Source organism: Microbacterium sp. SGAir0570 (assembly GCF_005491085.2).
Classification (GTDB): domain Bacteria; phylum Actinomycetota; class Actinomycetes; order Actinomycetales; family Microbacteriaceae; genus Microbacterium; species Microbacterium arborescens.
In genome coordinates, this window is sequence record NZ_CP027929.1 from 1,697,692 (window position 1) to 1,927,162 (window position 229,471).

At 70.0% G+C, this 229,471-nt stretch carries 211 protein-coding genes, 3 tRNA genes and 1 riboswitch (2 of these 215 running past the window's edge); of the genes, 107 read left to right on the forward strand and 107 right to left on the reverse strand.

The genetic code is table 11. The features are described from left to right. The 4 genes in view from ileS to ndk are tightly spaced (at most 1 nt apart) and all read left to right on the forward strand, a layout consistent with a single transcriptional unit that may run on beyond the window. Positions 1 to 1,572, forward strand: partial view of an isoleucine--tRNA ligase gene (ileS, locus tag C1N74_RS08125; protein ID WP_137750335.1) — the 3' portion only. The gene continues 1,806 nt to the left of window position 1, outside the view; the window shows 1,572 of its 3,378 coding nt (coding positions 1,807-3,378); its start codon lies off the left edge, out of view; its stop codon occupies positions 1,570 to 1,572. After that, positions 1,569 to 2,921, forward strand: a complete 1,353-nt coding sequence (locus C1N74_RS08130) for a folylpolyglutamate synthase/dihydrofolate synthase family protein (RefSeq protein ID WP_064956592.1) — start codon at positions 1,569 to 1,571, stop codon at positions 2,919 to 2,921. Before ileS ends, C1N74_RS08130 begins: the two co-directional genes overlap by 4 nt. Beyond that, the gene (locus C1N74_RS08135) at positions 2,909 to 3,310 is read left to right on the forward strand and encodes a DUF4233 domain-containing protein (RefSeq protein ID WP_023950797.1); all 402 of its coding nucleotides are present in this window, start codon (positions 2,909 to 2,911) and stop codon (positions 3,308 to 3,310) included. The genes C1N74_RS08130 and C1N74_RS08135 overlap by 13 nt, the downstream gene beginning before the upstream one ends. Before the next feature lies 1 nt (position 3,311). After that, positions 3,312 to 3,728, forward strand: a complete 417-nt coding sequence (gene ndk, locus C1N74_RS08140; protein ID WP_023950795.1) for a nucleoside-diphosphate kinase — start codon at positions 3,312 to 3,314, stop codon at positions 3,726 to 3,728. A 63-nt stretch (positions 3,729 to 3,791) separates the two neighbouring features. On the opposite strand, the gene C1N74_RS08145 is transcribed toward ndk, so the two are convergent. Further along, on the reverse strand, positions 3,792 to 4,391 hold the full coding sequence (locus C1N74_RS08145) for a vitamin K epoxide reductase family protein (protein ID WP_137750336.1): 600 nt from the start codon (positions 4,389 to 4,391) through the stop codon (positions 3,792 to 3,794). A gap of 278 nt (positions 4,392 to 4,669) precedes the next feature. Between C1N74_RS08145 and C1N74_RS08150 the strand changes: the two genes are divergently transcribed. After that, complete coding sequence (locus C1N74_RS08150; protein ID WP_023950792.1) at positions 4,670 to 7,084, forward strand: Rne/Rng family ribonuclease; 2,415 nt, start codon at positions 4,670 to 4,672, stop codon at positions 7,082 to 7,084. 34 nt (positions 7,085 to 7,118) lie between these two features. On the opposite strand, the gene C1N74_RS08155 is transcribed toward C1N74_RS08150, so the two are convergent. After that, positions 7,119 to 7,391: a DUF4031 domain-containing protein gene (locus C1N74_RS08155; RefSeq protein ID WP_064956589.1), complete on the reverse strand. Its 273-nt coding sequence runs from the start codon at positions 7,389 to 7,391 to the stop codon at positions 7,119 to 7,121. Positions 7,392 to 7,623: 232 nt separating this feature from the next. On the opposite strand from C1N74_RS08155, the gene rplU reads away from it, so the two are divergent. The 10 genes from rplU (at position 7,624) to C1N74_RS08205 (ending at position 14,463) form a co-directional block, all read left to right on the forward strand. Further along, complete coding sequence (gene rplU / locus C1N74_RS08160) at positions 7,624 to 7,932, forward strand: 50S ribosomal protein L21 (protein ID WP_023950787.1); 309 nt, start codon at positions 7,624 to 7,626, stop codon at positions 7,930 to 7,932. Between the two features lie 17 nt (positions 7,933 to 7,949). Next, the gene (gene rpmA / locus C1N74_RS08165) at positions 7,950 to 8,207 is read left to right on the forward strand and encodes a 50S ribosomal protein L27 (RefSeq protein WP_023950785.1); all 258 of its coding nucleotides are present in this window, start codon (positions 7,950 to 7,952) and stop codon (positions 8,205 to 8,207) included. A 73-nt stretch (positions 8,208 to 8,280) separates the two neighbouring features. Beyond that, positions 8,281 to 9,792: a GTPase ObgE gene (gene obgE, locus C1N74_RS08170; RefSeq protein ID WP_064956588.1), complete on the forward strand. Its 1,512-nt coding sequence runs from the start codon at positions 8,281 to 8,283 to the stop codon at positions 9,790 to 9,792. Further along, the gene (gene proB / locus C1N74_RS08175; protein ID WP_088379946.1) at positions 9,789 to 10,613 is read left to right on the forward strand and encodes a glutamate 5-kinase; all 825 of its coding nucleotides are present in this window, start codon (positions 9,789 to 9,791) and stop codon (positions 10,611 to 10,613) included. Before obgE ends, proB begins: the two co-directional genes overlap by 4 nt. Positions 10,614 to 10,651: 38 nt before the next feature. Next, entirely contained in the window at positions 10,652 to 11,914 is a 1,263-nt protein-coding gene (locus C1N74_RS08180) for a glutamate-5-semialdehyde dehydrogenase (RefSeq protein ID WP_088379947.1), read from the forward strand. Positions 11,915 to 11,961: 47 nt separating this feature from the next. Beyond that, complete coding sequence (locus C1N74_RS08185) at positions 11,962 to 12,189, forward strand: hypothetical protein (protein ID WP_023950781.1); 228 nt, start codon at positions 11,962 to 11,964, stop codon at positions 12,187 to 12,189. Positions 12,190 to 12,199: 10 nt separating this feature from the next. After that, complete coding sequence (nadD, locus tag C1N74_RS08190) at positions 12,200 to 12,796, forward strand: nicotinate-nucleotide adenylyltransferase (RefSeq protein WP_137750337.1); 597 nt, start codon at positions 12,200 to 12,202, stop codon at positions 12,794 to 12,796. Then, positions 12,793 to 13,977 (forward strand): hypothetical protein, encoded by a 1,185-nt coding sequence (locus C1N74_RS08195; protein WP_137750338.1) that lies wholly within the window; start codon positions 12,793 to 12,795, stop codon positions 13,975 to 13,977. The genes nadD and C1N74_RS08195 overlap by 4 nt, the downstream gene beginning before the upstream one ends. Next, positions 13,974 to 14,363, forward strand: a complete 390-nt coding sequence (gene rsfS, locus C1N74_RS08200) for a ribosome silencing factor (RefSeq protein ID WP_023950777.1) — start codon at positions 13,974 to 13,976, stop codon at positions 14,361 to 14,363. The genes C1N74_RS08195 and rsfS overlap by 4 nt, the downstream gene beginning before the upstream one ends. A gap of 27 nt (positions 14,364 to 14,390) precedes the next feature. Further along, positions 14,391 to 14,463 (forward strand) — tRNA-Ala (locus C1N74_RS08205). Between the two features lie 354 nt (positions 14,464 to 14,817). Here the strand turns inward: C1N74_RS08205 and C1N74_RS08210 are convergent. Genes C1N74_RS08210 through C1N74_RS08225 form a run of 4 tightly spaced genes read right to left on the reverse strand, consistent with a single transcriptional unit; the run spans position 14,818 to position 18,250 of the window. Beyond that, the gene (locus C1N74_RS08210; protein ID WP_023950776.1) at positions 14,818 to 15,741 is read right to left on the reverse strand and encodes a hypothetical protein; all 924 of its coding nucleotides are present in this window, start codon (positions 15,739 to 15,741) and stop codon (positions 14,818 to 14,820) included. Positions 15,742 to 15,778: 37 nt separating this feature from the next. Further along, positions 15,779 to 16,486, reverse strand: a complete 708-nt coding sequence (locus C1N74_RS08215) for an SOS response-associated peptidase (protein WP_088379949.1) — start codon at positions 16,484 to 16,486, stop codon at positions 15,779 to 15,781. A gap of 44 nt (positions 16,487 to 16,530) precedes the next feature. After that, positions 16,531 to 17,565 carry an App1 family protein gene (locus tag C1N74_RS08220; protein ID WP_071918110.1) on the reverse strand — a complete coding sequence of 345 codons (1,035 nt, stop codon included), beginning with the start codon at positions 17,563 to 17,565 and terminating at the stop codon, positions 16,531 to 16,533. Between the two features lie 4 nt (positions 17,566 to 17,569). Then, positions 17,570 to 18,250, reverse strand: coding sequence for a DedA family protein (locus C1N74_RS08225; protein WP_036304580.1), 681 nt, complete (start codon positions 18,248 to 18,250; stop codon positions 17,570 to 17,572). 42 nt (positions 18,251 to 18,292) lie between these two features. Between C1N74_RS08225 and C1N74_RS08230 the strand changes: the two genes are divergently transcribed. The 8 genes from C1N74_RS08230 to C1N74_RS08265 all read left to right on the forward strand — a co-directional run bounded on the left by C1N74_RS08230 (position 18,293) and on the right by C1N74_RS08265 (position 29,442). Beyond that, positions 18,293 to 19,633 carry an anthranilate synthase component I family protein gene (locus tag C1N74_RS08230; RefSeq protein WP_137750339.1) on the forward strand — a complete coding sequence of 447 codons (1,341 nt, stop codon included), beginning with the start codon at positions 18,293 to 18,295 and terminating at the stop codon, positions 19,631 to 19,633. A 51-nt stretch (positions 19,634 to 19,684) separates the two neighbouring features. Continuing rightward, complete coding sequence (leuS, locus tag C1N74_RS08235) at positions 19,685 to 22,267, forward strand: leucine--tRNA ligase (protein WP_114598801.1); 2,583 nt, start codon at positions 19,685 to 19,687, stop codon at positions 22,265 to 22,267. A gap of 73 nt (positions 22,268 to 22,340) precedes the next feature. After that, entirely contained in the window at positions 22,341 to 22,769 is a 429-nt protein-coding gene (locus C1N74_RS08240) for a thioredoxin family protein (protein WP_258317893.1), read from the forward strand. 1 nt (position 22,770) lies between these two features. Continuing rightward, positions 22,771 to 23,286 carry a DUF4395 domain-containing protein gene (locus C1N74_RS08245; protein WP_023950764.1) on the forward strand — a complete coding sequence of 172 codons (516 nt, stop codon included), beginning with the start codon at positions 22,771 to 22,773 and terminating at the stop codon, positions 23,284 to 23,286. Positions 23,287 to 23,490: 204 nt separating this feature from the next. After that, a complete protein-coding gene (locus C1N74_RS08250; RefSeq protein ID WP_023950763.1) occupies positions 23,491 to 24,864 on the forward strand; it encodes a glutamate decarboxylase in 1,374 nt (457 codons plus the stop codon). 11 nt (positions 24,865 to 24,875) lie between these two features. Further along, complete coding sequence (locus C1N74_RS08255) at positions 24,876 to 26,435, forward strand: amino acid permease (protein ID WP_137750340.1); 1,560 nt, start codon at positions 24,876 to 24,878, stop codon at positions 26,433 to 26,435. Between the two features lie 68 nt (positions 26,436 to 26,503). Next, positions 26,504 to 27,118 (forward strand): ComEA family DNA-binding protein, encoded by a 615-nt coding sequence (locus C1N74_RS08260; RefSeq protein ID WP_023950759.1) that lies wholly within the window; start codon positions 26,504 to 26,506, stop codon positions 27,116 to 27,118. After that, the gene (locus C1N74_RS08265) at positions 27,115 to 29,442 is read left to right on the forward strand and encodes a ComEC/Rec2 family competence protein (protein WP_258317894.1); all 2,328 of its coding nucleotides are present in this window, start codon (positions 27,115 to 27,117) and stop codon (positions 29,440 to 29,442) included. The genes C1N74_RS08260 and C1N74_RS08265 overlap by 4 nt, the downstream gene beginning before the upstream one ends. A 35-nt stretch (positions 29,443 to 29,477) precedes the next feature. Here C1N74_RS08265 and C1N74_RS08270 read toward each other — a convergent pair whose 3' ends face one another. Beyond that, complete coding sequence (locus C1N74_RS08270) at positions 29,478 to 30,047, reverse strand: TetR/AcrR family transcriptional regulator (RefSeq protein WP_137750341.1); 570 nt, start codon at positions 30,045 to 30,047, stop codon at positions 29,478 to 29,480. 92 nt (positions 30,048 to 30,139) lie between these two features. Here C1N74_RS08270 and C1N74_RS08275 point away from each other — a divergent pair, with 92 nt between their 5' ends. Beyond that, positions 30,140 to 31,255 carry a zinc-binding alcohol dehydrogenase family protein gene (locus C1N74_RS08275; RefSeq protein ID WP_137750342.1) on the forward strand — a complete coding sequence of 372 codons (1,116 nt, stop codon included), beginning with the start codon at positions 30,140 to 30,142 and terminating at the stop codon, positions 31,253 to 31,255. A 42-nt stretch (positions 31,256 to 31,297) separates the two neighbouring features. Then, complete coding sequence (gene holA / locus C1N74_RS08280; protein WP_071918103.1) at positions 31,298 to 32,338, forward strand: DNA polymerase III subunit delta; 1,041 nt, start codon at positions 31,298 to 31,300, stop codon at positions 32,336 to 32,338. 61 nt (positions 32,339 to 32,399) lie between these two features. Here holA and rpsT read toward each other — a convergent pair whose 3' ends face one another. The 3 genes from rpsT to C1N74_RS08295 form a co-directional block, all read right to left on the reverse strand. After that, on the reverse strand, positions 32,400 to 32,660 hold the full coding sequence (rpsT, locus tag C1N74_RS08285; RefSeq protein ID WP_023950754.1) for a 30S ribosomal protein S20: 261 nt from the start codon (positions 32,658 to 32,660) through the stop codon (positions 32,400 to 32,402). Between the two features lie 116 nt (positions 32,661 to 32,776). Beyond that, a complete protein-coding gene (locus C1N74_RS08290) occupies positions 32,777 to 33,514 on the reverse strand; it encodes an alpha/beta fold hydrolase (RefSeq protein WP_023950752.1) in 738 nt (245 codons plus the stop codon). 117 nt (positions 33,515 to 33,631) lie between these two features. Beyond that, positions 33,632 to 38,506, reverse strand: coding sequence for an ExeM/NucH family extracellular endonuclease (locus C1N74_RS08295; RefSeq protein ID WP_258317895.1), 4,875 nt, complete (start codon positions 38,504 to 38,506; stop codon positions 33,632 to 33,634). Positions 38,507 to 38,776: 270 nt separating this feature from the next. Between C1N74_RS08295 and lepA the strand changes: the two genes are divergently transcribed. The 11 genes from lepA (at position 38,777) to era (ending at position 49,705) form a co-directional block, all read left to right on the forward strand. Next, entirely contained in the window at positions 38,777 to 40,627 is a 1,851-nt protein-coding gene (lepA, locus tag C1N74_RS08300) for a translation elongation factor 4 (RefSeq protein ID WP_023950748.1), read from the forward strand. A gap of 26 nt (positions 40,628 to 40,653) precedes the next feature. Continuing rightward, entirely contained in the window at positions 40,654 to 41,313 is a 660-nt protein-coding gene (locus C1N74_RS08305) for a DUF1990 family protein (RefSeq protein WP_137750343.1), read from the forward strand. Continuing rightward, a complete protein-coding gene (gene hemW, locus C1N74_RS08310) occupies positions 41,313 to 42,530 on the forward strand; it encodes a radical SAM family heme chaperone HemW (RefSeq protein WP_137750344.1) in 1,218 nt (405 codons plus the stop codon). Before C1N74_RS08305 ends, hemW begins: the two co-directional genes overlap by 1 nt. 80 nt (positions 42,531 to 42,610) lie before the next feature. Further along, positions 42,611 to 43,648, forward strand: a complete 1,038-nt coding sequence (gene hrcA, locus C1N74_RS08315; protein WP_023950742.1) for a heat-inducible transcriptional repressor HrcA — start codon at positions 42,611 to 42,613, stop codon at positions 43,646 to 43,648. A gap of 40 nt (positions 43,649 to 43,688) precedes the next feature. After that, positions 43,689 to 44,810, forward strand: a complete 1,122-nt coding sequence (dnaJ, locus tag C1N74_RS08320; protein WP_064956572.1) for a molecular chaperone DnaJ — start codon at positions 43,689 to 43,691, stop codon at positions 44,808 to 44,810. A gap of 4 nt (positions 44,811 to 44,814) precedes the next feature. Then, on the forward strand, positions 44,815 to 45,543 hold the full coding sequence (locus C1N74_RS08325; protein ID WP_137750345.1) for a 16S rRNA (uracil(1498)-N(3))-methyltransferase: 729 nt from the start codon (positions 44,815 to 44,817) through the stop codon (positions 45,541 to 45,543). Positions 45,544 to 45,591: 48 nt separating this feature from the next. Further along, positions 45,592 to 45,939, forward strand: a complete 348-nt coding sequence (locus C1N74_RS08330) for an HIT domain-containing protein (RefSeq protein WP_137750346.1) — start codon at positions 45,592 to 45,594, stop codon at positions 45,937 to 45,939. A 46-nt stretch (positions 45,940 to 45,985) separates the two neighbouring features. Then, positions 45,986 to 47,023: a PhoH family protein gene (locus C1N74_RS08335; RefSeq protein ID WP_233494928.1), complete on the forward strand. Its 1,038-nt coding sequence runs from the start codon at positions 45,986 to 45,988 to the stop codon at positions 47,021 to 47,023. Continuing rightward, positions 47,020 to 47,484, forward strand: coding sequence for an rRNA maturation RNase YbeY (gene ybeY, locus C1N74_RS08340; protein WP_023950734.1), 465 nt, complete (start codon positions 47,020 to 47,022; stop codon positions 47,482 to 47,484). The genes C1N74_RS08335 and ybeY overlap by 4 nt, the downstream gene beginning before the upstream one ends. Further along, positions 47,481 to 48,809 carry a hemolysin family protein gene (locus tag C1N74_RS08345; RefSeq protein WP_023950733.1) on the forward strand — a complete coding sequence of 443 codons (1,329 nt, stop codon included), beginning with the start codon at positions 47,481 to 47,483 and terminating at the stop codon, positions 48,807 to 48,809. Before ybeY ends, C1N74_RS08345 begins: the two co-directional genes overlap by 4 nt. Further along, on the forward strand, positions 48,806 to 49,705 hold the full coding sequence (era, locus tag C1N74_RS08350; RefSeq protein WP_023950732.1) for a GTPase Era: 900 nt from the start codon (positions 48,806 to 48,808) through the stop codon (positions 49,703 to 49,705). Before C1N74_RS08345 ends, era begins: the two co-directional genes overlap by 4 nt. Here the strand turns inward: era and C1N74_RS08355 are convergent. Beyond that, entirely contained in the window at positions 49,702 to 50,304 is a 603-nt protein-coding gene (locus C1N74_RS08355; RefSeq protein ID WP_071918097.1) for a hypothetical protein, read from the reverse strand. The genes era and C1N74_RS08355 overlap by 4 nt on opposite strands. A gap of 205 nt (positions 50,305 to 50,509) precedes the next feature. Between C1N74_RS08355 and leuA the strand changes: the two genes are divergently transcribed. After that, the gene (gene leuA, locus C1N74_RS08360; protein ID WP_064956567.1) at positions 50,510 to 52,270 is read left to right on the forward strand and encodes a 2-isopropylmalate synthase; all 1,761 of its coding nucleotides are present in this window, start codon (positions 50,510 to 50,512) and stop codon (positions 52,268 to 52,270) included. A gap of 95 nt (positions 52,271 to 52,365) precedes the next feature. Here leuA and C1N74_RS08365 read toward each other — a convergent pair whose 3' ends face one another. Next, the gene (locus C1N74_RS08365) at positions 52,366 to 53,067 is read right to left on the reverse strand and encodes a 3'-5' exonuclease (protein ID WP_036304865.1); all 702 of its coding nucleotides are present in this window, start codon (positions 53,065 to 53,067) and stop codon (positions 52,366 to 52,368) included. A 111-nt stretch (positions 53,068 to 53,178) separates the two neighbouring features. Here C1N74_RS08365 and C1N74_RS08370 point away from each other — a divergent pair, with 111 nt between their 5' ends. Continuing rightward, entirely contained in the window at positions 53,179 to 54,078 is a 900-nt protein-coding gene (locus C1N74_RS08370; protein WP_137750347.1) for an alpha/beta fold hydrolase, read from the forward strand. Here the strand turns inward: C1N74_RS08370 and C1N74_RS08375 are convergent. Beyond that, the gene (locus C1N74_RS08375) at positions 54,038 to 54,598 is read right to left on the reverse strand and encodes a CGNR zinc finger domain-containing protein (protein WP_023950723.1); all 561 of its coding nucleotides are present in this window, start codon (positions 54,596 to 54,598) and stop codon (positions 54,038 to 54,040) included. The two genes, C1N74_RS08370 and C1N74_RS08375, sit on opposite strands and share 41 nt — an antisense overlap. Before the next feature lie 74 nt (positions 54,599 to 54,672). On the opposite strand from C1N74_RS08375, the gene C1N74_RS08380 reads away from it, so the two are divergent. After that, the gene (locus C1N74_RS08380) at positions 54,673 to 55,680 is read left to right on the forward strand and encodes a DMT family transporter (protein ID WP_088379960.1); all 1,008 of its coding nucleotides are present in this window, start codon (positions 54,673 to 54,675) and stop codon (positions 55,678 to 55,680) included. Here the strand turns inward: C1N74_RS08380 and C1N74_RS08385 are convergent. The 3 genes from C1N74_RS08385 to C1N74_RS08395 all read right to left on the reverse strand — a co-directional run bounded on the left by C1N74_RS08385 (position 55,646) and on the right by C1N74_RS08395 (position 57,672). Further along, the gene (locus C1N74_RS08385) at positions 55,646 to 56,116 is read right to left on the reverse strand and encodes an Lrp/AsnC family transcriptional regulator (protein ID WP_036304578.1); all 471 of its coding nucleotides are present in this window, start codon (positions 56,114 to 56,116) and stop codon (positions 55,646 to 55,648) included. The genes C1N74_RS08380 and C1N74_RS08385 overlap by 35 nt on opposite strands. Positions 56,117 to 56,183: 67 nt before the next feature. Then, a complete protein-coding gene (locus C1N74_RS08390) occupies positions 56,184 to 56,786 on the reverse strand; it encodes a histidine phosphatase family protein (RefSeq protein WP_137750348.1) in 603 nt (200 codons plus the stop codon). A gap of 37 nt (positions 56,787 to 56,823) precedes the next feature. Beyond that, positions 56,824 to 57,672, reverse strand: a complete 849-nt coding sequence (locus C1N74_RS08395; RefSeq protein WP_023950715.1) for a Sir2 family NAD-dependent protein deacetylase — start codon at positions 57,670 to 57,672, stop codon at positions 56,824 to 56,826. Between the two features lie 55 nt (positions 57,673 to 57,727). Here C1N74_RS08395 and C1N74_RS08400 point away from each other — a divergent pair, with 55 nt between their 5' ends. Then, on the forward strand, positions 57,728 to 58,519 hold the full coding sequence (locus C1N74_RS08400) for an RNA methyltransferase (RefSeq protein WP_036304577.1): 792 nt from the start codon (positions 57,728 to 57,730) through the stop codon (positions 58,517 to 58,519). Here the strand turns inward: C1N74_RS08400 and C1N74_RS08405 are convergent, their stop codons facing one another. Continuing rightward, complete coding sequence (locus C1N74_RS08405; RefSeq protein WP_023950711.1) at positions 58,520 to 59,365, reverse strand: SGNH/GDSL hydrolase family protein; 846 nt, start codon at positions 59,363 to 59,365, stop codon at positions 58,520 to 58,522. A 77-nt stretch (positions 59,366 to 59,442) separates the two neighbouring features. Here C1N74_RS08405 and C1N74_RS08410 point away from each other — a divergent pair, with 77 nt between their 5' ends. The 4 genes from C1N74_RS08410 (at position 59,443) to C1N74_RS08425 (ending at position 63,683) form a co-directional block, all read left to right on the forward strand. Then, entirely contained in the window at positions 59,443 to 61,287 is a 1,845-nt protein-coding gene (locus C1N74_RS08410; protein ID WP_071919366.1) for a DEAD/DEAH box helicase, read from the forward strand. 96 nt (positions 61,288 to 61,383) lie between these two features. Next, a tRNA-Leu gene (locus C1N74_RS08415) sits at positions 61,384 to 61,468 on the forward strand. A gap of 72 nt (positions 61,469 to 61,540) precedes the next feature. Next, the gene (locus tag C1N74_RS08420) at positions 61,541 to 62,839 is read left to right on the forward strand and encodes a M20/M25/M40 family metallo-hydrolase (protein ID WP_023950707.1); all 1,299 of its coding nucleotides are present in this window, start codon (positions 61,541 to 61,543) and stop codon (positions 62,837 to 62,839) included. A gap of 10 nt (positions 62,840 to 62,849) precedes the next feature. Next, complete coding sequence (locus C1N74_RS08425; protein WP_023950705.1) at positions 62,850 to 63,683, forward strand: undecaprenyl-diphosphate phosphatase; 834 nt, start codon at positions 62,850 to 62,852, stop codon at positions 63,681 to 63,683. 27 nt (positions 63,684 to 63,710) lie between these two features. Here the strand turns inward: C1N74_RS08425 and C1N74_RS08430 are convergent, their stop codons facing one another. Further along, positions 63,711 to 64,577, reverse strand: coding sequence for a PAC2 family protein (locus C1N74_RS08430; protein ID WP_137750350.1), 867 nt, complete (start codon positions 64,575 to 64,577; stop codon positions 63,711 to 63,713). 122 nt (positions 64,578 to 64,699) lie between these two features. On the opposite strand from C1N74_RS08430, the gene C1N74_RS08435 reads away from it, so the two are divergent. The 9 genes from C1N74_RS08435 (at position 64,700) to lnt (ending at position 74,549) form a co-directional block, all read left to right on the forward strand. Continuing rightward, entirely contained in the window at positions 64,700 to 65,380 is a 681-nt protein-coding gene (locus C1N74_RS08435; RefSeq protein WP_137750351.1) for an HAD family phosphatase, read from the forward strand. Beyond that, the gene (locus C1N74_RS08440) at positions 65,377 to 66,387 is read left to right on the forward strand and encodes a tRNA (adenine-N1)-methyltransferase (protein WP_137750352.1); all 1,011 of its coding nucleotides are present in this window, start codon (positions 65,377 to 65,379) and stop codon (positions 66,385 to 66,387) included. Before C1N74_RS08435 ends, C1N74_RS08440 begins: the two co-directional genes overlap by 4 nt. 9 nt (positions 66,388 to 66,396) lie before the next feature. Continuing rightward, positions 66,397 to 67,359 carry an FKBP-type peptidyl-prolyl cis-trans isomerase gene (locus C1N74_RS08445; protein WP_137750353.1) on the forward strand — a complete coding sequence of 321 codons (963 nt, stop codon included), beginning with the start codon at positions 66,397 to 66,399 and terminating at the stop codon, positions 67,357 to 67,359. A gap of 35 nt (positions 67,360 to 67,394) precedes the next feature. After that, complete coding sequence (locus tag C1N74_RS08450) at positions 67,395 to 68,396, forward strand: YafY family protein (protein WP_103840501.1); 1,002 nt, start codon at positions 67,395 to 67,397, stop codon at positions 68,394 to 68,396. Beyond that, a complete protein-coding gene (locus C1N74_RS08455; RefSeq protein WP_064956560.1) occupies positions 68,393 to 69,352 on the forward strand; it encodes a YafY family protein in 960 nt (319 codons plus the stop codon). The genes C1N74_RS08450 and C1N74_RS08455 overlap by 4 nt, the downstream gene beginning before the upstream one ends. A gap of 61 nt (positions 69,353 to 69,413) precedes the next feature. Further along, positions 69,414 to 69,662 (forward strand): twin-arginine translocase TatA/TatE family subunit, encoded by a 249-nt coding sequence (locus tag C1N74_RS08460; protein WP_023950691.1) that lies wholly within the window; start codon positions 69,414 to 69,416, stop codon positions 69,660 to 69,662. A 66-nt stretch (positions 69,663 to 69,728) separates the two neighbouring features. Continuing rightward, on the forward strand, positions 69,729 to 70,508 hold the full coding sequence (gene tatC / locus C1N74_RS08465) for a twin-arginine translocase subunit TatC (protein ID WP_052007547.1): 780 nt from the start codon (positions 69,729 to 69,731) through the stop codon (positions 70,506 to 70,508). Further along, positions 70,505 to 72,979 carry an RNA helicase gene (locus C1N74_RS08470; protein ID WP_023950687.1) on the forward strand — a complete coding sequence of 825 codons (2,475 nt, stop codon included), beginning with the start codon at positions 70,505 to 70,507 and terminating at the stop codon, positions 72,977 to 72,979. The genes tatC and C1N74_RS08470 overlap by 4 nt, the downstream gene beginning before the upstream one ends. Positions 72,980 to 72,989: 10 nt before the next feature. Beyond that, complete coding sequence (lnt, locus tag C1N74_RS08475) at positions 72,990 to 74,549, forward strand: apolipoprotein N-acyltransferase (protein WP_258317896.1); 1,560 nt, start codon at positions 72,990 to 72,992, stop codon at positions 74,547 to 74,549. A 50-nt stretch (positions 74,550 to 74,599) separates the two neighbouring features. On the opposite strand, the gene C1N74_RS08480 is transcribed toward lnt, so the two are convergent. The 4 genes from C1N74_RS08480 to C1N74_RS08495 all read right to left on the reverse strand — a co-directional run bounded on the left by C1N74_RS08480 (position 74,600) and on the right by C1N74_RS08495 (position 77,265). Continuing rightward, the gene (locus C1N74_RS08480; RefSeq protein WP_023950683.1) at positions 74,600 to 74,962 is read right to left on the reverse strand and encodes an RNA polymerase-binding protein RbpA; all 363 of its coding nucleotides are present in this window, start codon (positions 74,960 to 74,962) and stop codon (positions 74,600 to 74,602) included. Positions 74,963 to 75,072: 110 nt separating this feature from the next. Continuing rightward, positions 75,073 to 75,843 carry a glycerophosphodiester phosphodiesterase family protein gene (locus C1N74_RS08485; RefSeq protein WP_023950681.1) on the reverse strand — a complete coding sequence of 257 codons (771 nt, stop codon included), beginning with the start codon at positions 75,841 to 75,843 and terminating at the stop codon, positions 75,073 to 75,075. After that, entirely contained in the window at positions 75,840 to 76,787 is a 948-nt protein-coding gene (locus C1N74_RS08490) for an SPFH domain-containing protein (protein WP_023950679.1), read from the reverse strand. The genes C1N74_RS08485 and C1N74_RS08490 overlap by 4 nt, the downstream gene beginning before the upstream one ends. Next, positions 76,780 to 77,265, reverse strand: coding sequence for an NfeD family protein (locus C1N74_RS08495; protein WP_023950676.1), 486 nt, complete (start codon positions 77,263 to 77,265; stop codon positions 76,780 to 76,782). Before C1N74_RS08495 ends, C1N74_RS08490 begins: the two co-directional genes overlap by 8 nt. Positions 77,266 to 77,389: 124 nt before the next feature. Here C1N74_RS08495 and C1N74_RS08500 point away from each other — a divergent pair, with 124 nt between their 5' ends. Then, the gene (locus C1N74_RS08500) at positions 77,390 to 78,154 is read left to right on the forward strand and encodes an SDR family oxidoreductase (RefSeq protein ID WP_071918086.1); all 765 of its coding nucleotides are present in this window, start codon (positions 77,390 to 77,392) and stop codon (positions 78,152 to 78,154) included. Between the two features lie 2 nt (positions 78,155 to 78,156). Next, positions 78,157 to 80,139: a S9 family peptidase gene (locus tag C1N74_RS08505; RefSeq protein ID WP_137750994.1), complete on the forward strand. Its 1,983-nt coding sequence runs from the start codon at positions 78,157 to 78,159 to the stop codon at positions 80,137 to 80,139. Positions 80,140 to 80,151: 12 nt separating this feature from the next. Here C1N74_RS08505 and C1N74_RS08510 read toward each other — a convergent pair whose 3' ends face one another. Further along, complete coding sequence (locus tag C1N74_RS08510) at positions 80,152 to 80,703, reverse strand: HdeD family acid-resistance protein (protein ID WP_137750355.1); 552 nt, start codon at positions 80,701 to 80,703, stop codon at positions 80,152 to 80,154. Positions 80,704 to 80,822: 119 nt separating this feature from the next. Beyond that, positions 80,823 to 81,740: an AEC family transporter gene (locus tag C1N74_RS08515; RefSeq protein WP_023950668.1), complete on the reverse strand. Its 918-nt coding sequence runs from the start codon at positions 81,738 to 81,740 to the stop codon at positions 80,823 to 80,825. Between the two features lie 89 nt (positions 81,741 to 81,829). Between C1N74_RS08515 and C1N74_RS08520 the strand changes: the two genes are divergently transcribed. Continuing rightward, on the forward strand, positions 81,830 to 82,681 hold the full coding sequence (locus C1N74_RS08520) for a phosphatase PAP2 family protein (RefSeq protein ID WP_084670279.1): 852 nt from the start codon (positions 81,830 to 81,832) through the stop codon (positions 82,679 to 82,681). A 36-nt stretch (positions 82,682 to 82,717) separates the two neighbouring features. Here C1N74_RS08520 and C1N74_RS08525 read toward each other — a convergent pair whose 3' ends face one another. After that, positions 82,718 to 83,755 carry a S66 peptidase family protein gene (locus C1N74_RS08525; protein ID WP_137750356.1) on the reverse strand — a complete coding sequence of 346 codons (1,038 nt, stop codon included), beginning with the start codon at positions 83,753 to 83,755 and terminating at the stop codon, positions 82,718 to 82,720. A gap of 281 nt (positions 83,756 to 84,036) precedes the next feature. Between C1N74_RS08525 and C1N74_RS08530 the strand changes: the two genes are divergently transcribed. Beyond that, positions 84,037 to 84,342: a hypothetical protein gene (locus C1N74_RS08530; RefSeq protein ID WP_023950657.1), complete on the forward strand. Its 306-nt coding sequence runs from the start codon at positions 84,037 to 84,039 to the stop codon at positions 84,340 to 84,342. 91 nt (positions 84,343 to 84,433) lie between these two features. Beyond that, entirely contained in the window at positions 84,434 to 84,898 is a 465-nt protein-coding gene (locus C1N74_RS08535; protein ID WP_023950656.1) for a hypothetical protein, read from the forward strand. Between the two features lie 14 nt (positions 84,899 to 84,912). On the opposite strand, the gene C1N74_RS08540 is transcribed toward C1N74_RS08535, so the two are convergent. Beyond that, positions 84,913 to 86,814, reverse strand: a complete 1,902-nt coding sequence (locus C1N74_RS08540; RefSeq protein ID WP_137750357.1) for an alpha-amylase family protein — start codon at positions 86,812 to 86,814, stop codon at positions 84,913 to 84,915. Between the two features lie 147 nt (positions 86,815 to 86,961). Here C1N74_RS08540 and C1N74_RS08545 point away from each other — a divergent pair, with 147 nt between their 5' ends. Continuing rightward, on the forward strand, positions 86,962 to 88,290 hold the full coding sequence (locus C1N74_RS08545; RefSeq protein WP_023950654.1) for a nitrate/nitrite transporter: 1,329 nt from the start codon (positions 86,962 to 86,964) through the stop codon (positions 88,288 to 88,290). Between the two features lie 30 nt (positions 88,291 to 88,320). On the opposite strand, the gene C1N74_RS08550 is transcribed toward C1N74_RS08545, so the two are convergent. From C1N74_RS08550 to polA, 6 genes are all read right to left on the reverse strand, one after another. Further along, entirely contained in the window at positions 88,321 to 88,581 is a 261-nt protein-coding gene (locus tag C1N74_RS08550; RefSeq protein ID WP_137750358.1) for a DUF6458 family protein, read from the reverse strand. 88 nt (positions 88,582 to 88,669) lie between these two features. Further along, complete coding sequence (locus tag C1N74_RS08555) at positions 88,670 to 89,440, reverse strand: SGNH/GDSL hydrolase family protein (protein ID WP_181405507.1); 771 nt, start codon at positions 89,438 to 89,440, stop codon at positions 88,670 to 88,672. Continuing rightward, complete coding sequence (locus C1N74_RS08560; RefSeq protein ID WP_064956552.1) at positions 89,430 to 90,782, reverse strand: MFS transporter; 1,353 nt, start codon at positions 90,780 to 90,782, stop codon at positions 89,430 to 89,432. Before C1N74_RS08560 ends, C1N74_RS08555 begins: the two co-directional genes overlap by 11 nt. A 43-nt stretch (positions 90,783 to 90,825) precedes the next feature. Further along, entirely contained in the window at positions 90,826 to 91,866 is a 1,041-nt protein-coding gene (locus C1N74_RS08565; RefSeq protein ID WP_137750359.1) for an LLM class flavin-dependent oxidoreductase, read from the reverse strand. Between the two features lie 73 nt (positions 91,867 to 91,939). Next, entirely contained in the window at positions 91,940 to 93,616 is a 1,677-nt protein-coding gene (locus tag C1N74_RS08570) for a DUF885 domain-containing protein (RefSeq protein ID WP_137750360.1), read from the reverse strand. A 36-nt stretch (positions 93,617 to 93,652) separates the two neighbouring features. Next, entirely contained in the window at positions 93,653 to 96,292 is a 2,640-nt protein-coding gene (gene polA / locus C1N74_RS08575) for a DNA polymerase I (protein WP_137750361.1), read from the reverse strand. 57 nt (positions 96,293 to 96,349) lie between these two features. On the opposite strand from polA, the gene C1N74_RS08580 reads away from it, so the two are divergent. Next, positions 96,350 to 96,781, forward strand: a complete 432-nt coding sequence (locus C1N74_RS08580) for a hotdog fold thioesterase (protein ID WP_023950640.1) — start codon at positions 96,350 to 96,352, stop codon at positions 96,779 to 96,781. A gap of 63 nt (positions 96,782 to 96,844) precedes the next feature. Here the strand turns inward: C1N74_RS08580 and C1N74_RS08585 are convergent, their stop codons facing one another. Then, positions 96,845 to 97,462: an ANTAR domain-containing response regulator gene (locus C1N74_RS08585; RefSeq protein ID WP_023950638.1), complete on the reverse strand. Its 618-nt coding sequence runs from the start codon at positions 97,460 to 97,462 to the stop codon at positions 96,845 to 96,847. An 80-nt stretch (positions 97,463 to 97,542) separates the two neighbouring features. Between C1N74_RS08585 and C1N74_RS08590 the strand changes: the two genes are divergently transcribed. Then, positions 97,543 to 97,623, forward strand: a tRNA-Leu gene (locus C1N74_RS08590). A gap of 58 nt (positions 97,624 to 97,681) precedes the next feature. Here the strand turns inward: C1N74_RS08590 and pyk are convergent. The 27 genes from pyk to pyrR form a co-directional block, all read right to left on the reverse strand. Then, a complete protein-coding gene (pyk, locus tag C1N74_RS08595) occupies positions 97,682 to 99,130 on the reverse strand; it encodes a pyruvate kinase (RefSeq protein WP_023950636.1) in 1,449 nt (482 codons plus the stop codon). 44 nt (positions 99,131 to 99,174) lie between these two features. Then, a complete protein-coding gene (locus C1N74_RS08600; RefSeq protein ID WP_023950634.1) occupies positions 99,175 to 100,641 on the reverse strand; it encodes a glutamate synthase subunit beta in 1,467 nt (488 codons plus the stop codon). Then, a complete protein-coding gene (gltB, locus tag C1N74_RS08605) occupies positions 100,634 to 105,214 on the reverse strand; it encodes a glutamate synthase large subunit (protein ID WP_036304573.1) in 4,581 nt (1,526 codons plus the stop codon). The genes C1N74_RS08600 and gltB overlap by 8 nt, the downstream gene beginning before the upstream one ends. 52 nt (positions 105,215 to 105,266) lie before the next feature. Further along, complete coding sequence (gene lgt, locus C1N74_RS08610) at positions 105,267 to 106,241, reverse strand: prolipoprotein diacylglyceryl transferase (RefSeq protein WP_137750362.1); 975 nt, start codon at positions 106,239 to 106,241, stop codon at positions 105,267 to 105,269. A 43-nt stretch (positions 106,242 to 106,284) separates the two neighbouring features. Next, positions 106,285 to 107,079, reverse strand: coding sequence for a tryptophan synthase subunit alpha (gene trpA / locus C1N74_RS08615; RefSeq protein WP_071918073.1), 795 nt, complete (start codon positions 107,077 to 107,079; stop codon positions 106,285 to 106,287). Then, on the reverse strand, positions 107,076 to 108,335 hold the full coding sequence (trpB, locus tag C1N74_RS08620) for a tryptophan synthase subunit beta (protein ID WP_137750363.1): 1,260 nt from the start codon (positions 108,333 to 108,335) through the stop codon (positions 107,076 to 107,078). Before trpB ends, trpA begins: the two co-directional genes overlap by 4 nt. Next, positions 108,332 to 109,108 carry an indole-3-glycerol phosphate synthase TrpC gene (gene trpC, locus C1N74_RS08625; RefSeq protein WP_137750364.1) on the reverse strand — a complete coding sequence of 259 codons (777 nt, stop codon included), beginning with the start codon at positions 109,106 to 109,108 and terminating at the stop codon, positions 108,332 to 108,334. Before trpC ends, trpB begins: the two co-directional genes overlap by 4 nt. Before the next feature lies 1 nt (position 109,109). After that, positions 109,110 to 109,337 carry a DUF6704 family protein gene (locus C1N74_RS08630; protein ID WP_023950623.1) on the reverse strand — a complete coding sequence of 76 codons (228 nt, stop codon included), beginning with the start codon at positions 109,335 to 109,337 and terminating at the stop codon, positions 109,110 to 109,112. A gap of 47 nt (positions 109,338 to 109,384) precedes the next feature. After that, positions 109,385 to 109,990 (reverse strand): Trp biosynthesis-associated membrane protein, encoded by a 606-nt coding sequence (locus tag C1N74_RS08635; protein WP_036304572.1) that lies wholly within the window; start codon positions 109,988 to 109,990, stop codon positions 109,385 to 109,387. Next, on the reverse strand, positions 109,987 to 110,343 hold the full coding sequence (gene hisI, locus C1N74_RS08640; protein ID WP_023950621.1) for a phosphoribosyl-AMP cyclohydrolase: 357 nt from the start codon (positions 110,341 to 110,343) through the stop codon (positions 109,987 to 109,989). The genes C1N74_RS08635 and hisI overlap by 4 nt, the downstream gene beginning before the upstream one ends. Further along, on the reverse strand, positions 110,340 to 111,104 hold the full coding sequence (gene hisF, locus C1N74_RS08645; RefSeq protein WP_023950620.1) for an imidazole glycerol phosphate synthase subunit HisF: 765 nt from the start codon (positions 111,102 to 111,104) through the stop codon (positions 110,340 to 110,342). Before hisF ends, hisI begins: the two co-directional genes overlap by 4 nt. Before the next feature lies 1 nt (position 111,105). Then, the gene (gene hisG, locus C1N74_RS08650) at positions 111,106 to 111,948 is read right to left on the reverse strand and encodes an ATP phosphoribosyltransferase (protein WP_023950619.1); all 843 of its coding nucleotides are present in this window, start codon (positions 111,946 to 111,948) and stop codon (positions 111,106 to 111,108) included. Between the two features lie 40 nt (positions 111,949 to 111,988). Next, positions 111,989 to 112,252, reverse strand: a complete 264-nt coding sequence (locus C1N74_RS08655) for a phosphoribosyl-ATP diphosphatase (RefSeq protein ID WP_023950618.1) — start codon at positions 112,250 to 112,252, stop codon at positions 111,989 to 111,991. 52 nt (positions 112,253 to 112,304) lie between these two features. Continuing rightward, positions 112,305 to 112,982, reverse strand: coding sequence for a ribulose-phosphate 3-epimerase (gene rpe / locus C1N74_RS08660; RefSeq protein WP_023950617.1), 678 nt, complete (start codon positions 112,980 to 112,982; stop codon positions 112,305 to 112,307). Positions 112,983 to 112,999: 17 nt separating this feature from the next. Further along, a complete protein-coding gene (locus C1N74_RS08665; RefSeq protein ID WP_071918069.1) occupies positions 113,000 to 114,352 on the reverse strand; it encodes a transcription antitermination factor NusB in 1,353 nt (450 codons plus the stop codon). Next, positions 114,349 to 115,266 (reverse strand): methionyl-tRNA formyltransferase, encoded by a 918-nt coding sequence (gene fmt / locus C1N74_RS08670; protein ID WP_064956544.1) that lies wholly within the window; start codon positions 115,264 to 115,266, stop codon positions 114,349 to 114,351. The genes C1N74_RS08665 and fmt overlap by 4 nt, the downstream gene beginning before the upstream one ends. Before the next feature lie 8 nt (positions 115,267 to 115,274). Then, the gene (locus C1N74_RS08675) at positions 115,275 to 117,239 is read right to left on the reverse strand and encodes a primosomal protein N' (protein WP_137750365.1); all 1,965 of its coding nucleotides are present in this window, start codon (positions 117,237 to 117,239) and stop codon (positions 115,275 to 115,277) included. After that, complete coding sequence (gene metK / locus C1N74_RS08680; protein ID WP_023950610.1) at positions 117,236 to 118,429, reverse strand: methionine adenosyltransferase; 1,194 nt, start codon at positions 118,427 to 118,429, stop codon at positions 117,236 to 117,238. Before metK ends, C1N74_RS08675 begins: the two co-directional genes overlap by 4 nt. Positions 118,430 to 118,539: 110 nt before the next feature. Continuing rightward, on the reverse strand, positions 118,540 to 118,794 hold the full coding sequence (gene rpoZ, locus C1N74_RS08685; RefSeq protein WP_023950606.1) for a DNA-directed RNA polymerase subunit omega: 255 nt from the start codon (positions 118,792 to 118,794) through the stop codon (positions 118,540 to 118,542). Between the two features lie 79 nt (positions 118,795 to 118,873). Beyond that, a complete protein-coding gene (gmk, locus tag C1N74_RS08690) occupies positions 118,874 to 119,770 on the reverse strand; it encodes a guanylate kinase (protein WP_137750366.1) in 897 nt (298 codons plus the stop codon). Continuing rightward, the gene (gene pyrF / locus C1N74_RS08695; protein WP_071918066.1) at positions 119,763 to 120,632 is read right to left on the reverse strand and encodes an orotidine-5'-phosphate decarboxylase; all 870 of its coding nucleotides are present in this window, start codon (positions 120,630 to 120,632) and stop codon (positions 119,763 to 119,765) included. The genes gmk and pyrF overlap by 8 nt, the downstream gene beginning before the upstream one ends. Further along, positions 120,629 to 123,916, reverse strand: coding sequence for a carbamoyl-phosphate synthase large subunit (gene carB, locus C1N74_RS08700; protein ID WP_064956540.1), 3,288 nt, complete (start codon positions 123,914 to 123,916; stop codon positions 120,629 to 120,631). The genes pyrF and carB overlap by 4 nt, the downstream gene beginning before the upstream one ends. Further along, positions 123,916 to 125,064: a glutamine-hydrolyzing carbamoyl-phosphate synthase small subunit gene (gene carA / locus C1N74_RS08705; protein ID WP_375538041.1), complete on the reverse strand. Its 1,149-nt coding sequence runs from the start codon at positions 125,062 to 125,064 to the stop codon at positions 123,916 to 123,918. Before carA ends, carB begins: the two co-directional genes overlap by 1 nt. Next, a complete protein-coding gene (locus C1N74_RS08710) occupies positions 125,061 to 125,585 on the reverse strand; it encodes a hypothetical protein (protein WP_036304570.1) in 525 nt (174 codons plus the stop codon). The genes carA and C1N74_RS08710 overlap by 4 nt, the downstream gene beginning before the upstream one ends. Further along, a complete protein-coding gene (locus C1N74_RS08715; RefSeq protein WP_023950594.1) occupies positions 125,582 to 126,892 on the reverse strand; it encodes a dihydroorotase in 1,311 nt (436 codons plus the stop codon). Before C1N74_RS08715 ends, C1N74_RS08710 begins: the two co-directional genes overlap by 4 nt. Then, positions 126,889 to 127,854 carry an aspartate carbamoyltransferase catalytic subunit gene (locus C1N74_RS08720; RefSeq protein WP_023950592.1) on the reverse strand — a complete coding sequence of 322 codons (966 nt, stop codon included), beginning with the start codon at positions 127,852 to 127,854 and terminating at the stop codon, positions 126,889 to 126,891. Before C1N74_RS08720 ends, C1N74_RS08715 begins: the two co-directional genes overlap by 4 nt. Next, positions 127,851 to 128,381, reverse strand: a complete 531-nt coding sequence (gene pyrR, locus C1N74_RS08725) for a bifunctional pyr operon transcriptional regulator/uracil phosphoribosyltransferase PyrR (protein WP_023950589.1) — start codon at positions 128,379 to 128,381, stop codon at positions 127,851 to 127,853. Before pyrR ends, C1N74_RS08720 begins: the two co-directional genes overlap by 4 nt. A 144-nt stretch (positions 128,382 to 128,525) precedes the next feature. Between pyrR and mvk the strand changes: the two genes are divergently transcribed. Genes mvk through C1N74_RS08755 form a run of 6 tightly spaced genes read left to right on the forward strand, consistent with a single transcriptional unit; the run spans position 128,526 to position 134,900 of the window. Continuing rightward, positions 128,526 to 129,530 carry a mevalonate kinase gene (gene mvk / locus C1N74_RS08730; protein ID WP_181405508.1) on the forward strand — a complete coding sequence of 335 codons (1,005 nt, stop codon included), beginning with the start codon at positions 128,526 to 128,528 and terminating at the stop codon, positions 129,528 to 129,530. Next, the gene (gene mvaD, locus C1N74_RS08735) at positions 129,527 to 130,495 is read left to right on the forward strand and encodes a diphosphomevalonate decarboxylase (protein WP_064956538.1); all 969 of its coding nucleotides are present in this window, start codon (positions 129,527 to 129,529) and stop codon (positions 130,493 to 130,495) included. The genes mvk and mvaD overlap by 4 nt, the downstream gene beginning before the upstream one ends. Beyond that, positions 130,492 to 131,637, forward strand: coding sequence for a phosphomevalonate kinase (locus tag C1N74_RS08740; protein WP_064956537.1), 1,146 nt, complete (start codon positions 130,492 to 130,494; stop codon positions 131,635 to 131,637). The genes mvaD and C1N74_RS08740 overlap by 4 nt, the downstream gene beginning before the upstream one ends. Continuing rightward, complete coding sequence (gene fni / locus C1N74_RS08745; protein WP_064956536.1) at positions 131,627 to 132,706, forward strand: type 2 isopentenyl-diphosphate Delta-isomerase; 1,080 nt, start codon at positions 131,627 to 131,629, stop codon at positions 132,704 to 132,706. The genes C1N74_RS08740 and fni overlap by 11 nt, the downstream gene beginning before the upstream one ends. Next, entirely contained in the window at positions 132,703 to 133,749 is a 1,047-nt protein-coding gene (locus tag C1N74_RS08750) for a hydroxymethylglutaryl-CoA reductase (protein ID WP_064956535.1), read from the forward strand. The genes fni and C1N74_RS08750 overlap by 4 nt, the downstream gene beginning before the upstream one ends. Next, positions 133,746 to 134,900: a hydroxymethylglutaryl-CoA synthase gene (locus tag C1N74_RS08755; protein WP_137750368.1), complete on the forward strand. Its 1,155-nt coding sequence runs from the start codon at positions 133,746 to 133,748 to the stop codon at positions 134,898 to 134,900. The genes C1N74_RS08750 and C1N74_RS08755 overlap by 4 nt, the downstream gene beginning before the upstream one ends. Positions 134,901 to 135,052: 152 nt before the next feature. Here the strand turns inward: C1N74_RS08755 and C1N74_RS08760 are convergent, their stop codons facing one another. Together C1N74_RS08760 and C1N74_RS08765 are read right to left on the reverse strand one after the other, a co-directional pair. Further along, positions 135,053 to 137,959 (reverse strand): UPF0182 family protein, encoded by a 2,907-nt coding sequence (locus tag C1N74_RS08760; RefSeq protein ID WP_023950572.1) that lies wholly within the window; start codon positions 137,957 to 137,959, stop codon positions 135,053 to 135,055. Between the two features lie 41 nt (positions 137,960 to 138,000). Then, complete coding sequence (locus C1N74_RS08765; RefSeq protein WP_137750369.1) at positions 138,001 to 139,122, reverse strand: PDZ domain-containing protein; 1,122 nt, start codon at positions 139,120 to 139,122, stop codon at positions 138,001 to 138,003. 125 nt (positions 139,123 to 139,247) lie between these two features. Between C1N74_RS08765 and C1N74_RS08770 the strand changes: the two genes are divergently transcribed. Then, positions 139,248 to 140,669, forward strand: a complete 1,422-nt coding sequence (locus tag C1N74_RS08770; RefSeq protein ID WP_137750370.1) for a zinc-dependent metalloprotease — start codon at positions 139,248 to 139,250, stop codon at positions 140,667 to 140,669. Between the two features lie 113 nt (positions 140,670 to 140,782). Here C1N74_RS08770 and C1N74_RS08775 read toward each other — a convergent pair whose 3' ends face one another. The 3 genes from C1N74_RS08775 to nudC form a co-directional block, all read right to left on the reverse strand. Beyond that, entirely contained in the window at positions 140,783 to 141,337 is a 555-nt protein-coding gene (locus tag C1N74_RS08775; RefSeq protein WP_137750371.1) for a hypothetical protein, read from the reverse strand. A 121-nt stretch (positions 141,338 to 141,458) separates the two neighbouring features. Further along, complete coding sequence (locus C1N74_RS08780; RefSeq protein WP_137750372.1) at positions 141,459 to 143,213, reverse strand: ATP-dependent helicase; 1,755 nt, start codon at positions 143,211 to 143,213, stop codon at positions 141,459 to 141,461. Next, complete coding sequence (nudC, locus tag C1N74_RS08785; RefSeq protein WP_137750373.1) at positions 143,210 to 144,109, reverse strand: NAD(+) diphosphatase; 900 nt, start codon at positions 144,107 to 144,109, stop codon at positions 143,210 to 143,212. The genes C1N74_RS08780 and nudC overlap by 4 nt, the downstream gene beginning before the upstream one ends. Positions 144,110 to 144,252: 143 nt before the next feature. Between nudC and C1N74_RS08790 the strand changes: the two genes are divergently transcribed. Continuing rightward, a complete protein-coding gene (locus tag C1N74_RS08790) occupies positions 144,253 to 145,449 on the forward strand; it encodes an aminoglycoside phosphotransferase (protein ID WP_258317897.1) in 1,197 nt (398 codons plus the stop codon). A gap of 25 nt (positions 145,450 to 145,474) precedes the next feature. Here the strand turns inward: C1N74_RS08790 and C1N74_RS08795 are convergent, their stop codons facing one another. Further along, positions 145,475 to 148,753, reverse strand: a complete 3,279-nt coding sequence (locus C1N74_RS08795) for an ATP-dependent DNA helicase (RefSeq protein WP_071918057.1) — start codon at positions 148,751 to 148,753, stop codon at positions 145,475 to 145,477. Continuing rightward, positions 148,750 to 151,821, reverse strand: coding sequence for an ATP-dependent DNA helicase (locus C1N74_RS08800; protein ID WP_258317898.1), 3,072 nt, complete (start codon positions 151,819 to 151,821; stop codon positions 148,750 to 148,752). Before C1N74_RS08800 ends, C1N74_RS08795 begins: the two co-directional genes overlap by 4 nt. A gap of 140 nt (positions 151,822 to 151,961) precedes the next feature. Between C1N74_RS08800 and C1N74_RS08805 the strand changes: the two genes are divergently transcribed. Both C1N74_RS08805 and C1N74_RS08810 read left to right on the forward strand, forming a co-directional pair. Continuing rightward, complete coding sequence (locus C1N74_RS08805; RefSeq protein WP_064956528.1) at positions 151,962 to 152,186, forward strand: DUF3107 domain-containing protein; 225 nt, start codon at positions 151,962 to 151,964, stop codon at positions 152,184 to 152,186. Positions 152,187 to 152,188: 2 nt separating this feature from the next. Continuing rightward, positions 152,189 to 152,479, forward strand: a complete 291-nt coding sequence (locus tag C1N74_RS08810) for a hypothetical protein (protein WP_088379988.1) — start codon at positions 152,189 to 152,191, stop codon at positions 152,477 to 152,479. Between the two features lie 31 nt (positions 152,480 to 152,510). Here C1N74_RS08810 and C1N74_RS08815 read toward each other — a convergent pair whose 3' ends face one another. Beyond that, on the reverse strand, positions 152,511 to 153,227 hold the full coding sequence (locus C1N74_RS08815; protein WP_023950553.1) for a ferritin-like fold-containing protein: 717 nt from the start codon (positions 153,225 to 153,227) through the stop codon (positions 152,511 to 152,513). A 130-nt stretch (positions 153,228 to 153,357) separates the two neighbouring features. On the opposite strand from C1N74_RS08815, the gene C1N74_RS08820 reads away from it, so the two are divergent. After that, positions 153,358 to 154,806 (forward strand): DEAD/DEAH box helicase, encoded by a 1,449-nt coding sequence (locus tag C1N74_RS08820; protein ID WP_071918055.1) that lies wholly within the window; start codon positions 153,358 to 153,360, stop codon positions 154,804 to 154,806. Positions 154,807 to 154,840: 34 nt separating this feature from the next. Here C1N74_RS08820 and C1N74_RS08825 read toward each other — a convergent pair whose 3' ends face one another. Beyond that, positions 154,841 to 155,719 (reverse strand): PHP domain-containing protein, encoded by an 879-nt coding sequence (locus C1N74_RS08825; protein ID WP_137750376.1) that lies wholly within the window; start codon positions 155,717 to 155,719, stop codon positions 154,841 to 154,843. 58 nt (positions 155,720 to 155,777) lie between these two features. Between C1N74_RS08825 and C1N74_RS08830 the strand changes: the two genes are divergently transcribed. The 3 genes from C1N74_RS08830 to C1N74_RS08840 all read left to right on the forward strand — a co-directional run bounded on the left by C1N74_RS08830 (position 155,778) and on the right by C1N74_RS08840 (position 160,051). Continuing rightward, positions 155,778 to 156,797, forward strand: coding sequence for an endonuclease/exonuclease/phosphatase family protein (locus tag C1N74_RS08830; protein WP_088379990.1), 1,020 nt, complete (start codon positions 155,778 to 155,780; stop codon positions 156,795 to 156,797). A 39-nt stretch (positions 156,798 to 156,836) separates the two neighbouring features. After that, positions 156,837 to 158,267, forward strand: coding sequence for an aminopeptidase P family protein (locus C1N74_RS08835; RefSeq protein ID WP_023950547.1), 1,431 nt, complete (start codon positions 156,837 to 156,839; stop codon positions 158,265 to 158,267). A gap of 62 nt (positions 158,268 to 158,329) precedes the next feature. Beyond that, entirely contained in the window at positions 158,330 to 160,051 is a 1,722-nt protein-coding gene (locus C1N74_RS08840; protein ID WP_137750997.1) for a gamma-glutamyltransferase family protein, read from the forward strand. Positions 160,052 to 160,066: 15 nt separating this feature from the next. Here C1N74_RS08840 and C1N74_RS08845 read toward each other — a convergent pair whose 3' ends face one another. Both C1N74_RS08845 and C1N74_RS08850 read right to left on the reverse strand, forming a co-directional pair. After that, a complete protein-coding gene (locus C1N74_RS08845) occupies positions 160,067 to 160,738 on the reverse strand; it encodes an alpha/beta family hydrolase (protein WP_137750377.1) in 672 nt (223 codons plus the stop codon). Beyond that, a complete protein-coding gene (locus C1N74_RS08850) occupies positions 160,738 to 161,466 on the reverse strand; it encodes a general stress protein (RefSeq protein WP_064956521.1) in 729 nt (242 codons plus the stop codon). The genes C1N74_RS08845 and C1N74_RS08850 overlap by 1 nt, the downstream gene beginning before the upstream one ends. 51 nt (positions 161,467 to 161,517) lie before the next feature. Here C1N74_RS08850 and C1N74_RS08855 point away from each other — a divergent pair, with 51 nt between their 5' ends. Genes C1N74_RS08855 through C1N74_RS08865 form a run of 3 tightly spaced genes read left to right on the forward strand, consistent with a single transcriptional unit; the run spans position 161,518 to position 164,455 of the window. Continuing rightward, positions 161,518 to 162,789: a magnesium transporter MgtE N-terminal domain-containing protein gene (locus C1N74_RS08855; RefSeq protein ID WP_064956763.1), complete on the forward strand. Its 1,272-nt coding sequence runs from the start codon at positions 161,518 to 161,520 to the stop codon at positions 162,787 to 162,789. Next, on the forward strand, positions 162,789 to 163,322 hold the full coding sequence (locus C1N74_RS08860) for a DUF1003 domain-containing protein (RefSeq protein ID WP_137750378.1): 534 nt from the start codon (positions 162,789 to 162,791) through the stop codon (positions 163,320 to 163,322). Before C1N74_RS08855 ends, C1N74_RS08860 begins: the two co-directional genes overlap by 1 nt. Beyond that, positions 163,319 to 164,455 carry an Mrp/NBP35 family ATP-binding protein gene (locus C1N74_RS08865; protein ID WP_064956519.1) on the forward strand — a complete coding sequence of 379 codons (1,137 nt, stop codon included), beginning with the start codon at positions 163,319 to 163,321 and terminating at the stop codon, positions 164,453 to 164,455. The genes C1N74_RS08860 and C1N74_RS08865 overlap by 4 nt, the downstream gene beginning before the upstream one ends. A 9-nt stretch (positions 164,456 to 164,464) precedes the next feature. Here the strand turns inward: C1N74_RS08865 and C1N74_RS08870 are convergent, their stop codons facing one another. Further along, positions 164,465 to 164,860 carry a Sec-independent protein secretion pathway component gene (locus tag C1N74_RS08870; RefSeq protein WP_023950532.1) on the reverse strand — a complete coding sequence of 132 codons (396 nt, stop codon included), beginning with the start codon at positions 164,858 to 164,860 and terminating at the stop codon, positions 164,465 to 164,467. Between the two features lie 71 nt (positions 164,861 to 164,931). Here C1N74_RS08870 and C1N74_RS08875 point away from each other — a divergent pair, with 71 nt between their 5' ends. Beyond that, on the forward strand, positions 164,932 to 165,567 hold the full coding sequence (locus tag C1N74_RS08875) for an O-methyltransferase (RefSeq protein WP_023950530.1): 636 nt from the start codon (positions 164,932 to 164,934) through the stop codon (positions 165,565 to 165,567). 71 nt (positions 165,568 to 165,638) lie between these two features. Here the strand turns inward: C1N74_RS08875 and C1N74_RS08880 are convergent, their stop codons facing one another. From C1N74_RS08880 to dapE, 3 genes are all read right to left on the reverse strand, one after another. After that, positions 165,639 to 165,812, reverse strand: a complete 174-nt coding sequence (locus C1N74_RS08880) for a DUF3117 domain-containing protein (RefSeq protein WP_023950528.1) — start codon at positions 165,810 to 165,812, stop codon at positions 165,639 to 165,641. A 72-nt stretch (positions 165,813 to 165,884) separates the two neighbouring features. Beyond that, complete coding sequence (locus C1N74_RS08885) at positions 165,885 to 167,090, reverse strand: hypothetical protein (protein WP_103840446.1); 1,206 nt, start codon at positions 167,088 to 167,090, stop codon at positions 165,885 to 165,887. Between the two features lie 10 nt (positions 167,091 to 167,100). Continuing rightward, complete coding sequence (gene dapE, locus C1N74_RS08890) at positions 167,101 to 168,177, reverse strand: succinyl-diaminopimelate desuccinylase (RefSeq protein WP_023950524.1); 1,077 nt, start codon at positions 168,175 to 168,177, stop codon at positions 167,101 to 167,103. Positions 168,178 to 168,221: 44 nt separating this feature from the next. On the opposite strand from dapE, the gene dapD reads away from it, so the two are divergent. Beyond that, positions 168,222 to 169,172 (forward strand): 2,3,4,5-tetrahydropyridine-2,6-dicarboxylate N-succinyltransferase, encoded by a 951-nt coding sequence (gene dapD, locus C1N74_RS08895; protein ID WP_137750379.1) that lies wholly within the window; start codon positions 168,222 to 168,224, stop codon positions 169,170 to 169,172. A 26-nt stretch (positions 169,173 to 169,198) separates the two neighbouring features. Here the strand turns inward: dapD and C1N74_RS08900 are convergent, their stop codons facing one another. Further along, a complete protein-coding gene (locus C1N74_RS08900; protein WP_023950520.1) occupies positions 169,199 to 170,806 on the reverse strand; it encodes an L-lactate permease in 1,608 nt (535 codons plus the stop codon). A 93-nt stretch (positions 170,807 to 170,899) separates the two neighbouring features. On the opposite strand from C1N74_RS08900, the gene ppk2 reads away from it, so the two are divergent. Then, a complete protein-coding gene (gene ppk2 / locus C1N74_RS08905; RefSeq protein WP_023950518.1) occupies positions 170,900 to 171,703 on the forward strand; it encodes a polyphosphate kinase 2 in 804 nt (267 codons plus the stop codon). 117 nt (positions 171,704 to 171,820) lie between these two features. Here the strand turns inward: ppk2 and C1N74_RS08910 are convergent, their stop codons facing one another. From C1N74_RS08910 to C1N74_RS08985, 16 genes are all read right to left on the reverse strand, one after another. Continuing rightward, entirely contained in the window at positions 171,821 to 173,113 is a 1,293-nt protein-coding gene (locus tag C1N74_RS08910; protein ID WP_023950516.1) for a citrate synthase, read from the reverse strand. A 101-nt stretch (positions 173,114 to 173,214) separates the two neighbouring features. Further along, positions 173,215 to 174,321 (reverse strand): succinyldiaminopimelate transaminase, encoded by a 1,107-nt coding sequence (dapC, locus tag C1N74_RS08915; protein WP_137750380.1) that lies wholly within the window; start codon positions 174,319 to 174,321, stop codon positions 173,215 to 173,217. Further along, positions 174,318 to 174,644, reverse strand: coding sequence for a ferredoxin (fdxA, locus tag C1N74_RS08920; RefSeq protein WP_023950512.1), 327 nt, complete (start codon positions 174,642 to 174,644; stop codon positions 174,318 to 174,320). Before fdxA ends, dapC begins: the two co-directional genes overlap by 4 nt. Positions 174,645 to 174,653: 9 nt before the next feature. After that, positions 174,654 to 175,055: a hypothetical protein gene (locus C1N74_RS08925; RefSeq protein WP_023950510.1), complete on the reverse strand. Its 402-nt coding sequence runs from the start codon at positions 175,053 to 175,055 to the stop codon at positions 174,654 to 174,656. A 9-nt stretch (positions 175,056 to 175,064) separates the two neighbouring features. After that, positions 175,065 to 175,379, reverse strand: a complete 315-nt coding sequence (locus C1N74_RS08930) for an AzlD domain-containing protein (RefSeq protein ID WP_023950508.1) — start codon at positions 175,377 to 175,379, stop codon at positions 175,065 to 175,067. Continuing rightward, a complete protein-coding gene (locus tag C1N74_RS08935; RefSeq protein ID WP_137750381.1) occupies positions 175,376 to 176,101 on the reverse strand; it encodes an AzlC family ABC transporter permease in 726 nt (241 codons plus the stop codon). Before C1N74_RS08935 ends, C1N74_RS08930 begins: the two co-directional genes overlap by 4 nt. Positions 176,102 to 176,207: 106 nt before the next feature. Further along, entirely contained in the window at positions 176,208 to 178,121 is a 1,914-nt protein-coding gene (typA, locus tag C1N74_RS08940; protein WP_023950506.1) for a translational GTPase TypA, read from the reverse strand. A gap of 109 nt (positions 178,122 to 178,230) precedes the next feature. Beyond that, positions 178,231 to 179,886 (reverse strand): ABC transporter ATP-binding protein, encoded by a 1,656-nt coding sequence (locus tag C1N74_RS08945; RefSeq protein ID WP_023950505.1) that lies wholly within the window; start codon positions 179,884 to 179,886, stop codon positions 178,231 to 178,233. Then, positions 179,883 to 180,926 (reverse strand): ABC transporter permease, encoded by a 1,044-nt coding sequence (locus C1N74_RS08950; RefSeq protein WP_064956512.1) that lies wholly within the window; start codon positions 180,924 to 180,926, stop codon positions 179,883 to 179,885. Before C1N74_RS08950 ends, C1N74_RS08945 begins: the two co-directional genes overlap by 4 nt. Beyond that, positions 180,923 to 182,443, reverse strand: coding sequence for an ABC transporter permease (locus C1N74_RS08955; protein ID WP_023950503.1), 1,521 nt, complete (start codon positions 182,441 to 182,443; stop codon positions 180,923 to 180,925). Before C1N74_RS08955 ends, C1N74_RS08950 begins: the two co-directional genes overlap by 4 nt. 112 nt (positions 182,444 to 182,555) lie before the next feature. After that, entirely contained in the window at positions 182,556 to 184,280 is a 1,725-nt protein-coding gene (locus tag C1N74_RS08960; RefSeq protein WP_023950501.1) for an ABC transporter substrate-binding protein, read from the reverse strand. Positions 184,281 to 184,540: 260 nt separating this feature from the next. Next, the gene (locus C1N74_RS08965; RefSeq protein ID WP_137750382.1) at positions 184,541 to 185,095 is read right to left on the reverse strand and encodes a PH domain-containing protein; all 555 of its coding nucleotides are present in this window, start codon (positions 185,093 to 185,095) and stop codon (positions 184,541 to 184,543) included. A gap of 11 nt (positions 185,096 to 185,106) precedes the next feature. Then, positions 185,107 to 186,831 (reverse strand): ABC transporter ATP-binding protein, encoded by a 1,725-nt coding sequence (locus tag C1N74_RS08970; RefSeq protein WP_071918046.1) that lies wholly within the window; start codon positions 186,829 to 186,831, stop codon positions 185,107 to 185,109. After that, entirely contained in the window at positions 186,828 to 187,778 is a 951-nt protein-coding gene (locus C1N74_RS08975; RefSeq protein ID WP_023950496.1) for an ABC transporter permease, read from the reverse strand. Before C1N74_RS08975 ends, C1N74_RS08970 begins: the two co-directional genes overlap by 4 nt. Next, complete coding sequence (locus tag C1N74_RS08980; protein WP_023950495.1) at positions 187,768 to 188,697, reverse strand: ABC transporter permease; 930 nt, start codon at positions 188,695 to 188,697, stop codon at positions 187,768 to 187,770. Before C1N74_RS08980 ends, C1N74_RS08975 begins: the two co-directional genes overlap by 11 nt. Positions 188,698 to 188,813: 116 nt before the next feature. Continuing rightward, positions 188,814 to 190,424 (reverse strand): ABC transporter substrate-binding protein, encoded by a 1,611-nt coding sequence (locus C1N74_RS08985; RefSeq protein WP_023950494.1) that lies wholly within the window; start codon positions 190,422 to 190,424, stop codon positions 188,814 to 188,816. A gap of 373 nt (positions 190,425 to 190,797) precedes the next feature. Between C1N74_RS08985 and C1N74_RS08990 the strand changes: the two genes are divergently transcribed. From C1N74_RS08990 to C1N74_RS09005, 4 genes are read left to right on the forward strand one after another with little or no spacing between them, the layout of a single operon-like run. After that, positions 190,798 to 191,958 carry a Xaa-Pro peptidase family protein gene (locus C1N74_RS08990; protein ID WP_023950492.1) on the forward strand — a complete coding sequence of 387 codons (1,161 nt, stop codon included), beginning with the start codon at positions 190,798 to 190,800 and terminating at the stop codon, positions 191,956 to 191,958. Between the two features lie 2 nt (positions 191,959 to 191,960). After that, a complete protein-coding gene (locus C1N74_RS08995; RefSeq protein WP_071918044.1) occupies positions 191,961 to 193,325 on the forward strand; it encodes a M20/M25/M40 family metallo-hydrolase in 1,365 nt (454 codons plus the stop codon). Next, a complete protein-coding gene (locus C1N74_RS09000; protein ID WP_023950488.1) occupies positions 193,322 to 193,870 on the forward strand; it encodes an Lrp/AsnC family transcriptional regulator in 549 nt (182 codons plus the stop codon). The genes C1N74_RS08995 and C1N74_RS09000 overlap by 4 nt, the downstream gene beginning before the upstream one ends. A gap of 39 nt (positions 193,871 to 193,909) precedes the next feature. Further along, positions 193,910 to 194,665 carry a CPBP family intramembrane glutamic endopeptidase gene (locus tag C1N74_RS09005; RefSeq protein ID WP_071918043.1) on the forward strand — a complete coding sequence of 252 codons (756 nt, stop codon included), beginning with the start codon at positions 193,910 to 193,912 and terminating at the stop codon, positions 194,663 to 194,665. A gap of 98 nt (positions 194,666 to 194,763) precedes the next feature. Here the strand turns inward: C1N74_RS09005 and gcvP are convergent, their stop codons facing one another. The 4 genes from gcvP to C1N74_RS09025 all read right to left on the reverse strand — a co-directional run bounded on the left by gcvP (position 194,764) and on the right by C1N74_RS09025 (position 200,612). Next, the gene (gene gcvP, locus C1N74_RS09010) at positions 194,764 to 197,640 is read right to left on the reverse strand and encodes an aminomethyl-transferring glycine dehydrogenase (RefSeq protein WP_137750383.1); all 2,877 of its coding nucleotides are present in this window, start codon (positions 197,638 to 197,640) and stop codon (positions 194,764 to 194,766) included. After that, positions 197,637 to 198,020 (reverse strand): glycine cleavage system protein GcvH, encoded by a 384-nt coding sequence (gene gcvH / locus C1N74_RS09015; protein ID WP_064956506.1) that lies wholly within the window; start codon positions 198,018 to 198,020, stop codon positions 197,637 to 197,639. Before gcvH ends, gcvP begins: the two co-directional genes overlap by 4 nt. Further along, a complete protein-coding gene (gene gcvT / locus C1N74_RS09020) occupies positions 198,017 to 199,129 on the reverse strand; it encodes a glycine cleavage system aminomethyltransferase GcvT (RefSeq protein ID WP_088379999.1) in 1,113 nt (370 codons plus the stop codon). The genes gcvH and gcvT overlap by 4 nt, the downstream gene beginning before the upstream one ends. 140 nt (positions 199,130 to 199,269) lie before the next feature. After that, a riboswitch (glycine riboswitch) is annotated at positions 199,270 to 199,361 on the reverse strand. Positions 199,362 to 199,439: 78 nt separating this feature from the next. Beyond that, the gene (locus C1N74_RS09025; RefSeq protein WP_023950478.1) at positions 199,440 to 200,612 is read right to left on the reverse strand and encodes a MarP family serine protease; all 1,173 of its coding nucleotides are present in this window, start codon (positions 200,610 to 200,612) and stop codon (positions 199,440 to 199,442) included. A gap of 109 nt (positions 200,613 to 200,721) precedes the next feature. Here C1N74_RS09025 and C1N74_RS09030 point away from each other — a divergent pair, with 109 nt between their 5' ends. From C1N74_RS09030 to C1N74_RS09060, 7 genes are all read left to right on the forward strand, one after another. Next, on the forward strand, positions 200,722 to 201,417 hold the full coding sequence (locus C1N74_RS09030; protein WP_071918040.1) for an NUDIX domain-containing protein: 696 nt from the start codon (positions 200,722 to 200,724) through the stop codon (positions 201,415 to 201,417). A gap of 10 nt (positions 201,418 to 201,427) precedes the next feature. Beyond that, positions 201,428 to 202,741: a quinolinate synthase NadA gene (gene nadA / locus C1N74_RS09035; protein WP_064956504.1), complete on the forward strand. Its 1,314-nt coding sequence runs from the start codon at positions 201,428 to 201,430 to the stop codon at positions 202,739 to 202,741. After that, complete coding sequence (nadB, locus tag C1N74_RS09040; RefSeq protein ID WP_258317900.1) at positions 202,738 to 204,312, forward strand: L-aspartate oxidase; 1,575 nt, start codon at positions 202,738 to 202,740, stop codon at positions 204,310 to 204,312. The genes nadA and nadB overlap by 4 nt, the downstream gene beginning before the upstream one ends. Then, a complete protein-coding gene (nadC, locus tag C1N74_RS09045; RefSeq protein ID WP_064956761.1) occupies positions 204,312 to 205,169 on the forward strand; it encodes a carboxylating nicotinate-nucleotide diphosphorylase in 858 nt (285 codons plus the stop codon). The genes nadB and nadC overlap by 1 nt, the downstream gene beginning before the upstream one ends. Beyond that, entirely contained in the window at positions 205,169 to 206,299 is a 1,131-nt protein-coding gene (locus C1N74_RS09050; protein ID WP_137750384.1) for a cysteine desulfurase family protein, read from the forward strand. Before nadC ends, C1N74_RS09050 begins: the two co-directional genes overlap by 1 nt. Continuing rightward, complete coding sequence (locus C1N74_RS09055) at positions 206,296 to 207,252, forward strand: glycosyltransferase family 2 protein (RefSeq protein WP_023950466.1); 957 nt, start codon at positions 206,296 to 206,298, stop codon at positions 207,250 to 207,252. The genes C1N74_RS09050 and C1N74_RS09055 overlap by 4 nt, the downstream gene beginning before the upstream one ends. 144 nt (positions 207,253 to 207,396) lie before the next feature. Continuing rightward, entirely contained in the window at positions 207,397 to 208,905 is a 1,509-nt protein-coding gene (locus C1N74_RS09060) for a DHA2 family efflux MFS transporter permease subunit (RefSeq protein WP_137750385.1), read from the forward strand. A gap of 87 nt (positions 208,906 to 208,992) precedes the next feature. On the opposite strand, the gene C1N74_RS16645 is transcribed toward C1N74_RS09060, so the two are convergent. After that, complete coding sequence (locus C1N74_RS16645) at positions 208,993 to 209,118, reverse strand: hypothetical protein (RefSeq protein ID WP_256977771.1); 126 nt, start codon at positions 209,116 to 209,118, stop codon at positions 208,993 to 208,995. 89 nt (positions 209,119 to 209,207) lie between these two features. Here C1N74_RS16645 and C1N74_RS09065 point away from each other — a divergent pair, with 89 nt between their 5' ends. Further along, positions 209,208 to 209,756 carry a type 1 glutamine amidotransferase domain-containing protein gene (locus C1N74_RS09065; RefSeq protein ID WP_023950462.1) on the forward strand — a complete coding sequence of 183 codons (549 nt, stop codon included), beginning with the start codon at positions 209,208 to 209,210 and terminating at the stop codon, positions 209,754 to 209,756. Between the two features lie 47 nt (positions 209,757 to 209,803). On the opposite strand, the gene C1N74_RS09070 is transcribed toward C1N74_RS09065, so the two are convergent. Continuing rightward, positions 209,804 to 210,718, reverse strand: a complete 915-nt coding sequence (locus C1N74_RS09070) for an alcohol dehydrogenase catalytic domain-containing protein (RefSeq protein ID WP_137750386.1) — start codon at positions 210,716 to 210,718, stop codon at positions 209,804 to 209,806. A 167-nt stretch (positions 210,719 to 210,885) separates the two neighbouring features. Between C1N74_RS09070 and C1N74_RS09075 the strand changes: the two genes are divergently transcribed. Next, complete coding sequence (locus tag C1N74_RS09075) at positions 210,886 to 211,284, forward strand: glucose-6-phosphate dehydrogenase (protein WP_137750387.1); 399 nt, start codon at positions 210,886 to 210,888, stop codon at positions 211,282 to 211,284. A 4-nt stretch (positions 211,285 to 211,288) separates the two neighbouring features. Then, a complete protein-coding gene (locus C1N74_RS09080) occupies positions 211,289 to 211,648 on the forward strand; it encodes a hypothetical protein (RefSeq protein ID WP_258317901.1) in 360 nt (119 codons plus the stop codon). Positions 211,649 to 211,675: 27 nt separating this feature from the next. On the opposite strand, the gene C1N74_RS09085 is transcribed toward C1N74_RS09080, so the two are convergent. After that, entirely contained in the window at positions 211,676 to 211,936 is a 261-nt protein-coding gene (locus tag C1N74_RS09085; RefSeq protein ID WP_064956499.1) for a hypothetical protein, read from the reverse strand. Positions 211,937 to 212,126: 190 nt separating this feature from the next. On the opposite strand from C1N74_RS09085, the gene C1N74_RS09090 reads away from it, so the two are divergent. Continuing rightward, a complete protein-coding gene (locus C1N74_RS09090; RefSeq protein ID WP_036304564.1) occupies positions 212,127 to 212,486 on the forward strand; it encodes a hypothetical protein in 360 nt (119 codons plus the stop codon). Positions 212,487 to 212,552: 66 nt separating this feature from the next. Beyond that, the gene (locus C1N74_RS09095; protein WP_137750388.1) at positions 212,553 to 213,593 is read left to right on the forward strand and encodes a zinc-dependent alcohol dehydrogenase family protein; all 1,041 of its coding nucleotides are present in this window, start codon (positions 212,553 to 212,555) and stop codon (positions 213,591 to 213,593) included. Between the two features lie 108 nt (positions 213,594 to 213,701). On the opposite strand, the gene C1N74_RS09100 is transcribed toward C1N74_RS09095, so the two are convergent. The 3 genes from C1N74_RS09100 to ychF form a co-directional block, all read right to left on the reverse strand. Further along, entirely contained in the window at positions 213,702 to 214,241 is a 540-nt protein-coding gene (locus C1N74_RS09100) for a Dps family protein (protein WP_023950448.1), read from the reverse strand. 126 nt (positions 214,242 to 214,367) lie between these two features. Then, the gene (locus C1N74_RS09105; RefSeq protein WP_137750389.1) at positions 214,368 to 214,568 is read right to left on the reverse strand and encodes a hypothetical protein; all 201 of its coding nucleotides are present in this window, start codon (positions 214,566 to 214,568) and stop codon (positions 214,368 to 214,370) included. A gap of 63 nt (positions 214,569 to 214,631) precedes the next feature. Continuing rightward, entirely contained in the window at positions 214,632 to 215,705 is a 1,074-nt protein-coding gene (gene ychF / locus C1N74_RS09110) for a redox-regulated ATPase YchF (protein WP_094261420.1), read from the reverse strand. Between the two features lie 109 nt (positions 215,706 to 215,814). Between ychF and C1N74_RS09115 the strand changes: the two genes are divergently transcribed. Together C1N74_RS09115 and C1N74_RS09120 are read left to right on the forward strand one after the other, a co-directional pair. Continuing rightward, positions 215,815 to 216,411 carry an exonuclease domain-containing protein gene (locus C1N74_RS09115; RefSeq protein WP_137750390.1) on the forward strand — a complete coding sequence of 199 codons (597 nt, stop codon included), beginning with the start codon at positions 215,815 to 215,817 and terminating at the stop codon, positions 216,409 to 216,411. Positions 216,412 to 216,484: 73 nt separating this feature from the next. Next, positions 216,485 to 217,924 (forward strand): HNH endonuclease signature motif containing protein, encoded by a 1,440-nt coding sequence (locus tag C1N74_RS09120; RefSeq protein ID WP_137750391.1) that lies wholly within the window; start codon positions 216,485 to 216,487, stop codon positions 217,922 to 217,924. A gap of 254 nt (positions 217,925 to 218,178) precedes the next feature. On the opposite strand, the gene C1N74_RS09125 is transcribed toward C1N74_RS09120, so the two are convergent. Next, entirely contained in the window at positions 218,179 to 218,841 is a 663-nt protein-coding gene (locus C1N74_RS09125) for a DUF6226 family protein (RefSeq protein WP_137750392.1), read from the reverse strand. A gap of 98 nt (positions 218,842 to 218,939) precedes the next feature. Here C1N74_RS09125 and rmuC point away from each other — a divergent pair, with 98 nt between their 5' ends. Next, on the forward strand, positions 218,940 to 220,187 hold the full coding sequence (gene rmuC / locus C1N74_RS09130; RefSeq protein WP_064956494.1) for a DNA recombination protein RmuC: 1,248 nt from the start codon (positions 218,940 to 218,942) through the stop codon (positions 220,185 to 220,187). A gap of 38 nt (positions 220,188 to 220,225) precedes the next feature. On the opposite strand, the gene C1N74_RS09135 is transcribed toward rmuC, so the two are convergent. After that, complete coding sequence (locus tag C1N74_RS09135) at positions 220,226 to 220,408, reverse strand: hypothetical protein (RefSeq protein ID WP_023950432.1); 183 nt, start codon at positions 220,406 to 220,408, stop codon at positions 220,226 to 220,228. 131 nt (positions 220,409 to 220,539) lie between these two features. Continuing rightward, complete coding sequence (glpX, locus tag C1N74_RS09140) at positions 220,540 to 221,529, reverse strand: class II fructose-bisphosphatase (protein ID WP_114598848.1); 990 nt, start codon at positions 221,527 to 221,529, stop codon at positions 220,540 to 220,542. 211 nt (positions 221,530 to 221,740) lie between these two features. Between glpX and fbaA the strand changes: the two genes are divergently transcribed. After that, entirely contained in the window at positions 221,741 to 222,769 is a 1,029-nt protein-coding gene (gene fbaA / locus C1N74_RS09145) for a class II fructose-bisphosphate aldolase (RefSeq protein ID WP_064956492.1), read from the forward strand. A gap of 72 nt (positions 222,770 to 222,841) precedes the next feature. Here the strand turns inward: fbaA and C1N74_RS09150 are convergent, their stop codons facing one another. Continuing rightward, positions 222,842 to 223,423 carry a DUF6264 family protein gene (locus tag C1N74_RS09150; RefSeq protein WP_064956491.1) on the reverse strand — a complete coding sequence of 194 codons (582 nt, stop codon included), beginning with the start codon at positions 223,421 to 223,423 and terminating at the stop codon, positions 222,842 to 222,844. Further along, positions 223,420 to 224,481 carry a 4-hydroxy-3-methylbut-2-enyl diphosphate reductase gene (locus C1N74_RS09155; RefSeq protein WP_084670274.1) on the reverse strand — a complete coding sequence of 354 codons (1,062 nt, stop codon included), beginning with the start codon at positions 224,479 to 224,481 and terminating at the stop codon, positions 223,420 to 223,422. Before C1N74_RS09155 ends, C1N74_RS09150 begins: the two co-directional genes overlap by 4 nt. A 58-nt stretch (positions 224,482 to 224,539) precedes the next feature. Between C1N74_RS09155 and xseA the strand changes: the two genes are divergently transcribed. The 6 genes in view from xseA to C1N74_RS09185 are tightly spaced (at most 29 nt apart) and all read left to right on the forward strand, a layout consistent with a single transcriptional unit that may run on beyond the window. Further along, a complete protein-coding gene (gene xseA / locus C1N74_RS09160) occupies positions 224,540 to 225,850 on the forward strand; it encodes an exodeoxyribonuclease VII large subunit (RefSeq protein ID WP_137750393.1) in 1,311 nt (436 codons plus the stop codon). A 10-nt stretch (positions 225,851 to 225,860) separates the two neighbouring features. Then, positions 225,861 to 226,094, forward strand: coding sequence for an exodeoxyribonuclease VII small subunit (locus C1N74_RS09165; protein WP_023950420.1), 234 nt, complete (start codon positions 225,861 to 225,863; stop codon positions 226,092 to 226,094). Further along, positions 226,094 to 226,735: a DUF4245 family protein gene (locus tag C1N74_RS09170; protein WP_023950418.1), complete on the forward strand. Its 642-nt coding sequence runs from the start codon at positions 226,094 to 226,096 to the stop codon at positions 226,733 to 226,735. The genes C1N74_RS09165 and C1N74_RS09170 overlap by 1 nt, the downstream gene beginning before the upstream one ends. After that, entirely contained in the window at positions 226,732 to 227,409 is a 678-nt protein-coding gene (locus C1N74_RS09175; protein WP_036304560.1) for a carbonic anhydrase, read from the forward strand. Before C1N74_RS09170 ends, C1N74_RS09175 begins: the two co-directional genes overlap by 4 nt. 29 nt (positions 227,410 to 227,438) lie before the next feature. Next, a complete protein-coding gene (locus tag C1N74_RS09180) occupies positions 227,439 to 228,833 on the forward strand; it encodes an aspartate ammonia-lyase (RefSeq protein WP_023950414.1) in 1,395 nt (464 codons plus the stop codon). Positions 228,834 to 228,843: 10 nt separating this feature from the next. Beyond that, on the forward strand, positions 228,844 to 229,471 hold the 5' portion of the coding sequence (locus C1N74_RS09185; RefSeq protein WP_258317902.1) for a cell wall metabolism sensor histidine kinase WalK. It continues 347 nt past the right edge of the window; 628 of the gene's 975 nt are visible here — the first part of the coding sequence; its start codon is at positions 228,844 to 228,846; the stop codon falls past the right edge of the window.

A 229,471-nucleotide genomic window follows, 5' to 3' on the forward strand; every position in this document is an offset into this window, starting at 1 on the left:
CCGGCCGACTTCATCGTGGAGTACATCGGGCAGACGCGCGGCTGGTTCTACGTCATGCACGTGCTCTCGGGCGCCCTGTTCGACCGGCCCGCGTTCTCGGGCGTCGCCTGCCACGGCATCGTGCTCGGCAGCGACGGTCAGAAGATGTCGAAGTCGCTGCGCAACTACCCGGACGTGTCCGAGGTCTTCGACCGCGATGGTTCCGACGCGATGCGCTGGTTCCTCATGGGGTCGTCGGTGCTGCGCGGCGGCAACCTCGTGGTGACCGAGGAGGGCATCCGCGCCGGCGTGCGCGAGTTCCTGCTCCCGCTGTGGAACACCTGGTACTTCTTCGCCACCTACGCCAACGCCGCCGGCGGCGAGGGCGGGACGGGCTACCAGGCGCGACGTCGCACCGACTCCACCAACGTGCTCGACCGCTACATCCTGGCGCTGACCGGCGACCTCGTGCGCGATGTCGCCGCCGACCTCGAGGCTCTCGACTCCACGATGGCCGCCGCCAAGCTCCGCGACTTCGCCGAGGCGCTCACGAACTGGTACATCCGCCGCTCGCGCGATCGCTTCTGGGTGGGCGTCGTTCCCGGCGACGATTCGTCGACGGAAGCCTTCGACACCCTGTACACGGTGCTCGAGACGCTGACCCGTGTGGCCGCACCGCTCCTCCCGCTCGTGAGCGAGCGGGTCTGGCAGGGCCTGACCGGAGGACGCAGCGTCCACCTGGAGGACTGGCCCGACGCCGCCGATTTCGCTCCGGCCGCCGACATCCGCTCGGCGATGGATGCCGTCCGCGAGGTGTCGTCGGTGGCCAACGCGCTGCGGAAGAAGGAAGGCAAGCGCGTCCGGCTGCCCTTGCCGCAGCTCACCGTCGCGATCACCGATGCGGCGGCTCTGGAGCAGTTCGCCGACATCCTCCGCGACGAGCTCAACGTGAAGGATGTCGCCGTCGCCGAGCTCTCCGACAACCTCGCGGCCTCGTACGGCATCAGCCAGCGCCTCTCCGTCAATGCGCGCGCGGCCGGTCCGCGACTGGGCAAGCAGGTGCAGCATGTCATCGCGGGTGCCCGGGCGGGCCTGTGGAGCGAGCAGGACGGCGTCGTGACCGTCGACGGCGTCGCCCTCGAGCCCGGCGAATACGACCTGACCCTCGAGGCGGGCGGCGTCGCGGAGGGCACCGCCATCGCTCTCCTGTCCGGGGGCGGATTCGTGCTGCTCGACACGACGACCACTGCGCAGCTCGAGGCCGAAGGCCTCGCACGCGACGTCATCCGGGCCGTGCAGGACACGCGCAAGGCCGCCGGTTTCGAGGTCAGCGACCGCATCCGTCTCGCGCTCGCATTCGATGCCGACGAGGACGCCGCCGCTGTCGCATCGGCGTTCGACGCGGCCGACGTCGCGGGAGAGACCCTGGCTCGCGAATGGATCGTGCGGACATCCGCGCAGACGCTTGCCGCGTCCGCGGAGTTCGACGCCGCGGACGAGCCCGACTTCGCGGCGGTCGTCGCCGCGAAGACCTACGCGAACCGCGGCGACCTCACCGTGAGCGTCACCCGTCTGACAGGAGAGAGCGCATGACCGATCAGGCCCGTGCGGATGCCGTCTACACAGCGCTGCTGCAGCGTCAGGGGGAGCAATGGGTGCAGCCGCGCGTCGAGCGCACCCGGCGCGTCCTCGAGCTGCTGGACGACCCGCAGCGCACCTATCGCGTCGTGCACGTAACGGGAACCAACGGGAAGACCTCGACGAGCCGCATGATCGAGAGCCTCGTGCGGGCGCATGGACTGCGCACCGGGCTGTTCACGAGCCCCCACCTCGAGCGGTTCACCGAGCGGATTCTCATCGACGGCGAGCCGATCGCGGATGCCGCGGTCGCCGACGCCTGGGAGGAGATCGCGCCCTTCGTCGACCTCGTCGACGCCGAGCTGGCCGCTGCGGACGACGCCCCCCTGACGTTCTTCGAACTGCTGACGGTGCTCGCCTTCGTGGCCTTCTCCGACGCTCCGGTGGACGTCGCCGTCGTCGAGGTGGGCATGGGCGGGTCGTGGGACTCGACCAACACCGCCGACGGCGACGTCGCGGTCATCGGCCCCGTGGCGCTGGACCACGCCGACCGCCTCGGCGAGACGATCGGCGAGATCGCCGCGGTCAAGGCGGGCATCATCAAGCCGGGCGCGGCGGTCGTCTCGGCCGTGCAGACCCCCGAGGCGGCCGCGCAGATCCGGGCGCGCGCTGCGGAGGTCGCTGCCACCGTCGGCTTCGCCGGCGATGAGTTCGGCCTGTCCGGTCACAGCCTCGCCGTGGGTGGTCAGCAGATCAGCGTGCGCGGTCGGGCGGGGGAGTACCCCGAGCTCTACCTGCCTCTCTACGGATCCCATCAGGCGGAGAACGCCGCACTGGCGGTCGCCGCCGTCGAGGCTCTCATCGGGGCCGAGGACCAGGCCCTTCACCCGGAGGTCGTCGCGGACGGTCTCGGCGCGGTCACCTCTCCCGGCCGGCTGCAGCTGCTCGGGATCAGTCCGACGGTGCTCGTCGACAGCGCCCACAACCCCCACGGCGCCGCCGCCCTCGCCGCGGCGCTGCGCGAATCGTTCGACTTCGACGAGTGGGGTGTCGTGCTGGGTGTCCTCGGCGACAAGGACGCCGCCGGAATCGTCGACGCGCTGGCGCCGGTCGCCGCTCACGTCTTCGCGACCGCGCCCGACTCGGAGCGCGCCTCGGATCCGACCCTCGTGGCCGACCTCGCGGAGGAACACGGGCTCGGCGTCACCGAGCACCGCGATCTCGTCGAGGCGGCCGAGGCAGCGCGCGAGTGGGCAGCGGACGGGGAGCGGCGAGCGGTTGTCATCGCCGGCTCGGTCGTGCTCGCCGGTGAGGCGATCGCCCTCGCCGCCGCGGAGGACTGGAAGTCGGGATGGCAGGCGTGAGTCGGCCCCGGGAACGCCGGCGCCGTGGTGCCGCCGAGTCCCTCGGCTCGGTCGTCCTCGGGTTCGAGTCGATCGTCGTCTTCCTCGGAGGCCTCACGGTGTACGGACTCGGCGTCCTGCCCGACGGCGTGCCGGACTGGTGGGGCGTCGTCGCGGGCGCGGTGCTCGCCGTCGCGATGATCGTCACCTCCGGCGTCCTGCGCCACCGGTGGGGGATCGTGCTGGGCTGGGCCCTCCAGGTCATCCTGGCTCTCGGCGTGTTCCTCGTACCTGCGCTCGGAATCGTCGCACTGGTTTTCGGCGGCATGTACGCGTATGCGACCATCAAGGGGGCTGCTCTCGACCGGCGCAACGCCGCCCTCGCAGCCGACGAATCGAACGGAGACTGACATGCCCACCGAAGAGACCCTCGTTCTCGTCAAGCCCGACGGCGTGGCTCGCGGCCTCACCGGCGCGATCCTGGCTCGTATCGAAGCCAAGGGATACGCGCTCGTCGACATCCGTCTGGTCGAGGCCGACCGTGAGCTGCTCGAGCAGCACTACGCCGAGCACGCGGGCAAGCCGTTCTACGAGCCGCTGCTCGAGTTCATGCAGAGCGGACCGTCGGTGGCCATCCGCCTCGCCGGCAATCGTGTCATCGAGGGCTTCCGGTCCCTCGCCGGGACCACCGATCCGACGACGGCGGCCCCCGGAACGATCCGCGGCGACTTCGGTCGCGACTGGGGCCTGGCTGTTCAGCAGAACCTCGTCCACGGTTCCGACAGCCCCGAGTCCGCAGCCCGCGAGCTGCAGATCTGGTTCGGCTGAGCGGCACAGCGGCATCCCGCCCGCGACTCGATGTCACGACGTCGGCTCGCGGGCGTCGTCGTTTCAGAGGAAGCCGATCCAGTCCAGCCGGAGCTGCGCGACGACGGCGATCGCGACGTAGCTCAGGACGGCCAGGAGCGGGACCCAGCCCGACAGCGTGCCCGCGACCGCGCGGCCTCGACGCGGGAGCGGAACGGTGCCCGAGCGCAGGACGTGGAGAGTCACGGCGTAGAAGCTCGGGATCGTCACGAACCAGGTGACCATGCACCACGGGCAGAGGGTGCCGAGCACGAAGATGCTCTGCGAGATGAGCCAGATCACGAACCCGAACGCGAACGCCATGCCCGCCCAGAACAACAGCCAGAACCACCGCGCGAAGCGTGCGCCGGCGAGGATCGCCGCGCCCACCACGATCGGCGCGACCCAGCTGGTGAGCCCGAGCAGCGGGTTGGGGAAGCCGAAGACCGACCCCTGCGGCGATGTCAGGTTGGCACCGCACTGCACGACGAGGTTGAAGTCGCAGGATGCCGTCGCTGTCGCGTCCTCGAGAAGGTGCAGTCGCTCGGTCGTCAGAGCGAAGGCGGCGATCCATCCGATCACGCCCGCGATCATCAGCCAGACGGCGAGTGCGACGGGGCGGGCATGGCTTCGGGAAGCGGGCATGATCGCGATTATCGCATCGCTGCCGATGGCCCGGCCGTGAGCGTCGGGGCCCGCGTCCCACGAAGGGACGCGCGTAGTGCGATAATGGATGTCGATGCACGCACGCAGCCGCGCTGCGACAGTGCGTCACGAGAGACTTCGGGCAATGGCTGCCCACGCAGGCCGCGCCGAGAGCCGGCTGCACACCGAGTGAGTTCGCGGCTCGTCCTTCCGGGAGCGACGCCGCCAGAGATGTGCCGGGTGGCGCGCGGTGCCGCCCGAAGAGGAGTACGCCAGTGATGGCCGACGATCGCAATGACAACCCGACCCCCGATGAGTCCGAGAACGCGGTAGACCCCGCCGCGGCCGAACTGGCCGATGCCGTGACGTCGATCGACGCCACCGAGGAGCACATCGACAGCGGACGGGCAGCCGAGGACGATGCCCCGGAGCCCGCTGCCGGCGCCGATGAGTCGGCCGCCGCTCCCGACGAGCCCGTGCCTGCTGAGGAGTCCTCCCCGGCGCAGGAGGAGGTCCGTGGGGAAGAGCAGGCTCCCGCTCCGCAGCCCGAGCCCGCGGAGGAACCCGCCCCCGCAGAAGAGCCTGCCCCCGCCGAGGAACCCGCCCCCGCAGAGGAACCCGCCCCCGCCGAAGAGGCGGCGGACGCCGGCCCTCCGACCGCGGTCTCGCTCGGTCTCCTGCCCGCCGAGTTCGTCTCCGCGGTATCCACCGCGCTGCATTTCTACGCTCCCGAGATCCCGCCGCTTCCGGCGCTGCCGGACGACGTCGAGGACGACGACTCCGCGTCCTCATCGGGCTCGAGCAGCTCGCGCCGTCGCGGCCGCCGCCGCGGCGGGTCGAACGGCGATGAGGGCAATGAGCCTGCTCCGCGCCAGCGCGCGGTGGAGCTCATCACCGAACCGCAGCGCATCAAGGGCTCCACCCGGCTCGAGGCGAAGAAGCAGCGCCGCCGCGACGGCCGCGAAGCGGGTCGTCGGCGCACCGTCGTGACCGAAGCCGAGTTCCTCGCCCGCCGCGAGGCGGTCGACCGGGTCATGATCGTTCGATCCAAGAACGGTCGCATCCAGATCGCCGTCCTCGAGGACAACGTGCTCGTCGAGCACTACGTCGCGCGCAACCAGGATGCCTCGCTGATCGGCAACGTGTACCTCGGGCGCGTGCAGAACGTGCTCCCGAGCATGGAGGCCGCCTTCGTCGACATCGGCCGTGGTCGCAACGCCGTGCTCTACTCCGGCGAGGTCGACTGGGATGCCGTCGAGACGGGCAACCAGCCGCGCCGCATCGAGCTCGCACTCAAATCCGGCGACCGCGTCCTCGTCCAGGTCACGAAGGATCCGGTCGGGCACAAGGGTGCGCGCCTGACGAGCCAGATCTCGCTCCCCGGCCGCTACCTCGTGTACGTCCCGGGCGGCGCGATGAACGGTATCTCGCGCAAGCTTCCCGACACCGAACGGGCGCGTCTCAAGCGCATCCTCAAGGAGGTCCTCCCCGAGTCGTCGGGCGTCATCGTGCGCACCGCCGCGGAGGGCGCGACGGAAGACCAGCTCACGCGAGACGTGCAGCGGCTCACCTCGCAGTGGGAGCACATCAGCTCGCAGCTCGAGAAGATCCAGGCTCCCGCGCTCCTGCACTCCGAGCCCGACCTTCTCGTGAAGATCGTCCGCGACGTCTTCAACGAGGACTTCTCGCGCATGCTGATCCAGGGCGACGAGGCCTACTCGACGATCACGTCGTACCTCACGGGAGTCGCGCCCGATCTCCTCGAGCGCGTCGAGAAGTACGAGGACGAGCAGGACCCCTTCGACGCGTTCCGGGTCACGGAGCAGATCGAGAAGGCGCTGGATCGCAAGGTGTGGCTGCCCTCGGGCGGTTCGCTCGTGATCGACCGCACCGAGGCGATGACCGTGGTGGATGTGAACACGGGGAAGTTCGTCGGATCGGGCGGCAATCTCGAGGAGACCGTCACCAAGAACAACCTCGAGGCCGCCGAGGAGATCGTCCGGCAGCTGCGCCTGCGGGACATCGGCGGCATCATCGTCGTCGACTTCATCGACATGGTGCTCGAGTCCAACCGCGATCTCGTGCTGCGGCGTCTGATCGAATGCCTGAGCCGTGACCGCACGAAGCACCAGGTCGCCGAGGTCACCTCGCTGGGTCTGGTCCAGATGACGCGCAAGAAGCTGGGCCTCGGGCTCCTGGAGACCTTCAGCGAGGCGTGCGAGGTGTGCGCCGGCCGCGGCGTCATCGTCCACCACGATCCGGTGGTCAAGCACCGCGGCGCCGGCTCGCAGAACGGCAACGGCAACGGTTCGGCGCGCCGCAACGGCCGTGGCGGCGGTAACGCGGCTCCCGCGCCCGCGAACGGCGGCACCCACGTCATCACCGAGGGCGCGAAGTCGGCACTCGCCCAGATCGCCGCGTCGACGATCCAGGCGACTGCTGCGGAGGAGGACGCCGAGATCATCACCGTCCCGGTGGAGGCGGAGTCCGCACCCGTCGAGCGCCCGAAGAAGCCACGGCGCAAGAAGGCCGAGCCCAAGGCGCCGCGAACCGAGAAGGACCTGCTCCTCGACTCGGTGCTCAACGCGCTCCCCGAACCCAAGGCTCCCGGTCAGGGCCGCGGACGTCGCCGCGTGACGACCGCCGCCCTCAGCGGCACCCCGGTATCGGCGGCGCCGGCCTCGGACGACTGAGGTCGATCGTCACGACGAACGCCGCGGGATCGCTTCAGATCCCGCGGCGTTCGCGCGCGGTGACACGCAGCCCGGAGGCGATGAGGCGACGCACCAGTTCGTGGCCGGACACGTGCTGTGCGCCGCCGGCGACCAGGCGGTCGAACGCCGAGTCGGGGACGTCGTAGTGATCGAGGTCGAAGGCGCGGGCGGGCACCTCATGACGACGGGCGAACGCGTGCAGTTCATCGAGATCCGAGTCGCTGACGAGGTGCGACCAGAGCCTGCCGTGCGCCGGCCAGCGCGGATCGTCGATCAGTATCGCCATCCTCCGATCCTACGAAGCGGATGCCGCGGGGGCGCCGGCCGCGACACACCCGGCCGTCCTTTTGCCGGATCTCCCGGCATCCGGTAAAGTGGACCCTTGGTGCAGCGAGTCCGTCGACGTCCCGTCGTTATCGCGGCTCAGCCACAGGATCATCTGGGGCACGCGCACCAAGACTTTCCAGTCTCGCAAAGACAATCGGAGCCGTGCGCTCCACAGAAGAAACAGGTGTGAAGTGGTTTACGCAGTTGTGCGCGCCGGCGGCCGTCAGGAGAAGGTCGAGGTCGGCACGATCGTCGTCCTCGATCGTCAGGCGGCTCAGATCGGCGACAAGCTCGAGCTTCCCGCCGTTCTCCTCGTCGACGGCGACGCCGTGACCACCGACGCTGACAAGCTCGCGAAGGTCACGGTCACCGCCGAGGTTCTCGGTGAGGAGCGCGGCCCGAAGATCGTGATCCAGAAGTTCAAGAACAAGACCGGCTACAAGAAGCGCCAGGGCCACCGTCAGGACCTCACGCGCGTCAAGATCACCGGCATCAAGTAAGCCAGGGAGACGCAGAGATGGCACACAAAAAGGGCGCAAGCTCCACCCGTAACGGTCGTGACTCCAACGCACAGCGCCTCGGCGTGAAGCGCTTCGGCGGCCAGGCCGTCAACGCCGGCGAGATCCTCGTCCGCCAGCGCGGCACGCACTTCCACCCCGGCGCCAACGTCGGCCGTGGCGGCGACGACACCCTGTTCGCACTTGCGGCCGGTGCCGTCGAGTTCGGCACGAAGGGTGGCCGCAAGGTCGTCAACATCGTGGCGGCAGCCGAGTAATTCGGACCAGACCACTTCGCGGCGAGGGGCGGGCTTCGGCTCGCCCCTCGCCCTGTTTTCCAGGAGGCACCGCATGGTGACGTTCGTCGACCGGGTCACGCTGCATCTGCGTGCCGGCAAGGGCGGCAACGGCTGCGTGTCGGTGCGCCGTGAGAAGTTCAAGCCGCTCGCCGGCCCCGACGGGGGAAATGGCGGTGACGGCGGAGACGTCGTCCTCGTCGCCGACCCCCAGGTGACGACCCTGCTGTCGTATCACCACTCGCCGCACCGCTCGGGTGGCAACGGCGGATTCGGCATGGGCGACAACCGTTCGGGCGCGGCGGGGGAGCACCTCGAGCTCCCGGTGCCGGTCGGCACGGTCGTGAAGACGCCCGAGGGCGAGACGCTCGTCGACATGGTCACCCCGGGGATGCGGTTCGTCGTGGCTCCCGGCGGCCAGGGCGGACTCGGCAACGCGGCGCTGGCCTCTCCGAAGCGCAAGGCTCCCGGTTTCGCGCTCCTGGGCACCCCCGGCTGGGAGGGCGACGTTCAGCTCGAGCTAAAGACCGTCGCCGACATCGCGCTCGTCGGATTCCCGTCGGCGGGCAAGTCGAGCCTCATCGCCGCGATGTCCGCCGCGCGCCCCAAGATCGCCGACTACCCGTTCACGACGCTGCACCCGAACCTCGGCGTCGTGCAGGCCGGCGACATCCGCTACACGATCGCGGACGTGCCCGGCCTCATCGAGGGTGCGAGCGAAGGCCGAGGGCTCGGGCTCGAGTTCCTCCGTCACGTCGAGCGCTGCTCGGCCCTCGTCCACGTGCTCGACTGCGCCACGCTGGAGCCCGGACGCGACCCGATCACCGATCTCGACGTGATCCTCGCCGAGCTCGGCGCCTACCCGGTGCCCGAGGGGCAGATTCCGCTGCTCCAGCGCCCGCAGCTGATCGCGCTGAACAAGACCGACGTCCCCGAGGCACGCGACCTGGCGGACCTCGTCCGTCCGGATCTCGAAGCGCGCGGCTACCGCGTGTTCGAGATCTCCACCGTGAGCCGGCAGGGCCTGCGCGAGCTCTCGTTCGCCATGGCGGAGCTCGTCGCCGAGCACCGCGTTTCGGCAGCGGCCGAGGTGCCCGCCGAGCGGATCGTCATCCGCCCCAAGGGCGCCGAGCGCGACTTCACCGTCCGCGTCGAAGGCGGGACGTACGGCAACGTCTACCGCATCCTGGGTGCGAAGCCGGTTCGGTGGGTCCAGCAGACCGACTTCCAGAACGAGGAGGCCGTGGGCTTCCTCGCGGATCGTCTCGACAAGCTCGGTATCGAGGACGAACTGTTCCGCCTCGGTGCGACCCCGGGGTCGACGGTGGTCATCGGCGAGGGCGACGGGATCGTCTTCGACTGGCACCCGTCACTCTCGTCTGCCGCCGAACTGATGTCCGCTCCGCGCGGTACCGACCCGCGCCTCGATCTGAACCCGCGCCGGACCTCCAATCAGCGCCGCGAGCGCTATCACGAGCGTATGGATGCGAAGGCGGAGGCCCGTGCCGAGCTCGAGGCGGAGCGCCGCGCGGAGAAGTCGCGAGGTGCCGACGAGGACGACGCATGAGCCTGATCTCGCGCGCCGAGCTCAACGGTGCCCGACGTGTGGTCGTGAAAGTGGGCTCGTCGTCCATCAGCGGTGAGAACGCGGGCAAGATCGACTCGCTCGTGGACGCCCTCGCGCAGGCGCACGCTCGGGGCACCGAAGTGGTGCTCGTGTCGTCGGGAGCGATCGCGACCGGTATGCCGTATCTGCGTCTCGACGAGCGACCGACCGACCTGGCGACCCAGCAGGCCGCCGCCGCGGTCGGCCAGAACGTCCTCGTCTACCGCTATCAGGACGCGCTGCGGCAGTACGGCATCGTCGCCGGTCAGGTTCTGCTGACAGCCGGCGACTTCGACGATCCGACGCACCGCTCGAATGCACGGCGCGCGATGGAGCGGCTGCTCGGTCTGCGGATCCTGCCGATCGTGAACGAGAACGACACCGTAGCCACGCACGAGATCCGCTTCGGCGACAACGATCGGCTCGCCGCGCTCGTGTCGCGCCTCATCGGTGCCGATGCCCTCGTGCTCCTGAGCGACATCGCGTGCCTCTACACCCGGCCCCCGAGCGAACCGGGCGCACGCCCCATCGAGAAGGTCGCGTTCGACGACGACCTGAGCGCATACGAGTTCGGGGCGACGGTCGTCAACAGCGTCGGCACCGGCGGCGCGGCCACGAAGGCCTCGGCGGCGCGGTTGGCTGCCGAAGGCGGCGTAGCCGCGCTCGTGACGAGCATCGACCTCGCGAGCGACGTGCTCGCCGGGGCCGATGTCGGCACGTGGTTCGAAGCGAATCCGGCGCCGATTCTCCCGCAGGGCACCGGAGCCATCGGCGTCGCCTGAGACGGGTTCGCCACCGTCGCCGTCGCTAGACTGACGGGATGACCACCGCCGTCGCTACCGACGTCTCCGAGCGCCTCCGCGCCGCCAAGCGCGCGAGCCGATCGATCGGCCTCCTCGACGATGCCGCCAAGACGGCCCTCCTCGACGGTATCGCCGACGCGCTCATCGCCGACACCGCGCGCATCGTCGCGGCCAACCGCGATGACCTCGAGCGCGGGGATGCGGCGGGTATCTCTGCGGGCCTGCGCGACCGTCTCCTCCTCGACGACGGGCGCATAGCCGCGCTCGCGAGCGCGGTCCGCGATGTGGCGCGGCTTCCCGACCCCGTCGGCCGTGTGCTCGACGAGCGGGAACTGCCCGGAGGCGTGCGGCTGCAGAAGGTCTCGGTGCCCTTCGGCGTGGTCGCCTCGATCTACGAGGCGCGGCCCAACGTCACGGTCGACATCACGGCCCTGGCGCTCCGTTCCGGAAACGCCGTGGCGCTTCGCGGAGGATCGGCCGCGCAGTCGACGAACGGCGCCCTCATCGCGTCGATGCGAAATGCGCTCGATCGTGCCGGAGTAGACGCCGACGGCATCCAGACCGTCGATGATTTCGGCCGCGACGGCGCTCGGTTCCTCATGCGCGCGCGAGGCTTGGTCGATGTGCTCGTTCCCCGCGGCAGCGCTCAGCTCATCGAGACCGTCGTGACGGAGTCGACGGTTCCCGTCATCGAGACGGGCGCGGGCGTCGTGCACATCGTGCTCGACGAGTCCGCGCCGCTCGACTGGGCTCGCGACATCGTCGTGAACGCGAAGGCGCAACGACCGAGCGTCTGCAACGCCGTGGAGACCGTGCTCGTCGTCCGTTCGGCAGCCGACCGCCTCATCCCGCCGGTGTCGGAGGCGCTCGTCGAAGCCGGCGTCACCATCCACGGCGACGACGCGGTGCGTCGACTGGTGCCAGAGGCCGTCGAGGCGACCGAGGACGACTGGGCGACCGAGCACATGAGCCTCGACCTCTCGATGCGGGTGGTCGACGACCTCGACGAAGCCCTCGAGCACATCCGCCGCTATTCGACGATGCATACCGAGGCGATCGTGACGGCCGACGACGCTCATGCCGAACGCTTCCTCGCCGAGGTGGACGCCGCGGTCGTCATGGCCAACGCCTCGACGCGGTTCACCGACGGCGGCGAGTTCGGCTTCGGCGCCGAGGTCGGCATCTCGACCCAAAAACTGCACGCCCGCGGTCCGATGGGACTTCCCGAGCTGACCAGCACGAAGTGGCTCGCGCGCGGCGCCGGGCAGACACGCGCCTGACCACCTAAACTTGATATGCGCCGCCGCGCGAAACGAACGGAGCCCCGATGACCCTCGCCACGATCACCGCATTCGCCGCCGAGCAGACCGAGCACCACGGCAATGTGCAGGCGGAGACGATGATCTTCGGCGTCATCGCCCTGGTCATCTTCCTCGCCCTCGGTCTCGTGACGCTGTCGTACCGCAACGTCGCGAACCGCCACGCCGGTAAGGCGGAGGCCTACGCCGCGGCCCACGGCAACCAACTGACGCAGTCGGAGAACGGCCACCACTGAGGCTGCTCCGATGACGGGAACGCGTGCGCCGCGTATCGGCGTGATGGGCGGCACGTTCGACCCGATTCATCATGGGCACCTCGTGGCCGCGAGCGAGGTCGCGCAGTCGTTCGACCTCGACGAGGTCGTCTTCGTGCCGACGGGAACGCCGTGGCAGAAGTCGTTCGTGTCACCGGGGGAGCATCGGTACCTCATGACGGTCATCGCGACGGCCTCGAACCCGATGTTCACGGTGAGTCGCGTCGACATCGACCGCGACGGTCCGACGTACACGATCGACACACTGCGCGATCTGAAGGCACAACGTCCCGACGCCGACTTCTTCTTCATCACCGGCGCTGACGCCATCGCGCAGATTCTCAGCTGGAGGAACCATGATGAACTGTGGGAGCTCGCGCATTTCGTCGCCGTCTCGCGTCCCGGCCACACGCTTTCCAGTGCCGGACTGCCCAGCGATGACGTGAGCCTGCTCGAGATCCCCGCGCTGGCCATCTCATCGACCGACTGCCGGGCACGCGTCGGACGCGGACATCCGGTGTGGTACCTCGTTCCAGACGGGGTCGTCCAATACATTGCGAAGCATCATCTCTATCGGAGCAAGGCATGAGCGACAAAGAGCAACAGCCACCGACTCCGCAGCTGACGCGCCGGCAACTGCGTGAGCTGCGCAACACGGCTTCCAATCCGATCATCGTCGACCCCGAAGCCGCCGACGACGCGTCGGCGACCGCAGCGGAGCAGACGCCCGCCCCCGCGCCGCTGCCGCGTGCGGCGGAGCCGGTCGAGGTTCCACCGGCTCCGGTGCCGCAGGCCTCGGTCGATCTCGGATCGCCCGCGCTGACCCGCCGTCAGGCTCGACTGCAGGAGAAGATCCGCACGGCTTCGATCCCGGTCGTGACCTCCACCGGCGAGCACGCGGCCGTCGTCGCCGAACCCGACGCGGATGCGCCCGGTCAGAGCGACGCCGACGATGCGGCTCGTGCGATCGAGCCCGACGCCTCCGACGAGGCCGTCCAGTCGGATCGCGAGCACGATGCTCCTGAGGCCGAGGGTGCCGACGGCACGGATGCCGAGACGACGGCGGCCCCGCCGAACGTCATCGCCTCCGAGTTCGAGCCCACCGACTCCGACGCCGTCGATTCCGAGACCATCGCCGAGGATCACGTCGCCGAGGACCGCGTCGCCGAGGACCACGTCGCGGAAGACGACATCGTCGCGAACGATGAGAGCGCGAACGATGAGAGCGCGGACCACGAGAGCGCGGACGAAACGGAGCCCGAGCGTCACGTCGTCTCGAACGACCTCGGCGCTGATCTGCTCGCGGGGGAGTCCGCGGCAACGGATGTGCCCGCATCGTTCGATCAGCTGCTCTCGCGCAGTGCCGCCGCGACGGGCGCCTTCACGACGCCGAACGCGTTGATCCTCGCGGAGAACCCGGACGGCGGGCCGTTGGTGGCACCGGTCACCGCGACCGGCGAGGTCCTGATCACCGGGACGTTCACCCTGCCCGAGAACTTCGGTTCGACCGGCGTCGTCCCGGGTGTTGCGGACGGAAAGGAGGTCGATGCGGTCCTCGTGGACGGCGAGCTGCCGGCCTCATCGTCTCCGACGCCCATCGCCGCGAGCGCGGCCATTTCGACCATCAAGAGCGCGGAGGACGTCATCCGTCCGCCGGCGCCGGAGAAGGGCAGCCGTTGGACGGTCGCCCTCGCTATCACCGCGGGGGCGCTCGCTCTCGCTCTGGCGGGCGTTCTGCTCGTCTCGCTTTTCACAGGAGTCTTCGGATGAGTTCACAAGCAGTCATCGACATGGTCGCCGTCGCGGCGGCGGCCGCGGAATCGAAGGGCGGCGAAGATCTCGTCGCCCTTGACGTGTCGCAGCCCCTCCCGCTCGTCGACGCCTTCCTGCTCGTCAGCGGCAACAGCGAGCGCAACGTCGCCGCGATCGCCGACGCGGTCGAGGAGAGCATGCTCGAAGCCGGGCACAAGCGCCTGCGTCGTGAGGGACGTACGGAGTCGCGCTGGGTGCTGCTCGACTTCGGCGACCTCGTCGTGCATGTGTTCCACGAGCAGGAGCGCGTCTACTACGGGCTTGAGCGCCTGTGGAAGGACTGCCCGGTGATCCCCATCGAGGCCACCGTGGTCACGAGCACCCCCGGAGATGTTGTAAGCTAAATGAGTTCCCGCGAGAGCGGAAACCACGGGCCTGTGGCGCAGCTGGTAGCGCACCTGCATGGCATGCAGGGGGTCAGGGGTTCGAGTCCCCTCAGGTCCACCGATCAATATGAAATGCCCCGCCTCCGGCGGGGTTTTTTCGTGTGCGTCGTCGTCCGCATCAAAGCCCTCTCATGCGCGCCGCGGATCATTTGTATCCGTTCATCGAATTGACCGTAATCACCGCGGCGGACGATGACGTTCTCAGCCGCCTCTCACTGTTGCAGCTCCGAGAACATCACCTCGGGAAACGGGGCGTGGTACACGATCCCCCGCGCCGGGAACACATACGACTGCATCCTCGAATCGGGGAACAACAGCAATGCGGTGACCGTGCTGCACCGATAAGACCCTCAGGAATGCGCAGAGCGTCGAGGCAATCGGCGTCGACGGTGTTCACGGCCCGACCGCACGGTCACACATCACGTGGTGGGGCCGCGGATCGATCTGCACGCGCGGCTCGCCGCTCGGGCTCTGAACCGACGACATCGAGCACCGCGGCGCGCAACGCCTGGCCGCGGGCGCTCAGCAGCCGCTGCTGGCGCACATACTCGGCCTTTCCGTCGGCCGTCTCGATCGCAACGGGGGAGTAGCCCCAGTCACGCAGGTCGTAGGGCGAGGCGCGCATATCGAGTTCTCGGATGTCGCGAGCCAGGACGAATGCGTCGAGGAGCAGATGCCCCGGAACGAGGGGGCCGAGCTTCAGCATCCACTTGTAGACGTCCATGCCGGCGTGCAGGCATCCCGGTTGCTCGCGTCCGGGCGCCCCTTCTCGGTCGAGCGGTTCGCGGTTGCGCGGCACCGCCTCGGGGGTGAAGAAGCGGAAAGCGTCGAAGTGCGTGCAGCGTAGGTCGTGGGCCTCGACAACGGCATCCGTTCCCGCCGCGCCGAGCCGGAGCGGGATCTCGTGCCGCGTGGCGTCGGCGCGGTAGACCATCGCCCATTCGTGCAGGCCGAAGCACCCGAAAGCAGCCGGGCGATCGCGCGTCGCACGGAGGATGCCCGTCACGCCGCGGTAGAGCGATGCGCGCTCGGTCCGGAACTGCTCGTCGGCCACGCGCGCGTGGGCGTCGCCGACCGTCTCGTACCAGCGCCAGCCGCCACGCTCCTTCGCAGCACCCTCGAGCACAACGTGCGGGCCCGGGTGCCAGCGCCGGAGGATGGCCGGCTTGTAGGAGTAATACGTGAACAGGAAGTCCTCGACGGGATGCTTCTCAGCGCGCGAAGCGCGCCGCCGGTGGGCCTCGGTCAGTGCCTCAGCGCGCTCCGCATGCGCATCGGACAGCGCGCGCCAGACCTCCGGCGCGAGCTGAACGGGTTCGAAGGGGCGGAGCGTCACCTCTCGAGGATAGACACCGGTGCGCTGGGAGACCGCGTCATGCCGGCTCGATGAGCGATGGATCGTCGTTGCGCACGTTGCCCACAGCAGACCCGACGGCGAACCAGGTGAGCGTGTCGACCACGGACGGTGCCGCGTCCGCCACCGCGTCGAGCAGATCGGCCGGGTACTCGGTGGTGGGATCGAGCCACACGTCGGCGTACTCGGCGTCGATCATCAGCGGCATCCGGTCGTGGATCTCCGCCAGACCGCCGACCGCGGAGCGGGTCAGGATGGTGAAGGTCAGCAACCAGCGGCCGGGATCGTCGGCGGGACGCGACGGATCCTTCCACCACTCGTAGAGCCCGGCGAAGAAGAGCGGCTCCCCGTTCTCGGGCCGGATGAAGTGAGGCGTCTTGTCCCCGGTGGCGCCTTGCCACTCGTAGTAGCCCGAGGCCGGGATGACGGCACGGCGCGAGACCAGCGCATCACGGAACGTCGGCTTCTCAGCTGCTTCCTCGGACCGCGCGTTGAACGCGCGTGCGCCGACCGACGGATCCTTGGCCCATGCGGGCACGAGGCCCCAGCGGGCGGAGGCGAGGCGACGCGTCGGCGGCTCGGTCTTGGCCGAGTCGAGCACGATCGTCGCCTGGGCCGTGGGCGCGATGTTGAACGAGGGAGAGGGCAGATCGTCGGGAACGATTTCGGCGTGCAGAACGCTCGCGAGCTCGGAACCGACGCGGGCTACGACGAAACGACCGCACATGTCTCCAGCGTAGGGCGCGCGTGCGACATCCGTCCGCGCCGCCCTCAGTCGCGCTCGATGACGCCGACATCGGCGAGCCGGTCCAGGAGCGCCGCTCCATCCGACCCGGTGACCCAGGGCACCTGTGCCGCGGAGTGATCGTTGACCGCGGTGCGGCCACCCGCGAGGACGGCCTCAGCGGGCGACAGCCGCCGGATCGCGACCGCGCGCACCCGGTCGGGGTTCTCGCTGGCGAAGGCCGTGTACAGCGCGTCGTCGTGCTGACCGTCATCGCCGACGAGGAGCCAGCGGACGTTGGGGAACTCCTTCGCGAGGCGCCGCAGATTCTCGGCCTTGTGATCGCGCCCGCTGCGGAACCAGCGGTCGTGTGTCGGTCCCCAATCGGTCAGGAGCATCGGACCCGACGGGAAGACGTGCCTTCTGAGGAACCGCATGAGGGTCGGCGCGACGTTCCAGGCGCCCGTCGAGAGATAGATGACGGGGCTGCCGGGACGGTCACGCGTGAGGCGCTCGAGCATGACGGCCATCCCGGGAACCGGCTGACGCGCGTGCTCGTCGAGGACGAAGGAGTTCCATGCCGCCACGAACGGGCGCGGCAGAGCGGTCACCATGACGGTGTCGTCGATATCGGAGATGATGCCGAAGTCGGTGTCGCCGGCGATCACGAAGACCCGTGTCTCGATGACCTCGCTGCCCTCGACGGTCATCGTGATCGTCTGCCAGCCGGGTTCGAGCGTCCCGGGCAGCTCGACGTCGATGACGCCACCGCGGTCCGCCACGATCGCGTGCGTCGTGCCGGCGACGGTCACCTCGACCTGCGCGAACGCCACCGGCACCGACGCGAAGCTGCGCCAGCCACGGACCGACGCGTACTCCCCGCCCTTCGTAGGGCTTTTCTGGGGTGCGATCAGCACGCGCCCGAGGACGCGGACCCACCCGTCACCGCCGTAGCCCGGGTATGCGGCGACGGTCGGTCGTTGACCGCGCGCGCGGGCGCGTCGTTCGCGCCACGAGTGGAAGCGGCGCTCGAGGCGCGCCAACCACAGGATCTTCTTCCGTGGTGCGGGTGAGGAAGCCATCGCTTCAGTCTTTCACGTCCCCGTCCGCGAGTCGGGTCTTCTCCTCCTCGAGCCGCAGATGACGCGCCTCCCGCCGGGTGATCAGACGCTTCACGAGGTACGCGAGAACCAGGAACACGACGATGACGGCGACGAAGAGGTATCCGGCGTATTGGATGTTGTCCGAGACGGCGCGATAGGTCTTCGCCGCCGCGGCGACGACGCCCACGTAGAGCGAGGTCCAGATGACGCAGGCCGGGGCCGTCCACGCGATGAAGCGGCGATACGAGAAGCCGCTCATGCCGACCGTCAGCGGCACGAGCGAGTGCAGGACGGGCAGGAACCGCGAGAGGAAGATCGCGGGCCCGCCACGGCGGCGCAGATACAGCTCCGAACGCACCCAGTTGTCCTCGCCGATGCGGCGGCCGAGCCGAGAGAAGCGGATGCGGGGGCCGAGCCAGCGCCCGAGCGCGAACCCGATCGACTCTCCTGCGAGCGAGCCGGCGACGACCGCCGCGCCGAGGATGAAGCCCTCGCCGACACTCCCGACCGCGGTCGCGGCCACGATCACCACGGTGTCGCCCGGTACCACCAGGCCGATGAGCACGCTGGTCTCGAGCATGATCGCGATTCCCGCCACAACCGTGCGCAGCACCGGGTCGATGCTCTGCACGGTGTTCAGAATCCAGTCGAGGATCTCGTTCACGCTCCGAGCCTAGGGGCGCGACCTAAGACATAACCTGTGATCGTGCCCGAGACGACCAGCTTCCGCTGCCTCGACGGGTGGATCGATCCCGCCGACCTCATCGGCACGGTGCCCGGCGAGCACGTCTTCTGGCTCGACGCCGGTGTCGACGCTGATTCGGGATGGAGTTGGCTCGGTTCCGGCGAGCCGGCCGACGCTCCCGACCCGATCGTGGACGGGTCGTCGACGTGTGCGAGGAGCGGCGGGGAGCGCGTCGGGCCCTTCGGCGGCGGCTGGGTCGGCTGGACGGGCTACGACGCTGCGGCCGCACGAGCGGGAGCGCCGGCGCAGCGCGATGCCGAGGAACCCGACGCGCTCTGGCTGCGGGTGGATCGGTTCGTGGCGTTCGACCACGCGGAGCGGCGCGTGTGGGTGGCGGCACCGGCGGACGCAGTGGCGGACTTCGCCGCAGAGGTCGACCGCTGGCGTACGGCCGCTGCCGCTGCCGCTGCCGGCGTCGGCGAGCCATCAACGCTCCCTCGTCGCCTCGTCGCCGCGGCTCGCGTCGGGCCCGAACGCTACGCCGCACTCGTCGAGGACTGCCGCAGCGCGATCCGCCGGGGTGACGCGTACCAGCTCTGTCTCACGACCCGGTTCACGGTGCGGGACGAGCGCCCGATCGATGCGCTCGGGGTGTTCCGGAGGCTCCGGGGCGCGTCGTCGTCGCATCACGGCGCGCTGATCCGATCGGGGGAGCGGGCGCTGATCAGCGCGAGCCCGGAGCGATTTCTCGGACTCGCCGATGGAACCGTCCTGACGAGCCCGATCAAAGGAACCCGGGGTCGCGGCGGCGATGCGGCATCCGATGCCCGGCTCGTCCGGGATCTCCTGACGAGCCCGAAAGAGCGCGCGGAGAACGTCATGATCGTCGACCTCATGCGCAACGACCTCCAGCGCGTGAGCGAGCCCGGCTCCGTCGTGGTCGAGCGGCTGCTCGAGGTCGAGACCTATCCGACCGTGCACCAGCTGGTCAGCAGCGTGTCGGCATCGATCCGACCGGGCACGCGACTGTCGGAGGTCCTCGCCGCGACGTTCCCGGCCGGGAGCATGACCGGCGCGCCGAAGCTCTCGGCGATGACGATCCTCCATGCTCTCGAGCGCGCCCCGCGCGGGACGTACGCGGGGTGCTTCGGTTGGGTCGGCCACGACGGCGATGCGGATCTGGCGATGATCATCCGGTCGATCGTCGTCGACGTCGTCACCGCCTACGTCGGGGCGGGCGGTGGCATCACATGGGGATCCGAGCCGGACGCCGAGGTCGACGAGGTGGCGCTGAAGGCGCAGGCACCGCTCGCCGCGCTCGGCGCCGACCTGCCGCCCCGGTGGCGGGAGCGGGTCCGGTAGCCTGGAAGCGGTGCTCTCGCGCCTTTTTCGCATTCCCAGATTGGTTCACCCGTGACCGACAGCTCCACTGATCGCGCCAACACGCCCGATTCCGCCGCATTCGACGCCCACGCCGTTCAGGCGAAGTGGCAGCGCGCCTGGGCAGACGCCGATCCCTTCCGTGCCGGCGGCGATGACGACAAGCGTCCCCGCAAGTACGTCCTGGCGATGTTCCCGTACCCCTCGGGCGACCTCCACATGGGGCACGCCGAGAACTATCTCTACTCCGACATCGTGGCCCGCTTCTGGCGGCACCGCGGCTACAACGTGCTGCATCCCATCGGCTGGGACAGCTTCGGTCTGCCCGCTGAGAACGCCGCCATCAAGCGCGGCGCCGACCCCCGAGCGTGGACGTACGACAACATCGCTCAGCAGAAGCAGAGCCTGCACGAGTACGGCGTCTCGTTCGACTGGAGCCGCGTGCTTCACACGAGCGACCCCGAGTACTACACCTGGAACCAGTGGCTCTTCCAGAAGCTCTATGAGAAGGGGCTGGCTTACCGCAAGGAGAGCCCGGTCAACTGGTGCCCGAACGACCAGACGGTGCTCGCCAACGAGCAGGTCGTCGACGGGCACTGCGAGCGCTGCGGTGCCGAGGTGATCAAGAAGAAGCTCACACAGTGGTACTTCAAGATCACCGAATATGCCGACCGCCTGCTCGACGACCTGAACCAGCTCGAGGGCTTCTGGCCGCAGAAGGTCATCCAGATGCAGCGCAACTGGATCGGTCGATCGGTCGGCGCCGACATCGACTTCGAGATCGAGGGCCGTGACGAGAAGGTCACCGTCTTCTCGACCAGGCCGGACACGCTGCACGGTGCGACCTTCATGGTCGTCGCACCCGACTCCGACCTCGCAGCGGAGCTCGCGGCCGGTTCTTCCGACGAGGTGCAGCAGCGCTTCCGCGAGTACCTGCAGACCGTCCAGAAGACGAGCGAGATCGACCGGCAGACCGCGGACCGTCCGAAGACCGGCGTGTTCCTCGACCGGTTCGCCATCAACCCCATCAACGGTGAGCGGCTGCCGATCTGGGCTGCCGACTATGTGCTCGCCGACTACGGTCACGGTGCGGTCATGGCCGTCCCGGCGCACGATCAGCGTGACCTCGACTTCGCGCGAGCGTTCGACCTGCCCGTCCGGGTCGTCGTCGACACGACGGCCCCCGTGACGGGTGCGATGCCCGTCATCGAGCTCGACGACGAGGGTGTGCCCGTCGACTCCGCCCCCGCGATCGATGACCTCGACCCTGCCCGCACCGGTGTCGCCCTCACGGGTGACGGACGCATGATCAACTCGGGTGCACTGGACGGCCTGAGCAAGCGCAACGCGATCGGGCGCGCCATCGAGCAGCTGACCGCGAGCGGAACCGGCCGTGCGGCCAAGACCTACCGCCTGCGGGACTGGCTGATCTCGCGTCAGCGCTTCTGGGGTACGCCGATCCCGATGATCCACACCGAGGACGGCCGGATCGTTCCGGTGCCCGCCGAGGAGCTTCCGGTTCGCCTCCCGTCCGTGGCTGGCCTCGATCTCACGCCGAAGGGCGCGTCGCCGCTCGGTGCCGCGACCGACTGGGTCACCACGACCGACCCGGAGACGGGGGATCCCGCGCGCCGCGACCCGGACACGATGGACACCTTCGTCGACAGCTCGTGGTATTTCCTGCGATTCCTGTCGCCGAACGACGCCGGCCAGCCTTTCGCGCCTCGCGAGGCCGACAAATGGGGCCCGGTCGACTTCTACATCGGCGGCGTCGAGCACGCGATCCTGCACCTGCTCTACGCGCGGTTCATCACCAAGGCCCTGTTCGACATGGGCCAGGTGGAGTTCACCGAGCCGTTCTCGAGCCTCATCAACCAGGGCATGGTCATCCTCGACGGCGCGAAGATGTCGAAGAGCAAGGGCAACCTCGTGCTCTTCCAGGAGGAGCTCGAGCAGCACGGCGCGGACGTCCTGCGTGTGGCCCTCGCGTTCGCGGGTCCGGTCGAGGACGACAAGGACTGGGCGGATGTCTCCACGACGGGCGCGGCGAAGTTCCTCGCCCGTGCGCTGCGGGTCGCCGCGGACGTGGACAGCGAGATCGACGTCGTCTGGGCCGAGGGGGATGCCGCGCTGCGTCGGGTCACGCACCGCCTGTGGGCAGACGCCCCGGGGCTCGTCGAGCAGACGAAGTTCAACGTGGTCGTCGCGCGGCTCATGGAGCTCGTGAACGCCACCCGCAAGGTCATCGACAGCGGCGCCGGCGCGAGCGACCCGGCAGTTCGCGAAGCGGCCGAGGCGGTCGCCGTCATCCTCGATCTGTTCGCTCCGCACACAGCGGAGGAGATGTGGGAGACCCTCGGGCACGAGCCCTTCGTCGGCCTCGCCGTCTGGCGCCAGCCCGACCCGACGCTTCTCGTCGAGGAGTCCGTCACCGCGGTCGTCCAGATCGACGGAAAGGTCCGGGGCACGCTCAACGTGTCGGCGAAGATCTCCTCGGATGAGCTGGAGTCACTCGCCCGCACCGACGACAAGGTGGTCCGCGCCCTGAACGGCCGCGAGATCGCTCGAGCCGTGGTTCGCGCTCCCAAGGTGGTCAGCTTCACGACCGCTCGCTGACGACGGCGGGGGGAGTCGTCACAGGGTGACACACTTCCCCCGCCGCCGTCACCCGCGGACTACCGTGGCGATCGTGCAGCCGCTTCCCGCCGTCGTCCTGACCATCGTGCTCGTCGCGTTCGTCGCAGCGATCGGCATGATCGCCCGGCGCTCGCGCGGTCGTACGCACGACGTCGCAGACGGTGAGCTCCTGACTCCCGCGATGGTCGGCACGCCGGCCTTCGGCCAGTCCGCGACCCTGCTGCAGTTCAGCACCGAGCTGTGCTCTCGGTGCCCCGCGGCGCGGCGCGTGCTGACGTCGCTCGCGGGGGACCACGACGGCGTCCGACACGTCGAGGTGGACCTGACGCATCGTCCCGACCTCACTCGCCGGTTCGACGTCATGCAGACACCCACGGTGCTCGTGCTCGACGGCACCGGGAGGGTGCGTCAGCGCACGGGTGGAGTCCCGGATCGGTCCGCGCTCGAGACCGAGCTCACCCGTCTGCTGCAGGAGGCGTGAGATGACCGCGATCGAACGTCTCGACGTCCGTGCGCCACGCTTCGCGGCATCCATCACGGCGGTCCTGCTGCTCGCGGCTTTCCTCGCATCGCTGCTCGGAATCGCGACGGCGCCGACGGGTGCCGAGTGGCGCCTCGGAGCCGCGCCACTCGCCGATCGGGTCGTCGATGGGGGCTTCCTGCTCGTGCTCCTCGCGGCGCTCCTGTTCCTGTGGGGCGTCGTGTCACCGCGGACCGCGCCCTGGGCGGTGCTCTTCCGCCGCGTCGTGCGGCCGCGCCTGTCACCCCCGCGAGAGTTCGAGGACGCGCGTCCGCCGCGCTTCGCGCAGGGTGTGGGCCTCACGGTGACCGCGGCAGGGCTGCTGCTGCATCTCGCAGGCGTTCCGTGGGCATTGCCCATCGCGGCTGCGCTCGCGTTCGCAGCCGCATTCCTGAATGCCGCGTTCGGCTTCTGCCTCGGCTGCCAGATGTATCTGCTGCTGCAGCGGGCGGGTCTTCTCGGGCGTGCGCGGGCGTAGCCCGCTCTGACCGTACCTCCTCCGATTTCTGCGCCTGATCCGGTTTCTGAACTCCAGGTTCGGGGGGATTCGCGGTGTCGTCGACCCCCCTTGTGACGCCTGGAGGCCCGTCCTAGCTTGGGTGGCATTCACAGGGGCGGCTTCGGCCGCGGGGACACGGTCGACCCCTCGCCGCCTCTATTCGGCGTGCAATGAGGAGACGAAATGAACGACGAAACGATCAGCCCCGCAGCCCCTCTGTTCACCAGGCCCACGGAGGCGAAGGGTGCGCCGCGGCACGTGATTCCCCAAAACGAATCGCTTCCCGCGACCGCGAAGCAGATCGTCGAGGATGAAACGATCCTCGACGGAAATGCGCGTCTGAACCTCGCCACGTTCGTGAGCACGTGGATGGATGACGAGGCGAAGGACGTCTACACCTCGTCTTTCGATAAGAACATGATCGACAAGGATGAGTACCCGCAGACCGCGGCCATCGAGGACAATTGCTGGCGGATGCTCGCCAATCTGTGGAACTCGCCGGATGCCGGGCACAGCATCGGCACCTCGACCATCGGCTCTTCGGAGGCGTGCATGCTCGGCGGGCTCGCGTTCAAGCGCCGCTGGCAGCAGCTCCGCCGGGCGCAGGGCAAGGACGCGTCCACTCCGAACCTCGTCATGTCGAGCGCCGTGCAGGTGTGCTGGGAGAAGTTCTGCAACTACTTCGACGTCGAGCCCCGGTTCGTTCCGATCACGGAGGAGCACAAGACGCTCGACGGCCACGACCTGGAGAAATACGTCGACGAGAACACGATTGGCGTCGTCGCGATCATGGGCGTGACGTACACCGGGATGTACGAGCCCGTCGCGCAGATCGCTGCTGCGCTCGACGCGATCCAGGAACACACCGGTCTCGACATCCCTATTCACGTCGACGGCGCATCGGGCGGGATGATCGCCCCCTTCCTGCAGCCCGACCTGGTCTGGGACTTCCGGCTGGAGCGGGTGCACTCGATCAGCACCTCGGGCCACAAGTACGGCCTGGTGTATCCGGGCCTCGGCTGGGTCGTGTGGCGCGAAGCGCGGTGGCTGCCCCAAGACCTCGTCTTCCAGGTGAGCTATCTCGGTGGCGAGATGCCGACGTTCGCGCTGAACTTCTCGCGGCCGGGCGCTCAGGTGCTGCTCCAGTACTACCTGTTCCTCCGGCTCGGCTTCGAGGGATACCGTGCCGTTCAACAGGAGTCGCAGGACGTCGCGAAGTATCTCGCCGCCGGGATCGGCGCGCTCGATGCGTTCGAGCTGTGGAACGACGGAAGCGACATCCCGGTGTTCGCGTGGCGCTTGCAGAAGGGACACACCGACAACTGGACGCTGTACGACCTGCAGGATCGACTGCGGATGCGCGGCTGGCTGGTGCCGGCCTATCCGATGCCGGACGATCTCACCGACATCACGGTGCAGCGCATCGTCGTGCGCAATGGGTTGAGCATGGATCTCGCTCAGTCGCTGCTGGCCGACATCCAGCGTGAGGTGGCGTACCTCGACGGCCTGCAGTCGCCCATGCCCACGGCCGCCGCGAATTCGGCGTTCCACCACTGAGGCGCGTCGTCATGTCCACGTCTCAGCCATCCTCCCGTACGACGCCGAACCATCCCCTCGCGCCTCGGTCGAGCGTCACGACCTACCTCGGTGTCGGCCAACTCGCGCTGCTGACGCTCGTGGTCGTCGCCAGTCTTCGCTCGCTGCCGCCGATGGCGGTCTTCGGCCTCGGCAGCGTGACCCTGTACATCCTCCCGGCGATCTTCTTCCTGATTCCGACAGCACTGGTCGCGGCAGAGCTCGCAACGGGCTGGAAAGGCGGCATCTACGTCTGGATCCGTGAAGCGATGGGCAACCGCTGGGGCTTCACCGCCGTCTGGCTCCAATGGATCCAGAACGTCGTGTGGTACCCCACGCAGCTGGCGTTCATCGCGGCCGCGCTCGCGTTCGTCTTCCTCGATCCGTCACTGTCGAGCTCGGGCTTCTTCACGGCAGTGGTGATCCTCGTGCTGTACTGGGGCTCGACGCTGGTGACGCTGCGCGGCGGGAATCTCTTCGCAAAACTGGGCTCCTGGGGCGGCATCCTCGGCACGCTGCTCCCGGCGGCCATCCTCATCGTCTTCGGAGCGATCTGGGTCTTCGGCGGCGAGAAGAGCCAGGTGCCGCTCACGCCCGACGCGGTGATCCCGCCGTTCACCGGCATCGCATCGATCGTGCTGATCGTGTCGAACTTCCTCGCCTATGCCGGCATGGAGGTCAACGCGGTCCACGTGAATCAGATGAAGGACCCCGGCCGCGGCTTCCCGCGTTCGATCCTCATCTCGTCGATCCTGATCCTGCTGGTGTTCATCCTGCCGACCCTCGCCATCTCGGTTGCGGTGCCGCAGGAGGAGCTCGGGCTGACGAATGGCATCATGCTCGCGTTCCAGGAGTACTTCCAGCACTGGGGCGTGGGGCAGTGGGCGACGGCCGCGATGTCGGCGCTCATCGCGGCGGGCGCGCTCGCCTCGGTGATCACCTGGATCGCGGGCCCGTCCAAGGGCGTGCTCGCAGCAGCGGAGACCGGGCTGCTCCCGCCGCTGCTGCAGAAGAAGAACAAGGCCGGCGTGCAGTCGGGCATCCTCATGCTGCAGGGCACGATCGTCACGATCCTGGCGGCGATCTTCATCATCGTTCCCAACGTGAGCGCGGCATTCGTGGCACTGATCGACATGGCCGCGGCGCTCTACCTGATCATGTACATGATGATGTTCGCCGCTGCGCTCGTGCTCCGACGGACGCAGCCGGGCGTGAAGCGCACGTATCGGGTACCGGCCATGGGGCTGGTCGCCGGTGTCGGGTTCCTCGCGAGCCTCGCCGCGTTCGTGTTCTCGTTCATCCCGCCGTCGGGGTTCAGCGCCTTCTCTCCGGCGCTGTATCCCTGGATCGTCGGGCTGGTGATCATCGTCCTCGGGGCTCCGCCGCTCATCTTCTACGCCGTGCGCAAGCCGTCGTGGGACATGCGCACCGCGGAGGACAAGAACGTTCCGGTCACCCATGAGACGGATCCACCCGCCGGAGTGGATTCGGGATCTGTGCCGACAAGTCGACGGCGCCCGGACGAGTCGCCGGGCTCTCCCCACACGGGGTGACGCGCAGGTTGTTCCGCAGCGGCGACGGGGAAGGGAACGGTCGGGAGCATCCCGCCTAGCCTGACGGCGTGACTGCTCCCGACCCCGCTCCGGCCCGGCGCCGCTGGAGCGTCGGGGCGCTGATCGTCCTCGTCCTCGCAGCGGCGGCGGTCACCGTCGCGATCGGCATGATCCGCTCTCTCGCGGCGCCGGCGTCGGTGGTGACCCCGGCCGTGAGCCCGACGGTCGAGGCTCACGGCGACACCGGCACCGCCGCCGTCTACGTCCACGTCCACGGCGCCGTCGTGAGCCCCGGGTTGTATCGCCTCGAAGCCGACGCGCGCGTGATCGACGCCGTCGCCGCGGCGGGCGGTTTCAGCGACACCGCTGATCCGGCTGGAGTGAACCTCGCGCGCACCGTCACCGACGGCGAGCAGCTCTTCGTCCCCGAGCCCGGTCAAGCGCCGCCCGAATCGGCAGACGGTGGGTCGTCCGGCGGGGCCGGTGCAGACGGCCTCGTCGATCTCAATACCGCGGATGCCGCTGCGCTCGACACCCTCCCACGGGTCGGCCCTGCGCTGGCCGAGAGGATCATCGCCTGGCGCGAAGAGAACGGGCGATTCACGAGCGTCGAAGACCTGCTGGCGGTGTCGGGGATCGGCGAGAAGATGCTCGAGTCACTGCGGGACCGGGTGCGCGTGTGAGCGGCCGCATCCGCCGTCGCGACCTCCGCTTGCTGCCCGTCGCGGTCGGTGTCTGGGTCGCCGCACTCGTGACGACGAACGATCCCGACGTCGCGGGAATCCTGGCGGCCGCGCTCTGGACGGCCGCGACGGGGATGCTGGCGGTGACGATCCTCCGTCGCCGGTTCTGCGACGACTCACGCCCACGGCGGACCGGCATCGCCATCGCCACCGTCACGCTCGCCTTCGCGGCGGCTGCCGTGTCGCACACCGCGATGAGCGTGCCCGACCGAGATCGGGCCCTCGCGTTGCCCCTCACCGGCGGGCGGGTGGTGGCGATCGAGGCCGATGTCACGGGAAAGATCGAGAGCTCTGCCACGGGCTGGCGTTTCGATGCCGTGGCTACCAGCGTCCGCGCCGGCGGCGACGTCACCGCGACCCGGGTGCCAGTGGTCGTCCGCACAGCCGAGCGTTCCGTCGGTCTCGATCTGGGTGCCACCGTCTTGCTCACCGGCTCCGCCGCGCCCGCCCGGTCGGGGGAGCGGGCGGTCCTCATCATCACGGCGAGCGATCCGCCGGAGGTCGTCGCGCAGCCGCGGGGTCCTCTCGCACTGGCTTCCACGCTCCGGACGGCGCTGCTCACACAGGCTTCTTCGCTGCCGCAGCCGGGCGCGGGCCTCGTCGCAGGCCTCGCGGTCGGAGACACGGCCGGGGTCACTGCCGAGCTCGATGCGCAGATGAAGACGGCGTCGCTTTCGCATCTGACCGCGGTCTCCGGGGCGAACTGCGCGCTCGTCGTCGGAATAGCGTTCCTCGGCGCCGGGATGCTGGGGCTGCGCCGTCCGTGGCGCGTCACGATCGGGCTCGCGGCGCTCTCGGGCTTCGTGATCCTCGTCTCACCAGAGCCGAGCGTCGTGCGGGCGGCCGCCATGGCCGCTGTAGCGATGCTCGCAGCGTTGCTCGGGCGCGCTGGTGCGGGGGCGTCCGTTCTGTGCCTCGCGATCGTCATCTGCCTGATCGCCGATCCCTGGCTCGCAGGCAGCATCGGGTTCGCGCTGTCGTCGGCCGCGACCGCAGCGTTGATCCTGTTCGCCGGCCCCGTGAGCGACTCGCTACGACGTTTCATGCCGCGCCCCCTCGCGCTCGCCATCGCCGTACCCGCCGCCGCGCAGCTCGCGTGCACTCCGATCCTGGTGATGATCGATCCGCGACTACCGGTGTACGCCGTGCTCGCCAACGCGTTGACCGCGCCCGCGGCACCGCTGGCGACCATCGCCGGGCTCGCGGCGTGCCTGAGCGTCGGGGCGCCGCTGTTGGCGAGCGGCCTGACCGCGATCGCCTGGGTCCCGTGCGCCTGGATCGCAGCCACCGCACAGGCGGTCGACGCCGTCCCCGGCAACTCGATCGCCTGGTTCCCCGACGCGCCGGGTGTCGTGCTCGCAGCGGCCCTCTGCGCCGCCCTGCTGCTGGCTGTGCTTCCCGGCACCCCCCGCCGGGTTCGTCGCGCCTCGACGGCGCTCGTCGCTCTCGCCGTGGGCGGGGTGGTCGGCTCGGGCCTCGTGACGGGACCGCTCGAGCGGGCGCGAACCCCCGATGACTGGGCGATCGCATTGTGCGACGTGGGCCAGGGCGACGGGGTTCTCCTGCGCTCGAGCGACGCTGTCGCGCTCGTCGACACCGGCCCCGACCCCGAGGCACTCGGTGCGTGTCTGGACCGGTTCGGGGTCAGCCGCATCGATCTCCTCGTTCTCACCCACTTCGACCTCGACCACGTCGGCGGCACCGACGCGGTCATCGGGCGCGTCGGCACCGTCCTCCACGGCCCGGTCACGGACTCGCAGGAGGATCAGCTGCTCGCGCGACTCGCCGCAGCCGGAGCGTCGGTCCGCACGGCTTCCGCCGGCATGGCGGGGGCGCTGGGCGGCGCCGACTGGGAAGTACTGTGGCCGCGCAGGAGCGCGAGCGGGTTCGCGCCCGGCAACGATTCGAGCGTCGTGATCGATGTCCGCGGCGGCGGGATTCCTGCCGTCCTGCTTCTCGGCGATCTCTCGGAGACGCCCCAGCTGACCCTCGGCGCCGCGCTGCGGTCGACATACGACGTCGTCAAGGTGTCGCACCATGGCAGCGCAGACCAAGCCGAGTCGCTGTACCGCCGGCTCGGCGCACGTGTCGCGCTGATCGGAGTGGGGGAGAATTCCTACGGCCATCCGCGCGAAGAGACCATCGCCCTCCTGCGCTCGCTCGGGCACGAGATCGTCCGCACCGACGAAACCGGAGCAGCAGCACTCACCGTAACCGATGGCGGCATCCGGGTGTGGCGCCAGCGCGTCCCGCCACCGGGATGAAACGCGGATTCCGTCCGCATCGCCCGGGCCAGCGGCTACTCGGGCGGGGCGACAAGCTGGGCCAGACGCGCGTACGAGTCGGTGATGATCGCGGTCAGCGTCGCGGTGCAGTCCTCGGCGGTCCACAGCTCGAGCGCGGTGTCGAAGAGCCCCACGACTGTCTGGGAGACGAGCAGAGCGTCGATGTGATCGGCACCGCGCCGCCGGAGCCCGTCGCGGATCGCCTGCGCCAGAACCGCGGACTTCGATCGCTCGCGCTCGATGAGATGCGCATCGGTCGCGATGATCGATCGGCGCTCGCGGATCGCGTCGCGCCAGGCCTCGAGCTCAGGCATGACGGCGAGCAACCCATGCATGGCCAGTGCCATCGGGTCGAGCCCGTCGGGCGCGGCGGCGAGCAGGTCGGCAACGACATCCGGAAACTCGCGCTCACGGAGGAACAGCACGTCGCGCTTGTCGGGGAAGTGACGGAAGAACGTCCGCGTGGTCAGACCCGCCCGTTCCGCGATCTGCGGCACCGTGGTGGCCGCATACCCCTGCGACCGGAACAGCTCGATGGCGGCTTGTTCCAGGCGCAGTGCGGCGTCGGGGGCCCAGCGTGGCATGGGGCGAGCCTACCCGATGACATTGTGTGTCATCATTAGCGGACGCATTGATGACACACAATGTCATCACCTCTCGGAACGGAGCCCGCCCCATGTCATCGAACGCCGCCGCTTGGCTCCCGTCTCCGCGAGCCGATCTCGTCGTCGGGCCCGCCGCGCTGCACGAGCCGGGCCCGGGCGAGATCCTCATCCGCAGCCGGGCGGTCGCGGTGAACCCGCTCGATGACGTCAAGCAATGGACCGGCGATCTGATGTACCGCTGGCTGGGCTATCCCGCGGTGCTCGGAGAGGATGTCGCGGGCGAGGTCGCCGCCGTGGGGGAGGGCGTGACGCGCTTCGCGGTGGGCGACCGCGTCGCCGCCTACGCGGTCGGGATGGAGCGCGGCCGACGCCATGAGGCGGAGGGCGCGTTCCAGCTCTACGTCGTCGTGCGAGAAGATCTCGCGACCCCGTTGCCCGACGGTCTTTCGTTCGAGCAGGCCGCGGTGCTGCCGCTCGCCGTCTCGACGGCGGCCACGGCACTCTTCCAGGACGATCAGCTCGCACTCCGCACCCCGACCGCTGACGCAGCACCGACGCGGGAGACCCTGGTCGTGTGGGGCGGCTCGACGAGCGTGGGGAGCAACGCGATCCAGCTGGCGGTCGCGGCGGGCTATCGCGTCATCACCACCGCCTCACCGCATAACGAGTCCCGAATGCGCGAGCTCGGCGCGGAGCTCGTCGTGGACTATCGCGAGCCCGGAGCCGTCGCAGCCATCGTCTCGGGCGTCGGAGACCGCCCCCTCGCCGGCGTGGTCGCGATCGGGGCGGGCTCGGGCGATGCCGCGGTGAGGATCGCAGCCACGGCCGGTGCCCGTTGCGTCGCCCTCCTGAGCCCGCCGGTCGCCTTCACGACGCTTCCCCGCCGCGGTGGCCCGAGCATCGCGTTCCTGCGGACGATGACGACGATCGGGCTGTCCCAGCTCGCGACGCAGGCTCGGGCTCGCCGCCACGGCATCACCGCCAGGTTCGTGTGGGGAAGCTCTCTCATGACCAGCAGCGTCGGACCCATGCTGTGGGAGCAGTACTTGCCCGGGGCTCTCGCCGAGGGCCGGCATGTCTGCGCCCCCGAGGCCGAAATCGTTGGGGAAGGCCTGGAGAGCATTCAACACGCGCTGAATCTGCTTCACGCAGGCGTCTCCGCCCGAAAGCTCGTCGTCCGCCTGTAGCGACCACCAATCGGGGTCGGTGGTCGCGATTAGGCTGGGAGCATGCCGCCGAGTCCCCGACGTCCTGCCGCCCGCGGTGCCGCGAAATCGGCCATCCGGCAGCTGTCGTGGCGCGCGCCGGAACCGGCGCCCATCGTGCTCGTCGCAGGCCCCGAAGAGGTGTGCGCGGAGCGCGCCATCGCCGGACTCCGCGACTATCTGAAGGCCGAGGACCCGAGCCTCGAGGTCTCCGACATCCGCGCCGACGACTACGCCGCAGGCACCCTTCTCGGGATGGCGTCACCCTCGCTCTTCGGCGAACCTCGGCTCGTGCGAGTGGCGGGCGTCGAGAAGTGCTCCGATGCCTTCCTCACGGAGGCGCTCGCGTATCTCGAGAATCCGCAGGAGGGCGCCACGATCGTCCTGCGGCACACGGGTGCGAGTGTCCGGGGCAAGAAGCTGCTCGAGGCCATCCGTTCGGGCATCGGGGGCGGGGTCGAGATCTCAGTTCCCGCGATCAAGCGCGACTCCGACCGTTTCGACTTCGCGGCGGGGGAGTTCAAGGCTGCGGGCAAGCGGATCGCTCCGTCGGCGCTCCGAAGCCTCGTCTCCGCTTTCGCCGACGACCTGACCGAGCTCGCGGCCGCCTGTCAGCAGCTCATCTCGGACGTGCCCGGTGACATCGGCGACCAGGTCGTCGAGAGGTACTACGGGGGCCGGGTCGAGACAACAGCCTTCGCCGTCGCGGATACCGCGATCGCCGGTCGCTACGGCGAGGCGCTCATCACGCTGCGGCACGCTCTGGCCAGTGGGGCCGATCCCGTGCCGCTCGTCGCCGCGATCGCCTCGAAGCTGCGCACCATGGCGCGCGTCGTCGGCACGCGCGAGCCGTCTGCCGCGCTCGCTGCCCGGCTCGGCATGAAGGACTGGCAGGTCGACCGAGCCAAGCGCGACCTCGTCGGATGGACCGAGTCGGCCCTCGCGACCGCGATCCAGGCGGCCGCCCGCGCGGATGCCGAGGTCAAGGGTGCCTCGCGCGACCCCGTCTTCGCGGTCGAGCGGCTCGTCACCGTCATCGCGACGCGGTCACCCTACGGGTCCTGACCGCTCAGCGGCAAAGCGAAAGGCCCGCCCCACACGGGGACGGGCCTTCAACAGCGGCGGCTCAGAGAGCGGCGACCTGCTTCGCGATAGCCGACTTGCGGTTCGCAGCCTGGTTCTCGTGGATGACGCCCTTGCTCACGGCCTTGTCAAGCTTCTTCGAAGCCTTGGCCAGCGCCTTCTCGGCAGCAGCCTTGTCGCCGGCGGCGATGGCCTCGCGGGTGCGACGCACCTCGGTCTTCAGCGCGCTCTTGACGGCCTTGTTGCGCTCGCGCGCCTTCTCGTTGGTCTTGTTGCGCTTGATCTGCGACTTGATGTTCGCCACGTTCGACGTATCTTTCGTTCGGAGTTTTCGGTGGATGTGCCGGGCGACAGTAGAGGGATGCCGCACGGCGGTCGTGTGAGGGAGGAACCCACACGGCAAGCCGACTTGAGAGTCTATCAGGTCGCGTCGCGAGAGCCGGTATTCGCGAGGGTCGCGAGGGCGAGATCGATGACCGCGTTGAACACACGCGGACGCATGGCCGTGACGAGGTGACTGGTGCGAGGGACGACGATCAACTCCGCCTCGGGCGCCAGCTTCGCGAACAGCCGTTCATTGACGCGCAACTGGTCGTACTGGCCGTTGACGAACCAGGTCGGCACATCGATTCGTCGGATCGCCGCGAGCAGGTCGAGCACCGACAGGCTCGCCAGCGCTACGTCCTGAGCGTCGTATGCGTATCCGCCGGCGCCGAAGTCCGGCCGGGTCTCGACGGGAAGCGTGCGGTCGAGAACCCAGTCGGTGATCCGCTGGCCGCGGCCGGGCAAGCGATCGAACCCGAGGGCGAGCGCTCGATATACCGCGAGGCCGAATCCACGGGGGATCGCGGTGCAGGATGCGGCGATGAACGCAGACACCGGGGGACGTTCCTCACGGCCGACGTAAGCGGTGCTCAGCAGCCCACCCATCGAGTGGCCCACCAGCAGGACGGGGCCGCGCTCGGCGGCATCCCGAACCGCATCGTCGATCGTCGCGAACGCGCCGTCGAGGGTGAAGGTCTCGGCCATGCGCGTGCCGTGGCCGGGCAGGTCGAGCGCGGTGACGGGGATGCCGCGATCCTGAAGATGGGCCACCTGAGCGCGCCACATCGTGGCCGAGGTCCGGATCCCGTGCACGAGCACCACCTGCGCGGTCATGCTCCCACCCTACGGACCCGACTCGTGCGCCGCTGGAGCAGCTCGGCGCGCACATGAACGAGTGAGGGCGACCGGTGAGCCCGGCCGCCCTCACGTCGTATCAGCGTGCGTGCGAGCTCATCGCTCCGAGGCGGCACCCCGTCGCCGTGTCACCGCGATGACGCCGCCCGCGACGAGGAGCATCGCTCCCGCGAGCAGAACGCCCAGCGGCGTCTCCGCGCCGGTCACCGCGAGCTGCCCGGAGCGCACGACGGTGATCGCGAACTCCAGCGGCTCCTCGCCGGACGTGGAGATCCGCAGCGTGTGCGCTCCCACCGCGAAGTCCCCGGGAATGGACACCCGGAAGGACGTCACACCGGCGCCGTCGGCGGCCGGGATGCCGCGTACCTCGATCGGCTCGCTGAACAGGGTCGCGCCGATCCGCTGGCCGGGCTCGAGGCCCGAGACCCGCACATCGATGAACCCGCCCTGCTCCACCCGGGTCGTGGAGAGCTCGACCTGCGCCCACGCCGCCGCGCCCGGGTCGGTACCCGGCTCGGTGCTCGGCTCGCCGATCCGGACCGGGATCATGACCGTCGTCTCCGTGGCATCCGTCGTCAGGACGAGCTCGGCGACGCCGTCCGGGAGGTCGGCCGGAAGCGGCACCGACACGACCGCGCTTCCTCCCGCGACCGGTGCGGTCGCGATGACGTCGCCGCCGAGAGACACATCCACCGCGCCGTTCTGGGGTGCACCGAGGCTCGTCATGTCGAGGTTCGACACGGTCAGCTCGAGTGTCGAGCCCGCGGCCGCGGTCTCGGGGACGCCCTGGACACGCACGGCGTGCTTCGTGAACGAGGGCGCGACGGGCTGCTTCGCGCCGAGGTACTCGATCCAGGCCTCGTGGTCGAGGAACCCGGTGTCGACGTAGTCGGTGCCCGCGGAGAAGGCGCGGAAGTTGTCTCCCGAGCCGGACGCGAGGAACGAGAGCGTGCCGATGCGGTACTCGGCGTCGAGGTCGAGCGGCTGCCCGTCGACCGTGACCGAGGTGATCCGGCTGCCCTCCGGGCGGGTGTCGTCGAACGTGTAGGTCACGTTGTCGGACAGGCCCAGCTGCAGGTAGGGACGCGACGGCACGTTGCCGTCCTTGTCGCGCTGCCACTGCTGCTCGAGAACGCGCACGAAGTCGGCTCCCGTCAGGGTCACGAGGGCCATCGTGTTGTTGAACGGCAGCACGGCGTACGCCTGCCCCCAGGTGATCGTGCCGTCCGACACGCCCGCGACCGCGTTGGCGCCGAATTCGGCCTGCGTGTCGAACAGGTCGGCCCGGAGACCGCCCGAGTTGGTCACGCCGATCTGCGCGCCGTTCGGCAGGTTGGCGAGGTTCGATCGGATCGACTCCGCGACGAGATTTCCGAGCGAGGACTCCGACGCTCGATCGTCGCGCTTGCCGCCGGCGTAGGCGCCGTCGGCGTACGACCCGCCCGAGTACGCGCTGGTGATGTCGGCGGAGATCGTCGCGACCGGCGTGTTGCCGATCTCAGCGAAGTCCGCGAGCGCCTGCCGGACGATCTCGTCGACCTCGGCCACGCGCGGGTACGTCGCGATCAGGTCGGCGGCGGGGGTCTTGGTCTGTCCGACGTTCTCCTGCGTGTGCGAGACGACCTCGCCGCTCGTGGGATCGACAGAAAGGACGACCTTGCCGACGAACTCGCCGTACGAGCCGGTCTGGACGATCGGACGAGTCCGGTCCGTTCCCGGGATCGGCGCCGACCACGCGTAGAGCTTGTGCGTGTGACCGGTGTAGATCGCGTCCACCTCGGGGGAGGTCTCGTTGACGATGCGGGCGAACACCGCACTGTCGGCGACGGCCTCATCGAGGCTGGCGTCCGAGGCGCTGTCGGCCGCACCCTCGTGATAGAGCGCGACGATGACGTCGGCCTGGTCGCCGGAGCCGTCGGTGAGGTCGGCTGCGACGCGGTTGACCGCTTCGACAGGGTCGCCGAAGTCGAGACCGGCGATGCCCGCGCCGCTCACCAGCGACGCGGTCTCCTCCGTCACGACGCCGATGACGCCGATCGTGAGGCCCTGCGACTCGACGAGCTCGTACTCGTCGAACTGCGGGTCGGTCGTGCCGGCGGCGTAGACGTTCGCCCCGAGGTGCGAGAAGTCGGCGCGCGGGATGACGCGGTCGCGCAGGTCGGCGAAGCCGCGATCGAACTCGTGGTTGCCCACGGCGCTCGCCCGCAGATCGAGAGCGTTCAGGACGTCGATCGTCGGCTCGTCCTGCGCCAGGGAGGACGCCGGGAGGGAAGCCCCGATGTTGTCGCCGGCCGACAGCAGCACAGCGTCGGGTGCGGCGGCACGCAATTCCTCGATCGTTCCGGCGAAACCGACGGTTCCCGGAACCTCGGGCTGGGCCTCCACCGTGCCCTCGGCGGGCTTGGCCGGCGTGACGCCGGTGATGCGCCCGTGGAAGTCGTTGATTCCGAGCAGCGTCAGGTCGATCGGCTCGACCGGGGCCGATGCCTCGGCCGAGAGGCCCACCTTCACCGGATCGTGGTCGGAGGAGCGGTAGGGGCCGTCGTCGTAGAACAGGGCGCCATGGTTGTTGTAGCGGCTGTACTCGAACGAGAGCGGCTCACCGGAGTTGATGTTCCAGATGTCGCCGCCGGTCGCGCGCTCGCGCGCGGCACCGTTCATCAGGATGTGATCGAGCGAGCCGGCGAGCCCCGAGAACGAGTAACTCGACTTCTCGATGCCGAGGGCAACTTCGGCCGACTCATAGCCGGCGCCGCGCAGCACCTCGATGGGGTCTTCGTAGGTGTAGGAATTGAAGTCACCGACGAGGAACACGGCGTCAGTGTCACCCTGGATGCTCGGCACCCACTCGGCCAGCGCCGTCGCCTGGCGCACTCGCGACTCGTTCGACCGGCCCTGACCGTTCGGGTCCTCCTCATCACCCGGCCACGGCCCAGCCGATCCCTTCGACTTGAAGTGGTTGACGACGAAAAGGAAAGCCTCGCCGCCGTTCACCGGAACGAAGGTCTGTGCGATCGGCTCGCGAGCGTTTCCGAAGGCCTGTCCGTCGGCCGATAGCGTGCCCAGAGCGCGAGCATCGCCGACGCGCTCGACGAGCGCAGGCTGGTAGATGATCGCGTTGGTGATGACGTCCCGGAGGGATGCCGCGGGCAGCTCGGTCGACGAGGGAACATAGGCCCATTTGCCCGGCTCCGACGCCGCGTTCAACGCCGCGACCAGCGAAGCCGTCGCTTCATCGGCGGTCTCGCCGAGCGCGGCGGAGTCCTCGATCTCCATCAGACCCACCACAGAGGCGTCCAGGGCGTTGATCGCGGCGACGATCTTCGCCTGCTGACGCTCGAGGTCATCGGCGTCCCATGCTCCGCGCTGATCGCAGCCGCCCTGCACGTTCACGCCCTCACCGGTGCGATCCGTGTAGGCGGCGCAGTCGCTGTCGTCGACCCCCAGCGTCGTGAAGTAGTTCAGAACGTTGAACGATGCCACGCTGAGATCGCCGCCGACCGCTGCCGGAGCAGCAGGGCGATCGATGGAGAACAGGACCTGGTCGCCTGCGCCCGTGGCGTCGCCGACGCGGAACTGCGTCGGGTTGAGCTTCCAGGTGTTGTTGCGGTAATCCAGGACATATGCGCCGCTCAGGGTCGCGCTGCCACCCACCACGGGCGGCTCATCGAGCGACAGGTACGCGGGGATCAGGTCGCCGTTCAGCAGTCGGCCGGTGTCGCGGTTGCGCTCCGCGAAATTGATGGAGCCACCGTCGTCGAGCACGACTCCACGCGCGAGGTTGTCGGCCGCGACCGCCGCGGCCTCGGCCGATCCCGGGCGGGCGGCATCCGTCGGCTGGCGCAGCGGCGAGCCGCCGGTCGCCAGACCCACCTCGCCGTACTGGCCGGTGGTGTAGGTGTTGCTGATGGTGAACGGCTCGTCGACCTCGACGAGCATCGACTCGAGCGCCTCGCGCGCAGCGACGGCACGCGGCCATTCCGCGAGAGTCACCGGCACGGGAGCCACGGCCTCCGTATCGAGCCGCTCCGCGGAGCCGGGAGAGACAGCGAGTTGCGTGAGCCCGTTGAACTCGCCCGCCACACCCGTGACCCGCACGTTGTCGCCGAGTGCGACCTCGTCAGCCACCTGGGCCGTGCGCGTGTATACGAAGACGGCGTCGGAGGAGGCACGCTCCGGGTCGTAGGCTCCGCCGCTGCCGGCGGTTTGAATGACGTAGCCGTTGTAGCCCCCCGTGGCGTAGTGGGCGGTGACGACACCCTCAGTCGTCACGGTGGCGCCCGCGAGCGGGGTGGTGTCGCCAGGGCCCTGGATGTCGCCGATCGAGACCACGGCGGGCTCCCCAGGCTGCTCGGGGGTCGTGCCGGCCTTGCCCTGGGGCGTCGGCGCTCCGGCAGCGAAGTCGGTCCGGTTGTCGGCGGTGTTTCCGGCGACGTCGTCACGGGCGATGCTCGTCGCGTTGGTCGTCGCCGGTGCCGCGCCGGAACCGGCGAAATCAGTGGCGTTGCCCCACCCGACGTAGTCGACGACCGTGTCGTTCTGCGCGAGGCCCGATCCGCCGCTGAGCGCGGCTGTCGAGTTCACGAGCGCGACCTTGCCCTGCGTGCCGCTCATCGGGATGGATCCCTCGATGTCGGCCGTGAAGCCCGTCAGCCCCGCGTCGCCTCCGACGGCCTGGCCGATCAGCAGGTGCCCGCCGGGCTCGATGGTGGCACCCGCCAGAGTGGTCACCTGCCAGTTGGAGCCCGTGCTCGACGCGTACTGGACGCTCCAGCCATCGAGCGACACGGCGGCATCCGAGGTGTTGCGCAGTTCGATGAAGTCGCGGTTCAGCGGTGCGCCGTTGTTGCCACCACCGCCGTAGACCTCGTTGATCACGACGGGCGCGCCGGCGCTGACCGCGGCACTCGCGGGCATCGCTGCCCACCCCACACCTCCCGTCACGATCGCGAGGGCGGCGCTGGAGGCCACCCATCTGTGCCAGGGTCGTCGCGCGGGCGCGACAGGGGCTGCTGTGATCACGGTGCTCTCCCGGGGCGGACCGGGCGCGGGGGATATCGCGCAACCACCGGCCGCCGCAATGAGCATTCGACGTCACCGATGTGTTCGGCAAGTAGCGGAATGGTTAATTGTTTATCACCGGACAGAATGCTGGCGTGTCCGAGCTTCGACCTCGTATTCTCCCGCGCGCGAGGGTCGGCGGCAGTGCCCTCGCGCCGCCCCGGGTAGACTTCCCGGGACATGTCTCCGCGCGCACTCCAGCCGCTCGCGCCTGCCGCAACGCCGCCCGAGCTCATCCGCAACTTCTGCATCATCGCCCACATCGACCACGGCAAGTCGACGCTGGCCGACCGGATGCTGCAGATCACCGGCGTCGTCGCCGACCGCGACATGCGCGCCCAGTACCTCGACCGTATGGACATCGAGCGCGAGCGCGGCATCACGATCAAGAGCCAGGCGGTGCGGATGCCGTGGTCGAAAGACTCCGGCACGTTCGCGCTGAACATGATCGACACGCCCGGGCACGTCGACTTCACTTACGAGGTCAGCCGCTCTCTCGCCGCGTGCGAAGGAGCCATCCTGCTCGTCGACGCCGCACAGGGCATCGAGGCGCAGACCCTCGCCAACCTCTATCTCGCCCTCGAGAACGACCTGCAGATCATCCCCGTCCTCAACAAGATCGATCTGCCGGCGGCAGACCCCGAGAAGTACGCGGCCGAGCTCGCGAACCTGATCGGCGGCGACCCCGAAGACGTGCTCCGCGTCAGCGGCAAGACCGGGATGGGCGTCGAGGATCTGCTGGATCGCATCGTCGACCGCATCCCCGCACCCGTCGGCGATCCCGAGGCGCCGGCGCGCGCGATGATCTTCGACTCGGTCTACGACGCCTACCGCGGCGTCGTCACCTACGTCCGCATGGTCGACGGCAAGCTCGAACCGCGCGAGCGCATCCAGATGATGTCCACGCGCGCGACGCACGAGCTGCTCGAGATCGGCGTGTCGAGCCCCGAGCCGATCCCCACGAAGGGGCTCGGCGTCGGGGAGGTCGGCTACCTGATCACCGGTGTGAAGGACGTCCGCCAGTCCAAGGTCGGCGACACCATCACCAACCACCGGAAGCCGGCATCCGAGGCGCTGCCGGGATACACCGACCCCAAGCCGATGGTGTTCTCGGGCATCTACCCGATCGACGGCAGCGACTACGGCGACCTGCGCGAGGCCCTCGACAAGCTCAAGCTGTCGGACGCGTCGCTCCAGTACGAGCCGGAGACCTCGGTCGCGCTCGGTTTCGGATTCCGCTGCGGCTTCCTCGGGCTGCTTCACCTCGAGATCATCACCGAGCGCCTGTCGCGCGAGTTCGGTCTCGACCTCATCACGACGGCACCGTCGGTGACCTACGAGGTCGCGACCGACACGGGTGAGACCGTCGTGGTGACCAACCCGAGCGAATACCCCGACGGCCGCGTCGCCGAGGTGTCCGAGCCGGTCGTGAAGGTCGGCATCCTCGCCCCGAAGGACTACGTGGGCACGGTCATGGAGCTCTGCCAGTCGCGTCGCGGCACGCTCCTCGGCATGGACTACCTGAGCGAGGACCGCGTCGAGCTGCGCTACAACATGCCGCTGGGCGAGATCGTCTTCGACTTCTTCGACCACCTCAAGTCGCGCACGCAGGGCTACGCGAGCCTCGACTACGAGCCCGCCGGATCGCAGACCGCCGACCTGGTGAAGGTCGACATCCTCCTCCAGGGCGAGAAGGTCGATGCGTTCAGCTCGATCGTGCACCGCGAGAAGGCCTACGCCTACGGCACGATGATGACCGAGCGCCTGCGCAAACTCATCCCGCGCCAGCAGTTCGAAGTGCCGATCCAGGCCGCCATCGGCGCGCGGATCATCGCCCGCGAGAACATCCGGGCGATCCGCAAGGACGTCCTCGCCAAGTGCTACGGCGGTGACATCACGCGTAAGCGCAAGCTCCTCGAGAAGCAGAAAGAGGGCAAGAAGCGCATGAAGATGGTCGGTCGCGTCGAGGTTCCGCAGGAGGCCTTCATCGCCGCTCTGTCGGGTGACGTCGAGGGCAAGGACAAGAAGTAGCCCTTCCGGGAGCAACGAGGAGACCCATGCATCAGCGACGCGGGACCTTCCGAGACGAGACCGTCGACTACGCGGCGGTCGGTGCCACGCGCGCCCACGACCTCATGGCGTATCCGCCGGAGCACAGCATCCCGGCCGAAGACGCCTGGCGGATCGGCAGCGGGCAGGCACGCTTCGACACCGCCGCCGACCTTCTCATGTCGTGGGCCGCGCTCCGCGGGGCGGGTCTGCGTGTCGCCGACGTGCGGCCCGCCTCGGGACCGATGTACACCGGCGTCGCATTCGACGATCAGGGCAACGCCGTCGCTCCCAGCAGCATGGAGCACGAGCAGCGCTTCGCCGCGGACGGCACCCCGTACGTCGGAGCCGGAACCAAGCTCCAGGTCCACGGCCGGGTCGCGGGCCAGAGCGCGGATGCCGAACTGCGCGTGATCTTCGTCGACGAAGAGCCGCGCCGGGTGGCGTTCGCCCTCGGAACCGTCGGCGGTTCCGTCGTCAGCGGCGAGGAGTCGTTCCTCCTGGAGTGGCGCGATAACGACGAGGTCTGGTTCGTCGTGCGAGCGTTCGACCGCCCGACCGCCTTGGCCTACCGCATGCTGAAGGGGCTCGTCCGCCGTCGGCGCCGACTGCTCTTCCAGGGATATCTCCGCGCGATCTCGCCGCTGTACGCGACGCCCGGCGCCTGATGGGGGCGGCACTGCCGATCGGTGATCCGGTGCCGGCCGGCGGCACCCTACCGGACGACCTCGTCATCGACCCCGACGTGCCCTTCGGGGTCTACCTGCACGTCCCCTTCTGCCGGGTCCGGTGCGGATACTGCGACTTCAACACCTACACGGCCACCGAGCTGCGGGGCGCGCGGCAGGACGCGTACGCCGACGAGGTGCTGCGCGAGATCGCGCTGTCGGCGTCCGTGATCGACGAGCGCGGCCCCCGCCGTCCGGCGCAGACGGTGTTCTTCGGCGGCGGCACCCCCACGCTGCTTCCCGCCGGCGACCTCGCGCGGATGCTGCGGGGAGTACGTGACACCTTCGGCATCGCCGCCGGGGCGGAGGTCACCGTCGAGGCCAACCCGGACACGATGAGCGCGCGGGTCGCCGACGAGTTGGCCGCGGCCGGTGTGACGCGCCTGTCGATCGGCATGCAGTCCGCCGTACCGCACGTGCTGGCCGCGCTCGATCGCACGCATGACCCCGCGAACGTGTCCACCGCCGTCGCCGCCGCGCGGGGAGCCGGACTCGACGTCTCGGTCGACCTGATCTACGGTGCGCCGGGGGAGAGCCTCGACGACTGGCGGCGCTCGGTCGACACCGCGGTAGCGCTCGAGCCCGACCATGTGTCCGCCTACGCGCTGATCATCGAGGAGGGCACCCGTCTCGAGCGGCAGATCCGCCGCGGCGAGGTGCCCGCGCCCGACGACGACCTGCAGGCCGACATGTACGAACTGGCCGATGACCGACTCGCCGTCGCCGGCTTCTCCTGGTACGAGGTCTCGAACTGGGCCCGGTCGGCCGACCAGCGCTCGCGCCACAATCTCGCCTACTGGCGGGGAACCGACTGGTGGGGATACGGACCGGGCGCCCACAGCCACCTCGCGGGCCTGCGATGGTGGAACGTCAAGCACCCGGCCGCATACGCTCAGCGTCTTGCAGCAGGCGATTCACCCGCGGCCGGACGCGAGCGCCCCGATGCCGATGCCCGTCGTCTGGAGTCCGTGCTCCTGCGTTCGCGGATCATCGACGGACTCGCGATCGACGATCTGGACGCCGAGGCACGCCCGTCCGTGGCCTCCCTCATCGCCGACGGTCTCATCGAAGGCGCCGCAGCCGTACGCGGTCGCGTCGTCCTCACCCGGCGCGGACGTCTCATGGCCGATGCGGTCGTGCGCGCGCTCACGGAGTGATCGCGAGGAGACGCGCCGCGTCGCCCACGCGGTAGAATTGGCACTCGCAGACATCGAGTGCCAAACAGGAGGTGACGGACATGGTCTCAGAGCGCGGACTGCAGGTGCTGCGGGCGATCGTGCAGGACTATGTCGACACCCGCGAGCCCGTGGGAAGCAAATCGATCGTCGAACGCCACGCCTTCGGCGTCTCGGCCGCGACGATCCGCAACGACATGGCGCTCCTCGAGGACGAGGAGCTCATCGCAGCGCCCCACACGTCATCCGGACGCGTCCCGACCGACAAGGGATACCGCGTCTTCGTCGATCACCTGGCGGGGCTGCGTCCTCTGAGCGCGGCCCAGCGCGCGGCGATCACGACCTTCCTCGACGGCCCGACCGACCTCGACGACCTTCTCGTCCGCACCGTGCGCGCTCTCACCCAGCTGACCGGCCAGGTCGCGATGGTGCAGTATCCGTCGTTCGCCCGCGCCCAGGTGTCGCACCTCGAGCTGGTCGACCTCGGCGGCGGACGTCTCGTCGTCATCGTCGTGACCGATACCGGCCGCGTCTCGCAGCGCGTGGGAGTCGTGCGGACCGTGCTCGATGAAGGGCAGTTCGCCGTGGCCAAGGCGACGCTGCGCGCGGCCGTCACCGGCGCGGCCGTTCGCGATGCGGTCACCGCCGTCTCGGCGCTCGCGGAGGGTGACTCGGTCGGCGATCCGATCGGCGACGCGGTGCGGGAGATCGCTCGGATCCTCGTCGAAGAGCTCGAGACGTTCCGCCAGGACCGGCTCGTGATGGCTGGAACGGCCACCCTCGCCCGCCGCGAGGCCGACTTCCGCGGAAGCATCTACCCGCTCCTCGAGGCCATCGAGGAGCAGGTGACTCTGCTCAGGCTCATGGGCGAGATGGTCGCCGACGACCGTGGCGTCGCAGCCCGTATCGGCCGCGAGAACGAGCCGTACGGGCTGTCCGAGGCGTCGGTCGTCACGAGCGACTACGACGTCCCGGGCTCGCGCGCCCGGGTCGGGCTCATGGGCCCCACCCGTATGGACTACCCGACGAACCTCGCGACGGTCCGCGCCGTCGCGCATTACCTCAGCCGGCTCCTCGACGAAGACGAGAAGTCCCGCTGACCCCCACCCACCCACGCCCCTCCGGGCGGAAAGGCGATCCGTGGCTGACCACTACGAGGTCCTGGGCGTCGCGCGCGACGCGTCGCCCGACGAGATCAAGAAGGCGTACCGACGCCTGGCACGAGAACTGCACCCCGACGTGAACCCGGGCGAGGATGCGTCCGAGCGGTTCAAGCTCGTCACACACGCTTACGACGTCCTCAGCGACCCCGAACAGCGTCAGCGCTACGACATGGGCGGCGACTCCGCCGGGGGCTTCGGCGGAGCCGCGGGCTTCGGCGGATTCAGCGACATCTTCGAGACCTTCTTTGGCGGCGGCGCCGGAGGCGGTGGTCGTGCCGGGCGCCCGCGCTCCCGACGCGAACGCGGGCAGGACGCCCTCGTCCGGGTCACGCTCGAGCTGGGCGACGTCGTGTTCGGCGTGCATCGCGACATCGAGGTCGACACCGCGGTGCTCTGCGACACGTGCCAGGGCTCGTGCTGTCAGCCCGGAACGCAGCCGGTGACCTGCGACGTCTGCCACGGCGCGGGCAACGTGCAGCGCACCGTGCGCAGCCTCCTGGGCAACGTCGTGACGTCGCAGCCCTGCAATGTCTGCCAGGGCTACGGCACGACGATCCCGTACCCGTGCACGACCTGCCAGGGGCAGGGACGCGTCCGGGCGCGCCGGACCGTCTCGCTCGACATCCCCGCCGGCGTCGAGACGGGACTGCGCCTGCAGCTTCCCGGATCCGGCGAGGTCGGCCCGGCCGGCGGCCCCAACGGCGACCTCTACCTCGAGGTCACGGTCGCTCCGCACGACGTGTTCAGCCGCGAGGGCGACGACCTGCTCGCCACGCTCGAGGTGTCGATGCCCGACGCCGTCCTGGGCGCCACGACGACGATCGATTCGCTCGACGGTCCCGTCGATCTCGAGCTGCGTCCGGGCGTCCAGTCCGGCGATGTCCTCACCATCAAGGGTCGCGGGATCACCCCGCTTCGCGGCTCGACGCGCGGAGACCTGCGTGTCGGCGTCCACGTCGTCACCCCGACGCGCCTCGACGCGAAGGAACGGGCGCTCATCGAGGAGCTGAAGAAGCGTACGAAGTCTCCGGCTCCGCAGCTCGCCGAGTTCCACCAGGGTCTCTTCGCCAAGCTCCGCGATCGCTTCCGGAACAGCTGACCCCATGGCTCTGCACTTCCTCGTCGACCCGCCGCTCATCGCACGGCCGGGCGAGTCCGTCGAGCTCACCGGCGCCGAAGCACACCACGCGGCGGGCGTGCGACGCGTGCGGGTCGGTGAGGCGGTGACCGTCGGCGACGGCGCGGGAGCCTGGCTGGAGGGAAGCGTCACGGCGGCCGACCCCAAGCTGGTGCGCATCGACGTGATCTCTCGCGTCGAGCACCCCGCGCCCGCACGGCGTGTGACGCTGATCCAGGCGCTCGCAAAGGGCGATCGCGACGAGCTCGCGGTGCAGGCCTGCACCGAGCTGGGTGTCGATGCGATCATCCCCTGGCAGGCTGGTCGAAGCGTCTCGCGGTGGAACGGGCCGAAGGTCGAGCGCGGTGTGCAGCGATGGGCGACCATCGCGCGCGAGGCGGCGAAGCAGGCGCATCGCGCCTGGCTGCCCGTCGTCGCAGCCCCCGTGTCGACCTCCGACATCGCGGCGCGGTGCGGTTCCGAGCGGGTGCTGGTGCTCGAGCCGACGGCGACGCGGCGACTGAGCGATGTCGAGCTGAGCGACGGCGACGTGTCTCTGGTGGTCGGTCCGGAGGGTGGGTTCGCAGCCGATGAGCTCGACGCGCTCGTCGCCGCCGGTGCACTCACGGTGCGCTTGGGCGACACGGTCCTGCGGACCTCCACGGCCGGTCCCGCCGCGCTCGGCGTCGTCAACGTCGCCCTGGGGCGCTGGTGACGCCGAGCCGTCCGTCCCGTCGCCGGGCCCCGTCGATAGACTGAACGCATGAGCGAACCGTCTGTCTTCACGCGCATCCTCCGCGGCGAGATCCCCTCCGAGATCATCGCGGAGACAGAGAACGCGTTCGCCATCCGCGACATCGCACCGCAGGCGCCCGTCCACCTCCTCGTGATCCCCAAGACCGAGCGCTACCGCACGGTCGTCGAGCTCGCCGCAGGCGATCCCGACCTCCTCAGCGAACTCGTGGGGCTCGCCAACGCCGTCGCCGCCGAACACTCCGACGGCGACTTCCGACTGATCTTCAACACCGGCCCCGGAGCGGGACAGACCGTGTTCCACGTTCACGCCCACGTCCTCGCCGGTTGCCTCTCCGAAGGGAGCCTCGGTGGCTGATGCTTCCGAACCCGCCGTCGCGACGATCCTCGCCGACGGTGTCGCCATGGTCCAGCTGCTCGGACCCCAAGACCGTCTCCTGCGCGTCGTCGAGCGGGAGCACCCCGACGTCGACGTCCTGGTTCGCGGCAACGAGATCACCCTCACCGGAACGGCGGATGCCGTCGCCGCGGCCCGATCGCTCGTCGACGAGCTGATCGCCATGGCTCGCGCCGGGCAGGGGCTCGACCCGAGCGATGTCACGACGTCCAGCCGCATCCTCCAGCGCCGGAGCGGCGATGAGGGGCCCCGTCCTTCCGAGGTGCTGGGCGAGGCGATTCTGTCCTCGCGCGGCAAGGTCATCCGCCCCAAGACCCTCGGTCAGAAGGCCTACGTCGACGCGATCGACGAGAACACGATCGTCTTCGGCATCGGTCCGGCCGGAACCGGAAAGACGTACCTCGCGATGGCCAAGGCGGTGCAGGCCCTGCAGCGCAAGGAGGTCAATCGCATCATCCTGACGCGTCCCGCCGTCGAAGCGGGCGAGCGCCTGGGGTTCCTTCCCGGCACCCTCACCGACAAGATCGATCCCTACCTGCGGCCGCTCTACGACGCCCTCAACGAGATGCTCGATCCCGAGCTGGTCCCCAAGCTCATGGCCACGGGCACGATCGAGGTCGCCCCGCTGGCGTACATGCGCGGACGCACCCTGAACGACTCGTTCGTGGTGCTCGACGAGGCCCAGAACACCACCCCCGAGCAGATGAAGATGTTCCTCACGCGTCTCGGGTTCGGTACGCGCATGGTCGTCACCGGCGACATCACGCAGGTGGACCTTCCTCAGGGAACATCGGGGCTCCGAACCGTGACGCGTGTTCTGAAGAACATCGACGACATCCACTTCGCGACCCTCACGAGCGACGACGTCGTTCGACACACGCTCGTCGGCCGCATCGTCGACGCGTACAGCGAGTACGACGAGCAGCGTCTCGCCGCCCGCCGTGAGCGCGACGAGGCGAGTGAGTTCGCCAACCGGGCCGAGCGGCGCACCGCGACACGGCCCGCCGGTCCGCGCGACCGACTCCCGAAACGAGGACGCTCATGACCATCGAGATCACCAACGAATCCGGCGTCTCCGTCGACGAGACCGTGCTGCTGCGGCTGACCGAGCACAACCTCGCGCAGCTGAACGTCAGCCCGGACGCCGACCTCGCCATCCTCCTCGTCGACGAGGGCGCCATGGAGTCTCTGCACGTGCAGTGGATGGACGAGCCCGGACCCACCGACGTGCTGAGCTTCCCCATGGACGAGCTGCGCCCGGGGACCGAGGACGCACCCACCCCGCCGGGACTCCTCGGCGACATCGTGCTGTGCCCGCAGGTCGCCGAGGCGCAGGCGCAGGCCGCGCGTCACACCACACTCGACGAGCTCATCCTCCTGACGACGCACGGACTGCTGCATCTGCTGGGATTCGACCACGCCGAGCCGGAAGAGGAGCGCGAGATGTTCGGACTTCAGCGCGAGCTGATCTCGGCCTTCCACGCGAGCGAGCGCCGCCGCGCGTGACCGTCTTCCTCCTCGTCCTCGGCGCGGTGTTCCTCGTCGCGCTCGGGGGCTTGATGGCCGCTCTCGACGCCGCGCTCGGTGTCACCTCACGGGCGGACCTCGCTGACTGGGCCGAGTCGAGCCGACGACAGCAGGCCCTCCGCCGCATCGCCGACGACACCACGGCCCACGCCAACGCCGTCGTGTTCATCCGCATCCTCGCCGAGTCGACCGCAGCGGTCTTCGTCACCGCCGCGCTGACGCTGGCGCTCGAGAACCTGTGGTGGGCGATCCTCGTCGCCGCCCTCCTCATGACGGCGGTGTCGTTCGTCCTGGTCGGTGCGAGTCCGCGATCGGTCGGCCGTCAGCACGCCCGGGGCCTCCTCATGGCGTGCGCCCCGATCGTGCGCGGCGCACGGATCGTGCTCGGCCCCCTAGCGCATCTCCTGGTGATCGTGGGCAATCGGGTGACGCCGGGGGTTGCCCGCGGCACGTCTTTCGCCTCGGAGGAACAGCTCTTGAGCATGGTCGACGAAGCGGTGTCGCAGGACCTCATCGAAGCCGATGATCGCGACCTCATCCACTCGGTATTCGACTTCACCGACACACTCGTGCGTGCCGTGATGGTGCCTCGCACCGACATGGTGACGGTGCCGCAGACGGCGACGACCCACGAAGCGCTCGCGCTCTTCCTCGAGCGCGGCGTGTCGCGGGTCCCCGTCACCGACGACGAGCGCGATGACATCGTGGGAGTCGTCTACCTCAAGGACCTCGTGCAGTTCTCCTACGGCGAGGCCACCGGGTGGCGCGATGTTCCCGTCGGCAGAGTCGCTCGCCCCGCGGTCTTCGTCCCCGAGTCGATGCGGGCCGAATCGCTGCTGCAGCAGATGAAGCGGGATGCCGTCCACGTGTGCCTCGTGGTCGACGAATACGGCGGCGTCGCCGGTCTCATCACCCTCGAGGACCTCATCGAAGAGCTCGTGGGTGAGATCGCCGACGAATACGACCGTGGCGCAGCCGAGGTCGTCGAGCTCGAGCCCGGCCGCTACCGCGTGAGCGCGCGCCTGGGCCTGGATGAGGTCGGCGAGCTGTTCGGCATCGAGCTCGACGACGACGACGTCGACTCCGTCGGCGGGCTGCTGGGAAAGACGCTCGGGCGGGTGCCGATGCCGGGCGCGACCGTGACCGTCGACGGGATCACCATCACCGGCGGCGTGTCGCGCGGACGCGGGCGGGGCCTCGCGACCGTCTTCGTCGAACGCGCCCCCGCCGACGAGACGGACGACACGACGCCCCCGCGGACCGGAGAGGTCCGCGTGGCACGAAGAGGAGACGACAGCAGATGACCGCAGCAGAGACCCGGTCGGGGTTCGTGACCTTCGTCGGACGCCCCAATGTCGGGAAGTCCACGCTGACGAACGCACTGGTGGGGGAGAAGGTCGCGATCACGAGCGACAAGCCCCAGACGACGCGGCGCGCGATCCGCGGCATCCTGAACCGGCCCGGTGGGCAGCTCGTCATCGTCGACACGCCCGGTATCCACAAGCCCCGGACCCTTCTCGGTCAGCGCCTGAACGACCTCGTCGAGCAGGTGCTCGGTGACGTCGATGTCATCGGCTTCCTCGTACCCGCCGTCGACAAGGTCGGGCCCGGCGACCGCCGTATCGCCGCCTCGCTCGACGGGTACCCGCGCGCCAAGAAGGTCGCCATCGTGACCAAGACCGATCTGGCCTCCCGTGACGAGATCATGGAGCGCCTCATGGAGGTCGACAGCCTCCGCGAGGACTGGGCCGCGGTCATCCCGCTCTCCGCCGTCACCGAGGACCAGCTCGACGTGCTCGCCGACGAGCTGCTCGGGCTGATGCCCGAAGGGCCGGCGCTGTACCCCGACGACGTGGTGACGGATGAGTCGACGGAAGACCGCATCGCCGAGATCATCCGCGAAGCCGCGCTCGAAGGCGTCCGCGACGAGCTGCCCCACTCGATCGCCGTCACGATCGAGGATGTGGCGCCGCGCGAGGGCTCCGACCTGACCGACGTGTACGCCAACATCGTCGTCGAACGCGACAGCCAGAAGGCGATCATCATCGGTCGCAAGGGGTCGCGGCTCGCGGATGTCGGCGCGCGTGCGCGCGCGCAGATCGAACCCCTCGTGGGAACGCGGGTCTTCCTCTCGCTGCGCGTCCGCGTCGCGAAGGAGTGGCAGCGCGACCCGAAGCAGCTCGGACGTCTCGGGTTCTAACCGATCTCGCGCATCGCCGACTGGATCACGACGACGTCCGCGCCGAACTCGGCGTCGGCGGCGTCCTGCAGGGTGCCGTCGTCCCAGACGACCGTGACCCAGAGTCGGCCGTCGTACGCCCCGGAGGCGAGCACGGAGTCACCGAGGGTGTCGTGCACCCTCTGCTCGACGTCTCGCAGCGTCGCGTCGTCCGCGGCGCCGGGCACACCGCCCGTCGGATCGGGAAGCGGCATGGGGTCGTACAGCGCCAGCGGAACCGCCGAAGCGGTCACCGTGAGCGACGATCCGTCGTAACGTCCCTGGACGGCGTAGGCGCCCCACGTCGCGCCAGACATCGTTGTCGCGTCGGTCACCGACGCCCAGTCCCACCCCTCGAGCGGGATCCCGGAGCACTGCGGCGGTGCCGACTCCGCGACCGCTCCGAGACAGAGCTCGGCGCCGGCGCCATCGTCGAGGACCGTCCCCTGAGCCACGACCTCGCTGCTCGGGGGCGCCGGGTCGAGCGAGGTCGGGCCAGCCGCGGGCGTCGAGGCGCAGCCCGCAGTCAGGGCGATCGCACACATCAGGAGGGCGGACGAGCCCGCGCGCGCAGTTCTCATACCCCCACAGTGTCGCGCACGTCGCCTTCGTCTCACGCGAGGCACGCCCGTGTGCGCGCCGGCGGCGAGCGGGTGTAACCTGGGCGCATGCGCTTCGGCCGACTTCTCCTCCTTAGTCGCCGCGACGAGTCCTCGTTCTAGGGCCTCTCTCGTCGCGGAGCTTCGTGTTGGCCCGCCACACCCGAAGAGGAAGAGCGAGACGACCATGGAGAACAACCAGAAGCCTTCGGGCATGCCGATTCACAAGTACCGGCCGTTCCACGAGCAGATCCGCGTCGATCTGCCCGATCGCACCTGGCCCGCGAAGCGCATCGAGACCGCGCCGCGCTGGTGTGCCGTCGACCTGCGTGACGGCAACCAGGCGCTGATCGACCCGATGAGTCCCGAGCGCAAGCGCGTGATGTTCGAGTTGCTCGTGAAGATGGGCTACAAGGAGATCGAGGTCGGGTTCCCGAGCGCCAGCCAGACGGACTTCGACTTCGTGCGCCAGCTGATCGACGACGGCCTGATCCCCGACGACGTGACGATCCAGGTGCTGACGCAGGCTCGCGAGCACCTCATCAAGCGCACGTACGAAGCGATCGCCGGCGCGAAGCAGGCGATCGTCCACCTGTACAACTCGACGAGCATCCTGCAGCGCGAGGTCGTCTTCCGCACCGACCGCCAGGGCATCATCGACATCGCCCTCGAGGGCGCGCGCCTGTGCCGCCAGTACGAGCAGACCATCCCCGAGACGGCCGTCTATTACGAGTACTCGCCCGAGAGCTACACGGGCACCGAGCTCGAGTTCGCCGTCGACGTCTGCAACCAGGTCATCGAGATCTTCGAGCCGACGCCCGACCGCAAGGTCATCATCAACCTGCCCGCCACCGTCGAGATGGCCACGCCGAACGTCTACGCCGACTCGATCGAGTGGATGAGCCGTCACCTCGCGCATCGCGAGAACGTCGTGCTGTCGCTGCATCCGCACAACGACCGCGGCACGGCGATCGCCGCGGCGGAGCTCGGCTACATGGCCGGCGCCGACCGTATCGAGGGCTGCCTCTTCGGAAACGGGGAGCGCACCGGCAACGTCGACCTCGTCGCGCTGGGCATCAACCTGTTCACGCAGGGCATCGACCCGCAGATCGACTTCAGCGACGTCGACGGCATCAAGCGCACGGTCGAGTACTGCAACCAGCTGCCCGTACCCGAGCGGAGCCCCTGGGCCGGAGACCTCGTCTTCACCGCGTTCAGCGGCTCGCACCAGGACGCCATCAAGAAGGGGTTCGAGGCCATGGCCGCGCGCGCGGCTGCCGAGGGCGTCTCGGTCGACGAGATCGAATGGGCGGTGCCCTACCTGCCCGTCGACCCCAAGGACCTCGGGCGCTCGTACGAGGCCGTGATCCGGGTGAACTCGCAGTCGGGCAAGGGCGGCGTCGCCTACCTGCTGAAGACCGACCACGCTCTGGATCTGCCGCGGAAGCTGCAGATCGAGTTCTCGGGAGTCGTGCAGGAGAAGACGGATGCCGAGGGCGGCGAGGTCACGAGCGAGCAGATCTGGTCGATCTTCACCGACGAGTACCTGCCGGCATCGTCCGACGACGACAAGTGGGGCCGGTTCGAGCTGCTGGGCACCCGCACCCAGAGCGACATGTCGGGCGACGTCCGCCTCGACGTGACGCTTCGCGACGGCGACGAGCACGACGAAGTGTCGGGGGTGGGCAACGGCCCGATCGCGGCGTTCCTCGCCGTGTTGCGCGACCGCGGGTTCGACATCTCGCTCTACGACTACGTCGAGCACACGCTGAGCTCGGGTGGCGACGCCCAGGCGGCAGCCTACGTCGAGCTGCAGGTCGACGACCAGCGCCTGTGGGGCGTCGGTATCGACGGCGACATCTCGACGGCGAGCCTCAAGGCCGTCGTGTCATGCGTCAACCGCGCGATCCGCACCCGCGAGCGCTCGGCGGAGCTGACCGCGGTCTGAGGCTCGTCGCACCCGCCGCGAGGCGGCCGCGCAGGTCGGGGCCGCCTCGCGGCGGCCTCAGCCGTTCGCCTATCGGGCCTCCGATCGCCTGCCTATCAGCGGATGGGCCACGACCCGTCGACGTCGGCGTCGATCCGTCCGATGCTGACGAAGTATTCGGTGAGACTCTGCGCCTGAGCCCGGGCCCAGCCGATCTGGCGGGTATGCAGCTCGGCCGCGGTCGACGGCATCCCGTCGGCGAACCGCTCGGCGAGAGTCTGCGCGACGCGTCCCGCTGCGATCGCATCTGCGGAAGCCTCGTGCGCCCCGGTGAGCGTGACGGCGTAGTGCTCGGCGACGACAGACAGGGTGCGCTTCCCGCGGCGGTAGCGGTCGTACCGTTTGTCGATGACGAGCGGGTCGATGACGGGGGAGGGCGAGAGGATCGGATCGATCCCGTGGCGCAGGGCCTCGTACTTCAGCATCGAGAAGTCGAACGGCGCGTTGTACGCCACCACCGGGATGCCGGCGTCGAACAGGCCGCGCAAAGCCGCGACGACCTCCGTGATCACGTCTGACGCGGGCCGTCCGTGTCGGCGAGCGTGCTCGGTCGTGATGCCGTGGATCGCCGCCGCACCATCGGGGATGTCGATTCCCGGGTCGGCCAGCCAGCTGTCGGCCCGCACGGGCGCGCCGTCGGCGTCGAGGACGCCCACGTGCGCTGTGACGATGCGATCCGCCGCGACGTCGACGCCCGTCGTCTCGAGATCGAAGACCCCGACGACCTGGCACCATTCAGGTGCCGTGCAAGGCCACAGGTCGAGTTCGGGCGTAGCGACGACGAGGGGGCGGTCCGGCTCCACGGAATCGAGGCTACGGCCCGGGTCGGACACGCAGGATCCGACGCGCCGCATCCGTAGACTCGACGGGTGCCGACCGTCTCTCCGTACGACTCCCTGCTCGCACGCATCCCCGTGCGCCGCCTCGAGACCGAGGTCCTCGGCGGAACGACCGCGTACTGGGTCTACGGGCGCGACGATGCACCTCAGACACTCCTGGCCGTGCACGGCTTCCGGGGGGAGCACCACGGGCTCGAGCCCGTCGTCGCGCACCTCGGCGACGTGCGCGTCATCATGCCCGACTTGCCGGGCTTCGGAGAGACACCCGCGATACCGGGACGCGAACACGACCTCGAGACATACGCCGACTGGCTCACTGAATTCGCGGCCGCGGCCGCTCCCGGCGCGGTGGTCGTCGGCCACTCATTCGGCTCCATCGTCGCCTCCGCCGCGGTGGCGGGCGGGCTCCCGGCTCCCCGTCTGATTCTCATCAACCCCATCGGCGCGCCCGCACTCGAAGGGCCGCGCGGCGTCTTCACGCGACTCGCCGTCTGGTACTACGACGTCGGGGCGCGCCTCCCGAGGCGAGTGGGGGAGGCGCTGCTGCGCAACCGCCTCATCGTCCGAGTGATGAGCCTGGCCATGGTCAAGACGCGCGACCGGACGCTGCGCCGGTTCGTCCACGAGCAGCACGACACCTACTTCTCGAGCTTCGCCGATCGCGACGTCCTCCGCGACGCGTTCGTGACGTCGGTCTCCAACGACGTCCGCGCGTTCGCTCCGCGCATCCCGCAGCCGACGTTGCTCATCGCCGCCGTTCAGGACGACATCACCCCGATCGAGGCCGAACGCCGGCTGTGCGAGCTGTTCCCTGCGGCCGAACTCGTCGAGATCGACGGTGTGGGCCATCTCATCCATTACGAGAAGCCCCGCGAGGCTGCCGCAGCGATCAAGCGGTTTCTCGCGCCTTCCGACGACGGTACGCGTTGACGTTCATGCGGTTGCCGCAGTTGCCCGTGTCGCAGTAGCGCTTCGAGCCGTTCTTCGAGAAGTCGACGTAGACCGCGGCGCAGTCGTCGGCGGAGCAGATCCGCACACGGTCGTATGCGTCGGCGCGGATGACGTCGACGAAAGCCATACCGGCTTCCACGAGTACGCGCGTCGCCAGCGGTGCGTCGTCGGGAGTCGCATGGATGTGCCAGTCGTAGCCGTCGTGGATCACCAGCTGCGGTTGGGCGCGACCATCTCGCAGCATCGCGTTGACGTGGGGGACGGCAGAGTCTCGGTCGAGCTCCCAGAGCTCGTGCAGGCGCGACCGGATGCCGCGCATCGCCTGCAGCTCGGCGTCGTCGCGCACGATCGCGCCGGTGAAGGCGAACTCGCTGAGGAAGGCATCCAGATCGTCTCCGTCGGTGAGCGTGTCGGCGGCATCTGCGCTCGTGAGAGGGAGCGTGTTGACCAGCGCAGCCGTCGCGCGCAGCGACAATTCCGTGTCATGGATGAAGACCACGTTGACTCCTGACGATAGCGAGCATTACTGTCACGAGTGTAGATAACTTTCACCCCTGACCATCGAGGCTGCCGATGACCAATCCCACCGCGCCCCTGCCCATCATCGCAGGCACACCGGAGACGGCGCCCGCCAGCCTGGCCGGCAGGCGAACGGCGGGCATGGCCATGGCCGTCGCCTCGGCGCTGGCCTTCTCGTCGAGCGGTCCGCTCGTGAAGCCGCTGCTCGAGAACGGCTGGTCACTGGGCGCCGCGCTGTTCGTCCGGATCGGCGTGGCGGCCCTGGTGTTGTCGCCGTTCCTCATCCGCGCGATCGCGCGTGAGCGACACTTCCTGCGGCGGCACGCGCTCGCCTTGCTCGCGTTCGGCGCGATGCCCGTCGTCGGATGCCAGCTGTTCTACTTCTCGGCGATGCAGCGGATGCCGGTCGCCGTCGCCCTCCTCATCCAATACCTCGCGCCCGTGCTCCTGGTGATCTGGGTCTGGCTCACCACCCGCCGCCGACCGTCACGGACGGTGATCGCCGGCTCCGTCGTCGCCATGGCGGGGCTGGTGCTGGTCGTCGACATCGCCGGGGCTCGTTTCGATTTCTGGGGCACGCTCCTCGCGCTCGGCGCAGCCCTCTGCACGTGCGTCTACTTCGTCATGGCCGAGCGCACCGGCGACACGCTGCCGCCCCTCGTCCTGGCCGCGGGAGGAATGGTGGTCGCGAGCGCGATCATCGGCACGCTCCTCATCACGGGATTCCTGCCCTTCGCAACGAGCGGCGTGCTCGCAGACGTCGTCGGGATGCAGCTGCCGCCCCTCGTCGTCCTGCTCTGGGTCGGCGCCGCCACCGGGACCGCCTACGCCCTGGGGGTCTCCGCGGTGCCGCGCACGGGATCGCGTCTGGCCTCGTTCATCGGCCTCTCGGAGGTGCTGTTCGCACTGGGCTTCGCGTGGCTGCTCCTGGCCGAGGCGCCCGCACCGGTCCAGTTCGTCGGTGGGGCGCTCATCCTCGTCGGTGTGGTCCTCGTGCGGCTCGACGCCGACCGTGAGCCGGAGAAGGTCAGCCCGCGCGCCCCTCAGCGAGCAGCGGCTTGACCCGATGCGGGATCACGTCGTCCATGATGAGCGAGGTCTCCGTGCGGTCGACCCCGTCGATGGCGAGGATGCGCGCGTCGACGGCGAACAGATGCTGCGTGTCGCGCGCGACCACGCGGACCATCAGGTCGACCTGACCGCTCAGTCCCTGAGCCTGCAGCACCTCGGGAATGGTCGCGAGCTCCTGCGCGATACGCGGGAGCTCGGGTTGGCGGAGCACGACGCTGATGAGCGCCTCGATCGGGAAGCCGAGAGCGCGCATCGAGATCGACCGCTCGTACGAGAGGAACACGCCCGACTGCTCCAGCCGCGCCATGCGCGCCTGGACCGTGTTGCGTGACATCCGCAGGCGCTCGGCGAGCGCTACCACGGTCGCGCGGGGGTCGTCGGCAAGGGCTTCGAGCAGCGCGAGATCGACGCGGTCGTGCATGGTCATGATGCTGGACGATACACCGCTCCGAGCCCGGCTCCGGAACAGGTCGGCAATCGGCGGGCGCGGGCGCTCAGAGCGGCGCGAGCGCGGGGGAGTCGATGAGGCGCAGGCGCTCGCGCTCCATGACGAACGTGTGCGCCGAGCCGTTGGCGAGCCGGACTTCCTGCAACGGGAACTCCTCCGCGGTGGCATGCCGGATGACCTCGCGGATGAGCGCGCCGTGGGCAACGACGATCAGCGGCACCGCGGTCGGCGCCGTGGCGGCACGCGCATCCCGGACGGCTCGCTCGAGCCCGCGCAGCGCCCGCGCGCGGACCACCGGCCACGGCTCCGCGTTCGGCACGTCGGCCACGGCCCATTCGCCCCAGCGTGCATGGAACTCCTCGACCCCCACGCCCTCGGCATCTCCGTAGCCGCGCTCCCGCAGCTCCGGATAGGTGCGCGGCGCTGGGGCACCCAGCCCGTCAGCGATGATCCGCGCCGTCTCGGCCGCTCGCGACAGGTCGCTCGAGGCCACGACCGCATCGCCGGCGATCGACTCCCGTAGGGAGACCGCGACCGCGCGGGCCTGCTCACGGCCGGTGTCGTTGAGCGGGATGTCGGTGGAGCCCTGGATCCGGCGTTCGCGGTTCCAGTCGGTCTCGCCGTGGCGCACGAGGGTCAGAATGGTCACCCTTCGACCCTACGCGGGCCTGCGCCGGACCTCGACCTCAGTGCCGCGACGCGAGGGCGTCGGCGAAGACGCGCAGGACCCGGCTCGTGCCGTCATCGATCTTGACGGTCGCTTTGGGGTCCGACCTCGTAGCGCCGCGGTTGACGATCACCACCGGCAGCTTGCGTCGTCGGGCGCGCTCGACGAGCCGGACGCCGGAGTTGACCACCAACGACGACCCGGCGACGATGAGGGCCTCGCTCGTGCGCACGAGCTGCTCGGCCTCCGCGAACTTCTCTCGCGGTACGAACTCGCCGAAGAAGACGACATCCGGTTTCAGCATGCCCCCGCAGACCGTGCACGTGGGCACGATGAAGCCGTCGCTCGTCGCGGGCAGGACGTCGCCGTCGGGGCCCAGCTCGACGTTCTCGGGAACCGTGATCCACGGATTGTCCCGTTCCACGCGCTCGGCCAGATCGCGCCGGTCGAAGACCTGACCGCAATGCAGGCAGAAGACGCGTCGCATCGTTCCGTGCAGTTCGACCACCCGGCTGCTTCCGGCCCGCAGATGCAGACCGTCGACGTTCTGCGTGATGACGCCCGTGACGACGCCGGACCGCTCGAGATCCGCCAGCGCCGCATGCCCGTCGTTCGGTCGCGCCGCCGCGAAGGCCTGCCAGCCGAGGTGGCTGCCCACCCAGTACCGCCGACGCGCGTCAGCGCTCGCGAGGAACTGCTGTGCCGTCATGGGCGTCCGCACCGGCGCTCCAGCGCCGCGGTAGTCCGGGATGCCCGAGTCGGTCGACACGCCGGCTCCGGTGAGAACCGCGATGCGACGTCCCGCGAGTACCTCGAGGGCGTTCTCGATCTCGTCGCCCGCGGGCGTCTCGAGGTCGGCGTTCGTCACAGTTCCACTCTACGAGCGTCCGCGCATCGCCCGGGCGACATGCCAGGGTGGGAGGGTGCCCGTGATCCGCATCGACGACGCCTCCGACCCCCGCCTCTCGGACTACCGCGACCTGACCGATGTCGCGCTGCGCCGGGTGCTCGAGCCCGCCGGCGGGCTGTACATCGCCGAGTCGGCGAAGGTCATCGCGCGGGCGCACGCGGCAGGGCACCGGGCGCGCTCGTTCCTCGTGCAGGAGAAATGGCTTCCCGACGTGGTCGACCTGGCAGGCGACGCACCGGTCTTCGTCGTCTCCGACGAGGTCGCCGAAGAGGTGACCGGTTACGCCGTCCACCGCGGCGCCCTCGCCGCCATGCACCGGCCCGTCGCCGCACCGGTCAGCGACATCGTCGCGGACGCCCGGCTCGTGCTGGTGCTCGAGGACATCGTCGATCACACGAATGTCGGCGCCGCCTTCCGGGCCGCCGCCGGCCTCGGGGCCGATGCGGTCCTCGTGAGCGAGCGTTGCGCCGATCCTCTTTACCGCCGCAGTGTCCGCGTCAGCATGGGGACGGTGTTCCAGGTGCCGTGGACGCGTCTGCCGGCCTGGCCGGAGGCGGCCCCGCTGCTCCGCGAGGCCGGCCTGCACCTCGCTGCCCTCGCTCTCGCGGAGGGCGCTGTGCCGCTCGACGAGTTCGCCGCGGCACGGCCCGATCGGGTGGCGCTGCTCATGGGCACCGAGGGCGACGGGCTGAGCAGGCGTGCGCTCGCTGTGGCGGACAGCGTCGTCACGATCCCGATGGCCGGGGGAGTGGACTCCCTCAACGTCGCGGCAGCCGCCGCGGTGTCGCTGTGGGCGCTGCGCTGATCAGTCGGCGTCGTCGGCGCGGCGCAGGACGGGCAGCGGTTCGGGTCGCTTCGCGGTGATGTGGTCGCCGGACGACTGATGCCGGAGCCGGCGCAGAACCCACGGCATCAGGTACTCGCGGGCCCAGACGAGGTCGTTCGCGCGGGCAGCCCGCCAGGTGAGAACCGGCGTCGTGTCGGGCTGCATCGGCTGCAGGTCGTTGGGCACGTTGAGAGCCCGCAGCACCATGCGCGCGACCTCGTGGTGACCGAGCGAGTTGTAGTGCAACCGGTCGTCGTCGAAGAAGCGCATGTCCTGCACCTCTTTCAGCGCCCACTGATCGGCGACGATCGCGTCGTACCGGTCGGCGATCGCCCGAATGTTCTCGTTGTAGATCGCCACCCGGCCGCGGATGCCGCGGAAGACCGGCGTGAAGTTCGTGTCGATGCCGGTGAAGAGCACGAGCGTCGCCCCTGTCGACGACAGCCGTACGACGGCATCCTCGAACTGCTGCGCGACGGCGTCGGGGTCGGACCCCGGCCGGATGACGTCGTTGCCGCCGGCCGAGAACGTGATCAGGTCGGGCTTGAGCTCGAGCGCGGGCTCGATCTGGTCGGCCACGATCTGGCCGATGAGCTTTCCCCGGACCGCGAGATTCGCGTACGCGAAGTCGGGCACCTGAGAGCTCAGCACCTCGGCCACGCGGTCGGCCCAGCCACGGTGACCGCCGGGACTGCCGGGCTCGGGATCTCCGATTCCCTCGGTGAACGAATCGCCGATCGCCACCATGCGACGCCAGGGATGGGCGGTCTCGTTCGGCACGTAGGGCGTGCGACGCGCGTCCTCGGATGGCTCGTTGTTCCTCATGGCCCCTCCTGAAGCTCGTGCCTGCCACGCTATCTCCTGCCGGGCGATCGTGTGGGTGGGGTCGTTTAAGGTGGTCCATCGTGACAGAGGACCCCCAGGAGCATTTCGGAAGCTTCGCCGCCGAGCACCTGTCACCCTCGTTCCCGCAGCGTGCGCCGTGGGGTACCGCTCAGCGCCTGCGTGCCTGGCAGGCCGAGGCGCTGGACCAGTACTTCGGCGCCGACGGTCCGGAGGGTGTCGGGCGCGGACCGCGCGACTTCCTCGCCGCCGCGACCCCCGGCGCCGGTAAGACGACGTTCGCCCTCCGCCTCGCGTCGGAGCTGCTGCGCCGCGACGTCGTCGATCGCATCATCGTGGTCGCCCCCACCGAGCACCTCAAGACGCAGTGGGCCGATGCCGCCGGCCGAGTCGGCATCCGTCTCGATCCGCGGTTCAGCAACCGCCACGGGATGCCCTCGCGCCAGTACCACGGCGTCGCGGTGACCTATGCGCAGGTCGCGGTCAAAGCATCCGTCCACCAGCGGCTGACGATGGATGCCCGCACCCTGGTCATCCTCGACGAGGTCCACCACGGCGGCGACGCGCTGAGCTGGGGCGACGCGCTGCGCGAGGCGTACGGCCGGGCGACGCGCCGACTGCTGCTCTCGGGAACGCCGTTCCGCAGCGACACCGCTCCCATCCCGTTCGTGGAGTACCACCCGAACGAGAAGGGCATCCGTCTGTCGAAGACGGACTTCAACTACGGGTACGGGCGCGCCCTCGCCGACGGCGTCGTGCGCCCCGTGCTCTTCCTCGTCTACGCCGGCCACATGAAGTGGCGGACCAAGACAGGAGACGAGTTCGAGGCGCACCTGGGCCAGGACAACACGAAGGACATCACGTCGCAGGCCTGGCGGACCGCGCTGAACCCCGAGGGCGACTGGATCCCCGCGGTCCTCAGGTCGGCCGACCGCCGCCTGACCGAGGTGCGCCAGGACGTGCCCGACGCCGGCGGCCTCGTCATCGCGACCGACCAGACGGCCGCACGGGCGTACGCGGAGATCCTCCACCAGATCACCGGCGAGGCCCCGACCGTCGTGCTCTCCGACGACAAGGCGGCGTCGGGCAACATCGAGATCTTCGCCCAGTCCACCACCCGGTGGATGGTCGCGGTGCGCATGGTGTCCGAAGGCGTCGACGTCCCCCGGCTCGCGGTGGGCGTCTACGCCACGTCGTCCTCGACGCCGTTGTTCTTCGCACAGGCGATCGGGCGCTTCGTGCGAGCGCGTCGCCGCGGTGAGACCGCGAGCGTGTTCCTGCCGAACGTGCCCGTCCTGCTCAACCTCGCCGCCGAGATGGAGCGTCAGCGCGACCACGCGCTCGATCGCGAAGCCGGCGACGACGACGGTCTCGAAGACACGCTGCTCGCGGAAGCCGAGAGCGAAGACAAAGCATCGGACGAGCTCACGCAGGAGTTCAGCTACCAGGCGCTCGGCTCGGTCGCACACTTCGACCGCGTGCTCTTCGACGGCGCTGAGTTCGGCCAGCTCGCGGTGCCGGGCACACCCGAGGAGGAGGAGTTCCTGGGCATTCCGGGGCTCCTCGAGCCCGAGCACGTGCACGAGCTCCTCATGCAGCGCCAGTCGCGGCAGACCAAGCACCGGCACAGCCGCGAGGCACGCGAGAAGTCGGCCGGCGGCGCGCCCGGCGAGGACGCAGCAGCCGCAGAGACGACGCTGCCCGAGCCGCTTCACCGCTCACTGAAGGAACAGCGGCAGCTGCTCAACAGCCTCGTGGGTCTCTACGCCCGCCAGAGCGGTGAACCGCACGGGCAGATCCACGCGGAGCTGCGCCGTGTGTGCGGCGGGCCGGCCGTGTCACATGCGACGGTGGCGCAGCTTCAGGCGCGCATCGCCGTCCTGCGCTCCCGGGTGAGATCGTGAGTTCGTCACCGCGCCACGCCCGGCGTGCCGACGATTCTTCGCCGCGCCGGTGACGTGTTAGTGTTGTTCCTCGGTTGGGAACAACTGAAAAACACTGCGCGGGTGGCGGAATAGGTAGACGCGCTAGCTTGAGGTGCTAGTGCCCGTAGAGGGCGTGGGGGTTCAAGTCCCCCCTCGCGCACAGTGAGAGAAGGGCTCCGGAAACGGAGCCCTTCGTCATTTCCGGCGACGGTTCGCGACTAGCGTGGAGAGCATGTCCGAGTACGACGATCTGCCCGAGGTCGCCCGCGTCGCGCGGGACCTCATCCGCTTCGACACGACCAACTTCGGCGAAGGGCGCTCGCGCGGCGAACGCGAAGCGGCCGAGTACGTGGGGGCGTATCTCGAGGCCCTCGGACTTCGACCCGAGTATTACGAGCCGATCCCGCGGCGCACGAACGTCTCTGTGCGCATCCCGGGTCGCGACAGCTCGAAGCCCGCTCTCGTCCTGCACGGTCACCTCGACGTCGTGCCGGCGATGGCGGAGGACTGGAGCGTCGACCCGTTCGAGGGCGTCGTCCGCGACGGGATGCTGTGGGGTCGCGGCGCCGTGGATATGAAGGACATGGACGCGATGATCCTCACGTCCGTGGCCGAGCTCCTGCGCGCGGGGGAGCAGCCCGAGCGCGATCTGATCGTGACGTTCTTCGCCGACGAGGAGAACGGCGGCGTCGAGGGCTCGCAGCTCGTGGTGCGCGACCGGCCCGAGTGGTTCGCCGGAGCGACCGAGGCGATCAGCGAGGTCGGCGGCTACTCGATCGGCGTCGACGGGCACCGCGCCTACCTGCTGCAGGTCGGTGAGAAGGCTCTGGTGTGGCTTCGGCTCCACGCCACCGGACGGGCCGGGCACGGCAGCCGGCTGCACCCGGACAACGCCATCACTCGCCTGTCCGAGGCCGTGGCGAAGCTCGGGCGCGCGCGCTGGCCGATCGAGCTCACGAACACGACCCGGCGACTCGTCGACGACCTCGCGGCGCTCAGCGGCCGAGACGCGTCGGATCCGGATGCCGTCGCCGACGCGACCGGGCCGACGTCGGCGTTCCTCGCGTCGACCTTCCGCACCACGACGAACCCGACGGGCCTGACCGCCGGCTACAAGCACAACGTCATCCCCGATGCCGCGTCGGCCGCTATCGACGTCCGCACGCTTCCCGGACAGGAGGACGCCGTGCTGGCCGAGATCCAGCGGATCGTCGGCGACGACATCCGAATCGACATCGTGCACCGCGACATCGGCCTCGAGGTCCCCTTTGCGGGCTCGCTCGTCGACGCGATGGTCGGTGCGCTCGGCCGTCACGATCCCGGCGTGCCGGTGCTGCCGTACCTGATGGGCGGCGGCACCGACAACAAAGCGCTCTCGGAACTCGGCATCGCGGGATTCGGCTTCGCGCCGCTGCGCCTCCCGGCAGAGATGGACTTCACGGGTATGTTCCACGGTGTCGACGAACGCGTCCCGATCGACGCGCTCATCTTCGGTCAGCGCGTGCTCACCGATCTGATCCGCACGTACTGAAAGGCCGCTCATGCAGCTCCTCGAAGCCATCATCCTGGGCATCGTCCAGGGCCTGACCGAGTTCCTGCCGATCTCCTCGAGCGCGCACCTGCGCATCGTGGGGGAGTTCCTGCCGTCGGCGCAGGACCCCGGAGCGACCTTCACCGCGATCACTCAGATCGGCACCGAGCTGGCCGTGCTGGTCTATTTCTGGAAGAAGATCACCCGCATCATCGGTCGCTGGTTCCGCTCGTTCAGCGGTTCGGTGCCGCGTGACGACGCCGACGTCCGGCTCGGGTGGATCGTCATCATCGGCACGCTTCCGATCGGCGTGCTCGGATTCCTCTTCCAGGACGTCATCCGCGACACCTTCCGCAACCTCTGGCTCGTGGCGATCGTGCTCATCGTCTTCGGCCTCATCCTCGGAGCGGCCGACGCCCTCGGGCGACGCGTCCGGACCGAGAAGGACCTGACGTACGGTCACGGCCTGGCGCTCGGGTTCGCCCAGGCACTCGCGCTCATCCCGGGCGTCTCGCGCTCGGGCGCCACCACGACGATGGGGCTCGCACTGGGATACACCCGGCCGGCGGCCGCCGAAGTGGCCTTCCTGCTCGCGGTTCCCGCCGTCTTCGGCAGTGGACTCTACGAGCTGCTGCAGGCGATCCGCGAGCCGGGGGCTTCGGTGTTCTCGCTCGTCGACACCGCCGTGGCCACCGTCGTCGCGTTCGGAGTCGGGCTCGCCGTGATCGCCTTCCTCATGCAGTACCTCAAGCGCGGCAGCTTCCTGCCCTTCGTGCTGTACCGGGTGGGCCTGGGAGCGCTGCTCATCATCCTGCTCTCGCTCGGCGTCCTGCAGGCGTACTGACCTGGCCGGAGGGTCGCGGCGTGCGTCTCAGCGATGCGGGCCGCGACCGAGGCCACGGCCGTCGCCGCCGTCACCCCGGTGCCGCAGATACTTCTCGAACTCCTGCGCGATGGCGTCACCCGACGCCTCGGGCGAGTCCCATGTATCACGGGTCTGCTCGAGCTGACGGATGTACTCCGTCATCTCCTCGTCGTCCGCTGCGGCGGCGTCGATCGTCGCCTCCCATGCGAGCGCGTCGCCGGGCAGGGAGCCGCGGGCGACCTTGGCGCCCGTGATGCTCTCGAGCTTGTCGAGGAGCGCGAGAGTCGCCTTGGGCGACGGCGAGTGTCCGGCGACATAGTGCGGGACGCTCGCCCACAGCGCCGCGGTGGGTATGCCGGCCTCTTCCGCGGCCGCGGCGATGACCGACAGGATGCCGACGGGCCCCTCATAGGTCGAGCGCTCCAGCCCCAGCGCGGCGCGCAGTTCGTCGTTATCGCTGCCGCTGAAGACGGTGATGGGACGGGTATGGGGGACGTCGCTCATCATCGAGCCGAGCGCGACGACACCGGTGATGTCCTCACTCAGCGCGGCATCCACCAGCTCGGCCGCGAACGACTTCCAGGCCCGCGCCGGCTCGGCGCCGCTGAGGACCCACAGGCGCGTCCCTCGCGCAGTCGCGCGCGGACGCCAGATCGTCGCGTCCGGCCACTTCAGCGAGCGGCGGCCATCAGCGTCGGCCTGGATGTGCGGTCGTGTGTACATGTAGTCGAAGTAGAGCTCGGGATCGACCGAGTAGACGGGGTCGTAGGGACGGGACTCGCGCAGCTGCGTCGCCGCCGCTGTCGCGGCCTCGCCGGCGTCGTTCCAACCGTCGAACGCGACCACGAGGACGCGGCGTCCCAGACTGTTCAACCCGTCCTCCGTTCCGAGCCGGCTCGCTCTGCGCGAGCGGGTCTGCTCCACGATACGCCGCGGCCGGCGCGTGCGGGTCGGGCCACGCGGCGTCTCAGCCCTGCGTCGGTAACATGGTGCGGATGACTTCTCGTTCCCCCGCCGCGGTCCTTTGGGACATGGACGGCACGCTCGTCGACACCGAACCGTACTGGATGGCCGCGGAGGGCCCCCTCGTCGAGAGCTTCGGGGGAGTGTGGACCCCCGATCAGGCACTCAGCCTCGTGGGGCTGGGGCTCGAGGACTCCGCCCGCATCCTGCAGGATGCCGGCGTCCGTATGCACACGCACGAGATCATCGACCATCTGACCGAGACCGTCTCGGGGCAGCTGCGGATCGGCGGAACGCCGTTCCGCCCCGGCGCCCGCGAGCTGCTCTCGGGGCTTCGCGAAGCCGGTATCAAGACGGCCCTCGTGACGATGTCTATGCGCAGCATGGCCGACACCGTCGTGTCGTCGATCCCGTTCGAGGCGTTCGACGTCGTCATCGCCGGCGATGAGGCGACGCGACCCAAGCCGCACCCCGACCCGTATCTGCAGGCGTGCGAGGCGCTCGGGGTCGACGTCGCCGACACCGTCGCGATCGAGGATTCTCCCAACGGCCTGCGCTCCGCGGTCGCCTCGGGCGCCGTCGCTCTGGGCGTGCCGCTGATGGTGCCCCTCCACGGGCTCGGCGCACACGCGCTCTGGGACTCACTCGCGGGACGCTCGGTGTCCGATCTGGCTGACCTGTTCTCCATCCACCGACTCGGAGCCTCCGCATGACCGACGATCTCCAGCCGCGCGGCCCGTTCCGCTACGGCGACCGCGTCCAGTTGACCGGCCCCAAGGGACGGATGCACACGATCACCCTCCGCGAGGGAGGAGAGCTGCACACTCACCACGGCGTCCTGCGGCACGAGGTGCTCGTGGGTCAGCCCGACGGTTCGGTGGCGACCAACAGCGGCGGGCACGAGTATCTGGCGCTTCGGCCTCTGCTCCGCGACTTCGTCATGTCGATGCCGCGCGGCGCCGCGATCGTCTATCCGAAGGACGCGGCCCAGATCCTGGCCGCGGCGGACATCTTCCCCGGAGCCACTGTCGTCGAGGCGGGAGTCGGCTCGGGTGCCCTGTCGCTCTGGCTCCTTCGCGCGATCGGCGACCAGGGGCGGCTCGTGTCGTTCGAGCGCCGCGGCGAGTTCGCCGAGGTGGCCGAAGCGAACGTGGCCACGTTCACGGGCGGCACCCCCACGAACTGGTCCATCGTCGTCGGGGATCTCGTCGAAAGCCTGCCGGGCGCCGTCGAGCCGGGGACCGTCGACCGCGTCGTCCTCGACATGCTCGCTCCCTGGGAGTGCATCGACGTCGTCGCCGACGCGCTGGCCCCGGGCGGCGTCGTGCTCTGCTATGTCGCGACGGCCACCCAGCTCAGCCGTGTTGCCGAGTATCTCCGCGGCACCGGCCTGTTCACCGATCCCGACGCGTCCGAGACGATGATCCGCGGCTGGCACGTCGAGGGTCTGGCCGTGCGCCCCGATCATCGCATGGTCGCCCACACGGGCTTCCTCATCACCGCGCGCCGCCTCGCCCCCGGGGCGATCCCGCCCGATGTCCGAAAGCGGGCATTGAAGAAGCCGTCGTACGACGACGCGGACGTCGAGATCTGGACCCCGGGCGCCGTCGGAGACCGCGAGATCACGGACAAGAACCTGCGCAAGCGCGTGCGGGAGGCCCAGCGCGCGGCGCGCAGCTCGGTGTCCACGTCGGACGGGCACGACGGCGACTCCGCGTAGACTGGCGCGGTGCGTAGGATCATCGCCGCCGCCGGCGCTCTCTCCCTGACCGTGCTCGCTCTGACGGCCTGTGCGACGCCGTCCTCGGGCTCGGAGTCGTGCACGCGCGACGTATCCGGGTCGACGGCGCTCGACCTCGTCGATGTCACCGACACGGAGGTGGGCACCAAGCCCGCCGTCGCGCTGTCGGCGCCGGTCCACGTCGACGGCCTCGCGGCACGCGACGCCGTCACGGGAGACGGTCGCGCGATCACGAGCGACGCTCAAGACGTCGTCTTCGACCTGACCGTCCTCGACGGGTCGTCCGGCGCGCCGATCGCGGCATCCGGTTACACCGGCACGCTATCGGAGGTGTACCCGCTCGACAGCTGGGAGGCGACCTTCCCGGGACTCGTCGACGCCCTCCACTGCGCGACTGAGGGATCCCGCGTGGTGATGGCCCTCGGTCCCGACGAGGTCACGGCAGACACCCGCGCCCGCTTCGGGATGACCGAGGATGCGACGACGGTCGTCGTGCTCGACCTGCAGAAGGTCTACCTCGCCGCCGCCGACGGCGCGGACCAGTTCAACGACCGCCCCGGCATGCCCTCGGTCGTGCTGGCCCCCGACGGGCGCCCCGGAATCGTCATCCCCGATAACGCTCCGCCGAGCGACCTCGCCGTCGAGGTGCTGAAGAAGGGCGATGGCCCCGAGGTGACCGGAGACGTCCCGGTTCGAGTGCACTACACCGGCGTGACGTGGGCCGACGAGAAGGTCTTCGACAGCACGTGGGGTCGCGGCGCCCAGCCCATGGAACTCGACAGCACGGTCCCCGGCTTCGCGGATGCGCTCCGCGGTCAGACGGTCGGCTCGCAGATCCTCGTGGTCATCCCGCCCGACCAGGGTTACGGCGACACGGCGCAGGGCGCGATTCCCGCGAACTCGACGCTCGTCTTCGTCGTCGACATCCTCGGCCTCGACGCCGCGTCCTGAGTCGGGCTCCGGCGCGCCCGCCTAGAATCGAAGGCATGTCCATCACGCCCACTCGCGTCCCTCCCGAGGAACGCCTGGTCAACCTCGTCGTCGCGCTCATGGCGACCGAGCAGGGGGTGACGAAGGACACGATCCTGGGGTCCGTGTCGGGTTATCGCGAGCAGGCCGAGTCGGGTGCGCGTCGCGAAGCGCTCGAGAAGATGTTCGAACGCGACAAGGAGAACCTGCGCGGCCTCGGCGTCCCGATCGAGACCATCGGCGATTACGCCGACCCGGACGATCTCCGCGAGGCGCGCTACCGCATCCCGCCGACCGAGTACGAGCTGCCCGCCGACATCACCTTCACCCCCGCCGAGCTGGCGGTCCTCACGCTCGCCGGGGGAGTGTGGGGCGAGCACACACTGTCGACCGGTGCACGTTCGGGACTGCGCAAGATCCGGTCGCTCGGAATCGAGGTCGACGAGCCGATCATCGGCTTCGCACCGCGGCTCGACCTGCACGATGCATCGTTCCTGCCCTTGCAGCGGGCGATCGAGCAGGCTCGCGAGGTGGAGTTCGACTACCTGCGTCCCGGCTCCGAACGGCCACGGCATCGCCGGGTGCGCCCCTTCGCCCTCGTGGAGTACGAGGCCCGGTGGCACCTCTTCGGGTGGGACACCGGGGTCGAAGCCGAGCGGACGTTCCTGCTCTCGCGGATCCTCGGCGACGTCGTCGTCACCCGCCAGGGATTCGACGAGACGCTCCGAGCCGGCGCCGGCGAACGCGCGCTGGCGGGTCTTCGCGACGTCGCCCGCCGCCAGATCAGCACGGTCATGGTGGTGCCCGGAACGGAGGCGGAGCTTCGTCTGCGCCGTCGAGCCCGTGCCGGGACGGCGACGGGGCGACAGCTGGACGTCCCCTTCGTCGACCTCGAGGTCTTCGCCGACGAACTCGCTTCGTACGGGCCCGAGGTGATGATCCTCGAGCCGGTCGGGCTCCGGGATGCCGTTGTACAGCGGCTGCGCGCGGCACGCGATCGATCGGCTGCGCCCTCATGAGCGCGCAGCCCGTCGTGGCGACCGACCGCGCCGCGCTGATCCTCCAGCTCGTCCCGTACCTCATCGCCCAGGGCGAGGTGACCGTGGCGGATGCCGCGCGCGATTTCGACGTCGACCCGCAGCAGATGCGCGCGATGGTCGAGAAGCTCACCGTCATCGGGCTCCCCGGCGAGGGCGGATTCTGGCAGATGGCGAACGATCTGTTCGACATCGACTGGGACCTCCTCGACAGGGAGGACCGCATCGTCATCACCAACACGGTGGGTCTGGAGCGATCACCCCGCCTCACCGCGCGCGAAGCCGCCGCACTGCTGGCCGGACTCCAGCTCGCCGCGGCCGTTCCCGGCGTCGGCGACAGCGGCATCGTGCAGGGTCTCCTCGCGAAGCTCGCGCGCGGCGCCGGCCAGACTCCCGCCGATGTCATCGTCGCACCCGCGCCCGTCGACGACGTGCGCGAGACGGTCGCGCGCGCGCTCCGCGCTCATGTCGCCGTCGCGTTCACGTACACCGCCCCCGATGCTCAGCCCACGACGCGTACCGTGGATCCGGTCAAGGTCACGATCTCAGCCGGGCAGTGGTACCTCCAGGGCTGGTGCCATACCCGCCGTGCCATGCGGACCTTTCACCTCGACCGCGTCACCGCGCCCGCGCTCACCGACATCCCGGCCCTCCACTCGTCCGAGCCGGTTCCCGAGCTGTTCCAACCGGGCGACGACGAGGTGCTCGCCGAGATCCGCTACCCGTCCCACGCAGCATCCGTGGTCGGCGAATTCCTCGCCAACGCGCAGGTGCAGGACGAGGGCGCGTCGCATACGGCGTTCATCCGCGTCGCCGATCCTCGATCGCTGAAACGGCTGGTGGCTCGCAGCGGCGGCAGCATCGAAGTCGTCGCTCCGCCGGACGCGCGGCGAGCCGCCCATGATTGGGCCCAGGCGGGCCTGGACCAGTACGACTGACGCGGGCTCCGGCACAAAATCCTCGGGTTAGACTGTGCGAAACGATCGACGAGGAGACTCAATGAGCAATCTGTTCGCAGGTCCGCACCTGTGGATCCTACTCATCGTCATCCTGCTGCTCTTCGGTGCCGCGAAGCTGCCGGCGCTGGCGAAGAGCATGGGACAGTCGGCCCGCATCTTCAAGGGTGAGATGAAGGCCATGAAGGACGACGATGCCACGGCCGGCACCGCCACCTCGACGACCGCTGACGTCGCACCCGTCGAGAAGCCCGCGGACCCGAAGAGCGGTCCCGCAGCTCCCACGCCGTAGTCCCGCGTGGTGACGGCTGAGCGCACGCGCTCAGGGGCGGAAGGCGCGCCCCGGCGCGACAAGCGCATGTCCCTCGGACAGCACCTCATCGAGCTTCGACGACGCCTCATCATCTCGGCGCTCGCGCTCGTGGCGTCGATGGTGGTGTCGTTCTTCCTCACCGACTGGATCATCTGGGCGATGACCGAGCCGATCCGCGTCGTCGCTGAGCAGCGCGGCGACACCGAAGCCGTCAAGCTGATGTACTCGACGATCACCGGCCCGTTCGACATGCGGCTGCGGATCTCGTTCTCCGTCGGCATCATCCTCTCCGCTCCGATCTGGCTCTGGCAGATCTGGGCCTTCCTCATGCCGGGGCTCACGCGCAAAGAAGTCCGGTACACGGTCGGCTTCGTCTCCGCCGCTGTTCCGCTCTTCTTCGCGGGCGTCTACACCGGATGGCTCGTGATGCCCCACATCGTCGAGATCATGGCAACGTTCTCGCCGGAGGCCTCCGCCAACTTCTACGAGGGCAAGTACTACTACGACTTCGTCTTCAAGCTGCTGCTCGTCGTCGGTGTCGCGTTCATCATCCCCGTGTTCCTCGTGGCCCTGAACTTCGCGGGGATCATGAGCGGCAAGGCGATCCTCAAGGGGTGGCGCGTCGCCATCCTCATCGCCGTCGTATTCTCGGGCCTCGCAACACCGGCCGCCGACATCGTGAGCATGCTGATGCTGGCCTCGATCCTGACCGTCCTCTACTTCGCCGCCGCGGCCCTCTCGCTCCTGCTCGACCTGCGACGGTCGCGCCGCGCGCCCGAGCTGACCGTTCCCGGTCCGCCTCCGACGACCGATCCGCTCGCGTGAGCGACTCCAGTCCCGCCGAGCGCTTCCTGGCGGCGCAGTCTGCGCGGGCGCATCCGCTGACCACCGCCTTCGCGGGCATGCAGCGCTTCGACCTCGACCCCTTCCAGGTCGCCGGATGCCACGCCCTCGAGGACGGCAGGAGCGTGCTCGTCGCCGCCCCGACGGGCGCCGGCAAGACGATCGTGGGCGAGTTCGCCATGCACCTCGCGATGCTCGAGCCCGGCACCAAGGCGTTCTACACGACCCCTATGAAGGCTCTGTCGAACCAGAAGTTCCGCGAGCTGGTGGACGTCTACGGTGAGGACGAGGTCGGCCTCCTCACCGGCGACACCAACATCAACGGCAGCGCTCGCATCGTGGTCATGACCACGGAGGTGCTCCGGAACATGCTCTACGCCGACTCGCCGGCCCTGCGCGGCCTCCGTTACGTCGTCATGGACGAGGTCCACTATCTCGCCGATCGCTTCCGCGGGGCCGTGTGGGAGGAGGTCATCATCCACCTCCACCCGTCGGTACGGATGGTGGCGCTCTCGGCGACCGTCTCCAACGCCGAGGAGTTCGGCGATTGGCTCGACACCGTTCGAGGCGACACCGCGGTCGTGGTCTCCGAGATCCGGCCCGTTCCTCTCGAACAGCACGTCCTGGTGCGCGGCGACCTCCTTCCGCTCTTCGATGATCGCGCCGGCGTCGCGACGGCGCAGGTCAACCGGGAGCTGACGCGGCTGCGTTCGCCCCAGGGCCAGCGTTACGAGAACAACCGCCGCGCGCACGCTCACCGCAGCGGAGGAGGCCGCGAAGCGCATCGCAAGCACCGCGGGGGCACCGCGCCGGCTCGCCCGTCGGCGCTGCAGCGCCTCGAGCGCATCGATCGTCCCGCTGTCGTCGAGCTTCTCGGCCGGTCGAACCTGCTTCCGGCGATCTTCTTCATCTTCAGCCGCGCCGGTTGCGACGGTGCCGTGCAGCAGGTGCGCCGGTCGGGCCTGCGACTCACGACGGCCGAGGAACGCGACGAGATCCGGGCGATCGTCGACCGGCGCACCCGCGCGCTCGCTCAGGAGGATCTCGCCGTCCTGGGCTTCTGGGAATGGCGCGACAACCTCGAGCGCGGCGTAGCGGCCCACCACGCCGGTCTGCTTCCGGCGTTCAAGGAGGTCGTCGAGGAGCTCTTCCAGCGCAAGCTGGTGAAGGCCGTCTTCGCGACGGAGACGCTGGCACTGGGCATCAACATGCCTGCCCGCACCGTCGTCCTCGAGAAGCTCGAGAAGTTCAACGGGGAAGCGCGCGTGGCGATCACCTCGGGCGAGTACACCCAACTGACCGGACGCGCCGGCCGGCGGGGCATCGACGTCGAGGGGCACGCGGTCATCCAGTGGAGCGATGGGCTCGACCCGCAGGCGGTCGCCGCGCTGGCATCGCGTCGCACATATCCGCTGAATTCGAGCTTCCGCCCCACCTACAACATGGCCGTCAATCTCATCGATCGCTTCGGTCGCGACCGGGCGCGGGAGATCCTCGAGTCGTCGTTCGCCCAGTTCCAGGCCGACCGATCGGTCGTCGGGCTTGCGCGCCAGGTCAAGGAGAAGGAACAGACGCTCGACGGCTACGCCCGCTCCATGACGTGCGATCGGGGGGACTTCGCGGAGTACTCCGGCATCCGTCGGGAGCTCAGCGACCTCGAAAAGCTCAACCGCAACGACCGCACCGCGCCGGCCCGCATCCGACAGCGTCGTCAGGACGAGCTGGCGGGCCTGCGTAAGCGGATGCAGCGGCATCCCTGCCACGACTGCCCGGATCGGGAGCACCACGCCCGGTGGGCGGAACGCTACTGGCGGCTGCGCCGTGACGTGCAGAAGGTGCGGCAGCAGATCGACACCCGGACCGGAACGGTCGCGCGCGTTTTCGACCGAGTGGTCGACGTCCTGACGGCGCTCGATTACGTCACCGTCGGGGCCGATGGCACCACCGTCCTGACGTCGGCGGGTTCGACGATGCGTCGGATCTACGGTGAGCGCGACCTCCTGGTGGCCGAGGCGCTCCGCCGCGGTCTGTGGCGCGACCTCGATCCGGCCGGTCTGGCGGCCCTCGCGTGCAGTCTCGTGTACGAGCCGCGCCGCGAGGGCGACGGTCCCGGCGAGTACGGGCTTCCGCGAGGCGCCTTCCGAACAGCACTGGCCGAAACGCAGGAGCTGTGGGCCGTCCTCGACGACCTCGAACAGGACCACCGCCTGCCCGGCACCGAACCGGTGGCGACGGGCCTCGCGAAAGCCATGCATTCGTGGGCACGCGGCGTGATGCTCGACCGCGTCCTGCTCGAGGCCGACATGGCCGCGGGCGACTTCGTGCGCTGGGCGAAGCAGACGATCGATCTCCTGGATCAGCTCTCCCTCGTCGCCGACCCCGACGTGGCACGGACGGCGCGTGCGGCGCTGGATGCCGTCCGCCGCGGCATCGTGGCCTACTCCGCCGTTTAGGCTCGAACACGTGCCCGACTCGTCTCCGGCCGCCGCGCGGCCTCTGATACCGCTGTGGCTGGCACTGATCGGCGCCATCGTCGGCGGTGCGGTCCTGGACGCCGCGTTCCCCGACATCGGGTGGTGGCCGCTGGCGTTCGTCGGTGTCGCGTTCGCCCTCGTCGGTCTGATCGGGCGCTCGTCGTGGGGTGCACTCGCGGTCGGAGCCGTCTTCGGGGCGTCCTTCTACTTCATCCACATCTCGTGGATCACCCGTTATCTCGGACCCATCCCGTGGTTCGGACTCGCCGGCATCGAGACGCTCTTCTTCGCGGTCGGCTCGATCCCCATCGCCCTGGCGTACCGCTGGGTCCCGCGTCTGCTGCCCGGCATGGCAGGGCGACTGGTCGCCCTCCCCGCCCTCGTGGCGGGGCTGTGGACGGCTCGCGAGCTCTTCATGGGGTCGTGGCCCTACACCGGCTTCCCCTGGGCCCGGATCGGGATGAGCCAGTCCGAGAGCCCGCTCGCCCACATCGCGTCCTGGACGGGGGTGGCAGGCCTGACGTTCCTCATGGTCTTCGTCACGTCCGCCGGCATCGAGTGGCTCCGGCTCGGCAGGCTGCGCGACATCCGGACGGCAGTCCCCGCCGCCGTCGTCGCGGTCGTTCTCGTCGCCGTGCCCGCCTTCCCGACCACGGATGCCGGGACCTACCGCATCGGTTCGGTCCAGGGCGACGGTCCGGCCGGATACTTCGACTCCCGCGAGGCGTACGGCGTTCTGCGGTCGCAGCTGGAGGCCACGCAGCCCATCATCGACGAACCCATGGATCTGCTCGTCTGGCCCGAGGGCGGGATCGACGCGGACCCGCTGTCGAACGCGTCCGTCGCCGACACGCTCGATCGGCTGTCAGAGCGCATCGGGGCGCCGTTGCTGGTCAACGCCGCGACGGAGCGCGGCGACGACATCTACAACACCTCCATGCTCTGGCGGGCCGGCGCCGATAATCCCGTCGCGATCCACGACAAATCACGGCCCGTACCCATGGGGGAGTACGTCCCCGACCGGTGGTTCTTCGAGCTGATCGTCCCCGACCTCATCGGTCTCATCCAGCGCGAGTACACGCCGGGCACGAATCCTCCGTTCATGGATGTCTCGGGAGTCGGGGTAGGACTCGCGATCTGCTTCGACGTGCTCTACGACGACGTCATCTGGACGGGCGCGCGTGACGGGGCCCAGGTCTACGTCTTCCAAACGAACAACGCCGATTTCCGGGACACCGATGAGAACCTCCAGCAGCTCGCCTTCGCACGCATGCGCGCGATCGAGACCGGCCGGGCGGTCGTGAACATCTCCACGGTCGGCACGAGCCAGGTCATCGCGCCCGATGGCACGGAGATCGACGGCCTACCGGCGGCGGAAGCCGGTGCGATGATCACCGACGTGCCCCTGCGCACGGGCTTGACGCCCGCCGTGATCATCGGCGGAGCGGTGCAGGTCGTGCTCGGGTGGGGGAGCATCCTGGCGCTCGTCGTCTGCGGCGTCGCCGTCGCGATCGCGAGGCGGCGCTCGACCGGCGCGTCCCGGACATGAGAATGCCGTCGGCCCCGAGGGGACGACGGCATTCGCTCAGAGCTGGAGGCTCAGGCGCTCAGACGGGAGCCGCGGCGCTCGCGGAGCATGGCCAGACGCTCCTCGAGCAGCTCCTCGAGCTCGGGGATCGTGCGGCGTTCGAGCAGCATGTCCCAGTGCGTGCGGGCGGCCTTGTCGCCCGAGTGATCGACCTCGACGACGCCCTCGCCCACGCGCAGGAGAGCCTCGGCGCCGCACGCGCGGCACTCCCAGGTCTCGGGCGCTTCCGCGTCAGCGGCGAACGTCATGACGGTCTCGTGCTCACAGCGCGAACACACATACGTGTGGTTGACCCGGTCGTGAAAGACGACGCCCTCTTCGCTCTGTAGGCTCGAGGCGCCGAGTCGGATGCCGCGCAAGCTGCGGTCTGCCATTGTGTGGTCCTCTCGTCGGCTATCAGTTGTAACGTGCGCAGCTGTGTGCATCATCCGAACAACGGTTCGTCATCGGGGTTTCACAGCCGATGTTCAGCGTGTCGGGGTATTCAGCGCTCTCCCGCCGCGACGGTCATGGCGCGGTCGGCTCGGTCCGTGACGATGCCGTCGACGCCGGCCGCCAGCAGGCGTCTCATGCCGTCCGCATCGTTGACCGTCCAGACGTGCATCTCGACACCCGCACGGTGGACCGCGCGGATCATTCGGGGGGAGACGATGCGGACAAGACCCCGGCGCTCGGGAACCTGTACCGCGTCGATGCCGCGCAGCGCACGACTCATCAACCATGGCACACCTGACGCGACGGCGGCGACGAGCGCCGCGATCCGGATCGTTCCCGCAGATGTCGCCGGTCGTCCGCCGGCGGCGCGAGCGGCTCGGAGCGCACGTTCGCGCGTTCGATCCGAGAAGCTCGTGAGGAGAACCCGATCCGCGTACGGAGCCACCAGCTGGCCGACCCTCTCCGCCGCCGCGTCGGCCTTCACATCGAGGTTGAACAGCAGCGAGGGGAAGGCGTCGAGCGCCTGAGCGAGCGTCACCAGCCCCCCGCGGTCGGCCATGAGCGCCTCCAGCTCTCGGTCGCCGACATCAGCGATGGGACGGGGGTCGCCCGTCACTCGCGAGAGGTCGGCGTCGTGGAAGAGGATCACCGTGCCGTCGGCGCTCAGGTGGCAGTCCGACTCGACGTAGCGCACGCCGAGGGCGTGGGCGGCCGCGAACGCGGCGAAGGTGTTCTCGACGATGCCTTCGGAGTCGGGCGGCACGAACCCGCGGTGCGCCAGGATCCTCGGGCGCTCCGATGCGAAGTAGGGGTGCGTCACGGTGCGGGCGGCGCCGACCGCTCCGCCGACGGGGTCGGGTGGTCGTCGCGGCGACCCGCGAACCCGGCGCTCATGCTCTTGAGCGCCTCGGTGAACTCACTCGGAATGATCCACAGCTTGCTCGACGCGCTGTCGCTGATCTTCGGCAGCGTCTGCAGGTACTGATACGCCAGGAGCTTCTCGTCGGGATTGCCCTCGTGGATCGCCTGGAACACCGACTGGATCGCCGCGGACTCGCCCTCGGCGCGCAGGATCTGGGCCTGCTTGTCGCCCTCCGCTTTGAGGATCTCCGCCTGACGACGGCCCTCCGCCTCGAGGATCTGCGACTGCTTGGACCCTTCGGCCGTGAGGATCGCGGCACGACGGTCGCGCTCGGCGCGCATCTGCTTCTCCATCGAGTCCTGGATCGAGGTGGGCGGATCGATCGCCTTGAGCTCCACGCGCGATACTCGGATGCCCCACTTTCCCGTCGCCTCGTCGAGCACGATGCGCAGCTGCCCGTTGATGTTGTCGCGACTGGTGAGGGCTTCCTCGAGGTTCAGACCGCCGACGACGTTGCGCAGCGTCGTGGTCGTCAGCTGCTCGACGGCGCCCAGGTAGTTGTTGATCTCGTAGGTGGCGGCACGGGCGTCGGTCACCTGGAAGTACACGACGGTGTCGATCGAGACGACGAGGTTGTCTTCGGTGATGACCGGCTGCGGCGGGAACGACACGACCTGCTCACGCATGTCGACGAGAGGCAGGACCCGGTCGATGAACGGCACCAGCAGGTTCAGCCCGGGCGAGAGGGTGCGCTGGTAGCGGCCGAGCCGTTCGACGACGCCCGCATAGGCCTGCGGGATGATCCGGATCGAGCGGAAAAGCACGACGATCACGAAGATCGCCAGGACGACGAGTAGGACGATCACGAAGATCTGCCCCACGAAAGCGCCGACGTCAACCACGGGTGTTCTCCTTCGGGTCGGGGGAGGGGATGCCGACCTCGACGGTCGCGCCGCGCACGGCGCGGACGACGAGGCGGGCGCCGACGGACACGTCTGCGCTGTCGTCGACGAGTCGAGCAGTCCACGTCTCGCCGTTGTCGAGCTTGACCGCGCCCGCCCCGTCGACGAACGGGACCAGGACGCGAGCGCCGAGGCCCGCGAGAGCGTCCACGTTGGTCGGTATGTGCTGACTGCTGCGATGCAGGGCGCGAAGGAGCAGCGGACGGATGGTGAACAGCAGCAGTGCCGACACGGCGGCCGCCGCGGCGACCTGCAGCCACCACGGAGCGGACAGGAGGTTCGTGCCCAGACCGCCGACGAGCGTGCCGCCGGCGAGCATCAGGAACGTGAACTCGAGAGTGAGCAGTTCGACGATGACGAAGATCAGGGCCAGCACGAGCCACGCTATCCACAGGTATTGCGTGAGATCGGGCAACATCGGCGCTCCTTCGTCCCTCATCCCGAACCTATCAGTCGGGGGTGCGATCCGGACCGGTTGATAGGCTCGTGCGGTGCCGGCGGCCCGCCGTGCCGAGAGCCTTTCTTCCCCGCAGGAGCGTCACATGACTCAGCCCCTTCCCGCCGGAACCCTCACCGGTCGCACGGCACTGGTGACCGGATCGTCGCGTGGCATCGGCGCCGACACAGCGCGGTACCTCGCGCAGGCGGGGGCGAACGTCGTCATCAACTTCCGCAACAAGGCGCCCCGGGCCGAGAAGCTCGCGGCCGAGCTCCGCGACCTCGGCGTCGAGGTGCTCGTCGTCGGAGCCGATCTGACCGATCGCGCCTCGGTCGACGAGATGTTCGCCGCTGTGCGCGACACGTTCGGCCACCTCGATCTGCTCGTGCTGAACGCATCCGGCGGCATGGAGGGAGGCATGGCCGAGGACTACGCCCTCACCCTCAACCGCGACGCGCAGCTCGGCACCCTCGACGCGGCGCTGCCGCTGCTCGAGGATGGGTCACGCGTGGTGTTCGTCACCAGTCACCAGGCTCACTTCATCCGCACGACCCCGACGATGCCCGAGTACGAGGCCGTCGCCCTGTCGAAGCGGGCCGGCGAGGACGCTCTGCGCGAGCGCGTCGGCGAGCTCTCCGAGCGCGGCATCGGATTCGTCGTCGTGTCGGGAGACATGATCGAGGGCACGATCACCGCGACCCTGCTCGAGCGCGCGAATCCGGGGGCGATCGCCACGCGGCGCGAGTCGGCCGGCAAGCTGTACAACGTGTCGGAGTTCGCCGCCGAGATCGCCCTCGCCGCCGTCGAGCCGATCCCCTCCGACAACACCCGTCTCGTCGGGGACATCTCGTCCTTCGGCGGCGAGTGACCATGCGCCCCACGGACATCGAGGCTCTCATCGCCGTGGGGCGTCCGACGGTCGCCCCCGACGGCTCGTTCGCCGTGTTCGCGACGTCACGGCCCGATATCTCGGCGAACCGGAACGTGGGACAGCTCTGGCGTATCGAGCTGCCCTCGGGCGAGGCTCACCGGCTCACCCGCGGCGTGGCCGACTCCTCGCCGCGCCTCTCGCCGGACGGCCGTCGTGTCGCGTTCGTCCGCGGCGACGCCGGCGGTAAGCCGCAGATCCACGTGATCGCGGCATCCGGCTCGGAGCCCGTCCAGGTCACCGACGCGCCCCTCGGTGTCGGGGCGTTCGCGTGGTCACCCGCGGGCGATCTCCTCGCCTTCACCGCGCGAATTCCCGAGCAGGGCCGCTACGGCTCGGTGGAAGGACTCGCCGCCGAAGCAGAATCTCCTCGGCGGATCACGGGCGTCCGGTGGCATGCGAACGGCATCGGCTACATCGCGGACCGCCCCGCTCAGGTCTTCGTCGTCGCCGCACCGGACCTCGGTTCCGAGCCCGCGTACGCTCCCGCCCCCGAGCCGCAGGGAGGCTCGTCCGCGCCTGCACCGCGCGTGCCGGCGGAGGCGCGCCAGCTGACCTCGGGCGAGCTCTCCCACGACGGCGTCGTCTTCACCGCCGACGGCTCGGAGATCCTCACCACCACGGATGAGATCGAGCGCGAACGTCGCGACCTCCGCTCGCCCCTGATCGCGATCAGCGTCGATGGAACGGGGGAGCGCGTGGTGCTGCCAGCGACCCTCTCGATCGCCGACGTCGCCGTCGCCCCCGACGGCAGCATCGCCCTCCTCGCCTCCGACGCGGGCGCAGATGGCACGGACTTCGTCGCGCCGGGCGTCGCGCTGTGGATCCTCGAGGGCGATGGCCCTCGGAGACTGACCGATCCCGAGACGATCGACCTCGGGGAAGTGGGCTCGCACATCACGGCAGTGGGCGACGACTTCCTGGTGCAGAACCGCACCCGCGGAGAGGTGCACCTGCTCCGCGTCTCGCGCGACGGCGCCGCCGTGCGCCTGCGCCGGGGCATGGAGGTGACCGGCCACGGCGCTGACGCTGCAGGCCGGCGAATCGTCTGCGCCGTCGCGACCAACCGGTCGGCCGGCGAGCTCCTTCTCCTCGACGCCGACGGCGTGGAGGCGCGGTTGCTGACCTCCTTCGGGGATGCCGCGAGCCGAGCGGGGTTCGTCGTTCCGCGCGAGCTCGAGGTGACGGCCCCCGACGGCTATCGTGTGCACGGATGGGTCGCGACACCCGAGGGCGATGGCCCGTTCCCCGTGCTTCTGCAGATCCACGGCGGCCCGTATGCCTCGTACGGCATCCATCTCTTCGACGAGACGCAGGTGCTGGTCGATGCCGGCTACGCCGTCGTGTACTGCAATCCGCGGGGCAGCGCCGGATACGGTCGCGCTCACGGGCGCAGCATCCGCGGGCGCATGGGCACCGACGACCTCGTCGACGTTCTCGCGTTCCTCGACGGAGCAGTCGCCTCTGAGGCACGGCTCGATGGTGGACGGGTCGGAATCATGGGCGGGTCGTACGGCGGCTATCTGACCGCCTGGACGATCGCGCACGACCACCGGTTCGCCGCGGCGATCGTCGAGCGCGGTTTCCTCGACCCGGAGACCTTCCAGGGAACGAGCGACATCGGCTCGTTCTTCGGCGACGAGTACGTCGGCACCGATCCTGCCGCGATCCGGGCGCAGAGCCCGATGGCCATGGTCGGCCGCGTGGCAACCCCCACGCTCGTCATCCATTCCGAGCTGGACTTCCGATGCCCGCTCGAACAGGCGACGCGGTACTACACCGCCCTGCGTCGGCAGGGCACGGAGGCCGAGCTGCTGGTGTTCCCCGGCGAGGACCACGAGCTCACCCGCTCGGGACGGCCCCGACACCGCGTGGAACGGTTCGAGGCCATCCTCGACTGGTGGGGGCGCCACCTCCCGGTGTGACGCCCCCAGCTGTCAGGGGCGCAGCGAGAGCCCTCGGATGATGTTGACGATTCCGAGGGCGACAGCGGAGATGCCAAGCAGCCACCAGAGCACGATGACGCCCCACAGCGGCGTGAACAGCAGCATGACGCCGGCGATGATCGAGAGGATCGCGAACGCGATCGTCCAGCCTCGCGACGATGACTCACCGACGACGGACAACGACACCGCGCCCTCGATGATCCACATGATGCCCACCAGGACGCCGAGGAACACAGCGAACGACACCGTGAACGCGGCGAGGTTGGCAAACGCCACGACGCCGACGACCACGAAGAAGATGCCGAGCACGATGTGTCCGACGCGCGCCCAACCGTCCTTCGTCCGCGAGAAGACGCCGAGCGCGGCGTAGACGACACCCGCGACGATCGCGTACGCCGCGATGATGCCCGTCAGCACCTGGGCCGTCCGCCCGGGCCAGATGAGGATCAGCAGGCCGAGAACCAGGGTGAGGACGCCGGTCAGGATCAACGATGTCCGCAGCGATCGGATGAATCGTTCGGCGATGTTCTCCGCAGTTGTCATGGCAGGGCCTCCTTCACGGAAGTCGGACGCTCCCGTCTCGCCTCACGCTACTGGACATGACGAAGCGGCATCAGAGCGCGCGGTGCAGCGCCGGGGGAGTGGCGCGGGGCGAGAGGCGCTCAGCCGAGGAGCAGGGTCGCGGCGAGGAGTACGGGGACGCAGCCGAGCGTGGTGAGGAACACGGTGTCGCGCGAGATCGTCTCGCCGATGTCGTAGCGCTGGGCGAAGTTGAAGACGTTCTGCGCGGTAGGGAGGGCCGCGAGGACCGTGACCGCCAACGTGTCGGCGGGGGAGAGGCCGAACGCGAGCGCGGCGACCGCCCAGGCGACGAGGGGCATCGCGATGAGCTTGAGCCCCGATGCCAGGAGGATGTCGCGGCGACGGCCGGATGCAGACAGCACGCGCTGTCCGTGGAGCGACATCCCGTACGCGATCAGGAGCACCGGCACACAGGCGTCCGCGATCAGCTGCAGCGGGTCGAGCACGATCGGCGGCAACCGCAGGCCCGAGACGGACACGATCACTCCCGCCACCGAGGCGATGACGATCGGGTTGCCGACGGTCCGTTTCAAGATCGGCAACGGTTTGCGTTGTCCGGTCGTGACGGCCTCGAGGATCGCCATCGTGATCGGGGTGAAGACGATCAGCTGCATCAGGATGACGGGCGCCGGCAACGCGGCCGACCCCAACAGATACAGCGACAGCGGGATGCCGATGTTGTTGGAGTTCACCTGCCCGGCCGAGAGCATGCCGATGAGCGTCTCGCCGACCGAGCGGCGCCACACGAGCCGCGCGATCAACGCGTAGACGACGAACATCGAGACGGCGGCGATCGCTGAGACGGGCAGCAACGCGGAGAACAGGGTCGACACGTCGGCTTGCGAGAGCACGACGAACATGAGGAACGGCGACAGCACGAAGAAGATCAGGCGCGCGAGCACGGGACGGCCGTGAGGTCCGAGCAGATCGATGCGGCCGATGACGTAACCGACGACGATCGCGACCCCGACGACGACGAACCCGGTCACGACCTGCACCCTTCGAGCCTAGGGGAGTGCGGGTAGGCGTTGACCCCGCTCACAGGCTCCGGTTCGTACGGTTGTTCAGACGTGGAAGAGGTGACGACATGAGACGCAGCGTGCGCTACATCCCGCTGGCCGCCGTCCAGCTGGCGGCTATCGCCGTGACGATCGCGGTGTGCGTGTTCACGACCTCCGGACAGCACGCCGATCAGGCGGCGATGGTCGCCACGACATCGTCGAGCAACCCGATCCTGCTGGCGGCGCAGCACGTGAGCGCCAACTACATCCTCATCGTGGCGGCCGTGACGATGGTGGTCAGCATCACAACGGCGCTCGTCACCCGCCGGTTCGCGGAGGCGGGCGCAGCGTCGGTCGTCTTCGTCGGCGCGAGCATCGTGACGCAGGTGCTCAAGCACGACATCATCGCGCGCCCCGATCTCGCCAGCGGCTGGGGCACTTACCACAACTCCCTGCCGTCGGGTCATGCGACCATCGCGATCGCGGCAGCCTGCGCCGCGCTGTTCGCCGCCCCGACGCGGATGAAGTTCGTCCTCGCGCCTGTGCTCGTCGTGTGGGCCACCGTCGCCGGCATGGGCGTCATCGCCGCCGGCTGGCACCGACCGAGCGACGTCGTCACGGCGAGTCTCGTCGTGGGCTTCTGGTGCACGATCGCTGCGCTCCTGGTCAGCGCAGCCCGTCATCGCCGGGAACGCGGCTCGGCCGTGCTCACGACAGCACAGCGTCGACTGCGCGGACTCACACCCGTCCTGATCCTGCTGGCGGTGATCACCGCCGTCGCGCTGTGCGCATCGTACGCATCGGGATCGGAGCGCACGCTCGCGTCGGCTCTTCTCACGGTGTCGACGATCACGGCAACGGTCCTCGGCGCTCTCGCGGTCAGCGGCGGGCTGCCGTCAGGACGGCCGCGCGGTCGCGCGCTCGTCCCACGGGTGTGAGCTGGTGCCGTCTTCCTGCGGGCGCCTGCGCCGAGCTCAACCGTAGAGCGCCGTCACACCACGCCTGCGTCCGTCGAGTCTCACCCTGCCGCCGTAGGGGAGGACCCACTGCGGGCGGGTGTGTCCGAACGGCACGCCGATGCAGATGACGGCGTCTTCGCTGTAGCGCGTCACCTCGCTGAGCACGACGTCGCGTTGCTCGGCCCGGAGCCGCCGGCGCTCGTCATGTACAGGGACCCTGTCGTGAGCGCTCACCGGGGGACGCGCCACCATCACCCCGTCGACCACTCCGAGGATGCCGCGTTCGCCGAGGGCTCGGATCCATCGCCTGACGAGAGTCGCAGGCGGCGATTCTTCGCTGGTTTCCAGCATGAGGATCGACCCGCGGAGATCCTCGAGCCTCGGCATGCGGCCCGCTACGGCGATCTGGTCGATCACTTCGAGACAACCGCCCCAGGTGGTTCCCTCCGCGGTTCGCCGAGGACCCGACCAGGTCCAGTCCTCGGCGGGTTCCCGTGTCCCGAACTCGATGAGCGCCGCCGGAGATCGCCAGTCCGGCCCGAAGTCCTCGGACTCGGCGGGATTCGTGAGTTCGATCTCGCCTCCGGTGAACAGAGCCGCACGAAGCGACCTGAGATGAATTTCGTCGATGCCGGGTCCGGCGCCGAGGTGAACCTGCGTCGACCCGCCGTAGTAACCGGATACCCCCAACTGCCAGAGCCAGTTGAGAAGGTTCGTGTTGTCGCTGTATCCGAAGAAGGGCTTAGGGTTGTCCCGGATCACGCCTGCATCCAGGAACGGGATAACGGTGATCTGATCGTCTCCGCCGAGAGTCGCGAAGACCGCAGCGATCGTCGGATCCGCGAACGCCGCGCCGATGTCACGGGCGCGTGCTTGAGGACTGGCACCGAGCTCACGGGTCGTCGGGAACTCGACCGGTACGAGACCCAGGTCCGAACGGATGCGGCTCAACGCCTGCTCGTGCACCGCCGGGGCGAAACCGGGCGCCGCGAATGACGGGGACAGCACCGCGACCCGATCACCCGGGACGAGCACAGACTGTCTTGGCTGCATTCCGTCATCCAACCAGACCCACTTCCGGTGTCAGTTGATCCGATAATGCACATTATGTCATTTCCGCGTTGGGGCCAGCCCCTGGAGCCGCATCTGTCCTCGTCTGATGTCTTCGCACGGAGGCACGCCGGCATGCTGTTGCTATTTCTCGGAATCGCGTTCGTCGCCCGCCGCAGACGCCCATAACTGCGTATCGGGGTCGGACCGCCGGTAGGTGACCGCCGCGCCTGCCGATACCGTGGTGCGATGATGACACCGACACACCCCCGCGCGGAACGAGCGTGACCGGCGACGCCGCATCGAAGGGACGACGCGTCACGCTGAATCTCCGCCGGCCGATGCTGCACCTGATTCCCGGCGTCCGACCGACGGTCGTGATCGACGGCCGCGGACAGCCCGCGCAATGGGGCGTCGGCACCTGGCTCGTGCCCGACGACGAGGCCGTAGAGATCACCGTCTTCCTCTTCAATCGCTTGTGGCGGTTCGGCGAGGCTCGAGTGGTGCTGCATCCCGCGGACACCGGCCTCTCCTATCGCTCCCCCCTGGTTCCCCTCGGCCCGGGTCGCATTCTGGTCACCTCCGGGTGAGCCTCGTCGCGCCGACCTGCATTCGTACCGTCCAGCTGGTACAGTAATCGGTCATCCTCGCTCGAATGGAGCGCGACGAAGGGAGACGGCCATGCACATCGCCGGCTTGGATGCCGACATCATCGACGCACTGACGCAGGTCTCGACGCCGGATCACCGGCCCGATGCACTCACGATCGGGGTGTCGCTCCCCGACTCCCCCGACGAGCTCCCGGCGTGCATCGCCGACGTCGACGCACTCCTGGAACGCGAGCTGAGCCGCGTGTCACCGCGCATCCTCGTCGCCGTCGTCCACGCCGCGAGTCGGCTGAACGAAGGCCGCGCCTTCGCGAGCGAGCTGATCGACCACGCGAGCGTTCACTCGAGCAATTCGCTGGGCCGCGACCTGACCGCTGTCGGCATCGTCCTGGACGACGACCAGGACCGCGCGCTCGTGGCGCGCCGTATCGCGGAGCACCTCAGCGGCCGCAGCAACCTCGGCGACGGCACGGTCGTCACCGCCCGGGACCTTCGACGCGTCACTCTGCGCGAGCTGATACTCGAGGACGTCCTCTGACGGTGTAGCCCGCGTCACAGCCGGCGGACACGCAACCACACGAACGCGTGCGCCGGCAGCACGAGCCCGCTCCCGAGCCCCACCGCGGAGTCCCGGATGAGGTCCCACGCCGACTCATCCAGCCCGCTCACGGTCTCGGAGGGGATCGCCGCCGGCTCGTCAGCGACATTGGCGAGCACGAGCACCGCTCCCCCGTGCTCATCCGTCGCCGGACGTATGAACCCCACGACCGCGGCGTGGGGGGTGTGGAAGGGGATGAGCTCGTTCCCGGCGAACTCCGTCGTGGCTCGGCGCACGTCGATCAGGTGCCGGAGCCGCGTGAAGACCCGTCCGGCAACCGTGGACTCGTCCCGCCGCTCCTCGTACCGCTCGAAGGGTCGCTCGGGCCGGTGCGCCCACCGGCTGTCTCCTCGCCGCGCCGGGTCGTCCTGGAACGTGTCGTCGTTGAGCTGCGCCACCTCGTCGCCGAGGTACAGCAGCGGGATGCCGCCGGTGGACATCGCGAGCGCATGCGCGAGCACCACCCGGTCCTCACCGCCGTCGTCGCCCGCCGCGATCCCCGCCAGCGAGGCCGTTGTGCCTGCGATCCGGGCATCGCCGGTGCGCGGGTTCTCCTGGAACGGGAAGCCCCGCGAGAACGAGCCGGCGAAGCGGCCGATGTAAAAGTCGTTGAGGAAGCGCCGATGCGGCCCGCCGTCGATCCCGAAGCGCGCGGCATCCTCGTCCGCGAACGTCCAACCGATGTCGTCGTGGCTTCGGACGTAGTTGACCCACGCGGTCCCGGGAGGAAGCTCGTGGCGCTCGTCTAGCGCGAGCTGAAGCAGCCGGGCGTCACGGGTCGCCAGCGCCTCCCAGGTCAGCGCCATCTGCAGCGGGTTGTAGGAGAGCTGGCACTCGTCGGGCGAGATGTAGTCCTGCACCTCGTCGGGGTGGACGATCGCCTCGGACTTGAACAGCACCGCCGGCGCCGCGATGCGCAGCACCGCGTTGAACGCCTGCAGGAGCAGGTGAGCCTCGGGCAGTGACTCGCACGTCGTCCCGAGACGCTTCCAGATGAAGGCGACCGCATCCATCCGGAGGATCTCGACACCCTGGTTCGCGAGGAACAGCATCTCCCTCGCCATCGCCGTGAATACGTCGGGGTTCGCGTAGTTGAGATCCCATTGGAACCGGTAGAAGGTGGCCCAGATCCACCGGCCATCGGGAAGCGGCACGAACGAGCCCGGATGGTCGTTTGGAAAGATCTCGCGCGTGGTCCGCTCGTACGCATCAGGAAGCTCGCGGTCGGGGAAGATCAGATAGAAGTTCTCGTACACCGGGTCGCCGGCGAGGGCGCGCGTCGCCCACTCGTGCTCGTTCGAGGTGTGATTGAAGATGAAGTCGAGCACGAGGGAGATCCCCGCGTCACGGAGATCAGCGGCCAACGCGCGGAGGTCGGCCATCGTCCCCAGAGCCGGGTCGACGGTGCGATAGTCCGAGACCGCGTATCCGCCGTCGTTGTCACCTTCTGGGCTGGCGAACAGCGGCATGAGGTGCAGATAGGTGAGACCGAGCTCCCGGAAGTACGGGATCATCTTGCGCACGCCGTCGAGGTCACCGGCGAACCGGTCCACGTAGCAGACACCGCCGAGCATCCGCTCCGATTCGAACCAGGTCGGCCGCGCCGCGCGGTCGCGGTCGAGTCGCCGCAGTTCGGCGGGCCGATCGGCACGTGCATCGAGCACGGCGTCGATGAGTGTCAGGAGCGACTCGAGTGAGGTCGCGCGATCGCCGTAGAGCGCGCGGAACAGCCCGTGCAATCTCGGGAACTCCGCGCGAAGCCGCGCGACCGTCTCGCCGTCGGCCGGCTGCTCACGCCGTGCGACGTGCTCGACGAGGATCGCGGCGTCGGTCTCGAGAGCCGACAGCGCGGTCATCGCGGGACCACCGGAGCACTCATGCTCCGCATCATGGCAGAACGACCGGGGCACCGGACACCGCGGGCCGTGCGGGTAGACGCCGACGCCGGAGTAGCGTAGAAGGGTGATCTTCCCGGCGCCTCCCCTGCTCCGACGGATCGGCCGATGACGGCCGCAGCACGGATGAGCGGCCCCGGGCTCCGGGCGTGGCTCGTCTGGGGAACCGGTGTGGCGGCGTACGTCCTGTCCATCACGAACCGGACGTCGCTCGCGGCCGTGGGCGTCGACGCCGCCGAGCGCTTCCAGGCCGATGCCGCGACGCTGTCGATGTTCGCCGTCGTCCAGCTGGCCGTCTACGGCGGGATGCAGATCCCCATCGGCGTCCTGCTCGATCGATACGGTTCGCGCCCCATCATGACCATCGGCATGATCCTCATGGCGGTCGGCCAACTGACGATGGCCCTCTCCCCCAGCGTCGGGGTCGCCATCGTCGCGCGCATGCTCCTCGGCGCCGGCGACGCCGCCATCTTCCCGGCGGTCCTCCGACTCGTCGCGACCTGGTTCCCGGCGCAGCGCGGGCCGCTGATGGTGCAGATGACCGGCATCCTCGGTCAGGCCGGCCAGCTCGTCGCCGTCATCCCCCTCTCAGCTCTCCTGCACGCCACCAGCTGGTCGGTGACCTTCGGCAGCGTCGCGGGACTGGGTGTCCTGTTCGCCGTCCTGGTGTTCCTGCTCGTGCGCAACCACCCGCCGGAGGTCGATCGCGACGTCAGCGTCGACACCGACACCGGAGCCATCCGCGTCGTCACCTCGAGCGTCGACACGGGAGTCGGCATCCGCGCGGCCTGGGCGCATCCGGGTACCCGGCTGGCGTTCTGGTCGCATTTCACGACCCCGTTCGCCGGCACGGCGTTCATCCTGCTGTGGGGCATTCCGTTCCTCACCGCCGGCGAGGGACGCACGCAGTCCGAAGCGACGCTCATCACGACGCTCTACGTCTTCGCCGGTATGGCGCTCGGGCCGATCATGGGCGAGCTCTCTCGCCGCATCCCCAACCTGCGATCGCGAGCGCTCGTGCTTCCCGCCGTGGGCGTCCAGCTCGTCGCCTGGACGGCGGTGATCCTCTGGCCCGGGACCGCGCCGGCGTGGCTGCTGGTGGCTCTGGCGATCGCCCTCGCCACCGGGGGGCCGGCCTCGATGATCGCTTTCGACCACGCCCGCACGCACAATCCCTCGCATCGCCTCAGCACGGCGACGGGGCTCACGAACGCCGGCGGCTTCCTCGCCGCACTCATCGCCGTGTTCAGCATCGGGGTGGCGCTCGACCTGCAGGGCGCCGGAACACCGGCGACGTACTCGCTCGAGGCGTTCCGCGTCGCGTTCCTCACCCAGGTGCCGCTGTGGCTCATCGGCGGTACGTTCATCGCGATCGAGCGCAAGCGCACCCGTATCCACATCGGGATGGACCTACCGAAACGGCCGCGACGGGCGTAAGCCCACCGCGGCCGTTTCGCAGCAGATGCATCAGAGCATGGGGTCGCCCGACGTGCTCGTGCTGTTGCGGGTGACGCGCTGGCCGCTGGCGGGATCGACGGCGGTGCGGCTGACGGTATCCGTCTGGCGGCGGCGCACCATCAGAATGAGGCCGATGAGGAAGACGAGGGCTCCTGCACCCATCAGGATGTAGCCGATGAGGTCGAGGTTCACCCACTCGACCTCGACGTTCACGGCGAACGCGAGGATCGCGCCGATGACGAACAAAGCGATTCCGGCACCAATGCTCATGTCAGTTCCCTTCGGGTGTGCGGACCCGTCGATCCTGGCGCGTGGGCGCAGCACCGTGCACCGGCTTGACACCGGCTCTCGCGGCGTGTCACGAGCGCGGCGCGACCTCGATCCAGGAGCCGAACTTCGGTTGCCGGTTGTCGCCGGATGAACGTCCGGTGAGTCGCCGACGGACCCAGGGAGCGAGGTGCTCGCGGAAGTACTCGCCGCGCGCGAGCGCAGGCGGCTGCTCGTCGACGGGAAGCGACCACCACTCCCCCGGCGCCTCGAGACCCAGGGAACCGAGAACCCGAGCGGCGACGCGGTGGTGACCGCGGGCGTTCATGTGGAGCCGATCGGCCGACCAGTACGACGGATGCGTCAGGGCCCGGTCATACCAGTTCAAGGCGCGGACGACGTCGTCGCGATCCGCGATGCGCTCGACGACGGCATCCGAGAGCGCATCGCCGCGCCGATTGATGAGGCCTCCCAGCGGCAGCTGCGCGGACGGGTTCGCGCCCGACAGCAGGATGAGGCTGACGCCTTCTTCGTCGCACCGGCGCAGCACCTGCGCGAAGGCGTCGACGATATGCGCGATCGACGTGCGCGGGCGCAGCATGTCATTGCCGCCGCCGTTGAACGACAGGTGGGTCGGGCGCAGCGCGAGGGCGGCTTCGAGCTGTTCGTCGACGATGGGCCGCACGAGCTTGCCGCGGATCGCGAGGTTGGCGTACTGCACGGGTCGCCCCGTCGCGTCCGCCCAGCCGGCGGCGACGAGATCGGCCCAGCCGCGCACGGCGCCGTCGGGCAGCTCGTCTCCCACGCCCTCGGTGAACGAGTCGCCGATGGCCACGTAGCGCACCTGTGATTCAGCGGTCATCGAGCGACACTCCCCTGCGGTCGACGAGTCCCCACGCGCCGACGGCGGCGAGCACGAAGAAGATGGCGAACACGACGAAGAGCATGGGCGCGCCACCCCACATCAGCAGGGGCGGCACCGACAGCGGAGCGAGGATGGATGCGATCCGGCCGACACCCGCGGCCCATCCGGCACCGGTGCCGCGCAGCGATGTCGGGTACATCTCCGGCGTCACGGCGTAGAGCGCACCCCAGGCGCCGAGGTTGAAGAACGACAGCGCCATACCTGCGCCGATGATGACGGCCTCGGTCCCGGCCGTGCCGAACACGACGGCGGATGCCGCGGAGCCGATGAGGAACACCGACAGGGTCAGGCGTCTGCCCCACACCTCGATCAACCAGGCCGAGACGGCGTAGCCAGGGAGCTGAGCGAGAGTGATGATCAGGGTGAACCCGAACGAACGCACGAGGTCGTAACCCTGCGTGTACAGGATCGTCGGGATCCAGATGAAGGCGCCGTAGTACGAGAAGTTGACGCAGAACCAGACCAGCCACAGGCTCGCGGTGCGGCCGCGGAACTCCGGCGACCAGAGCGCCCGGAGCCGGCCGGTCGACGACACGGCGGCGGGCGCGGCGATCGTTTCCGGGCCGGCGGAGACGCTGACCTCGCGCGACGCGGTCGCGCTGGTCGTCTCGAAGCTCCGGACGACCGCCTCGGCCTCGGCGTGCCGGCCGCGGCGTTCGAGCCACCGGGCCGACTCGGGGAGCCCCCAGCGCACGACCAGCGCGTACACCGCGGGGATCGCGCCCACGACAAATGCCCAGCGCCATCCTTCGTCGACCTGCGGGATCACGAAGTAGCCAATCAGTGCGGCCGCGGTCCAGCCGACGGCCCAGAAGGCTTCGAGGATGACGATGACCCGGCCGCGGATGCGGGCGGGCGCGAACTCGCTCACATACGTGCTCGCGACCGGCAGCTCGGCGCCGAGACCGAGCCCCACGAGGAAGCGCAGGACGAGGAGCATCGCGAGCCCGCCGACCAGAGCGCTCGCGCCGGTGGCGACTCCGTAGACGAGAAGCGTGACCGCGAACACGGAGCGCCGACCGAATCTGTCTGCCAGCAGCCCGCCGACGCTCGCGCCGATCGCCATGCCCGCGAACCCGGCCGATGCGATCCACGACGCCTGCGAGGTGTCGAGCGACCACTGCGCGATGAGCGCCGTGATGATGAACGAGATCAGCCCGACGTCCATCGCGTCGAGGGCCCATCCCAGTCCGGATCCGGTCAGGATCCGCAGGTGCCGACGACCGAAAGGCAGATCGTCGAGTCGGCGCGCCACCGAGGGCGTCGCGGTATCGGTCATTCGACCATGCTATTGATCCGCGACGACCTCGCGCGCCACCCGGTCAGTCGTCGGCGAGCATCTCTCGCACGAGAGGAGCGACCTTGGTGCCGTAGAGCTCGATCGAGTGCATCATGCTCTCGTGCGCGAGCGTCCCGTGCGAGAACTTCAGATCGAACCGGTCGAGGTCCAGCGTGCGGATCGTCTGGGCGAGCTTGCGCGCCACCGTCTCGGGCGAGCCCGCGTACACGGCGCCGTCGGGGCCGAGATCGTGCTGGAACTGCAGGCGCGAATACGGCGGCCAGCCACGCTCGGCACCGATCGCGTCACGGTTGACCTTCATCGCCGGGAAGAGCTCCTCCCAGGCCTGCTCATCGCTGTCGGCGACGTGGCCGGGAGAATGGACCCCGACGGGCAGCCGATCGGCGCCCATCGCGTCCCGCGTGCGGTGGAAGAGATCGACGTACGGCCGGAACCGCGCCGCACCGCCGCCGATGATCGCCAGCATCAGGCCGTACCCGTTGTGGGCGGTTCGCAGCACCGATTCGGGCGAGCCGCCGACGCCGACCCACGCACGGAGGCCGTTCTCGGTCTTCGGGAAGACATCCGCGTCCGTCAGCGCGGGTCGAGTCCGACCCTGCCAGGTGACGGGCTGCTCGGACCGCAGCCGTCCGAAGAGGTCGAGGCGCTCCTCGAAGAGGATCTCGTAGTCGGCGAGATCGAACCCGAACAGCGGGAACGACTCGGTGAACGAGCCCCGCCCGAGGATGATCTCGGCACGGCCGTTCGAGACGGCGTCGAGGGTCGCGAAACGCTCGTAGACGCGCACCGGGTCGTCGCTCGAGAGGACCGTGACCGCGGTGCCCAGGCGGATCTCCTTCGTACGCGCCGCGGCGGCGGCGAGCACCATCTCGGGACTCGAGACGGCGAATTCACGCCGGTGGTGCTCCCCCACCCCGAAGAAGCTCAGGCCGACCTCGTCGGCGAGCACCGCCTGGTCGACGACGTTTCGGATGGTCTGGGCGTCGGAGAGCAGCTCGCCGTCGGCGCCGCGGGTGACGTCACCGAACGTGTCGAGGGCGAACTGGACGGATGTCGCGGTCATGGGGGCCCACCTTTCATTCATCCGCATACAACGACGGGGCGGGAAGAGTATTCCCGCCCCGTCGTCGGTGCTGTCAGTTCTGCGCGAGCGCCATGCGCAACGTCTCGAGCCCGACACCGCCGAGCCGCAGCGCCTTCATGTGGAACGCCTTGACGTCGAACCGGTCGCCCGCCCGCGCCGCGAAGTCGTCGCGGATCTGCTCCCAGATGCGCTGACCGACCTTGTACGACGGCGCCTGGCCCGGCCAGCCGAGATACCGGTTGACCTCGAAGCGGATGAACTCCTCGGGCATGTTGACGTTGCGCTTCATGAACTCCAGCGCGTAGTCCGCATCCCACACGCCCTCACCGTCGGGGCGTTCCTTGCCCAGGTGCACACCGATGTCGAGGACGACGCGAGCGGCCCGCATGCGCTGGCCGTCGAGCATGCCCAGCCGGTCTGCCGGGTCGTCGAGGTAGCCCAGCTGCTCCATCAGGCGCTCGGCGTACAGCGCCCAGCCCTCGGCGTGGCCGCTCGATCCGGCGAGCAGGCGGCGCCACGAGTTGAGCTCGAAACGGTTGTACACCGCCTGCGCGATCTGGAGATGGTGACCGGGGACGCCCTCGTGATACACCGTCGTGAGTTCGCGCCAGGTGTCGAACGAGTCGACGCCCTCCGGCACCGACCACCACATGCGACCGGGGCGCGAGAAGTCGTCGGTCGGGCCCGTGTAGTAGATGCCGCCCTCGTTGGTCGGGGCGATCATGCACTCCAGCGTGCGGATGGGCTCGGGGATGTCGAAGTGGGTACGACCCAGTTCTTCGACGGCCCGGTCGCTCGTCTCCTGCATCCACTTCTGCAGAGCCTCGGTGCCGTAGAGCTTCCGCGACTCGTCCTTCTCGAGGTGCGTCACCGCCTCTTCCACGGTCGCACCCGGGAGGATCTCGTTCGCGATGGACTCCTGCTCGGCGACCATGCGGGCCAGCTCCTGGAGGCCCCACTCGTAGGTCTCGTCGAGGTCGATCGTGGCCCCGAGGAAACGGCGGGAGTGCAGGGCGTACAGCTCGCGCCCGACCGCGTCGCTCTCGCCCGCCTCGGGGAGCAGCTCGCCGGTGAAGAACGAGGCGAGCGCGTCGTAGGCGACGCGAGCCGCATTCGCGTTGTCGGCGAGCTCACGGGCCAGTGACGCGGGCAGGCCCCCCTCGGTGGGCGCGGCCTCAGCGGCGAACGTCGCGAAGAAGCCGGTGTCCGCCGTGTAACGACCGATCTGCGTGGCTACCTCGGAAACCTGACGGCGCGCCGGGACGATGCCTCGGGAGATACCTTCGCGGAGCGTCTCGATGTAGCCGTCGATCGCGGCCGGAACCGCACCCAGACGCGCGGCGATCACGCTCCAGTCGTCGACCGTGGCCGTGGGCATGAGGTCGAAGGTGTTCCGGATCTCCTGAGCGGGCGAGGCGATGACGTTGACGTCGCGCAGGTGCGCGCCGGCCTCGGCGAGCTCGATCTGCAGACGCAGATCGCCGGAGAGGTCGGCCTTCGTGACGACATCGAGGTCGTCGGTCGGCTCGGCTGCCTCGAGGGCGGCGAGAGTGCCGCGAGCGACCTCGAGGGCTCGGGCGGTGCCGGCCGGCGAGTAGTCGTCGAGTCGTGCGTTGTGCTCGAAACGGCCGATGTACGTCGCGAGCCCGGGTGAGAGCTCTGCCAGAGTGTCGACCCACGCATCGGCGATCCGGTCGATCGGCGTGGGGGTGCGCTGTGCTTCGGTCATCCTCCGAGCCTACTGCGGCACCCCCGCGCGATCAGTTCAGTGACCGGCGACGTCCCAGTCGCCGCCGCGACCGATCTGCACGTCGAGAGGGACGGTCAGTTCGGCGGCGTCGCCCATGCGGTCGCGGACGATGCGCTCGGCAGCATCCCACTCCCCCGGCGCGACCTCGACGACGAGCTCGTCGTGAATCTGCAGCAGCACGCGGGATCGGAGCCCTTCGGCCTGGAACTCGCGAGCGATGCGGAACAGCGCGATCTTCATGATGTCGGCGGCACTGCCCTGGATCGGAGCGTTGAGAGCCGCACGCTCCGCGTTCTCGCGCAGGACCCGGTTCGGGCTCGCGAGGTCGGGGAACGGACGGCGCCGGCCGAAGATCGTCTCCGTGTAACCGTCGATGCGGGCCTGCTCGACGCTCGAGCGCAGGTAGTCGCGCACCGCCCCGAAACGGGCGAAGTACTCGAGCATCAACTGCTTGGCCTCGGACTGCTCGATGCGCAGCTGTTTCGAGAGACCGAACGCCGACAGCCCGTAGACGAGCCCGTACGACATGGCTTTGACCTTCGTGCGCATGGCCGGTGTCACGTCGGCCGGCTCGACGCCGAAGACGCGCGCGCCGACGAAGCGGTGGAGATCTTCGCCCGACACGAAGGCCTCGATGAGCCCCGGGTCTTCGGAGAGGTGCGCCATGATGCGCATCTCGATCTGCGAGTAGTCGGCGGTCAGCAGGGTCTCGTATCCCTCGCCGACCTCGAACGCGGCACGGATGCGCCGGCTCTCTTCGTTGCGGATCGGGATGTTCTGCAGGTTGGGATCGGTGCTTGAGAGCCGCCCGGTCTGGCTTCCCGTCTGCACGTAGGTCGTGTGGATGCGGTCGTCTGCGGCGATCGCGGTGTCGAGCGACTCGATGATCTGGCGCAGCTTCGTGGCCTCCCGGTGCTGGAGGAGCAGCTCGAGGAAGGGGTGGGGGTTCGATTCCTGCAGGTCTGCCAGTACGGCGGCATCCGTGGAGTAGCCCGTCTTCGTCTTGCGGGTCTTCGGCAGCTGGAGCTGCTCGAACAGCACCTCCTGCAGCTGCTTGGGAGAACCGAGGTTGACCTCGCGCTCGATCGTCGCGTAGGCACGCTGCGCGATGTCGTCAGCGCGCGCTGCGAGCTCGGCGGAGAAGGTGGAGAGCTTCTCGTGCGAGACCGCGACGCCGGCGAGCTCCATATCGGCGAGGGCGTCGAGCGTGGGCAGCTCGATGCCGGTGAGCACCGACAGCACCGAAGCGGGCATCTCCGTGCGCACCGCCTCTGCGACGCGCAGTGCGAACCACGACAGCTGGCCCGGCGTCGCGCCCTCGGTCTCGGGAACGAGCTGGGTCGGGTCGGCTTCGGGCAATTTCTCGTCGAGATACCGGTGTACGAGGTCGGCGAGGGTCTTGTCGGGAAAGCTCGGCCGGAGGAGCCATCCCGCCAGGATCGGATCGAAGACGAGACCGCCCAGGCGCACCCCGCCACGCCGAAGCGCCTTGACCTGCAGCTTCGCGTCGGAGAGCACCTTCGGCGCGTCGGACTCGAGCCACGGGCGCAAGGCCTCGGCGACGTCGTCGCTCCACGTGGCCTCGACCGCTTCGTCGGCATCGGCCAGGCCGATGCGCTGCGGGAAGCCACCGGCGACCACGACGGTGACGCCGACGTCACCGGTGCGGGCCGCGGCCCAGGCGCCGATGTCGGCGGCGGAGAGCTCGGCGGCGGTCGGCGCCGGAACGGCCGGGGCGGCGGTCTCGACGGCCATCGCGGGATCGGCCCCCGCCGCCTCGAAGACGCGCGGGAGCAGCGTGCGGAACTCGAGCCGGGCGAAGATGTCGCGCACCGCCTCGGCGTCGATCGGTCCGACCGCGAGGTCTGCGGGCGTGACTCCGAGCTCGACGTCGCGCAGCAGGCGGTTCAGCGAACGATTGCGCCGAACGTCGTCGAGGTGCTCGCGCAGGTTGCCTCCCACGACACCGCCGATCTTGTCGGCGTTCTCCAGCAGCGCGTCGAGAGATCCCCACTGCGTGAGCCACTTCACCGCGGTCTTCTCGCCGACCTTCGGCACCCCGGGAAGGTTGTCGCTCGTCTCGCCCACGAGAGCGGCGATGTCGGGATAGTTCTGCGGCGGCAGCCCGTACTTCTCGACCACTGTCTCAGGGGTGTAGCGCTTGAGCTGAGACACACCCTGGACACTCGGGTAGAGCAGGGTCACGTCGTCGGTGACGAGCTGGATGGTGTCTCTGTCGCCCGAGCAGACGAGGACGTCGAAGCCCTCTGCGGCGCCCTGCGTCGCGAGGGTGGCGAGGATGTCGTCGGCCTCGTAGTCCTCCTTCGTCAGCACCGTCACGTTCATGGCGGCGAGGCACTCCTGCAGCAGCGGGATCTGCCCCTTGAACTCGGCGGGCGACTCGGATCGGTTCGCTTTGTACTCCGTGTACTCGCGGGTGCGGAACGACTGCCGGGAGGTGTCGAAAGCGACAGCCAGGTGCGTCGGCTTCTCCGCCTTGATCAGGTTGGCGAACATCGACAGGAAGCCGTAGATGCCGTTGGTGTGCTGGCCGTCCTTCGTGGTGAAGTTGTCGACCGGCAGCGCGAAGAACGCGCGGTAGGCCAGCGAATGGCCGTCGACGACGAGAAGGGTAGGCTTTGGCGAGTCCGTCACCCGTCCAGCCTAACGACGACCACGGACACCACGACCCGCTGCGACCGAGGGTGGAGCATGCCCGACAACACCGATACCGACACCGGCCTCGCGTGGGCGCAGGGCCGCGGCAAAGGCGCGCTCGCGGAGCGCATGGGAATCGAGTTCACGGAGTTCACCACCGAGCGCTGCGTCGCCACCATGCCCGTCGCGGGCAACACGCAGCCGGTCGGCCTTCTCCACGGCGGTGCGTACGTCGTTCTGGGCGAGTCTCTCGGATCCATGGCGGCCAACATGCACGCCGGTCCGGGCCGGCTCGCCGTGGGTGTCGACATCAACGCCACGCACACCCGCTCGGCGACGAGCGGGATCGTCACCGGGGTCTGCACTCCTCTGCACCTCGGCCGCTCGATGACGGTCCACGAGATCGTCGTCTCCGACGAGCAAGGGCGCCGCTGCTCCACCATCCGCATCACGAACCTCATCAAGGACGCTCCGGCAGCATCCTGATGCGACGACGAAGCCCCCTCCCGATCCGGGAGGGGGCTTTCTCGTCGTCGGCGTCGGCGCGGGTTACTTCTTGGGCGCGAGCTGCTCGATGATCGCCTTGGCCACGTCCTGCATCGTCAGGCGGCGGTCCATCGACGCCTTCTGGATCCAGCGGAACGCCTCGGGCTCGCTCAGACCCATCTTCTCGTTGAGCAGGCCCTTCGCCCGGTCGACCAGCTTGCGGGTCTCGAAGCGCTCGACCATGTCGGCCACCTCGGCCTCGAGGGTGATGATCTGCTCGTAGCGGGCCAGCGCGATCTCGATGGCGGGGAGCAGGTCGTTCGGCGTGAACGGCTTGACGACGTAGGCGAGGGCACCCGCCTCGGTCGCCCGCTCGACGAGCTCCTTCTGGCTGAACGCGGTCAGCAGGACGACGGGGGCGATGTGCGCCTTGCCGAGCCGCTCGGCGGCCGAAATGCCATCGAGGACGGGCATCTTGACGTCCATGATCACGAGATCGGGACGAAGCTCGGTCGCGAGCTGGACGGCGGTCTCACCATCTCCGGCTTCACCGACGACGTCGTATCCGTTGTCGCGAAGGATCTCGACGATGTCGAGTCGGATGAGCGACTCGTCTTCGGCCACGACGACACGACGCGGTGCGGGAGCGGCCGACGTGGGGGCCTCTTCTTGCTCTGTCACCTTTCGATCCTACGGTATGGCGTTCCGGCCATGTCTCCGTCGGGCGACGTCGCACGAGGCGGTATTGTCGATGTGCGTGCGCCGGTGTGGCGGAATGGCAGACGCGACCGACTCAAACTCGGTTGTCTTCGGACGTGTGGGTTCGACTCCCACCACCGGCACGACGAAAGGGCGGGCACCTCGTGGAGAGGTGCCCGCCCTTCGGCATTCACGCGGTGGTCACTGGACCGCCTGGTAGATCGGCGCGCGACCGTTGACGGCGTCGCCGATCTTGTGGATGCGGATGTCGTTGGTCGATCCCTGGATTCCGGGAGGGGACCCGGAGATGACGACGACCTTGTCACCGACCTCGGCGAGGCCGTTCGAGAGGAAGTAGTCGTCGACCTGGTGGAACATCAGGTCGGTGTGAGCGACCTGCTCGACGAGGCTGGAGCGAATGCCCCAGGTGAGGGCCATGCGACGACGGATCGCCGGGTCCGGCGTGAACGCGATCATCGGGATCTCGGGGCGCAGCCGCGACATGCGGCGCGCCGTGTCGCCGGACTCGGTGAACATGCAGAGGAACTTCGCCTCGATGAACTGTGCGACCTCCATGGCGGCGAGCGTGATCGCACCGCCCTGCGTGCGCGGCTTCGCCGTCAGCGGTGCGATGCGCTCGAGACCGTGGGTCTCCGTCGAGTCGACGATACGGGCCATGGTCTCGACGACGACGACGGGGTACTTGCCCACGCTCGTCTCGCCCGAGAGCATGACCGCGTCGGCACCGTCGAGGACGGCGTTGGCGACGTCGCTCGTCTCGGCGCGCGTGGGCACGGGGTTCTCGATCATCGACTCGAGCATCTGCGTCGCGACGATGACCGGCTTGGCCATGCGGCGGCACAGCGCCACAGCCTTCTTCTGGACGATCGGCACGGCCTCGAGCGGAAGCTCCACGCCGAGGTCGCCGCGCGCGACCATGATGCCGTCGAAGGCGTCGATGATCTCCTCGAGGTTCTCGACCGCCTGCGGCTTCTCGATCTTCGCGATGACGGGGACCTTGCGGCCCTCCTCCGCCATGATCTCGTGCACCCGCGTCACGTCCGCGGCGTCGCGCACGAACGAGAGCGCGATGATGTCGGCGCCCTGCTGCAGCCCCCAGCGCAGGTCCGCCTCGTCCTTGTCCGACAGCGCCGGAACGCTCACGGCGACACCGGGCAGGTTGATGCCCTTGTTGTTCGAGACGGGGCCGGCGACGATGACCTTCGTCGTGACGACCGAGCCCTCAACCGACACGACCTCGACGCGGACCTTGCCGTCGTCGATGAGAAGGAAGTCGCCGGGCTTGACGTCCCCGGGCAGGCCCTTGAAGGTCGTCGAGACGATCTCCTTGGTGCCGAGGATGTCATCGGTGGTGATCTTGAAGATGTCGCCGACCGCGAGCTGGTGGGGTCCGTTCTCGAACTTGCCGAGGCGGATCTTCGGCCCCTGGAGATCGACCAGGATCGCCACGGGACGGCCCGCGTCGTCGGCGGCCTTGCGCACGTTGGCCCAGCGGACCTCGTGCTCCGAATAGTCTCCGTGGCTGAGGTTGAATCGGGTCACGTCCACGCCGGCGTCGATGATGGCTCGCACCATCTCGTAGCTGGCTGTGGCCGGTCCCAGGGTGGCGACGATCTTGGCGCGTCTCACTGAATCTCCGGTGGTCTCGGGTCGGGAGGGGGGTTGGGTCCAGCCTATGCCCGCTGGAGCCCGATCGCGACGTCGGTCGGACGCACCGGCGCCGGCAGGTCGGTGTCGCCCATCAGGTAGCGGTCGACGGCGGCTGCCGCAGCGCGGCCCTCCGCGATCGCCCACACGATGAGCGACTGCCCGCGCCCGGCATCGCCGGCCACGAACACGCCCGGCGCGGTCGTCTGGTAGTCGTCGGCACGTTCGACGTTGCCGCGATCGGTGAACACGGTACCCAGCTGGGCCTCCAGCTCGGTGCGCTCCGGGCCGGTGAAACCCATCGCGATCAGGACGAGGTCGGCGGGGATCTCGCGCTCGGTACCGCTCTTGGGGACGCGGCGGCCGTCGACGAACTCGGTCTCGGCCACACGGAGCGCGCGCACCTCTCCCGCCTCGTTCCCGAGGAACTCGACCGTGGACGCGAGGTAGCTGCGCTCACCGCCCTCCTCGTGCGCGGAGGCGACCTCGAAGACGGTCGGCATCATCGGCCACGGCTGGGTGTCGGGCCGGTCCGACGGCGGCTGCTTGCCGATCGCGAGGTTCGTGACGCTGAGTGCACCCTGCCGGTGAGCGGTGCCGATGCAGTCGGCGCCGGTGTCGCCGCCGCCGATGACGACGACGTGCTTGCCCTCGGCATGGATCTGGTTGGCGACCTGGTCGCCCGCGACCGCCTTGTTCGACTCGACGAGGTACTCCATGGCGAAGTGCACCCCGGCGAGGTCTCGGCCCGGGATGGCGAGGTCGCGCGGCAGCGTCGATCCCGTCGCCACCACGACCGCGTCGTAGCGGGCGCGCAGCGCGTCCCAGGAGATGTCTTTGCCGATCTCGACACCGGCGCGGAAACGCGTGCCCTCGTCCTGCATCTGACGCAGACGCGCCTCGATGTGGCGCTTCTCCATCTTGAAGTCGGGGATGCCGTAGCGCAGCAGGCCACCGATACGGTCGTCGCGCTCGTAGACGGCGACGGTGTGACCCGCGCGCGTCAGCTGCTGCGCCGCGGCCAGTCCGGCCGGACCCGAGCCGACGACGGCGACCGTCTTGCCGGTCAGCCGTCCGGGGGGCTCGGCCTCGACCCAGCCGTTCGCGAAGGCCTCGTCGATCGTCGAGACCTCGATCTGCTTGATCGTGACCGGCGGCTGGTTGATGCCCAGCACGCAGGCGCTCTCGCACGGGGCGGGGCACAGTCGGCCGGTGAACTCCGGGAAGTTGTTCGTGGCGTGAAGACGCTCGATGGCCGAACGTCCTTCGCCCCGCCACATGAGGTCGTTCCACTCGGGGATCAGGTTGCCCAGCGGGCATCCCTGATGGCAGAACGGCACGCCGCAGTCCATGCAGCGTCCCGCCTGGCGGCGGAGCACCGCACTGTCGCCGGGCTCGTAGACCTCGCGCCAGTCCATGATGCGGACCGGCACCGGGCGGCGCTTGGGGAGCTCACGCTCCGTGATCTTCAGGAAGCCCTTGGGGTCAGCCACGGGTCACCTCCAGGATGCGGCTCCAGACCTCGTCGCCGTCGGGGTCGAGCCCCTCGGCGGCCGCCGTCTGTCGGGTTTCGAGCACCGCGGCGTAGTCGCGCGGCACCACACGGACGAAGTTGGCGATCTCAGTCTCGAAGTCCTCGAGCAGGCGCGCTGCCAGCTCGGACCCCGTCTCGGCGACGTGGCGCTCGAGCAGATCGCGGAGGATCTCGGCGTCGCCGGATCCCATCTCCTCGAGCACGAGCTCGCCGCTGGCCATCGCCTCGCGGTTCACGTTCGCCGTCTCGAGGCGGTAGACGTAGGCGTTCCCACCCGACATCCCGGCGCCGAGATTGCGCCCGGTGGCTCCGAGGATCACCGCGAGGCCTCCGGTCATGTATTCGAGCGCGTGGTCGCCCACTCCCTCGACGACCGCCGTGGCTCCGGAGTTGCGCACGAGGAACCGCTCCCCCACCACGCCACGCAGGAACATGGTTCCCTGCGTCGCGCCGTAGCCGATGACGTTGCCCGCGATGACGTTCTCGGAAGCGTCGAACGCGGCGTCGCGCGGCGGCCGCACGACGATCTGACCGCCCGAGAGCCCCTTGCCCACGTAGTCGTTCGAGTCGCCCTCGAGGCGCAGCGTGATGCCCGCGGGGAGGAACGCTCCGAACGACTGACCGGCCGAGCCCGTGAGGTTCACCACGATCGAATCCGCCGGAAGGCCGTTCTCGCCGTGAGCCAGCGTGACCCGGTTGCCCAGCATTGTGCCCACGGCACGCTCGGTGTTGCGGATCGGCAGGTCGATCTCGACGTGACCGCCGTGCGCGACGACGTCCTGCGCCCGCTCGATGAGCTGGACGTCGAAGTGCTCGTCGAGCTCGTGGTCCTGCGCGCGGTAGTGACGGCGCGGGGCGTCGTCGGCGAATGCCGGGCCGGTGAGGATCGGTCCGAGGTCGAGGCCGCTCGCCTTCCAGTGCTCGATCGCGCCATCGACGTCGAGGACGTCGTTGCGTCCGATCGCCTCGTCGAGCGAGCGGAAACCGAGCTCGGCGAGGTACTCGCGGACCTCCTGGGCGATGAACTCCATGAAGTTGACGACGAACTCGGGCTTGCCGGTGAAGCGCTCGCGCAGGACGGGGTTCTGGGTCGCGACGCCCACGGGGCAGGTGTCGAGGTGGCAGACCCGCATCATGATGCAGCCTTCCACGACCAGTGCCGACGTGGCGAAGCCGAACTCCTCGGCGCCGAGCAGCGCCGCGATGACCACATCACGGCCGGTCTTGAGCTGACCGTCGGCCTGCACGACGACGCGGTCGCGCATGTCGTTGAGCATGAGCGTCTGCTGCGTCTCGGCGAGGCCGAGCTCCCAGGGGGTTCCCGCGTGCTTGAGGGAGTTCAGGGGGCTCGCACCGGTGCCGCCGTCATGACCCGACACGAGGATGACGTCGGCGAGGGCCTTGGCGGTACCCGCCGCGACCGCACCGATTCCCGACTGGCTCACGAGCTTGACGTGGACGCGGGCAGCCGGGTTCGCGCGCTTGAGGTCGAAGATCAGCTGCTTCAGGTCTTCGATCGAGTAGATGTCGTGATGCGGCGGGGGTGAGATGAGGCCGACGCCGGGCGTGCCGCCGCGGGTGCGCGCGATCCACGGGTAGACCTTGCCGGGCGGCAGCTGACCGCCCTCGCCGGGCTTGGCGCCCTGGGCGAGCTTGATCTGGATGTCGTCGGCGTGCGTGAGGTACATGCTCGTCACACCGAAGCGTCCGGACGCGACCTGCTTGATCGCGCTCCGGCGCTCGGGGTCCAGCAGCCGCTCGACGTCCTCACCGCCCTCGCCGGTGTTGGACTTCGCACCCAGCCGGTTCATGGCGATCGCCAGGGTCTCGTGCGCTTCCTTCGAGATCGAGCCGTAGCTCATGGCCCCGGTCGAGAAACGCTTGACGATCGAGGCCACCGACTCGACCTCGTCGATCGGCACGGGCGGGCGAACGCCCGTGCGCAGCTTGAACATGCCGCGCAGGGTCTTCAGCTCCGCAGCCTGGTCGTCGACGAGCTTGGTGTATTCGCGGAAGATGTCGTATCGGCGCGTCCGCGTCGCGTGCTGCAGCCGGAACACCGTCTCGGGATTGAACAGGTGGGGGGCACCGTCACGACGCCACTGGTACTCGCCGCCCGTCCACAACCGCTCGTGGGCGCGGACCGCGGCGTCTTCCGGATACGCGTAGGCGTGCCGCGCGGCGTTCTCGGCCGCGATGACCTCGATGCCGATACCGCCGAGCTTCGTCTCGGTGCCGGTGAAGTACTTCGACACGAACTCGTCCGACAGACCGACCGCTTCGAAAACCTGAGCCCCGGCGTACGACGACACCGTCGAGATGCCCATCTTGGACATGATCTTCAGCACGCCCTTGCCGAGCGCGTAGATCAGGTTCTTGACGGCCTTCTCCGGCGAGACACCCGTGATGTATCCCGCCCGGACGAGGTACTCGACCGTCTCCATCGCCAGATAGGGGTTGACCGCGGAGGCGCCGTAGCCGAGGAGCGTCGCGACGTGGTGCACCTCGCGGACGTCTCCGGCCTCGACCACCAGGCCCACCCGCATGCGGGTCTGCTGACGGATGAGGTGGTGGTGCACCGCCGCGAGCATGAGCAGCGACGGGATCGGCGCGAGGTCCTTGTTCGAGTCGCGGTCGCTGAGCACGAGGAACTCCGCGCCGTCCTCGATGGCCTGGTCCGCCTCGGCGCACATCTGGGCGAGGCGCTTCTGCATGCCCTTGTGGCCGGCTTCGACGCGGTACAGGCCGCGGATGGTCACCGACGACCGGCCCTTGAGCGCGGTGTCGATGTGCTGGATCTTCGCGAGCTCGTCGTTGTCGATCACCGGGAAGTCGAGCGTCACGGTGCGCGTGTGCTCCGGGCCCCACGAGAGCAGGTTGGCCTCGGGACCGAGACCGAGCGACAGCGAGGTGACGACCTCTTCGCGGATCGAGTCGAGCGGCGGGTTGGTCACCTGCGCGAACTGCTGCGTGAAGTAGTCGAACAGCAGCCGCGGACGTTCGCTGAGCACCGCAACGGGGGTGTCGCTGCCCATGGCGCCGAGCGGCTCGGCGCCTACCTGCCCCATCGGGGTCAGCAGGATGCGCACCTCCTCCTCGGTGTAGCCGAAGGTGCGCTGACGCCGCGTGATCGAGGCGATCGGGTGCACGATGTGCTCGCGCTCGGGGAGGTCCTTCAGTCGCACGCGACCGGCGTCGAGCCACTCCTGCCACGGATGCAGCGTGGCGAGCTCGCGCTTGATCTCCTCGTCCTCGACGATGCGGCCCGCGGACGTGTCGACGACGAACATGCGACCGGGCTGCAGGCGCCCGCGGCGCTTGATCCGCTCGGGCGCGAAGTCGAGCACGCCGGTCTCGCTGCCGATGACGACGAGTCCGTCGGTGGTCTCGGTCCACCGTCCCGGACGCAGTCCGTTGCGGTCGAGGGTGGCACCGACGAGCGTGCCGTCGGTGAAGATGAGGGCCGCCGGCCCGTCCCACGGCTCCATCTGGATCGAGTGGTAGTCGTAGAACGCCCGCAGATCCGGGTCGATGTCGGTCTGCTTCTCGTATGCCTCGGGCACCATCATCATGACGGCGTGCGGCAGGCTGCGCCCGGTGAGCGTGAGCAGCTCGAGCACCTCGTCGAACGAGGCGGAGTCGCTCGCACCGTCGGTGCAGATCGGCAGCAGCGGCTGCACGTCTCCGAGCAGCTCCGACTCGAGCTGCGACTGCCGGGCCCGCATCCAGTTGCGGTTCCCCTTGACCGTGTTGATCTCGCCGTTGTGGGCGAGCATGCGCAGCGGCTGTGCGAGGGGCCATGACGGGAACGTGTTCGTGGAGTAGCGGGAGTGCACGACCGCCAGCTCCGACGCGAAGCGCTCGTCCTGCAGGTCTGGGTAGAACGGCTCGAGCTGCAGCGTCGTGACCATGCCCTTGTACCCGAGCGTGCGGCTCGAGAGCGAGACGAAGTACGCGTCGTGCTCGTGACGGGCGCGCTTGCGCAGCCGGTAGACGCGTCGGTCGAGCTCGATGCCCGCTAGCGCGGGCGCGTCGCCCACCGCGGGGCGCGACACGAAGAGCTGCTCGAAGGCGGGACGGGCGGCGAAGGCGAGCTTTCCGAGGTTCTCGTCCTCGGTCGGCACCTCGCGCCAGCCCAGGACCGTCAGGCCCTCGGATGCTGCGAGCGTCTCGATGTCGGCCTTGAGCGCCTGACGCTCGTCGGCGTCGCGCGGCAGGAAAGCCATGCCCGCCGCGTATTCGCCGGCGGGCGGCAGGTCGAAGTCGACGACCGCGCGGAGGAATGCGTCGGGCATCTGCGTCAGGATGCCGGCGCCGTCGCCGGTGCCCGCGTCGGAGCCGATCGCGCCGCGGTGCTCGAGGTTGCGCAGCGCCGTCAAGGCGAGCTCGACGATGTCGTGCCCGGCCTCGCCGCGCAGCGTGGCGACCATCGCCAGACCACAAGCGTCCTTCTCGAAGGCAGGGTTGTACATGCCCTGCTGGGGAGGGAAGGATGCGAATCCGGACTTTTGGGGTCGAGGGCTCGAGGCCATACTGACCGTCCTCACATTGGTGCTGAACCGGGACGACGTCGGCCCTGGGGAACTACTGCTTCGAGGTGACTGCGCTTGTGGCGCTGTCTGCGTGAGCTTCGGGCGTCGGGGGTGCGCTCAGATCCACGAAGTCTTCGGTGCTCTGCGATTGTAGCGCGCTCGGAGCCACCCACTCGCGACCGAGCTGATAAGGCGAAGGCTCGTCGCCGGTGTGGCGGCGCGTCTGGACCACGATGATCGCGATTCCGACGACCACGGCGAGGATCGCCGCCCAGACGTTCGTACGGAGGCCGAGGATGATCTCGCTCGGATCGATGCGGATCGACTCCCAGACGATACGGCCCGCCCCGTACCAGACGAGGTACAGACCGAAGAGCTTGCCCCACTGCGCCCACGTCTTGCGGCCGACCCAGAGCAGGACGAGCACGCCCAGGCCGTTCCAGATCACCTCGTAGAGGAAGGTGGGGTGGAAGAGGGTGTCGGGTGCCAGCCCGGCGGGGAACGCCGGGTTGGATCGATCGATCTCGAGGCCCCACGGCAGGTCGGTGGGGAGCCCGAAGAGCTCCTGATTGAACCAATTGCCGAAGCGCCCCATGGCCTGCGCCAGCAGGATGCCCGGAGCCAGAGCGTCAGCGAAGCTCCAGAACCGGATGCCGGTCCACTTGCAGCCGAGGTAGGCGCCCACCGCGCCGCCGATGAGGGCGCCGAAGATCGCGATGCCCCCCTCCCAGATGAACAGGACGGCCCACGGGTTCTTGTCGGCGCCGAAGTAGAACCCCGGGTGCGTGAGCACGTGGAACGCCCGCGCTCCCACCAGAGCCAGTGGCACGGCCAGCAGTGCGATGTCGATGACGACCCACGGCTCGGCGCCGCGCCGCGTGAGGCGGTAGTTGGTCATCAGGGTCGCGACGATGATGCCGGCGATGATGCACAGGGCGTAGAAGTGGATGCGCAGCGGACCCAGGTCGATGTAGCTCACCGACGGACTCGGGATGCTCGCGACGAGCGTGTGTGCGGCGTGGATCATCGGATCGTCCCTCGGAATTCGGCGGTCGTGCGACCGGAAAAGTCTAGACGCGCGCGCGGGCGGTGCCCGCCGCGAGTGCGCGGGCGGTGTCGGCGAGCCCCGCGACTCCCCCGTCGCGCAGAGCGCGCACGAGCGCGGTTCCGACGATCGCGCCGTCGGCGTAGTCGACGACTCCTGCGACCTGATCGGGCGTGGAGATGCCGATGCCGACGCAGGCGTGGACCGCGCCGAGCTCGCGGAGCCGGCCGACCAGGGTCCGGGCCGCCGCGTCGAGCTCGGTCCGCTCCCCCGTGATGCCCATCGTCGAGACCGTGTACACGAATCCGGTCGAAGCCTCGACGATCATGCGCAGTCGTTCGTCGGTCGACGTGGGGGCCGCGAGGAAGACGCGGTCCAGCCCCGTGCGCTCGGATGCCGCGAGCCAATCGGGCGCGGCATCCGGGGTGATGTCGGGTGTGATCAGGCCGGCGCCGCCGGCGGCGGCGAGGTCGTCGGCGAAGCGGTCGACGCCGTACTGCAGCACGGGGTTCCAGTAGGTCATCACGAGGATCGGGATGTCGACGCGCGCCGCGATCGCCCGCACCGCGGTGAAGGTGTCGCGCAGGCGGAAGCCCGCGGCCAGCGCGACCTGCGTCGCCTCCTGGATGACGACGCCGTCCATCACGGGGTCGGAGTACGGGGGTCCGAGCTCGAGCACGTCGGCGCCGGACTCGGCCAGCGCCACGGCCGCCTCGATGCTCGTCTCGAGATCGGGGAAGCCCAACGGGAGGTAGCCCACGAACGCACCACGGCCCTCGGCGTGTGCGGCGTCGATCGCTGCGGCGACGCGGGAGGTCACAGTTCCACTCCCTCGCCCGATGCGGCTTCGTCGTGTCCGGGCTCGACCACCGGCTCGGCGCCGTCGTCGTACAGCTCGAACCAGCGCGCCGCGGTGTCCATGTCCTTATCGCCACGGCCGGAGAGGTTGACGGCGATGATGGCGTCGGGACCGAGCTCGCGCCCGATCCGCAGGGCGCCGGCGAGGGCGTGAGCCGACTCGATCGCGGGGATGATTCCCTCGGTGCGGCTGAGCAGCCGCAGGGCCTCCATCGCCTCGGTGTCGGTCGCCGGGATGTACGACGCGCGGCCGATCGAGGCGAGCCACGCGTGCTCGGGCCCGACGCCCGGGTAGTCCAGCCCCGCCGAGATCGAATGGGACTCGACCGTCTGACCGTCCTCGTCCTGAAGCACGAAGGTCTTCGCCCCGTGCAGGACGCCCGGGCGCCCCCGCTCGATCGACGCGGCGTGGCGCTCGGTGTCGACGCCGTCACCGGCCGCCTCGACACCGTAGAGGGCGACGCCCTCGTCGTCGAGGAACGCGTCGAACATGCCGATCGCGTTCGAGCCGCCGCCGACGCACGCGACGACGGCATCCGGAAGCCGCCCGGTCTCGGCGAGGAGCTGCTCGCGGGCCTCTTCGGAGATGATCTTCTGGAAATCGCGCACCATCGCGGGGAACGGATGCGGCCCCGCCGCCGTGCCGAAGATGTAGTTGGTGGTCTCGACCGAGGCGACCCAGTCGCGGTACGCCTCATTGATCGCATCCTTGAGGGTGCGCGACCCCGTCGTGACCGGAACGACCTCGGCACCGAGCAAGCGCATGCGCGCGACGTTCAGCGCCTGCCGCTCGGTGTCGACCTCGCCCATGTAGATCGTGCAGTCGAACCCGAACAGGGCGGCTGCCGTCGCCGTCGCGACGCCGTGCTGACCGGCGCCGGTCTCGGCGATGACGCGGGTCTTGCCGAGGCGCTTCGTCAGCATCGCCTGGCCGATGACGTTGTTGATCTTGTGCGAGCCCGTGTGATTGAGATCCTCGCGTTTGAGGAAGACCCGCGCGCCACCCGCGTGCTCCGCGAAGCGGGGCACTTCGGTCAGCGCCGAGGGACGACCCGCATAGGTCGCGAGAGTGCGCGCCAGCTCGGCCGCGAACTCCGGGTCGGCCATCGCCGACTCGTAGACCGTCGTGAGCTCGTCGATCGCGGCGATGAGGGACTCGGGCATGAACCGGCCGCCGAACTCGCCGAAGAAGGGACCGTGCTGTTCTCGCAGGCTCACGCGCCGGCCTCCAGGAATGCGTGCAGGGTGGTCACCGGGTCGTTGGTCACGAGCGCCTCGCCGATCAGGACGGCGTCAGCACCGGCACGACGATAGTGGCCCACGTCGTCGGGGGTGAGGACGGCGGACTCCGCGATCTTCACGGCGTCAGCGGGAAGGTGCTCGACGAGCCGGCCGAAGAGGTCGCGGTCGAGCTCGAACGTCGACAGGTTGCGCGCGTTGACGCCCACCAGACGCGCGCCGATGTCGGCGGCGCGGTGCACCTCGTCGAGCGAGTGGGTCTCGACCAACGGCGTCATGCCGAGTTCGAGCACGAGCTCGTGGAGCTCGGCCAGCACGGGCTGCTCGAGCGCGGCGACGATGAGGAGGACCAGGTCCGCGCCGGCCGCGCGCGCTTCGAACACCTGATAGGCGCCTGCGATGAAGTCCTTGCGGAGAACGGGGATCGACACCTCCGCCCGAACGGCCTCGAGGTCGGCCAGGCTTCCTTTGAAGCGCCGCCCCTCGGTCAGCACCGAGATGACGGAAGCGCCGCCCTCTTGATAACGCGCCGCTTGGAAGGCGGGATCCGGGATCGCGGCGAGATCGCCCCGAGAGGGGCTCGCCCGCTTGACCTCGGCGATGATCTTGACCCGCTCGGCGGGCGCGAGCGCCGCGAGGGCGTCCCGGGCCGGAGCCTGAGCGAGCGCGTCGCGCTCGACGACGGCGAGGGGCCGCTCGGCCGCACGGGCCTCGGCATCCTCGACGGCGCCGGCCGTGAGACCGGCCAGCACGTCAGTGCGCTTTCGGGGTGTACTTGTCGCCGTACGCGCCGTAGCCGGCCTTCGCCATGGCCCAGCCGACGATCAGGCCGACGACGAGAAGACCCGCGGAGGCCCAGACGAGCACCGGCATGTCGAGCCAGAAGAACAGGGTGCCCAGCGCGAACGCCAGGAGCATGATCACCACAGCGGTCCACGCCGCCGGGGAGTGTCCGTGGCCGGGGTCGCCGATGTTGCTCATTGTTCTCCTTCGCGGGATTTCTCGGGCTGAGGTCAGTCTACCGGGGCTCAGACGGTTGGATCGGACCCGCGGCTGAGGTCATCCCAGGAATCGATCGGATCGTGCGAATCATGCGGCCGCGACCCGCCCGGGCGCCGGGCCTCGGCAGCGGCGTCGGTGCGGTAGCGGCGCGCCGTGCTGCGCCACGAGCGTGCCGTCACGAGGGTGAGCACGCCGCCTGCGCACACCGCCGCCGCGCCGACCGCCGTGATCCACGGCCAGGCGGTGACGGTGATCGCCGACACGAGTGTTCCGACCGCCTCGACCCCCGCCAGGCCCGTCGCGTCGGCGACGACGCTCACTACCGCCTCCGGCGGTGCGGTGAGGGCGATGCGCAGTGACTCGACGAGGAGGGAAGCGCCGATGAGCACCCCGATGACCCCGAAGGCGTAACGGAGGACCGTGCCGACGATCGAGAGCGCGAGGCCGAGAGCCAGGGCCGCCAGCCCGAGCGGGGTGACGAGCGGAAGCGCCTCGGTGCCGGGCACGGGGAGAACCGCTTGAGCACCGTCGCGCAGCGTCGCCTCGAGCCACGGCTGCGTCGCGCCGATGACCGCGAGGCCGCCGCCGACGACGGCCGCGAGCACGGCGATCATGCGGGAACGGCGTCTCATGACACCGCGACGACCGGGTCGAGGTCGTCCGCGTCGAAGCACGTCCGGGTGCCGGTGTGGCATGCCGCACCCACCTGCTCGACGAGCAGGAGCACCGCGTCGCCGTCGCAGTCGAGCCGCGCGCCGCGGACGAGCTGGATGTGGCCGGAGGTGTCGCCCTTGCGCCAGTATTCCTGGCGCGAGCGCGACCAGTACGTCACGCGCCCGCTCGTGAGCGTGCGGCGCAGCGCCTCGGCATCCATCCACGCGAGCATGAGGACCTCGCGCGTGTCGTGCTGCTGCACGATCGCCGCGACGAGCCCGTTCGCATCGAACGAGACCCGGGCGATGCGTTCGTCGATGCTCTCGGTCATCGCCGCACCTCGATGCCTTCAGCGGTCAGCGCATCCTTCACGTCGCCGATCGTGAGCTGGCCCGAGTGGAACACGGATGCCGCGAGCACGGCATCCGCGCCCGCTTCGATGGCCGGGACGAAGTGCTCGGTCGCTCCGGCACCGCCCGAGGCGATCACGGGAACGGACGATGCCTCGCGCATCAGCGAGATGAGCTCGAGGTCGAACCCGTCCTTGGTGCCGTCGGCGTCGATGGAGTTGACGAGCAGCTCCCCCGCACCCCGCTCGATCGCCTCGCGCGCCCACGCGAGGGCGTCTATGGCGGTGGCGGAGCGCCCGCCGTGGGTCGTGACGACGAAGCCCGACTCCGTGCCCGGCGCACGCTTGACGTCGAGCGAGAGCACCAGGACCTGCGCGCCGAAGCGGTCGGCGATCTCGCCGATGAGGTCGGGGCGGGCGATGGCCGCCGAGTTGACGCCGACCTTGTCGGCACCGACCGAGAGCAGACGCGCGACGTCGTCGACCGAGCGCACACCGCCCCCGACCGTGAGCGGGATGAACACCTGCTCCGCCGTGCGACGGACGACGTCATACGTCGTCGCTCGGCCATCGACGGTCGCGGTGACGTCGAGGAAGGTCAGCTCATCGGCGCCCTGCTCGAAGTACAGCCGGGCGAGCTCTACCGGATCGCCCATGTCGCGCAGGTTCTCGAAATTGACTCCCTTGACCACGCGCCCCGCGGCGACGTCGAGGCACGGGATGACGCGGCGTGCCAGCGTCATGTCAGAGCCTCGCGTTGTGGATCGCGGTGACGAGGATCGCACGTGCGCCGATCGCGTAGAGCTCGTCCATCGTGGTGTTCACGCTCGCGCGCGGCACCATCACCCGCACCGCGACCCACTCGGGGTCGCGCAGCGGCGAGATCGTGGGCGATTCGATGCCGCCGGCGATCGCGACGGCCTCGTCGACGAGGGCGGCCGGCAGGTCGTAGTCCACCAGCACATAGCGTCGCGCCACGAGCACGCCGCGGAGCCGGCGCAGCAGCCGCTCGGTGCCATCGGCATCGTGTGGGCCGGCGATGAGGACGGCCTCGGAGCGCAGGATCTCGGGGCCGAACACCTCGAGCCCGGCCTGACGGAGGGTGGTGCCGGTCTCGACGACGTCGGCGACGGCGTCGGCGACGCCGAGGCGCACCGCCGACTCCACGGCACCGTCGAGCGGCACGAGGTCGACGGCGATCCCGCGCTCGTCGAGGAACGCATCGACGAGTCCGGGGTACGACGTGGCGATGCGCTTGCCCGCGAGCTCGGCGACGTCGGCGAACGTTCCCGTCGGCGCAGCGAAGCGGAAGGTCGAACCGGCGAAGCCGAGCCGCTCGATCTCACGTGCGCCCGGCATGCGGGCGTCGAGCAGCAGGTCGCGACCGGTGATGCCGACGTCGAGGGCACCCGAGCCGACGTAGGTGGCGATGTCCTTCGGTCGCAGGTAGAAGAACTCGACCTCGTTGACGGGGTCGATGACGTGGAGGTCCTTCGAGTCGCGGCGTCCGGTGTAGCCGGCCTCGGCCAGCATCTCGGCGGCGGTCTCGGCGAGCGATCCCTTGTTCGGGACGGCGATGCGCAGCATGGGGGTCTTTCTGTCTCGGAGCGGGAGGGCGGGGCGTCGCTCAGAGATGTCGGTAGACGTCTTCGGGGCTCAGACCTTTGCTGATCATGAGCACCTGCAGGTGATAGAGCAGCTGCGAGATCTCCTCGGCCGTCTCGGCGTCGGACTGGTACTCGGCCGCCATCCAGACCTCGGCGGCCTCTTCGACGATCTTCTTGCCGATGGCATGCACACCGCGGTCGAGCTGCGCGACCGTGCCCGAGCCCTCGGGCCGCGTTTCGGCGATTGAGGTCAGCTCTGCGAACAGCGCGTCGAACGTCTTCACCTAGCCAGGGTACCGGCCCGCGACGGGCGCTCCGACCGCAGTGGCCGATGGATCAGTGGCGGTGCGCCCGCTGGGCCCGGTCGCGCAGGCTCGCGATCGCGGCATCCGGATCGGCAGCGCCGAACACCGCCGAACCGGCCACGAACGTGTCGGCTCCGGCCTCGGCCGCCTGTGCGATCGTCGACTCGGAGATCCCGCCGTCGACCTGCAGCCAGACCGAAGACCCGCGCCGGCGCGTCTCGTCGGCGAGTCGACGGAGCTTCGGCATCTGGTCGGCCATGAAGCTCTGCCCCCCGAAACCCGGTTCGACCGTCATCACGAGGATCTGGTCGAACTCGTCGAGGACGTCGAAGAGTCCCTCGACAGGCGTCGCGGGCTTGACGGCGACGCCGGCACGCGAGCCGATCGACCGCAGCCGGCGGGCGAGCGCGACGGGATCCGTGGCGGCCTCGAGATGGAAGGTGACGCTCGCCGCCCCGAGCTCGGCGTAGCCGGGACCCCAGCGGTCGACGTCCGAGATCATCAGGTGGACGTCGAGCGGAACGGGACTCGTGGCCTGGATCCGTTCCACCATCTGCGGCCCGAACGTCAGGTTCGGGACGAAGTGGTTGTCCATGACATCGACGTGCACGAAGTCGGCCGACCGGATGCGGCCGAGCTCAGTCTGCATGTTCACGAAGTCGGCGGCCAGGATGCTGGGGTTGATGCGCAGGGCGTCGGCGTCGCTCACGCCCCCATTATCGCCGGTCACGGCTTCTGCAGGAGCGTGATGGACATCGCATCGGTGCCGTGCCGGTGCGGCCACAGCTGAGCGCGGCCCGACCCGTCCTGCTGGTCGGGCAGGTCGATGTCTCCCCGACTGACCGCCCGGACGACCTCGCGGGCATCGAGCTCCCGGAGATCGGGGTGGGCGGCTCGCACGTCGGCGACGACCACCGCGGTCTCGGCGAGGTGCGGGGAACAGGTCACATAAGCCACGAGCCCGCCCGGGGCCAGCGCTGCGACGGCGGCGGAGAGCAGTTCGCGCTGGAGGGCGCTGAGATCGGGGACATCCGCGGGGCTCTTGCGCCAGCGCGCCTCCGGCCGGCGACGGAGCGCGCCGAGCCCCGTGCAGGGCGCATCGACGAGGACGCGGTCATAACGACCTCGGCCGGCACGCTCGCGCCCGTCCTCCTCCGACACCGGCACCTCGAGCGGAACGCCGGCGACCGAGGATCGAACGAGACGTGCGCGCGCAGGCGAGATCTCGTTGGCTTCGAGCACGGCCCCGCCCGCCAGGGCCTCGGCGGCCAGGACAGCGGTCTTGCCGCCCGGCGCGGCGCACAGATCGAGCCAGCGCTCACCTGCGCGGACCGGGAGCGCGCGCGACAGCGCGAGCGCCGCGAGCTGGGAACCCTCGTCCTGGACGCGGATGCGGCCCTCCGCGCGACGCACCAGCGGCTCGGGGTCGCCGCCGTCGAGGCGGAAGCCGAGCGGTGAGTACGGGGTCCGCGTCCGGTCGGCCGGGAGGTCTGCGAGGCCCGGAAGCGCAGTCATGGTGACACTCGGCGAGACGTTGTCGGCCGCCAGCAGCTCGTCGAGTTCCTCTGCACGCCCCTCGGCCGCGAGCGCCCGACGGAACGCGCGGATGACCCACACCGGGTGGGAGAAGCGCAGGCCGAGCCGCTCGTCGTCGGATCGAGCACCGGCATCCACCCGCTGCAGCCAGTCCCCCGGGTTGTCCCGGGCGATGCGCCGCAGGACCGCGTTGGCGAAGCCGGCCGCGTTCGCCGCCCCCGCGCGGCGTACGAGCTCGACGCTCTCGTTCACCGCGGCGTGAGACGCGACCCTCGTCGAGAGCAGCTGGTGGACGCCGAGGCGCAGCGCGTCGCGCACAGGCGGATCGATCGTGTCGATCGAGCGCCCCGATGCCTGCTCGATGATCGCATCGTAGGTTCCCTGGCGGCGCAGAGTGCCGTACGTCAGCTCGGTGGCGAGGCCGGCGTCGGCGGGGCTGAGTCCCGCCCGCCGGAGCTCCTGCGGCAGGAGGAGGTTCGCGTACGCGTCGGAGTCGGCCACGGCGCGCAACACGTCGAACGCGACGCGACGTGCGGGGTTCACGAACCCGCCTCGATGCTCTCGGCGCGCAGCCCTCGCCACCAGTCGGGAGCCGGCATGGCGCCGCGGCCCGCGGGCTGCACCGACAGGAGCGAGATCGTTCCGTCCGCGGTTCCGACGAGCACGTCTTTGCCGACGAGGCGGATCTCGCGCGGAGCGAGCGGGGCATCCGGTCCGCGGCGTGCCGCCAGCACCTTCAGCCGCTGACCGGCGATGGTGGTGTGCGCACCGGGCTCGGGGGTCGTACCGCGGAAGCGATCGAGCACCGTATCGGCGGGCAGCGCGAAATCGAGGAGTCCGTCGGCGAGCGTCAGCTTGGGCGCGAGGGACGCCTCGCCCGCTTGCGGGACGGCATTCGCGGCGCCGTCGGCAATGGCGTCGACGACATCCGCGAGGGTGTCTGCGCCGAGGTCGGCAAGCGCCGCCAGGAGGTCACCGGCGGTGGCTCCGCGATCCACCGGGTGTCGGGTCTGTGCGAAGACATCGCCCGCGTCCAGCTCGGGGACGAGCTGGAACACGCTCACGCCGCTGACCCGGTCGCCCGCGATGAGCGAATGCTGCACGGGCGCGGCGCCTCGCCAGGCCGGCAGCAGTGAGAAGTGAAGGTTGATCCACCCGTGTAGCGGTGCCGACAGCAGCGGCTCGCGCACGAGTCCGCCGTACGCGACGATGACGCCGAGGTCGGCGCCCCATGACGTGATCGTCTCGGTCGCCTCGGCATCGAGCCGGTCGGTCTTCAGCACCGGCAGGCCGAGCTCGGCCGCGAGAGATCCGACCGGCGACGGCGTCAGCACGCGCTTGCGCCCGAGCGGCGCATCGCGGCGCGTGACGACGCCCACGATCTCGTGCCGCGACGCGGCGAGTCGTCTGAGCGATGGCAGGGCGGGTTCCGGGGTCCCGGCGAAGACGATGCGCATGGCGCTCCTCACAGATCGAGATCGGGCACGTCGAGACGTACTCTGAGTGTATTGCGCTGTCCTGACGGCGCCCCGCGCCGACGCCGCCCCCGCAGCGCCGCAGCGACGACCGACGCCCGAAGCGACTCGGCCACCGCGCGCCCCAGCGCGTACTCGAACCGCACGAGCGCGCGGACCGAGTCCTCGCGCGCCACGGGCCCGAGAATCGATGTCTCGGTCAGCGCCGGCACATCGGCCCGCAGCTGCGCGATCGCTTCGGCGACGGCTGCCGCGGTTCCTTCCACCGCCGCGACGCGGACGGTCGGCGGCATGTGGAGCGGGGCCCGCTCGGCGAGCTCCACTCGGGCGTACGCCGGTTGCGTCCAGGTCGCGAGCGCGCGCGCAGCGGGCCCGGCCACACCGACGAGATGCACGGGAGCGCCGGGTGCCGCGAGAGCCGCGGCATCGGACCACCAGCGCAGACACGCCTCGGCGATCCTCAGCTGCTCGGTCATCAGCATCCGATCGCCGTCGAGCAGGATGACGGCCCGGTACCCGCCGGTGGCGAACGGCTCCGCGCCGCGCGTCGCGATCACGAGGGCGGGTCTCGCACCGACGTGGGTGACCTGATGCTCCCCGTCGGACACGATGACGCGGGTGTTCGGGAACGCGCGTCCGAGTTCGTCGGCGGTCCGCTCGCTCCCCGACGACGCCATCCGCAGGCGCTGAGATGCGCAGGAGGAGCAGGCCCACGCGGGAGCGGCTCGTCCGCACCAGGCGCACTCGGGCACGGCGCCCGGACGACGCGCGCGCAGCGGTCCGGCGCACTGGGCACAGCGCGCCGGCGTGCGGCAGTCGGCGCACACCAGCACCGGGGCGTACCCGGGGCGCGCGACCTGCACCAGGACGGGGCCGTGCGTCAGCGCCTCGCGCGCCGCGGCGAACGCAGCCGAGGGGACGCGCGTGCCCCGCGACTCGCCCTCCCGCGTCGCCGACAGCACGACCCGGGGGCTCTCGCGGCGGCGAGCCGGAATGTCGCGCACCCAGCCCAGTGCCACGAGACGCTCGACGTCGGTCGTGCGCGTCAGCCCGGCGAAGACCAGCGCGCATGCCTGGAGCTCCTGCCGGACGAGCGCGGCGTCGCGCGCGTGCACACCCGGGCTCAGCGGCTCAGCAAGCAGCGGGTCGCCGTCGTCCCACAGGAGGACCGCGCCGACATCGTGAGCGGGCGCGTACACGCTCGACCGATTGCCCACCACGATGCACGGCACCGCCGCCAGCAGACGCAGATATCCGGCGTAACGCTCCGGGCCGGATCGGCGCGCGTCGTCCCGCACCACCGCGGCGTCGTCGACGCGACGGGCGAGGACGGCCAGCACGTGAGCCTCGTCGCGGTGATCGGGAACCACGACGATCGCGCTCCTGCCCTGCGCGAGCGTGAGCACCGCGAGCGCGGCCAGCAGCTCGGCCCATGCCGGGACATCGTCGGCCGGGCGCGGCGGAGCGTCGACGGCCACGCGCTCGCCGCCGGCGACAGCGCTCTCGAGGTCGGGATACGCGGCAGCGGTCTCGCGCGCCCAGGCGAGAGCGTCGGCGCTCACGACGGGGGCTTTGGGCGGCCCGGCGGCGGCCCACGCCTTCTCGGCCCGCACCATCCGTTTCGGGATGACCAGCCGCAGGACATCGCTCGCCGACCCCGCGGCCCGGTCGGCAACGCGACGTGCGTGGGCGTAGAGCCGGTCGGGCAGCACCTCGACGGGCGACACGACCTCCTCGAGTTCCGACAGCGGCCGATCGCCGTCGGTCTCGTCGCCGAGCTCGACGAGATAGCCCTCGACGGTGCGCCCGACGGTGCGAAGCGGCACCTTCACCCGCACACCGGGCATCGCTGCCTCGCGGAGGAGGTCGGGCACGACGTAGTCGAACAGACGGTCGAGCTGCGGCAGCGGCGAATCGATGAGCACTCGAGCGACCCGCCGGGGCGCGTCGCTCACAGCCCCGCTGCGGCGCGCAACTCCTCGACGCGGTCGGTGCGCTCCCAGGTGAACTCGGGCAGCTCCCGGCCGAAGTGGCCGTAGGCGGCGGTCTTCGCGTAGATCGGCCGCAGCAGGTCGAGACGGTCGATGATCGCCTGCGGTCGGAGATCGAACACGTCGCGGATCGCCGCGGAGATCACCTCGTCTGCGACGTGGCCCGTTCCGAACGACTCGACGTAGAGACCGACGGGAGCGGCACGCCCGATCGCATACGCGACCTGGACCTCGAGGCGGTCGGCGAGCCCCGCGGCGACGGCGTTCTTCGCGACCCAGCGCATCGCGTAGGCGGCGGAGCGGTCGACCTTGGACGGGTCTTTGCCGCTGAAAGCTCCTCCCCCGTGCCGCGCGGCCCCGCCGTACGTGTCGATGATGATCTTGCGACCGGTCAGGCCCGCGTCGCCCTTAGGCCCGCCGACGACGAAGGGACCGGCCGGGTTGATGACGTACTCGACGTCCGAGATATCGAGGCCGGTCTCTGCGAGGACGGGCTCGATGACCTCTGCCTGCACGGCGGCGCGCAGCGCAGGGAGGGAGATGTCGGGCTGATGCTGCGTCGAGAGGACCACGGTCTCGACCGTCCGGGGCACGGCCCCTTCGTATCCGAGCGTCACCTGCGTCTTGCCGTCGGGTCGCAGGAACGGCAGCGCGCCCGTGCGACGGGCCGACGTCAGGCGCTCGGCGATGCGGTGCGCCGTCCAGATCGCCATCGGCATCAGCTGCGGCGTCTCATTGGTGGCGTAGCCGAACATGATTCCCTGGTCGCCCGCGCCGAGCGCATCGGTCGGGTCGATCGATCCCTGCTCGCGGTGCTCGAGGGCGTTGTCGACACCCGCGGCGATATCGGAGGACTGCTCGCCGATCGACACCGTCACACCGCACGAGTCGCCGTCGAACCCGGTCTCACTCGAGGTGTATCCGATGCGGTTGACCACGCCGCGGACGATGCCGGGGATGTCGGCGTAGCCGTCGGTGCGAACCTCGCCGGCGACGTGCACGAGCCCGGTCGTCACGAGGGTCTCGACCGCGACGCGCGAGCCGGGATCGACCGTCAGCAGAGCGTCGAGGATGCTGTCGGAGATCTGGTCGCAGATCTTGTCGGGATGCCCCTCGGTGACGGACTCGGACGTGAACAGGCGCAGCTGGCTCATCGGGGCTCCCTGTGTGATGGAACGGGGCGGGATCGGGACGGAGACGATTCTGCCCGCGGCGGCCGACATCCGGCTGCCGCGGGCAGAAACGTGACGGGTCTACCGCCGGATCAGTCGAGCGAACGCAGGCGCAGCTTGTCCTCGTGGATCTCGTGCATCGCGATCGTCAGCGGCTTGTCCTCGACCGACGAGTCGACGAGCGGACCGACGTTGTCGAACAGGTTGCCCTCGTGAAGGTCGGAGTAGTAGTCGTTGATCTGGCGCGCACGCTTGGACGCGTAGATGACCAGCTGGTACTTCGAGTCGACCTTGTCGAGCAGGGCGTCGATGGGCGGGTCGATGATGCCTTCGTTGCTTCCGGCCATGGCGGATCCTTCCGGGATCGATGTCGGTGGAGAGTCTGCTGCCGCGCCGCAGGCGCAGGCATCCCCCCAGTCTACGCGATCAGTCGGCCAGCGCGGCGACCTCGTCGGCCGCGCGCGCGACGGTGTCGTTGACGACGCGGTAGTCGAACTCACCCTGCGAGGCGAGCTCGACGCGTGCCGTGCGGAGGCGACGGGCGCGTTCCTCGGCATCCTCCGTTCCCCGGCCGACGAGCCGGTCGACCAGTTCGTCCCAGCTGGGCGGCAAGAGGAAGACGAGGGTCGCGTCCGGCGCGGCCGCGCGCACCTGACGGGCTCCCTGCAAGTCGATCTCCAACAGCACCGTGCGCCCCGCGGCCAGCGCCGCCTCGATGGGCGCCTTCGGCGTGCCGTAGCGGTGGCGGTTGTGCACCGTGGCCCACTCGAGCAGCTCGCCCTCGGCAATGAGACGATCGAACTCGGCGTCGTCGACGAAGTAGTAGTGCTCGCCGTCGACCTCGCCCGGCCGCGGGGCCCGGGTGGTCGCCGAGACCGACAGCATGATCTCGGGATGGCTGTCGCGGATATGCGCGGCGACCGTTCCCTTGCCCACCGCAGTGGGTCCGGCGAGCACGAGCAGCCGCGATCGGCCCGCGCGCGGCTGGGGCTCGGGCAGGCGGGCATCCAGGAATCGCTGCAGTGCGAGCCGCTGGCGCGAGCCCAGCCCGCCGAGGCGCTTGACTGGCGAGATGTCAAGATCCGCGAGGATGCGGTCGCGCTTGTTCTCACCGATCGCCGGGATGGCGGTGAGGAAGTCGGTCACCCGCATGGCGCCGGCCGGCGACTCGGGGTCGGCGAGAGCGCGCCGCAGGAGCTCCTGAGGCGAGATCACGCGCATCGCGACATCCTTCTTCAGCGCCGCCCGCTCGCGCCGCGCTTCGACCGCACGGCGCGACGCGGCGGCGCGGTCCACCTCGGGCGGGTGGGGACGATCAGCCACGGGTTTCCTCCTCTGCCTCGGCCAGCTCCCGCCGATGCGCCTCGATGGCCGAGACGATCCCGTCGGGACCGGCGGCGAGCACGCTGCGACTGGCGCTCGCGATCACCTGGGCCGCGAGCGACCCGAACACCGAACGCACGGCGCCGAGCGCGACGCCCTGTGCCCCGAAACCCGGAGCGAGGATCGGCGCGCCGCGGAGCGATTCCTCGGTGAGGCCGAGCTCGTCGCGGTCGACGGTCGCCCCCACGACCAGCCCCACGTGACCGAGCCCTCCCGCGTCCGCCGCTGCACGGTTCGCCCAGCCGACGCCGGAAGCCACCCAGTCCGCGACCGTCTGGCCGCGCTGCGCGTCGACCGCGGTGACCTCCGCGGACTGCAGCCCGAACGCCTCGGGGTTGCTGGTCGCGGCGAGAACGAAGACGCCCTTGCCGGCGCGCGCGGCCGCGGTGATCGTGCCGCGAAGGGATCCGGGGCCGAGGTACGGGCTGACCGTGACGGCATCCGCCTCCAGCGGGGCGCCCGGCTCGAGCCACGCCGCGGCATAGCCGTCCATCGTGCTGCCGATGTCGCCCCGCTTCGCATCCGCGATGACGACGAGGCCCGCGTCACGCGCGGCGAGCTGCACGTCCTCGAGGGCGGCGAATCCCGCCGAGCCGTAGCGTTCGAAGAACGCGACCTGCGGCTTGACGACGCCCACGCGCCCGCGCGCGGCCTCGACCACGCGCAGGCCGAATTCGCGCACGCCCGCGGCTGAGGCCGGGAGGCCCCAGTCCGCGAGCAGTGCGGCGTGCGGGTCGATGCCGACGCAGAGCGGCCCGTACGTCTCGAGCGCGCCCGACAGGCGCTCCCCGAATACGGTCACCGGCGCCCCGCCCGCTCGAGGGCGTAGTCCTGCAGGCTCTTGACCTCGAAGCCTTCCCGGAGGACCGGCAGCGCGCTGACGGCGGCGCCGAGAACGGCCATCGTGGTGAACAGCGCGCGGTCACCCGCCACGGCCGCCGCCCGGATCTCGTAGCCGTCGGCTCGTGCGACGCCGCCCGAGGGCGTGTTCACGACCATGTCGATCTCTCCGGCGTTGATGAGGTCGACGACGTTGCGCTCGCCCGACCCCTGCGTCTCGGAGTACTTGCCGACGACCTCGACGCGGATGCCGTTGCGGGCGAGGATCTCGGCGGTCCCCTCCGTCGCGATCAGCCGGAAGCCGAGCTCCTGCAGCCGGTGAGCCGGCAGGATGACGGCGCGCTTGTCATCGTCGGCGACCGACAGGAACACGGTGCCCGAGGTCGGCATGCCGCCGTAAGCGGCCGCCTGGCTCTTGGCGAACGCGGTCGGGAAGTCGCGGTCCATTCCCATGACCTCGCCCGTGGAGCGCATCTCGGGCCCGAGGACGGAGTCGACCGTGCGGCCGTCCGCGGTGCGGAAGCGCTTGAAGGGAAGCACGGCCTCCTTGACGGCGACCGGCGCATCGAGCGGGACGCGCGAGCCGTCCTCGGCGGGCAGGAGCCCCTCGGCCTTCAGCTCGGCGATCGACGACCCGGCCATGATTCGCGAGGCGGCCTTGGCGAGCGGGATGCCGAGCGCCTTCGACACGAACGGCACGGTGCGGCTCGCACGCGGGTTCGCCTCGATGACGTAGAGCACGCCCGCCGATACGGCGAACTGCACGTTGAGGAGGCCGCGAACGCCGACTCCCCGTGCGATCGCGAGAGTCGCCTCGCGCACCCGGTCGATCTCGGTGCGGCCCAGCGACATCGGGGGCAGGGTGCAGCTCGAGTCGCCGGAGTGGATGCCGGCCTCCTCGAGGTGCTCCATCACGCCGCCGATGTACAGCTCTTCGCCGTCGAACAGCGCGTCGACGTCGAGCTCGACCGCGTCATCGAGGAAGCGGTCGACCAGCAGCGGGAGCCCGGGGCCGATGATCGCCTGGTCGGCGACGCGCACGAAGTAGTCGCGCAGGCTCTCGGTGTCGTAGACGATCTCCATGCCGCGGCCGCCGAGGACGAAGCTCGGGCGGACCAGGACGGGGTAGCCGATCGACTCGGCGACCTCGACGGCCCCGTCGACGTCGATCGCGGTGCCGTTGCGCGGAGCCACGAGACCGGCGTCGTCGAGCAGACGCGAGAAGAGCTCGCGCTCCTCCGCCAGGTCGATCGCCGCGGGCTGGGTGCCCAGGATGCTGTACCCGGCGGCCTCGATGCCCTTCGCAAGCCCGAGCGGCGTCTGACCGCCGAGCTGGCAGATGACGCCGAGGATCGTGCCCGACTGCGACTCCGCGTGCAGCACCTCGAGCACGTCCTCGAGCGTCAGCGGCTCGAAGTAGAGCCGGTCGCTCGTGTCGTAGTCGGTCGAGACCGTCTCGGGGTTGCAGTTGACCATGATCGTCTCGTACCCGGCATCCGCCAGCGCGAAGCTCGCGTGAACGCACGAGTAGTCGAACTCGACGCCCTGCCCGATGCGGTTGGGGCCCGAACCGATGATGACGACCTTCGTGCGGTCCGAGGGCGTGACCTCGGTCTCGGTGTCGTAGGACGAATAGTGGTACGGCGTGAGCGCGGGGAACTCTCCGGCGCACGTGTCGACCGTCTTGAAGACCGGCCGCAGTCCGAGGCCGTGGCGCACGCCGCGCACCTCTTCTTCGGTGATCCCGCGGAGCTGCGCGATCTGCGCGTCGCTGAACCCGTGGTCCTTCGCCGTGCGGATGACGTGCTCGTCGAGCTCGCCGGCGTCGGCCACGAAGGCCGCGACCTCGTTGATGAGCTCGATCTGGTCGAGGAACCACGGGTCGATCGCGGTGGCTTCGAAAGCCTGCTCGACCGTGGCGCCCTTGCGCATCGCCTGCTGCAGGACCACGATCCGCCCGTCCGTCGGGGTCTTCGCGATCTCGAGCAGCTCGTCGACCGAGCGCTCCTCGTCGCCCCAGTGGAAGCTCGACCCCCGCTTCTCGAGCGAGCGCAGCGCCTTCTGAAGAGCTGTGGCGTAGTTGCGCCCGATCGCCATCGCCTCGCCCACCGACTTCATGGTCGTCGTGAGCGTGGTGTCGGCGGCCGGGAACTTCTCGAAGTTGAACCGCGGCACCTTGACCACGACGTAGTCGAGCGTCGGCTCGAAGCTCGCCGGGGTGACCTTCGTGATGTCGTTCGGGATCTCGTCGAGGCGGTAGCCGATCGCGAGCTTCGCGGCGATCTTGGCGATCGGGAATCCGGTCGCCTTCGACGCCAGCGCCGACGAACGCGACACGCGCGGGTTCATCTCGATGACGATGATGCGGCCCGTCTGCGGGTCGACGGCGAACTGGATGTTGCAGCCGCCGGTGTCGACGCCGACGGCGCGGATGATGTCGATGCCGATGTCGCGCATCTTCTGGTACTCGCGGTCGGTGAGCGTCAGGGCCGGCGCGACCGTGATGGAGTCGCCGGTGTGGACGCCGACCGGGTCGACGTTCTCGATCGAGCAGACGACCACGGTGTTGTCGGCCGAGTCGCGCATGAGCTCGAGCTCGTACTCCTTCCATCCGAGGATCGACTCCTCGAGCAGGACCTCGGTCGTCGGCGAGTCGCGCAGGCCCGCACCCGCGATGCGGCGCAGATCCTCCTCGTTGTACGCGAAGCCGGAGCCCAGACCACCCATCGTGAAGGAGGGACGCACGACGAGGGGGTACCCGAGCTCGGCGGCGCCCGCGAGCACCTCGTCCATCGTGTGGCAGATGCGGCTGTCGGCGACATCCGCTCCCGAGTCGATGACGAGCTGCTTGAAGATCTGCCGATCCTCACCCTTGTTGATCGCCTCGAAGTTCGCGCCGATCAGCTCGATGTCGTATTTCTCGAGGATGCCGTGCTTGTGCAGGTCGATCGCCGCGTTCAGAGCGGTCTGGCCGCCCAGGGTCGGCAGGATCGCGTCCGGGCGCTCCTTGGCGATGATCGTCTCGATGACCTGCCACGTGATCGGCTCGATGTACGTGGCGTCGGCGAAGTCGGGATCGGTCATGATCGTCGCCGGGTTCGAATTGACGAGGATGACGCGGACGCCCTCCTCGCGCAGGACACGGCACGCCTGGGTACCGGAGTAGTCGAATTCGCAGGCCTGGCCGATGACGATCGGCCCCGACCCGATGACGAGGACGCTCTGGATATCGTCGCGCTTGGGCATCAGTTCTTGTCCTCCTGGGTCGCGATCACGAGGTCGCGGAAGCGGTCGAAGAGGTAGTTGGCGTCGTGCGGACCGGCCGCGGCCTCGGGGTGGTACTGCACCGAGAAGGCCGGGAGGTCGAGGGCGCGCAGCCCCTCCACGACGTTGTCGTTGAGGCCGACGTGGCTGACCTCGACGCGGCCGAAGCCGGCGGGGCTGTCGACGACGCCCTCGATCGGCGCGTCGACGGCGAAGCCATGATTGTGCGCGGTGATCTCCACGCGGCCGGTCTGCTTGTCGAGCACGGGCTGGTTGATGCCACGGTGACCGAAGGGCAGCTTGTACGTGCCGAAGCCGAGGGCGCGGCCGAGGAGCTGGTTGCCGAAGCAGATGCCGAAGAACGGCAGCTTCTCGGCCAGGACTCCGCGCAGGAGCTCGACGTGGTGGTCGCTCGCGGCCGGATCGCCCGGACCGTTGGAGTAGAACACCGCGATCGGGTCGATCGCACGCAGCTGCTCGAGCGTGACGTCCTGAGGCAGGACATGGACGTCGAACCCGCGCGCGGCGAGGTTGTTCACCGTGGCCTGCTTGACGCCGAGGTCGAGCACCGCGAGGTTCCCGAGCCGCTCGCCCGTCGCCGGGGTCACCTCAGCAGCGGGCACCGACACCTCGGCGGACAGGTTGCGACCGGTCATCTCGGGCGCCTCGCGGACGATGCGCAGCTGCTCCTCGGGATCGATGTCGGCGGCGTCGCCGCTGAACACGCCGCCGCGCATCGAGCCCGCCGAGCGCAGGACGCGCGTGACGGCGCGCGTGTCGATGCCGCTGATGCCCACGATGCCGTCGCGCTCGAGCGACTCGTCGAGGGAGTTCTCCGAGCGCCAGTTCGACACGACACGCGACGGGTCGCGCACGATGTAGCCGGCGACCCAGATGCGGCGGGACTCGACGTCCTCGCCGTTCATGCCGGTGTTTCCGATGTGGGGTGCGGTCTGCAGCACGATCTGGCCCGCGTAGGACGGGTCGGTGAGGGTCTCCTGGTAGCCGGTCATGCCGGTCGCGAAGACGACTTCTCCGAGGGTGGTGCCGCGCGCGCCGTAGGCGCGGCCGATGTGGCGGGATCCGTCCTCGAGCACGAGCACGGCGGGGTCACGGGTGAACAGTGTCACGCGTCGCCTCCTGGGGTCTGGGTGGGGGTCACGATGGTCTGAATGGCTTCGGCCAGCGCACGGGCCGAAGCGGTCTGGGGCCGGAAGTAGCTGTCGACGATCGTCTCGTCGTCGATCAGCCAGCTCAGGCGGGTGAGGCCCTGCTTCTCGACGACACGGTCGATCGCGACGGTGGCCTGATCGACGGAGACGATGCGTTCTGCCGAAATGAACAGGCGCGGCTGACCGGTCAGGTCGATGGCCACGCCGTCATCCGCGCCTCCCGCAGCGACGATGACGTCGACGCGAGAGCGGAATCCGAGCCCGCGGATGGCGAGGCGCTCGAGCGGCTCGTCGTGGCGGGTCGTCGCGACGTAGAGCCCCGAGATCACCGCCGTCGACACGGCGTCGGCGGGGAGTTCGCCGACGGGTGCCGTGAGGCCGCTGTCGCGCCTCGTTCGTCGTCGCCAGGCCCAGACCCCGAGCGCGAGCAGCGCCAGGGCGACGGCCACCATGACGAGCAGCGCACCCTCGCGGGTCACGGGCGTGCTCCCGGACGGTCGAGCAGGTCGCCGTCGGCGACCGTCGCCGTCCCGCGGAAGAACGTCCAGCGCACCTCGCCCGGCAGTTCGCGGTCGAGGTAGGGCGAGTTGACGCTGCGGCCGCGCAGATCGGCATCCGTGAAGGTGCGGACCGGGCGCGGGTCGTAGAGCGTGAACGAGGCGGGGCGGCCCGCCTCGAGCGGCGTGCCGGCATCGGCCAGGCGACCGATCCGAGCGGGAGCCGTCGAGAGCACGCGGGCGACGTCGTCCCAGTCGAGCAGTCCGGTGTCGACGACCGCCTGCTGCACGACACGCAGCGCGGACTCGAGACCCACCATGCCGTTGGCCGCCGCCGCCCATTCACAGCTCTTCGCCTCGGCGGGGTGCGGCGCGTGGTCGGTCGCGACGATGTCGATCGTGCCGTCGGCGAGGCCCTCGCGGACCGCCCGCACGTCCTCGTCGCGGCGGAGCGGCGGGTTGACCTTGAAGCGGGCGTCGTAGCCGCGGACGAGCTCTTCGGACAGCAGCAGGTGATGCGGTGTCACCTCGGCGGTCACGTTCACGCCGCGCTTCTTCGCCCACCGGATGATGTCGACGGAACCGGCCGTCGAGAGGTGGCAGACATGCAGACGCGAGCCGACGTGCTCGGCGAGCAGCACATCGCGCGCGATGATCGACTCCTCGGCCACCGCCGGCCAGCCGGTGAGGCCGAGTTCGGCCGACACGGTGCCCTCGTTCATCTGAGCGCCCTCGGTGAGCCGCGGGTCCTGCGCGTGCTGGGCCACGACCCCGTCGAACGATTTCACGTACTCGAGGGCGCGGCGCATGATCAGCGGGTCGAACACGCAGAAGCCGTCGTCGCTGAAGACGCGCACCCGCGCGCGGGAGGCGGCCATCGCGCCGAGCTCGGCCAGGCGCTCGCCCTTCTGCCCGATCGTGACGGCGCCGATCGGCTGCACGTGCACGTAGCCGGCGGCCTCGCCCAGGGCGAGCTCCTGCTCGACGACGCCCGCCGTGTCGGCGACGGGCGAGGTGTTCGGCATCGCGAAGACGGTGGTGAACCCGCCCGCCGCCGCGGCGCGCGAGCCCGTGAGGATCGTCTCGGATGCCTCGTAGCCCGGTTCGCGCAGATGGGTGTGCAGGTCGACGAGCCCGGGCAGGGCGATGAGTCCGTCGGCGTCGACCACGGTCGCTCCGCCGGCGCTCAGGCTGGAGCCGACCTCGGTGATCATCCCGTCGGAGACCACCATGTCGATGGCGTCGCCGCCGGCCCGGCGCGCCCCGCGGATGAGGAAGCTCTCGCTCATCGTCCGTCCTCCTCAGCTTCGGTGCGCTCCCCCGCGAGCAGCAGGTAGAGCACGGCCATCCGCACCGAGACACCGTTCGCCACCTGCTCGAGCACGGTCGAGCGCGGCGAGTCGGCGGCGGCGGCGGAGATCTCCATCCCCCGGTTCATCGGGCCGGGGTGCAGGACAATGCTATCGGCCGGAAGCGCCGCGAGTCGCGCAGCGTCGAGGCCCCACGTGCGCGAATACTCCCGTTCAGTCGGGAAATACGCCGCGTTCATGCGCTCGAGCTGGATACGCAGCATCATGAGCGCGTCCGGCCCGTCCGCGATGGCCTCGTCGAGGTCGTACGCGACGCGGACCGGCCAGGCCGTGACGTCCTGGGGAACGAGCGTGGGGGGCGCGACGAGGGTCACCTCGGCGCCGAGGGTCGTCAGGAGCCAGACGTTGGATCGCGCGACGCGCGAATGGAGGATGTCGCCGACGATCGTCACCCGGAGGCCGGAGAGGTCGCGGCCGCGACTGGCATCGCCGAAGAATCGCTTGCGGATGGTGAACGCGTCGAGCAGGGCCTGCGTTGGATGCGCGTGCGTGCCGTCGCCGGCGTTGACGACTCCCGCGCTGATCCACCCGCTGGTGGCGAGCGTCTGCGGAGCTCCCGACGCGCCGTGCCGGATCACGACCGCGTCGGCCCCCATCGCCTGGAGCGTCTGCGCGGTGTCCTGGAGGGACTCCCCCTTGGACACCGACGATCCCTTCGCCGAGAAGTTGATGACGTCGGCGGACAAGCGCTTGGCGGCCGCCTCGAAGGAGATCCGGGTGCGCGTGGAGTCCTCGAAGAAGAGGTTCACCACGGTCTTGCCGCGCAGCGTCGGAAGCTTGCGGACCTCGCGCTGCTGCGTGGCGGACATGTCTTCGGCGACGTCGAGAATGCGCAGGGCGTCGCGCCGATCCAGACCCTTGGTGTCGAGCAGGTGCCTCATGAGCCGATCGTCACCTCCTCGACGCCGTCGACCTCGCGCAGGCGCACGTTGACCCGCTCATCGCGGGCGCTGGGGAGGTTCTTGCCGACGAAGTCGGGGCGGATGGGGAGCTCGCGGTGACCGCGGTCGACGAGAGTCGCGAGTCTGACGGCCGCCGGGCGGCCGATGTCCTGCAGCGCGTCGAGGGCCGCACGGATCGACCGTCCCGAGAACAGCACGTCGTCGACGAGCACGACGACCTTGCCGTCGATCCCGCCCTCGGGGATCTCCGTCGGCTGAGGTGCCCGCGTCGGGTTGCGGTGCAGATCGTCGCGGTACATCGTCACATCGAGGGCTCCGACCGGGACGACCGTCCCGGAGATCTCCGCGAGGAGAGAGCCGATGCGCGCGGCTAGGGGAACGCCCCGCCGCGGGATGCCGAGGATGACGAGGCCGGCGGGTCCCCTGTTCGACTCGAGGATCTCGTGGGAGATCCTCGTCAGGGCCCGGGCGATGTCGGCTTCATGCAGCACGGTGCGCGTGCTCATCCGCCGCTCCCTTCTCCGCCTCACAGGACGGGGTTAAAGGTTGCTGGGTGCGGGGGCCATGATAGCGGTCCAGACCGCCTCCGAGCACATCGTCGTCCTCTCGGGCCCCGCCCGGGAGCAGGCTGTTACGCTCGACGAAATTCCATGACTGCACCGACCGACGTCCCCATCGCACCGGACGCCCGTCTGCACGTGGCAACGCACGGCTCGGCCGCGGAGCCCGGAGCGACGGGTCGCGCCGGTGCGAAGGCTATCCTCCTCGGCGAGCACGCGGTCGTGTACGGCCGCCCGGCGATCGCGATCCCCGTGCGCGCCCTCGGAGTCGAGGCGCATGCACGTCCCGCCGACGACCGCGGCCACCTGTCGAGCACCCTCTACCACGGGCCCAACGCCCAGGCGCCGGACCGCCTGGGCGTCACCCTGACAGCGATGCGGGCCGCGCTCGCCGCGGCCGGCCGGCCGGGCGCCGCACTCGACATCGCGATCGAGAGCAGCATCCCGGCCGAACGCGGGCTCGGCTCGAGCGCCGCCGTCTCGGCCGCGGTCATCGAGGCCGTGCTCGGTGCCTGCGGGTTCGCGGCCGATGACGAGACGATGCACGAGCTCATCCAGACCGCCGAACGCGCCGCGCATGGCGCACCGAGCGGTCTCGACGCCCGCACGGTCCGCGCCCGTAAGGCCGTGTGGTTCGACCGAGGTCGCATCGAGCCCGTCTCGGTGGGCGACGACCTCGTCTTCGTCATCGCCGACACGGGGGTGCGCGGGCGCACCCGCGAGGCCGTTGCGGCCGTCGCGCACCGCCGCGAGGAGGACCCCCGCGGCGTGGAGTCGGCTCTGGACGAGCTTGGCGAGCTTGCGACCGCGTTGCGTCGCGATGTCTCGACGGCCGACCGCGAAGCGATCGGGAGTGCGATGAACCGCGCTCACGAGCTGCTGAACGGACTGGGCGTCGGAGACGCCGCCCTCGACCACCTCGTCCACGCGGCCATGGCGGGCGGCGCGCTGGGAGCCAAGCTGACCGGCGGGGGTCGCGGCGGCTGCGTCCTCGCGCTCGCCCGCGACACCGCGTCCGCCGAGGAGCTCGGCGGACGACTCACCCGCGCCGGCGCCGCCGCGGTCTGGACCACCACCGTCGAAGGAGTGGCATGAGCACCGCGACAGCCATCGCGCACCCGAACATCGCACTCGTGAAGTACTGGGGAAAGCGCGACAGCACGCTGAACCTCCCCGCGACGGGGAGCCTGTCGATGACACTCGACATCTTTCCGACCACCACGACCGTGAGCCTCGACGAGGACGCCGCCGGCGACATCCTCGTCTTCAACGGCGACGAGCGTGCCGACGGACCCGCGGAGCGCGTCACGCGATTCCTCGACATCGTCCGGGAGCTCTCGGGAAGCGCGGTCGCCGCTCGTGTCGAGACGGTGAACACGGTTCCGTCTGCGGCCGGACTCGCGTCGTCGGCCTCCGGATTCGCCGCACTGGCCGTCGCTGCCGCGCACGCCTACGGACTCGACCTCGACGCCCGCGCCCTCAGCCGCCTCGCCCGCCGCGGGTCGGGGTCGGCATCCCGTTCGATCATCCCCGGCTTCGCCATCTGGCACGCCGGCGACAGCGATGAGACGTCATTCGCCGAGGCCGTCGACGCGCCCGACCTGGCGATGGTCGTCGCGATGGTCGAGAAGCGCGAGAAGCCGGTCTCCAGCCGCGAAGCCATGCGTCGCACGGTGCTGACCTCGCCGTTCTACCCGGCGTGGGTCTCGTCGACCCCGGAGAGCCTCGACGCCGCCGCCGAAGCATGCCGCGCCGGCGACGTCGAGCGCCTCGGGCGGATCACCGAGGTCAACGCGCTGCGGATGCACGCCCTCATCCAGTCGTGCGATCCGCCCATCCGCTACCTGAGCCCGGTCAGCGTCGAGATCTTCGATCGCGTCGCCGCCCTCCGCGACGCGGGCATCGGAGCGTGGGCCACCGCCGACGCGGGTCCCAACGTCGTCGTGCTGACGCGACCCGAATCGGTCACCGCCGTCACCAACGCACTCGAGGGCATCGCCGAGCTCGCCGTCGCGCGCCCCGGCCCCGCCGCAGCCCTCGTCACGCGAGCAGGCGAATGACGCACGCCGAGACCACCGGCGCGATCGTCGCGCACGCGCCCGGAAAGCTCTTCGTCGCCGGCGAGTACGCCGTCGTCTCTCCCGGCGAGCCCTCGGTGCTGATCGCCGTCGACCGCTACCTGACGGTGTCGCTGACCGAGAGCGTCGACGCGGGCAGCATCCACTCCCCCGAATACAGCCGGATGCCGGTGCGCTGGACCCGCGGTCAAGACGGGCTGACCCTGGACCGCGAGCATCACCCCTACGACTACGTCATCGCGGCGATCGAAGCCTGCGAGCGGCTCCGGGCCGAGCGGGGGCTGCGCCCGCGCTTCTTCGACCTGTACATCGAAAGCGGTCTCGACGATCCCAGCGGACGCAAGTTCGGGCTCGGCTCGTCCGCCGCGGTCACCGTCGCGACCATCGCCGCGATCGACGAGTTCTATGGTTTCGAGCTGGGCACCCGGGGTCGGTACGAGCTGGCGATGCTCGCGACCATCGCCGTCGCCCCTCACGCTTCCGGCGGCGACGTCGCCGCCAGCACGTACGGCGGGTGGATCGGCTACCGCTCGCCCGATCGCGACCGGCTGCGCGCGGCCCGAACGCAGCACGGCGTCGCGGACGTCCTGGGGTCCGAGGCCTGGGACGGTGCCGAGATCATTCGCCTGACTCCCCCGTCGGGTCTCGACCTGCTCGTCGGCTGGACCGGGCACCCGGCGTCCACCGAGCGACTCGTCAGCGGGGTCTCGCGCGGCACGAACGTCACCGGCGACGCCCACACCGGGTTCCTGGAGGCCTCGCGCGAATGCGTGAGCGACCTGTGGCGGGCCCTCGCGGGACGCGGGGCCGACGCTGCCGGTCATGCGGTGTCGGACGACGATCTCGCCCTCGACGCGATCCGCCGCAACCGGCGCCTGCTGCAGGGCCTCGGCGCACGCACGGGCGTGACCATCGAGACCGACCGGCTGCGCATCCTGTGCGACGCGGCCGAAGCGATCGGTGCCGCCGGCAAGCCCTCCGGCGCCGGCGGAGGCGACTGCGGCATCGTGCTCGCCCCGGCCGACGCTGACGTCGCCGGCATGCTCCGCGTCTGGGAGACGAACGACATCCGACACCTCACGATCGGCGTGCATCCGCCGGAAGGAGAGCACCATGCCGGCTGAACAGGCTTCCGAGCGCAAGGACGACCACGTCCGTCTCGCCGCTGCGCAGCAGAAGGAGACGCCGCGGCCGAACGGCTGGGACGACGTGCGCTTCGTGCACCACGCCCTCGCCGGAGTCGACGCCGACCGCGTCGACCTCGCCGTCGATGTGGCCGGCGCTCGGTGGGAGCTGCCCTTCTACGTCAACGCCATGACCGGCGGCAGCGCCTCGACGGGCGCGATCAATCGCGACCTCGCGATCGCCGCGCGCGAGACCGGCGTCGCGATCGCCTCCGGCTCGCTGAGCATCGCCCTCGACAACCCCGAGCTCATGGGCACGTTCCGCGTCATCCGCGACGAGAACCCGGACGGCTTCGTCATGGCCAACGTCGGGATCGAACGATCGCCGGACGACGCGCGACGCGCGGTCGAGGCGCTCGAGGCCAACGCCCTCCAGGTGCACGTGAACGCGATGCAGGAGACCGTCATGCCGGAGGGCAGCCGCTCTTTCTCGAGCTGGCCGGCCTCGCTCGAGGCCATCGTCGCCGCCGTCGAGGTTCCCGTCGTCGTGAAAGAGGTGGGATTCGGTCTGAGTGCCGACACGCTCTCCCGCCTCGGATCGATCGGGGTCCGCTTCGCCGACGTCTCCGGGGTCGGCGGTACCGACTTCATGCGCATCGAGAACGACCGGCGCTCGGGCCGTGACTACGCCTACCTCGCCGGTTGGGGGCAGTCGGCGGTGGAGTGCCTGCTCGAGGCGCCGGCAGACGCGCCCGTCCTGCTCGCCTCGGGAGGAGTCCGCACACCGCTCGACGTCGCCCGCGGCCTCGCCCTCGGCGCTCGCGCCGTCGGCGCGTCCGGATCATTCCTCTCCGTCGTGCTCGACGGCGGTGCGGATGCCCTGATCTCGCGCATCCGGGAATGGTCAGACCACCTGACGGCGTTGCACTCTCTGGTGGGGGCGACCCGTCCGGACGACCTCCGCCGAACCGACCTGATCATCCACGGACGCGCGGCCGAGTACGCCCGCGCCCGAGGCATCGACATCGACAGCCTGGCGCGCCGCGCCGGCGGGAAGGACGCGCGATGAGCGCCGAGTTCACCCCGATCCCCCTCCGGTGGGTGGGACCGCTTCGGCTGACCGGAGACGTCGAAGCCGAGCAGGAGGTGCCCCTCGCGACCTATGAGTCGCCGCTGTGGCCGTCCGTCGGCCGCGGCGCACGCATCTCGCGACTCGTCGACGACGGCATCCGCGTCACGGTCGTCGATGAGCGGATGACGCGCTCATCACTGTTCGTCGCCGACACCGCGGCCGCCGCCGTCGCGGCATCCCGCGCCATCATCGCGCGCTTCGACGAGCTGTCCGCCGCTGTATCGGAGCGCAGCCGGCACGCCAAGCTCATCGACCTCGACACCGAGGTCGTCGGCAACCTGCTCTACCTCCGCTTCGCCCTGACGACCGGCGACGCCTCGGGCCACAACATGGTCACCTTCGCCGCCGAGACGCTCATGGAGCGTGTGCTCTCGTGGCACCCGGAGCTCTCCTACGGCTCGATCTCCGGAAACTACTGCACCGACAAGAAGGCGACCGCCGTCAACGGCATCCTCGGACGCGGGCGCAACGTCATCGCCGAGATCCTCATCCCCGCAGACCTCGTCGAGAAGCAGCTGCGCTCCTCCGCGCAGCGCATCGTCGACCTGAATGTCCAGAAGAACCTCGTCGGCTCGACGATCGCCGGGGCCCTGCGCTCGGCCAACGCCCACTACGCCAACATGCTGCTCGCGTTCTACCTGGCGACCGGTCAGGACGCCGCGAACATCGTCGAAGGCTCGCAGGGCTTCACCTGGGCCGAGGTCCGCGGCGAGGGCGACCTCTACTTCTCCTGCACGCTCCCCCACCTCATCGTCGGCACGGTCGGCAACGGCAAAGACCTGCCCGCCGTCGACGATGCGCTCGCCCGCCTCGGCTGCCGCGACGAGCGCCCCTCCGGCGAGAACGCCCGGCGCCTCGCCGGCCTGATCGCCGCCACCGTCCTCTGCGGCGAGCTGTCCCTGCTCGCCGCCCAGACCAACCCCGGGGAGCTCATGCAGTCGCACCTGCTCCTCGAGCGCAGGAAGGATTCCACGAAGTGACCACCATCGGCATCCACGACCTCGCCGTCGCCACCGCCTCGCACGTCGTCGAGCTCGACGATCTCGCGTCGCGCGCCGACATCGACCCCGCGAAGTTCCGCGTCGGGCTCGGTCAGGAGCAGATGAGCATCCCGGGTCTGGACGAGGACATCGTCACGATGGGCGCTGCCGCCGCGCAGCGCATCATCGATCGCCACGGTGTCGACGGCATCCGCACCCTGTTCTTCGCCACCGAGACCGGGATCGACCAGTCGCGCGCGGCGGGGGTGCACGTTCACGAGCTCCTCGGACTGCCGCGCTCCGTCCGCGTCGTGGAGCTGAAGCAGGCGTGCTACTCGGCCACCGCCGCACTGCAGGCCGCTGCCGGACTCATCGCGCGCAACCCCGACGAGCGCGTCCTGGTGATCGCCAGCGACGTCGCCCGCTACGAGCTCGACACCGCCGCCGAGCCCACGCAGGGTGCCGGGGCCGTCGCCTTCCTCGTGTCCGCCGACCCCGCGATCGCTGTTCTCGAGACCGCCGCCGGTGTCTACACCGCAGAGGTCGACGACTTCTGGCGCCCGAACGACAGCGTCACCGCGGTCGTCGACGGCAAGCTCTCGGTCAGCGCCTATCTCGACGGCGTTGCAGGCGCCTGGGACGACTACCGTTCGCGCGGCGGCGTCGACATCGATCAGATCGACTGGTTCTGCCACCACCAGCCGTTCACGAAGATGGCGGCCAAGGCGCACCGCGCCCTCGGGCAGCACCTGGGTGTCGAGCTCGCCCCCGAGCTGGTGACCGCCACGACCGGCTACAACCGCCGTATCGGCAACTCCTACACGGCGTCGCTCTACATCGCCCTGGCGGCTCTCCTGGAGGGCGAGAACGACCTGACCGGATCGCGCATCGGACTCTTCAGCTACGGCTCGGGCTCGGTCAGCGAGTTCTTCACGCTCGTCGTCCAGCCGGGCTACCGCGAGGCGACGCGCGGCGCCGAGACCGAGGCGATCCTCGCGGCCCGCACCCCGGTCGACGTGCCGACTTACCGCGAGCTGCACGATGCGGCGCATCGCGACAGCACCGTCGATGTGGAGATCGCGCCCGACTCCCCCGGCCCCTTCCACTTCGCCGGACTCTCCGGCCGCGCCCGCCGCTACACCCGCGACTGACCCGCGCTCGCTCCGCGAGAGCGCATGAACGCACGGTTCCAGGACCCTGGCACCGTGCGTTCGTGCATTCTCGCCGCTGAGCCCGAGCGGATGTAGGCCGCACGCAGAGAGGGCCCCGACCGGAGTCGGGGCCCTCTGTCATGCGGCGGGGGTCAGTTCTGGCCCTGCTCGCCGAGCTCGAGCAGACGCGAGATCGCTTCCGTGAGCTTGGCGTCGGCGGCGCCGTACGCGGCCCAGTCCGCGTTCTGCATCGCGGTGTTGCGCTCGGCGAGAGCGTCACGGGCCTGGTTGAGCGCCGTCTGGTAATCCGAGCTCGGCGTCGTCGGCGCCGTTCCGCCGTCACCGGAGTCCGGGGTCGCCTCGTCGCCCGGGCTGGGCTCGGGAACGACGTCGGTGTCACCGGTGCTCGCACCCGAGTCGCCGCCGAACAGCTTGTCGAGGGCTTCCTGCAGCGTGTCCTCGAAGGCGACCTGATCGCCGAAGCCGACGAGCACCTTCTGCAGGGTGGGGAGCTTGGTCGCTCCCGACGACTGCACGAACACGGGCTGAACGTAGAGCAGACCGCCGCCCACGGGAAGGGTCAGGAGGTTGCCGTTGATGACCTCCGACTGGCCCTGGCGCAGGATGTTCGAGAACGACGACACGACGGGGTCGGCGTTGAAGGTGTTCTGCACCTGGCCGGGGCCCGGAACCGGTGTCTCGGCGTTGACCTCCAGCATCCGGAGCTTGCCGTACTCGGGGCTCACGACCCCGGCCTCGGAGCCCGCATCGGAGTCGACCGAGAGGTACCCCATCAGGACGTTGCGCGTGTCCTGACCGCCGGGGATGAACGACGAGAACATCGAGTACGACGGCGCGTCCTGACCGGGCATCTTCATCGTGAGGTAATACGGCGGCTGCAGCTGGGTGTCCTGCTGCGGGTCGTTCGGCGTCTTCCACGCGTTGTCGCGCGAGTAGAACGACTGGGCGGTGTCGACGTGGTAGGTGCCGAGCATCGCCCGCTGCACCTTGAACAGGTCGGTCGGGTAGCGCACGTGGCTCATGAGGTCGCCGCTCATCTCGCTGATCGGCTTGAGCGTGTTCGGGTAGACCTTCTGCCATGCCTGCAGCAGCGGATCCGTCTCATCCCACGCATAGAGCGTCACCTCGCCCGAGTAGGCGTCGACGGTCGCCTTCACCGAGTTGCGGATGTAGTTGATGTTGTCCAGCGCGACGCGCGGCTGCGGGTTGGACGAGTCGGAGATCGCGTCGCTGAGGCTGACGATCGACGAGTAGGGGTAGTTCGCGCTGAGCGTGTAGCCGTCCACGATCCACACGATGCGTCCGTCGACGACCGACGGGTAGGGGTCGTTGTCGAGCTCGAGGTACGGCGCGACCTTCTGCACGCGCGTCGCGGGGTCGCGGTCGTACAGGATCTGCGACTCCTCGTTGATCGCGTCCGAGAACAGGATGTCGGTCGACTGGAATTTCAGCGAGTAGATCAGACGGTGGAAGACGTCGCCGATCGACGGACCGCCGTCGCCCTCGAACGTCGTCTTGGTCTGGCTCTCGCCCTCCTGGCCACGCGGGTAGTCGAGCTCGATGGGCGACGAGCCCTCGGGGGCCCCGACGATCGAGTACGTCGGCGAGAACTCGCCGAAGTACACGCGCGGCTCGTACTTCTGGCCGTTCGTCAGCTCACCGGATGCCGGGATGCCGCGCTCGACGAAGACCGGGTTGCCGTCAGCGGTGCGCTCGTTGCCCTTGGCGGCGACCATTCCGTAACCGTGCGTGTAGACGAGGGTCGTGTTGTACCAGGATGCCGCGTCACCGAGCTGGTTGACGTTGAGCTCGCGCACCGAGACGACGGTGTCCTGCGACTGTCCGTCGATCTCGTAACGGTCGACGTCGAGGGGCTCGGCGAACTGGTAGTACGAGCGGTACTGCTCGATCTGACGGACTGTCGGGCCGATGATCGCGGGATCCATGATGCGGATGGATGCCGTCGTGTCGGCGTCGGCGCGCAGCTGACCCGGCTCGACATCGGTCACGGCCTGGAAGTCGGTCTTCTCGAGCCCCGAGATGCCGTAGGCCGCCTTGGTGCCCTCGATGTTGCGCTCGTAGTACTGCGACTCGAGCGTCAGCTGGTTCGGCCGCACCTGAACGTTGTTGACGAACCACGGGTAAGCGACGCCGACGACGAGCGAGGTCACCACCAAAAGGCCCGTGCCGATGAGCGGGAAGCGCCAGCGGCCGATCACGGCGGTGACGAAGAAGAGCACGGCCACGATGGCCGCGGCGATCGCGAGGATCGTCTGTCCGGGGATGACGGCGTTGACGTCGACGTAGCCGGCGCCCGTGATGCGGTCATTGGGGGTGACCAGGGTGCGGTAGCGGTCGATCCAGATGCTCACGCCCTGCACCAGCAGGTAGATGCCGGCGATGACGGCGAGCTGGATGCGCGCGGACTTCGAGATGCGCAGCTCGCGCTGGCCGACACGGACCGAGCCGTAGAGGTACGACACGAGGGCGGTGACCAGGAGGCAGACGATGACGATCGCCGAGACGAAGCCCACGGCCGCCGAGAGGAACGGCAGGGTGAACAGGTAGAAGCCCGTGTCGAGCCCGAACTGCGGGTCCGTGGTTCCGGTCGTCCCACCGTTGATCCACAGGGCGACGGTCTCCCACTGCGCCGAGGCGGCGAAGCCGGCGAAGAACCCGAAGAAGGTCGGGATGCCCCACATGCCCAGCCGGCGCAGCGGTTCGACGACCTCCTGATAACGGTCGAGCTGCGAGCTCAGGCGGGCGTAGACCGGTCGCAGCCGATAGGCGAGCTGGATCGAGAGCCAGACAGGCACCGCCATCGCGACGAATCCGACGACGAACATGATCGCGCGTGCCGCCCACTGCGTCAGCAGCACGCCGTCGAAGCCGAGTTGACGGAACCACAGCCAGTCGGCGTACAGGCTCGCGAAGATGAAGAACGCCACCACCACAGCCGCGATGACGGCGAGGGTGATGCCGACAGCGCGGCGGGATCTGCTGGGTGTGGCCGGATTCGGCACTGAGGTCGTGGTCACCCCTCCATCCTAGGCGCCGCCCGCTGGGGGGAAGCCGAGCCTCAGCCCGCGGTGCAGGTCGGCAGGGCGTCGAGATCGCCGCCCTCGCTGACCGTCTCGACGACCGAGAGCGCGTCGTCGAGATCCGCGACCGAGAACACGCGGAGGCCGTCCGGGACGTGGCCCACGACCTCGTTGCAGTTGCGCTCAGGCGCGAGGAACCAGGCCGCACCCGCATCCTTGGCGCCGTAGAGCTTCTGTCGGATGCCGCCGATCGGCCCGACGTTGCCGGTCGCGTCGATCGTGCCGGTTCCCGCGAATCGCTCGCCGCCGGTGAGCTCGCCGGGGGTGAGCGTGTCGATGATCCCCAGGGCGAACATCATCCCCGCGCTCGGGCCGCCGACGTTGTCGAGCTGGAGGGTGACGTCGATCGGGAAGTCGAAGTCCTGCGCGATCGTGACACCGATGACCCACCGCGTTTCGCCGTCGGTCGTCATCTGCTTCGGGGTGACCTCGACGGATCGCTGCTGACCGGACCGGTCGACCTCGAGCATGAGCGCGCGTCCGCCCGCCGCATTGACGGCGTCTCGCAGACCCGCCGTGGTCGTGACGGGCTGCCCGTCGACCGAGCGGATCACGTCGTCCGGCTCGAGGATGCCCGCCGCGGGCGAGTCGTCTGCGAGCTGGTGAACGCGCACGAGGGAGGTGACGTCGTAGCCGAGCTCGGACAGGGCCGCGGCGGTCGCTTCCTTCTGCGAGTCGACCATGAGCGCGGCGTTCTCATCGTTGCGCTGCTCAGTCGTGACGCCCTCGGGGAAGATCTCGTCGATGGGGACGACGGCGCGCGCCGGGTCGAACCAGGCGGCGGCGAGCTCGAGCCACGACGGCGTGCGCTCGCGGTTGCCGAGGACCTCGACGGTCAGGAGGTCCAGGGTGCCGGAGGTCGGGAACGTCTCGGCGCCCGAGATGCTGATGAGGGGGCGCTGCTCGCCGTCGCCGGAGGCCACGGACCCGAGGGTGTCGTACACGGGTCCCGGCCGCTGGATCACGAAGGAGGTGGGCACGATCGTCAGGATCAACAGCGCGACCAGGGAGAAGGACACCGCCCAGAGTCCCGCGAGGGAGGCCCGGCTCATGCGGCGTCGGGGCGCGGGGACGGGGGCGTTCTCGTCGAAAAGTGACACGTGCTGCTTTCTGATCCCGGTCGTTCGCGACCGGCGAAAGCGAACGAGGTCCGTTCGCGCCGTGCGACGAGGTCGTGCGGCTAGCGTAGAACGCGAGCTGACCGCCCTGCTGAAAGGCGCCTGACATGGCTGATGACGACCGCTCTCCCGAGGACGAGTTCCAGGAGCTGCTCCGCAACCTGCTGGGCCAGGGCGGCACGCTCGGGCCCGAGCAGCTCGAGCGTCTGTCGGCCATGGGGGTCGACCCGGCGATGCTGCACCAGATGATGCAGCATCTCCAAGGCGCCTTCGCCGCCGGAGGCGACGGCGGCGTCGACTGGAGCGCGACCCGCACACAAGCCCTCCACCTGGCCAATAAGGACGGACACGGCATCAGCGCCGGCGACCGGCAGGACTTCTCCGACGCGTTCGCCCTGGCGACGCTGTGGCTGAGTGAGGCCACGACGATCTCGGACCTGCCCGCACCGCCGCGCGCACTGACCCGTGGCGCGTGGGTGGAGGCGACGCTGCCGGTGTGGCAGGAGCTGGCCGAACCCGTCGCGACCTCGGTCGCCGACGCCCTCACCGCCGCGCTCGAGTCGCAGGCTCCGGAGGAGATGCAGAGCATGATCGCCGGGGCCGGCCGGCTCATGCGGACCGTCGGGGGCTCACTCTTCGCCGCGCAGCTGGGCGCTGTCGTCGGCAAGCTCTCGCTCGAGGTCGTCTCGGGCGGTGATGTGGGCATCCCCGTCATGCCCGACGGCGAGGCCGCGATTCTGCCGCAGAACTTCGCCGACTTCGGACGCGATCTCGGCATCGATGACGAGCAGCTCGCTCTGGCCCTCGCGACGCGAGAACTGGCCCATGCCCGTCTGTTCCGCCATGCCCGGTGGCTGCGGCTCCACGTGATCTCGCAGGTCACCGACTTCGCACGGGGGATTCATGTCGACACCGACGCCCTCGAGGAGCTCGCGTCGCGCTTCGATCCCTCCCAGCCCGAAGAGCTGCGCCAGGCGCTCGAGAGCGGCGTGCTGCTTCCCCAACGCTCCGAGGCGCAGGCCGCCGCGCTCACCCGGCTGGAGCACCTGCTCGCGACGATCGAGGGCTGGGTCGACGTCGTCTCCGCCGATGCGACGACTCGTCTGCCCGCGGCCGACCGGATCTCCGAGGCGGTACGCCGCCGCCGGGCCGTCGGCGGCCCTGCCGAGCAGGCCATGGCCTCTCTCGTCGGGCTGGAGCTGAGACCGCGGCGGCTGCGCGAGGCCGCAGCCATGTGGCGTGCCATCACGGATGCCGTCGGCGCCGATGCCCGCGACAGCCTGTGGGACTATCCCGACCTCATGCCCACCCCCGCCGACGTCGACGACCCTGCGGCCCTGATCGGGCGACTCCAGGCCCGCGCGCGGGGCGAGGCTCCCGAGCGCGATGAGATGGACGACGCGCTCGACGCGCTACTGGCCGCCGCCGCGGCCGGCGACGACGCCGGGACAGGCGAGGGCGACGAGGCGACCGACGATCCTCGCGGCCGTCGGGACGAGGACGGCCCCGAGGGCCCTGCGCCCGTCTGACCGGGTCCCGACCAGCCGCGCCGCGCCGCCGAGTCCCGCTCCTCCCCAGCGGCGCGGGACCACCGGGCCCGCCCTCGGGCTGTGGAGACGCCGGCACGTCGGCGGGCGGGCTGTCAAGAATCGGGGTCATGCTCCGTCTCGATGCGTCCGCCGCGCCGCTGTGGCGCTCTCCCTCGGCCCTGCAACTGGGCGATGAGCCCGGAGCGGCGGTGCTCGACCCCGTCGAGCCGTGGCACGAGCGCGTGATCCACGCCCTGGTGAACGGCATACCGGATGATCTGTTCGACACGATCGCCCGCGACGCGGGCGCTCCTGCCGATGAGGTTCCCCGGCTGCGCCGGCTGCTGCGCCCGGTGCTCGCAGAGCCGCGCCCGCGGCCGTCCGTCGCCCTCTCTTTCGGCGACGACGTCGGTCCCGCCGATCGGCGAACGGTGCAGCATGCGTTCGCGGCGGCCGGAGCCCAGGTCGGGGCGGCGCAGGCCGCCGCAGTCGCCAGGGTCCCGGAGCGGGTCGTCGTCCTGGTCGCCTCCCGCCTCGTCGAGCCGCGGCGAGCCGCTGCCCTCGTCGCCGACGACGTCGCTCACCTGGCCCTCGAGCTCGCCGGGAACCGTGTCGCGGTCGGGCCGCTCGTCGTACCGGGCCGGACGGGCTGCCTGGCCTGCCTGCATGAACATCGACGCGACCGGGATGCCGCGTGGCCGGTGCTCGCCGCACAGCTCCTGGGCCGTCCGTGTCCTCCGACCGATCCGGCGCTCATCTCGGCCGCCTGCGCGATGTCGCTGCAGCTGATCAGCGCGCCGGTGACGGAGCGGACCCGGTCGATGACGCTGCGGGCGTCGTTCGGCGAGCCGACGTGGCACGACCACGAACCTCATCCAGCGTGCTGGTGCCGATCTCCCGGACGAAGCGAGACACCTGCCGTTCGTAGCGCCCCGAGGTCCGAGCCCACGACAGAGTCAACGTTCGCGCAGCTCGCGTGACACCCACGTAGGCCAGTCGGCGCTCCTCGTCGATCTGCTCGAACGTCGTGGCGTAGGCGATGGGCAGCAGTCCCTCCGCAAGGCCCACGAGGTGGACGTGATCCCACTCGAGGCCCTTCGCGGCGTGAAGGGTCGACAGCGTCACGGTCCGCGTGGCGATCTCGTGCTGATCCTTCGCCCGCACCTGCAGCTCATCGGTGAACGCCCGCATCGTGGTACCCGCCGGCGCCTCCTCGGCGAGGCGGAGCAGCGCCGCGCGCGCCTCCCAGGCGTCACGGAGCGGACCGCCCGCCGGGGGCGGCTCGTCGCTCAGACCGAGCGAGCGCAGGATCGACCGGACGTCGGCGACGAGGTCGCCGGACGAGGGCGCCACGGACGCGCCGCGCAGGGCCATCACGGCCTGGCGCACCTCGGGGATGTCGAAGAAGCGTGCGCCTCCGAGCACCGCGGCGGCGATGCCGCGCCGCGCCAGCGCCGCCAGGAGCGGCGCCGACTGGGCGTTCACCCGATACAAGACGGCGATGTGGCGCGGATCGATCCCCCGCGCGAGCTGCTCTGCGACCGCTTCGGCCACGCCGTCCGCTTCGGCGGTGTCGTCGGCGAATGCACGGATCGTCGGGCGCGGATGATCGGGGGTCGCGCGATCGGCCGTGAGCTCGAGAGCCCCGGGGCGGCCCCGCATGAGAGCGTTCGCCACGGCGACGACGCCCGCCTCGGAGCGGTAGTTGCGTTCGAGCCGCAGAATCCGCGCATCCGGATGCCGGGTGCCGAATTCCAGCAGGTACGACGGGTCGGCGCCCGCGAAGGAATAGATCGTCTGGCTGGCGTCACCGACGACGCAGAGATCACGGCGTTCGCCCAGCCAGAGCTCGAGCAGGCGGTGCTGCACGGGCGAGACGTCCTGGAACTCGTCCACGGTGAAGTGGCGGTACTGCTCGCGCACTTCAGCGAGGACGCGCGGCTCGGCCTCGAGCATCCCCGCGCACGCGAGCAGCACGTCCTCGAAGTCGAGCTGCCGCCGCTCGTCCTTCACCTGCTCGTACGAGCGCTGCAGCGCGACCACCGCGTCGAGCGATAGCGAGCCGACCGGTTCGGGCCTGTCGAGGGCGTATCGCTCGATGGAACGCATCGTGATCTTCCGCCACTCGATACGCGTCGCGACATCGCGCAGGACGGCCGGATCGGGGTCCAGCCCGATCGCGTCGGCCGCCTGCGCGAGCAGCCGCACCTTGCTTCCCAGGATCGTCGGCGCAGCGTCGCCGGCGAGCTGCGGCCAGAAGTAGTTCAGCTGTGCCAGAGCCGCGGAGTGGAACGTGCGCGCGGCGACGCCGCCGACGCCCAGGGCGCGCAATCGACCCCGCATCTCCCCCGCGGCTTTCGCCGTGAAGGTGACCGCCATGACCCGGTTCGGCGAGTACGCGCCGGTCTCGACGCCGTGCGCGATGCGGTGGGTGATGACGCGAGTCTTCCCCGACCCGGCCCCCGCGAGCACGCACACGGGACCGCGCAGCGCAGAGGCCGCCTCGCGCTGCTGCTCGTCGAGTCCGGCGAGAGGATCTGTCATGCGTCGTCACCGCACCAGTCGACGATCAGGCGACGAGCGATCGAAGCGGAGCCGGGCAGCATCACCGGCCCCGCGCCCGCGAGCGAACTGCGGATCTCCGCGCGGTCGAACCAGCGGACGGCGACGATCTCGTCGCCGTCGGGACGTGCTCGCGAGGCGTCGGTCGCCACAGCGTGGAAGCCGAGCATCAGGGAGCGCGGGTACGGCCACGCCTGCGACCCGCGGTAGACGAGGTCGTCGACGACGACGCCCGCTTCCTCGGCGACCTCGCGACGGATCGCGGTCTCGAGGGATTCGCCCGCTTCGACGAATCCGGCGAAGGTCGAGAATCGGTTGTCCACGGCCCACGCGGCGTTCTGCCCCAGAAGCAGGCGCTCGTTGCCGGCGTCACTGACGGCGACGATCACAGCGGGATCGGTCCTCGGGAACTGTTCCCGGCCGCATCCCGTGCACACGCGCGACCACCCGGCCGACCGCAGCCGCGCGGGCGCTCCACAGCGCGGGCAGAAGCGGAAGTCGGCGAACCAGCGGCCGAGGGCGACCGCCGTCACGAATGCTCCCGCATCCTCGTCGACGAGGTCGCCGCCCGACATCCGCAACGAGGCCCAGCTGTCGTCGCCGCCGTCGGCGGGGATCGCCTGCGCGGCGATGAGCCGGGCCGAGCCGTCGGCGGCGCGCCCGAGGAAGGCCCATTCGGCCGTTCCCTCCTCGTCCGCGACGAACTCGGGAGCTTCCCAGACGAGGCGGTCGCCCCGAACCCGGGCTCGGTCGCCCCGTACCGTCAGCACGCGCGTCGTCGGGTCGGCGCGAAGACGGTCGAGGAGCGTTTCGTCGGAACGTTCTTCCGGTGACGGCTCGAAAACGGACCGGGCCAGCGCCGGCGGCTGCATTCGCATCTCGGGGACCTCTCTCGCGGGCGTGGCGCGTCGGCCTGCGCGGCCGCCCGACCTACCCTGATGGCATGGCTCGCTCTCCCTTCACTCTAGCCGCGTCCGTCAGTTCGGCTCTCCCCGGCGCCGCAGTCGTGGCGGCGGCGGAATTGACCGAGCGGGCGGACGGGCGATACGACAGCGCGCTGGTGACGCTGGAGGACGGGCGACGCGTCGTCGTGCGCGTTCCGGTCGACGTCGACGCCGACCTCGAGCTCGTCGCCGACACCCGTGCGCTCCGTGCGCTGACCCCCGGGGTGCGCGGGCTGCTGCCGTTCGAGGCGCCCACGGTGCTCGGCACCGCCCGGATGGGAGGCGTCACCGCCGTCGTGCAGGAATACGTCCCGGGGTACCGTGTCGAGGCCGGCCACATCCCGCCGGGTCGCGGCGCGGCCTGGTCGCTCGGATCAGCGATCGCGCGCGTCCACGCACTCCCCCACGCGGTCGCCCGCGACGCCGGTCTGCGCACCCGCACGAGCGCCGAGGTGCGCCAGGACGCCGAGCGCCTGCTCGACCGCGCGGAGGCGACGGGATCGCTTCCGTTCGGGCTGCTCCGCCGCTGGAGCACCGCGCTCGGCGAGGATCGGCTGTGGCGGTTCGAGGCCACCATCACCCTCGGCGGCGTCGACCCCGGTCGTTTCGTCCTGAGCGACACCGCAGCCGGCCCGACGGTGACAGGCCTGCTCGCGTGGCACGGTCTGGGCGTCGGCGATCCGGCCGAGGATCTGCGCTGGCTGGCTTCGGCACCCGACGCTCGCGACGACGTCCTCGCCGCGTACGCCGAAGCGGCGCACCACACGCCCGATGCCGCGCTGGCCGCACGTTCCCGGCTCTACGCCGAGTTGGAGTTCGCCCGGTGGCTGGCTCACGGACACGAGACCGGCGCAGAGCGGGTGGTGGAGGACGCCGTCGCACTGCTGTCCGCGCTCGACGAGGGCGTTCGCGACGAACCCCTTCTTCCGGAGGACTACAGCACCGTCGACGACGCGCTCGAGCTGCTCGGCCGTACCCCGACCGCGGTGACGGCCGGTGACACCTCGATGCAGACCGACACCTACGACCCGGCGCTGCTGGCCGCCTACCTCGCCGACCAGGACACCGCCGAGCAGGCCGACATCGAGACGATCCCGATCGACCTGTCTGATTGGACGCCCGACGGCGCGTGGAGCGACCGGCGCGGCGACACCGGCGCCGCCCCCACCGTCCCCGCGTCGGCGCCGGATGGGTCGTCGGCGGACGACACCGACGATCCCGAGCACGCCGAGGCGGCCCGCAACGCGCTGCGGCGGTGGTCTTCGGCCGAGTGAGGTCCCGGGGCCGACGCCGCAGGACTCACCCCCGCAGCACGAGGTCGTCGGCCACGTAGAACAGCGCGACGTCGATCTCCGACTCGGGGATGCCGTGCCGGATCGAGTACGCCCGCCGGTAGAGCTCGAGCTGCAGCATCCGTTCGGCGCGCTCGGCCGGCGTTCGCGGCGGACGGCCGGTCTTCCAGTCGACGATCTCGATGCGCCCGCCGCGGTCGGCACGGCGGTACACCGCGTCGAGCTTGCAGATGATGACGTGCGGGCGGCCGTCGCCGAGGAGGCGGTCATCGGCGAAGTCGATCTCGGTCTCGACCTCGATCGGCTGGAGGTCGGCCCATTCGGAGCGGAGGAAGATCTCCTGCAGACGGCTCAGCTCGCCCTCTCCGGCGGCGGGCCCCTCAGCGGGGTCGTCGACGTCCCACAGCGGCGCGTCGGGCTGCGGACCCCGCGCGGTGATACCCGAGCGCTGCTCCACCCACGCGTGGAAACGGGTGCCCAACCGGGTCTCGCGGTACGGACGCTCGGGCAGCGGACGCAGGGTCGCCTCGACGGCGGCCTCGTAGTCGGCGGCGTAGTCCTTGAAACGCGATGCGGGGATGCGCGTGGGGGCGGCACGACGAGCACCGGCGGACCGCTCCTCGCGCTCCGCGAGCAGCAGCGCGAGATCGCGTTCGGCCTCGTCGCGCTCGGAGGCCTGCTGTGCGCCGCGCACGAGCGTCGCCGCCGCCTCCACGCGGCCGCGGCGCTCGCCCAGGGGATCCAAGGGCCACCGCATGATCTGGCGCCGATCGTTATAGGGGTTCTCCCCCGGCTCGCTATCGGGAAGCTCCTGGCCGAGCGCGATCGCGATCTCTCGCAGGAACGGGCTCGGACCGCGGGGATTCCGGGTGCCCGACCATGGCGAGCCGCTGAGGAGCAGCGCGTCGCGGGCACGCGTCACGGCGACGTACGCGAGGCGGCGCTCCTCCTCGCGCTGGCGTTCGGCGTTGTCCTCGGCGAACCGGGTGAGCGCCGCCTTGAGGTCCTGCTGGGTCGGCGACACGTGCGCCTCCCACCCCAGCTGCGGCAGCCAGCGCGCGTCACCGCGGAACGCGTACGGCAGCACGCCGAAGCCGAGCCACCCCTGTTTGTCGCGCGGGCGGGCGGGCAGCTCGTCCGCGACGACCCGCCCCACGGCCACGGCATCCCACTCCAGCCCCTTGGATCCGTGGATCGTGAGAATCTGCACGACGTCGTCTTCGGGGGGCTCGGTGCGGGGCGCGAACTCGTCTTGACGCTCGGCATGGTCGAGCCACGCGAGCAGACTCGGCAGCGACCCCGACTCGTCGGTCGCGAGGAAGCCCTGCAGCTCATCGACGAAGGCCCGCAGCTGGTCCGACGCGACGCGTGCGGGGCCTCTGCTCTCGTTCGCGGCCAGTTCGATGTCGAGCCGCAACTCCGCCTCGATCAAGCGCACGAGCTCGGGAATCGGCATGGATGAGGCACGGCGCAGGCCGGCGAACGTCGCGGCGGCGTCGCGCAGACGCTCGCGACCGGCGTCGCTGAAGTCGGCGAGCCAGCCGTGATCGGGGCCGACACGCACGAAGAAGTCGAGCGCGTCGATGAGTGAGGCGTTCTCTTCGGTCGCACTCTCCGCGGCGAGCGGCTGCAGTGCGACGTCGGAACGCGCGAGTCGGCGCCCCAGCTCGGCGAGCGAGCGGAGGTCGCGGAGCCCGATGGACCAGCGCGGTCCGCCCAGCAGGCGGAGCAGCGCCGACCCTGCTGACGGATCGCTGATGACCCGCAGCGCCGAGACCACGTCGACCACTTCGGGAGTGCTGAGCAGTCCGCCCAGACCGAGGATCCGGTGCGGGATGCCACGCCGCGCGAGGGCGTCGGCGAAGCGCACCATGTGCTTCTTGCTGCGCAGCAGGATCGCCGCGCTCGTCGGAAGACCGCGCCGCTGGCGGCCCGCTCGCACCTCTTCGAACCACCCGGCGACGCGCTCGGTCTCGGCATCGAGGTCGGTCTCGAACACGATGTCGACATCACCACCGGGCGCCCCCGGACGCGGCCGCAGCTGATCGACGGGCACGGGAGAGCGCGCAGCGAGGGGCTCGAGCACCGCATTGGCGGCATCCAGGATCCGTTCGCTGTTGCGCCAGCTCGTCGCGAGGGAGTACCGCCCCGAGCCGCCCGCGGGGGCGAACGCGGCGGCGAAGTCGCCGAGGTTGCCCGCGCTCGCGCCGCGCCAGCCGTAGATGGACTGGTGCGGGTCGCCGACGGCCATCACGGATGTGCCGGCGAACACCGCGCTCAGCAGCTCGGTCTGGACGACCGAGGTGTCCTGGTACTCGTCGAGCAGCACGACGGGGTACCGCGCGCGCAGATCAGTGGCGACAGCCGGATGGGCGCGGACGATCGTCAAGGCACCCGCCACCTGATCGGAGAAGTCGATGACGCCGGATCGCAGCTTGCGCCGCTGGTACTCGACGGCGAGGTCGGCGAGCAGCGGCAGGCCCGCGACCTGCTCGGCGGCACGCGCCACGTCGGCGTAGACGGTGGTGCCGCTGCGGGTCGAAGGGCGCTCGCGGACATCTTGGAACGCCGCGCCGAAATGAGCGAGCTCGTCGAAGTCGACCAGGTTGTCGACGCCGTCGCGCGCGATGCGCAGCGCGCCGTCGATGATGCTGCGCAGGGCGTTCTCCCGCGTCTCGAGACGTTCGTCGTCGGAGTCGAGGACCACCCGACGCATCAACAGCCACGCCGCAGATTCGCTGAGGACGGCGGCCTCGGGATCGCGCCCGATGCGCACCGCGTTCTCGCGGACGATGCCGTCGGCGAAGCTGTTGTACGTCGAGACCGTCGGACGCTCGAGCAGCGCGTCGGTCGCGGGGCCGAGCGTCTGCGCCCCCGTGTCATCGACGAGCCGTCGTTGCGCGGCATGCCGGCGCGCGCCCCCGGGATCGCCCGCTCGCTCGAGCTCTCCGAAGACGTCGAGCGCGCCTCGCCGGTGCAGCGCGTCGAGGTGCGGCAGCAGACCGGCGTCCTCGAACTCCGCGAGGCGATCGAGCCGCCGGCGGATCCGTTCGCTCAGCTCACCCGCGGCCTTGCGGGTGAAGGTCAGCCCGAGGATGCCCGAGCGCGGGACGTGCCCGTTCGCGACGAGCCAGACGACGCGGCCCGCCATCGTCTCGGTCTTCCCGCTGCCGGCGCCGGCCACGACGAGAGCCGGCGCGAGCGGCGCGGAGATCACTGCGCTCTGCTCCGGCGTGGGAGGGAACTGGCCGAGAGCGGCCGCGAGCGCGGCAGGCGAGACGGTCATGTCGCGCTCACCGCCGCGATCGTGTGAATGCGGCAGAGCCCGAACGAATGGTCGTCGCGGCAGTGCTCCTCGAACGGAGCCTCGAAGCTGACCCCTCCCATGACGCGTGCCGCGCCGCGCACCCGACCGAGGAAGGCCGCGCGCTCGTCGTCGCCGAACGGCGGCTGACGGGGCGCGGCATAGTCCTTCGTGGCTGCCGTCGGACGCAGCACGAGCAGCATCGCTCCGCCCGGGGGCAGCCCCGCCGCCGCGGGGATCGCGCCGTGCTCGTGCGCGAGCTGATAGGCCGCGAGCTGCGCGTGATGGGTCACCGCACGGTCGGTCTGCGGTTCGCGCTTGCCCGTCTTCAAGTCGACGATCACCACGCTCCCGTCGGCGCGCAGCTCGACGCGGTCGACCGCGCCGCTCAGGACGATGCGCCCGTCGGCGTCGTCGTGGGCGAGCTCCACCTCGAAGCGCGGCTCGGCTCCCAGCAGGCGCCCGCCGTCGCGTTCGAAGTCGCGGAGGTAGCGAGCGAGCCGTCGGACGAGGTCGCGGGCACGCGTCCGCTCCGCCCGTTCCCGCCAGGCGGACTCGAACTCGAGCTCGCTCCAGCGTGCCGCCACCGCCTGCCACAGCGAGTCCTCGTCGGGCGACGCGATCTCGAGGGCGCTGTGCACGATCGTGCCGATGCCCGCCGTCGCGCTCGACGCGTCGCCGCCGAGATCGGCGATCACCCAGTTCAGCTGACACTCCTCGAGCGTCTCCAGACGCGAGGGCGATACGCGGATCGTCTCGACCTCGCGATCGCGCAGCGGCGCGGTCGTGGTCGGCGGGCGGACACCGAACCATTCGACGGGATCGGCGCCGGCGATACCCGCATCGGCCAGCAGCGCGAGCTGACCTGCTGCTGTGCGGCGATCGTCCTGCGCCGAACGAGGGTCGGTGAGGATGCGGCGGTGCCGCGCGACGAGGCCGCGAAGGGTCAGCGGATGCGCCGCCTCGGGTGGAGCCGCCTCCGCTTCCGGCAAGAGCTCGAAGAACGGGCTCGGGCCGGTGTCGTCGTCGTCGACGGCCGTGATCACGACGAGCTCTCGGGCCCGTGACACGGCGCGCGCGAACAGGCGGAGCTCGTCGTGGAGCACTCCCCGTCGACGATCCAGCGCATCCGCGACCGCGGGATCGTCGAACGGCAGGCGCCATGTGTCGAGCAAGCCGCCCCGCACCCGCAGGTTCGGCCAGATGCCGTCCTGCACGCCCGCGACGACCACCGTGTCGAACTCGGTGCCGAGGGCGGCTGCCGGGGTCAGCACACGGACGGCGCCGCTCACCGGAGGCGGGACGAATCGGTCGTCGCCGACATCGGCATCGAGGATGCCGCGGAGGAACACCACGGGCGTCGTTCCGTCCTCTCGCTCGCCGTGGCGCTTGGCCGCCTGGAACAGCGCCACCACGGCGTCGAGATCGCGGTCGGCCTGCGCGGCCAGCGGACCGTGGCCACGGGCGGCCTCACGCAGGGCCCGCTCGCGTCCGGATCCCTCCCACGCCGCCCAGAGCACTTCGTGGGCGGTGGCATCGTCGGCGATGAGGTCGGCGACCGCGCGCAGCGTGTCGGCGACGCGAGCGGCGCGTCGGGCCTCGCGCAGGTCGAGCACGGCGAGTTCGGCGGAATGGAGCATCGCCGAGCGCAGGAGCTCCCAAGCCGACACCGGCTCGCCCTCGCCCGGGGGGAACGCCTGTCGGAGCGCCGATCGGAGCCGGCGCTGGTCGACCGCATCCAGACCGGCACCCGAAAGCGCGGCGATGACCTCGTCGCGCTGCCACGTCTCCCCCGGCCGCGCCGCCAGATCGACGAGCCGCAGGAGGTCGCGCACCACGGGCGACTCTCCGAGCGAGGTTCCGGTGCCGGACGTCGCCGTCGGCACGTCGCGCGCGGCGAGCTCGGCCTCGAGCGCGGTCACCTGACGGCTGTCGTGTGCGATCACCGCGCACTCTTCCCACGGAACACCGTGGTGCACGTGCCGCTCCCTGAGCAGTCGCGCCACGGTGTCGAACTCCTCCGATCGGGAGCGCAGCGCCAGGGCGCGGACACCCGCGAAGGGGGCATCCGGCTCCGGCGCCCGGCGGTGAGCGACCAGCCCGACGGCGCCGATGCGGGCGGTGACAGCGGAGACCAGCGGGGCGTGTCGGCCCTCCGCTCGGTGCACGGTGTCGAGCACCAGGACGTCACCGCCTGCCGCGAGCCGGGCGAAGTTCTCCGGTGTGGCACCCCGGAACGCACCCGACCCCACGTCCGGGTCGCCGAAGGCCACGACGGCGATGCCCCGGGCTCGGCACGCCTCGAGGAGATCGACGCCTCCGGCGGTCAGCTCCTGTGCGTCGTCGACGAGCGCGACGCGCAGCTGCGGCAACCCCTGCCGCGACACGATGTCGACCGCTTCGCGGATGAGCCCCGCAGCGTCGCGGTGCGCGCCACGCATGGCATCCCGGACCGCGAAGTACTCCGCCATGAACGAGGCCGCCGCCTGCCACGCGGGCCGCCCCTCGCGAGCGGCGCGCTCCGCGAGAGCCCGGCTGTCGATGCCCGAAGCGGTGCATTCGGCGATGAAGGCGCGCAGCTCCGCACGGAAACCGCGCGAGCCTCGGACGTGCGCGGGCAGCTCGGCCGGCCATCGCGACCGTCCGTCGAGCTCGTCCTCCGCGTCGCCGTCGAGCAGGTCGCGGATGATGGCGTCCTCGTCGCCACCGGTCAACAGGCGCGGCGGTTCGACACCGCGGCGCACGGCGTCGCCACGCACGATCTGGAAGGCGAATGCCGGTACCGAGCGTGCCAGCGGACCGGCCGTGGCGGCCCCGACCGCCACGCCGAGATCGTCGCGGAGGTCGGTCGCGGCCTGTCGAGTGGCGGTGAGGACGACGAGGGTGTCGGGGTCGACGCCCTCGGCCACCAAGCGGCGCACCCGCTCGACGATGGTGCGGGTCTTGCCCGTTCCCGGAGCACCGACCACCACGGCGCTCGCGTCGGCGGGGAGCGTCAGCACGCGCGACTGAGCGGCGTCGGGCGTGATGCCGACGGAGACCTGACCCATACCTTCCACGCTAACCGGCACCGCCGACATCGGTTCGCCGCGGGCGTTCGCCCAGGGCGTGACCGCGCCGGCATCCCGACCCGGGCGGTGTCGTAGAGTCGAAGAGCGCCCGAGGCACGGGCGCGGAGGAGGATGAATCCGTGGAGATCCGTATCGGCATCGCGAACACCGGCCGCGAGCTCAGCCTCGAGTCCAACGAGTCCGCGGACGCGGTTCGCGCGACCGTCTCCGAAGCCCTCACCTCGGGCGCTCCGTTCGTCGAGCTGAGCGACGCGAAGGGCAGCTCCTACATCGTCCCGACCGCGGGCATCGCATTCGTCGAGGTCGGCACCGACCAGACCCGCCGCGTGGGCTTCGTGGCCTGACCGTGCAGATCGTCCTGGCGATCATCATCGGCGCGGCGATCGGGCTGGCGGCCGAGTTCGCGCTGCCCGGGCGCGAGGCGCGCGGGGCCGCTGTCGCGCCCGTGCTCGGAGCCGTCATCGGCGGCGTCGCGTGGACGGCGCTGACGTGGGCGGGCCTCGCTTTCGACAACCCCGTCATCTGGGTCGTCGCGATCGTGGCGCCGGCCGTCGTGGTCCTCGCCGCGCTCACGCTGATGACGCGGGCGCGGGCCCGCACCGACGCCGCGGAGCGCCGCCGCCTCCGGATCGGCTGATCGCCGGCGCCCGCCCGGCTGCCGGGCCCCGTCAGGCCTCGAGACCCATCGCCGCCATGCGCCGCGAATGAGCGGCCATGACGTCGGCGTAGGTCGGTTCGACCCGCTTCTCGTCGGCGGGCTGAAGCGACGTCGACCGCAGGGCCGCGCGCGCGATCAGCAGCGTGTCCCCGACGAGGCGCCGGCCCCACAGCGACAGCAGCCCGCGCCATTGCTCGTCCGCCGCGATCGCGTCCGTGATGATGCGCACCAGCGCGCTGCGGTCGTCGTGCGCGCGCAGGATGACGGCGACCTGGCGTCCCGTGTCGCCGTAGCTCGCCGACAGTGCGAGGTAGAAGTCGTCCAGCATCCCCGCGGTCAGGTGCACCGAGAGCATCGTCTCGAGCGGGCGGGCGCCGTGAGTGGCGCGGCGGAAGGCGTCGAGTGGCTCGCGGAAGGGAAGCATCAGCTCGAGCGGATCGGCGCCGCGGTCGCGGATCACCCCGACGAGCTCGCGGTGCTTCAGCAGCGCCGTGCCCGCCGCCAGCGACAGCGACTCCTTCTGCGACAGTTCCGGGGTCGAGGCGATGAGGTCGCTCAAGGTCTCGAAGTAGCCGAGCTGCAGGTACGCGGCCTGCCCGAGGAAGGTGTCGACGTCGGGAGCGAGCTCCTCGAAGTCGACGCGACGGACGTCCCCGTAGTCGCCTCGGGATCGGAGCCGCAGGGTGCGGCCGACGGGACGCTTGCGCTTGAAGAACCAGCTCACCACGGCTCCAGCCTAGGGTCGCGGTAGGCTGGATGCGCCCCGGCATCGGACCGGGGCCCCGCGCCTGTGGCTGAGTGAAAGGCGTGGACCCTCATCCCCGGCGGCTTCTCACCGCCAGACAGGCACGTCACCCATGACCACATTCGCTGATCTCGGCGTCGACCAGGACATCGTCGACGCCCTCGCCGACAAGGGCATCGTCGACGCCTTCCCGATCCAGGAGCAGACGATCCCGCTCGGCCTGCCCGGCCAGGACATCATCGGTCAGGCCAAGACCGGAACCGGCAAGACGTTCGGTTTCGGCATCCCCGTCGTCCAGCGCCTGGGCCTGAACCCGGCACCGGGCGTCAAGGCCCTGATCGTCGTCCCCACCCGCGAACTCGCCGTCCAGGTCTTCGAGGACATGGACATGCTCACCCGCAACCGCTCGACGAGCGTCGTGGCGATCTACGGCGGAAAGGCGTACGAGGGCCAGATCGACCAGCTCAAGGCCGGCGCCCAGATCGTCGTGGGCACGCCGGGCCGTCTGATCGACCTCGCGGGCCAGCGCCTGCTCGACCTCTCCAACGCGACCGAGGTCGTGCTCGACGAGGCCGACAAGATGCTCGACCTCGGCTTCCTGCCCGACATCGAGAAGATCTTCCAGAAGGTGGCGCCCGTACGCCACACGATGCTCTACTCGGCGACCATGCCCGGGCCGATCGTCGCGCTCGCCCGACGCTTCATGTCGAACCCCATCCACATCCGCGCGACCGACCCCGACGAAGGCCTGACGCAGGCCAACATCAAGCACCTCGTGTACCGCGCGCACTCGCTCGACAAGGATGAGGTCATCGCCCGCATCCTGCAGGCCGAGGGTCGCGGCAAGACCGTGATCTTCACCCGCACCAAGCGCGCAGCGCAGAAGCTCGTCGACGAGCTCAACGACCGCGGGTTCAACGCCGGCGCGGTGCACGGCGACATGAGCCAGGAAGCACGCGAGCGCTCGATGGCCGGATTCAAGGCCGGCAAGAAGGACGTTCTGATCGCCACCGATGTCGCCGCGCGCGGCATCGACGTCGACGACGTCACCCATGTCATCAACCACACCATCCCCGACGACGAGAAGACCTACCTCCACCGCGCGGGCCGCACCGGTCGCGCGGGCCGCACCGGGATCGCGGTCACATTCGTCGACTGGGAGGACCTGCACAAGTGGGCCCTCATCAACCGCGCCCTCGAGTTCGGCCAGCCCGAGCCCGTCGAGACGTACTCGTCGAGCCCGCACCTGTTCGAAGACCTCAACATCCCCGCGGGAACGAAGGGACGTCTGCGTAAGCTCCCCACGACCCAGAGCGTGAAGACCGTCTCGTCCGACTCGGCCGAGGGCGAGGCGAAGCGCCCGCGTCGCCGTCGCTCGCGCGGCTCGGGTGACGGCGCGGCCACCGCCGAAGGCGCGACGCCCGCGTCGACGGATGCGGGGACCGGCACGCACGACGGTGGCGGGTCCGAGCACCGCGACGGCAAGACATCGCCTCGCCGTCGGCGCCGTCGCCGCGGCGGTTCGGGGTCGGCCGGCACGACGGCTCCGGCCGCGAGCTGAGCACCCCGCCTCACGACATCCGAGCGGCGCCCGTCTATGCGTAGACGGGCGCCGTTCCGCTGCCGCGGGCGATGATCCGCTCGACCATCTCGTCGTCGGTGGTGTTCTCCCCCGGCTGGTTCGGCTTGCCGAGACCGTGGTAGTCGCTCGACCCGGTCACGATGAGATCGAGCTCGGCGGCGATCGCACGCAGGACGCGCTTGCCGTCCGCCGTGTTCTCCCGGTGCTCGACCTCGAAGCCGGCGAGGCCGTGGTCGACGAGCTCGCGCAGGACCTCGGGCGGCATCATGCGCTCACGGCCGCTCGGCGACGGGTGGGCGAGGATCGGCACGCCGCCGGCTGCGACCACCAGCTCGACGGCGGTGATCGGGTCGGGCGCGTAGTGGGGAGTGAAATGCCCCTGGCTGGGATGCAGGATGCCGGCGAAGGCTGCGGCGCGGTCGGCCGCGAGACCACGGGCGACGAGGGCGTCGGCGATGTGCGGCCGCCCCACCGTCGCGCCGGCTCCCGTCTGCGCGAGCACGTCGTCCCACGTCAGGTCGTGCGAGCGGGCGATGCTCCGGACGATTCGCTCCGCGCGGCCGATCCGGTCTTCGCGGATGCGCTCCATCTCGGCACGCAGCCGCGGATGGTCGGGGTCGAAGAGATAGGCGAGGAGATGAACGGTCCGCCACTCGTGCCGCGCACTGAGCTCCATCCCGGGAAGGAACGTCATGTCGAGCGACGCCGTCGCTTCGGCGGCTTCGGCCCATCCCGCGGTGGTGTCGTGATCGGTCAATGCCACCGTCCGCAGCCCGGCGCGGTGCGCGGCCTGCACGACACCCGCGGGGGGCTCCGTGCCGTCCGAACGGATGGAATGCAGATGCAGGTCGCTGGGCCCGTGGAACCCCCGTGCGCGCGCTGCCGTTCCCATCCTCCTCAGCGTAGCCGTGCCCGGCGATCGTCCAGCCTCGCTCTCATAGAGTCGAGGCGTGAAGCGCGTGTTCGGAGCCCTCGTGGTGGCCCTGTTCGCGGCTGCGGCCATCGTGGTCAGCTGGCCGGAGCTCCTCCGACTCGAACGGGAGTTCCCCTTCGCGCAGCTCGTCGCACTGCGCCCGCTGCTGATCGGCGCATTCGTCGCGATCGCCCTCCTGTTCCTTCTCCTATCGCTGGGGCGCCGCATCCGTGCGTTCTGCCTCTGGATCACACTGGTCTCGCTCGTGGCCGCAGCGGGCGGCGCCGGCACGCTGGCGCTCCGCGGGCTGGGTGCCGAGACCATGCCGCCGAAGACGGACGACAGCATCCGGGTCATGACCTGGAACACCGCCGGCCCCGCGACCGATGCCCAGACCATCGCCGAGACGGCGGTGGCCATGCAGGCCGACATCGTCGCCCTGCCCGAGACGACGATGGACACCGGCCGTGCCGTCGCGGTGGCGATGCGCGAGCGCGGTCGCCCGATGTGGGCGCACGTCGACAGCTACGAGGGTCCCGACAGCTGGGACGCCAATTCCACCGCGCTCCTGATCTCGCCCGAGTTGGGCGACTACTCCGTCATCGAGTCCGAAGCCCGCGGCACGACGAACACGACGATCGTCCCGAGTGCGGTCGCGATGCCCGTCGACGGGGACGGACCGGTCGTCGTGGCCGTCCACGCGGTCGCCCCGCGTCCGGACGAGATGGCGAGCTGGCGCAGCGATCTCCAGTGGCTGGCCGACCAGTGCGCGACGGATGACGTCATCATGGCCGGCGACTTCAACGCGACACTCGATCACATGGCGCGGCTCGGCATCGACGACGCCGATCTCGGGCGCTGCCACGACGCCGCCCGCTCGACCGGCAACGGCGGGATCGGCACCTGGCCCACCGACGTGCCCGCTCCCCTGGGAGCGCCGATCGACCACATCATGGCGACCGCGTCGTGGAAGCCGGAGGGGTCGGTCGTCATCTCGTCGCTGGACGACTCGGGCAGCGACCACCGGCCCCTCGTGGTGCAGTACACGCGACGCTGATCTGTGCCCCCGGCCGGTGCCGGGTGCGAGACTGGAGTCATGACCACGAGCGAGACCACGGGAACCGACACGACCGGCACCGCGACGACGGCGTCCGAAGCCCCCGCCGAGAACACCAATCGACGTCAGCCGTTCCCCCGCGGCTTCCTCGACACCATCTCCCAGGGATGGGCGCCGCGAGCCGACGCCCCGACCGCTCCCCGGCAGGCCGCTCCGTTCGCCGCGGCCCGGCGCGAGCGCCTGTCGCACGAGTTCCGAGGCCGGCGCCTGGTCATCCCGGCCGGCTCGCTCAAGCAGCGTTCGAACGACACCGACTACCCCTTCCGCGCGCACTCCGCGTTCTCGCACCTGACGGGCTGGGGCAGCGACGCTGTTCCCGACTCGGTGCTGGTGTTCGAGCCCACCGCCGCCGGCCACGACGTCACGCTCTATCTGCGCGACCGCGCCGACCGGACGACCGCGGAATTCTACGCCGACGCGTCGGTCGGAGAGTTCTGGATCGGGCCGCGTCCGGCGCTCGACGACGTCGCCGTCGATCTCGGCATCGCGACCGCCCATCTGGCCGATGTCGAGTTGCGCGCAGACGATCTCGTCCTGGAGGCCGATCCCGACCTGACGCGGGCGGTGTCCGAGCTCCGGCTCACGAAGGACGAGTACGAGGTCGAGCAGATGCGCCTCGCTGTCGCCGCCACGGCGCGTGGATTCGACGACATCGTCGCCGACCTCCCCCGCATCATCGCCACCCCGCGGGGCGAGCGTGTCGTCGAGGGTCTGTTCCACCTGCGCGCTCGCACGGACGGCAACGGCGAGGGCTACGACACGATCGCCGCCTCGGGGCCGCACGCCTGCTACCTGCACTGGACGCGCAACGACGGGCCCGTGGTGCCGGGAGACCTGATCCTGATCGACGCCGGCGTCGAGATCGACAGTCTCTACACCGCAGACATCACGCGGACGCTGCCGGTGTCCGGGCGCTTCACCGAGATCCAGCGCCGCATCTACGAGACCGTGCGCGAGGCGGCCGACACCGCGTTCGCCGCGGCTCGTCCCGGCGTCACCTTCCGCTCGATCCACGAGGCGGCAATGGCGGTCATCGCGGCGCGCGTCGCCGAGTGGGGGCTGCTCCCCGTGACGGCGGACGAGGCGCTCGACGCCGACAACGGCGGCCAGCACCGGCGGTACATGGTGCACGGCACGAGCCACCACCTCGGCATCGACGTGCACGACTGCGCGCAGGCGCGGCGGGAGATGTACTACGACGGCATCCTCGAACCCGGAATGGTGTTCACGATCGAGCCGGGCCTCTACTTCCAGATCGACGATCTGACCGTGCCCGAGGAATATCGCGGCATCGGCGTCCGCATCGAGGACGACATCCTCATGACCGAGAGCGGCCCCGTGAACCTCTCGGCCGACATCCCGCGCACCGCGGACGAGGTCGAGGCCTGGATCGCGCGCTCCGCCTCGTGACCGGCGGGTTCTCGGCGCCGCCCGCGCAGACGACGCGACCGCTGCTGACCGGCACCTTCGGGATGGCCGCTGCGACCCATTGGCTCGCGACCGCGACCGCGCAGGCTGTTCTCGAGCGCGGCGGCAACGCGTTCGACGCCGCGGCCGCGGGCGGGTTCGTGCTGCAGGTCGTCGAGCCTCACCTGAACGGACCCGGCGGCGATCTCGTCGGCCTGTTCCACGCCGCCGGCGACGCGCGGCCCCGCGTGCTCATGGGCCAGGGACCGGCTCCTCGGGAAGCGACGATCGAGCACTATCGCGCCGAGGGCCTCAAGGCCGTTCCCGGCGCCGGCGCCCTCGCGGCCGCAGTGCCGGGCGCGGTCGACGCGTGGCTGGTCCTGTTGCGCGACTACGGCACCTGGGAGCTCGCCGATGTGCTCGCCTTCGCCATCGGCTACGCCCGCGACGGCCATCCGCTGCTCGCGTCGGCCGCGGCCACGATCGAGCGCGTCGCACAGCTCTTCCGCGACGAGTGGCCCTCGTCGGCCGCTCTCTGGCTTCCGGGGGGCAGCGCGCCCCGTGCCGGCGACCTGTTCCGCAACCCCGCGCTCGCGCAGGTCTTCGAGAGTCTGATCGACGCGGGTCGAGGGGCCGCCGACCGGGCCGCACGTGTGGACGCGGCGAGAACCGAATGGAAGACGGGCGTCGTCGCCCAGGCGACGGGCGCGTTCGTCGCCCGACCCCACCGTCATTCCACCGGCGGCCGGCACGCGGGCGTCATCACGGCCGCCGACTTCGCCGCCTTCTCCGCGGGCTACGAACAACCGCTGACGACGGTGTTCCGCGGCCGCACCATCGTCAAGGCCGGCGCGTGGACGCAGGGGCCCGCGCTGCTCGAGGCGCTCGCTCTGCTCGACCCTCTGCCCGACGACCTCATCGATCCCGCGACACCGGAGGGAGCCCACACGATCGTCGAGGCGCTCAAGCTCGCCCTCGCCGACCGTGACGCGCATTTCGGCGACGACAGCGCGATCTCGGAGATCCTCGACCCCGCCTTCCTGGCCGGGCGTCGCGCACAGCTGCTGCCGGATGCGTCGCACGAGTGGCGTCCGGGCGCCCTCTCGGGCCGCGCTCCCCACCGTCCGCCGCTCATTCGCCCGGACGGGACGAGCGTCGCCGGCACAGGCGAACCGACGGTCGGCCGCGCCGGTCAGACCCGCGGCGACACCTGCCACATCGACGTCGTCGACCGGTGGGGCAACATCATCGCGGTGACGCCGTCCGGAGGCTGGCTGCAGTCCTCCCCCGCGATCCCGGAGCTCGGGTTCGCGCTCGGCACACGTCTGCAGATGACCTGGCTCGACGAGACGTCGCCCGCCGCGCTGCGACCGGGCGCACGCCCGCGCACGACGCTCTCTCCGACCCTCGTGATGACGGGCGACCGTACCGACATCGCGATGGGAACCCCCGGAGGCGACCAGCAGGACCAGTGGCAGCTGCCGATGCTGCTGCGGATGCTGGTCGGCGGTTGGGACGCGCAGTCGGCGATCGACGCTCCGACACTGCACACCACCGCGATGATCGACTCCTTCTGGCCCCGCACCTGGACGCCCGCCGGTGTCGTGATGGAGGACCGTCTCGGCGACGACGTCGCCGCCGGGCTCCGCTCCCGCGGCCACGACGTCACTCAGGTCGGGCCCTGGAGCCTCGGACGTCTCTCGGCCGTCGGCATCGACCGGGGCCGCGGGCTCTTGTGGGCGGCGGCGAACCCGCGCGGGATGCAGGGCTACGCGGCCGGACGGTGACCCGGTCGTCCGCCGTCAGGCGGACACGCGGCGGAGGCATCGGGGCACGATGCGTTCGGCCGTGCTCGCCCCGATCTCCTCGGCGTCGAGTCTTCGCCCGGAGACCTCGAACGAATGGCGCGCGCCCTCGACCCAGAGCAGCTCGGCGTCGGTGCACGTCGACACGATCGCCTCGAGATCGGCGACCGGTTCCACGAACGGATCGCGGGTGCCGGATACGAACAGCTGCGGCGCCGCGACCGCGGGCAGGTGGTCGGTACGCGGACGATCGGGCCGGCCGGGCGGATGCAGCGGGTACCCGAGATAGACCAGGAGCGCGGGATCGATCGCCCCGGTCGCCGCCGCCATCGACGCCATACGACCGCCGTACGACTTCCCCGCCGCCACGATGGGCACACCGGGATGCGCGTCGGCGATCGCTCGGAAGACGGCCGTCCAGGACGCGAGCGCGTCGGTCACGGAGCCGGGAAGCCGGCGACCCGCGACGATGTAGGGAAACGGGAAGCGGACGACATCGACCCCGGCCGCAGCGCCGACTCGGGCGAACCCTTCGAGGAACGGGTGCGCGGGTCCCGCGCCCGCGCCATGAGCGAGGATCATCACCGCACGCGCGCCGTCCGCGCGGTCATGCAGCAGCGGCAGCTCGACGGTCCCGGCCGCGACGTCGACCGAAACCGCGTCGATCATCAGCGCGGGTCGCTCGCCGGCGGCTCGGGCGCGCCCGGAGCCTGCGGACCGGGGGCCTCGCCACCGGGCACCGGCCCCACCGCGGGCGGGAGCGGTGCGTCGGCCGGTCCGGGCGCCGGCGATCCCGACGGCGGACCCGCGGGAGTGCCACTGGGCGCCGCCGGCCCGGGGGCGGGGCGGTCTCCCGTCGGGGCGGGCACGGGGTCGATCCGCTCACCGTAGCGGGGTGGTCCGTCCGGCACGGCGGCCGTCGGCGTCGCGGGACGGGCCGGGGCGACGTTCAGCGCACCGCGGGCGCGATGGATGCTGCTCGCCTGCACCGTCACCTCGTAGTGGTCTGCGACGACCTGCGTGACCGACGCGAAGTCGCGCCGGCGCCGGACGAGCGCGAACATCACGAGGCTCATCATCATGCCGATGGCCACGCCGACGAGCATCACGCCGAGGAAGAGCTGTATCGCGGCGTCGGGAGTCCCGAAGACGAAGATGAGCGAGAAGATCAACCCCAGGAGGATGCCGTTGATCGCGCCGGTCCGCGCTGCGGTCGCGTAGCCGAGACGACCCGTGACCGTCTCGACCGACCGCAGACCATAGCCGACGATCGCGATCTCACGTGCCGGGATGTCGGCGGAGATGAGTGTCGACACCGCCTTCTGCGCAGCCTCGTACGACGCGTACTCGGCGACCTTCTCACCTGTGACCGCGGGCGTCCCGCCCATCATGCTCATTCCGTCATTGTGTCACGGGCCACCTTCGCGGTCGCCGACTACGCTGGAGCGGTGAGTACGCAGAGGGTTTTCGTCGCGCGCCTGGTCGGGTGCGTCGTGTTCGATCCCGCCGGCGACCGTCTCGGCAAGGTCCGCGACGTGGTCGTGATCTTCCGCAAATCGGACCCTCCGCGCGTCATCGGTCTCGTCGTCGAGATCCCCGGCCGACGCAACGTCTTCCTCTCCATCGGCCGGGTGACCTCGATCGCGACCGGTCAGGTGATCACCACCGGGCTCATCAACGTCCGGCGCTTCCAGCAGCGCGGCGGCGAGGTGCGGGTCATGGCCGAACTCCTGGGTCGGAAGGTCTACCTCCGCGACGGGTCGGGCGGCGCCGTCATCGAGGACGTCGCGATCGAGCGGAACCGGCTCGGCGAGTGGGACATCGGTCAGCTCTTCCTCCGCCGACCGAAGACGAGCGCGTCGCCCTTCGCCAAGGGACCGACGACCTTCGCATCGTGGGGGGACGTGCGCGAGGACCAGTCCTCCGGCGCCGCCCAGTCGGCCGAGCAACTGGTCGCGACCTACTCCGAACTCAAGCCCGCAGACCTCGCCAACACCCTGCTCGATCTCCCCGAGGAGCGACTTCTCGAAGTCGCCGAAGAGCTTCCCGACGAGCGTCTCGCGGACGCGCTCGAAGAGATGCCCGAGGACGAACAGGTGCACATCCTCGAACGGCTCGGCGACGAGCGCGCCGCCGACATCCTCGACGCCATGGAGCCCGACGACGCGGCCGACCTGCTCGGTCAGTTGCCGGAGGGCCGCATCGAGCAGCTCCTCGACCTCATGGAGCCCGAAGAGGCCGAGGACGTGCGTGCCCTGCTCGAGTACGGACCCGACACCGCGGGTGGCCTCATGACGAGCGATCCGATCGTGCTGTCCGCCGAGGCGACGGTCGCCGAGGCGCTCGCGCTCATCCGCCGGCACGAGCTGCATCCGGCCCTGGCAGCATCCGTCTTCGTCACGCTCCCCCCGTACGAGACGCCGACGGGCCGGCTGCTGGGCACGGTGCACTTCCAGCGGATGCTGCGCTATCCCCCGCATGAGCGGCTCGGAGCCATCATCGACGACACCGTCGACCCGGTCGCCGCCTCGTCCTCGGCTGCGGAGGTCGCGCGTATGCTCGCCAGCTACAACCTGGTCTCGGTTCCCGTCGTCGACCAGGCCCGGCGCCTCGTCGGCGTCGTGAGCGTCGACGACGTTCTCGATCATCTGCTCCCGGACGACTGGCGGTCACAGGACGTCGAGCCGCAGGATGCCGCCGCGATGCGGGGGCGGCGCTGATGGCCCGCGCATCGAAGACGCCCTCGCTCGAGGCGCCCCGCGGGCGGCGGAGCGGTGTGAGCGGCGTGCTGGGACCGCGCACGTCGCAGCCCTCGCGCGACCGTTTCGGTCGCTTCACCGAGTGGATCGCCCGGGCGATGGGGACACCTGGCTTCCTCGTCGCGCTGTCGCTGTTCTGCGCCGCGTGGCTCGCGTGGAACACGTTGATGCCGGTCGAACTGCGCTTCGACTCCGCTGCCAACGGCTTCACCGCCCTGACGTTGATGCTCTCACTGCAGGCGTCGTACGCGGCGCCCCTGATCCTGCTCGCCCAGAACCGTCAAGACGACCGCGACCGCGTGCAGATCGAGCAGGACCGCCAGCGCGCCGAGCGGAACCTCGCTGATACCGAATACCTCGCGCGCGAGGTCGTGGCCCTCCGCATGGCGATCTCGGACCTGACCGACGGGCTCGTCACGAAGGAGGCCCTGCGCGCCGAGCTCCGGACCGCACTCGACCGCCTCGAGTCGGACGAGCGACCGGACTCGCGATGAGCGCCGACGGCGTCCGCGCGGCCGTGGCCGCGGTGCGAGACCCCGAGCTTCGCAAACCGCTCGGCGAGCTCGACATGGTGCGCGACATCGCGGTGGAGGGCGGCCACGCCCGCGTCGGCATCGCCCTGACTATCGTCGGCTGCCCGGCAGCGGACCGGATCGAGCGAGATGTGCGGGAGGCGGCGCTCTCGGCCCCGGGCATCGAGGAGGTGACGGTCGAGGTCGGCGTGATGACCCCGGCCGAGCGGGCGGCGCTCACAGAGCGACTGCGCGGCGGGAGAGCGGCGCGGGAGAACCCGTTCGGACCCGACTCTCTCACGCGCGTGATCGCCGTCACGAGCGGCAAGGGCGGCGTCGGCAAGTCGACCCTCACGGCCAACCTCGCCGTCGCCCTCGCTCAGCGGGGCCTCGCCGTCGGACTGATCGACGCAGACGTGCACGGCTTCTCCATTCCCGCCCTGCTGGGTCTCGTCGACACGGACGGGCTGCCGCCGCAGCCGACGCGTATCGACGGGCTCATGATCCCGCCCATCGCCCACGACGTGCGGACGATCTCGATCGGCATGTTCCTTCCGCGCGACCAGAAGGCCCCGGGCGCGGTCGCCTGGCGCGGGCCGATGCTGCACCGCACGGTCTCGCAGTTTCTCACCGATGTGTTCTTCGGCGACATCGACGTGCTCCTCATCGACATGCCTCCCGGTACCGGCGACGTCGCCATCAGCGTCGGACAGTTGCTCCCCCACGCCGACGTCGTGGTCGTGACCACACCGCAGGCGGCTGCGGCCGACGTCGCTGTCCGGAGCGGCCTGGTCGCACGCCAGACCGGTCAGCGGGTCATCGGGGTCATCGAGAACATGTCGGCCATGACCCTTCCCGACGGTACAGCGCTCGATCTCTTCGGAAGCGGCGGCGGGATGCGCGTCGCCGAAGCCCTGTCGACGGAGCAACAGGTGCCGTTGCTCGGCTCGGTGCCGCTCAGCCCCCACCTGCGCGGCGACGCAGACGACGGGGTGCCCGTCGTCGTCGCGCACCCCGACGATCCGGCCGCCGCGGCCATCATCGGGATCGCCGACAGCATCGGACGCGGCGGCCGCGAGCTCAGTGGTCGCCCGCTGCCCCTGCGCGTGGGCTGATCGGGCCGATCACGTCGCTTCGTCGTCGAAGGGGACGGCCGCGCCGCGCTCGAAGCGCATCGCCGCCTCGCCCGCGGCATCCATCCCGACCGCGGTCGCAGTGCTGATGGCAGCGCCCGCTGCGGCGGCGCGCACCGTGGGAACGGGAGCGTCCTCGAGAAGCGCATCGCGGATGATGCGACGCGGGTCGTACTGACGCGGATCGAGCTTGCGCCACTCGACGTCGGAGAAGTCCTCACCCATCTCGTCCTTGACGCGGTCCTTCGCGCCGTTGACCCAGTCCCGAGCCCGCACCGTGAAACGGGCGAGCGTCTCGGCCAGCCGCGGCAGGCGTTCGGGGCCGAGGAGGAGAACCGCCGCAAGACCGATGATGAGGAGCTTGTCCCAATCGAGGCCGAACGACATGCCCCCAGATTACCCGTGCGCCTCAGCGGTGGGAGCCATCCGCACGCCTACGCTGGAACCAGGAGGAATGCATGGGTGATCAGGAAGCGATCCGCAGGTTCGCGATGGAGGCGACGGTGGAGCCCGAGCACATCGCTCGCGCGCGTGCACACGCCCTCGAGATCGGCGCGGCCCCGATCAGCCCTCCGGTGGGCGCGCAGTGCGCCGTGCTCGCCGCCGCCACCGGGGCGCTCAACATCGTGGAGATCGGCACCGGCGGCGGGGTCTCGGCGCTGTGGCTGCTCCACGGGTCGCCCCGCGCCACGCTCACCACGATCGACATCGAGCCGGAGCACCTCGCCGTCGCTCGGCAGTCCTTCACCGAGGCGAGGATCCCGCCGGCTCGCGCGCGCTTCATCACCGGCCGGGCGGCGGATGTGCTGCCGCGGATGAACGAGGCGTCGTACGACATCGTGCTCGTGGATGCGGATGCCGAGGGTGTCATCGAATACGTCGAGCACGGGCTCCGGCTCGTCCGGCCGGGCGGAATGGTTCTCGTTCCGCGTGTACTCGCCGGCGGCGCCGTCGCCGACCCGGTCCGGCGCGACGACGTCACGCGCGCGTACCGATCCCTCATCCACGAGACGCAGTCGTCTCCGGCTGTCCTGGGCGCGCTCTCGATCGTCGGTGAGGGCCTGCTGCAGCTCACGACGGCGGCCTCCGCCTGACCCCTCGATTTCACTCATACGTACGAAACGGCCGGCCCCATCGGGACCGGCCGTTTCGCGTGGCATCGTCGTCAGGCGGCGCCGACGACTCCGCTCAGCACGCTGTGGAGTTCCTTGGCCTCTTCATCATTGACCGAGACGACCAGACGCCCTCCGCCTTCGAGGGGGACACGCACGATGATCAGGCGCCCCTCCTTCACGGCCTCCATCGGTCCGTCTCCGGTTCGCGGCTTCATGGCTGCCATCGCGGCTCCCTTTCGTCATGAGGACTACCTGAAGAGTTTATCGTGCAGCGCGGCCACGACGCGGACACGGCCTCAGGGAATCTGAGCGAAGGTGCTTCCGAGGGCATACATCGTGTAGATCCACCACCATTGCGCGGCTGTTCCGATCAGCAGCACACCGATGCGCCACCACCGTGCGCGAGGCAGCGCGACCGCGCCCCAGAGCGGGGACAGCGGAACGAGGAGCCGGAAGGTGCTCGACTGCGGGAAGAACACCGCGAGCAGATACAGCAGGTACGCACCCGCCCAGAGCCGGATCGGCACACCCAGCCGCCGCACCCGTCGGTCGGCGATGAGAAGCAGCGCGGCGACGGCGACGATCGTCGCGAGTCCGACGAGGCACACCCACGCCGGCACGCCCCAGATACGCGACCACAGCACCGCCGCCTGCACCGTGCCGTCGAAGGGCACGAAGCCGCCGTGGTCGCCGATCCAGGAGCGTCGCCACGCGAGCTCGGTCTGCAGGTACGCGTCCGGCTCGCCCGTGACCACGCCCGTGATGACGGGCCATACGAGCCCGCATCCGGCGGCGAGCAGCCCCCCGGCCACGATGTGGCCGATCTCGCGCGGCGGCAGGTCGTCGTGCGCGCGCCGCGTCCAGCGCCAGATCCCGTAGACGGCCAACATCAGCGCGAAGGCGAGGACTCCCGGGCGGGTGAAAGCCATGAGCGGGATCCACAGATACAGCCACCACCAGCGACGGCGCTCGACCGCGAGCAGAGCGAGGAGCAGCCAGAGCTGGAAGAGCGACTCGGCGTAGCCGAGCTGGAACAGCGCGGCCATAGGGCCGGCGAAGCTGAAGAAGACCACCGCCCACATCGCGGCGGCTCGGCCGATGCGTCGCCTCAGCAGAGCGAACAGGACGAGACACGCCAGGTAGCCCGCTGCTGCCGACACGAGCGGCGCGGCGACCGGGAACCCGCCCACCACCCAGCCCACGACCCCGGTGATGACGGGGTACACGGGCATGAACGCCCAGGGGTTCTGGGCGACGTCGCCTGCGGCGTCGAGCGGCAGTTCAGTGGGATACCCGCTGAACGCGATGAGCCAGTACCACTGAGCATCCCACCCCATCGTCAGGGTGCCGAGCGACGCGTCGGCGCCGAAGCGAGACTCCGGCCCGCTCAGCGCAGCCGCGCCGAGCAGGAAGGCCGTCGTCACCGCACGCGAGGCGAGATAGACGAGTGCGATCGCGGCGGCAGGCTGCAGCGCGATCGCGCCCCGGCGCAGCGACCTCATGCCCTCGGGGTCACCTGACCGACAGCCAGGCGCGCAGGCCGCGCTCGACGGCGTCGATCTGCGCGATGGGCACCCGCTCCTGGTCGTGGTGCGCGAGCGAGGGGTCGCCTGGGCCGTAGTTGACGGCCGGCACACCGAGCGCTGAGAACCGCGCGACGTCGGTCCAGCCGTACTTGGGCCGCGGCTCGGCACCCACCGCGGCGACGAACTCCTGTGCGAGCGGCGCGTCGAGCCCCGGGCGCGCCCCGCCGGCCAGGTCGACGACCTCCACCTCGAAACCGCTGAAGAAGTCGCGGACGATCTCGACCGCCTCGTCGGGGGTCCGGCTCGGCGCGAATCGGTAGTTGACCTCGACCTCGCACAGGTCGGGTATGACGTTGCCCGCGATGCCGCCGGAGATCCTCACCGCGTTCAGGCCCTCGCGATAGACGAGGCCCTCGACTTCGACATCCGCGGGCGTATGGTCGGCGAGACGCTGCAGGATCGGGGCCGCATGGTGGATCGCGTTGTCGCCGATCCACGCGCGCGCGCTGTGCGAACGCACCCCGTGCGTTCGCACGATCGCGCGGAGGTTGCCGTTGCATCCGCCCTCGACCTGGCCGTTGGACGGCTCGCCGAGGATCGCGAAGTCGCCCGCGAACAGGTCGGGTCGATTCGCCGCCAGCCGCGTGAGGCCGTTGAGCTCCGCAGCGACCTCCTCGTGGTCGTACCACATCCATGTGATGTCCACCCGCGGATCGGTGAGTTCCGCGGCGAGCTTCAGCTGCACGGCGACGCCCGCCTTCATGTCGACGGTGCCTCTCCCCCACAGGTACGCCTCCCCGTCCTCGACGACCTCGCGCACGGGAAGATTCGCGTTGACGGGCACCGTGTCGATGTGGCCGGCGATGACGACGCGCTGCGCACGGCCGAGCTGCGTGCGCGCGACGATCGTGTCACCGTCGCGCACGACCTCGAGGTGCGCCAACGGCGATACGGCGGCGAAGATCGCGTCGGCGAGGGTGGTCTCATCGTCCGACACGCTCGGGATGTCGCACACGGCCCGGGTCAGATCGGCGCTGGAGACGGTCAGATCGAGCTCAGGCATGCCGCCGATTCTAACCGCGACGACCACACCGATAATCTGGAGGCATGAGCGAACGGTGGGCATGGGGCGTGGGACTCGCGACCTCGAGCAGCGATGGCACGACACTCGACACCTGGTTCCCAGAGCCCGCGCTCGGAACGCCCGCTGCCACGGAATCGGCAGCGGCCATGGTCACCTGGGCCCCGATGGCCGCGGACGACGATCGTCGCGGCGTCACGCTCGAGGCCGTGACGGTCTCGATCGATCTCGACGCCGCGCCCGCCTCGACGCCCGACGCGTACCTGCGCCTGCACGTCATCTCCCACCGTCTCGCGGCCCCGAACACCGTCAACCTCGACGGGATCTTCGGGCACCTGCCGATCGTGGCGTGGACGACCGCTGGCCCGATGCACCCGGACGAGGCCGCCCGCCGCCGCCCGCTGCTCCAGCGTGACGGCATCCAGGTGCACGGTCTCGACAAGTTCCCGCGCCTGCTGGATTATGTGACACCTCCGGGCGTGCGCATCGCCGACGCCTCCCGCGTACGACTCGGAGCGCACCTCGCGCCGGGGACGACCGTGATGCACGAGGGCTTCGTCAACTTCAACGCGGGTACGCTGGGCGCCTCCATGGTCGAGGGCCGCATCTCGCAGGGCGTCGTCGTGGGCGACGGCAGCGACATCGGGGGCGGCGCATCCATCATGGGCACGCTGTCCGGCGGCGGCAGCCACCGGGTGTCGATCGGTCGCCGCACGCTGCTCGGCGCCAACGCCGGAATCGGCATCTCGCTCGGCGACGACTGCGTCGTCGAGGCCGGCCTGTACGTCACCGCGGGCTCGAAGATCGTGCTGGCGGACGAGCCCGCCACGGCCTCGGGCGCGCGCCCGACCGTCAAGGGCGCGGAGCTCTCCGGCCGCGACGGCATCCTCTTCCGCCGCAACTCGCTGACGGGTGCCGTCGAGGCCGTCCGCCGAGCAGGAGTTGGTGTCACCCTCAATGAGGCCCTGCACGCCTGACCGCATCGCGAGGCCTGCGGGTCGGCTCAGAGCAGCAGGACCGAGAGCAGCCCGCCCCAGAGGCAGACGGCGGCGAGGATCCCGAGGCTGTACCAGATCGACGCCCGCAGGATCTCCGATTCGCGTCCGGCGAGCCCCACGGCACCCGCGGCGATCGCGATCGACTGCGGTGAGATGACCTTCGCCGCGGTGCCGCCGGCGGTGTTCGCGGCCACCAGCAGCGCGGGATCGACCGCGATCTGCTCCGCCGTGGCGACCTGAAGCGGCGCGAACAGCGTGTTGTTGTTGACGACCGACCCCGTGAGGAAGACCCCGATCCAGCCGATGATGGGAGCGAGGAGCGGGAAGAGCGGCCCCACCGCCGCGAGTGCCGTCCCCATCGAAGCCGAGCCTCCCGAATAGTTGGCGATGTTGGCGAGGACGAGGATGATCGCGATCAGCAGCAGTGCCCGCCAGAGACCGCGCACCGTCTCCGCCAGCGTCCAGACCAGGTCACCCGCGCGCAGGCGCGGCGTCGTCCAGAACGACACGAGCACCGCCAGCAGGATCGCCGTCCCCGTCGCATTGACGGGCGTGAAGCTCCATGTGGCCGTGACGACATCACCGCCGGGAGTCTGCACGCTGCCGGTGAGCCCAGGCATCGGAACCGCGAACACCAGGGCGGACAGCGGCCCGCCCGCTGCGAACAGGTTCTTGAACACCGGGAGGCTCCAGACGAGGATGACCGCCGTCAGGATGTAGAACGGGCTCCATGCCGCGATCACCTCCCGCAGAGTCGCGTGGTGCTGCTCGGGCTCGGGCGCGCCGACCTCGCGGTGAACCCGGCGGGGCTGCCACACCCGCCCCAGAAGGAAGAGCGCGACCATCGCGGCGAGTCCCGCGCCGAGGTCGGCGAGCTCGGGTCCGAGGAACCACAGCACGCCCGCCTGCACACCGCTGAAGACGATGGTGACGAGCAGCGTGGCAGGCCAGGTCTCGCGCAGCCCGCGCACCCCGTCGAGGATGATCACGAGAAGGAACGGGATGAGCACCGTCAGCGGCTGCAGTACGAGCACCATCGCACGGGAGAGCTCCTGCACCTCGAGTCCGCTGACCTGGGCGCCCACGATGACGGGGATTCCGATGGCGCCGTAAGCCCCGGCGGCCGCGTTGGCGACGAGGGAGATCATGGCCGCCCGCAGGGGCCGGAACCCGAGCTGGACCAGGAGGGCCGCGCAGATGGCGATCGGCACACCGAAACCGGCCGCCCCCTCGAGGAAGGCGCCGAAGGCGAAGCTGATGAGAAGCACCTGGATCCGCTGGTCCGTCGAGATACCGCCGATCGAAGAACGGATCACGTCGAACCGCCCGCTCGCGACCGCGAGCTTGTAGAGCCAGACCGCCATCACGATGATGTAGGCGATCGGCCAGACGGCGTTGAGCAGACCGAGCAGTCCGGCACCCCCGACCGCGGTGAGCGGCATCCCGAATCCCAGTGCGGCGACGAGCAGCTGCGCGATGAGAGCGATGAGACCGGCGAGCAGACCGCTGAGGCGGAACCCGACCAGCGCGACGAGGAAGACGACGATGGGGATAGCGGCGACCAGCGCCGACAGCACGAGCGATCCGAGCGGATCCGTCGTCTGCACCCACATGCGTCGCTCCCCTGCTCGTCCGTCGCGGCCCACCCTAGACCGGCCCGAAGACGCGCGCGAGGGGGGCGTATGCTCGCGTCAGGAGGTGGCGCGATGGCCGATGACCGTTTGCCGAAGAAGGTGTACGAAGCCGAGCTGCGGAGGCTCCAGGCGCAGCTCGTCGACATGCAGGCCTGGGTCCAGGCCACCGGGGCGCGCATCGTCGTGATCTTCGAGGGGAGGGACGCCGCGGGCAAGGGATCGACGATCAAACGGGTCACCGAATATCTCAACCCGCGCGTCGCGCGCATCGTCGCCCTCCCCGCGCCGACCGAGCGTGAGCGCTCGCAGTGGTACTTCCAGCGGTACGTGGCGCACCTCCCGGCCGCCGGTGAGATCGTCCTCATGGACCGGTCCTGGTACAACCGCGCCGGGGTCGAGCGTGTCATGGGCTACTGCACGAACGAGGAGTACCACCGGTTCCTCCACCAGGCGCCGATCTTCGAGCGCATGCTCGTCGAGGACGGCATCCTGCTGCTGAAGTACTGGTTCAGCGTCTCGGACGTCGAGCAGGAGAAGCGGTTCCGCTCGCGCAACGAAGACCCGATGCGGCGGTGGAAGCTCTCCCCCAACGACGTGCTGTCGATCACGAAGTGGGAGGACTACTCGCGCGCGAAGGACACGATGTTCGTCCACACCGACATCCCGGAGGCGCGCTGGCACGAGGTCGACAACGAGGACAAGCGCCGGGGCCGGATCAACATGATCCACCACCTGCTCGGACAGATCCCGTACGAGGTCGTCGAGCGACCCGAGATCGAGATCCCGCCGCGACCACCGTCCGGAGGATACGATCGGCCGCCGCAGCAGCTCGACGGATACGTGCCCGACTATGCCGCGACGCTGACCGAGAAGTGACACGCGGAGTGCCGGGTTCGGCGGCACCGTAGACCGCCGCGGCCGGACCGCGACCGCAAACGAGAGGCCGGCGCGTCGCTGTGACGTGCCGGCCTTTCGTATGCGTCGAGCGCTGGCTCAGGAGGTCGGGTAGTCCCGCTCCGCCGAGCCGACGTACAGCTGCTGCGGACGGCCGATCTTCGTCTGCGGGTCGTTCTGCATCTCGCGCCAGTGCGCGAGCCAGCCGGGCAGCCGGCCGATAGCGAACAGCGGCGTGAACATCCGGGTCGGGAAGCCCATCGCCTTGTAGATGACGCCGGTGTAGAAGTCGACGTTGGGGTACAGGCGACGCTCGCGGAAGTAGTCGTCGCTCAGGGCGATCTCCTCGAGCTCCTTCGCGAGGTCGAGGAGCGGATCGACGACGCCGAGTTCGTTGAGGACCTCGTCCGCCGACTCCTTGACGAGCTTCGCGCGCGGGTCGTAGTTCTTATAGACGCGGTGCCCGAAGCCCATGAGCTTCACACCGTCTTCCTTGTTCTTGACGCGGGCCACGAAACGCTCGACGCTCTCGCCGGAGTCGCGAATGCGCGCCAGCATGTCGAGGACCGCCTCGTTCGCCCCGCCGTGGAGCGGACCGTAGAGGGCGTTGATGCCGGCCGAGATCGAGGAGAACTGGTTCGCACCGGTGGATCCCACCAGGCGGACCGTCGAGGTGGATGCGTTCTGCTCGTGGTCCTCGTGCAGGATCAGCAGACGCTCGAGCGCGCGCGAGACGACCGGGTTGACCTCGTAGTTCTCGGCCAGGACGCCGAAGTTCAGGCGCAGGAAGTTGTCGACGAAACTCAGCGAGTTGTCGGGATACAGGAAGGCCTGTCCGACGCTCTTCTTGTGCGCGTACGCGGCGATCACCGGCAGCTTCGCCAGCAGCCGGATCGTGTTGAGCTCGACGTGCTCGGGATTGTTCGGATCGGACTGGTCCTCGTAGTACGTCGACAGGGCTGCCGTTGCCGCTGAGAGCACCGACATCGGGTGCGCGGTGTGGGGCAACGACGAGAAGAACCGCTTCAGGTCTTCGTGCAGCAGCGTGTGACGACGGATGCGGTCGTCGAAGTCGGCCAGCTCGTCTGCCGTCGGCAGGTCGCCATAGAGCAGGAGCCACGCCACTTCGAGGTAGGTCGAGTGCTTGGCGATCTGCTCGATCGGGTATCCGCGGTAGCGCAGGATGCCCTGGTCGCCGTCGATATAGGTGATGGCGGACCGTGTGGCCGCGGTGTTGACGAAGCCGTAATCGAGGCTCGTGTGCCCCGTCTGCTTCGTGAACGTCGAGAAGTCGACGCTCGGAACTCCGTCGGTTCCTTGCAGCACCGGCAATTCGGCGGTGCGGTCACCGATGGTGACGGTGGCCTTCTGCGGGGTGCCCGTGTCGTTCACGAAGCCTCCTTGCGATCGTCCGGTGCGGTCATTACAGCCTATCGGGCGCACGGGCCTACTCCGTACGGCGCCAAAGGATCAGCGGATCGGTAGGGGGAAACCTACGAACCCGCGAGGCGCGCTGCAGCGGCTTCGATCCGCTCCTGCGACGCCGTGAGGGAGAAACGCACATGCTGCGGGAAATGTGCTCCGTAGAAGTGGCCCGGACCGGCCAGGATGCCGAGCTCGGCCAGCCGGCCGAGCGTCTGCCAGGCATCCTCACCGGCCGTCGCCCACAGATAGAGGCCGGCCTCGCTGTGATCGATGCGGAAGCCCGACCGCTCGAGCGCGGGCCGCAGGACATCGCGACGGCGACGGTACAGGTCCTTCTGTCGCGCGACGTGGTCGTCGTCGCCGAGCGCGGCGGCCATGGCGTGCTGCACGGGCAGCGGCAGCATGAGGCCCAGGTGCTTGCGCGCCGTCAGCAGCCTCGCGACGATCGTCGCGTCTCCGGCGAGGAACGCGGCGCGGTAGCCCGCCAGGTTCGACTGCTTGCTGAGCGAGTAGACCGAGAGCAGGCCCGTGACGTCGCCGCCGGTGACGCGCGGGTCGAGGATGCTGGGGACGGCCTCGTGCGCCCAGGATCCGTCCCACCCGAGCTCGGCGTAGCACTCGTCCGAGACGACGACGGCACCGAGTTCGTGGGCGCGGGCCACCATCTGCCGGAGCGCCGCGACGTCGAGAACGCGACCGTCGGGGTTGCCCGGTGAGTTGACCCACACCAGCCGCGTGCCCACCGGGAAGTCGGCGGGGTCGTCCGCCGCCACCGGCGTCGCTCCGACGAGACGCGCTCCGACCTCGTAGGTCGGGTAGGCGGCACGCGGATGCACGACGACATCCCCCGCACCGAGGCCGAGGAGCAGCGGCAGGAGAGCGACGAGCTCCTTCGACCCGATCGTCGGTAGCACGTTCTCGGGCGCCAGACCCGTCACACCCCGGCGGCGCTCGTACCACCGCACGATCGCCTCCCGGAGCGCGGGGGTGCCGACGGTCTGCGGGTAAGCGTGCGCGTCGGTCGCTTCGCGCAATGCGCGGGCGACGATCTCAGGTGTCGGGTCGACCGGCGACCCGATGGACAGGTCGACGATGCCGTCCGGGTGGCGGCGAGCCTTCTCGGCGTAGGGCGCGACGGCGTCCCAGGGGTAATCGGCGAGGTCGTTGACGCTCAATGCCCCTCCCCCTGCGGCGGCAGTGCGGCCACGAGGGGGTGATCTTTCGCGATGACGCCGACCTTCGCGGCACCACCCGGCGAGCCGAGGTCGTCGAAGAACTCGACGTTCGCGGTGTAGTAGTCCTGCCACTCGTCCGGCAGGTCGTCTTCGTAGTAGATCGCCTCGACCGGGCACACCGGCTCGCATGCGCCGCAGTCGACGCATTCATCCGGGTGGATGTAGAGCGAGCGCTCGCCCTCGTAGATGCAGTCCACGGGGCATTCGTCGATGCAGGCGCGGTCCTTCACGTCCACGCACGGGAGGGCGATCACATAAGTCACACGACGAGTCTAGTTCGTGCGATCGGGGGCGGCCGCCGCGCGCACGCCCGCGAATGAGGGCCAGCCCACGACGATGGCCACCATGATCGGCACAGCGAACGTCCAGATCAGGCCCGTGCTCAGCTGGCCGTCCGGCGGAGCCGGGACCACGACCGAGCCGCCGGGTCCTCGTCCCGAGAAGACGACCGTCGCCACGAGGGCTCCGAGCCCGCAGGCAAGCGCCGTCCAACGGTCGCTCGTGAGCAGCCGCAGCCCCGCGACGAGGGCTGTGATGCCGGATATCGCGACGATCAGCCCGACGGGAAGCGCGCCCCACACGTACGCCTGGGTGATGGTCCCGGCGACACCGTAGACGCCGCCCGCGATCGCCGCGACAAGCCATCCCGCCGCGCGGGACCAGGTCTGATTCACCGGGCCAGTCTAGGTTGCCCAGCCCCAGGCCCGAAGCGCCGCCGCCACCACGGCGGCCACCGCGACCACGACGAGGAACGGCGCGCGCAGCGCGAGCAGGACGGCGGCCGCCGCGACGGCGGGTACGCGCGCGTCCACGACGATCGCAGCTCCCGCCCCGAGGGTCTGGACGACGACGAGGGCGGACAGCAGGGCGATCGTCAACTGGTCGATGATGCGCTGTGCTCGTTCCCCGTCGAACCAGCGCGGGGGCAGGAGGTAGCCGAGCGCCTTGAGCGCCACGCAGATGATCGACGCGACGAGGATGCCGGTCCACGGGGTCATGGCTTCTCCCCCGCCGTCGCGGCCTCGTCGTCGACCCGCGGCGGCCGTCGACCGGGCAGTGCCGCGGCGACCACGATCGCCACGGCGCCGGCGATGAGCACCGGGATCCCGGGCATCGTGAGCGGCGTCGCCACGCCGGCCACCACGCCTGCGGCGACCCCGACTGCCACCGCCTCGACCCGGCGCAGCCTCGGCCACAGCAGCGCGAGGAACGCCGCCGCTGCGGCCGCGTCGAGCCCGTAGGCGCGAGGATCGCCGAGGACGTCGCCGAGCAGCGCACCGAGGAGGGTGAAGAGGTTCCACCCGACGTAGATGCCGATTCCGGTCACCCAGAAGCCGACGCGGCGTGCCCGAGCGCTCGTCTGCGCGAGGGCGACGGCCGTCGATTCGTCGATCGTGAACGGGAACGCGGTCAGACGCCGCGCGATGCTCGCGCCGACGACCGGGGCCATCCGCAGCCCGTACGCGACGTTCCGCACGCCGAGCAGCGCCGCGGACGCTATGGCCGCGGGCAACGCGCCCCAGCCGCCGGTCGCGATGACCCCGACGAACGCGAACTGCGATCCCCCCGTGAACATCAGAAGGCTGAGGACGCAGGTCTGCCAGACGTCGAGACCCGCGGCGACCCCGAGCGCACCGAACGACACGCCGTAGGCGCTCGTCGCGACCGATACGCCGATTCCATCGCGCCACGCGCGCCGCGTCGCGGCATCCTGCTCCATCACCCCCGATGCTATCGATGCGCCGAGGCGGAGACCGACACGAACGCCACGACCCCGGATGCCGAGATCGGCGCTCCGGGGTCGTGGGCGGGTTCCGCGAGAGAGGTCAGGCGTTGGCGTCCTGACGCTTCGCGCGCGAGGCGGCACGGCCGCGCTCGGTCGCATCGAGCACGACCTTGCGGATGCGCACCTTCTCGGGGGTGACCTCCACGCACTCGTCGTCGCGCGCGAACTCGAGCGACTCCTCCAGCGTCAGCACACGCGGGGGCGTCATCGACTCGAAGGAGTCCGAGGTCGACGAACGCATGTTCGTCAGCTTCTTCTCCTTCGTGATGTTGACGTCCATGTCGTCGGCGCGCGAGTTCTCACCGATGACCATGCCCTCGTAGACCTCTTCGGTGGGCTGGACGAAGAAGCTCATGCGCTCCTGCAGGGCGATCATCGCGAAGGGGGTGACGACGCCGGAGCGGTCGGCGACGATCGAGCCGTTCTGACGCGTCGAGATCGCTCCCGCCCACTCGTCGTAGCCGTGCGAGATCGCGTTGGCGATACCGGTACCGCGCGTGATCGTCAGGAACTCGCTGCGGAAGCCGATGAGCCCGCGCGACGGGACGACGAACTCCATGCGCACCCAGCCGGTGCCGTGGTTGGTCATGGTGTCCATGCGACCCTTGCGAGCCGCCATCAGCTGCGTGATCGCGCCGAGGTGCTCCTCGGGGGCATCGATCGTCAGGTGCTCGAACGGCTCGGTCAGCTTGCCGTTCTCGTCGCGACGCGTCACGACCTGAGGCTTGCCGACGGTGAGCTCGAAGCCCTCGCGCCGCATGTTCTCGACGAGGATCGCGAGGGCGAGCTCGCCGCGGCCCTGCACCTCCCAAGCGTCGGGGCGCCCGATGTCGACGACCTTGAGCGAGACGTTACCGATGAGCTCGCGGTCGAGCCGGTCCTTGACCATGCGCGCGGTGAGCTTGTGGCCCTTCACCTTGCCCATCAGCGGCGACGTGTTGGTGCCGATCGTCATCGAGATCGCGGGGTCGTCGACGGTGATCGCCGGGAGAGGACGGACATCCTCGGGGTCGGCGATCGTCTCACCGATCGTGATGTCTTCGATACCCGCGATCGCGACGATGTCGCCGGGGCCCGCCGACTCGGCCGGGAAACGATCCAGCGCCTTCGTCTTGAGGAGCTCGGTGATACGCGCGTTCGAGTGGGAACCGTCGTGGCGCACCCACGCGACCGTCTGGCCCTTCTTCAGCGTGCCGTTGAAGACGCGCAGCAGCGCGAGGCGGCCGAGGAAGGGACTCGAGTCGAGGTTGGTCACCCAGGCCTGCAGCGGCGCCTCGTCGTCATAGGACGGCGCCGGAACGTGCTCGAGGATCGCCTCGAAGAGCGGCTCGAGGTCCTCGTTGTCGGGGAGCTCGCCGTTGTCGGGACGGTTGCGCGACGCCGCGCCCGCGCGGCCCGAGGCGTACACGACGGGCACGTCGAGCAGCGCGTCGACGTCGAGGTCGGGCACATCGTCGACGAGGTCGCCGGCGAGCCCCAGCAGCAGGTCGTGAGCCTCCTCCTCGACCTCCGCGATGCGCGCGTCGGGGCGGTCGGTCTTGTTGACGAGCAGGATGACGGGGAGCTTGGCCTCGAGCGCCTTGCGCAGCACGAAGCGGGTCTGCGGCAGCGGACCCTCCGACGCGTCGACGAGCAGCACAACGCCGTCGACCATAGACAGGCCGCGCTCGACCTCTCCGCCGAAGTCGGCGTGACCCGGGGTGTCGATGACGTTGATCGTCACCGGCACGTCGGTGTGGACGCCGTTGTAGGTGATCGCCGTGTTCTTGGCGAGGATCGTGATGCCCTTCTCGCGCTCGAGATCGTTCGAGTCCATGGCACGTTCCTCGACGTGCGCGTGGTCGCCGAACGAGCCGGTCTGGCGGAGCATGGCATCGACGAGCGTCGTCTTGCCGTGGTCGACGTGCGCGACGATCGCGACGTTGCGGAGGTCAGGACGAAGGGCATGCGCCATGAAGGGGGTCCTCAGGATGAAGGGAAAACGTCGGGATGCCGACGGGACAGTTTAACGCAGGCGCCCTGCGAGTTCGCGGGGCGCCTGCGAGGAGGTCGGAATCCGAGCCTCAGGATGCGTCGAGCGCGGCCCGGCGTTCCTCGCGGCGGCGGCGCTGCTCGATCGGATCCGGGACCGGGGACGCGGCCAGCAGTTCCCGGGTGTAGGCCTCGCGGGGCTGCAGCAGAACGCGCGACGTCGACCCCTGCTCGACCGTTCGCCCCGACTTGAGCACGAGGATCTGGTCCGACAGCTGGTCGACGACGGCGAGGTCATGACTGACGAGGATGCAGGCGAACGAGTACGTCTCCTGCAGCTCCTTCAGCATGTCGAGCACGGCGGCCTGGACCGACACGTCGAGCGCCGACGTCGGCTCGTCGGCGACGAAGAGCTTCGGCCGCAGCGTGAGCGCCCGCGCGATCGAGACGCGCTGACGCTGACCACCCGACAGCTCGTGCGGGTACCGCTCGAGCACGTCGCGCGGCAGCCGCACGGCGTCGAGCAGCTCGCGGGCCCGATCGAGCCGCTCCGCCTTGGTGCCGACACGGTGAATGGCCATCGGCTCGATGATGCAGTCGCCGATCGGGAACCGCGGGTCGAGGGATGCCGCAGGGTCCTGGAAGACGACGCCGATGTCGCGCCGCACGTTCTTCGCCTTGCGCCCGCGCAGCTTCGCGAGGTCCCGTCCGCCGAGACTCAGCGTCCCGTCCGCGACCGGCATCAGCCCGAGCACGGCGCGCGCGATCGTCGACTTGCCCGAGCCGGACTCGCCGACGATACCGAGGACTTCGCCGGCGGCGAGGTCGAACGAGACGTCCTCGACAGCGCGGAAGGTCTTGCCGCGCCCGGCGTACTCGAGGACGAGTCCCTTCGCCTCCAGCACCACGTCGCGCGTGGCGCCGCCGGCGGCTCGAGTGGTGAGCTCGGGGTCGAGGCGGGGAACGGCGGCGAGGAGCTTCTTCGTGTAGGGATGCTGGGGCCGGGTGAGGACGTCCTCCACGTCGCCGACCTCGACCAGGTCACCGCGGTACATCACCGCGACGCGGTCGGCGATGTCGGCGACGACGCCCATGTTGTGCGTGATCAGCAGGATGCCCGCATCGCGGTGGTCCTTCAGACGCCGCAGCAGATCGAGGATCTCGGCCTGGACCGTGACGTCGAGAGCGGTGGTCGGCTCGTCCGCGATGATGACCTTCGGATCGAGAGCGATCGCCATCGCGATGACGATGCGCTGACGCTGGCCTCCCGAGAACTGGTGCGGGTACTGCTTGATGCGCCGCTCCGGCTCGGGGATGCCCACGTCACGCAACAGGCCGATGGACCGGTCACGCGCGTCCTCGCCGTACGCGACGTCGTGGAGCTCGAAGATCTCGGTGAGCTGACGCTCGATCGTCAGCACCGGGTTCAGCGCCGTCATCGGCTCCTGGAAGATCATCGCGATCTCGCTGGCGCGGAGCTTGCGCATCCGCTCGTTCGGAAGCCCGATCACCTCGGTCTCGCCGACCGTGATGGATCCCCGGGTGATGGCGTTCTCGGCCAGAAGACCCATCGCGGCCAGCGAGGTCACCGATTTGCCGGAACCCGACTCGCCGACCACTGCCACGACCTCGCCGGGGCGCACCTCGAGCGAGATGCCCTTGACGGCGTCGACGTCGCCCGAGCCGGTGAGGAACGTGACCGAAAGGTCGGTGAATTTCAGTGCGGTACGCGTGGCGGTGACGCTCATGCGCGGTTCCTCCTCTTGATCTCGCGACGCACGCTGCGCGACTGGCGCGGGTCGTACGCGTCGCGGATGCCGTCGCCCAGGAAGTTGATGGACAGGGCGATCGCGAGGATCATCATGCCCGGCCACCAGAACAGCCACGGTCTGCTGGTGAAGCTGCCCTGGTACTGACTGATCAGGAGGCCCAACGAGGTCTCCGGGGGGACGACGCCGAATCCGAGGTACGACAGCGAGCTCTCGAGCAGGATGGCGCCCGCAATGGCGAACGTCGCGTTGACCGCGATGACGCCCACGACGTTCGGCATGAGGTGGCGGAAGATGATGCGTGCTCCCCCGGCACCCGACGCACGAGCTGCGAGGACGAAGTCGCGCTCGCGCAGCGACAGCACCTCGCCGCGCACGAGGCGGGCGAGTCCCGTCCACGTCAGCAACGAGAGCATGAACGCCAGCACGATCGGGTTCTTGCCGATGTTCCCCGCGATCTGACCCACGACGGCCGCGAGGGCGAGCAGCGGGATCACAATGAACAGATCGGTGATGCGCATCAGGACCGAGTCGACCCAGCCGCGGTAGTAGCCCGCGACCGCGCCGATGACGCTTCCGATGACGGTGGACGAGATGCCGAGTACGAGACCGAGCAGGATCGATCGCTGCGTACCCATCATCGTCAGCGCGAAGAAGTCCTTGCCGGTGTTCTCCTGGCCGAACGGATGCTCGCCGATCCGGATGCCGTCGCCGCCGAGCCACTCGGGAATCAGGCTCAGCGTCGGGGCACCCCCGTTGACGACGTCGCCCGCGGCGCGGTAGTCGTGGGGCCACCATCCCGGGATGCCGAAGAAGCCCACCGAGGTGAAGCTCAAGAGCGTCAGGAAGATCAGGATCACCGCGGAGATCGTCGCCGCGCGGTGCCGCAGGAAGCGCCCCCACACGATGCGCGCCTGTGAGCGGGGTGCGGCGGTGCTCTTCGCGAGCGCAGCGTCCTCGGCCTCCGCGACCGAGAGGACCGACGTCGTGGTCGGCACGTTGTCGTTCGGGTTCGTCATACTCGGATCCTCGGGTCGATGACGGCGTAGAAGATGTCCGCCAGCATGTTGAAGACGATCGCGGCGAGGCCGGTCACGAGGAAGAAGGCCATCACGGGATTCGGGTCGACTTCGCGCAGCCCTGTCGCGAACAGGTCGCCCATGCCCTTCCATCCGAAGACCTGCTCCGTGACCACGGCACCGCCGATGAGTCCGGCGAAGTCGAACGCCGCGATGGTCGCGATCGGGATGAGGGCGTTGCGGAACGCGTGGCGGAAGATGACCAGCCGCTCGGGAACGCCCTTCGCCCGCGCCGTGCGGATGAAGTCCTGGTTGCCCACCTCGAGCATCGATGTCCGCGTGTAGCGGCTGTACGACGCCAACGAGATGACGGTCAGCAGCAGCGTCGGCAGCAGCATCTGCGTGCCGATGTCGAGGAAGGTCTGCCAGAACGTCCCATCGAAGTTCGGCGTCTGCGCGCCGATCGTCGAGATGGGGCGCGGCTTGCGCTGCAGGAACGACGGCCACACGCGGAAGAGCGAGTCCACGACCGTCAGGAGGGCACCGCCGAAGATCGTGACGAATGCGACGACCGTAGCCGGCCCCCGGAAACGCCCGCCGAAGAACCGCCCGATGAGGAACGGCACGATCATCGCCAGCAGCGCACCGCCGGCGAGGATGCCCCAGTTCATGTAGTAGATGAACACGTTCGTCAGCGCCAGGTGCATGACGACGACGAGTCCCGCGCTGGCCAGACCGATGACGAGCACCCGCCTGTTGTGCAGCCCCACCGACGCCACCGTCGCGCTGAGTGCGAGCAGGACAGTGAGCACGGCCACGCCGATGATGGTGAGGCGCGGCTCGCGGAACGCGTTGGTCGCCAGCATGAGGGGCAGCGCTGCCCCCAGGACCGCGGCGGTGACGGCGAAGGTGATCGCCCGCCGCTTCAGCGAGCCGCCGCCGAGCACCTGCACGACGAACCCGATGACGACGGCGATCAGGATGATCTGTGTCGGCGTCAGCTCCGGATCGCGGATCCAGTCGTTGTACCCGATCGCGAGGTACTCCTTGAAGAGCACCGCAGCCCAGAAGACGGGCAGCGAGAAGAAGAGGAACGTGAGGAACGTGACGGCGTAGTCCAGGCCCGAGTACTGCCGGATGGCGGTGATGATGCCGATCGCGACACCGATGATCAGCGCCAGGATCGTGGCGAGCAGGACGAGCCTCAGCGTCGAGGCCGCTGCCTGTCCCACGAGCGTGGAGACCTCGACGCCCTGTCGGGTGAGTCCGAGGTCGCACTGCCCGATGAAGCACTTGCTCGCACCCAGGAGCCAGGTGAGGTAGCGCTGGAACCAGGGCTGGTCGAGGTTCATGTATTCGATACGCCGAGCGATCAACTGCTCGCGGTTGTCCGCGTTGCTCTCTCGCAGGTCGGCGAGCGGGTCGCCGGAGTTGATCGTCAGGACGTACATCAAGAGGGATGCGGCGAGCATGATGCCCACCGCTGCCGCCAGACGGCGGATGATGAATTTCAGCACGGAAGTCGAGGTCCCTTGGTCGTACGCGGGGCACACGTGTGCCCCTCACGGGAGTGTGGGCCGTCACCGCAGCGACGGCCCACACTCTGGTCGTGTCAGAGACAGAATACGTTTATTCTGCGCGCGACCACTTCTCGGCGTTCCACATGATGCCGCTCTGGCCCACCGAGTGCTGAGCGTTCTCGATGTCGGCGGCAGCAGCGTCGACACCGGGGTGGGCGAACAGCGGGATGCCGAACAGGTCATCCCACAGCTGCTTCTCGATGATCTTCGTCTGCTCGAGGTGGACCGACTCGTCGAGGCTCGTCACGAGCGTCTCCCAGGCCTGGTCGACGACCGGGCTCGAGTAGCCGCCGTAGTTCTGCGGCTTGTCGGTGGCGTAGATGTTCTGGCCCGACGTGATCTGGCCGGAGCCTGCCCAGGCGAACAGGGCCACGTCGTAGTCGCCGCGCTCCTGGGTGCCACCGGGCTGGAAGAAGTCGGCGTTGCCGACATCCTGGATGTCGAACCCGACCTGGTCGCAGGACGACTTGATGAGGGCGACCTCGTCGGCACGACGCGGGTTCGGCGCCGAGTAGCCGATGCGGACGACGGTGCCGGCAGCGCCCGCAGCGTCGACGAGAGCCTTGGCCTCTTCGAGGTTGGGCTCGTCGTAGCGGCCGTCGTACGCGGCCGAGACGACCTCGTCGTAGTTCTCCTGGAACGGGAAGACCTCGCGAGCGTTCATGACCTCGGCATCCGAGCTGACCGGCTTGATGAGGTTGTCGACGATCTGCTGGCGCGGCACGCACATCGCGAACGCCTGACGCAGCTCGAGGCTGTTCGCGAGCGACGCGTTGCCCTTGAAGTTGAAGTCGAGGTGCTCCCAGGTGAGCGTCTGGCCGGTCAGCAGCTGAGCGGCGTCGCCGAGCTCCTCGATCTGCGAGACGGTGTCGACCGAGGGCTGCGGGGCGATGACGTCGAGGTCACCGTTCTGCAGCGCCTGGACCATGGCGTCCTGCGCGACGAAGCGGATGACGAGCTCGTCGTTGGCCGCCGGCTCGCCGTAGTAGTTCTCGTTGCGCTTCAGGGTCACCGACTGGCCGGCCTCCCACGACGAGAGGACGTACGGGCCGGAGCTGGGGATGAGCGCCTCGTCCGGCAGCGTGCCGGGGGCGGTGTTCCATCCGGTGTTCCAGAACTCGGCCGCGTCGGCGAGGGCGGCGGCGTCGCCGCCACGGATGGCCTCGACGAGCTCCTCGGTCGACAGGCCGCCCTGCTCGGCGACGACGTGCGCCGGGCTGAGCATCCAGGTCTGGATCTGCCAGTCGGGGTCCGGCGCCGCGAACTCGACCGTGAACGACTTGCCGTCGGCGTCGCCCTGCGGGCCGGCGGGGACGGTGTCACCGAGGTCCTGCGAGACCGAGTTGAACAGGGGGCCCTCGGCACCGGCGAGGTTGGGGTTCTGGACGCCCCAGGCGAGAACGGCGTCGGCGACCGTGATGGGCGTGCCGTCAGACCACTTCGCGTCGTCGGCGATGGTGTACTCGACGACCATCGGGTCTTCCGAGATCAGCTCGTACGAGCCCAGATCGGTGTTCGGCTGGATGGCGCCGACCTCGTCGAAGTAGCTGAAGCCCGCGAGGAGCCGGTCCACGATCGCCGAGTTGTACGTCGAGTACGTCTCGGGCGTGAAGCCGTTGTAGCTGATGAAGTCGTTCGGACCGACCGAAACGGCGATCGACTGACTCGCCGAGGTCGCCTCCTGGTCCCCACCGTCCGCCGGCGCGCAGCCGGCGACGACGAGCGCCAGGGCTGCGGCGCTCGCGGCCGCCATGGAGATACGCGTGAAACGCATTCCCACTCCTGTTCTCTTGATGATCCGGGCGACGGAAGACCTTTCCGTTCCCCGCTCGGTGACCGGGTCGCCGAGCTCAGATGAGAACTACCCTTGCGTGCGTTCGTTTCCAACGTGTTGCGCGAAACGAGTTCGTTAGCAAAATGTGTCCTACGCATGCCGCGATCGGCGTACGCCTTGCTCACCGCGCCGCAGGCCGGCTGAGCACATAGGCAGTCCGGAACCCGCACACCGGCAGATGATGCAGCGCGGGATCGGGTTCAGCCGCCGAAAGCGACGGCGACAGCCGCCCAGAGCACAATGACGGCGAGCGGCACCAGGACCGCGCGGTTCCACGTGGCGGTGATCGCCTCGTTCGGGGCTTCGGGAGCCTGTTCCTCCCACGCCGAGCGGATCTCCTCGAGCTCGCGGACGGCGGTCGGCATCCGCTCCGCTTCTTCGCGGACGCTGGACCACGCACCACGGCCGACACGGGACGGCCGGCTGGGTGACGGACCGCCGAAGGCGGAGATGGAGCGGCCATCGACGGTGTCGACGGTGACCTGCCAGCGCAACCGGATATCGGCGACCGACGGCCAGGGCACACGCGTGACCCTGAGCGGATTCGCTATGACGATCGCGCTCTCGTCGGTCGCGATGAACGGCGCGTAGAGCAGCGTGTAGATGATCCACACCGCCAGGAGGACCCAGGGTGCCAGCAGCAGTCCCTGCACGACGCCGCCCCGGACGAACGCGTCGCCGAGGAGGAAGACGCCGAGCAGGCCGGCGCCGGCGACCGCGATGGTCGCCGACGCCGGCCGGTAGGTCTTGCGCATACTGCGGAGGCTCAGACGCCGAACTGGAATCCGGCGCCGGGGATGGCCGCGAGCAGTTCGCGCGTGTATTCCTCGGTCGAGCGGTCGAAGACCTCGTCGGTCGTCGCCGATTCGACCAGACGACCCCGTCGCATGACCGAGACGTTATCGGCCACGAGACGCACGACCGCGAGGTCATGGGTGATGAACAGATAGGTCAGGTCGAGCTCCGTCTGCAGCTCCGTCAGCAGGTTCAGGATCTGCCCCTGCACCAGCACATCGAGGGCCGAGACCGCCTCGTCGAGGACGAGCACGTCGGGCTTGAGCGCGAGGGCGCGCGCGATGGCGACGCGCTGACGCTGACCGCCCGAGAGCTCGCTCGGATAGCGGTCCTTCGCCGCTGCCGGGAGCGACACCTGGTCGAGCAGCTCGCGTACCCGCGCCGACCGCTCCTTCTGGGTGCCGAACTTGTGCACCCGCATGGGCTCGGCGATCGTGTCGCCGACACTGTACTGCGGGTCGAGGGTGCCGTAGGGGTCCTGGAAGACCGGCTGGACCCGGCGGCGGAAAGCGAGCTCCTCGGCGCGGCTGAGCCCGCCGAGCTTCTTGCCGTCGAAGTGGATCTCGCCCGACGTCAGCTGCTCCAGCTGCAGGAAGAGCTTGGCGAGCGTGGACTTACCCGACCCCGACTCTCCGACGATCGCGGTCGTCGTTCCCTTCGCCACCTGGATGCTGACGTCGTCGACCGCGACGATCTGCTTGGACGAGAGGCCGCCGGTGCGCACCTTGTAAACACGTCGCGCGTTGCGGATGTCGATGAAATCGCTGCGCGCAGCGACCGCCTCCGCCTCGGCCTCGCGCTCCTCGGCGCGGGCGAGGAACTGCTCCCCCGCGCCGAAGACGTCGACGTCCTCGTGGTGGCGCACCGCCTGGATGCGACGCGAGGCGAGGCTCGGGGCCGCGGACACGAGTCGCTTCGTATAGGGGTGCTTGGGATCGGCGAGGATCTCCTGCGACGGACCCGACTCGACCACGCGACCGCGGTACATCACGACCAGGTGCTCGGCCCGCTCGGCTGCCAGACCGAGGTCGTGGGTGATGAACAGCACCGAGGTGCCGAAGTCGGTGGTGAGCGTGCCCAGGTGGTCGAGGATCTGGCGCTGCACGGTGACGTCCAGGGCCGACGTCGGCTCATCGGCGATCAGGAGCTTCGGGCGCGCGGACAGACCGATTCCGATGAGGGCACGCTGACGCATACCGCCGGAGAACTGGTGCGGGTACTGCCGCATCCGGTCGGCGGCGTCGGGCAGCCCCGCCTCGGTGAGGACCTCGACGGCACGATCGCGGACCGCGGCGCGACCGGTCGCGCTGCGGTTCGAGCGGACGGCCTCGCGCACCTGGAACCCGACGGTCAGGACCGGGTTGAGGTTCGACATGGGATCCTGCGGGACATAGCCGATCTGCGCTCCGCGCACGGCCTGCAGCTCGCGGTTCGACAGTGCCGCGAGGTCCCGGCCCTCGAACATGATCTGGCCGTCGGTGATGCGCCCGGTGCCCGGTAGCAGACGGATGATCGCCTGCGCCGTCGTGGACTTACCGGAGCCGGACTCGCCGACGATCGCGACCGACTGGCGCGGATAGATCGTCAGGTCGACGCCACGGACGGCCGGGACGAGTCCGGCCTTCGTCTGGAACCCGACGTGGAGGTTGCGGATGTCCAGCAGCGGCGTGGCATCCGAGGACGTGGTGTCGCTCATCGGCGCGCACGCTCCTTCGGGTCGAGGGCATCGCGCACGACGTCACCCAGCATGAGGAAGGACAGGACCGTCACCGACAGGGCGGCGGCGGGGTAGATCAGCACCATGGGGCTCGTGGTGAGCGACTGGCGCGCGGAATTGATGTCGTTGCCCCAGCTCATCACCGTGCCGGGCAGACCGATGCCGAGGAACGACAGGGTCGCCTCGGCGACGATGAACGTTCCGAGCGACACCGTGGCCACGGCGATGACGGGCGCGATCGCGTTCGGCAGCACATGGCGCAGCAGCACGCGCCAGCGCGAGACGCCGAGCGCGATGGACGCCACGACGTAGTCGGCCTGCTTCGCCGTCAGGACCGCGCCGCGCATGATGCGAGCGATCTGCGGCCACGCGAAGACGGCGATCACGAGGGCGACGACGAGCGGCGTCCGGTCGGGCACGACCGACATGAAGACGATGGCGCCGAGCACGGTCGGGATGGCGAAGAAGATGTCCGCCACGCGCGACAGGATCGCGTCGAGGATGCCGCCGTAATAGCCGGCGAGGGCGCCGACGATCGAGCCGAAGATCGTCACCATGAGCGTCGCGATGAAGCCGACCATGACCGACGACTGCGTGCCGTAGATCACGCGGGCGTAGACATCGCAGCCCTGGCGCGTGAATCCGAAGATGTGTCCGGCACGCGGTCCGGCGTTGCTGTCGGCCAGCTGACAGTTCGCGGTCGGCGACACGGGCGAGAAGAGCCCGGGGAACATCGCGACGACGAGGATCAGCACGATGAGCACGGCGGAGACCCAGAACATGGGCCGACGGCGCATCGACTGCCACGCGTCGCTCCAGACCGTGCGCGGCTTGTCATCGGTCGAGACGGCGTCGATGGCCTGGAGCGGCGTCTCCTCCTCGGGAGCGACGAAGTGTTCCTGATTCCGGCGGAGATTACTTGGCATAGCGGATCCTCGGGTCGAGCCAGGCGTACAGGAGATCGACGAGCAGGTTCGCCAGCATGATGATGATGACCATGATGGCGACGAAGGACACGACCGTGGGTCCCTCACCGATCGTGATGGCGCGATAGATCGTGCCGCCGACGCCGTTGATATTGAAGATGCTCTCGGTCACGATCGCGCCGACCATCAGCGATCCGAGATCCACGCCCAGATAGGTCACCACCGGGACGAGGGAGTTGCGCAGGACGTGCACCGTGACGACCCGACGGCGGCTGAGGCCCTTGGCCGTCGCCGTGCGTACGAAGTCGGCTGAGAGGTTCTCCGCGACGGAGGAACGGGTGAGGCGGACGATGTACGCGAACGACACCGTCGCGAGCACGATCGCCGGCAGGAGGAGCTCGTTCCAGGGCGCACCCGCACTGACCGTGGTTCTGAACCACCCGAGCTGGATGCCGAGGATGTACTGCAGGACGAAGCCGATGACGAAGGTCGGCACGGAGATGAGGAGCAGGCTGACGACCAGGGCGGTGGCGTCGAAGAGCTTGCCCTTGCGCAGGCCGGCGATGAGACCGACGACGATGCCGAAGAACGCTTCGATCGCGAGGGCGAGGACCGCCAGCCGCAGCGTGATCGGGAACGCCTGAGCCATGACGTCGATGACGGGCCGGCCCGAGAACGTCGTGCCCCAGTCACCCTGCAGCAGCGCCCCGATGTACAGGAAGTACTGCACGATGAACGGCTTGTCGAGGTTGTACTGCGCCCTCACCGCCTCGATGACGGCGGGAGACGGCTGACGCTCGCCGTACAGGGCGGCGATCGGGTCTCCCGGCAAGAGGAAGACGAGGGCGTAGATGAGAAGGGTCGCCCCGAAGAAGACGGGGATCAGCTGAAGCAGCCGTCGACCGATGAACCAGAGCATCGACGAATAGTTCCTAAATGGGTTCGGGTAGTGAGGGCGAGAGGCCCCGGTCAGCACGGTGTCCGGGACGCGAACGCGCCCCGGACACCGTACTCGATGATCGCCTGGAGCCGAACTCAGCCCTTGGTGACCTGGTTGTAGAGCGGCACCGAGTCCCAGCCGAAGACGACGTTGTCGACGCCCTCGCCCCAGACACCGACGGCGTTCTGGTACCACAGCGGAACGCTGGGCAGATCGCGCATCAGGATCTCCTGTGCCTGCTCGTACAGGCCGGCCGCGTCCTCGATGGACGGAGCCGATGCGGCCTGCGTCAGCAGCTGGTCGAACTCGGGGTTGGTGTAGCCCTCGTAGTTCGAGCTGGCGCCGGTGCTGTACTGCGCCGACAGGAAGTTACCCTGCGACGGGTAGTCCGCCTGCCATCCGGCGCGGGTGGCACCGGTGAGGGTGCCGCTCGTGCGCAGGTCGAGCGCAGCGGCGAAGGTCGGCTGCGGCGAACCGACCGCCTCGATGCCGAGCGTGTTGGCGATGCTGTTCGCGACAGCATCCACCCAGGCCTGGTGGCCGCCGTCGGAGTTGTACGTGATGGTGAACGGTCCGGCGTACGGGCTGATCGCCTCGGCCTCGGCCCACTTCGCCTTCGCCTCTTCGGGGTTGTACTCGAGGACCTCGGACCCGGGCAGGTCGTCGCTCCAGCCCTCGACGACCGGCGACGTGAAGTCGGTGGCCGGCGTGCGGGTGCCCTGGAAGATCGTGTCGGTGATCTCCTCGCGGTTGATCGCCATCGAGATCGCCGCACGACGCAGCTGACCCTCTTCGTCGTTGCCGAAGTTCGGCAGGTAGAAGGGGATGTTGAAGCCCTGGTAGATCGCAGCGGGCTGGTTGACCGAACGCTCCGGGAAGTCCGTCTCGTAGGTCGCGAACGCAGTGTCGGGCACGGTGTCGAGCACGTCGAGGTTGCCGCCCTGCGCGTCGGCGTAGGCCGACTCGAGAGAGGTGTAGAAGACGATGTTCAGACCGTCGTTCTCGACCTCGCGCACACCCTTGTAGTCGGGGTTCGGAACGAGGTCGATGCCCTCGTTGTGGCGCCATGCGCCCTCGCCGTCGAGCATGTACGGGCCGTTGCCGACGGGGTTCTCGCCGAACGCCTCGAGGTCCTCGAAGGCGACGGACGGCAGCGGCATGTAAGCCGTGTAGCCGAGGCGCAGCGGGAAGTCCGCGTCGGGAGCCTTGAGCGTGACCGTGAAGGTCATGTCGTCGACGACCGCGAGGCCGGTGGGTGCGGTGCTGCCGTCGTCGGACGCGCCCTCGATCGTGTAGAACCAGTACGCGCCGTTCTCATCCTGAGCACCGGCGGTCCAGGTGTCGACGAACGTCTGAGCGGTGATCTCTTCACCGTTGGTGAACTTCCATCCGTCGGCGACGGTGATCGTCCAGACGACGTTGTCATCGCTCTCGATCGAGGAAGCGACCTCGTTCTCGATCGTGCCGTCAGCCTTGTAGCTGACCAGGCCCGCGTAGATCGAGGTGAGGATGCGGCCGCCGCCGGTCTCGGTGGTGCCGAAGGTCAGCAGCGGGTTCTGCGGCTCGGTGCCGTTCGTGGTGATGATCGCGGAGGCGTTGGAGCCCCCGCCCGTGTTGCTGTCGCCGCCGGCCGAGCAACCGGCCAGCGTGAGCGTGACGGCGGACACCAGCGCGATAGCGCCGACTCCCCAACGTCGTCTCGACATGTTTCCTCCTGGGTGACGGGTACGCGCTCACGGTCGACGGCGGCAAGGACACACCGGTGTCCGGAGCACGGGATATACCCCGACGATAAGCGCGCTCCCGCCCTGTGACCGCATCCAGGCCCAAACCGTTACATGTCGGCAACAATCGCGCCCGTGGGGTTGTCATCGTGCACCGGGTGAGCCTCGGCCTCTGCGCGGTGCGTCAACCGGGATGCCGGGCGTCCGATCGCAACCATCCGCGCACACCTTCCACTTCACCCACGAGAGCGCACGCACGCTTTCGATAGGAAGGTCCGCGGGCATGATCACCTCGCTGATGTAAGGTCGAGTCGTTCCGGATCCCACCGGAGCCCACGACCGAAGGAGAGCCGCTGTGGTGGACGACGCCATCCTCATCTACGCGAGCACGCTGGCCGCCGACATGCGCCACGTCATCCCCCACGACGTGCACGACCCGTTCCTCTACATCGAGGTCGACGGCGCGCCGCACGTGGCCATCAAGTCGCTCGAGGCGGCGCGCATGCGCGATGTGCCGGGTATGACCGTGTTCCCCCTCGACGAGCTCGGCTTCGACGACTTCCGCGCCGCCGGCCAGGACCCCGACCTCGCGGAGCTCTCCACTCTCGTCGCCGCCTGCCGCAAGCTCGGCGTGACACACGCCGCAGTGCCGCCCACCTTCCCCCTCGAGGTGGCCGACCACCTGCGCGCCAACGGGGTGGAGGTCCGCGTGGACCGCGACCTGTTCGTGCAGCGCCGTCGCGTGAAGACTCCGCACGAGCTCGCCGGCATCCGCCGCGCGCAGGTCGCCGCTGAGGCGGGCGTCTCGCTCGTCGCCGATGCCATGCACCGCGCCACCGTCGACGCCGACGGCGGTCTTCTGCTCGACGGCGCACCCCTGACCTGCGAGGACCTCAAGGACCGCATCCGGTCGGTCTTCCTCCGCAACGGCTGCGAAGACGCGGGCATGATCGTCGCCCATGGCGCCCAGACGTGCATCGGGCACCACGCCGGATCGGGTCAGATCTTCGAAGGTGAGCCGGTCACGGTCGACATCTGCCCGCGCGACATCGCCTCGGGCGGTAATTCGGACATGACCCGGACCTTCGTCAAGGGCGACATCGACGACGAGCTCGCCTTCTACTACGACATCGTCAAGAAGTCGTTCGACGCGACGCTCGCGGCGATCCGTCCGGGACTGCCGGTGGCGGAGCTGCACCGCATCTCGTGCGAGCCCATCGAGGCCGCCGGCCAGCCGACCCAGCTGACGAAGAAGCCGGGCGAGGTGCTCGACGAGGGGTACTTCCACTCGCTCGGACACGGCGTGGGCCTCGAGGTGCACGAACCGCCGAGCCTCAACCAGAACGATGCCGTCCTCGTGGCCGGTGACGTCATCGCCATCGAGCCGGGCTGCTACCGCCAGGGCTTCGGAGGCGTTCGCCTCGAGGACATCGTGCTGGTGACCGAGGACGGCTACGAGCTCATCTCGGACTACCCCTACGACCTCGTGCCCGTCTCGCTGCCCCGGGGCAAGTGAGGATGGCGCGCGACGCCCGGATCGACGACCGCGCCGACGAGATCGTCGCGAGCTGGCGGGAACTGTGCCGCTTCCCGACAGTCGCCGGTCGCCTCGACGCGATCGCAGCGGCCGCCGACTGGATCGAGGAGCGCCTCGCGCCGCTGATGGATCGCGTCGTGCGCTACGACATCCCCGGTTATGGTCCCGTCGTGGTCGGTTTCCGAGCCGGAGCGAGCGATGCGTCGCTGCTGCTGTACAACCACTACGACGTTCAGCCCGAGGGCGATCCGTCGCGCTGGACCTCGCCGCCGTACGCCGCCGAGATCCGGGACGGTGCGATGTACGCGCGCGGCGCGTGCGACGACAAGGCCGACGTGGCGGGCCGTCTCGCCTCGCTTCGCCTCTGGATCGAGGACCACGACGGGCGGACTCCGTTCGGCGTCATCTACCTCGCGGACCCGTGCGAGGAGATCGGCAGCCCGGGCCTGGACGCGGTCCTCGCCGCGCACGCGGCCGAGCTGCGGGCCGACGCGTGCCTGTGGGAGAGCTACCTCCGCGAGGAAGACGGGCGCCCCGCCGTCGGGTTCGGATGCCGGGGCTCGCTCGAGATCGAGCTGTCGCTCGACATCCTCGCCGCGGCGCAGCATCCGTCGTACTCCTCGATCCTGCGCTCCGCACCGCTCGAGCTGATGGCGGCGATCTCGTCGATGCGCACCGACGACGGCCGGATCGCCGTCGCCGGTGTGCGGGATGAGGCTCTCGTCCCCGACGAGCGCGCACGTCGCCGCACGGCGGACATCACCCTGCCCGGAACCTCGATCGCGCGTGACGGCGTGTCGCCCTATCTGCCGGGGACGGACGCGGAGCTCTCGACGCGGTTCGTCTTCGAGCCGTCGGTGAGTCTCTCCGGGTTCGACCTCGACGAGGGCGTGCGGCAGAGCATTCCGGCGTCGGCGTCCGCACGCGTGCGCTTCGGGCTCGTCCCCGGGATGCAGCCGGAGCGCGTGGTGGATGCCGTCCGCGCCCACCTCGCCGCACGGCATCCGGACATCTCGGTATCCGTCATCCGCGCCCTCGCGCCCGCGTACTCTCCGGTCGAGTCCGCCTTCGGCGAGGCCGTCGTGCGCGCCGCCGGGCATGCCTTCGGCGCCGACGCGGTCGTCTACGACGTGATGACGGGAGCGGGTCCCGGCGCCCTGTTCCTCGAGTACCTCGGAGCCCCCATCATCTCCCCCACCGGTACCCTGCGACCGGCCGGGAACATGCACGGCTACGATGAGCACGGCTACGTCGAAGACTTCCTCGACCACGTCCAGTTCACCCTCGACGTCCTCCGAGAGCTCGAACGCAGCGGCTTCGCCGACACACCCCGGGGAGGGGCATGACGACCGATCCAGCGCACCTGCGCTCGCTGCTCGAACCCGAGCGCGAGGTCCTCGAGATCGACGACGTCGATCGGCGGATCCTGCATCGCCTGCACGAGGACGCCCGTGCGTCGATGCGCAGCATCGCGGCGGACGTCGGGATGTCGGCTCCGGCTGTCGCAGAGCGCATCGCGCGGATGGAACGCGGGCACGTCATCCGCCGGCACACGATCGAGCTCGACTGGGCGGCGCTGGGATATCCGATGCTCGTCGTGATGCCGTTACGGCTGACCGGGAACGCCGACGCCGCGGCGGTGCTGACCGCGCTGAAGGCGATCGACGCCATGACGGAGGTCATCGTCCTCGCCGCTGGTTACGACCTGATGGCGCGGTTCCGTGTTCGCGACCATGCCGATCTGCAGCGCCTGCTCGTCGAGCAGGTCTGGCCGATCCCGGGCATCGACCGCGTCGAGACCATGCTCGCCATCGGCCGCCTCGCCGATCCCGAGCCGCTGCAGCACGTCCTGGCGACCGAGACCCCCGCGCGCAAACGCCGCCGCCCATGAGCCGCCGTCCCCCGGCTTAACATCGACCCGGGAGGAAGAATGACGCACGTGTCACGGACCCGGCTGTGGTGGGAGATCGCCCTCGTTCTGGCGCTCTCGGTCGGCCGGTCGGCGTTCTTCTCGGTGCTGTCGTTCCTCGAGGCGGTGACCAGCCCGGTGAGCCTCGGTGACCAGTCGACCTCGCTCAATCCCGGTGCAGCGACCGTCGACCCGTGGCAGGTGGTGTCGCAGGTCTTCTCAAACCTCTTCAACCTCGCGCCCGTCGCGTTGGCGATCTACTTCCTCTGGGAGCCGGGCCGCTCGGCGCTGCGCCGGATCGGCCTCGACTTCCGGCTGTTCGGAAAGGATGCCGGCACCGGCATCCTGCTCGTCGTCATCATCGGTGTTCCGGGCCTCGGGCTGTACGCACTCGGACGGGCACTGGGGATCACCGTCCAGGTGGGGGCCGCGCCGCTCGACGGCGGGTGGACGGCCATCCTGCTCCTCGCCCTCGCGGCGCTGCGGGCCGGCCTCACCGAAGAGGTCATCTTCATCGGCTACCTTTTCGACCGGCTGCGCCGGCTCGGCTGGAGCACCTGGACGATCATTCTGTCCACGGCGGCGCTTCGCGGCGCCTATCACGCGTACCAGGGCGTCGGTCCGATCTTCGGGAACATCGCTATGGGCGTGGTCTTCGGATGGGTCTATCACCGCTGGGGCCGAGTGATGCCGCTCGTCATCGCGCACGTCGTGATCGACCTCATCGCGTTCATCGGCTATCCGCTCGCCGCGGCGTGGTGGCCCGGACTCTTCTGACCCTCTGGTGGCATCGAGAACGTACCCCGCCGTCGAGCACACACGTTAGACGGTGCGTGCTCGACGGGACGGTGCGCTCTCGCGAAGCGGACGGCCGTTCAGGCGAAGGCCTCCGGCGGCGGGCAGGCGCACACGAGGTTGCGGTCGCCGTAGGCCTGGTCGATCCGGCGCACCGGCGGCCAGTACTTCCCGCGGACGAGGGACCGCACGGGATACACCGCCTCTTCGCGCGAGTAGGCATGCGCCCACTCCGACGCCACGACCGCCTCAGCCGTGTGCGGAGCGCTCACCAGCGGATTGTCGTCGGCGGGCCACTCCCCTGCAGCCACCCGGTCGGCCTCGGCGCGGATCGCGACCATCGCCTCGATGAAACGGTCGATCTCGGCGAGATCCTCCGACTCCGTCGGTTCGACCATGAGTGTTCCCGCCACCGGGAACGACATCGTCGGCGCGTGGAAGCCGTAGTCGATCAGTCGCTTCGCGACGTCGTCCACGGTGATGCCGGTGCGCTCGCGCAGCGGACGGAGATCCAGGATGCACTCGTGCGCGACGAGACCTCCTTCGCCCGCGTAGAGCACCGGGTAGTGCTCGCGGAGCCGCACCGCGACGTAGTTCGCCGCGAGGACAGCCGCGCCGGTCGCATCGCGCAGGCCGCGCGCGCCCAGCATGCGCACGTACGCCCAGGAGATCGGGAGGATGGACGCCGAACCGTAGGGCGCCGCCGACACCGGACCACCCTCGAACACGAAGCCGCCGGCGTGCTCCGCGCGCTGCGCGAACGGATGCGACGGCAGGAATGCCGCGAGGTGCGCCTTGGCCGCCACGGGACCGACACCCGGTCCGCCGCCGCCGTGCGGGATGGCGAACGTCTTGTGCAGGTTGAGGTGCGAGACGTCGCCGCCGAGGTCGCCGAAGCGGGCGTAGCCGAGCAGCGCATTGAGGTTCGCACCGTCGACGTAGACCTGCCCGCCCGCCGCGTGCACCGCCTCGGTGATGGCGAGCACCTCGTGCTCGTAGACGCCGTGGGTGGACGGGTAGGTGATCATGAGGGCCGACAGGGTCTCCGCATGCTGCGCGATCTTCGCGCGCAGGTCGTCGAGATCGACGTTGCCGGCCTCGTCGCAGGCCACCACGACGACGCGCATCCCGGCGAGCACGGCGGATGCCGCATTCGTGCCGTGCGCCGACGACGGGATGAGGCAGACGGTGCGGTCGTCGTCGCCGCGTGACCGGTGGTAGCCGCGGATCGCGAGGAGCCCGGCGAGCTCGCCCTGCGAGCCGGCGTTGGGCTGCAGCGACACGGTGTCGTAGCCCGTGACCTCGGCGAGCCAGGCCTCGAGCTGCTCGACGAGGTCGAGGTACCCGCGCACGTCGTCGGCGGGCGCGAACGGATGCACCCGTGCGAACTCCGGCCAGGTCACCGCGGCCATCTCGGTCGCGGCATTGAGCTTCATCGTGCACGACCCGAGCGGGATCATGCCGCGGTCGAGCGCGTAGTCGCGATCGGCGAGGCGCTTGAGGTAGCGCATCATCGCCGTCTCGGAGTGGTGGCTGTTGAAGACCGGATGCGTGAGGTACTCGTCCTCGCGCAGCAGCCCCGGCAGGGCGTGCCGCTCCGGCCACGCCCGGCCGGCGACGAAGGCGAACGCGCGTTGGTCGGGCCCACCGAACGCCTGCGCGATCCGGTGCAGGTCGGTCGTGGTCGTCGTCTCGTCGACCGAGACGCCGACCGTGTCGCCGTCGCGGAGCCACAGCTGGTAGCCGAGCTCGCGCGCGGCCGCGACGACCGCGCCGGCCCGACCCGGGACCCGGACGGTCAGGGTGTCGAAGAAGTACCGGTGCGCGACCTCTGCGCCGGCCTCCGTCAGCCACTCGGCGAGCAGCGCCGCGTGGCCGGCGACGGACTCGGCGATGCCCCGCAGCCCGTCCGGCCCGTGGTAGACGGCGTACATCGATGCCATCACGGCGAGCAGCACCTGCGCGGTGCAGATGTTCGACGTGGCCTTCTCGCGCCGGATGTGCTGCTCGCGAGTCTGGAGCGACAGCCGGTACGCCGGGTCGCCCGCGGCGTCGACCGAGACGCCCACGAGGCGCCCGGGCAGCTGCCGCTCGAGACCGGAGCGCACCGCCATGTACCCGGCGTGCGGGCCGCCGAAGCCCATCGGTACGCCGAAACGCTGCGTCGTGCCGACGGCCACATCCGCGCCGAGCGAACCGGGTGATCGCAGCAGGGTCAGCGCGAGCAGATCCGCGGCGACGACGACGAGACCGCCGGCGGCCTGCACCTCGCCGATGACCGCGCTGGGGTCCCACACCCGGCCGGACGCGCCGGGGTACTGCACGAACGCCCCGAACACCGGCTCGTCGGACGGGCGCGGGGCAGCGTCGGCGAAGTCGATCTCGCGCAGTTCGATCCCGAGCGCCTCGGCGCGATGTCCGAGCAGCGCCTTCGTCTGCGGCAGCGCATCGGCGTCGACGAGGAACACGTTGCTCCGCGACTTCGACGCCCGACGAGCCACGAGCATGCCCTCGACGACGGCCGTGGCCTCATCGAGCATCGACGCGTTCGCCGTCGCGAGCCCGGTCAGGTCGGTGACCATCGTCTGGAAGTTGATGAGCGCCTCCAGACGGCCCTGCGAGATCTCCGGCTGGTACGGCGTATATGCGGTGTACCAGGAAGGGTTCTCGAGGACGTTGCGCTGGATGACGGCGGGCGTGAAGGTGTCGTAGTACCCGAGGCCGATCATGGACCGCGCCGGACGGTTGCGCGACGCCATCGCCCGCAGCTCCGCGAGTGCCTCGTGCTCGGGCACCGCCGCCGGGATGACGCTGTCGGAGATCGCACCGACCTGGATGGCTGCCGGTACGGCTCGCGCGAGCAGCGCGTCGACGTCGGGATAGCCGAGCGCGTCGAGCATCCGCTGCTGGGCGGCGCCGTCGGTGCCGATATGACGGGCGGCGAAAGCGGAGGTCATCGCTCTCCGCCGGTGAGCTCGACGTACGCGGCGCGGTCGAGCAGCGCGTCGGCGTCGGCCGGCTCGATCTCGATGCGAACGAGCCAGCCGTCGCCGAACGGTCCGGCGTTGACGAGCGAGGGATCGTCGACGACGGCCTCGTTGATCTCGACGACTGTCCCGCTGAGCGGGGCGTAGAGCTCGCCGACGGATTTCGTCGACTCGATCTCGCCGCAGACGGTGTCGGCGGTCACGGCCGTGCCGACGGCCGGGAGATCGACGAACACGACGTCACCGAGCTTCTCCGCGGCGTAATCGGTGATGCCGACGGTCGCGGTGGTGCCCGAGAGGGCGACCCACTCGTGCTCGGCGGTGTACTTCAGGGCGTCGAGATCGGTCATTTCTTCCTCCGGTAGAACGGCAGCGTGGTGACGGTGGCGGGAATGCGGGTGCCGCGGACATCGAGACCGAGCTCGGTACCCGGTGCGGTGTGTTCGGGTGCGACGTAAGCCATGGCGATGGGATGCCCGAGGGTCGGGCTCAGGGCGCCGCTCGTGACCTCGCCGACGCGCTCGCCGTCGGGGCCGAGGACGGCGTAGCCCGCACGGCCGGCGCGGCGGCCCTCCGAGACGAGACCGACGAGCACGGGCGCCGAGGTCGACGCGCGTGCGGCCAGGCCCTCGCGCCCCACGAAGGCACCCTTGTCGGCGGCGACCACGCGGCCGAGGCCCGCCTGTGCGGGAGCGACGTCGAGCGACAGCTCGTGTCCGTAGAGCGGCATCCCGGCCTCGAGCCGAAGCGTGTCGCGCGAGGCGAGTCCCGCGGGGGCGAGCCCGAGCGGCGCTCCGGCCGCGAGCAGGGCGTCCCAGAGGGCTTCGGCCGCACCGGCCGGGATCATCAGCTCGAACCCGTCTTCGCCGGTGTACCCGGTGCGCGCCAGGAGCAGGGGCTCGCCTGCGAACTCGCCCGCCGTCCACGCGTAGTAGCGCGTGTCCGCGAGTGCGAGTCCGGGCGTCGTGAGACCCGGGGTGGCCTCGAGCACGGCCAGCGCGGCGGGGCCCTGGACGGCGAGGAGGGCGTAATCGTCGGTGAGATCGCGGACCTCGGCATCCCAGCCTTCGGCCCGCTCCTGCAGCGCGGCCCACACCGCCGCGCGGTTGCCGGCGTTCGCGATGATCAGGAAGCGCTCGCCGCCGAGGCGGTAGACGATGACGTCGTCGATGATGCCGCCGTCGTCGGCGAGGACGAGCGAGTACTTCGCCTTCCCGACGCGCATCGTCGAGATCGCCCCGGCGAGTGCCGCGTCGAGGCATTCGCCGGCGACCGACCCGGTCACCTCGAACTCGGCCATGTGCGAGATGTCGAACAGTCCGGCGGCGGTGCGCACGGCGTGGTGCTCGGCCAGGTCGGACGTGTAGCGGACGGGCATGAGCCAGCCGCCGAAGTCGGTGAACGACGCGCCGAGGGCAGCGTGACGATGGTGCAGGACGGTGGAGCGGGGATCTGACATGAGTTCTCCCGTTGCGGGCGGGCGGCTGCCACGGCTGCGGCATCCGGAACTCCCCCTCTGTCTTGGGCCTGAGAGTTTCACCGGGCGAACCCGGCTTTCACCGTCGGCGGATCCCCGAGAGGATCGCTTTCCAGAGCGGCCGGACGCGCGCGGTACGCGGACCTGAGAGATTGGCGGGGAGGCTTGCTCCTTCGGTGCCCGGATTGCTCCGGGGCTCTCCCGCGTGCGTCATGCGGCCTGTCTTCAGTTGCGCGATCAGCATAGCGTCACCGCTCGCGAGAATGCGCAGGCGGTGAGCACCGCCCGCCGGTCAGCGGGTGCAGCTCCCGGCGCGCACGGCGGGAGCATCCGCCGAGACGCCCGCGAGCACGGGCAGCAACTCCGTCGTCGTCATCGCGTATCCGCGTCGCTCGTCATCCGCACCGCGCGCGAACACGACTCCGGCCACGTCACCGGCGTCGGTCAGCAGCGGCCCGCCTGAGTTGCCGGGCCTGACATCGGCATCGAGCGCGTAGATCTCGCGGGGCGTGCTCGACTGGTCGTAGATGTCGGGGACCGGCGCCGAGCCGACCGACAGAACGAAGGCGGCACCGCTCGTGAACGGGCCACCGAGCGGATAGCCCTGGACGGCGACGGCTGCGCCGGCCGCGACCGGCGGGACGACCGGCAGCGGTGTCGCCCCCAGGTCGGACACGGCGATGACGGCGAGATCGTCTACCGGGTCGAAGTAGACGACGCGCCCCTCGCGCGCGTCGCGGCCGGGGAGCTCGACGACGGGCGTGTCTACGCCCGCCACGACGTGCGCGTTGGTCACGATGAGGTCGTCGGCGGCGACGAAGCCCGAACCGGTCATCGACACGCCGCAGGCGTAGGCGGTGCCGCTGATGCGGGCGACGGATGCCGCGGCACGCTGCAGCTCTGGGTCGTCGAGCGCGACCGCGGGGGCGGTCGGCTCCACCTCGGGGCGCAGCAGCTCGCCGATGCGCGGGATCCCCTCGTCGATGACGAACCCGCGCACCTCGGCGAGCGCGGTGTCGACCGGGTCGGGGGTGAGGCCGTCGATGAAGGAGAGCACGCGCGACGAGGCCACGGCTGTGGCGACGAGCGGCATGCCGCTCGCCGTGACCGCGCCGGCGCCGAGCAGGAGGACGAGACCGCCCGCGATCGTCGCACCACCGGCCCCGAGGATGCGGTCGAGGACGCGAAGCTTGGCCCGGTCGACCCCGCGGCGCAGGGCAGCCCCGATCGCCGTGCCGAGCGCGGTGCACAGGACGATGATCGCGATGGCGCACACCGCGAGCACGAGCGATCGGTACTCCCAGTCGGCGACACCGGGCGCGATGAGGGGAACGGCCCAGACGGCGAGGAGCGAGCCGATCACGAGCCCGGCGAGCGATCCCGCGATCGCGACGAGGCCTCGCGTGACGCCGATGGCGAAGAAGCCGACGAGGAGGATCACGACGATGACGTCGACCAGCAGCACAGGACCTCCTCGGGAACGGCTGACAGCGTACGTGCTCCCGCTGTGAGTCCCCCGGTTTGCCGTTCGTGTCGCCATGACTATAAGATCGTTGCGAGCAGTTAGGGTCACAATGACACGAAGTAACGGCGAGGCCGCCCACGACGGCATCCGAGTCGCCGTGTCGACGGTCATCTTCAGCCTCCGACACGGTGGCGAGGATCTCCCGTCCGTCGTCCTCCCCCTCGTTCGCCGCACGCGCGACCCCCACGCCGGGCAGTGGGCTCTTCCCGGCGGATGGCTCGACGTGTCGGAGAACCTCGAGGCCGCGGCATCCCGGACCCTCGCCGAGACGACGGCGCTGACCCCGAGCTATCTCGAGCAGCTCTACGTCTTCGGCGACGTCGGACGCTCCCCCTCGCGGGTCGTGTCGATCGTCTATTGGGCACTCGTGCGCGAAGACGTCGCGTCGACGCCGCTTCCCGAGGACGAGAACGTCGCCTGGTTCGACACGGCCGACCTGCCGGAGCTGGCGTTCGACCACCGCAGCATCATCGAGTACGCGCTGTGGCGGCTGCGCAACAAGGTGGGTTACAGCCGTATCGCGCACGGGCTGCTCCCCGATCTGTTCACCCTCGCCGAGCTTCGCGAGGTCTACGAGGCCATCGGCGGTAGGCGTCTCGACCCGGCCAACTTCCGCCGTCAGGTCGAGGGGTCGGGCACCCTCATCCCGACACGCGAGTTCCGCACCGGCAGCCACCGGCCCGCCCGCCTGTACCGCTACAACCACGATGTCGAGCTCGCCGACCGCGGCCCGCTCCCCCGATGAAGGAACGCGCATGACCACATCTCCGCTCACGCTGTCGCCGCGACCCATCGACCCGAGTGTCGACCACGGCATCCAGGCGATCGTCGCCGGGGCGTCGACCGCCCAGACGTGCACCACCGATCTCGCCGCGGGACCCTGGAGCTTCGACACGCGGCCCGGGTACGGCCCGGGATCGTCGATGGGCGACGTCATCCCGGCGGGAGCGCCGCGCCAGGGCGAGCTCCCCGAGTACTACCGGACTGCCGACGAGGCCGAGCTGCACGACCGGATCGCCGACGCGAAGGCCGCCCTCGGCGACCGCGTCGTCGTGCTGGGGCACTTCTACCAGCGGGAGGAGGTGGTTCGGCATGCCGACTACGTGGGCGACTCGTTCCAGCTCGCGGAGGCCGCGAAGGCTCACCCCGAAGCGGAGGCCATCGTCTTCTGCGGGGTGCATTTCATGGCGGAGACCGCCGATCTCCTGTCGCAGCGCGAGCAGGCCGTCATCCTGCCGAACCTCGCCGCGGGGTGCTCGATGGCCGACATGGCCTCGATCGACGAGGTCGAGGAGTGCTGGGAGCAGCTCGCGGAGATCTACGGCGCCCTCGACGAGCCCGATGCCGAGGGACTGCTTCCGGTGATCCCGGTCACGTACATGAACTCGTCCGCGGCCATCAAGGGCTTCGTCGGCCGCAACGGCGGCATCGTGTGCACCTCGTCGAACGCGCGCACGGTGCTCGAGTGGGCATTCGCCCGGGGGCGGCGCGTCCTCTTCTTCCCCGACCAGCACCTGGGCCGCAACACGGCGAAGGCGATGGGGGTCGCCCTCGACCGGATGCCGATGTGGAACCCCCGGCGGCCGCTCGGAGGCAACGACGAAGCGTCCGTGCGAGACGCACGGGTCATCCTCTGGCACGGGTTCTGCTCGGTCCACCGCCGCTTCACCGTCGATCAGATCGAGCGCGCCCGCGCCGAACACCCCGGCGTCCGCGTCATCGTCCACCCCGAGTGCCCGATGCCGGTCGTGGACGCCGCAGACGAGGCGGGCTCGACGGAGTACATCCGCCGCGCGATCGACGGCGCGACCGAGCCCTCGGTCTTCGCGGTCGGCACCGAGATCAACCTGGTCCAGCGGCTCGCCGCGCAGTACCCGCAGCACCGCATCTTCTGCCTCGACCCCGTGGTGTGCCCGTGCTCGACGATGTACCGGATCCATCCCGGCTACCTCGCGTGGGTCCTCGACGAGCTGCGCGCGGGGCGGACGCCCAACCGCATCCAGGTCTCCGACGACGTCGCGGTTCCCGCGCGCGCCGCGCTCGAACGGATGCTGGCGGCTCGGCCGTGACCCGCCGGGTCGTCGTCGTGGGCTCGGGCCTCGCCGGCGGGATGTGCGCCCTGCGAGCGGCCAACACCGGCTGCGAGGTCGTACTGGTCACGAAGGGGTCCCTCGGCGAGGGAAGCACCGCCTACGCGCAAGGCGGCATCGCCGCAGTGACCGCCGTGGGCGACTCCGTGCTCGCCCACGTCGACGACACCCTGCGCGCCGGGGCGGGCCTCGGCGAGCGCGACGCCGTGCGCGTGCTCGCGTCCGCGGGTCCGGACGTCGTCGGGGCGCTCGAGGCGATCGGGGTCGCGTTCGATCGCGACGACAGCGGAGCGCTGCGCCTCGGACTCGAGGGAGCCCACCGGGTTCCGCGCATCCTGCACGCCGGCGGCGACGCAACCGGCGACGCGATCCAGAGGGCGCTGAACCGGGCGCTGAACGCAGCACCCGTCGAGATCCGCACCGATTCGTTCGTCACCGACCTCGTGGTCGAGGACGGGGCGGTGCGCGGGGTGCGTGTCCTCTCGGGTGAACGAACCGAGACGCTGACGGCGGATGCGGTGGTCCTCGCCACCGGCGGGGCGGGCCAGCTGTACGCGCATACGACCAATCCAGCCGTCGCGACGGCCGACGGGGTCGCCCTCGCCCTGCGCGCCGGAGCGACCGTCACGGACCTGGAGTTCGTGCAGTTCCACCCCACCGCGCTGACGGACGGGACGCTGGTGTCCGAAGCCGTGCGCGGCGAGGGCGCCGTCCTCGTCGACGAGCGCGGGCACCGCTTCTGCGTCGAGGCGCATCCCGACGCGGAGCTCGCTCCACGAGACGTCGTGGCGCGCGCGATCGCGAGCGCGATGGCCCGTCAGGAGGGGCGGCCGGTGCTGCTCGATGCCACCGGGCTCCGCGAGACGCCGTCGGCGACGGCGGCCTTCCTGGCGGCCCGCTTCCCCACGATCGACGCGGCCGTACGAGCGCGCGGGTGGGACTGGTCGCGGCATCCGGTTCCCGTCACTCCGGCCGCGCATTACCTGATGGGCGGCGTCGCGACGGATCTCGACGGCCGGAGCGACCTCGACGGCCTGTTCGCGGTCGGCGAGGTCGCGCGCACCGGCGTGCACGGAGCCAACCGCCTGGCGTCGAACTCGCTGCTCGAGGCCGTCGTGTTCGGCACGCGCGCGGCCGACGCGATCACCGGTGCCGCGCGACGGACGACTCCCGTCTCGCCGGGCGGTGCACAGCCGGCTCGAACGCCGGCGGCCGCGTCGGCGGTCCCCCGGCGGACCCCGACGAGCGAACCGTTCAGCCGCGAGGCACTGCAGACGCTGATGTGGGAGCACGTCGGCCTGCAGCGCGATGCCGCCGGACTCGGCCTCGCGCTCGGCGCTCTCGACGCGTGGACGCAAGCCGCAGCGCCACCCCGCTCGCGACGCGAGCACGAGGACGTCAACCTGCTGCTGGTGGCCCGCGCGCTCACCGCGGCCGCTCTCGGACGGCCTCGGTCGCTCGGCGCCCACCACCGTCGCGACGACGCATCTGCCGCCCCGCCCGTCGACACCGCCCTCACGTCCGCCGTCCTGCCCGAGAAGGTCGCATGATGCTCACCGCCCGTCAGATCGCCGCCGTCGTCGGCCCCGCCCTCGACGAGGACGCCCCCTGGGGCGATCTCACCAGCAGCTCGTTCATCCCCGCCTCCGCACGCGCGACAGCCGCGCTCGTCTCCCGCGTCGACGGCGTCCTCAGCGGTGTGTCGGTGTTCGCGGCCGCCTTCGCACTCACCGACCCGGGGTGCGAGGTCGCCATCGACGTTCCCGACGGTGCGCGCATCCGCCCCGGCGACACGCTGGCGACGGTGCGCGGGCCGGCTCGCGCGGTGCTGACCGCCGAACGGGTGGGCCTGAACCTCGCCCAGCGGATGTCCGGGATCGCCACGCTCACACGCCGCTATGTCGACGCGGTCGCGGGCACCCGGGCGCGGATCACCGACACTCGCAAGACCACTCCGGGGCTCCGCGCGCTCGAGCGGCAGGCCGTCCGGGACGGCGGCGGCCACAACCACCGGTTCTCCCTCTCGGATGCCGTCATGCTCAAGGACAACCACCTCGGCGTCATCACCGCCGACGGCACCGGACTGACCGAAGCGCTGCAGCGGGCGATGGCTCGACTTCCCCACACCACCCACGTCGAGGTGGAGGTCGATCGGGTCGACCAGATCGAGCCCGTGCTCGCGGCGGGCGTCGACACGATCATGCTCGACAACTTCTCGCTCGATGACCTGCGCCGCGGTGTCGCGCTCGTCGGCGGTCGCGCGAGCGTCGAGGCATCGGGCGGGGTCTCCCTCGAGAGCGTGCACTCGATCGCCGAGACCGGTGTCGACATCATCTCGGTCGGAGCGCTCACGCATTCCGCACCCGCCCTCGACCTCGGCCTCGATCTCGTCGTCGACGCGCACTGATGCTGTACCTCGATCACGCCGCGGGCGGTCCGGTGCGCCGTGAAGTGCTCGAGGCGATGGCCCCGTTCCTCACGGGACGATTCGGCAATCCCTCGAGCGTCCACACGGTCGGCGAGGACGTAGCTGGGGCGCTCGAGAACGCCCGCCGCCGCACCGCGACGGTGCTCGGCATGCGCGCGGGAGACATCGTCTTCACCTCCGGCGGCACGGAGGCGAACAACCTCGCGATCGCCGGCATCGCGCTCGGGGCCCGAGGGCGCACCCCCGGCCACATCGTCACGACCGCGGTGGAGCACGACTCGGTGCTCGCCGTCTGCCGTCATCTCGAGCGGATCCACGGATACGAGGTCGACGTCCTTCCCGTCGACGCCGCAGGGCGCGTGACCCCGGATGCCGTCGCGCGGGCCGTGCGCGACGACACCGCCGTCGTGAGCGTCGGCTATGCCAACAACGAGGTCGGCACCGTCCAGGATGTCGCCGCGATCGCACGAGCCCTCCCGTCGGTGCCGCTGCACGTGGATGCCGTCCAGGCCGCCGGCTGGCTGCCGCTCTCCGGCACCGGCGCCTCGGCCCTCTCCATCGCGGGGCACAAGATCGGCGCACCCCAGGGCATCGGTGTCCTCGGCGTGCGCGGCCGGCTTCCGCTCGAACCCGTGCTGCACGGCGGAGGTCAGGAGCGCGGCCGGCGCTCCGGCACGCAGAACGTCGCGGGGGCGGTCGGGCTCGCCGTCGCGCTCGAACTCGCCGAGCGCGAGCGCCACGACGCCGTTGCGCGTGCCACCGCCGCGCGCGACGCGTTCACGGCTCGCGTGCTCGACACCGTCTCCGGCGCGCGCGTCACCGGCGACCCGGATCGGAGGCTTCCCGGCCTCGCCTCCTTCACGTTCGCCGCGACCTCGGGCGAGGCCGTGCTCCTCGAGCTGGAACGGCGCGGGATCGTCACGAGCAGCGGGTCGGCCTGCGCCGCGGGCAGCGACGAGCCCTCGCACGTCCTGACCGCGATGGGCATGCACCCCGACGACGCCCGCACCGCGGTCAGATTCAGCTTCGATCGCACAGCGCCGCCCGATGCGTCGGCGCTCGCCGGAGCCGTGGCCGACGCCGTCTCGGCAGTACGATCGGGGTCGTGAGCCCGCCCGTCGTCACCGTCATCGTCCCCGGCCGCGACGTCGCCCCCTATGCCGAGGAGGCCCTGGAGTCGCTTCGAGCCCAGACCCTCGTCGAGTGGACCGCGATCCTGATCGACGACGGTTCGCGCGACGCGACCGGCGACATCTTCGCCGCGGCGGCGGCATCCGACGAGCGGTTCCGTGTGCGTGCACACGACCGTCCCGTCGGCCTGGGGGCCGCGAGGAACGCCGGGCTCGATCTCGTCGACACTCCGTTCGTCGCCTTCCTCGACGCCGACGACGTCCTGACCGCCTCGGCGCTCCAGCGGTGGGTCAGCACGCTCGACGCATCGGGCTCCGACTTCGTCGCCGGCGCGTACGTCCGGCTGCGACCGACCGATGAGGGCTACGTACCGGGCCCCGTGCAGCCCTGGGTCGCGGCATCCACGCAGCCGGCACGCACGGGGGTCACCCTCGCGGACCATCCGGAGGCCTCGGGCAACATCGTCGCGTGGTCCAAAGCGAGCCGCATCGAGTTCTGGCGTCGTCACCGCCTGCGCTTCCCCGAGAACCGGCTGTACGAGGACCAGCTGGTGGCGCAGCAGATGTACACGCGCGCCCGCGCCTTCGACGTGATCCCCGACGTCGTCGTGCACTGGCGCGAACGCGCCGACGGATCGTCGATCACCCAGCACCGCGCGCAACTGCCGGTGCTGACCGACTATCTCGAGGCGCTGCGATCGGGCCTCGCCGTCCTCGACTCCGCCGATGCCCGCGACGCCGCCGCGGCCCGCGTGCGCCTCGTGCTCGACATGGACGTCCCGCCGCTCGTGCGCATCGCCGCGACCCACCCCGATCCCGAGTACCGCCGCCGGGTGGGCGAGCTGGTCCGTGACTTCCGCGAGCGGGCGCCGGGCCACCGCCCGAGCGACCCGGCGACGACGGACCTCTGGGACATCGCCCGTCTCTGGTGATCCATCATGCGCGTCCGCGCTGATCGCCCCGGGGCGAACGCTGGCGCCGTGTCCGCACCCCCGGGAATAATCGACCCGTCGGGGCGTTGGCCCTGCGGAGTCCGCCCTCGGGTGACGACCGATCTTCCGACCGAGGAGTTGCCCATGGCCGTCGCGCCGTCGTCCACCACAGCATCCACGCCCACCGCGCACCCGGGTGCGCCGACCGTCGTCTCGGCCGAGGCGAACCGAGTCATCTGGCTCCTGCTCGTCGCAGCCTTCGTCGCGATCCTCAACGAGACGACGATGGGCGTCGCGATCCCCCACCTCATCGCCGACTTCCGGATCACGGCCGTGGCGGCGCAATGGCTCACGACCGCGTTCATGCTGACGATGGCCGTCGTCATCCCGATCACCGGCTTCCTGCTGCAACGACTGACCACCCGCGCCGTCTTCACCGCGGCGATGACCCTGTTCTCGACGGGAACGCTCATCGCCGTGCTCGCGCCCGGCTTCGGATTCCTGCTGGTCGCGCGCGTGGTGCAGGCCTCGGGCACGGCGATCATGATGCCCCTGCTCATGACGACGCTGATGACCGTCGTACCGCCGCACGCCCGCGGCCGGATGATGGGACGGGTGAGCATCGTCATGTCGCTCGCCCCGGCGATCGGGCCCACCCTCTCCGGATTCCTCCTCGATACCCTCAGCTGGCGGTGGATCTTCGGCGTCGTCCTTCCCATCGCGCTCGTCTCGCTCGCGATCGGGGTCCGCTGGATCCACAACCTCGGCGAGACCCGACGCGCGCCCCTCGACGTCCTCTCCGTCGTTCTGTCGGCCTTCGGCTTCGGCGGGCTCGTGTTCGGGCTCAGCCAGATCGGCGCCGCGGGCCACGGCGGAGGCGATGCCGAGGCCGCGGTCCCGGCGTCGAACCTGCCGCTCATCATCGCTCTGTCGGTCGGCGTGATCGCCCTCGGCGCCTTCGTCTGGCGGCAGATCGCCCTCCAGCGCAGCGATGACGCGCTGCTCGACCTGCGCGTGTTCCGTTCCACGAACTTCTCGCTGTCGGTCGCTCAGCTGGCCGTCATGTCGATGGCCTTCTTCGGCGCCATCACGCTGCTGCCGCTGTACATGCAGAACGTGCTCGGGCTCTCCGCGCTCGAGTCCGGGCTCCTCGTCCTCCCGGGATCGCTCGCGATGGGCATCGCCGGCCCGTTCATCGGGCGCGTCTACGACCGCTGGGGCACGCGCGTGCTCCTCATCCCCGGCGCCGTCATCGTGACCGGCATCCTGTGGAGCTTCACGACCCTCACCGAGAACACGTCGGTGTGGCTGCTGCTGGCGCTGCAGACCACACTCTCGCTGGGCCTGGCGATGTCGTTCACCCCGCTCTTCACCGCATCCCTCGGTTCGCTGCAGCCCCGGTTCTACTCGTACGGCAGTGCGATCGTCTCCACGGTGCAGCAGGTCGCAGGAGCCGCGGGCATCGCACTGCTCATCACCGTCATGTCCGCCGCGGAGGCGGGAGCGCTCGAACCCGGGACGACGGCCGCCGGCGCCGAGGGCGCACGCGCCGCCTTCCTCGTGGCCGCGATCATCGCGTCGCCGCTGATCATCGGAGCCCTTCTCATTCGCAAGCCGGCCGACAGCCCCGAGGGCGCACCCACCCCGCACTGAGCCGCCGTCCGGCGTCGCCGAACGCGAACGACGAAGCCGCCGGGTGCATCACGCACCGGCGGCTTCGTCATCGCCTCGAAGCGACGTTCAGGAGGTCGAGCAGCATCCCCCGCCGCAGCACGAGCCTGCGTCGTCGTTGGCGGTGATCAGCAGGTTCTTCTCATCGGGAACCGGCTGCAGGGTCTGAGGCTGAGGCGTGGATGCGGTGGACATATCGCCATCGTAACCCCGCAGGGGACCATGCGTCGCTGAGCCTGTCAAGCGCGTCGCAGCGTCCCCCGGCCGAGCGTACCGTCGGATCCATGAGCACTCTCGATGGCAAGAAGATCGCATTCCTGGCAACCGACGGCTTCGAGGACAGCGAGCTGACCTCGCCGTGGCAGGCCGTCTCCGACGCCGGCGCCACCGTCGTCCTCGTCGCTCCGGAATCTGGCGAGATCACCGGCAAGAACGGTCACTCCCAGAAGGTCGACGTGGTCACGTCCGACGCCGAGGCCGATGAATACGACGCGCTCGTCCTCCCCGGCGGCGTCGTCAACGCCGACAACCTCCGACTCGACGCGAACGCCGTCGACTTCACGCGCGCGTTCTTCGAGCAGCACAAGCCCGTCGGCGCCATCTGCCACGCGGCATGGATCCTCGCCGAGGCCGACGTCCTCTCGGGACGCACGCTGACGAGTTTCCCGAGTCTGCGCACCGATCTCGTCAACGCCGGCGCGACCTGGGTCGACGAGGAGGTCGTGGTCGACCAGGGCCTCGTCTCGAGCCGGACGCCCGACGACCTGCCCGCCTTCAACGCGAAGGTCGTCGAAGAGATCGAAGAGGGCGAGCACTCCGGGCAGACCGCCTGAGCCATCCGTCCCGACCGCCGACGCGGCATCCGATCGCCCCCGCGAGCTCATGCTCCGGGGGCGATCGCCACGCGGAGGTGACGGCCCGCGCGGGCGAGGTCGATCGCCTCGTCGAGCCGGGCGAAGGGAAGCGGCGCCGACACGAGGTCGGCGAACGGGTAGCGCCGGGTGCCCGGAGCACGCATGAACGCGACCGCCGCCACGAGATCGGCCGGCGTGGGCGCCCCGCCCCGCACGACGAGCTCCCGGGGGTCGGGGCTTGCGGCCATGAAGCGTGCGCTCAGGTCCGTTTCAAGGATGTGCTCGGGCGCCAGCGCGGCCCCGAAGCGCTCGGCCCGGGCCCGGACCCGAGGATCGGCTGAAGCCACCCGTGGCCGGCCACCGCTCGCGGCGATCATCGCCGCGAGCACGAGCGGATCGGCGCCCGTGCCCGAGACCGTCACGAGGAGATCCTCCGGATCGGCGGCCTCTTCCAGACGTCGCATGATCGCGGCCGCCCGCGCGACCGCGCCGGGAACGGGCGCCAGGATGCAGGCCGGGAGCGCTTCGCCCACGCGGGCGATCGGCGTGCCCTCGACGAGATGCACATGGGTCGCGAAGCCGCCCACGAGCTCGCGGTGCGCGCCGATGCGCTCATGCGGGCCCACGGCGCTCACGACGCGCTCCCCGAGCTCGAGTGGAATGCCATCCACCGCCGCGACGGTGCCGCCGAGCGCGGCGATCCTGCCGACGAACTCACGACCGAGAACCGTGGGAACCGGGCACTGCTCGTCACCGTCGGTGATGGCGAGGTCGTCCTCGGTGATCGTGACGAGGTCGATGCGCACCAGCACATCTCCCGGTCCCAGCACCACGCCGGGGACGGCGATCGTCTCAGGATCGCGCCCAGGCCCCATCCAGGCGCGGGCCAGCGCAGCAGGACGCAGCAGGACGTCCATCGGTGCTCGGGTCGCCGGTTCCATTCGCGCCCTCTCGCCGGTGGTGACCCCCTCACTGTCGCAAAGGCCACCGTCTGGCGGACGCGGCGGCGCACCCCGTTCCGCGAATGTTCACCGGATGGTGGGCGGACCGCCTCCCCGGGGCCGCGGGTACGCTGGAATCCGGCGCGCGAGTGCCGGAGAGGACCACCATGAGAATCGTCGACTCGGCCGACTGGCGCGATCGCCTCACCTACGAGACGCCCTACCGCGTCGCCGACGTCATGCCGGGTGATCCCGCGCGATGCGCCGCGTGTCCCGCTGATGCCGGCGCGCACGACCGCGACCACCTGTGGGCGGTCAAGCACCGTCACCCGACCAACCACGGCGGCTTCGTCCGGTTCTACTGCGAAGCCCACGTGCCCGAGCGCAAGCAGCCCGCCGACGTCGCCGCGCGCACCGCGCCGGCCCGGCGAGCCGCTCCCCGCGCGGCCGCTCCGCGCGCCCCGAAGGCGCCGGCTCCCTCGGATGTCGTGCGGGCGATGTGCCCGGACTGCTTCGTCGAGGTGTCCGCCGCGGGCGAGTGCGGCATCTGCGGCATCCGGATCTGATCGGGTGAACGCGCCGGCCGCCGCGGACTACCCGACCGCACTGTGGTGCCGGTCCCGCCGCGGGTCGGCGCTCTGCACGCGTCCGCGGGGACACGCCGGCCTGCACAATCGCCTGGGCACGTCGCAGATGTGGTCGGACGCTCAAGCAGATCCGCCACGGTGCGCCGGCAGCGGCGAGCCCGCGGAGGCGGCACCCTCGTTGCCCGACGGGTTTCCCTTCGGACGCGGCATGTGCCCCGTGTGCACCGGATTCGTCGAGCTGACCGACGGTCGTCTGGAACGTCACGATGCCTTCCGCGGAGCGACGGATGCCGCCGAGGGCGAGGCGCGGGCGCAGTGGTTCAATACCGTCGGGTGGAACTGACCGCCCGCGCGGCGGAGCGGTGAGCCCTCAGGCGCTCGCCTCGTCGTCTCGCCAGGGCAGGTTGAGGTCCTCGGCCGGCACGTCGACGTCCCCGACGTCGTCAGGACCACCCGTGCCGGGACGAGCCCGCACGAGGTCGTCGTCGACGTCCTCATCGGGGCTGGTCGGCGCCTCGTCCTGCTTCTCGCGGGTCTCGGTGTCGCTCGCCGGGCTGTAGCGCATGTCTTTGCGGACGGCCTCCGGCTCGGAGAGCGGTTCCTGGTCGGTCGCCGGGTCCTGCTGGCTCATCACGTCTCCCTCGCTGTCGGCGCGTCGACTCGACGCTCCCGACCACGGTAGGCAGCGCCGCAGATCGCGTCAGGCGCGTTGACCAGCCGAGAGCATCGTGCGATGATCCCGGCCGACTCGGGCAGTATCCGATGATCACCGTCCGCGCAAGTGCGAGGTGCCGGATGCGGTTACCCGACACAGTGTTGCCATGAGACGAATCACGTACGCGGGCGACACGGTGATCACGACGGATGACGTTGCGGAGGCACTGGTCGAGCTCACCGCCGCCGTGGCCAATTACGGCCGTGCGGAGGCCGTGCGGATTCCGATCGTGCTCGAGCCGAGCGGCCGCGTCGATGAGGCCGAACTCGTGATCGGCGTCGGCAACGACGTGCTGTCCGCCCCCGTCGAGTGGGACGCCGATGAACCGGACTTCTCCGAGGGCGCGGACGATCTGCGCGCGCACGAGAGCTACCCTCGGCGCGCGGACGGCGCCCACCTCTACGCCGTCGACGACGAGCCTCCCGCGCAGTGGGACCCCGACCTCGAGGGATTCCGCGACGCCTGACCTTTCGCGTCACACTGCCGCCGACCGTGCGGCGCGGGCGCGCTCGATGGCGTAGCGTGGCCGATCGTGCGAGCGATGGTCATGGACAGCATCCGCGGGCCGGTGACGGTTCGCGAGGTGGCCGATCCGAACGTCCCCGCCGACGGCGTGGTGGTGTCGGTGCGCGCCACCGGGCTCTGTCGAAGCGACTGGCACGCCTGGGCAGGTCATGACGACATCGCACTGCCGCACACCCCGGGACACGAGTTCTCGGGCGTCATCTCCGAGGTCGGTTCCGACGTCGAGGGCTGGCTGGTGGGTGATCGCGTCACGACGCCGTTCGTCATCGGCTGCGGTCGATGCGAGTGGTGCTCGCGAGGCGATGCTCAGGTCTGCCCCCACCAGCAGCAGCCCGGTTTCACCTACGCCGGCTCGTTCGCCGAGCGAGTGATCGTGCCGGCAGCCGACGTCAACCTCGTCGGCATCCCCGACGGCGTCTCGTTCGAAGCTGCGGCGGCGCTCGGATGCCGCTTCGCTACGGCCCACCGCGCGTTGATCGCCCGCGCAGCCCTGAGCGGCGGCGAGTGGATCACCATCGTCGGCGCAGGCGGCGTCGGTCTCAGCGCGGTGATGATCGCGCGGGCTTTGGGCGCGCGCGTCATCGCGGTCGACCGCTCGGACGCCGCTTTGCAGACCGCCTCCGAGGTCGGGGCGGAGCACGTCGTCGCCGCCGACGGGCGCGACGTGCCGGCGATCGTCCACGAGCTGACGGGCGGGGGCAGCCACGTCTCGGTCGATGCGGTGGGCAGCGAGCAGACCGCATCCGATGCGATTCTGAGCCTTCGTCGCCGAGGGCGTCACGTGCAGATCGGGCTGCTGCCCTCGGCATCCGGTCGTAGCGCCGCTCCCCTGGCCCGCGTCATCGCGTGGGAACTCGACCTGCTCGGGAGTCACGGCATGGCGGCGGTGGACTACCCCGGGATGATGGCGCTGATCGGCGACGGCAGCCTGCGCCCGCAGGACCTCGTGCAGCGGGTGGTCGGGCTGGAGGAAGGTGCCCGATTGCTGCCCGAAATGGACAGTGCGCCCGCCGCGGGCATGACGATGATCGACCCGCAGCTGGTCTGAACTGCGCGAGACGCGAAGACCCCGCCCGGACGCGGTGGTCACGGGGCGGGGTCTGCGGGGCGGGTCTCCCCGGCCGCGGCTCGGCGCTTGGCCGACCCTGGGGCTCTGTCAGCCCTGCGGCTTGCGGTTCTCGGCGCTGACCATCCAGGCGAGCTGCTCGAGGCGCTCGAGGATCGAGTGCAGGATGTCGGCGGTCGTGGGGTCTTCCTCGTCGACCTCGTCGTGCACGTCGCGGCAGGTTCCGATCGTCGCCTCCAGGCGCTCGGTGATGAGGTCGATGACCTCGGCGGTGTCGATCTCGCCCTGCGGGAACTCCGGCAGCGTCGTCGTCTCGGCGACAGTGTCGCTGCGGCCGTCCGGCAGGGCGTGGAGCGCACGCATGCGCTCGGCGACCGTGTCGGCGAACTCGCGCGCGGCATCGATGATCTCGTCGAGCTGCAGGTGGGTGTCGCGGAAGTTGCGTCCGACGACGTTCCAGTGCGCCTGCTTGCCCTGAAGCGACAGCTCGATGAGGTCGACGAGCACCTTCTGGGTGTTCTCGCTGAGCTTCTGCGAAGCGCGGAAGCCGCTCTCGGCGTTCTGCTCGTTCGTCAGACCGGCGCCGGCGGCGCGGCGCTTGTTACGCGTGGTGGTGGTGTTCGTGGCCATAGTGTTGCCTCCTCGAGTCGAGATGACATCCACGCTAGGCAGGGTCGCAGCGCGGTGCCCACCGGTTGATGGAACGCTTGAGGGCTGGTAACGGGGTGGGGTTGGTCTGCACCGCGTTGTCGTCCGTCAGGTGTCGGAATCGGCCTCGCTCTGCCGCATCTGCTGTCGCACGATCAAGACGAAGCTCGAGATCATGCTCGACACGAAGACGACGAACCCCGCGATTCGCCAGCCTCCGTCCGCAACGAACGCGAAAGGCATCGAAACACCCCACAGCGCGAGGGCGACGATCAGCATGACGAGTGGTCGGCGCGGCCATCGGTTCATGGGCCGATGCTCTCAGCCCCTAGGTCGAACCGCTACAGATGTTTTCCGATCCGGGAGTACGGCCTAAACGTTGAAGCGGAACTCCACGACGTCGCCGTCCTGCATGACGTAGTCCTTGCCCTCGAGGCGCGCCTTGCCCTTCGCGCGAGCCTCGGCGACCGAGCCGGTCGCGACGAGGTCCTCAAACGAGATGACCTCGGCCTTGATGAAGCCCTTCTCGAAGTCGGTGTGGATGACGCCGGCGGCCTGCGGAGCCTTCCAGCCCTTGCCGATCGTCCAGGCACGCGCTTCCTTCGGGCCCGCGGTGAGGTAGGTCTGCAGGCCCAGCGTATCGAAGCCGATGCGCGCGAGCTGGTCGAGGCCCGACTCGTCCTGACCGGTCGACGCGAGCAGCTCGGCGGCTTCTTCCGGGTCGAGGTCGATGAGCTCCGACTCGATCTTCGCGTCGAGGAACACCGCCTGCGCGGGCGCGACGAGCGCGGCGAGCTCCGCCTTGCGCGCGTCATCCGTGAGAACGGCCTCGTCGACGTTGAAGACGAAGATGAAGGGCTTCGCGGTCAGCAGACCGAGCTCCTTGATGGGCGCGAGGTCGATGCCCGATCCCGAGAGCAACTCGCCGCGCTGCAGGGCGTCCTGCGCAGCCTTGGCGGCGTCGAGCACGGAGGGGTCGAGCTTCTTGCCGCGAACCTCCTTCTCGTAGCGCGTGATCGCCTTCTCGAGGGTCTGGAGATCGGCGAGCTGCAGCTCGGCGTTGATCGTCTCCATGTCGTTCTGCGGGTTCACGGCGCCCTCGACGTGCACGACGTCGTCGTCGGCGAAGCCGCGGACGACCTGCGCGATCGCGTCGGCCTCGCGGATGTTCGCGAGGAACTGGTTGCCCAGCCCCTCACCCTCCGACGCACCGCGCACAATGCCGGCGATGTCGACGAACGACACCGCTGCGGGAAGGATGCGCTCGGAGTGGAAGATCTCGGCCAGCACCTTCAGGCGCGGGTCGGGGAGGTTCACCACGCCGACGTTCGGCTCGATCGTCGCGAACGGGTAGTTCGCGGCGAGAACCTGGTTCTTGGTCAGGGCGTTGAAGAGGGTCGACTTGCCGACGTTGGGCAGTCCTACGATTCCGATGGTGAGAGCCACGGGCATCCAGTCTACGTGGCCCGCCGGCATCGCCTCCGACCGATCCGGATCGCTCGGCTCGGCGGCGCGCCTCCCTTCCCCCGCTCCGAACGCGGGTGACGCTTGTCCCGTGGCACTGGACTTCACCGCGATCGACTTTGAGACGGCGAACTCCTCCAGTGCATCCGCATGCTCGGTCGGACTGGTCCGCGTTCGCGACGGCGAGGTCGTCGCTTCCGACGGCTGGTTGATCCGACCGCCCTCCGGCCACGACCGATTCTTCGATATCAACGTGTCCATCCACGGGATCACCGCCGACGCGGTGGAGCATGCCCCCGGCTGGGTAGCGCAACTCCCCCGGCTTCTCGAGTTCATCGGTGACGACGTACTGGTGGCACACAACGCCGGATTCGATGTGGCCGTGCTGCGCCGCGCGTGCGAGGCGACGGATGCCGCGCTCCCCGCGATCCGCTCGGTGTGCAGCGTGCAGCTGGCACGCAAGACGTATCAGCTCGACTCCTACCGACTGCCGCTCGTGGCCGCCGCCGTCGGCTTCCTCGACTTCGCGCACCACGACGCCCTGGCGGACGCACTCGCGTGCGCACACATCACGATCGACGCGGCCCGCCGGGCCGGCGCGCACGACCTCGTCGAGCTCGCGATGCTGCTGGGGGTGCGCGTGCCCGAGCACGAGCCGATCGGGGCTTCGCTGCTCAGCCCGGCCTGACCGAACCGCTCGCCGGTCTCGGGCCTGGGGACAGTTCCGGAGCGATGTCGGAGGTCCGTGACATGATTCGAACATGCATTCGAATGGCGGACTTGGTAGCGGGATCGGCAGCGACGGTGACGTCGACGTCCTCGCTCAGCTCGTCGCGGATGCCGAGGGCATAGCGGATGCCGCACGAGCGGCACAGGTCCGGGAGGTTCGTCTCCTCGCCGCCGCCGGCCAGCTGGCTGAGTCTCAGTCCGCTGGAGCGCCGGAGAAGGTCAAGGCGCGAGAGATGGCGCTTCGCGGGATCGCCGCGGAGCTCGCCGGAGTGTTCATCACGACCGACCGGACCCTGCAGCGCCGCATCGATGAAGCGCGAGACCTGGTCGAGAACTACCCGGTGACGATGGCGGCGTGGGAAGCCGGACGAATCGTCCGCGGGCACGTGCGGGTCATTCAAGAGACGGGATGCCTGGTACCCGCGGAGGAGCGGGCGGAGTTCGAACGCGTCGCGATCGAGCGGTGCGAGGGCGAGACCCCGAACCGGGTGCGCGACGCACTGCGGATGATCGCCGAACGGATGCACCCGCGGACGTTCACCGAGCGGCACGAAGAAGCCGCGGCAGAGCGGTGCGTACGCGTGCAGACCGGGGCCGACGGGATGTCAGATCTCATCGCGACACTGCCGACCGTCATCGCCGACGGGATCGTGGATCGCCTGACCCGACAGGCGCGGGAGATCATCAACGCGCGAGAGCAAGCCGACACTGCGTGCCTCGGCGCCAGCGGGGTTGACATCGACGCACCGCGGGCGGGCGCCGAGGCGTCCGACGGAGGCGTCGGCGCGGGCGCTGACGCCCGTGACGATGCTGGCGCCGTCGACGGGTCGTCGTTCGTTGACCATGCGCGAAGCATCGATCAGGTCCGCGCCGACGTGCTCAGTGACCTCCTCCTCGCCGGGACGCCCGCCCTCGACCCCACCGGCACCGGTGACGGCGACGGAACGCTCGGAGCGATCCGCGCGCACGTGCAGGTCGCCGTGTCCGCCCTCACACTGATGAGGCAAGACGATGGGCCCGCCGATCTCGCCGGCCGCTCCCCCATCGACGCGAACACTGCACGCGAACTCGCCGGCAACGCCACCTCCTGGGACCGGTTGCTCACCCACCCGGTCACCGGAACCGTCCTCGAATGCGACACCTACCGGCCCACGAGCGCGATGGTGCGACTGCTACGGGCCCGCGATCGGCACTGCCGGTTCCCCGGATGCCGACAACCCGCCATCCGCTGCGAACTGGACCACACCATCGCCGCGTCCGACGGTGGGGCGACGCACGTGTGTAACCTCGCCAACCTCTGCAAGAGGCATCACGACGTCAAACACCACACCCGATGGCACGTCAGACAACTCCCGGGCGGGCGGCTCGTGTGGACCTCACCCACCGGGCGGGTCTACCGCGAAGACGCACCACCACCACTCGTCGCCTTCACCGTCGCCGAGCCACCCGACACAGGACCACCGCCGTTCTGACCAGTCGGCCGTTCGGTCGGCGCTGGCCGCGGGATCAGCGTACACGGGACGCGGGTTCGGCTTGCGCTTGCTCGCGGAGTCGGGCGGGCGCGGCTCCCCGCTTCGCCAATGGGGCGGCCGGTTCAGCGTGCACAGACCGACCCGACGGGAGGCTCCACAGTTCTGACGAGTCCACGGTGAGGCCGGCACTGGTCGCTGGCTCGGCGCGGTCGGGTCGTGGGCTCCGCGCCGTCGCCGGGCGCGTGGGTGCGGAACTACGCACTGCCACCCGGCGACGCCTGCGCGCGCGGCCACGGAGCCCACCCGTCGGGTAAGTCGCGCAGCACCTCGCGTGCCTTCGAGACCCGCTCTGGTGGAAAACCGTCCGCGCGCGATTCGCCGGACCTGCCGCTCTCGGGGAAGGTGAACGCGTGACGCACCGGAAGCTCGGCACCGGGCACGATGGCCTCGCGGAAGTTTCCGGTCACGACGGCGAACACGTGCTGCTCGAGATCAGTAGCGACGGCCTCCCACTCCTCGTCGCAGGCATCGCAGCCGCAGTGCGGGTAACGGGCGTCGTGCAGGAGTCCAGAGTGCACCGAGATGCCCGGATAGGCGTCGAAGACGACAGTCACGGCCGCGCACCGCGGATCGGTCGGGCGGAGGCTCACGGCTCGCAGGACGTCGGAGAAGCTCGGTCTGTTCAGATCGTCGGCGACCGCGACGCCCTCGTCCACCACGACGTCGTACGCGGTACGCAGGTGAGCGACGAGCGCATCGCCGACAGCGTGCAGCGGCGCGAAGCGCTCCGGATGCGTGTCGACCGAATAGGTCTCTTCTGGAGGCGATCCCGGCCAGCGTCTGCCGTACTCGATGACCGCGCCGTCGGCATCGCGGAACACCGGCGCGTCGACGGTCGGGCGCACGTAGCCGTTCATACCGACATCCTCGCTCACCGGGGCGCTTCCGGCACGCGCGCGCCGCGCCGCGCAACCCGCCTCCGGGCGATGTCGGAGGCACCCGGCATCCTGGACACATGGACGCCGCTCTCGTCTTCATCCTCATCGTCGTCGCCGCGATCGCCGCCGCGGCCGGCTGGTTCGCTGGCTCCGCTCGCGCCTCACGCGACGGAGCAGCCGACCGCGCTCGGCTCGAAGCGCGCGCTGCGGTCGCGGAGGCCGAGCGCGACGCCCACGCCGAGCAACTGGAACGACAGCGCGAGCTGCAGCGCGAGCTCGGCACGCAGGCTCGGCTCGATCAGGCCGCTCGCGACGAACGCGAACGCCGCGAGCAGGCCGTGCTGCGTGCGCTTGCCCCGGTCCAGGAGTCGCTCCAGGCGATGCAGGCCAAGGTGGAACTCCTCGAGCGTGAACGCAGCGAGCAGTTCGGCTCGGTCGCAGAGCAGCTGCGGCTCGGGCGCGAGACCGACGAGGCGCTCCGATCGACGACGGAATCGCTCGCCGGCGCCCTGCGGTCGAGCGCCGCACGCGGCGTCTGGGGTGAGACGCAGCTGCGACGCATCGTCGAGTCCGCCGGGCTCACGCGCTACGTCGACTTCGAACTGCAGTCCAGCATCTCCTCCGACAGCGGAGCCGGACGCCCCGACCTGGTCGTGCGCCTCCCCGGCGACAAGGCGCTCGCGGTCGACGCGAAGGTGCCGCTCGACTCCTACCTCGAGGCGAGCGCGATCCCCGTCACCGCCCAGGGTGAGGAGGCCCGGCGTCGCAAGACGCTGCTGACGGCGCACGTCAAAGCGGTCCGCGCCCACGTCGATGCTCTCGCGAAGAAGGCCTACTGGCAGGGTCTCAGCTCGAGTCCCGAGTTCGTGGTCTGCTTCATCCCCAGCGAATCGCTCCTCGCCGCCGCTCTGGACGAAGACCCGGCGCTGCTCGACTACGCGTTCAGCCGGCGCGTCGCCCTCGCCTCGCCGGTGAACCTGTGGGCTGTGCTCAAGACGGTGGCGTACACGTGGACTCAGCAGGACGTCTCCGACGAGGCCCGGCGCCTGTTCGACCTCGGCAACGAGCTGTACCAGCGGCTCGGCGGCCTCGCGTCACACGCGAACGACCTGCGGCGTGCGATCGAGCGAACGGTCGAGTCCTACAACAAGTTCGTGGGCACACTCGAGAGCAGGGTGCTCGTGACGGCGCGGAAGTTCCCGGGAATCGACGAGACACGGCTCGAGGCGACGAGTGCGCCGAGTCCGATCGAGGCATCGACGAGGATGACGACAGCCCCCGAGCTGCTCAGCGCGGACGTCGGGGAGCTTCGTGAGCGGCTGTGACGCCGCCGTAGAGGGTGTGAAAGAGCGGGGCTCGCGGGTCAGGCCGGGAACATGTTGACGAGGCCGACGACGGCGACCGAGACCGCGACGAAAGCGCCGATCATCCACCAGGCGCTCATCTGGTGCCCCTCCGGGTGGCGCCGGCGCAGCAGAACGTCCGGACGTCGCGCGGGGTCGATCGTCACCGCGACCTGACCGGTCGGCGGGTTGTTTGCTGTCATCGACATGGTTCTCCCGGGTGCTGACATGAGGGTGGTCATCGCCGTTGATACCGCTGCCCATTGTGACAGAGCCTCGCTGAGAGCATCAGTGGTTGACACGCAGTCGTGTCGTGATAGTTACCCGCCCCGCGTCAGAGCCACTTCGAGGTGAGATGCTCCGAGGTGATCCGGCGCAGCGTCCCCGAAGCGCCGCGCAGCACGACGCTCTCGGTGTAGACGTAATCGCCCTCCCGCCGAACACCCCCGACGAGCTCACCGTTGGTCACGCCCGTCGCGACGAAGATCGTGTTCTTGCCCCGCACCAGGTCGTCCGCTTCATACACATGGCCGTCGAGGCTGAGCCCCGCGTCGATGCCACGCTGCTTCTCGTCGTCGTCGCGGGCCCAGAGCCGCCCCTGGATGTGGCCGCCGAGGGCCTTGATCGCGCATGCCGTGACGATGCCCTCCGGGCTGCCCCCGATGCCCACGCACATGTCGGTGCGCGCGTTGTGCCGCGCCGCGTTGATCCCGCCCGCGACGTCACCATCGCTCATGAGTCGCGTACCCGCGCCGGCATCTCGGATCTGCTGGATCAGCTGCGCGTGACGCGGGCGATTGAGGACCGAGACCACCAGCTCATCGACCGGCTTTCCGAGAGCTTTCGCGAGTCGCCGGATGTTCTCGGCGATCGGCAGCCGGATGTCGACGACGCCGACACCCGCCGGGCCGGTGACGAGCTTGTCCATGTAGAACACCGACGAGGCATCGAGCATCGCGCCCCGGTCGGCCACCGCGATGACGGAGAGCGCGTTGTTCCGTCCCTCCGCGGTGAGAGTGGTCCCGTCGATCGGGTCGACGGCGATGTCGGCCTGCGGTCCGCGACCCGTGCCGACCTTCTCGCCGTTGAACAGCATGGGAGCGGCATCCTTCTCGCCCTCACCTATGACGATCACGCCGTCGAAGTTCACGGTGGTGAGGAACGCGCGCATCGCATCGACCGCCGCCCCATCGGCGAGCTCCTTCTGCCCGCGGCCGATGAACGGCACCGAACGGATCGCCGCCGCCTCGGTCGCGCGCACGAGCTCGAGCGCGAGGTTTCGATCGGGATGCAGCGGACTCATGTCGGCGGTCAAACTCACCATGGGGCACAGCATAGGTCGGCCACTGCGTGACGACGGCTCGTTTTCATCCGTGCCGCGACGAAGGAATCGGGATTCTTAACAGATCGGTAGGCCGAGCCGTCTGGCGCGCGCTCCGCAAACACGGCGCATCGTTTCTCCGGCCGCGCCGCGGACGGCGACAGCCGCCTTCGATAAAGTGGGCTCGGTAACACCGCCGATCTGAGGAGCTTTCATGCCCATCGCCACCCCCGAACAGTACGCAGAGATGCTGGATCGCGCGAAGGCCGGTGGTTTCGCCTACCCCGCCATCAACGCTGCCAGCTCGCAGTCCATCAACGCCGTCCTCCAGGGTCTGACCGAGGCCGGCTCCGACGGCATCATCCAGGTCACGACCGGTGGCGCCGACTACTTCGCCGGACACACCGTCAAGGGCCGCGCCACCGGCGCGCTCGCCTTCGCGAAGTTCGCGCACGAAGTCGCCAAGAACTACCCCATCACGGTCGCGCTCCACACCGACCACTGCCCGAAGCCGGCCCTGGACGACTTCCTGCTGCCGCTCATCGCGGCATCCGAGGAGGCCGTCGCCGACGGCGGGCAGCCGATCTTCCAGTCGCACATGTGGGACGGCTCGGCCGTGCCGCTCGCCGAGAACATCGAGATCGCCAAGGAGCTCCTGCCCCGCATCAAGGCGATCCGCGCGATCCTCGAGGTCGAGATCGGCGTCGTCGGCGGCGAGGAGGACGGCGTGCAGCACGAGGGCTCGAACGACGCCCTCTACACGACGACCGGTGACGTCTCCCAGGTCGTCGAGGCCCTCGGCCTCGGTGACCAGGGGCGCTGGATCGCCGCCCTCACGTTCGGCAACGTCCACGGCGTCTACAAGCCGGGCAACGTCAAGCTCAAGCCCGAGCTGCTCGGCGAGATCCAGGCCGGCATCGCCTCGAAGTTCGGCACGGGCGAGAAGCCGCTCGACCTCGTCTTCCACGGCGGCAGCGGCTCGACCGACGAGGAGATCGCCCTCGCCGTGGCGAACGGTGTCGTGAAGATGAACATCGACACCGACACCCAGTACGCCTTCACGCGCTCGGTCGCCGGGTTCATGTTCCAGAACTACGACGGCGTCCTGAAGGTCGACGGCGAGGTCGGCAACAAGAAGGCCTACGACCCGCGCGCCTGGGGCAAGAAGGCCGAGTCGGCGATGGCCGCTCGCGTCGTCGAGGCCACCAAGCAGCTCGGTTCCTTCGGCCAGTCCCAGAGCTGACGGCTCCACCACACGCAACGGCGCCCCGCGGATTCGTCCGCGGGGCGCCGTTGCGTCGTTCTGGGGCGTGCGTCAGCGTCCGGTCGAGAACCCGTCGATCACGCCCGGGTCCGACAGCAGCGGAGCCGCCAGCAGCAGGCTCACGATGACGAAGGTGACGATCGCGCCGACGAGCGGGATCCACCATGACAGCCGGCGCAGCGACAGCGACCACCACGACAGCGCCGCCGTCAGCAGCCACCCGGCTCCGTAGACGACAGCGGCCGCGATGCCCCAGGCTCGCCCGCCCGCGGGGTCGGCGAGCGTCCCCTCGATGCCCGCCATGTCCATCCACGTCTGCGCGAAGCCCGTGAAGTCGACCAGCTGCGGGATGGCGCCGAGCACCGTCACCAGGCCGTAAGCGAGCAGGGCCACCGTGATGATGCGGTCGGCGAGCCGCGTGGGGCGCGCGGCTGACGTGGTCGGCCGCGGCGAGGGAAGCTGCTGTCGCGCGGACTCGTGCGGGCGGGATGCCGCTGAGCGGGCCGGCACCTGCGCCGTCTCGACCACATCGGGGTGCGGTGCTTCTCCGCCCAGTGCCGCGATGCGGGCGCGCTGCTCCTCGGGGGTGGCGTACTCGCCGTACTGCGGGCGCGGACGTTCCTGCTCGCTCATGACCGGCCCCGTCCGCCGCGTGCGCGGGCGTCCTCCGTGCCGGCTGCATCCGTCCGCAGTTCCTTCGGCAATGAGAACATCAGGTCTTCCTCCGCGGTGCGGACCTCATCGACGTCGGCGTACCCGGCGTCCGCGAGGCTCGCGAGCACCTGCTGCACGAGCACCTCGGGCACCGACGCGCCGCTCGTGACCCCGACCGTGCGGACGCCGTCGAGCCACTCCTGGCGGATCTCGTCGGCGTAGTCGACGCGGTACGCGGCACGAGCGCCGTATTCGAGCGCGACCTCCACGAGCCGCACACTGTTGGAGGAGTTCGCCGACCCCACGACGATCACGAGGTCGGTCTCGGCCGCGATCTTCTTGATCGCAACCTGCCGGTTCTGGGTCGCGTAGCAGATGTCGTCCGACGGCGGATCCTGCAGCTCGGGGAACCGGACGCGCAGGCGCCGAACGGTCTCCATCGTCTCGTCGACCGACAGCGTCGTCTGCGACAGCCACACGACCCGCGACGGATCGCGCACCTCGACGGTGTCGGCGTGCTCGGGCGACGTCACGATCGTGATGTGCTCGGGCGCCTCGCCCGCGGTCCCTTCGACCTCCTCATGCCCCTCATGGCCGATCAGCAGGATCTCGCGGTCGTCGCGCGCGAACCGCACGGCCTCACGATGCACCTTGGTCACCAGCGGGCACGTCGCGTCGATCGCCTGGAGGCTCCGCTCGGAGGCCGCCGAGACGACGGCGGGCGACACGCCGTGAGCACTGAAGACGACGTGGGCCCCCTCCGGCACGGCGTCGACCTCGTCGACGAAGACCGCTCCCCGCTCCTCAAGCTCGCGCACAACATGGATGTTGTGCACGATCTGCTTGCGCACGTAGACGGGAGCGCCGAAGCGCTCGAGCGCCTTCTCGACGGCGACGACGGCACGGTCCACCCCGGCGCAGTAGCCGCGCGGGGCCGCGAGGAGCACCCGCTTGGCGGCGCCCACAGGGATATCCTGGAGACGGCCGTGACGCCCCGGCACGCGGGGAACGGGCAGCCGGACGGCGGGAGTGCTCACTCCTCGATTCTACGAGGCGCATCCTGTCGGCCGCTCGGAACCGGCCGTGAGGAGCCCCATGCCGTCGTTCGAGACCGCGCCCGATCAGACGCCGCCGCCGGATGCCGTCCACCCCCGCGACTCCTCACCGCAGACGCCGACCTCGATCTCGCGGCTCAACGAGACCATCCGCGACTTCGTGCAGCGATGGAACGCCGTGTGGGTCGAGGGCGAGATCACGTCGTGGAACCTCCGCGGCGGTCATGTCTTCGGCCGTTTGAAGGATGCCGAGGCAGATGCCGCGCTGTCGTTCCGCCTCTGGTCGAGCACGCTGCAGCGGCTCGGCGCGAGCCCCCAGGTCGGCGATCGCGTCGTCGCGTGCGTCAAGAGCGACTACTTCGTGAAGTCCGGCGACTTCTCCTTCACCGTGTCGGCCATGCGCCCGACCGGCCTCGGCGATCAGCTCGTCCAGCTCGAGCGTCTGCGCGCGAAGCTGCGGTCGGAAGGGCTGTTCGACCCTTCGCGCAAGAAGACCCTGCCGTTCCTCCCCCACACGATCGGACTGATCACGGGTGAGCGCAGCGACGCCGAGCGCGACGTGCACCGCAACGCCGAGCTGCGCTGGCCCCATGTCTCCTTCCGCACCGTCCACGCGGCGGTGCAGGGCGACCGGTGCGTGCCCGAGACCATCGCGGCGCTGCGCACCCTCGACGCCGACCCCGAAGTCGACGTGATCGTCATCGCGCGCGGCGGCGGCGACCCGCAGACGCTCCTCGGCTTCAGCGACGAGCGGCTGCTGCGCGCCGTGGCCGCGGCGACCACCCCCGTGGTCTCGGCGATCGGACACGAGAACGACCATCCGCTCCTCGACGACGTCGCCGATCTTCGCGCCTCGACGCCGACGGACGCCGCCAAGCGGGTCGTGCCCGACGTCGCGGAGCAGCGCGCGCTCGTCGAGCAGCTGCGCAGCCGCGCCCGCACGCGACTGACCCAGCGCGTCTCGCACGATCTCGCGCAGCTCGAGCAGCTGCGATCGCGGCCGGTGCTGCGCTATCCGGAATCGCTCATGACGACCCGTGCGCACGAACTCCACGTCCTCACGGCGCGCGGTCGCGACGTCGTGACGCGCCGCATGGACGCCGCGGGACACGAGGTGTCCCGTCTCCGCGCGACTCTGCGCGCGCTCTCCCCGGGAGCGACCCTCGACCGCGGCTACGCGATCGCCCATCTCGACGAGGGAGTGATCATCCGCGACGCGGAGCAGGCGCCGCCGGGCTCGCAGGTCACCGTCACCGTCGGTCGCGGCGCTTTCGCGGCGCGGTCCGAGGGCGTCGTCGACGATGGGGCCGCGCCAGCGGAGGCGGCGGGCTCACCGGCGGACCCGTCCTAGAATGGCTGACATGACTCCGCCGGCCGAAGGGCTCTCCGCCGACGTCGAGACCCTCAGCTTCGAACAGGCGCGCGACGAGCTGGTCCGCGTCGTGGCCGAGCTCGAACAGGGGGCGCCGACCCTCGAGCAGTCGCTCGCCCTGTGGACGCGCGGCGAGCAGCTCGCAGCTCGGTGCGAGGAATGGCTGCTCGGCGCCAAGCGCCGGCTCGACGAAGCGCGCGCCACGCGCGCGGACGACGCGTGATGGCCAAGGGGCCTCGCGTCGTCGCCGAGCTGGGGCGGCCCGAGACACCCGACGAGACAGCGGCGCGGAAGGCCGCGTCGTCACAGGTCTACCGCTCGAGCCAGAACGTCCGGAACCTGCTCGCGGCGCTCATCGTCACGGTCGCCGTCGTGGCGGTGATCGTCTTCGCGGTGCCGCGCGGCTCGGTCCCCGAGCAGCCCGGCATCGACGTCGCTGCGGTCGCGGCCGACGTCGGCTCGGGCATCGGCCGCGAGCTCGTGGCTCCCGAGGTCCCCGAGTCGTGGCGCGTGAACAAGGCGGAGCTCGCCGGCGACGACGTCCAGACCTGGGAGATCGTCTACGCGCCCGCCAGCGGGTACGTCAACGTGCAGCAGGCGTTCGACGCCGACGCCGGCTGGGCATCGCGGCAGATCAGCGGCGCGCGCACGACCTCGACCGAGACCATCGACGGTGTGTCGTGGGAGGTCTTCGAGATCCCCGACCCTGCGCGCGCCGGGAATATCTCCTACGCCCTGACGACGCAGGCGGGAGCCGACACCATCCTCGTCTACGGCGGCGGGGCCATCGACGCCGAGACCGTCCGCACCGCTGCGCGCGGCCTCGCGACCCAGATCGTCGAACTGCAGGAGGAGACACCATGACGTCGACCGCGGCCGCTCCGGCATCCCCCACGCCCCAGGAGGCCTGGGACGAGATGCGCGCGGGCAACATCCGATTCGTCGAGGGCGCCCCGCGTCACCCCCGGCAGGACGTCGAGCGACGCCACGAGATCGCCGGCTCGCAGACTCCGCGCGCCGCGCTCTTCGGCTGCTCCGACTCGCGCCTCGCGGCCGAGATCATCTTCGACGAGGGCCTCGGCGACCTCTTCGTGATCCGCAACGCCGGCCAGGTCATCTCCGACTCCGTCGTCGGCAGCCTCGAGTACGCCGTCGCGGTGTTGAACGTGCCGCTGATCGTCGTCCTCGCCCACGACGCCTGCGGCGCGGTGCGTGCCGCGATCGACAGCACCGGCATCGACGCTCCCCCGCTGCCGCCGCTCATCTGGCGTCAGATCTCCCCCATCGTGCCCGCCGTGCGCCGCGTCCTGCGGGCCGGAGCCGACGCCGGCGTGACGCCCGAGACCGTCGACCCCGAGGTCGTGGGTCGCGAGCACCTGCGCGACACCGTCGGCCAGCTCCTCCACGCGTCCGAGCTCATCAGCACGGCCGTCGCCGAGGGGCGACTGGCGATCATCGGAGCGAACTACCGCCTCGGCGAGGGCGCCGCCGAAGCCTCCATCATCCTCGGCGACGTCCACGACGACGCCGCATCCTGACGACATCACACCGAGAGAGGAACAACGACGTGACCGACATCGAGTACCGCATCGAGCACGACACCATGGGAGAGGTCCGCGTCCCGAAGGACGCCCTCTACGCCGCGCAGACCCAGCGCGCGGTCGAGAACTTCCCGATCTCGGGCTCGGGGCTCGAGTCGAGCCAGATCGCCGCTCTCGCACGGATCAAGAAGGCCGCGGCGCTCGCCAACAAGGAGCTCGGCACGCTCGACCCCGCCATCGCGGACGCGATCGCCGGAGCAGCGGATGAGGTCGTCACGGGCCGCTACGACGCGCACTTCCCCGTCGACACGTACCAGACCGGTTCCGGCACCTCGTCGAACATGAACATGAACGAAGTGCTCGCAACCCTCGCGACCCGCGCGCTCGGCAGCACGGTGCACCCGAACGACCACGTCAACGCGTCCCAGTCCTCCAACGACGTCTTCCCGACGTCGGTGCACATCGCCGTGACCCAGGCGCTCATCGACGACCTCATCCCCTCCCTCGACCACCTCGCGGTCGCTTTCGAGACGAAGGCCGAGGAGTGGAAGGACGTCGTGAAGTCCGGTCGCACGCACCTCATGGATGCCACGCCGGTGACCCTCGGTCAGGAGTTCGGCGGCTACGCGCGCCAGATGCGGCTCGGCATCGAGCGCGTTCAGGCCGTGCTGCCGCGCGTCGGCGAGGTCCCCCTCGGCGGCACCGCCGTCGGGACGGGCATCAACACGCCCCTCGGCTTCCCGCAGAAGGTCATCGAGCTGCTGGCGGCCGAGACCGAACTGCCGATCACCGAGGCGAAGGACCACTTCGAGGCCCAGGCCAACCGAGACGGCCTCGTCGAGGCGTCCGGCGCACTGCGCACCATCGCCGTGTCGCTGACGAAGATCAACAACGACATCCGCTGGATGGGCTCGGGCCCGAACACCGGCCTCGGCGAGCTGCACATCCCCGACCTGCAGCCCGGGTCGTCGATCATGCCCGGCAAGGTCAACCCCGTCGTGCCCGAGGCGGTGCTGATGGTCTCCGCCCGGGTGATCGGAAACGACGCCACGGTCGCGTGGGCCGGAGCATCCGGCTCGTTCGAGCTGAACGTCGCCATCCCGGTGATGGGCACCGCGCTGCTCGAGTCGATCCGCCTTCTCTCGAACGCCGTGCGCGTACTGGCCGACAAGACGGTGGCCGGCCTGGAGGCCAACGTCGAGCGCGCCGCCGCATTCGCGGGCATGTCGCCGTCGATCGTCACCCCGCTGAACAAGCTCATCGGATACGAGGCTGCCGCGAAGATCGCCAAGCACTCCGTCGCCAAGGGCATCACGGTCCGTGAGGCCGTGCTCGACCTGGGCTACGTCGAGCGGGGCGAGCTGACCGAGGCGCAGCTCGACGAGAAGCTCGACCTGCTGTCGATGACGCACCCTGGTTGATAATCGGAGGGTGAACCCGTCGCGGTCGGAAGCCCGGCGCGCACGCATCCTGGGGATCGTCCTGGTGATCGTGTGCGCCGGCTTCGTCGTCGCCGCGATCGGTTCGCTGCTGGTCTTCCTCCTGCTCGGAGCAGAGCTCCCCTGGGCAGCGGTCCTCGTGTTCGCCGCCGTCGGCGTCGGCACCCTCGTCACGTTGTGGCTCGTGGGCTGGCCTCTCCTGGCCACCCCGCCGCGCGAGGCGGCGGCGCAGGACGCCTTCGATGCGGCGGTCGAGTCGCAGCGACGGCTGCTCGACGACGTTCGCCACGAGCTCAAGACGCCGATCGCCATCGTGCGGGGGCACCTCGAGCTCGTCGACGCGACCGACCCCGCGGATGTCGACACCGTGCGCGAGATCGCGATCGGCGAGCTCGACCGGATGACGCGCCTCATCGGCGACATCGACCTGCTCGCCTCGGTCGAGGGAGAGCGTTTCGCCATGGACGAGGTCGACATCGAGGGCCTCACTCAGCGGGTGGTCGACCTCGTCACCGTTATCCCCGGCCACGAATGGGCGGTGGAGGCCACGGAGCGCGGCATCATCCACGGCGACGCCGACCGCCTGCTGCAGGCGTGGCTTCAGCTTGCCGACAACGCCG

Coding starts and splice junctions, on each gene's coding strand:
- C1N74_RS08130 (WP_064956592.1), top strand. CDS start 1,569: ATGACCGATCAGGCCCGTGCGGATGCCGTCTACACAGCGCTGCTGCAG.
- C1N74_RS08135 (WP_023950797.1), top strand. CDS start 2,909: ATGGCAGGCGTGAGTCGGCCCCGGGAACGCCGGCGCCGTGGTGCCGCC.
- ndk (WP_023950795.1), top strand. CDS start 3,312: ATGCCCACCGAAGAGACCCTCGTTCTCGTCAAGCCCGACGGCGTGGCT.
- C1N74_RS08145 (WP_137750336.1), bottom strand. CDS start 4,391: ATGCCCGCTTCCCGAAGCCATGCCCGCCCCGTCGCACTCGCCGTCTGG.
- C1N74_RS08150 (WP_023950792.1), top strand. CDS start 4,670: ATGGCCGACGATCGCAATGACAACCCGACCCCCGATGAGTCCGAGAAC.
- C1N74_RS08155 (WP_064956589.1), bottom strand. CDS start 7,391: ATGGCGATACTGATCGACGATCCGCGCTGGCCGGCGCACGGCAGGCTC.
- rpmA (WP_023950785.1), top strand. CDS start 7,950: ATGGCACACAAAAAGGGCGCAAGCTCCACCCGTAACGGTCGTGACTCC.
- obgE (WP_064956588.1), top strand. CDS start 8,281: ATGGTGACGTTCGTCGACCGGGTCACGCTGCATCTGCGTGCCGGCAAG.
- proB (WP_088379946.1), top strand. CDS start 9,789: ATGAGCCTGATCTCGCGCGCCGAGCTCAACGGTGCCCGACGTGTGGTC.
- C1N74_RS08180 (WP_088379947.1), top strand. CDS start 10,652: ATGACCACCGCCGTCGCTACCGACGTCTCCGAGCGCCTCCGCGCCGCC.
- C1N74_RS08185 (WP_023950781.1), top strand. CDS start 11,962: ATGACCCTCGCCACGATCACCGCATTCGCCGCCGAGCAGACCGAGCAC.
- nadD (WP_137750337.1), top strand. CDS start 12,200: ATGACGGGAACGCGTGCGCCGCGTATCGGCGTGATGGGCGGCACGTTC.
- C1N74_RS08195 (WP_137750338.1), top strand. CDS start 12,793: ATGAGCGACAAAGAGCAACAGCCACCGACTCCGCAGCTGACGCGCCGG.
- rsfS (WP_023950777.1), top strand. CDS start 13,974: ATGAGTTCACAAGCAGTCATCGACATGGTCGCCGTCGCGGCGGCGGCC.
- C1N74_RS08215 (WP_088379949.1), bottom strand. CDS start 16,486: ATGTGCGGTCGTTTCGTCGTAGCCCGCGTCGGTTCCGAGCTCGCGAGC.
- C1N74_RS08220 (WP_071918110.1), bottom strand. CDS start 17,565: ATGGCTTCCTCACCCGCACCACGGAAGAAGATCCTGTGGTTGGCGCGC.
- C1N74_RS08245 (WP_023950764.1), top strand. CDS start 22,771: ATGACCGCGATCGAACGTCTCGACGTCCGTGCGCCACGCTTCGCGGCA.
- C1N74_RS08250 (WP_023950763.1), top strand. CDS start 23,491: ATGAACGACGAAACGATCAGCCCCGCAGCCCCTCTGTTCACCAGGCCC.
- C1N74_RS08255 (WP_137750340.1), top strand. CDS start 24,876: ATGTCCACGTCTCAGCCATCCTCCCGTACGACGCCGAACCATCCCCTC.
- C1N74_RS08270 (WP_137750341.1), bottom strand. CDS start 30,047: ATGCCACGCTGGGCCCCCGACGCCGCACTGCGCCTGGAACAAGCCGCC.
- C1N74_RS08275 (WP_137750342.1), top strand. CDS start 30,140: ATGTCATCGAACGCCGCCGCTTGGCTCCCGTCTCCGCGAGCCGATCTC.
- holA (WP_071918103.1), top strand. CDS start 31,298: ATGCCGCCGAGTCCCCGACGTCCTGCCGCCCGCGGTGCCGCGAAATCG.
- C1N74_RS08290 (WP_023950752.1), bottom strand. CDS start 33,514: ATGACCGCGCAGGTGGTGCTCGTGCACGGGATCCGGACCTCGGCCACG.
- lepA (WP_023950748.1), top strand. CDS start 38,777: ATGTCTCCGCGCGCACTCCAGCCGCTCGCGCCTGCCGCAACGCCGCCC.
- C1N74_RS08305 (WP_137750343.1), top strand. CDS start 40,654: ATGCATCAGCGACGCGGGACCTTCCGAGACGAGACCGTCGACTACGCG.
- hemW (WP_137750344.1), top strand. CDS start 41,313: ATGGGGGCGGCACTGCCGATCGGTGATCCGGTGCCGGCCGGCGGCACC.
- hrcA (WP_023950742.1), top strand. CDS start 42,611: ATGGTCTCAGAGCGCGGACTGCAGGTGCTGCGGGCGATCGTGCAGGAC.
- C1N74_RS08325 (WP_137750345.1), top strand. CDS start 44,815: ATGGCTCTGCACTTCCTCGTCGACCCGCCGCTCATCGCACGGCCGGGC.
- C1N74_RS08330 (WP_137750346.1), top strand. CDS start 45,592: ATGAGCGAACCGTCTGTCTTCACGCGCATCCTCCGCGGCGAGATCCCC.
- C1N74_RS08335 (WP_233494928.1), top strand. CDS start 45,986: ATGGTCCAGCTGCTCGGACCCCAAGACCGTCTCCTGCGCGTCGTCGAG.
- ybeY (WP_023950734.1), top strand. CDS start 47,020: ATGACCATCGAGATCACCAACGAATCCGGCGTCTCCGTCGACGAGACC.
- era (WP_023950732.1), top strand. CDS start 48,806: ATGACCGCAGCAGAGACCCGGTCGGGGTTCGTGACCTTCGTCGGACGC.
- C1N74_RS08355 (WP_071918097.1), bottom strand. CDS start 50,304: ATGAGAACTGCGCGCGCGGGCTCGTCCGCCCTCCTGATGTGTGCGATC.
- leuA (WP_064956567.1), top strand. CDS start 50,510: ATGGAGAACAACCAGAAGCCTTCGGGCATGCCGATTCACAAGTACCGG.
- C1N74_RS08380 (WP_088379960.1), top strand. CDS start 54,673: ATGACCAATCCCACCGCGCCCCTGCCCATCATCGCAGGCACACCGGAG.
- C1N74_RS08385 (WP_036304578.1), bottom strand. CDS start 56,116: ATGACCATGCACGACCGCGTCGATCTCGCGCTGCTCGAAGCCCTTGCC.
- C1N74_RS08405 (WP_023950711.1), bottom strand. CDS start 59,365: ATGAGGAACAACGAGCCATCCGAGGACGCGCGTCGCACGCCCTACGTG.
- C1N74_RS08420 (WP_023950707.1), top strand. CDS start 61,541: ATGTCCGAGTACGACGATCTGCCCGAGGTCGCCCGCGTCGCGCGGGAC.
- C1N74_RS08425 (WP_023950705.1), top strand. CDS start 62,850: ATGCAGCTCCTCGAAGCCATCATCCTGGGCATCGTCCAGGGCCTGACC.
- C1N74_RS08435 (WP_137750351.1), top strand. CDS start 64,700: ATGACTTCTCGTTCCCCCGCCGCGGTCCTTTGGGACATGGACGGCACG.
- C1N74_RS08440 (WP_137750352.1), top strand. CDS start 65,377: ATGACCGACGATCTCCAGCCGCGCGGCCCGTTCCGCTACGGCGACCGC.
- C1N74_RS08450 (WP_103840501.1), top strand. CDS start 67,395: ATGTCCATCACGCCCACTCGCGTCCCTCCCGAGGAACGCCTGGTCAAC.
- C1N74_RS08455 (WP_064956560.1), top strand. CDS start 68,393: ATGAGCGCGCAGCCCGTCGTGGCGACCGACCGCGCCGCGCTGATCCTC.
- C1N74_RS08460 (WP_023950691.1), top strand. CDS start 69,414: ATGAGCAATCTGTTCGCAGGTCCGCACCTGTGGATCCTACTCATCGTC.
- tatC (WP_052007547.1), top strand. CDS start 69,729: ATGTCCCTCGGACAGCACCTCATCGAGCTTCGACGACGCCTCATCATC.
- C1N74_RS08480 (WP_023950683.1), bottom strand. CDS start 74,962: ATGGCAGACCGCAGCTTGCGCGGCATCCGACTCGGCGCCTCGAGCCTA.
- C1N74_RS08495 (WP_023950676.1), bottom strand. CDS start 77,265: ATGTTGCCCGATCTCACGCAATACCTGTGGATAGCGTGGCTCGTGCTG.
- C1N74_RS08500 (WP_071918086.1), top strand. CDS start 77,390: ATGACTCAGCCCCTTCCCGCCGGAACCCTCACCGGTCGCACGGCACTG.
- C1N74_RS08505 (WP_137750994.1), top strand. CDS start 78,157: ATGCGCCCCACGGACATCGAGGCTCTCATCGCCGTGGGGCGTCCGACG.
- C1N74_RS08510 (WP_137750355.1), bottom strand. CDS start 80,703: ATGACAACTGCGGAGAACATCGCCGAACGATTCATCCGATCGCTGCGG.
- C1N74_RS08520 (WP_084670279.1), top strand. CDS start 81,830: ATGAGACGCAGCGTGCGCTACATCCCGCTGGCCGCCGTCCAGCTGGCG.
- C1N74_RS08525 (WP_137750356.1), bottom strand. CDS start 83,755: ATGCAGCCAAGACAGTCTGTGCTCGTCCCGGGTGATCGGGTCGCGGTG.
- C1N74_RS08535 (WP_023950656.1), top strand. CDS start 84,434: ATGCACATCGCCGGCTTGGATGCCGACATCATCGACGCACTGACGCAG.
- C1N74_RS08540 (WP_137750357.1), bottom strand. CDS start 86,814: ATGACCGCGCTGTCGGCTCTCGAGACCGACGCCGCGATCCTCGTCGAG.
- C1N74_RS08545 (WP_023950654.1), top strand. CDS start 86,962: ATGACGGCCGCAGCACGGATGAGCGGCCCCGGGCTCCGGGCGTGGCTC.
- C1N74_RS08550 (WP_137750358.1), bottom strand. CDS start 88,581: ATGAGCATTGGTGCCGGAATCGCTTTGTTCGTCATCGGCGCGATCCTC.
- C1N74_RS08555 (WP_181405507.1), bottom strand. CDS start 89,440: ATGACCGCTGAATCACAGGTGCGCTACGTGGCCATCGGCGACTCGTTC.
- C1N74_RS08560 (WP_064956552.1), bottom strand. CDS start 90,782: ATGACCGATACCGCGACGCCCTCGGTGGCGCGCCGACTCGACGATCTG.
- C1N74_RS08565 (WP_137750359.1), bottom strand. CDS start 91,866: ATGACCGCGACATCCGTCCAGTTCGCCCTCGACACGTTCGGTGACGTC.
- C1N74_RS08570 (WP_137750360.1), bottom strand. CDS start 93,616: ATGACCGAAGCACAGCGCACCCCCACGCCGATCGACCGGATCGCCGAT.
- C1N74_RS08580 (WP_023950640.1), top strand. CDS start 96,350: ATGCCCGACAACACCGATACCGACACCGGCCTCGCGTGGGCGCAGGGC.
- gltB (WP_036304573.1), bottom strand. CDS start 105,214: ATGGCCTCGAGCCCTCGACCCCAAAAGTCCGGATTCGCATCCTTCCCT.
- lgt (WP_137750362.1), bottom strand. CDS start 106,241: ATGATCCACGCCGCACACACGCTCGTCGCGAGCATCCCGAGTCCGTCG.
- C1N74_RS08630 (WP_023950623.1), bottom strand. CDS start 109,337: ATGAGCAACATCGGCGACCCCGGCCACGGACACTCCCCGGCGGCGTGG.
- C1N74_RS08635 (WP_036304572.1), bottom strand. CDS start 109,990: ATGAGACGCCGTTCCCGCATGATCGCCGTGCTCGCGGCCGTCGTCGGC.
- hisI (WP_023950621.1), bottom strand. CDS start 110,343: ATGACCGAGAGCATCGACGAACGCATCGCCCGGGTCTCGTTCGATGCG.
- hisF (WP_023950620.1), bottom strand. CDS start 111,104: ATGACGCTGGCACGCCGCGTCATCCCGTGCCTCGACGTCGCCGCGGGG.
- hisG (WP_023950619.1), bottom strand. CDS start 111,948: ATGCTGCGCATCGCCGTCCCGAACAAGGGATCGCTCGCCGAGACCGCC.
- fmt (WP_064956544.1), bottom strand. CDS start 115,266: ATGCGCATCGTCTTCGCCGGGACCCCGGAACCCGCCCTGCCATCGCTC.
- metK (WP_023950610.1), bottom strand. CDS start 118,429: ATGAGCCAGCTGCGCCTGTTCACGTCCGAGTCCGTCACCGAGGGGCAT.
- rpoZ (WP_023950606.1), bottom strand. CDS start 118,794: ATGGCCGGAAGCAACGAAGGCATCATCGACCCGCCCATCGACGCCCTG.
- carB (WP_064956540.1), bottom strand. CDS start 123,916: ATGCCCAAGCGCGACGATATCCAGAGCGTCCTCGTCATCGGGTCGGGG.
- C1N74_RS08715 (WP_023950594.1), bottom strand. CDS start 126,892: ATGAGCGAGAGCTTCCTCATCCGCGGGGCGCGCCGGGCCGGCGGCGAC.
- C1N74_RS08720 (WP_023950592.1), bottom strand. CDS start 127,854: ATGAGGCACCTGCTCGACACCAAGGGTCTGGATCGGCGCGACGCCCTG.
- pyrR (WP_023950589.1), bottom strand. CDS start 128,381: ATGAGCACGCGCACCGTGCTGCATGAAGCCGACATCGCCCGGGCCCTG.
- mvk (WP_181405508.1), top strand. CDS start 128,526: ATGACTGCACCGACCGACGTCCCCATCGCACCGGACGCCCGTCTGCAC.
- mvaD (WP_064956538.1), top strand. CDS start 129,527: ATGAGCACCGCGACAGCCATCGCGCACCCGAACATCGCACTCGTGAAG.
- C1N74_RS08740 (WP_064956537.1), top strand. CDS start 130,492: ATGACGCACGCCGAGACCACCGGCGCGATCGTCGCGCACGCGCCCGGA.
- fni (WP_064956536.1), top strand. CDS start 131,627: ATGCCGGCTGAACAGGCTTCCGAGCGCAAGGACGACCACGTCCGTCTC.
- C1N74_RS08750 (WP_064956535.1), top strand. CDS start 132,703: ATGAGCGCCGAGTTCACCCCGATCCCCCTCCGGTGGGTGGGACCGCTT.
- C1N74_RS08770 (WP_137750370.1), top strand. CDS start 139,248: ATGGCTGATGACGACCGCTCTCCCGAGGACGAGTTCCAGGAGCTGCTC.
- C1N74_RS08775 (WP_137750371.1), bottom strand. CDS start 141,337: ATGCAGGCAGGCCAGGCAGCCCGTCCGGCCCGGTACGACGAGCGGCCC.
- C1N74_RS08780 (WP_137750372.1), bottom strand. CDS start 143,213: ATGACAGATCCTCTCGCCGGACTCGACGAGCAGCAGCGCGAGGCGGCC.
- nudC (WP_137750373.1), bottom strand. CDS start 144,109: ATGCGAATGCAGCCGCCGGCGCTGGCCCGGTCCGTTTTCGAGCCGTCA.
- C1N74_RS08795 (WP_071918057.1), bottom strand. CDS start 148,753: ATGACCGTCTCGCCTGCCGCGCTCGCGGCCGCTCTCGGCCAGTTCCCT.
- C1N74_RS08800 (WP_258317898.1), bottom strand. CDS start 151,821: ATGGGTCAGGTCTCCGTCGGCATCACGCCCGACGCCGCTCAGTCGCGC.
- C1N74_RS08820 (WP_071918055.1), top strand. CDS start 153,358: ATGACCACATTCGCTGATCTCGGCGTCGACCAGGACATCGTCGACGCC.
- C1N74_RS08825 (WP_137750376.1), bottom strand. CDS start 155,719: ATGGGAACGGCAGCGCGCGCACGGGGGTTCCACGGGCCCAGCGACCTG.
- C1N74_RS08835 (WP_023950547.1), top strand. CDS start 156,837: ATGACCACGAGCGAGACCACGGGAACCGACACGACCGGCACCGCGACG.
- C1N74_RS08840 (WP_137750997.1), top strand. CDS start 158,330: ATGGCCGCTGCGACCCATTGGCTCGCGACCGCGACCGCGCAGGCTGTT.
- C1N74_RS08845 (WP_137750377.1), bottom strand. CDS start 160,738: ATGATCGACGCGGTTTCGGTCGACGTCGCGGCCGGGACCGTCGAGCTG.
- C1N74_RS08850 (WP_064956521.1), bottom strand. CDS start 161,466: ATGAGCATGATGGGCGGGACGCCCGCGGTCACAGGTGAGAAGGTCGCC.
- C1N74_RS08860 (WP_137750378.1), top strand. CDS start 162,789: ATGGCCCGCGCATCGAAGACGCCCTCGCTCGAGGCGCCCCGCGGGCGG.
- C1N74_RS08865 (WP_064956519.1), top strand. CDS start 163,319: ATGAGCGCCGACGGCGTCCGCGCGGCCGTGGCCGCGGTGCGAGACCCC.
- C1N74_RS08870 (WP_023950532.1), bottom strand. CDS start 164,860: ATGTCGTTCGGCCTCGATTGGGACAAGCTCCTCATCATCGGTCTTGCG.
- C1N74_RS08875 (WP_023950530.1), top strand. CDS start 164,932: ATGGGTGATCAGGAAGCGATCCGCAGGTTCGCGATGGAGGCGACGGTG.
- C1N74_RS08880 (WP_023950528.1), bottom strand. CDS start 165,812: ATGGCAGCCATGAAGCCGCGAACCGGAGACGGACCGATGGAGGCCGTG.
- C1N74_RS08885 (WP_103840446.1), bottom strand. CDS start 167,090: ATGAGGTCGCTGCGCCGGGGCGCGATCGCGCTGCAGCCTGCCGCCGCG.
- dapE (WP_023950524.1), bottom strand. CDS start 168,177: ATGCCTGAGCTCGATCTGACCGTCTCCAGCGCCGATCTGACCCGGGCC.
- dapD (WP_137750379.1), top strand. CDS start 168,222: ATGAGCGAACGGTGGGCATGGGGCGTGGGACTCGCGACCTCGAGCAGC.
- C1N74_RS08900 (WP_023950520.1), bottom strand. CDS start 170,806: ATGTGGGTGCAGACGACGGATCCGCTCGGATCGCTCGTGCTGTCGGCG.
- ppk2 (WP_023950518.1), top strand. CDS start 170,900: ATGGCCGATGACCGTTTGCCGAAGAAGGTGTACGAAGCCGAGCTGCGG.
- C1N74_RS08930 (WP_023950508.1), bottom strand. CDS start 175,379: ATGACCCCGTGGACCGGCATCCTCGTCGCGTCGATCATCTGCGTGGCG.
- C1N74_RS08935 (WP_137750381.1), bottom strand. CDS start 176,101: ATGGAGCAGGATGCCGCGACGCGGCGCGCGTGGCGCGATGGAATCGGC.
- typA (WP_023950506.1), bottom strand. CDS start 178,121: ATGGCGCATGCCCTTCGTCCTGACCTCCGCAACGTCGCGATCGTCGCG.
- C1N74_RS08945 (WP_023950505.1), bottom strand. CDS start 179,886: ATGAGCGTCACCGCCACGCGTACCGCACTGAAATTCACCGACCTTTCG.
- C1N74_RS08950 (WP_064956512.1), bottom strand. CDS start 180,926: ATGACGAACCCGAACGACAACGTGCCGACCACGACGTCGGTCCTCTCG.
- C1N74_RS08960 (WP_023950501.1), bottom strand. CDS start 184,280: ATGCGTTTCACGCGTATCTCCATGGCGGCCGCGAGCGCCGCAGCCCTG.
- C1N74_RS08965 (WP_137750382.1), bottom strand. CDS start 185,095: ATGCGCAAGACCTACCGGCCGGCGTCGGCGACCATCGCGGTCGCCGGC.
- C1N74_RS08970 (WP_071918046.1), bottom strand. CDS start 186,831: ATGAGCGACACCACGTCCTCGGATGCCACGCCGCTGCTGGACATCCGC.
- C1N74_RS08975 (WP_023950496.1), bottom strand. CDS start 187,778: ATGCCAAGTAATCTCCGCCGGAATCAGGAACACTTCGTCGCTCCCGAG.
- C1N74_RS08980 (WP_023950495.1), bottom strand. CDS start 188,697: ATGCTCTGGTTCATCGGTCGACGGCTGCTTCAGCTGATCCCCGTCTTC.
- C1N74_RS08985 (WP_023950494.1), bottom strand. CDS start 190,424: ATGTCGAGACGACGTTGGGGAGTCGGCGCTATCGCGCTGGTGTCCGCC.
- C1N74_RS08995 (WP_071918044.1), top strand. CDS start 191,961: ATGGCGCGCGACGCCCGGATCGACGACCGCGCCGACGAGATCGTCGCG.
- C1N74_RS09000 (WP_023950488.1), top strand. CDS start 193,322: ATGACGACCGATCCAGCGCACCTGCGCTCGCTGCTCGAACCCGAGCGC.
- C1N74_RS09005 (WP_071918043.1), top strand. CDS start 193,910: ATGACGCACGTGTCACGGACCCGGCTGTGGTGGGAGATCGCCCTCGTT.
- gcvP (WP_137750383.1), bottom strand. CDS start 197,640: ATGACCTCCGCTTTCGCCGCCCGTCATATCGGCACCGACGGCGCCGCC.
- gcvH (WP_064956506.1), bottom strand. CDS start 198,020: ATGACCGATCTCGACGCCCTGAAGTACACCGCCGAGCACGAGTGGGTC.
- gcvT (WP_088379999.1), bottom strand. CDS start 199,129: ATGTCAGATCCCCGCTCCACCGTCCTGCACCATCGTCACGCTGCCCTC.
- C1N74_RS09030 (WP_071918040.1), top strand. CDS start 200,722: ATGACACGAAGTAACGGCGAGGCCGCCCACGACGGCATCCGAGTCGCC.
- nadA (WP_064956504.1), top strand. CDS start 201,428: ATGACCACATCTCCGCTCACGCTGTCGCCGCGACCCATCGACCCGAGT.
- nadC (WP_064956761.1), top strand. CDS start 204,312: ATGCTCACCGCCCGTCAGATCGCCGCCGTCGTCGGCCCCGCCCTCGAC.
- C1N74_RS09050 (WP_137750384.1), top strand. CDS start 205,169: ATGCTGTACCTCGATCACGCCGCGGGCGGTCCGGTGCGCCGTGAAGTG.
- C1N74_RS09060 (WP_137750385.1), top strand. CDS start 207,397: ATGGCCGTCGCGCCGTCGTCCACCACAGCATCCACGCCCACCGCGCAC.
- C1N74_RS16645 (WP_256977771.1), bottom strand. CDS start 209,118: ATGTCCACCGCATCCACGCCTCAGCCTCAGACCCTGCAGCCGGTTCCC.
- C1N74_RS09065 (WP_023950462.1), top strand. CDS start 209,208: ATGAGCACTCTCGATGGCAAGAAGATCGCATTCCTGGCAACCGACGGC.
- C1N74_RS09070 (WP_137750386.1), bottom strand. CDS start 210,718: ATGGAACCGGCGACCCGAGCACCGATGGACGTCCTGCTGCGTCCTGCT.
- C1N74_RS09075 (WP_137750387.1), top strand. CDS start 210,886: ATGAGAATCGTCGACTCGGCCGACTGGCGCGATCGCCTCACCTACGAG.
- C1N74_RS09085 (WP_064956499.1), bottom strand. CDS start 211,936: ATGAGCCAGCAGGACCCGGCGACCGACCAGGAACCGCTCTCCGAGCCG.
- C1N74_RS09090 (WP_036304564.1), top strand. CDS start 212,127: ATGAGACGAATCACGTACGCGGGCGACACGGTGATCACGACGGATGAC.
- C1N74_RS09100 (WP_023950448.1), bottom strand. CDS start 214,241: ATGGCCACGAACACCACCACCACGCGTAACAAGCGCCGCGCCGCCGGC.
- C1N74_RS09105 (WP_137750389.1), bottom strand. CDS start 214,568: ATGAACCGATGGCCGCGCCGACCACTCGTCATGCTGATCGTCGCCCTC.
- C1N74_RS09120 (WP_137750391.1), top strand. CDS start 216,485: ATGCATTCGAATGGCGGACTTGGTAGCGGGATCGGCAGCGACGGTGAC.
- C1N74_RS09125 (WP_137750392.1), bottom strand. CDS start 218,841: ATGAACGGCTACGTGCGCCCGACCGTCGACGCGCCGGTGTTCCGCGAT.
- rmuC (WP_064956494.1), top strand. CDS start 218,940: ATGGACGCCGCTCTCGTCTTCATCCTCATCGTCGTCGCCGCGATCGCC.
- C1N74_RS09135 (WP_023950432.1), bottom strand. CDS start 220,408: ATGACAGCAAACAACCCGCCGACCGGTCAGGTCGCGGTGACGATCGAC.
- glpX (WP_114598848.1), bottom strand. CDS start 221,529: ATGGTGAGTTTGACCGCCGACATGAGTCCGCTGCATCCCGATCGAAAC.
- fbaA (WP_064956492.1), top strand. CDS start 221,741: ATGCCCATCGCCACCCCCGAACAGTACGCAGAGATGCTGGATCGCGCG.
- C1N74_RS09150 (WP_064956491.1), bottom strand. CDS start 223,423: ATGAGCGAGCAGGAACGTCCGCGCCCGCAGTACGGCGAGTACGCCACC.
- xseA (WP_137750393.1), top strand. CDS start 224,540: ATGCCGTCGTTCGAGACCGCGCCCGATCAGACGCCGCCGCCGGATGCC.
- C1N74_RS09165 (WP_023950420.1), top strand. CDS start 225,861: ATGACTCCGCCGGCCGAAGGGCTCTCCGCCGACGTCGAGACCCTCAGC.
- C1N74_RS09170 (WP_023950418.1), top strand. CDS start 226,094: ATGGCCAAGGGGCCTCGCGTCGTCGCCGAGCTGGGGCGGCCCGAGACA.
- C1N74_RS09175 (WP_036304560.1), top strand. CDS start 226,732: ATGACGTCGACCGCGGCCGCTCCGGCATCCCCCACGCCCCAGGAGGCC.